Annotated in this window: 208 protein-coding genes, 1 tRNA gene, 2 pseudogenes and 1 riboswitch (2 of these 212 only partly in view); of the genes and pseudogenes, 88 read left to right on the top strand and 123 right to left on the bottom strand. The window is 71.6% G+C overall.

What is annotated here, in order from left to right; genetic code table 11:
• A protein-coding gene (locus ACFT32_RS29740) for a helix-turn-helix domain-containing protein (RefSeq protein ID WP_382495412.1) crosses the window boundary here: on the bottom strand, positions 1-1,942 show its 5' portion. 821 nt of this gene lie to the left of the window's left edge; 1,942 of the gene's 2,763 nt are visible here — the first part of the coding sequence; it begins with the start codon at positions 1,940-1,942; its stop codon lies off the left edge, out of view.
• A gap of 132 nt (positions 1,943-2,074) precedes the next feature.
• Between ACFT32_RS29740 and ACFT32_RS29735 the strand changes: the two genes are divergently transcribed.
• Positions 2,075-2,284 (top strand): hypothetical protein, encoded by a 210-nt coding sequence (locus ACFT32_RS29735; RefSeq protein ID WP_382495410.1) that lies wholly within the window; start codon positions 2,075-2,077, stop codon positions 2,282-2,284.
• Positions 2,285-2,320: 36 nt separating this feature from the next.
• On the opposite strand, the gene ACFT32_RS29730 is transcribed toward ACFT32_RS29735, so the two are convergent.
• The 6 genes from ACFT32_RS29730 to ACFT32_RS29705 form a co-directional block, all read right to left on the bottom strand.
• The gene (locus tag ACFT32_RS29730; RefSeq protein ID WP_382495408.1) at positions 2,321-3,772 is read right to left on the bottom strand and encodes an aldehyde dehydrogenase family protein; all 1,452 of its coding nucleotides are present in this window, start codon (positions 3,770-3,772) and stop codon (positions 2,321-2,323) included.
• Positions 3,769-5,499: an amidohydrolase family protein gene (locus ACFT32_RS29725; RefSeq protein WP_382495406.1), complete on the bottom strand. Its 1,731-nt coding sequence runs from the start codon at positions 5,497-5,499 to the stop codon at positions 3,769-3,771. Before ACFT32_RS29725 ends, ACFT32_RS29730 begins: the two co-directional genes overlap by 4 nt.
• Before the next feature lie 96 nt (positions 5,500-5,595).
• Positions 5,596-6,714 carry an LLM class flavin-dependent oxidoreductase gene (locus ACFT32_RS29720; RefSeq protein ID WP_382495404.1) on the bottom strand — a complete coding sequence of 373 codons (1,119 nt, stop codon included), beginning with the start codon at positions 6,712-6,714 and terminating at the stop codon, positions 5,596-5,598.
• 97 nt (positions 6,715-6,811) lie between these two features.
• Positions 6,812-7,582: an SDR family NAD(P)-dependent oxidoreductase gene (locus ACFT32_RS29715; protein ID WP_382495402.1), complete on the bottom strand. Its 771-nt coding sequence runs from the start codon at positions 7,580-7,582 to the stop codon at positions 6,812-6,814.
• Positions 7,583-7,590: 8 nt separating this feature from the next.
• Positions 7,591-8,493, bottom strand: a complete 903-nt coding sequence (locus tag ACFT32_RS29710) for an LLM class F420-dependent oxidoreductase (RefSeq protein WP_382495400.1) — start codon at positions 8,491-8,493, stop codon at positions 7,591-7,593.
• Between the two features lie 14 nt (positions 8,494-8,507).
• A complete protein-coding gene (locus ACFT32_RS29705) occupies positions 8,508-9,758 on the bottom strand; it encodes an amidohydrolase family protein (RefSeq protein ID WP_382495398.1) in 1,251 nt (416 codons plus the stop codon).
• A gap of 226 nt (positions 9,759-9,984) precedes the next feature.
• Between ACFT32_RS29705 and ACFT32_RS29700 the strand changes: the two genes are divergently transcribed.
• Together ACFT32_RS29700 and ACFT32_RS29695 are read left to right on the top strand one after the other, a co-directional pair.
• Positions 9,985-12,987 carry a BTAD domain-containing putative transcriptional regulator gene (locus ACFT32_RS29700; RefSeq protein WP_382495396.1) on the top strand — a complete coding sequence of 1,001 codons (3,003 nt, stop codon included), beginning with the start codon at positions 9,985-9,987 and terminating at the stop codon, positions 12,985-12,987.
• A 230-nt stretch (positions 12,988-13,217) separates the two neighbouring features.
• A complete protein-coding gene (locus ACFT32_RS29695; protein ID WP_189726957.1) occupies positions 13,218-13,403 on the top strand; it encodes a hypothetical protein in 186 nt (61 codons plus the stop codon).
• Positions 13,404-13,502: 99 nt separating this feature from the next.
• Here the strand turns inward: ACFT32_RS29695 and ACFT32_RS29690 are convergent, their stop codons facing one another.
• Positions 13,503-13,898, bottom strand: a complete 396-nt coding sequence (locus ACFT32_RS29690; RefSeq protein WP_382495394.1) for a hypothetical protein — start codon at positions 13,896-13,898, stop codon at positions 13,503-13,505.
• A complete protein-coding gene (locus ACFT32_RS29685; RefSeq protein WP_382495393.1) occupies positions 13,898-14,176 on the bottom strand; it encodes a hypothetical protein in 279 nt (92 codons plus the stop codon). The genes ACFT32_RS29690 and ACFT32_RS29685 overlap by 1 nt, the downstream gene beginning before the upstream one ends.
• Before the next feature lie 152 nt (positions 14,177-14,328).
• Here ACFT32_RS29685 and ACFT32_RS29680 point away from each other — a divergent pair, with 152 nt between their 5' ends.
• A complete protein-coding gene (locus tag ACFT32_RS29680; protein ID WP_382495391.1) occupies positions 14,329-15,255 on the top strand; it encodes an SMP-30/gluconolactonase/LRE family protein in 927 nt (308 codons plus the stop codon).
• On the opposite strand, the gene ACFT32_RS29675 is transcribed toward ACFT32_RS29680, so the two are convergent.
• Positions 15,198-16,847, bottom strand: coding sequence for a FadD3 family acyl-CoA ligase (locus ACFT32_RS29675; RefSeq protein WP_382495390.1), 1,650 nt, complete (start codon positions 16,845-16,847; stop codon positions 15,198-15,200). The genes ACFT32_RS29680 and ACFT32_RS29675 overlap by 58 nt on opposite strands.
• Before the next feature lie 135 nt (positions 16,848-16,982).
• Between ACFT32_RS29675 and ACFT32_RS29670 the strand changes: the two genes are divergently transcribed.
• Genes ACFT32_RS29670 through ACFT32_RS29655 form a run of 4 tightly spaced genes read left to right on the top strand, consistent with a single transcriptional unit; the run spans position 16,983 to position 20,334 of the window.
• The gene (locus ACFT32_RS29670; protein WP_382495389.1) at positions 16,983-18,143 is read left to right on the top strand and encodes a lipid-transfer protein; all 1,161 of its coding nucleotides are present in this window, start codon (positions 16,983-16,985) and stop codon (positions 18,141-18,143) included.
• A gap of 1 nt (position 18,144) precedes the next feature.
• Positions 18,145-18,558: a Zn-ribbon domain-containing OB-fold protein gene (locus tag ACFT32_RS29665; protein WP_382495387.1), complete on the top strand. Its 414-nt coding sequence runs from the start codon at positions 18,145-18,147 to the stop codon at positions 18,556-18,558.
• Entirely contained in the window at positions 18,555-19,331 is a 777-nt protein-coding gene (locus ACFT32_RS29660) for an enoyl-CoA hydratase/isomerase family protein (protein WP_382495385.1), read from the top strand. The genes ACFT32_RS29665 and ACFT32_RS29660 overlap by 4 nt, the downstream gene beginning before the upstream one ends.
• Before the next feature lie 49 nt (positions 19,332-19,380).
• On the top strand, positions 19,381-20,334 hold the full coding sequence (locus ACFT32_RS29655; RefSeq protein ID WP_382495926.1) for an alpha/beta fold hydrolase: 954 nt from the start codon (positions 19,381-19,383) through the stop codon (positions 20,332-20,334).
• Positions 20,335-20,541: 207 nt separating this feature from the next.
• Here ACFT32_RS29655 and ACFT32_RS29650 read toward each other — a convergent pair whose 3' ends face one another.
• Positions 20,542-22,947, bottom strand: a complete 2,406-nt coding sequence (locus ACFT32_RS29650; protein WP_382495383.1) for a PQQ-binding-like beta-propeller repeat protein — start codon at positions 22,945-22,947, stop codon at positions 20,542-20,544.
• Between the two features lie 192 nt (positions 22,948-23,139).
• Positions 23,140-23,865 carry a VOC family protein gene (locus ACFT32_RS29645; RefSeq protein ID WP_382495381.1) on the bottom strand — a complete coding sequence of 242 codons (726 nt, stop codon included), beginning with the start codon at positions 23,863-23,865 and terminating at the stop codon, positions 23,140-23,142.
• 122 nt (positions 23,866-23,987) lie between these two features.
• Between ACFT32_RS29645 and ACFT32_RS29640 the strand changes: the two genes are divergently transcribed.
• Positions 23,988-24,635 carry a TetR family transcriptional regulator gene (locus ACFT32_RS29640; RefSeq protein ID WP_229873153.1) on the top strand — a complete coding sequence of 216 codons (648 nt, stop codon included), beginning with the start codon at positions 23,988-23,990 and terminating at the stop codon, positions 24,633-24,635.
• A gap of 129 nt (positions 24,636-24,764) precedes the next feature.
• Here the strand turns inward: ACFT32_RS29640 and ACFT32_RS29635 are convergent, their stop codons facing one another.
• Positions 24,765-25,238: a nitroreductase family deazaflavin-dependent oxidoreductase gene (locus ACFT32_RS29635; RefSeq protein ID WP_382495379.1), complete on the bottom strand. Its 474-nt coding sequence runs from the start codon at positions 25,236-25,238 to the stop codon at positions 24,765-24,767.
• Complete coding sequence (locus ACFT32_RS29630; RefSeq protein WP_382495377.1) at positions 25,235-26,422, bottom strand: acyl-CoA dehydrogenase family protein; 1,188 nt, start codon at positions 26,420-26,422, stop codon at positions 25,235-25,237. The genes ACFT32_RS29635 and ACFT32_RS29630 overlap by 4 nt, the downstream gene beginning before the upstream one ends.
• A 107-nt stretch (positions 26,423-26,529) precedes the next feature.
• On the opposite strand from ACFT32_RS29630, the gene ACFT32_RS29625 reads away from it, so the two are divergent.
• From ACFT32_RS29625 to ACFT32_RS29615, 3 genes are all read left to right on the top strand, one after another.
• Positions 26,530-27,699: an acetyl-CoA acetyltransferase gene (locus ACFT32_RS29625; protein WP_382495375.1), complete on the top strand. Its 1,170-nt coding sequence runs from the start codon at positions 26,530-26,532 to the stop codon at positions 27,697-27,699.
• 71 nt (positions 27,700-27,770) lie between these two features.
• The gene (locus ACFT32_RS29620; protein WP_382495374.1) at positions 27,771-28,196 is read left to right on the top strand and encodes a pyridoxamine 5'-phosphate oxidase family protein; all 426 of its coding nucleotides are present in this window, start codon (positions 27,771-27,773) and stop codon (positions 28,194-28,196) included.
• A gap of 27 nt (positions 28,197-28,223) precedes the next feature.
• A complete protein-coding gene (locus ACFT32_RS29615; RefSeq protein WP_382495372.1) occupies positions 28,224-28,892 on the top strand; it encodes a pyridoxal 5'-phosphate synthase in 669 nt (222 codons plus the stop codon).
• Between the two features lie 29 nt (positions 28,893-28,921).
• On the opposite strand, the gene ACFT32_RS29610 is transcribed toward ACFT32_RS29615, so the two are convergent.
• From ACFT32_RS29610 to ACFT32_RS29585, 6 genes are all read right to left on the bottom strand, one after another.
• The gene (locus ACFT32_RS29610; protein ID WP_382495370.1) at positions 28,922-29,602 is read right to left on the bottom strand and encodes an NAD(P)H-dependent oxidoreductase; all 681 of its coding nucleotides are present in this window, start codon (positions 29,600-29,602) and stop codon (positions 28,922-28,924) included.
• Positions 29,603-29,636: 34 nt separating this feature from the next.
• On the bottom strand, positions 29,637-29,969 hold the full coding sequence (locus ACFT32_RS29605; protein ID WP_382495368.1) for an ArsR/SmtB family transcription factor: 333 nt from the start codon (positions 29,967-29,969) through the stop codon (positions 29,637-29,639).
• A gap of 75 nt (positions 29,970-30,044) precedes the next feature.
• On the bottom strand, positions 30,045-30,902 hold the full coding sequence (locus ACFT32_RS29600; protein ID WP_382495367.1) for a GNAT family N-acetyltransferase: 858 nt from the start codon (positions 30,900-30,902) through the stop codon (positions 30,045-30,047).
• A 39-nt stretch (positions 30,903-30,941) separates the two neighbouring features.
• Complete coding sequence (locus ACFT32_RS29595) at positions 30,942-31,556, bottom strand: GNAT family N-acetyltransferase (protein WP_382495365.1); 615 nt, start codon at positions 31,554-31,556, stop codon at positions 30,942-30,944.
• 36 nt (positions 31,557-31,592) lie between these two features.
• On the bottom strand, positions 31,593-32,057 hold the full coding sequence (locus ACFT32_RS29590; protein WP_382495363.1) for a Zn-ribbon domain-containing OB-fold protein: 465 nt from the start codon (positions 32,055-32,057) through the stop codon (positions 31,593-31,595).
• Positions 32,057-32,506 (bottom strand): DoxX family protein, encoded by a 450-nt coding sequence (locus ACFT32_RS29585; RefSeq protein WP_382495361.1) that lies wholly within the window; start codon positions 32,504-32,506, stop codon positions 32,057-32,059. The genes ACFT32_RS29590 and ACFT32_RS29585 overlap by 1 nt, the downstream gene beginning before the upstream one ends.
• A gap of 332 nt (positions 32,507-32,838) precedes the next feature.
• Between ACFT32_RS29585 and ACFT32_RS29580 the strand changes: the two genes are divergently transcribed.
• The 4 genes from ACFT32_RS29580 to ACFT32_RS29565 all read left to right on the top strand — a co-directional run bounded on the left by ACFT32_RS29580 (position 32,839) and on the right by ACFT32_RS29565 (position 37,913).
• On the top strand, positions 32,839-34,035 hold the full coding sequence (locus ACFT32_RS29580; protein WP_382495359.1) for a flavin-containing monooxygenase: 1,197 nt from the start codon (positions 32,839-32,841) through the stop codon (positions 34,033-34,035).
• A gap of 187 nt (positions 34,036-34,222) precedes the next feature.
• Positions 34,223-36,448 (top strand): acetate--CoA ligase family protein, encoded by a 2,226-nt coding sequence (locus ACFT32_RS29575; RefSeq protein WP_382495357.1) that lies wholly within the window; start codon positions 34,223-34,225, stop codon positions 36,446-36,448.
• Positions 36,448-37,233: an enoyl-CoA hydratase/isomerase family protein gene (locus ACFT32_RS29570; protein WP_382495924.1), complete on the top strand. Its 786-nt coding sequence runs from the start codon at positions 36,448-36,450 to the stop codon at positions 37,231-37,233. The genes ACFT32_RS29575 and ACFT32_RS29570 overlap by 1 nt, the downstream gene beginning before the upstream one ends.
• Before the next feature lie 44 nt (positions 37,234-37,277).
• A complete protein-coding gene (locus ACFT32_RS29565) occupies positions 37,278-37,913 on the top strand; it encodes a flavin reductase family protein (protein ID WP_382495355.1) in 636 nt (211 codons plus the stop codon).
• On the opposite strand, the gene ACFT32_RS29560 is transcribed toward ACFT32_RS29565, so the two are convergent.
• The 14 genes from ACFT32_RS29560 to ACFT32_RS29495 form a co-directional block, all read right to left on the bottom strand.
• A complete protein-coding gene (locus ACFT32_RS29560) occupies positions 37,910-39,025 on the bottom strand; it encodes a methyltransferase (protein WP_382495353.1) in 1,116 nt (371 codons plus the stop codon). The two genes, ACFT32_RS29565 and ACFT32_RS29560, sit on opposite strands and share 4 nt — an antisense overlap.
• 125 nt (positions 39,026-39,150) lie before the next feature.
• Complete coding sequence (locus tag ACFT32_RS29555) at positions 39,151-39,294, bottom strand: hypothetical protein (protein WP_382495351.1); 144 nt, start codon at positions 39,292-39,294, stop codon at positions 39,151-39,153.
• Complete coding sequence (locus tag ACFT32_RS29550) at positions 39,279-39,929, bottom strand: alpha/beta fold hydrolase (RefSeq protein ID WP_382495349.1); 651 nt, start codon at positions 39,927-39,929, stop codon at positions 39,279-39,281. Before ACFT32_RS29550 ends, ACFT32_RS29555 begins: the two co-directional genes overlap by 16 nt.
• A gap of 71 nt (positions 39,930-40,000) precedes the next feature.
• Entirely contained in the window at positions 40,001-41,047 is a 1,047-nt protein-coding gene (gene galE / locus ACFT32_RS29545; protein ID WP_382495347.1) for a UDP-glucose 4-epimerase GalE, read from the bottom strand.
• An 18-nt stretch (positions 41,048-41,065) separates the two neighbouring features.
• Positions 41,066-42,391, bottom strand: coding sequence for an MFS transporter (locus ACFT32_RS29540; protein WP_382495346.1), 1,326 nt, complete (start codon positions 42,389-42,391; stop codon positions 41,066-41,068).
• A complete protein-coding gene (locus ACFT32_RS29535) occupies positions 42,384-43,568 on the bottom strand; it encodes an acetyl-CoA carboxylase biotin carboxylase subunit family protein (protein ID WP_382495344.1) in 1,185 nt (394 codons plus the stop codon). Before ACFT32_RS29535 ends, ACFT32_RS29540 begins: the two co-directional genes overlap by 8 nt.
• Positions 43,568-44,788: an ATP-grasp domain-containing protein gene (locus ACFT32_RS29530; protein ID WP_382495342.1), complete on the bottom strand. Its 1,221-nt coding sequence runs from the start codon at positions 44,786-44,788 to the stop codon at positions 43,568-43,570. Before ACFT32_RS29530 ends, ACFT32_RS29535 begins: the two co-directional genes overlap by 1 nt.
• 79 nt (positions 44,789-44,867) lie before the next feature.
• On the bottom strand, positions 44,868-46,094 hold the full coding sequence (locus tag ACFT32_RS29525; RefSeq protein WP_382495340.1) for an ATP-grasp domain-containing protein: 1,227 nt from the start codon (positions 46,092-46,094) through the stop codon (positions 44,868-44,870).
• A gap of 47 nt (positions 46,095-46,141) precedes the next feature.
• Positions 46,142-46,933: an SDR family NAD(P)-dependent oxidoreductase gene (locus ACFT32_RS29520; protein ID WP_382495338.1), complete on the bottom strand. Its 792-nt coding sequence runs from the start codon at positions 46,931-46,933 to the stop codon at positions 46,142-46,144.
• Positions 46,934-46,998: 65 nt separating this feature from the next.
• Positions 46,999-47,991, bottom strand: a complete 993-nt coding sequence (locus tag ACFT32_RS29515) for an aldo/keto reductase (protein ID WP_382495336.1) — start codon at positions 47,989-47,991, stop codon at positions 46,999-47,001.
• Positions 47,891-49,264, bottom strand: a complete 1,374-nt coding sequence (locus tag ACFT32_RS29510; protein WP_382495335.1) for an FAD-binding protein — start codon at positions 49,262-49,264, stop codon at positions 47,891-47,893. Before ACFT32_RS29510 ends, ACFT32_RS29515 begins: the two co-directional genes overlap by 101 nt.
• A complete protein-coding gene (locus ACFT32_RS29505) occupies positions 49,261-50,310 on the bottom strand; it encodes a polysaccharide deacetylase family protein (RefSeq protein WP_382495333.1) in 1,050 nt (349 codons plus the stop codon). Before ACFT32_RS29505 ends, ACFT32_RS29510 begins: the two co-directional genes overlap by 4 nt.
• A gap of 11 nt (positions 50,311-50,321) precedes the next feature.
• A complete protein-coding gene (locus ACFT32_RS29500; RefSeq protein ID WP_382495331.1) occupies positions 50,322-51,125 on the bottom strand; it encodes a phytanoyl-CoA dioxygenase family protein in 804 nt (267 codons plus the stop codon).
• A gap of 185 nt (positions 51,126-51,310) precedes the next feature.
• Positions 51,311-51,466 carry a hypothetical protein gene (locus ACFT32_RS29495; protein ID WP_382495329.1) on the bottom strand — a complete coding sequence of 52 codons (156 nt, stop codon included), beginning with the start codon at positions 51,464-51,466 and terminating at the stop codon, positions 51,311-51,313.
• A 314-nt stretch (positions 51,467-51,780) separates the two neighbouring features.
• Here ACFT32_RS29495 and ACFT32_RS29490 point away from each other — a divergent pair, with 314 nt between their 5' ends.
• The gene (locus ACFT32_RS29490; RefSeq protein ID WP_382495327.1) at positions 51,781-53,013 is read left to right on the top strand and encodes a helix-turn-helix domain-containing protein; all 1,233 of its coding nucleotides are present in this window, start codon (positions 51,781-51,783) and stop codon (positions 53,011-53,013) included.
• A gap of 182 nt (positions 53,014-53,195) precedes the next feature.
• Here the strand turns inward: ACFT32_RS29490 and ACFT32_RS29485 are convergent, their stop codons facing one another.
• Together ACFT32_RS29485 and ACFT32_RS29480 are read right to left on the bottom strand one after the other, a co-directional pair.
• Positions 53,196-54,389: a cytochrome P450 gene (locus ACFT32_RS29485; protein ID WP_382495326.1), complete on the bottom strand. Its 1,194-nt coding sequence runs from the start codon at positions 54,387-54,389 to the stop codon at positions 53,196-53,198.
• Positions 54,364-57,570 carry an AMP-binding protein gene (locus ACFT32_RS29480; RefSeq protein WP_382495922.1) on the bottom strand — a complete coding sequence of 1,069 codons (3,207 nt, stop codon included), beginning with the start codon at positions 57,568-57,570 and terminating at the stop codon, positions 54,364-54,366. Before ACFT32_RS29480 ends, ACFT32_RS29485 begins: the two co-directional genes overlap by 26 nt.
• A 199-nt stretch (positions 57,571-57,769) precedes the next feature.
• Between ACFT32_RS29480 and ACFT32_RS29475 the strand changes: the two genes are divergently transcribed.
• Positions 57,770-58,963 carry an MFS transporter gene (locus ACFT32_RS29475; RefSeq protein WP_382495920.1) on the top strand — a complete coding sequence of 398 codons (1,194 nt, stop codon included), beginning with the start codon at positions 57,770-57,772 and terminating at the stop codon, positions 58,961-58,963.
• Positions 58,964-59,050: 87 nt separating this feature from the next.
• On the opposite strand, the gene ACFT32_RS29470 is transcribed toward ACFT32_RS29475, so the two are convergent.
• Positions 59,051-60,289 (bottom strand): helix-turn-helix domain-containing protein, encoded by a 1,239-nt coding sequence (locus ACFT32_RS29470; protein WP_382495325.1) that lies wholly within the window; start codon positions 60,287-60,289, stop codon positions 59,051-59,053.
• Between the two features lie 333 nt (positions 60,290-60,622).
• Between ACFT32_RS29470 and ACFT32_RS29465 the strand changes: the two genes are divergently transcribed.
• The 4 genes from ACFT32_RS29465 to ACFT32_RS29450 are packed head-to-tail and all read left to right on the top strand — an operon-like array spanning position 60,623 to position 67,729.
• Entirely contained in the window at positions 60,623-63,268 is a 2,646-nt protein-coding gene (locus ACFT32_RS29465; protein WP_382495324.1) for an amino acid adenylation domain-containing protein, read from the top strand.
• Positions 63,265-66,237, top strand: a complete 2,973-nt coding sequence (locus ACFT32_RS29460; protein ID WP_382495323.1) for a type I polyketide synthase — start codon at positions 63,265-63,267, stop codon at positions 66,235-66,237. The genes ACFT32_RS29465 and ACFT32_RS29460 overlap by 4 nt, the downstream gene beginning before the upstream one ends.
• A complete protein-coding gene (locus ACFT32_RS29455; protein WP_382495321.1) occupies positions 66,234-66,971 on the top strand; it encodes a thioesterase II family protein in 738 nt (245 codons plus the stop codon). Before ACFT32_RS29460 ends, ACFT32_RS29455 begins: the two co-directional genes overlap by 4 nt.
• Positions 66,968-67,729, top strand: coding sequence for a class I SAM-dependent methyltransferase (locus tag ACFT32_RS29450; RefSeq protein ID WP_382495319.1), 762 nt, complete (start codon positions 66,968-66,970; stop codon positions 67,727-67,729). Before ACFT32_RS29455 ends, ACFT32_RS29450 begins: the two co-directional genes overlap by 4 nt.
• Positions 67,730-67,800: 71 nt before the next feature.
• On the opposite strand, the gene ACFT32_RS29445 is transcribed toward ACFT32_RS29450, so the two are convergent.
• The 3 genes from ACFT32_RS29445 to ACFT32_RS29435 all read right to left on the bottom strand — a co-directional run bounded on the left by ACFT32_RS29445 (position 67,801) and on the right by ACFT32_RS29435 (position 70,786).
• Positions 67,801-68,946 carry an RNA polymerase sigma factor gene (locus ACFT32_RS29445; RefSeq protein WP_382495919.1) on the bottom strand — a complete coding sequence of 382 codons (1,146 nt, stop codon included), beginning with the start codon at positions 68,944-68,946 and terminating at the stop codon, positions 67,801-67,803.
• Positions 68,947-68,954: 8 nt separating this feature from the next.
• Positions 68,955-69,362: a YciI family protein gene (locus tag ACFT32_RS29440; RefSeq protein WP_382495317.1), complete on the bottom strand. Its 408-nt coding sequence runs from the start codon at positions 69,360-69,362 to the stop codon at positions 68,955-68,957.
• A 119-nt stretch (positions 69,363-69,481) separates the two neighbouring features.
• Complete coding sequence (locus tag ACFT32_RS29435) at positions 69,482-70,786, bottom strand: MFS transporter (RefSeq protein WP_382495315.1); 1,305 nt, start codon at positions 70,784-70,786, stop codon at positions 69,482-69,484.
• Between the two features lie 72 nt (positions 70,787-70,858).
• Between ACFT32_RS29435 and ACFT32_RS29430 the strand changes: the two genes are divergently transcribed.
• Complete coding sequence (locus tag ACFT32_RS29430) at positions 70,859-71,986, top strand: GlxA family transcriptional regulator (protein WP_382495313.1); 1,128 nt, start codon at positions 70,859-70,861, stop codon at positions 71,984-71,986.
• On the opposite strand, the gene ACFT32_RS29425 is transcribed toward ACFT32_RS29430, so the two are convergent.
• The 3 genes from ACFT32_RS29425 to ACFT32_RS29415 form a co-directional block, all read right to left on the bottom strand.
• Positions 71,908-72,957, bottom strand: coding sequence for an alcohol dehydrogenase catalytic domain-containing protein (locus ACFT32_RS29425; protein ID WP_382495311.1), 1,050 nt, complete (start codon positions 72,955-72,957; stop codon positions 71,908-71,910). The genes ACFT32_RS29430 and ACFT32_RS29425 overlap by 79 nt on opposite strands.
• Complete coding sequence (locus tag ACFT32_RS29420) at positions 72,957-74,105, bottom strand: acyl-CoA dehydrogenase family protein (protein WP_382495309.1); 1,149 nt, start codon at positions 74,103-74,105, stop codon at positions 72,957-72,959. Before ACFT32_RS29420 ends, ACFT32_RS29425 begins: the two co-directional genes overlap by 1 nt.
• 111 nt (positions 74,106-74,216) lie before the next feature.
• Entirely contained in the window at positions 74,217-75,131 is a 915-nt protein-coding gene (locus ACFT32_RS29415) for an SDR family oxidoreductase (RefSeq protein ID WP_382495307.1), read from the bottom strand.
• A 104-nt stretch (positions 75,132-75,235) separates the two neighbouring features.
• Here ACFT32_RS29415 and ACFT32_RS29410 point away from each other — a divergent pair, with 104 nt between their 5' ends.
• The gene (locus ACFT32_RS29410) at positions 75,236-76,162 is read left to right on the top strand and encodes a cyclase family protein (RefSeq protein ID WP_382495305.1); all 927 of its coding nucleotides are present in this window, start codon (positions 75,236-75,238) and stop codon (positions 76,160-76,162) included.
• Positions 76,163-76,648: 486 nt separating this feature from the next.
• Here ACFT32_RS29410 and ACFT32_RS29405 read toward each other — a convergent pair whose 3' ends face one another.
• From ACFT32_RS29405 to ACFT32_RS29390, 4 genes are all read right to left on the bottom strand, one after another.
• Complete coding sequence (locus ACFT32_RS29405) at positions 76,649-77,128, bottom strand: ATP-binding protein (protein WP_382495917.1); 480 nt, start codon at positions 77,126-77,128, stop codon at positions 76,649-76,651.
• Positions 77,129-77,637: 509 nt separating this feature from the next.
• A complete protein-coding gene (locus tag ACFT32_RS29400; protein WP_382495303.1) occupies positions 77,638-78,519 on the bottom strand; it encodes an acyl-CoA dehydrogenase family protein in 882 nt (293 codons plus the stop codon).
• 2 nt (positions 78,520-78,521) lie between these two features.
• On the bottom strand, positions 78,522-79,655 hold the full coding sequence (locus ACFT32_RS29395) for an acyl-CoA dehydrogenase (RefSeq protein WP_382495302.1): 1,134 nt from the start codon (positions 79,653-79,655) through the stop codon (positions 78,522-78,524).
• Positions 79,655-80,851 carry an amidohydrolase family protein gene (locus ACFT32_RS29390; RefSeq protein WP_382495300.1) on the bottom strand — a complete coding sequence of 399 codons (1,197 nt, stop codon included), beginning with the start codon at positions 80,849-80,851 and terminating at the stop codon, positions 79,655-79,657. Before ACFT32_RS29390 ends, ACFT32_RS29395 begins: the two co-directional genes overlap by 1 nt.
• Positions 80,852-80,943: 92 nt before the next feature.
• Between ACFT32_RS29390 and ACFT32_RS29385 the strand changes: the two genes are divergently transcribed.
• Positions 80,944-82,446 carry a class I adenylate-forming enzyme family protein gene (locus ACFT32_RS29385; RefSeq protein WP_382495298.1) on the top strand — a complete coding sequence of 501 codons (1,503 nt, stop codon included), beginning with the start codon at positions 80,944-80,946 and terminating at the stop codon, positions 82,444-82,446.
• Positions 82,447-82,448: 2 nt separating this feature from the next.
• Here ACFT32_RS29385 and ACFT32_RS29380 read toward each other — a convergent pair whose 3' ends face one another.
• Positions 82,449-82,961: an EF-hand domain-containing protein gene (locus ACFT32_RS29380; protein ID WP_382495296.1), complete on the bottom strand. Its 513-nt coding sequence runs from the start codon at positions 82,959-82,961 to the stop codon at positions 82,449-82,451.
• Positions 82,962-83,129: 168 nt separating this feature from the next.
• The gene (locus ACFT32_RS29375) at positions 83,130-83,504 is read right to left on the bottom strand and encodes an STAS domain-containing protein (RefSeq protein ID WP_030236368.1); all 375 of its coding nucleotides are present in this window, start codon (positions 83,502-83,504) and stop codon (positions 83,130-83,132) included.
• A 332-nt stretch (positions 83,505-83,836) separates the two neighbouring features.
• Here ACFT32_RS29375 and ACFT32_RS29370 point away from each other — a divergent pair, with 332 nt between their 5' ends.
• Positions 83,837-84,418: a sigma-70 family RNA polymerase sigma factor gene (locus tag ACFT32_RS29370; protein ID WP_382495294.1), complete on the top strand. Its 582-nt coding sequence runs from the start codon at positions 83,837-83,839 to the stop codon at positions 84,416-84,418.
• Between the two features lie 11 nt (positions 84,419-84,429).
• Positions 84,430-85,704 (top strand): maleylpyruvate isomerase N-terminal domain-containing protein, encoded by a 1,275-nt coding sequence (locus tag ACFT32_RS29365; RefSeq protein ID WP_382495915.1) that lies wholly within the window; start codon positions 84,430-84,432, stop codon positions 85,702-85,704.
• Positions 85,705-85,799: 95 nt separating this feature from the next.
• Here ACFT32_RS29365 and purU read toward each other — a convergent pair whose 3' ends face one another.
• Positions 85,800-86,681 (bottom strand): formyltetrahydrofolate deformylase, encoded by an 882-nt coding sequence (gene purU, locus ACFT32_RS29360; RefSeq protein WP_382495293.1) that lies wholly within the window; start codon positions 86,679-86,681, stop codon positions 85,800-85,802.
• A gap of 46 nt (positions 86,682-86,727) precedes the next feature.
• The gene (locus tag ACFT32_RS29355) at positions 86,728-87,228 is read right to left on the bottom strand and encodes a hypothetical protein (protein WP_382495291.1); all 501 of its coding nucleotides are present in this window, start codon (positions 87,226-87,228) and stop codon (positions 86,728-86,730) included.
• Between the two features lie 117 nt (positions 87,229-87,345).
• Here ACFT32_RS29355 and ACFT32_RS29350 point away from each other — a divergent pair, with 117 nt between their 5' ends.
• Positions 87,346-88,656, top strand: a complete 1,311-nt coding sequence (locus ACFT32_RS29350) for an ABC transporter substrate-binding protein (protein WP_382495289.1) — start codon at positions 87,346-87,348, stop codon at positions 88,654-88,656.
• 45 nt (positions 88,657-88,701) lie between these two features.
• On the opposite strand, the gene ACFT32_RS29345 is transcribed toward ACFT32_RS29350, so the two are convergent.
• Both ACFT32_RS29345 and ACFT32_RS29340 read right to left on the bottom strand, forming a co-directional pair.
• Complete coding sequence (locus ACFT32_RS29345) at positions 88,702-90,714, bottom strand: hypothetical protein (protein ID WP_382495287.1); 2,013 nt, start codon at positions 90,712-90,714, stop codon at positions 88,702-88,704.
• 201 nt (positions 90,715-90,915) lie between these two features.
• Positions 90,916-92,301, bottom strand: coding sequence for a transcriptional regulator (locus tag ACFT32_RS29340; RefSeq protein ID WP_382495285.1), 1,386 nt, complete (start codon positions 92,299-92,301; stop codon positions 90,916-90,918).
• Positions 92,302-92,607: 306 nt separating this feature from the next.
• Here ACFT32_RS29340 and ACFT32_RS29335 point away from each other — a divergent pair, with 306 nt between their 5' ends.
• The 3 genes from ACFT32_RS29335 to ACFT32_RS29325 all read left to right on the top strand — a co-directional run bounded on the left by ACFT32_RS29335 (position 92,608) and on the right by ACFT32_RS29325 (position 95,780).
• On the top strand, positions 92,608-93,270 hold the full coding sequence (locus ACFT32_RS29335) for a bifunctional DNA primase/polymerase (protein WP_382495283.1): 663 nt from the start codon (positions 92,608-92,610) through the stop codon (positions 93,268-93,270).
• A gap of 129 nt (positions 93,271-93,399) precedes the next feature.
• Positions 93,400-94,191, top strand: a complete 792-nt coding sequence (locus tag ACFT32_RS29330; RefSeq protein WP_382495281.1) for an ABC transporter ATP-binding protein — start codon at positions 93,400-93,402, stop codon at positions 94,189-94,191.
• Positions 94,188-95,780 carry a transporter gene (locus tag ACFT32_RS29325; RefSeq protein ID WP_382495279.1) on the top strand — a complete coding sequence of 531 codons (1,593 nt, stop codon included), beginning with the start codon at positions 94,188-94,190 and terminating at the stop codon, positions 95,778-95,780. The genes ACFT32_RS29330 and ACFT32_RS29325 overlap by 4 nt, the downstream gene beginning before the upstream one ends.
• A gap of 33 nt (positions 95,781-95,813) precedes the next feature.
• Here ACFT32_RS29325 and ACFT32_RS29320 read toward each other — a convergent pair whose 3' ends face one another.
• Together ACFT32_RS29320 and ACFT32_RS29315 are read right to left on the bottom strand one after the other, a co-directional pair.
• Positions 95,814-96,776 (bottom strand): alpha/beta fold hydrolase, encoded by a 963-nt coding sequence (locus tag ACFT32_RS29320; protein ID WP_382495277.1) that lies wholly within the window; start codon positions 96,774-96,776, stop codon positions 95,814-95,816.
• Positions 96,777-97,312: 536 nt separating this feature from the next.
• A complete protein-coding gene (locus tag ACFT32_RS29315; protein ID WP_215120741.1) occupies positions 97,313-98,005 on the bottom strand; it encodes a metal-dependent transcriptional regulator in 693 nt (230 codons plus the stop codon).
• A gap of 281 nt (positions 98,006-98,286) precedes the next feature.
• Here ACFT32_RS29315 and ACFT32_RS29310 point away from each other — a divergent pair, with 281 nt between their 5' ends.
• A complete protein-coding gene (locus tag ACFT32_RS29310; RefSeq protein ID WP_382495275.1) occupies positions 98,287-99,042 on the top strand; it encodes an SIS domain-containing protein in 756 nt (251 codons plus the stop codon).
• 24 nt (positions 99,043-99,066) lie between these two features.
• On the opposite strand, the gene ACFT32_RS29305 is transcribed toward ACFT32_RS29310, so the two are convergent.
• Positions 99,067-100,518, bottom strand: coding sequence for a PAS domain-containing protein (locus ACFT32_RS29305; protein ID WP_382495273.1), 1,452 nt, complete (start codon positions 100,516-100,518; stop codon positions 99,067-99,069).
• 406 nt (positions 100,519-100,924) lie between these two features.
• Between ACFT32_RS29305 and ACFT32_RS29300 the strand changes: the two genes are divergently transcribed.
• Positions 100,925-101,398, top strand: coding sequence for a diadenosine tetraphosphate hydrolase (locus ACFT32_RS29300; RefSeq protein ID WP_382495271.1), 474 nt, complete (start codon positions 100,925-100,927; stop codon positions 101,396-101,398).
• Between the two features lie 69 nt (positions 101,399-101,467).
• Here ACFT32_RS29300 and ACFT32_RS29295 read toward each other — a convergent pair whose 3' ends face one another.
• Positions 101,468-102,568: a citrate synthase 2 gene (locus ACFT32_RS29295; RefSeq protein WP_382495269.1), complete on the bottom strand. Its 1,101-nt coding sequence runs from the start codon at positions 102,566-102,568 to the stop codon at positions 101,468-101,470.
• Positions 102,569-102,852: 284 nt separating this feature from the next.
• Here ACFT32_RS29295 and pdxH point away from each other — a divergent pair, with 284 nt between their 5' ends.
• Positions 102,853-103,521 carry a pyridoxamine 5'-phosphate oxidase gene (gene pdxH, locus ACFT32_RS29290; RefSeq protein ID WP_382495268.1) on the top strand — a complete coding sequence of 223 codons (669 nt, stop codon included), beginning with the start codon at positions 102,853-102,855 and terminating at the stop codon, positions 103,519-103,521.
• A gap of 4 nt (positions 103,522-103,525) precedes the next feature.
• On the opposite strand, the gene ACFT32_RS29285 is transcribed toward pdxH, so the two are convergent.
• Genes ACFT32_RS29285 through ACFT32_RS29250 form a run of 8 tightly spaced genes read right to left on the bottom strand, consistent with a single transcriptional unit; the run spans position 103,526 to position 113,605 of the window.
• On the bottom strand, positions 103,526-104,137 hold the full coding sequence (locus ACFT32_RS29285; RefSeq protein ID WP_382495266.1) for a TetR/AcrR family transcriptional regulator: 612 nt from the start codon (positions 104,135-104,137) through the stop codon (positions 103,526-103,528).
• Entirely contained in the window at positions 104,125-104,859 is a 735-nt protein-coding gene (locus ACFT32_RS29280) for an enoyl-CoA hydratase family protein (RefSeq protein ID WP_382495264.1), read from the bottom strand. The genes ACFT32_RS29285 and ACFT32_RS29280 overlap by 13 nt, the downstream gene beginning before the upstream one ends.
• Positions 104,856-106,424, bottom strand: coding sequence for a 4-coumarate--CoA ligase family protein (locus ACFT32_RS29275; protein ID WP_382495262.1), 1,569 nt, complete (start codon positions 106,422-106,424; stop codon positions 104,856-104,858). Before ACFT32_RS29275 ends, ACFT32_RS29280 begins: the two co-directional genes overlap by 4 nt.
• Positions 106,425-106,457: 33 nt before the next feature.
• Positions 106,458-107,585 (bottom strand): acyl-CoA dehydrogenase family protein, encoded by a 1,128-nt coding sequence (locus tag ACFT32_RS29270; RefSeq protein WP_382495260.1) that lies wholly within the window; start codon positions 107,583-107,585, stop codon positions 106,458-106,460.
• A 56-nt stretch (positions 107,586-107,641) separates the two neighbouring features.
• On the bottom strand, positions 107,642-109,492 hold the full coding sequence (locus ACFT32_RS29265) for an acetyl/propionyl/methylcrotonyl-CoA carboxylase subunit alpha (protein WP_382495258.1): 1,851 nt from the start codon (positions 109,490-109,492) through the stop codon (positions 107,642-107,644).
• 35 nt (positions 109,493-109,527) lie between these two features.
• Positions 109,528-111,126: an acyl-CoA carboxylase subunit beta gene (locus ACFT32_RS29260; RefSeq protein WP_382495256.1), complete on the bottom strand. Its 1,599-nt coding sequence runs from the start codon at positions 111,124-111,126 to the stop codon at positions 109,528-109,530.
• Positions 111,123-112,790, bottom strand: a complete 1,668-nt coding sequence (locus ACFT32_RS29255) for an acyclic terpene utilization AtuA family protein (RefSeq protein WP_382495253.1) — start codon at positions 112,788-112,790, stop codon at positions 111,123-111,125. Before ACFT32_RS29255 ends, ACFT32_RS29260 begins: the two co-directional genes overlap by 4 nt.
• Entirely contained in the window at positions 112,787-113,605 is an 819-nt protein-coding gene (locus tag ACFT32_RS29250; protein WP_382495250.1) for a TIGR03084 family metal-binding protein, read from the bottom strand. Before ACFT32_RS29250 ends, ACFT32_RS29255 begins: the two co-directional genes overlap by 4 nt.
• Positions 113,606-113,814: 209 nt before the next feature.
• Here ACFT32_RS29250 and ACFT32_RS29245 point away from each other — a divergent pair, with 209 nt between their 5' ends.
• A complete protein-coding gene (locus ACFT32_RS29245) occupies positions 113,815-114,696 on the top strand; it encodes a hypothetical protein (protein ID WP_382495247.1) in 882 nt (293 codons plus the stop codon).
• Between the two features lie 23 nt (positions 114,697-114,719).
• Here ACFT32_RS29245 and ACFT32_RS29240 read toward each other — a convergent pair whose 3' ends face one another.
• Genes ACFT32_RS29240 through ACFT32_RS29225 form a run of 4 tightly spaced genes read right to left on the bottom strand, consistent with a single transcriptional unit; the run spans position 114,720 to position 117,351 of the window.
• The gene (locus tag ACFT32_RS29240) at positions 114,720-115,178 is read right to left on the bottom strand and encodes a pyridoxamine 5'-phosphate oxidase family protein (protein WP_382495244.1); all 459 of its coding nucleotides are present in this window, start codon (positions 115,176-115,178) and stop codon (positions 114,720-114,722) included.
• A 33-nt stretch (positions 115,179-115,211) separates the two neighbouring features.
• A complete protein-coding gene (locus tag ACFT32_RS29235) occupies positions 115,212-116,024 on the bottom strand; it encodes a class I SAM-dependent methyltransferase (RefSeq protein ID WP_382495241.1) in 813 nt (270 codons plus the stop codon).
• 26 nt (positions 116,025-116,050) lie between these two features.
• The gene (locus ACFT32_RS29230) at positions 116,051-117,070 is read right to left on the bottom strand and encodes an RNA-guided endonuclease InsQ/TnpB family protein (protein WP_382495238.1); all 1,020 of its coding nucleotides are present in this window, start codon (positions 117,068-117,070) and stop codon (positions 116,051-116,053) included.
• Entirely contained in the window at positions 117,001-117,351 is a 351-nt protein-coding gene (locus ACFT32_RS29225; RefSeq protein ID WP_382495913.1) for a hypothetical protein, read from the bottom strand. The genes ACFT32_RS29230 and ACFT32_RS29225 overlap by 70 nt, the downstream gene beginning before the upstream one ends.
• A 536-nt stretch (positions 117,352-117,887) precedes the next feature.
• On the opposite strand from ACFT32_RS29225, the gene ACFT32_RS29220 reads away from it, so the two are divergent.
• From ACFT32_RS29220 to ACFT32_RS29210, 3 genes and pseudogenes are all read left to right on the top strand, one after another.
• Positions 117,888-118,559, top strand: coding sequence for a formylglycine-generating enzyme family protein (locus ACFT32_RS29220; protein WP_382495911.1), 672 nt, complete (start codon positions 117,888-117,890; stop codon positions 118,557-118,559).
• Positions 118,560-118,564: 5 nt separating this feature from the next.
• Positions 118,565-119,113, top strand: a pseudogene (locus ACFT32_RS29215) (GNAT family N-acetyltransferase); the annotation flags it as partial.
• 16 nt (positions 119,114-119,129) lie between these two features.
• On the top strand, positions 119,130-119,987 hold the full coding sequence (locus tag ACFT32_RS29210; RefSeq protein WP_382495235.1) for a phosphotransferase enzyme family protein: 858 nt from the start codon (positions 119,130-119,132) through the stop codon (positions 119,985-119,987).
• Here ACFT32_RS29210 and ACFT32_RS29205 read toward each other — a convergent pair.
• From ACFT32_RS29205 to ACFT32_RS29195, 3 genes are all read right to left on the bottom strand, one after another.
• Entirely contained in the window at positions 119,984-120,952 is a 969-nt protein-coding gene (locus ACFT32_RS29205; protein ID WP_382495233.1) for a DMT family transporter, read from the bottom strand. The genes ACFT32_RS29210 and ACFT32_RS29205 overlap by 4 nt on opposite strands.
• Positions 120,953-121,101: 149 nt before the next feature.
• On the bottom strand, positions 121,102-122,238 hold the full coding sequence (locus ACFT32_RS29200; protein WP_382495230.1) for a lipid II:glycine glycyltransferase FemX: 1,137 nt from the start codon (positions 122,236-122,238) through the stop codon (positions 121,102-121,104).
• Positions 122,239-122,339: 101 nt separating this feature from the next.
• Complete coding sequence (locus ACFT32_RS29195) at positions 122,340-125,231, bottom strand: FAD-binding and (Fe-S)-binding domain-containing protein (RefSeq protein WP_382495227.1); 2,892 nt, start codon at positions 125,229-125,231, stop codon at positions 122,340-122,342.
• 86 nt (positions 125,232-125,317) lie between these two features.
• On the opposite strand from ACFT32_RS29195, the gene serC reads away from it, so the two are divergent.
• A complete protein-coding gene (gene serC / locus ACFT32_RS29190) occupies positions 125,318-126,436 on the top strand; it encodes a phosphoserine transaminase (protein WP_382495224.1) in 1,119 nt (372 codons plus the stop codon).
• 57 nt (positions 126,437-126,493) lie between these two features.
• Here the strand turns inward: serC and ACFT32_RS29185 are convergent, their stop codons facing one another.
• The gene (locus ACFT32_RS29185) at positions 126,494-127,384 is read right to left on the bottom strand and encodes an NAD(P)-dependent oxidoreductase (protein WP_382495909.1); all 891 of its coding nucleotides are present in this window, start codon (positions 127,382-127,384) and stop codon (positions 126,494-126,496) included.
• Between the two features lie 91 nt (positions 127,385-127,475).
• Here ACFT32_RS29185 and ACFT32_RS29180 point away from each other — a divergent pair, with 91 nt between their 5' ends.
• A complete protein-coding gene (locus ACFT32_RS29180) occupies positions 127,476-128,072 on the top strand; it encodes a TetR/AcrR family transcriptional regulator (RefSeq protein WP_382495221.1) in 597 nt (198 codons plus the stop codon).
• Positions 128,073-128,187: 115 nt separating this feature from the next.
• Here ACFT32_RS29180 and ACFT32_RS29175 read toward each other — a convergent pair whose 3' ends face one another.
• The 7 genes from ACFT32_RS29175 to ACFT32_RS29145 all read right to left on the bottom strand — a co-directional run bounded on the left by ACFT32_RS29175 (position 128,188) and on the right by ACFT32_RS29145 (position 136,789).
• The gene (locus ACFT32_RS29175) at positions 128,188-129,786 is read right to left on the bottom strand and encodes an alpha/beta hydrolase (RefSeq protein ID WP_382495218.1); all 1,599 of its coding nucleotides are present in this window, start codon (positions 129,784-129,786) and stop codon (positions 128,188-128,190) included.
• A gap of 217 nt (positions 129,787-130,003) precedes the next feature.
• Positions 130,004-130,324, bottom strand: coding sequence for a hypothetical protein (locus ACFT32_RS29170; protein WP_382495215.1), 321 nt, complete (start codon positions 130,322-130,324; stop codon positions 130,004-130,006).
• A gap of 107 nt (positions 130,325-130,431) precedes the next feature.
• A complete protein-coding gene (locus ACFT32_RS29165) occupies positions 130,432-132,618 on the bottom strand; it encodes a bifunctional polysaccharide deacetylase/glycosyltransferase family 2 protein (RefSeq protein WP_382495213.1) in 2,187 nt (728 codons plus the stop codon).
• A complete protein-coding gene (locus tag ACFT32_RS29160; protein WP_382495211.1) occupies positions 132,618-133,283 on the bottom strand; it encodes a hypothetical protein in 666 nt (221 codons plus the stop codon). Before ACFT32_RS29160 ends, ACFT32_RS29165 begins: the two co-directional genes overlap by 1 nt.
• Positions 133,284-133,363: 80 nt before the next feature.
• A complete protein-coding gene (locus tag ACFT32_RS29155; protein ID WP_382495208.1) occupies positions 133,364-134,884 on the bottom strand; it encodes a cellulase family glycosylhydrolase in 1,521 nt (506 codons plus the stop codon).
• A gap of 130 nt (positions 134,885-135,014) precedes the next feature.
• Positions 135,015-135,833, bottom strand: coding sequence for an ABC transporter permease (locus ACFT32_RS29150; protein ID WP_382495205.1), 819 nt, complete (start codon positions 135,831-135,833; stop codon positions 135,015-135,017).
• On the bottom strand, positions 135,830-136,789 hold the full coding sequence (locus ACFT32_RS29145) for an ATP-binding cassette domain-containing protein (RefSeq protein WP_382495202.1): 960 nt from the start codon (positions 136,787-136,789) through the stop codon (positions 135,830-135,832). Before ACFT32_RS29145 ends, ACFT32_RS29150 begins: the two co-directional genes overlap by 4 nt.
• Positions 136,790-136,894: 105 nt before the next feature.
• Between ACFT32_RS29145 and ACFT32_RS29140 the strand changes: the two genes are divergently transcribed.
• Complete coding sequence (locus ACFT32_RS29140; protein WP_382495199.1) at positions 136,895-137,677, top strand: TetR/AcrR family transcriptional regulator; 783 nt, start codon at positions 136,895-136,897, stop codon at positions 137,675-137,677.
• A 16-nt stretch (positions 137,678-137,693) separates the two neighbouring features.
• Here the strand turns inward: ACFT32_RS29140 and ACFT32_RS29135 are convergent, their stop codons facing one another.
• Positions 137,694-138,674, bottom strand: coding sequence for a WD40 repeat domain-containing protein (locus ACFT32_RS29135; RefSeq protein ID WP_382495196.1), 981 nt, complete (start codon positions 138,672-138,674; stop codon positions 137,694-137,696).
• Positions 138,675-138,802: 128 nt separating this feature from the next.
• On the opposite strand from ACFT32_RS29135, the gene ACFT32_RS29130 reads away from it, so the two are divergent.
• Positions 138,803-139,477: a GDSL-type esterase/lipase family protein gene (locus ACFT32_RS29130; protein WP_382495195.1), complete on the top strand. Its 675-nt coding sequence runs from the start codon at positions 138,803-138,805 to the stop codon at positions 139,475-139,477.
• On the opposite strand, the gene ACFT32_RS29125 is transcribed toward ACFT32_RS29130, so the two are convergent.
• Positions 139,465-140,214 carry an aminoglycoside adenylyltransferase family protein gene (locus ACFT32_RS29125; protein ID WP_382495907.1) on the bottom strand — a complete coding sequence of 250 codons (750 nt, stop codon included), beginning with the start codon at positions 140,212-140,214 and terminating at the stop codon, positions 139,465-139,467. The genes ACFT32_RS29130 and ACFT32_RS29125 overlap by 13 nt on opposite strands.
• A 90-nt stretch (positions 140,215-140,304) precedes the next feature.
• Here ACFT32_RS29125 and ACFT32_RS29120 point away from each other — a divergent pair, with 90 nt between their 5' ends.
• The gene (locus tag ACFT32_RS29120; protein WP_382495192.1) at positions 140,305-140,889 is read left to right on the top strand and encodes a Uma2 family endonuclease; all 585 of its coding nucleotides are present in this window, start codon (positions 140,305-140,307) and stop codon (positions 140,887-140,889) included.
• Between the two features lie 12 nt (positions 140,890-140,901).
• Here ACFT32_RS29120 and ACFT32_RS29115 read toward each other — a convergent pair whose 3' ends face one another.
• A complete protein-coding gene (locus ACFT32_RS29115; RefSeq protein WP_382495189.1) occupies positions 140,902-142,500 on the bottom strand; it encodes an amidase in 1,599 nt (532 codons plus the stop codon).
• Positions 142,501-142,675: 175 nt separating this feature from the next.
• On the opposite strand from ACFT32_RS29115, the gene ACFT32_RS29110 reads away from it, so the two are divergent.
• Positions 142,676-143,668 (top strand): aldo/keto reductase, encoded by a 993-nt coding sequence (locus ACFT32_RS29110; protein WP_382495187.1) that lies wholly within the window; start codon positions 142,676-142,678, stop codon positions 143,666-143,668.
• Between the two features lie 183 nt (positions 143,669-143,851).
• On the opposite strand, the gene thpR is transcribed toward ACFT32_RS29110, so the two are convergent.
• Positions 143,852-144,424: an RNA 2',3'-cyclic phosphodiesterase gene (gene thpR / locus ACFT32_RS29105; protein WP_382495184.1), complete on the bottom strand. Its 573-nt coding sequence runs from the start codon at positions 144,422-144,424 to the stop codon at positions 143,852-143,854.
• 26 nt (positions 144,425-144,450) lie between these two features.
• Between thpR and ACFT32_RS29100 the strand changes: the two genes are divergently transcribed.
• The gene (locus ACFT32_RS29100) at positions 144,451-144,972 is read left to right on the top strand and encodes a GNAT family N-acetyltransferase (RefSeq protein WP_382495181.1); all 522 of its coding nucleotides are present in this window, start codon (positions 144,451-144,453) and stop codon (positions 144,970-144,972) included.
• A 19-nt stretch (positions 144,973-144,991) separates the two neighbouring features.
• Here the strand turns inward: ACFT32_RS29100 and ACFT32_RS29095 are convergent, their stop codons facing one another.
• Both ACFT32_RS29095 and ACFT32_RS29090 read right to left on the bottom strand, forming a co-directional pair.
• The gene (locus ACFT32_RS29095) at positions 144,992-146,368 is read right to left on the bottom strand and encodes an MFS transporter (protein ID WP_382495178.1); all 1,377 of its coding nucleotides are present in this window, start codon (positions 146,366-146,368) and stop codon (positions 144,992-144,994) included.
• 26 nt (positions 146,369-146,394) lie between these two features.
• Positions 146,395-146,832 (bottom strand): MarR family winged helix-turn-helix transcriptional regulator, encoded by a 438-nt coding sequence (locus ACFT32_RS29090; protein WP_215120700.1) that lies wholly within the window; start codon positions 146,830-146,832, stop codon positions 146,395-146,397.
• 155 nt (positions 146,833-146,987) lie between these two features.
• Here ACFT32_RS29090 and ACFT32_RS29085 point away from each other — a divergent pair, with 155 nt between their 5' ends.
• Complete coding sequence (locus ACFT32_RS29085; RefSeq protein ID WP_382495174.1) at positions 146,988-147,170, top strand: ribbon-helix-helix protein, CopG family; 183 nt, start codon at positions 146,988-146,990, stop codon at positions 147,168-147,170.
• Positions 147,171-147,183: 13 nt separating this feature from the next.
• Here the strand turns inward: ACFT32_RS29085 and ACFT32_RS29080 are convergent, their stop codons facing one another.
• Positions 147,184-148,635: an NCS2 family permease gene (locus tag ACFT32_RS29080; protein ID WP_382495171.1), complete on the bottom strand. Its 1,452-nt coding sequence runs from the start codon at positions 148,633-148,635 to the stop codon at positions 147,184-147,186.
• 117 nt (positions 148,636-148,752) lie between these two features.
• Between ACFT32_RS29080 and ACFT32_RS29075 the strand changes: the two genes are divergently transcribed.
• From ACFT32_RS29075 to ACFT32_RS29065, 3 genes are all read left to right on the top strand, one after another.
• On the top strand, positions 148,753-149,046 hold the full coding sequence (locus tag ACFT32_RS29075) for a DUF2530 domain-containing protein (protein ID WP_382495168.1): 294 nt from the start codon (positions 148,753-148,755) through the stop codon (positions 149,044-149,046).
• A gap of 281 nt (positions 149,047-149,327) precedes the next feature.
• Positions 149,328-150,173, top strand: a complete 846-nt coding sequence (locus ACFT32_RS29070) for a class I SAM-dependent methyltransferase (protein ID WP_382495165.1) — start codon at positions 149,328-149,330, stop codon at positions 150,171-150,173.
• A gap of 110 nt (positions 150,174-150,283) precedes the next feature.
• On the top strand, positions 150,284-152,677 hold the full coding sequence (locus ACFT32_RS29065; RefSeq protein WP_382495162.1) for an HAD-IC family P-type ATPase: 2,394 nt from the start codon (positions 150,284-150,286) through the stop codon (positions 152,675-152,677).
• Positions 152,678-152,686: 9 nt separating this feature from the next.
• Here ACFT32_RS29065 and ACFT32_RS29060 read toward each other — a convergent pair whose 3' ends face one another.
• The 3 genes from ACFT32_RS29060 to ACFT32_RS29050 all read right to left on the bottom strand — a co-directional run bounded on the left by ACFT32_RS29060 (position 152,687) and on the right by ACFT32_RS29050 (position 157,926).
• Positions 152,687-153,595 (bottom strand): hypothetical protein, encoded by a 909-nt coding sequence (locus ACFT32_RS29060; protein WP_382495160.1) that lies wholly within the window; start codon positions 153,593-153,595, stop codon positions 152,687-152,689.
• Between the two features lie 170 nt (positions 153,596-153,765).
• Entirely contained in the window at positions 153,766-156,897 is a 3,132-nt protein-coding gene (locus ACFT32_RS29055) for a sacsin N-terminal ATP-binding-like domain-containing protein (protein ID WP_382495157.1), read from the bottom strand.
• A 99-nt stretch (positions 156,898-156,996) separates the two neighbouring features.
• Complete coding sequence (locus tag ACFT32_RS29050) at positions 156,997-157,926, bottom strand: DUF3027 domain-containing protein (RefSeq protein WP_382495154.1); 930 nt, start codon at positions 157,924-157,926, stop codon at positions 156,997-156,999.
• A 262-nt stretch (positions 157,927-158,188) separates the two neighbouring features.
• Between ACFT32_RS29050 and ACFT32_RS29045 the strand changes: the two genes are divergently transcribed.
• The 4 genes from ACFT32_RS29045 (at position 158,189) to ACFT32_RS29030 (ending at position 161,667) form a co-directional block, all read left to right on the top strand.
• Positions 158,189-159,589, top strand: a complete 1,401-nt coding sequence (locus ACFT32_RS29045) for an MFS transporter (RefSeq protein WP_382495905.1) — start codon at positions 158,189-158,191, stop codon at positions 159,587-159,589.
• A gap of 62 nt (positions 159,590-159,651) precedes the next feature.
• Entirely contained in the window at positions 159,652-160,125 is a 474-nt protein-coding gene (locus ACFT32_RS29040; RefSeq protein ID WP_382495151.1) for a DUF2771 domain-containing protein, read from the top strand.
• Positions 160,126-160,148: 23 nt separating this feature from the next.
• A complete protein-coding gene (locus ACFT32_RS29035) occupies positions 160,149-160,829 on the top strand; it encodes a futalosine hydrolase (protein ID WP_382495148.1) in 681 nt (226 codons plus the stop codon).
• The gene (locus ACFT32_RS29030) at positions 160,819-161,667 is read left to right on the top strand and encodes a 1,4-dihydroxy-6-naphthoate synthase (protein WP_382495145.1); all 849 of its coding nucleotides are present in this window, start codon (positions 160,819-160,821) and stop codon (positions 161,665-161,667) included. The genes ACFT32_RS29035 and ACFT32_RS29030 overlap by 11 nt, the downstream gene beginning before the upstream one ends.
• Before the next feature lie 6 nt (positions 161,668-161,673).
• Here the strand turns inward: ACFT32_RS29030 and ACFT32_RS29025 are convergent, their stop codons facing one another.
• The gene (locus tag ACFT32_RS29025; RefSeq protein WP_189729237.1) at positions 161,674-162,057 is read right to left on the bottom strand and encodes a cold-shock protein; all 384 of its coding nucleotides are present in this window, start codon (positions 162,055-162,057) and stop codon (positions 161,674-161,676) included.
• A gap of 164 nt (positions 162,058-162,221) precedes the next feature.
• On the opposite strand from ACFT32_RS29025, the gene ACFT32_RS29020 reads away from it, so the two are divergent.
• Positions 162,222-162,470, top strand: a complete 249-nt coding sequence (locus ACFT32_RS29020; protein WP_184599437.1) for a hypothetical protein — start codon at positions 162,222-162,224, stop codon at positions 162,468-162,470.
• Here ACFT32_RS29020 and ACFT32_RS29015 read toward each other — a convergent pair.
• The gene (locus tag ACFT32_RS29015; RefSeq protein ID WP_382495141.1) at positions 162,449-163,072 is read right to left on the bottom strand and encodes an HAD family hydrolase; all 624 of its coding nucleotides are present in this window, start codon (positions 163,070-163,072) and stop codon (positions 162,449-162,451) included. The two genes, ACFT32_RS29020 and ACFT32_RS29015, sit on opposite strands and share 22 nt — an antisense overlap.
• 52 nt (positions 163,073-163,124) lie before the next feature.
• Entirely contained in the window at positions 163,125-164,123 is a 999-nt protein-coding gene (locus ACFT32_RS29010) for a hypothetical protein (RefSeq protein ID WP_382495138.1), read from the bottom strand.
• Positions 164,124-164,275: 152 nt separating this feature from the next.
• Here ACFT32_RS29010 and ACFT32_RS29005 point away from each other — a divergent pair, with 152 nt between their 5' ends.
• From ACFT32_RS29005 to ACFT32_RS28995, 3 genes are all read left to right on the top strand, one after another.
• Complete coding sequence (locus ACFT32_RS29005) at positions 164,276-166,825, top strand: helicase-associated domain-containing protein (protein WP_382495135.1); 2,550 nt, start codon at positions 164,276-164,278, stop codon at positions 166,823-166,825.
• Between the two features lie 173 nt (positions 166,826-166,998).
• A complete protein-coding gene (locus tag ACFT32_RS29000) occupies positions 166,999-167,130 on the top strand; it encodes a hypothetical protein (protein WP_255961296.1) in 132 nt (43 codons plus the stop codon).
• 95 nt (positions 167,131-167,225) lie between these two features.
• Positions 167,226-167,417 (top strand): hypothetical protein, encoded by a 192-nt coding sequence (locus ACFT32_RS28995; RefSeq protein ID WP_382495132.1) that lies wholly within the window; start codon positions 167,226-167,228, stop codon positions 167,415-167,417.
• On the opposite strand, the gene istB is transcribed toward ACFT32_RS28995, so the two are convergent.
• A complete protein-coding gene (gene istB / locus ACFT32_RS28990; RefSeq protein WP_382495129.1) occupies positions 167,395-168,624 on the bottom strand; it encodes an IS21-like element helper ATPase IstB in 1,230 nt (409 codons plus the stop codon). The two genes, ACFT32_RS28995 and istB, sit on opposite strands and share 23 nt — an antisense overlap.
• Positions 168,625-168,788: 164 nt before the next feature.
• Between istB and ACFT32_RS28985 the strand changes: the two genes are divergently transcribed.
• Positions 168,789-170,432 (top strand): DNA repair helicase XPB, encoded by a 1,644-nt coding sequence (locus tag ACFT32_RS28985; protein WP_382495126.1) that lies wholly within the window; start codon positions 168,789-168,791, stop codon positions 170,430-170,432.
• Positions 170,433-170,451: 19 nt separating this feature from the next.
• On the opposite strand, the gene ACFT32_RS28980 is transcribed toward ACFT32_RS28985, so the two are convergent.
• Positions 170,452-170,640, bottom strand: coding sequence for a hypothetical protein (locus ACFT32_RS28980; RefSeq protein WP_382495123.1), 189 nt, complete (start codon positions 170,638-170,640; stop codon positions 170,452-170,454).
• Positions 170,641-170,887: 247 nt separating this feature from the next.
• On the opposite strand from ACFT32_RS28980, the gene ACFT32_RS28975 reads away from it, so the two are divergent.
• A complete protein-coding gene (locus ACFT32_RS28975) occupies positions 170,888-172,927 on the top strand; it encodes a HelD family protein (RefSeq protein WP_382495120.1) in 2,040 nt (679 codons plus the stop codon).
• Between the two features lie 4 nt (positions 172,928-172,931).
• Here ACFT32_RS28975 and ACFT32_RS28970 read toward each other — a convergent pair whose 3' ends face one another.
• The 4 genes from ACFT32_RS28970 to ACFT32_RS28955 form a co-directional block, all read right to left on the bottom strand.
• Positions 172,932-173,672, bottom strand: a complete 741-nt coding sequence (locus tag ACFT32_RS28970) for an SDR family NAD(P)-dependent oxidoreductase (RefSeq protein WP_382495117.1) — start codon at positions 173,670-173,672, stop codon at positions 172,932-172,934.
• Positions 173,673-173,699: 27 nt separating this feature from the next.
• Complete coding sequence (locus ACFT32_RS28965) at positions 173,700-175,310, bottom strand: BTAD domain-containing putative transcriptional regulator (RefSeq protein WP_382495114.1); 1,611 nt, start codon at positions 175,308-175,310, stop codon at positions 173,700-173,702.
• A 94-nt stretch (positions 175,311-175,404) separates the two neighbouring features.
• The gene (locus ACFT32_RS28960) at positions 175,405-176,103 is read right to left on the bottom strand and encodes a copper homeostasis protein CutC (protein ID WP_382495111.1); all 699 of its coding nucleotides are present in this window, start codon (positions 176,101-176,103) and stop codon (positions 175,405-175,407) included.
• Positions 176,104-176,205: 102 nt separating this feature from the next.
• The gene (locus ACFT32_RS28955) at positions 176,206-176,883 is read right to left on the bottom strand and encodes a maleylpyruvate isomerase family mycothiol-dependent enzyme (protein ID WP_382495108.1); all 678 of its coding nucleotides are present in this window, start codon (positions 176,881-176,883) and stop codon (positions 176,206-176,208) included.
• Between the two features lie 47 nt (positions 176,884-176,930).
• Here ACFT32_RS28955 and ACFT32_RS28950 point away from each other — a divergent pair, with 47 nt between their 5' ends.
• Both ACFT32_RS28950 and ACFT32_RS28945 read left to right on the top strand, forming a co-directional pair.
• Positions 176,931-177,599 carry a hypothetical protein gene (locus ACFT32_RS28950; RefSeq protein WP_382495106.1) on the top strand — a complete coding sequence of 223 codons (669 nt, stop codon included), beginning with the start codon at positions 176,931-176,933 and terminating at the stop codon, positions 177,597-177,599.
• 34 nt (positions 177,600-177,633) lie between these two features.
• Positions 177,634-178,692: a GNAT family N-acetyltransferase gene (locus ACFT32_RS28945; protein WP_382495904.1), complete on the top strand. Its 1,059-nt coding sequence runs from the start codon at positions 177,634-177,636 to the stop codon at positions 178,690-178,692.
• Here the strand turns inward: ACFT32_RS28945 and ACFT32_RS28940 are convergent.
• Both ACFT32_RS28940 and ACFT32_RS28935 read right to left on the bottom strand, forming a co-directional pair.
• Complete coding sequence (locus tag ACFT32_RS28940; protein ID WP_382495103.1) at positions 178,662-178,949, bottom strand: DUF4031 domain-containing protein; 288 nt, start codon at positions 178,947-178,949, stop codon at positions 178,662-178,664. The genes ACFT32_RS28945 and ACFT32_RS28940 overlap by 31 nt on opposite strands.
• 7 nt (positions 178,950-178,956) lie before the next feature.
• Entirely contained in the window at positions 178,957-179,337 is a 381-nt protein-coding gene (locus tag ACFT32_RS28935) for a hypothetical protein (RefSeq protein WP_382495101.1), read from the bottom strand.
• 55 nt (positions 179,338-179,392) lie between these two features.
• On the opposite strand from ACFT32_RS28935, the gene ACFT32_RS28930 reads away from it, so the two are divergent.
• Genes ACFT32_RS28930 through ACFT32_RS28920 form a run of 3 tightly spaced genes read left to right on the top strand, consistent with a single transcriptional unit; the run spans position 179,393 to position 181,839 of the window.
• Positions 179,393-180,364: a MurR/RpiR family transcriptional regulator gene (locus ACFT32_RS28930; RefSeq protein ID WP_382495099.1), complete on the top strand. Its 972-nt coding sequence runs from the start codon at positions 179,393-179,395 to the stop codon at positions 180,362-180,364.
• A 41-nt stretch (positions 180,365-180,405) separates the two neighbouring features.
• Complete coding sequence (murQ, locus tag ACFT32_RS28925; protein ID WP_382495096.1) at positions 180,406-181,338, top strand: N-acetylmuramic acid 6-phosphate etherase; 933 nt, start codon at positions 180,406-180,408, stop codon at positions 181,336-181,338.
• 36 nt (positions 181,339-181,374) lie between these two features.
• On the top strand, positions 181,375-181,839 hold the full coding sequence (locus ACFT32_RS28920; protein WP_382495093.1) for an SRPBCC family protein: 465 nt from the start codon (positions 181,375-181,377) through the stop codon (positions 181,837-181,839).
• A 57-nt stretch (positions 181,840-181,896) separates the two neighbouring features.
• Here ACFT32_RS28920 and ACFT32_RS28915 read toward each other — a convergent pair.
• Positions 181,897-182,088: pseudogene (locus ACFT32_RS28915) on the bottom strand (hypothetical protein); the annotation flags it as partial.
• A gap of 114 nt (positions 182,089-182,202) precedes the next feature.
• Here ACFT32_RS28915 and ACFT32_RS28910 point away from each other — a divergent pair.
• From ACFT32_RS28910 to ACFT32_RS28890, 5 genes are all read left to right on the top strand, one after another.
• Positions 182,203-183,042 carry a helix-turn-helix domain-containing protein gene (locus ACFT32_RS28910; RefSeq protein WP_382495090.1) on the top strand — a complete coding sequence of 280 codons (840 nt, stop codon included), beginning with the start codon at positions 182,203-182,205 and terminating at the stop codon, positions 183,040-183,042.
• Complete coding sequence (locus ACFT32_RS28905; protein ID WP_382495087.1) at positions 183,026-183,238, top strand: DUF397 domain-containing protein; 213 nt, start codon at positions 183,026-183,028, stop codon at positions 183,236-183,238. Before ACFT32_RS28910 ends, ACFT32_RS28905 begins: the two co-directional genes overlap by 17 nt.
• Before the next feature lie 251 nt (positions 183,239-183,489).
• The gene (locus ACFT32_RS28900; RefSeq protein ID WP_382495902.1) at positions 183,490-184,293 is read left to right on the top strand and encodes a hypothetical protein; all 804 of its coding nucleotides are present in this window, start codon (positions 183,490-183,492) and stop codon (positions 184,291-184,293) included.
• A 59-nt stretch (positions 184,294-184,352) separates the two neighbouring features.
• Entirely contained in the window at positions 184,353-185,033 is a 681-nt protein-coding gene (locus ACFT32_RS28895; protein WP_382495085.1) for a Uma2 family endonuclease, read from the top strand.
• Positions 185,034-185,046: 13 nt separating this feature from the next.
• Positions 185,047-185,616 (top strand): hypothetical protein, encoded by a 570-nt coding sequence (locus tag ACFT32_RS28890; protein ID WP_382495082.1) that lies wholly within the window; start codon positions 185,047-185,049, stop codon positions 185,614-185,616.
• Here ACFT32_RS28890 and ACFT32_RS28885 read toward each other — a convergent pair whose 3' ends face one another.
• From ACFT32_RS28885 to thrC, 6 genes are all read right to left on the bottom strand, one after another.
• Positions 185,617-187,173, bottom strand: a complete 1,557-nt coding sequence (locus tag ACFT32_RS28885) for a carboxylesterase/lipase family protein (protein ID WP_382495080.1) — start codon at positions 187,171-187,173, stop codon at positions 185,617-185,619.
• Between the two features lie 100 nt (positions 187,174-187,273).
• A complete protein-coding gene (locus ACFT32_RS28880) occupies positions 187,274-188,395 on the bottom strand; it encodes an NADH:flavin oxidoreductase (protein ID WP_382495077.1) in 1,122 nt (373 codons plus the stop codon).
• A 201-nt stretch (positions 188,396-188,596) separates the two neighbouring features.
• Complete coding sequence (gene groL, locus ACFT32_RS28875; RefSeq protein ID WP_382495074.1) at positions 188,597-190,219, bottom strand: chaperonin GroEL; 1,623 nt, start codon at positions 190,217-190,219, stop codon at positions 188,597-188,599.
• A 333-nt stretch (positions 190,220-190,552) separates the two neighbouring features.
• Entirely contained in the window at positions 190,553-190,756 is a 204-nt protein-coding gene (locus tag ACFT32_RS28870; protein ID WP_003949956.1) for a cold-shock protein, read from the bottom strand.
• Positions 190,757-191,204: 448 nt separating this feature from the next.
• Positions 191,205-191,480 (bottom strand): MoaD/ThiS family protein, encoded by a 276-nt coding sequence (locus tag ACFT32_RS28865; RefSeq protein ID WP_003991133.1) that lies wholly within the window; start codon positions 191,478-191,480, stop codon positions 191,205-191,207.
• 116 nt (positions 191,481-191,596) lie between these two features.
• Positions 191,597-192,883, bottom strand: a complete 1,287-nt coding sequence (thrC, locus tag ACFT32_RS28860) for a threonine synthase (protein WP_382495071.1) — start codon at positions 192,881-192,883, stop codon at positions 191,597-191,599.
• 18 nt (positions 192,884-192,901) lie between these two features.
• A riboswitch (SAM riboswitch) is annotated at positions 192,902-193,058 on the bottom strand.
• 155 nt (positions 193,059-193,213) lie between these two features.
• On the opposite strand from thrC, the gene ACFT32_RS28855 reads away from it, so the two are divergent.
• The 3 genes from ACFT32_RS28855 to otsB all read left to right on the top strand — a co-directional run bounded on the left by ACFT32_RS28855 (position 193,214) and on the right by otsB (position 196,479).
• A complete protein-coding gene (locus ACFT32_RS28855) occupies positions 193,214-194,158 on the top strand; it encodes a glucosyl-3-phosphoglycerate synthase (RefSeq protein ID WP_382495068.1) in 945 nt (314 codons plus the stop codon).
• A 74-nt stretch (positions 194,159-194,232) separates the two neighbouring features.
• A complete protein-coding gene (locus ACFT32_RS28850) occupies positions 194,233-195,621 on the top strand; it encodes a trehalose-6-phosphate synthase (RefSeq protein WP_382495065.1) in 1,389 nt (462 codons plus the stop codon).
• Between the two features lie 6 nt (positions 195,622-195,627).
• The gene (otsB, locus tag ACFT32_RS28845) at positions 195,628-196,479 is read left to right on the top strand and encodes a trehalose-phosphatase (protein WP_382495063.1); all 852 of its coding nucleotides are present in this window, start codon (positions 195,628-195,630) and stop codon (positions 196,477-196,479) included.
• 7 nt (positions 196,480-196,486) lie between these two features.
• Here the strand turns inward: otsB and ACFT32_RS28840 are convergent, their stop codons facing one another.
• Both ACFT32_RS28840 and ACFT32_RS28835 read right to left on the bottom strand, forming a co-directional pair.
• On the bottom strand, positions 196,487-196,732 hold the full coding sequence (locus tag ACFT32_RS28840; RefSeq protein WP_382495060.1) for a DUF3263 domain-containing protein: 246 nt from the start codon (positions 196,730-196,732) through the stop codon (positions 196,487-196,489).
• A 33-nt stretch (positions 196,733-196,765) separates the two neighbouring features.
• A complete protein-coding gene (locus ACFT32_RS28835) occupies positions 196,766-198,019 on the bottom strand; it encodes an ABC transporter substrate-binding protein (RefSeq protein ID WP_382495057.1) in 1,254 nt (417 codons plus the stop codon).
• Positions 198,020-198,152: 133 nt separating this feature from the next.
• Between ACFT32_RS28835 and ACFT32_RS28830 the strand changes: the two genes are divergently transcribed.
• The 4 genes from ACFT32_RS28830 to ACFT32_RS28815 all read left to right on the top strand — a co-directional run bounded on the left by ACFT32_RS28830 (position 198,153) and on the right by ACFT32_RS28815 (position 201,926).
• Positions 198,153-199,094 carry an ROK family protein gene (locus ACFT32_RS28830; RefSeq protein ID WP_382495055.1) on the top strand — a complete coding sequence of 314 codons (942 nt, stop codon included), beginning with the start codon at positions 198,153-198,155 and terminating at the stop codon, positions 199,092-199,094.
• Positions 199,094-200,305 carry an N-acetylglucosamine-6-phosphate deacetylase gene (gene nagA / locus ACFT32_RS28825; protein WP_382495053.1) on the top strand — a complete coding sequence of 404 codons (1,212 nt, stop codon included), beginning with the start codon at positions 199,094-199,096 and terminating at the stop codon, positions 200,303-200,305. The genes ACFT32_RS28830 and nagA overlap by 1 nt, the downstream gene beginning before the upstream one ends.
• A gap of 128 nt (positions 200,306-200,433) precedes the next feature.
• Positions 200,434-201,363, top strand: coding sequence for a 1-phosphofructokinase family hexose kinase (locus ACFT32_RS28820; RefSeq protein WP_382495051.1), 930 nt, complete (start codon positions 200,434-200,436; stop codon positions 201,361-201,363).
• A gap of 119 nt (positions 201,364-201,482) precedes the next feature.
• Entirely contained in the window at positions 201,483-201,926 is a 444-nt protein-coding gene (locus tag ACFT32_RS28815; protein WP_382495048.1) for a hypothetical protein, read from the top strand.
• A gap of 62 nt (positions 201,927-201,988) precedes the next feature.
• Here the strand turns inward: ACFT32_RS28815 and ACFT32_RS28810 are convergent, their stop codons facing one another.
• Both ACFT32_RS28810 and cdgB read right to left on the bottom strand, forming a co-directional pair.
• Entirely contained in the window at positions 201,989-202,957 is a 969-nt protein-coding gene (locus tag ACFT32_RS28810; protein WP_382495045.1) for a carbohydrate-binding protein, read from the bottom strand.
• Between the two features lie 119 nt (positions 202,958-203,076).
• The gene (cdgB, locus tag ACFT32_RS28805; RefSeq protein WP_382495043.1) at positions 203,077-204,738 is read right to left on the bottom strand and encodes a diguanylate cyclase CdgB; all 1,662 of its coding nucleotides are present in this window, start codon (positions 204,736-204,738) and stop codon (positions 203,077-203,079) included.
• A gap of 322 nt (positions 204,739-205,060) precedes the next feature.
• Between cdgB and ACFT32_RS28800 the strand changes: the two genes are divergently transcribed.
• Entirely contained in the window at positions 205,061-205,645 is a 585-nt protein-coding gene (locus ACFT32_RS28800; RefSeq protein ID WP_382495041.1) for a flavin reductase family protein, read from the top strand.
• A 50-nt stretch (positions 205,646-205,695) separates the two neighbouring features.
• Positions 205,696-206,163 carry a GNAT family N-acetyltransferase gene (locus ACFT32_RS28795; RefSeq protein WP_382495038.1) on the top strand — a complete coding sequence of 156 codons (468 nt, stop codon included), beginning with the start codon at positions 205,696-205,698 and terminating at the stop codon, positions 206,161-206,163.
• Here the strand turns inward: ACFT32_RS28795 and arfB are convergent.
• Positions 206,160-206,597, bottom strand: a complete 438-nt coding sequence (arfB, locus tag ACFT32_RS28790) for an alternative ribosome rescue aminoacyl-tRNA hydrolase ArfB (protein ID WP_382495035.1) — start codon at positions 206,595-206,597, stop codon at positions 206,160-206,162. The two genes, ACFT32_RS28795 and arfB, sit on opposite strands and share 4 nt — an antisense overlap.
• Before the next feature lie 154 nt (positions 206,598-206,751).
• Here arfB and ACFT32_RS28785 point away from each other — a divergent pair, with 154 nt between their 5' ends.
• A complete protein-coding gene (locus ACFT32_RS28785; protein WP_382495033.1) occupies positions 206,752-207,327 on the top strand; it encodes a TerD family protein in 576 nt (191 codons plus the stop codon).
• A 76-nt stretch (positions 207,328-207,403) separates the two neighbouring features.
• Here ACFT32_RS28785 and ACFT32_RS28780 read toward each other — a convergent pair whose 3' ends face one another.
• Positions 207,404-208,810, bottom strand: coding sequence for a M1 family metallopeptidase (locus ACFT32_RS28780; protein WP_382495030.1), 1,407 nt, complete (start codon positions 208,808-208,810; stop codon positions 207,404-207,406).
• Between the two features lie 38 nt (positions 208,811-208,848).
• Between ACFT32_RS28780 and ACFT32_RS28775 the strand changes: the two genes are divergently transcribed.
• Both ACFT32_RS28775 and ACFT32_RS28770 read left to right on the top strand, forming a co-directional pair.
• Positions 208,849-209,349, top strand: a complete 501-nt coding sequence (locus ACFT32_RS28775; protein ID WP_382495027.1) for a hypothetical protein — start codon at positions 208,849-208,851, stop codon at positions 209,347-209,349.
• A 103-nt stretch (positions 209,350-209,452) separates the two neighbouring features.
• Complete coding sequence (locus ACFT32_RS28770) at positions 209,453-210,109, top strand: hypothetical protein (protein WP_382495024.1); 657 nt, start codon at positions 209,453-209,455, stop codon at positions 210,107-210,109.
• Positions 210,110-210,120: 11 nt separating this feature from the next.
• Here ACFT32_RS28770 and ACFT32_RS28765 read toward each other — a convergent pair whose 3' ends face one another.
• Complete coding sequence (locus tag ACFT32_RS28765; RefSeq protein ID WP_382495021.1) at positions 210,121-210,798, bottom strand: pentapeptide repeat-containing protein; 678 nt, start codon at positions 210,796-210,798, stop codon at positions 210,121-210,123.
• 135 nt (positions 210,799-210,933) lie between these two features.
• Between ACFT32_RS28765 and ACFT32_RS28760 the strand changes: the two genes are divergently transcribed.
• Genes ACFT32_RS28760 through ACFT32_RS28750 form a run of 3 tightly spaced genes read left to right on the top strand, consistent with a single transcriptional unit; the run spans position 210,934 to position 214,065 of the window.
• On the top strand, positions 210,934-212,094 hold the full coding sequence (locus tag ACFT32_RS28760; RefSeq protein WP_382495018.1) for an FAD-dependent oxidoreductase: 1,161 nt from the start codon (positions 210,934-210,936) through the stop codon (positions 212,092-212,094).
• Positions 212,095-212,149: 55 nt separating this feature from the next.
• A complete protein-coding gene (locus ACFT32_RS28755) occupies positions 212,150-213,142 on the top strand; it encodes a zinc-binding dehydrogenase (protein WP_382495016.1) in 993 nt (330 codons plus the stop codon).
• A 5-nt stretch (positions 213,143-213,147) separates the two neighbouring features.
• A complete protein-coding gene (locus tag ACFT32_RS28750; RefSeq protein ID WP_382495013.1) occupies positions 213,148-214,065 on the top strand; it encodes an aminoglycoside phosphotransferase family protein in 918 nt (305 codons plus the stop codon).
• A gap of 55 nt (positions 214,066-214,120) precedes the next feature.
• Here the strand turns inward: ACFT32_RS28750 and ACFT32_RS28745 are convergent.
• Positions 214,121-214,194: transfer RNA gene (locus ACFT32_RS28745), tRNA-Thr, on the bottom strand.
• 238 nt (positions 214,195-214,432) lie between these two features.
• Here ACFT32_RS28745 and ACFT32_RS28740 point away from each other — a divergent pair.
• The 3 genes from ACFT32_RS28740 (at position 214,433) to ACFT32_RS28730 (ending at position 217,024) form a co-directional block, all read left to right on the top strand.
• Complete coding sequence (locus ACFT32_RS28740) at positions 214,433-215,515, top strand: ABC transporter ATP-binding protein (RefSeq protein WP_382495011.1); 1,083 nt, start codon at positions 214,433-214,435, stop codon at positions 215,513-215,515.
• Between the two features lie 219 nt (positions 215,516-215,734).
• Positions 215,735-216,190, top strand: a complete 456-nt coding sequence (locus ACFT32_RS28735; RefSeq protein WP_382495008.1) for a hypothetical protein — start codon at positions 215,735-215,737, stop codon at positions 216,188-216,190.
• 102 nt (positions 216,191-216,292) lie between these two features.
• A complete protein-coding gene (locus tag ACFT32_RS28730; protein ID WP_382495005.1) occupies positions 216,293-217,024 on the top strand; it encodes an NDP-sugar synthase in 732 nt (243 codons plus the stop codon).
• A gap of 69 nt (positions 217,025-217,093) precedes the next feature.
• Here the strand turns inward: ACFT32_RS28730 and ACFT32_RS28725 are convergent, their stop codons facing one another.
• From ACFT32_RS28725 to ACFT32_RS28700, 6 genes are all read right to left on the bottom strand, one after another.
• Positions 217,094-218,779 carry a DoxX family membrane protein gene (locus tag ACFT32_RS28725; RefSeq protein WP_382495002.1) on the bottom strand — a complete coding sequence of 562 codons (1,686 nt, stop codon included), beginning with the start codon at positions 218,777-218,779 and terminating at the stop codon, positions 217,094-217,096.
• 128 nt (positions 218,780-218,907) lie between these two features.
• Positions 218,908-219,843, bottom strand: coding sequence for a 23S rRNA (guanosine(2251)-2'-O)-methyltransferase RlmB (rlmB, locus tag ACFT32_RS28720; protein WP_382495000.1), 936 nt, complete (start codon positions 219,841-219,843; stop codon positions 218,908-218,910).
• Positions 219,844-219,973: 130 nt separating this feature from the next.
• On the bottom strand, positions 219,974-221,371 hold the full coding sequence (gene cysS, locus ACFT32_RS28715; protein WP_382494997.1) for a cysteine--tRNA ligase: 1,398 nt from the start codon (positions 221,369-221,371) through the stop codon (positions 219,974-219,976).
• A 130-nt stretch (positions 221,372-221,501) separates the two neighbouring features.
• Positions 221,502-221,996, bottom strand: coding sequence for a 2-C-methyl-D-erythritol 2,4-cyclodiphosphate synthase (ispF, locus tag ACFT32_RS28710; RefSeq protein WP_382494994.1), 495 nt, complete (start codon positions 221,994-221,996; stop codon positions 221,502-221,504).
• A complete protein-coding gene (ispD, locus tag ACFT32_RS28705; protein ID WP_382494991.1) occupies positions 221,986-222,750 on the bottom strand; it encodes a 2-C-methyl-D-erythritol 4-phosphate cytidylyltransferase in 765 nt (254 codons plus the stop codon). Before ispD ends, ispF begins: the two co-directional genes overlap by 11 nt.
• Positions 222,751-223,044: 294 nt before the next feature.
• The gene (locus tag ACFT32_RS28700) at positions 223,045-223,527 is read right to left on the bottom strand and encodes a CarD family transcriptional regulator (RefSeq protein WP_003953493.1); all 483 of its coding nucleotides are present in this window, start codon (positions 223,525-223,527) and stop codon (positions 223,045-223,047) included.
• Between the two features lie 600 nt (positions 223,528-224,127).
• On the opposite strand from ACFT32_RS28700, the gene ACFT32_RS28695 reads away from it, so the two are divergent.
• Positions 224,128-224,835 (top strand): DUF461 domain-containing protein, encoded by a 708-nt coding sequence (locus ACFT32_RS28695; protein ID WP_382494989.1) that lies wholly within the window; start codon positions 224,128-224,130, stop codon positions 224,833-224,835.
• 115 nt (positions 224,836-224,950) lie between these two features.
• Here the strand turns inward: ACFT32_RS28695 and ACFT32_RS28690 are convergent, their stop codons facing one another.
• Positions 224,951-225,467 carry the 3' portion of a response regulator transcription factor gene (locus ACFT32_RS28690; RefSeq protein ID WP_030243122.1) on the bottom strand. The gene runs 164 nt beyond the window's last position, so 517 of the gene's 681 nt are visible here — the last part of the coding sequence; its start codon lies beyond the right edge, outside the window — the gene reads right to left on this strand; its stop codon occupies positions 224,951-224,953.

Raw genomic sequence — 225,467 nt, 5'->3', positions numbered from 1 at the left:
ACGGAAGGAAGGCCACGTCCGTCGCATCGACTTCACGAGCGGCGCGGGCGGCGAATACTCGGTAGGCGTCGTCGAGCCCCAGGGTGCGCAGGGACACCAACAGGTCGCTGCCAGGACCGGCATCGGTGGCGTCCGACGCTTCCACCGCGCGTGCGGCCAGCATGACGGCGGCATCCTGAAGTCCTGCTGTGCGCAGCCTCTCCAGCAGGTAGGCGACCGCCTCGGCGTCATCGCAGTCGACGTGGATCTCGGGCTCTCGCCGCATCAGCGCGTCGACCGCCGCGGGCTGTCCTTCCCCATGGAGCACATCGAGGAGGAGCCGTACACCGTCCGGGTCGTACAAAGGGGCGTGACCGGCGGCCCACAGGCGGCCCTTCCCCTGCGGGTCGGTGTCGTCGTCCAGCAGGTCGGCCAGGGCATGGGCGCACGCGGGATGACCGACGACAACGGCCTTGTGCCACAGGCGTGCTGTGTGCCTCAGGTATCCGTGATGGAGGGCGGACCAGCCGAGGCTCATGAGGTCGTCCGCGTCCGTGGTGTGGTCGAGCAGGGCGCGCCAGAGGGCGGGCGTCGCGGGCCGTGCCGGGGACTCGCCGCGGACGTGCTGGACGAGGTAGTCGGCCGGTTCGTACACCGCGTCGCTGCCGGACCGGGTGAGTGGGGTGTGCATCGCGGTCAGGGTGTGCCGAATGTCGGTGCGCCGGCCGTCATCACGTTCGCCCGTGCTCAGGGCCTTCAGTACCGCGTCGGCCCAGGCCGCACCGTCGGGTCGGCGCCGCGGGTGCAACGCGCCGTCGGCGGCGTCCGCGAGGAGTCCGGCGGGAAGGGGACGTCGGTGACCGAGGTGCCGTGCGTCGAGGGCCGCTGTCAGCACGGCGTGTTCCACGTGGCTGAAGTGGCTCCCGGGTCCGCACCGGTAAGCGGCGAGCAGGGCAGGGCCTCCGCTGAGGTGTTGCACGACGCGGCCGTCCGCCACCCCTGCCCGCAGCGCGTCGGCGGGCCGCCGGTCCCCACCGGCTTCGGCGGTCCGTGCCACAGTGCCCCATGTCCGCAGTTCGGCAGCCGAGAAGTGGTCGGGCACCATGACCCGGCGACACGCGGCGCAGTCGAGCAGTCCACGGACCTGCCCGTGCGGATCCCCGGCACGGCCGGGGCGCGTCAGTTCCTCCCAGTACGGGTCGGTCCACAGGGTGCCTACGGCTGTGAGTCCGGGAGTCGAGACCAGTAACCGGCGCAGCTCGGCCGCCGCCTGCTCGGCACCGCGACCGTAGAAAAAGCGCTGCGCCTCGTTGAGCCAGAGAACCGTCCGGGGCTCGAAGTGCCCCTCCAGTACCAAGCGCAGCAGCTCACCTGTGCTTGACGGGCGGAGGAGTCGGTGCTGGGGAGCAAGGTCGCCCAACGCCTCGTACAACGCACGGGTCTTACCGGTGGCCGAGTCCCCCGTCAGCATCAACAGCACCGACTCCCCGCCTGCCAGAGCCGGCGTGAGGTACGCGCGCAGTTCGTCATCGTGCGCTCGGAGCATGTAGGGGGTGAGGAAGGGGTAACCGCCGGCGTCGGGAGCCGCCAGTACGGCACGGTGCACTTCGAGAGCCTGCGGGCCCACATCGGCGATGCACGGCTCGTCGGTACACACGTCGGTTCTCCCGCCCACCTGATCCGTGCGCCGTCCGACGGAGGGTGCCGGAGGCTGGGCCGACTTCCAGAGTTTGTAAAGCTCGTCCATACCGGTGGGAACGACTCCCAGGGCTTGGGCCAGCTTGGCGACGGTGATCCATGTGGGGCATGTCGGACCGTCGTTGAAGGCCTGGCTGATCGTGGTGTGTCCGAGCCCGGTACGTGCTCGGAGCTGGTCCCTCGTCAGCCCGGCCCGCCCGCGCAGGTCCCTCAGCCGCTCCCGCACCTTCGCCAAGCCGTCGGAGTACGCCGCCTCGTCTTCCACTCCTGGTCCCCCACCTCGGACAGCCCTCCCACCGTGCAGCGATGTTCATTCTTGTCCAGGTGAACCACGGCGAACACAGGAATCGCCAGAGTCTGCGGCACAGGCACAAGCACGCCGACCAAGGAGACCCTGATGCCTCTCGCGTTCCTGACCACGCTGACGATCCTGGCCGTGATCACGGCCGTGATCACCGCCGCCCTGATCGGCGCGGTGACCGCCTTTCTCGCTCGTGCGGACGGCGCGACGGCGGCCGGCGCCCTCATCCGCGCGGGCGTTGCCTTCGGAGCCACCCTCACCTTGATCGCGGTCCTGGTCACCACGGTCGCAGGGCTGCTGAGCTGACACAGGGTGATGTCGATCCGCAGCGCGAGCCGCCCGTCAGCCCGGCCAGACGATCGCCTGCACCTCGCTGTACGCGTGCAGGGCGTAGGAACCCACGTCCCTGCCGACCCCGCTCTTCTTGAAGCCGCCGAAGGGTGCCTCCATGTTGCGGCCGACGGTGTTGACCCCGACCCCGCCGGCCCGCAGCCGCCGCGCCACCCGGAAGGCGCGGGCCACGTCCCCCGACCAGACGTAGTCGATGAGGCCGAAGTCGGTGTCGTTGGCCAGTTCCACACCCTCCTCCTCGTCGTCGAAGGGGATGACGACCACCACCGGCCCGAAGATCTCCTCGCGGGCCACGCGCATGTCGTTGGTGCAGTCGGCGAGGAGGGTCGGGGAGACGTAGAAGCCCTGTGAAAGGGCCGGTCGTTCGCCGCCCGCCCTCACCACCGCGCCCTCCTTGCGGCCCAGTTCGACGTACGACTCCACACGGTCCCGGTGCGCCGCCGAGATGACCGGCCCGACCACCGTGTCCCGCTCCCTCGGGTCCCCGACCTTCAACCGGCCCGCGTACACGGCCAGTTGCTCGACGAGACGCTCGTACACCCCGCGCTGCGCCAGTACCCGCGTCGGTGCCGTGCAGATCTGGCCGCTGTAGAAGGAGAAGGTGGTCCCGATCCCGGCCACGGCCGAGCCGAGGTCCGCGTCATCGAAGACGACCGCCGCCCCCTTCCCGCCCAGCTCCATCAACTGCCGCTTCATACCGCGCCCGCACACCTCGGCGATGCGCTGCCCGACCGCCGTGGAGCCGGTGAAGCTGACCATGTCGACGTCCGGCGACTCCACGGCCGCCTCGCCGACCTCGGTCCGCGATCCGCTGACCACGTTCACCACGCCCGGCGGCACGCCCGCCGCCTCCAGGGCCTCCGCCATCCGGTAGACCGACAGCGGGTCCTGCGGGGCGGGCTTCACCACCACCGTGTTACCCATGGCCAGGGCCGGGGCGACCTTGCCGGCCGCGTTGGCCCAGGGGTTGTTGTACGAGGTGACGCAGGTGACGACCCCGACGGGCTGGCGGACCGCCAGCGCGCCCATCACACCCGCCCGGCCCATGGGTCCGGCCTCGTTGATCTGGGGCGGGACGGCCCACTCTGCGGGCTCCACACGTGTGTAGCGCCGGAAGCGGGCGGCGGCGACCCCGACCTGCATGGCGCGTGCGGTGGCCGTGGTCGCACCGGTCTCCGCCCGGGCCAGCTCCGCGTACGGCACGAGACGTTCCCGGATGATGTCCGCCGCCCGGCCTAGGACCGCCGCCCGTTCCTCCGGCGAGGTCCGTGACCACGGCCCGAAGGCCTCGCGGGCCGCGGCACAGGCCGCGAGCACCTGATCCCGCGAGGCCTCCGGCGCCCACCCGACGGTCTCCTCGGTCGCCGGGTCGATCACCTCGTAGTGCCCACCGTCCGGCTCCGCCCAGGAGCCGCCGACGAACAACGCCTGTCGCCCCTTCACCTGGTGCTCACCGTCTCCGTGTCCCGGCCCGAGCGCAGCACACGCCCCGGCACGGCACCCGTCACCACGTCGTCCCGGATCGCCTCGACGCCGTTGACCCACACGGCCCGTACGCCGAGCGCCCGGGAGTCCAGCCTGGGGCTGTCACCCGGCAGGTCGTGCACCAGGGTGGCCGGACCCGCGTCGATCCGGTCCGGGTCGAACAGGACGAGGTCAGCGTGCCAGCCCTCCCGCACCTGCCCCCGCCCCCGCAGGCCGAAGAGCCGGGCCGGGTCGTCGGTCAGCATCCTCACCGCCTGCTCCAGACCGACCAGCCGCCTGCCCCGCAGACAGTCCCCGAGGAACCGGGTCGTGTACGGCGCCCCGCACATCCGGTCCAGATGGGCGCCCGCGTCGGACCCGCCGAGCAGCACGTCCTCGTGCTGCCAGGTCTCCGCGCGCAGCGCCCAGGACGCCGGGTCGTTGTCGGTCGGCATCGGCCACAGCACCGTACGCAGTCCGTCGGCGGCGCAGATCTCCACCAGGCACTCGAAGGGCTCCTGGCCGCGCTCCTCGGCGATGTCCTTCACCACGCGCCCGGTCAGCCCGGCGTTCGCGTCGCTGTAGGTGTCTCCGATGACGTACCGCCCGAAGTTCGAGAGCCGCCGGAAGACACCCGCCTCCTTGGAGGTGGCGCGGCGCAGCAGCTCCGCCCGTACGGCCGGATCGCGCAGCTTCTCGATCCGCTCGGGCACCGGCAGTGCGAGCACCGGACCCCATCCGGGGATCAGGTTCAGCGCGCAGAAGGTACCGAGCGACATGTTCATCGGCGTGAGGATCGGCATGGTCAGCGCCACGACCCTGCCGCCCGCCTTACGGGCCTGCTCACTCGCGAGGAGCTGCCGGGGCACGCGCTCGGGAACGGCCGCGTCGACCGTCAGCACGTTCCAGTTCAGCGGCCGCCCCGCCACCGCGCTCATCTCCACGAACAGATCGATCTCGGCGTCGCTGAACTGATCCAGGCAGCCCGCGACGATCGCCTCGATCTGCGTGCCCTCGTGCTCACCGACGGCCCGCGACAGCGCGAGCAGTTCGGCCGGCCCGGCATGCCGGGAGGCCACCGGCTGCCCGTCCCCGTCGGAGTGGCTGGTCGACTGGGTGGTGGAGAACCCCCACGCCCCGGCGTCCATGGCCTCACGCAGCAACCGCACCATGTCGGCGAGCTGCTCCGCACTCGGCTGCCCGCCCACCGCCTCCGGCCCCATCACATACCGCCGCAGCGCACAGTGCCCCACCATGAACCCGGCGTTGACCGCGATCCGCCCCTCCAGGGCATCGAGATACTCCCCGAAGGAATGCCAGCTCCACGGCGCCCCCTCCTCCAACGCCACCAGCGCCATGCCCTCGACCTTCGACATCATGCGGCGTGTGTAGTCGGCGTCCTGGGGGCGGGCAGGGTTCAGCGGCGCGAGCGTGAATCCGCAGTTCCCGCCCGCGACGGTGGTGACACCGTGGTTGAGAGAGGGCGTGGCATACGGGTCCCAGAAGAGCTGGGCGTCGTAGTGGGTGTGCGGATCGACGAAGCCGGGCGCGAGGACGAGACCGGCGGCGTCCTCGGTGGTGCGGGCTTCTTCGGTGACCCGACCGAGGACGGCGATACGACCGTCACGCATGCCGACGTCGGCGGTGTACGCCGGGGCGCCCGTCCCGTCCACGACGGTCACACCCTGGATGACGTGATCGAGCATTGGGCTCACCTCTCGATGTGGGGTGGTGCGGGTCACCTAGGGGCGCGGGGAACTGCGCGACAAGCCACAACGAACGCCGCACCCGCCAACGAACGCTCAAACCCCCTGCCGGAACCGCGAAGTCCGATGCACAGGATCCGTATCGATCTTCGGAATCACGTACTCCCCGACCAACCGGATCGTCTGCAACGTCTCCTCCTTCGGCACCCCCACCGGCAACCCGAAACTCAACTGATCCGCCCCGGCCCGCTCCCACCGCTCACACTGCCGCACCACCTCGTCCGGATCCCCGCAGATCAGCAACTCCTCCTCGATGAGCACCTCCACGAACTCCTCGGTGTACTCCGGCAGCGTCTCGGGCCACACCGGAAACCCCTCGGGCCGCGGAAACGTGTCGTGGTACCGGAACACCAGCGAGGGCAGATAGTGCAGCCCCCCGCTCGCCGCGATCCGCACAGCCTCCGCATGGGTCGGCGCACAGATCGCCGTCGTCGTGACCATCACGTTGTCGTTGACGAAGTCACCCACCGGCTCCGCGTCCACGATCGCCGTCTTGTACTGCTCCAGCACCCACTCCATGTCGGAGACCTTCTGCACGCTGAAGCCGAGCACGCCGAGCCCCTTCTTCGCGGCCATGGCGTACGACGGCGGCGACCCGGCCGCGTACCACATCGCCGGGTGGGACTTCCCGTACGGCTTCGGCAGGATCTTCCTCGGCGGCAGCGACCAGTGCTTGCCCTGGAAGCCGGCGTACTCGTCCTGGAGCCACATCTTCGGGAACTCGGCGATGGTCTCTTCCCAGAGTTCCTTGGTGTGGTTCATGTCGGTGATCCCCGGCAGGAACCCGAGGATCTCGTGCGATCCGGCACCCCGCCCGCTGCCGAACTCGAACCGCCCCTCGCTGAGATGGTCGAGCATGGCGACCTTCTCGGCGACCTTCACCGGATGGTTGACGGGGGCGAGCGGGTTGAAGATCCCCGAGCCGAGATGGATCCGCTCGGTCGCGTGCGCCAGGTACCCGAGGAAGACGTCGTTGGCGGAGAGGTGCGAGTACTCCTCCAGGAAGTGGTGCTCGGAGGCCCAGGCGTACTTGAAGCCCGACTTGTCCGCCTGGATGACGTACTCGGTCTCCTCCATCAGCGCCTTGTGCTCGGCCAGCGGGTCGGTCTCGGCCCGTTTGCCGACGTATCCCTGTACGAAGATGCCGAATTCCAAGGAGGTTCACCGCCCCAGGACTAATTCTGACGGACCGTCAGATGTGTGACTCCGACTGTTCCACCGGCCCCCGGGAGCGTCAATAGCTGACGGGGCGTCAGATAACGGTCACCCCGGCCAGCCACCCACCGTCGATCACGAACGGCTGTCCCGTGATGTACGACGAGTCCTCCGAGGTGAGGAACAGGGCGAGCCTGGCCACCTCCTCCGGCTGCCCGACCCGCCCCAGCGGCACGAGCTTGCGGTAGAGCCGGTCGACGCCCTTCGCCGTCTCCTTCAGATCGGCGTCCGGATCCAGCCGGGCCGGGTTGGACATCGCCGTGTCGATGGCGCCCGGACAGACCGCGTTGACGCGTATCCCCCGCCCGGCCAGCTCCAGCGCGGCAACCCGGGTCAGCCCGACCACGGCGTGCTTGCTCGCCGCGTACGCGCCCACCCCTGCCATGCCGGTCAGGCCGGTGTAGGAGGAGGTGTTGACGATCGTGCCCCCGTCGGCCATCTCGGGGGCGACCGCCCTGATGCCGAGGAAGCAGCCCACCTGGTTCACCTGGACGACCTGCATGAACTCCTCGAGGGGCGTATCGAGGAGGGAGTTGAAGCGCAGGATGCCGGCGTTGTTGACGAGCCCGTCGACCCGGCCGTAGGCGTCCTTGGCGGCGGTGACGGCGGCCTGCCAGTCGTCCTCCCGGCCCACGTCGAGATGGACGTACCGGGCGCCGATCTCCTTCGCGAGTGCCTCGCCCTGGTCGTCCAGTACGTCGGCGACGACCACGCGCGCCCCCTCGGCCGTGAACAGCCGGGCCTCCTGCTCGCCCTGGCCGCGCGCGGCGCCGGTGACGATGACGACCCGTCCGTCGAGCTTGCCCATGGCTCTCCTCACAGGTGGGGGGCGACCTCGGCGCCGAACGCCGCGATCTGGTCGGTGAGTTCGGTACGGCTACGGCTGCGGAACCGCACCTGGATCTGGTGGACGCCCATCGCCCGGTAGGCCCGCAGCGACTCGGCGAGCTCCTGCGGACCGCCGGAGAGGGTCCTGCGGCCCACGTCCCAGCCGGGCGTGCCGACGTACAGCGGCTCGGTGATGGCGCCGACGGTGAACGCGCCCTGGACGCCTGCCTGTTCGCGCAGCTCACGGATCCTTGCGATCTGCGCGGGCAGCCGGTCCCTCGGATCCCCCTGCGGCAGCCAGCCGTCGCCCTTGAGCGCGGCCCGTCGTAGGGCGGCGGGCGAGGAGCCGCCGACCCACAGGGGGACGTGGTCCTGCGCCGGGCGGGGCCGCTGGCCGAGTCCCTCGAAGGCGTACAGCTTGCCGTGGTGCTCGGGGAACTCCTCGGGTCCGAGGGCGGCGCGCAGGGCGTCGAGGCACTCGTCGAGCACGGCCCCGCGCTGCCGGAAGTCCACGCCCAGAGCCTCGAACTCCTCCTGGACGTGCCCGGCTCCGACCCCGAGGACCAGCCGGCCTCCGCTGAGGTGGTCGAGAGTGGCGTACTGCTTGGCGGTGAGCAGGGGGTGCCGCAGCCCGACGATCGCGACATGGCTGAGCAGCCGGACGCGTTCGGTGGCGGCGGCCAGGAAGGAGAGCGTGGCGACGGGGTCGTACCAGATGGTGCTCATCGCGGCGGCCAGCCCGCGCGGGATGCCGACGTGGTCGCAGCTCGCGAGGTAGTCGAACCCGGACCGGTCGGCGGCGCGGGCGATCTCCAGCAGGTCCTCCGGTCCGGCCTCCGCCTCCCAGCCCTCCGCGTAGAGGGTGCTCTGCGACTGGACGGGAAGCTGCATCCCGTACCGCAGGCTCACCGCGCACCACCGCCGCCCGGGCCCGGCCACAGGCCCTCGTCCGTGAGCCCGAGCAGCTCGATGGCGTTCCCCCGCACGATCCGCTCCACGACCTCCGGCGCCAGATGCCCCATCTGCGCCTCGCCGACCTCGCGGGACTTGGGCCAGGTGCTGTCGGAGTGCGGGTAGTCGGTCTCGTAGAGCACGTTCCCGACGCCGATGGAGTCGAGGTTGCGCAGCCCGAAGGCGTCGTCGAAGAAGCAGCCGTAGACGTGCTCGGCGAACAGCTCGGACGGCGGCCGGTGCACCTTGTCGGCGACGCCGCCCCAGCCCCGGTTCTCCTCCCACACCACATCCGCCCGCTCCAGGATGTAGGGGATCCAGCCGATCTGACCCTCGGCGTACATGACCTTGAGGCCCGGGAACTGTTCGAACTTGCCGCTCATCAGCCAGTCGACCATCGAGAAGCAGCAGTTGGCGTAGGTGATGGTGGAGCCCACGGCGGGCGGGGCGTCGGCGGAGGTGGAGGGCATACGGCTGGAGGAGCCGATGTGCATCGCGACGACGGTGCCGGTCTCGGCGCACGCGGCGAGGAAGGGGTCCCAGCCGTCGGTGTGGATGGAGGGGAGCCCGAGGTAGGGCGGTATCTCGGAGAAGGCGACGGCACGGGCGCCGCGCGCGGCGTTGCGCCGGACCTCGGCCGCCGCGAGCTCGGCGTCCCACAGCGGTATGAGGGGCAGGGGGATGAGCCGCCCCTGCGCGTCCGGGCCGCACCATTCCTCCAGCATCCAGTCGTTGTAGGCGCGGACGCAGAGCAGGCCCAGTTCGTGGTCCTTGGCCTCGGTGAAGGTCTGGCCGCAGAAACGCGGGAAGGTCGGGAAGCACAGGGCGGACTGGACGTGGTTGACGTCCATGTCGGCGAGCCGGGCCGGGACGTCGTAGGAACCGGGCCGCATCTGCTCGTACGTGATGACCTCGAGGCGTATCTCGTCCCTGTCGTACCCCACGGCGGTGTCGAGGCGGGTCAGGGGGCGGCGGAGGTCCTCGTAGACCCACCAGTCACCGACCGGGCCGTCGTCGCCGGGCTGTCCCATCACGGGCCTGAAGCGCCCGCCGAGGAAGGTCATCTCCTTCACGGGCGCACGGACGATCCGGGGCCCGACGCCCCGGTACTTCTCCGGAAGCCGGTCCTGCCAGACGGTCGCGGGCTCCACGGTGTGGTCGTCCACGGAGATGATCAGCGGAAACGAGCTGTCGTGGGTGTCCATGGCGCTCACGGTAGCGCTGATCTGACGGATCGTCAGCTACACGAGCAGGGGTTGGTTCCGGCCCCGATGGCGGGATCCGCGCGCTGAGAACCGATACGTGCGGAGAGAGTGTGCGGACCTTGTGGACTCCCGTGCGTCGCCCTGTGATCGGTGTCTCCCACGGCTGACGTATCCGCCGCGCACAAGGCAAACTGGCGTGGTTGCTCAGGATGTCTAGGGGGACTGCATGGACGGTGTACCGGACGGTGTGCCGCGCGTACCGGAGCAGCGGCGTCCCGACTCCTCGCCGAAATCACCGAAGTCACCGGAGTCGGCGGAACCGGTGGCCTCGACGACGCTGCGCTTCAGCGTGCTCGGACCGGTGCGCGCCTCGCGCGGCGACGAGCCGATCACCACCGGCTCCCCCCAGCAACGCGCCCTGCTCGCCGCCCTGCTGCTGCGCGAGGGCCGTACGGCCACGGCCGCGGAGCTGATCGACGCCCTGTGGGGCGAGGAACCGCCCTCGCAGGCCCTGGCGGCGCTGCGGACGTACGCCTCCCGCCTGCGCAAGGTGCTGGAGCCGGGCGTCCTGGTCAGCGAGTCCGGCGGCTACGCGGTACGCGGCCTCGCCGAGGGCGCCCTCGACCTGGCCGTCGCCCAGGACCTCGCGACCGAGGCGGAGAAGGCCAGGTCGGCGGGCGACCTCTGCCACGCCCGCGACACCCTGCGGCGCGCCCTCGCCCTGTGGGACGGGGAGACCCTGGCCGGCGTACCGGGCCCGTACGCCGAGGCACAGCGCGTCCGCCTGGAGGAATGGCGGCTCCAGCTCCTCGAATCGCGCCTGGACATGGACCTGGAGCAGGGCTGCCACGCGGAGGCCGTCTCGGAGCTCACGGCCCTCACCGCCGACCATCCCCTGCGCGAGCGGCTCCGCGAGCTGCTGATGCTGGCGCTGTACCGCAGCGGCCGTCAGGCGGAGGCCCTCGCGGTGTACGCCGACACGCGCCGCCTGCTCGCCGACGAACTGGGCGTGGACCCGCGCCCCGGCCTGAGCGAGCTGCAGCAGCGGATCCTCCAGGCGGACCCGGGCCTCGCTGAGCCCTCCTCCCCGGCCGTCGAGCCCGCCTCGGTCCCGGTGCGCCCGGCGCAGCTTCCGGCGACAGTGCCGGACTTCACCGGCCGCTCCGGCTTCGTCCGCGAACTGGGCGACATCCTGACCGCCGCCGAGGGCCGTGTCATGGCGGTCTCGGCCCTGGCCGGGATCGGCGGCGTGGGCAAGACGACCCTCGCCGTGCACGTGGCCCACCAGGCGCGCACGGCGTTCCCGGACGGGCAGCTGTACGTCGACCTCCAGGGCGCGGGTGCCCGGTCCGCGGAGCCGGAGACGGTCCTCGGCTCGTTCCTGCGCGCGCTCGGCACGGCCGACTCGGCGATCCCCGACTCCCTGGAGGAGCGGGCGGCGCTGTACCGCTCGGTGCTGGCCGGCCGCCGTGTCCTGGTGCTGCTGGACAACGCCCGCGACGCCGCCCAGATACGCCCCCTGCTGCCCGGCACGGACGGCTGCGCCGCACTGGTCACCTCCCGGGTGCGGATGGTGGACCTGGCGGGCGCCCACCTGATCGACCTGGACGTGATGTCCCCGGACGAGGCGCTGGCGCTGTTCACGAAGATCGTCGGCGAGGAGCGGGTGGCGTCCGAGCGGAAGGCCGCCCTGGACGTGGTCGCGGCCTGCGGTTTCCTGCCGCTGGCGATCCGTATCGCGGCGTCCCGGCTGGCGGCCCGCCGTACCTGGACGGTGTCGGTCCTCGCGGCGAAGCTCGCCGACGAACGCCGCCGGCTGGACGAACTCCAGGCCGGCGACCTGGCCGTGAAGGCCACCTTCGAGCTGGGCTACGGCCAGCTGGAGCCCGCCCAGGCCCGCGCCTTCCGCCTGCTGGGCCTGGCCGACGGCCCGGACATGTCCCTCCCGGCGGCGGCCGCGGTCCTGGACCTGCCCGTCGAGGACACCGAGGACCTCCTGGAGTCCCTCGTCGACACGTCCCTGCTGGAGTCGGCGGCCCCCGGCCGCTACCGCTTCCACGATCTTGTACGGCTCTACGCGCGTGCCTGCGCCGAACGCGACGAGTGGCCGCCCAGCGAGCGGACGGCGGCGGTGTCGCGGCTGCTGGACTTCTATCTCTCGTCGGCGGCCGGGGTCTACGCGATCGAGCGGCCCGGTGACCGGCTGGTGGACCATCTGGAGCCGACCGCCTATCCGGGGCTGCGCTTCGACAACCGGCACGCGGCGCAGGACTGGCTGTACGCGGAGGCCATCTGCGTCCTCGCCTGCGTACGGCAGTCCGCGGGGCAGCCGGAGACACTCCCCCGGGCGATCGATCTGCTGTGGGCGGCCCACGACCTCTCCGAGTCGGGCGCCAACTCCAGGGAGTACGAGGCGACGGCCACGGCGCTCCTGGACGCGGCCCGGCTGCACGGGCTGGGGCGGGCCGAGGCCAGGGCTCTGACGACCCTCGTCAACGTCCACCACGTGAGCGGCCGTTTCGAGCGGGCCGACCAGGAGGCGGAGCGGGCCATCCTCCTCGCCCAGGAGGCCGACGACCTGCTGCCCGTCTGCTGGGCGCGCAACGCGCGCGGCATCATCGCGCTGTACCAGAACCGGCACGAGGACGGCGAGGAGCACCTCTCCCGGGCCATCGAGCACTTCCGGGCCCTGGGCGACCGGCCCGGCGAGGCCGCCGCGCTGTGCAACCTGTCCCGGATCCATCTCGCGACCGGGCGGACCCAGAGCGCGGTCGCGCTGGCCCAGGAGGGCATCGCCATCTACGACGCCATGGGCAACTCCATGCGCGGGGCCAACGCCCGCTACGCCCTCGGCCTGGCCCTCACCCAGAGCGGCGAGCTGGGCGACGCGGCCGACCGGCTCCAGGAAGCGCTGGAGGTGTTCCGCGACAGCAGGCAGCGCCTCTGGGAGGGCATGAGCCTGTTCCGGCTGGCCGAGCTGGACCTCGCCGCCCGGCGTCCCGCCCAGGCCGCCGCGAACGCCGAGATGGCGCTCACCGTGCTCCGCGGCATCGGCGGGGAGTGGCGGCGCGGCAACGTCCTCACCGTCCTCGGCCGTGCGCTCAGCGGTATCGGGCAGACGGGCAGGGCCCAGGTCTGCTGGCAGGAAGCGGCCGTGATCTACGAGGAGCTGGGCTCGCCCGAGGCCGCCGAGGTGCGCGCGCTGCTGTCCCCGGTGCAGGCGGCCTGACGACGGCTCCCGGGGCCGGCCGGCCGCGTTCATCGTTCGTTTATCGCCCCACGCCATGCTTGACGTAGTCGATCCGTCGCGTCGGGGGGCAGACGGGTCACCGCACCGGGCCGCGCACCTCAGCACTAGGGTGAACGGCCCGGGCGGGCCCGCCCGGTCACCCTCGGGGGAGTGACCGGGCGGGCCCGCGGACCTCAGTACTCGACCCACGCCAAGGAGAGTTGACGATCATGGGCGACGAGCTCAAGCCGCAGGACCTGCACGCGACGGACGCGAAGGCCGGCGAGGTGTCGACGGAGGACCTGCACGCCACGGACGAGGGTGCCGTGAAGAAGCAGGACCTGCACGCCACCGACGAGCCGCTCGAGACGAAGGACCTGCACGCCACGTCGGAGCCCTTCAAGCCGACGAAGTAAGCCACTCCCACACGGGGTTCGGCCGCGGCGGCGCGGAGGGGGAGCCGTCGCGGCCGATGCATGTCCGGTGGACGCGCGGGTGGCGCGAACGAGGTCCCGTCACAAGGCGACGACCCGCACGCTCGCCCCGCACAGCTTGCCCATGTCGTCCTCATCGGACGTGAAGAGCACCACGCCCCCGGGCTGCCGCACCGCGATCACCGCCAGGGCGGCGTCGATCGCGTACTTGTGGCCGTGCAGCCCCGTGTCCTGGAGCAGCGTGACGGCGGCGTCGGCGACCTCTCGCGTCACGGGTTCCACCACGACACGCGACATGGCCCACGCCCAGGCAGCACGCTGCACGCGGCCGTGGTAGGCCTCGATCAGCGTCATGGAACTGGTGACGACGCGGATGCCGGAACGGTGGGCGTTCTTGAGTCGCGCGAGCATCGCCTGATCACCCAGTACGGCTCGTGACAACGCCTCGCAGTCCAGCACGTAGCAGGACGGCACCATCAGCTCGCCTTCCGACGCGGCTGCCCGGCCGGAGCACCCTGCTCCGTGAAGTAGCGCTCGAACTCTCTGCGCTCAGCCTCTGCCGCCGCCAGGTCGTCGTCGGTGACGGGGCCGTATTCCTCCTCCAGCCAGGCCACCAGCTCACCGAGCCGGTCCTGCTCACGCTGACGCTCTATGGCCCGTGTGACATAGGCACTGAAGCCACCGGACCCGACGTCCTGCCGGATCTCCTCGGCGAGCTCCTCCGGCAGCGTGACGGTGTACTTCTTCGTTGCCATACCACGTACCATACCGCTCCTGGGCACCCCCGTCCTGGCGGCGGCCCGTACGGCTTCGGCCGTCGGGTGTCAGTGCGGACATGGACCGCCGCCGCGCGCGATAGTGGGTCCCGCAGATCAGCACCCGTCCGCTCAGACGTGAAGGTGGCCGCATGCCCGGCGAGCAGCCCCAGTTGTACGAGACCCTCGACGAGCGGTTCCGGAGCGGTCGGTGTCAGGCCGGGGACTCGCGGCTGGAGGTGTTGTACGAGGGGTGCCGGTGGGCCGAGGGGCCGGTGTACGTGCCCGCCGGGCGGTATCTGCTCTGGAGCGACATTCCCAACGACCGGCTGCTGCGGTGGGACGAGACCACCGGGGCCGTCGGCGTCTTCCGCTCCCCGGCCGGGTATCCGAACGGCAACACCCTGGACGGGCAGGGCCGGCTCATCACCTGTGAGCAGGGCAATCGGCGGGTGACCCGGACCGAGCACGACGGGTCGGTCACCGTGATCGCCGAGCGGTTCCGGGGGAAGCGGCTCAACAGCCCGAACGACGCCGTCGTGAGGTCCGACGGGTCGGTGTGGTTCTCCGACCCCGAGTTCGGGATCTCCAGCGACTACGAGGGCCATCGGGGCGAGAGCGAGATCGGCGCCCGGAACGTCTACCGCGTCGACCCCGGCAGCGGTGAGGTGCGGCTGGTGGCCGACGGGTTCCAGGGCCCCAACGGGCTCGTGTTCGACCCCGGCGAGCACCGGCTGTACGTGTCGGACAGCCTCGCCAACCACATCCGCGTCTTCGACGTCCAGGGCGACGGCACCCTGACCGGCGGCGAGGTCTTCGCCGAGTGCGCGAACGGCAGCTTCGACAACATCCGGTTCGACGACGCGGGGCGGCTCTGGGCCGGGGCCATGCACGGGGGCGTGCACTGCTACGACCCCGACGGCACCCTCCTCGGCCGCGTCCTGGTCCCCGGCACCGTCGCCAACATCCGGTTCGGCGGCGCCCGGCGGAACCGGATGTTCATCGCCGCCGACACCACCCTCTACTCCCTCGTCATGTCCGTCACCGGGACCCCTCCCCTGCCGCCGGCCCGCCCCTGAGCCCGCAGCGCCCCCTTCAGGACCTTCCCGCTCGCGTTCCTCGGCAGTTCCGCCACGAACTCCACCGCCCGCGGGACCTTGTAGTTCGCCATCTCCCGGCGTGACCAGGCGATCAGGTCGTCCCCGGTGACCAACGCCCCCGGCCGCCGTACGACGTACGCCCTGCCGACCTCCCCGAGCCGGGCGTCCGGTACGCCGATCACGGCCACGTCGGCCACGTCCGGGTGGAGGCCCAGGAGCTGCTCTATCTCGGCGGGGTAGGCGTTGAAGCCGCCGACGATGAACATGTCCTTGAGGCGGTCGGTGATGCGCAGGTTGCCCTCGATGTCCAGGACGCCGATGTCGCCCGTGCGCAGCCAGCCGTCCTCCGAGAGCACCTCGGCGGTGGCCGGGGCGTCCTCGTAGTAGCCGGTCATGACGTTGAAGCCGCGGACCAGGACCTCGCCCGGCGCCCCGGGGCCCGGCAACCCGCCCTCGGGGTCCACGACCCGTACCTCCGTGCCGGGGATCGCCCGGCCCGACGTCGACGCGATCACCGTCGGGTCGTCGCCGCGCCGGCACATCGTGACGACGCCGCCCGCTTCGGAGAGGCCGTACGCGGTCAGGACCGTGCCGACGCCGAGTTCGGCGCGCAGGCGCTCGACGAGTCGCAGCGGCACCACGGCCGCTCCCGTCACCACCAGGCGCAGGGCCGACAGGTCGTGCGCGTCGCGTGCCGGGTGGTCCAGGAGGGACTGGAGGAGGGTCGGAGGGCCGGGCAGCACCGACACCCGTTCGGCGGCGATGTTGGCCAGGACCGTGTTCACGCCGAACACCGGCTGGGGGATCATCGTCGCGCCCCGCATCAGACAGGCGATCACCCCTGCCTTGTAGCCGAAGGTGTGGAAGAAGGGGTTGACGATGAGGTACCGGTCGCCTTCCGTCAGGCCCGCCAGCTCGCTCCAGATGTCGTACGCCCGCAGCGTCTGGGCGTGGGTGATGACCGCTCCCTTGGGGCGGCCCGTCGTGCCCGAGGTGAAGATGATGTCCGAGGGCCAGGAGGCCTGTATCGCCCTTGCCCGGTCCCGGACATCCCCCTGGCCCACGCCCTCTCCGCTCGCCAGGAAGTCCTTCCAGGTGAGGAAGCCGGCCGGAGCGTCCTCGGAGAGCACGACCGCGCGCTCCAGGGCCGGCAGGCCGGGCAGCGGTCCGGCGCCCGGGCCCTCCCCCGCCGCTCGCCGCAGCGACGCCACGTACGACGTGCCGAGGAACGTGCCCGTCACGAACAGCAGCCGCGCCCCGCTGCGCCGCAGGACGTCCGCCGCCTCGGCGCCCTTGAAGCGGGTGTTGAGGGGGACCAGTACGCCTCCAGCCGACACCGCGCCCAGTGCCGCGACGATCCAGTCGAGGGTGTTGGGCGCCCAGATGCCGACCCGGTCGCCCGGACCGACCCCGTTCGCCAGGCAGGCCGCCGCGGCGCGCTCCACGCGTGCGCCCAGTTCCGCGTAGGTGATCCGGGTGCGGCCCTCGACGACCGCCTCGACGTCCGCGTACCGCTCGGCCGCCGCCCGGACCAGGTCCGGGACGCTCTCCCATGCCGTATCCGCTCGCACCGCACGCCTCCAGCAGTAGCCGGCACTTACAGCTGACTTCGCAGCTGACCCCATAGCTGACTGGTCGTCAGATTAGCTGTAATCTGACGGCCTGTCAGCGACCGTCCGTCGTTCGGGCCCGGAGGTGCGCGCACCATGCCAGCTGGATCGGGGAGCCTCAAGGACGCCACCGCCATCGTCGGGATAGGCCAGACCCCCTTCGCCAAGCGACTCCCCGAAGACGAACGCACCCTGGCCTGCCGGGCCGTGCTGGCCGCACTCGACGACGCCGGGATCGCGCCCGGCGAGGTCGACGCCCTCGCCTCCTACACCATGGAGGAGACGGACGAGGTCGAGCTGGCCAAGGCCTGCGGCTTCGGGGACCTCACGTTCTTCAGCAAGGTCGGGTTCGGGGGCGGCGGTTCGTGCGCCACGGTCGCCCATCTCGCCACCGCGATCGCGGCCGGGCAGGCGAGCGTCGGGGTCGCCTGGAGGTCGCGCAAGCGGGGCAGCGGGCCCCGGCCGTGGACCGACACCACCGTCCAGCTCCCGACTCCGGCCCAGTGGACCCGGCCGTACGGGCTGCTCAGGCCCGTCGACGAGATCGCCATGCTCGCCCGGCGCTATATGCACGAGTACGGGGCCACCCGCGACCACCTGTTCAACGTCGCCCTGGCCTGCCGCAACCGCGCCAACCAGAACCCCGCCGCGATCATGTACGACCGCCCCCTCACCCGCGAGATGTACATGACGTCCCGCTGGGTCAGCGAGCCGCTCTGCCTCTTCGACAACTGCCTGGAGACGGACGGGGCGCTGGCCTGTGTGGTCGTCTCCGCCGAGCGGGCCCGGGACTGCCGCCGGAGACCCGTCTACGTCCACTCCGCCGCCCAGTCGCTCCCCGCCCAGCACCACGGCATGGTCAACTACTGGAACGACGACCCCCTCACCGGCCCCGCCTGGAGTGCCGCCCGGCATCTGTGGAAGCACTCCGACCTGGCCCCCGAGGACGTGGACGTCGCCCAGATCTACGACGCCTTCACTCCCCTGGTGCTGCTCTCCCTGGAGGGCTACGGCTTCTGCGGGCGCGGCGAGGGCGGGGCGTTCACCGAGGGCGGCGCGCTGGAGACCGGAGGGCTGCTGCCCGTGAACACCGGCGGGGGCGGCCTGTCCGAGGCCTATGTGCACGGCTTCAACCTCATCAACGAAGGGGTGAAGCAGCTGCGCGGGACCAGTACCGCTCAGGTGCCGGACGCCTCCGTCTGTCTGGTCACGGCGGGTGAAGGGGTGCCGACCTCCGCCCTTCTGCTGAGGAGTTGAGATGCTGCGTCCGGTCACCGACCCCGACGGCGCCCCCTTCTGGGAGTACGCCGCCCGGGGCGAGCTCCGTGTCCAGGCCTGCGCGGGCTGCGGCGAACTCCGCTTCCCGCCCCGGCCGTGCTGTCCCCACTGCCAGTCCTTCGAGGCCGAGTGGCGCCCGGTCTCCGGCGGCGGCCGGGTCTGGTCGTACGTCGTGCCGCATCCGCCGCTGCTGCCGGGCTATGCGGAGCTGGCGCCCTACAACGTGGTCGTCGTCGAGCTGGACGAGGCGCCGCGCATCCGGCTCGTCGGCAATCTGGTCGTCGGGCCCGGTGAGCCGATCGGCTCGTTGCCGGTGAAAAGCATTCGCATCGGGGCCCGTGTGCGGGTCGTCTTCGACGAGGGCCTGCCGCGGTGGGTCCTGGAGCGGTCATGAGCAGCGTGCTCGTCAGCGCCGACAAGGACAGCGGGGTCGCCGTCGTCACCCTGAACCGGCCCGGCCGGCTCAACGCGATCGACCTGGAGATGGCCGGGCGACTCGCCGATGTCTGGCGGGAGTTGCGGTTCGACGACACCGTACGGGCTGTCGTGCTCACGGGCGCCGGGGAGCGTGCCTTCTGCACCGGCATCGACCGGGACGCCGTGGTGCCGCAGCCGAACTCGCCCTACGCGCAGGACGATCCGCTGCTCGGGGTCGGGCCGAAGGCGAACGACCTGTGGAAGCCGGTCGTCGCCGCCGTGCGCGGGATGGCCTGCGGGGGCGCCTTCTATCTGCTGGGCGAGGCGGAGTTCATCGTCGCCGACACCACCGCCACCTTCTTCGACCCGCACACCACGTACGGCATGGTCAGCGCCTACGAGTCCGTCCTCATGGCGCAGCGCATGCCGTACGGGGAGGTCGCGCGGATGGCGTTGACGGGGACGGCGGAGCGGATCTCCGCGCGGCGGGCGTACGAGGTCGGGCTGGTTTCCGAACTCGCGCCGGAGGGCGGAGCGCCGGCGGCGGCGATCGCCTGTGCCGCCGTCATCGCCGGGCATCCGACGGAGGCCGTGCAGGGGACCGTACGGGCGTTGTGGGCCGCGACCGAGGCGGGGCGGGCTCAAGGGGTCGCGCAGGCGCCGCATCTCATCGCACTCGGGAACGCGGCGGGTGAGCGGCAGGCCCGGCTGTTCGCTGGGCGGGGGCGGGCGTACCGGTTGCGTGAGTAAAAATCGTTTACTCCTACACGCGTATGCTCGACCCGTGGTTGAGCATCGGATGATCGACGTGAACGGCATACAACTGCACATCGCGGAGCAGGGCGAGGGCCCGCTCGTGGTGCTGCTGCACGGTTTTCCGGAGTCCTGGCACTCCTGGCGGCACCAGTTCGGGCCGCTGGCCGAGGCCGGTTTCCGGGTGGTCGCGCCCGACCAGCGCGGGTACGGCGGCAGTGACCGGCCCGAGGACGTGTCCGCGTACAGCATCTTCCATCTGGTGGGCGATGTGGTCGGGCTGATCCACGCGCTGGGCGAGGAGCAGGCGTTCGTGGTCGGGCACGACTGGGGGGCGCCGGTGGCCTGGCACACCGCGCTGCTGCGGCCCGACGTGGTGCGCGGGGTGGCCGGGCTGAGTGTGCCGCCGCCCTTCCGTGGCGGGCAGCCGCCGCTGAAGACCATGCGGGAGCGGTTCGGCGGGCACTTCTACTGGAACTACTTCGAGGAGCCGGGCGTCGCGGACGCCGAGTTCGGCGCCGACACCCGCACCGCCCTGCGCAAGCTGCTGTACTCCGCCTCCGGTGACGCGCCGAACGCCGGGCGCCCGGAGCAGGCCCTGGTCGAGGACCTGGGGCGCGGCTGGCTCGCGGACGCCCCGAACCCCGAGGTGCTGCCCGACTGGCTCACCGAGGCGGACCTCGACACCCTCACCGAGAGCTTCGAGCCGGGCTTCACCGGCGCGCTCAACTGGTACCGCAACCTGGACCGCAACTGGGAGCTGACCGCCCCCTGGCAGGGCGCGGTGGTGTCCTCGCCGGCGCTGTACGTGTACGGCGACCGCGACTTGGTCCCGGCCTTCCCCGGGACGCCCGAACTGATCGAGGCGCTGCCGGAGTTGATGCCGAATCTGCGGCGCAAGCCGGTCGTGCTGCCGGGGTGCGGCCACTGGACGCAGCAGGAGCGGCCCGCCGAGGTGAACGAGGTGCTGATCGACTTCCTGACGGAACTGCGGGGCTGAGAACCCCTGAGACGCGGGGTCGCGCGGCCGGCCTCACCGCCGCCGGCCGCCGGGCCCGGACCGTCCGTCACGGCCGGCCACCGCGTGGCGACCGGCGCGTACCCGGCGTAGCGTCTTGGGTGAGAGCGGTGATCGGACCGCTCCCCGAAGCGACGGCCGCCGTCTGGAACCCTTCCGTGCGCCGGTACGACGGCCGTCCCGGACTCGTCACGCGGTGCGCGCCGTGCCCGTGCCCTTCTCCGCGTCCAGCGCGTACACACAGCGGTCCTTGCTGCACGCGTACACCACCCCGTCCCGGACGACCGGGGAGCCGGTGATCTCGCCGCCGGTGGCGAGCTTCCAGCGCAGCCGGCCGTCATCGGCCTTGAGGGTGTAGAGGAGATGGTCGGTGGAGCCGAAGTGGATGCGGCCCTCGGCCACCGAGGGGGCGCCGACGATGTCGCCGCCCGCCTGGAAGCGCCACTTGGGCGTGCCGGTGACCGCGTCGAGGGTGTAGAGGCCCTTGCCGCTGCCCACATGGACATGGCCGGCGGCGACCAGGACCGGTTCGACGGAGGCGCGGGACTCGGTGGCGATGCGCCAGCGGTCGCGGCCGTCGGTGGCGTCGAGGGCGTAGACCGTGCCGAGGTAGTCGGCGAGGTAGACGCCGCCGCCGGTGACGGCCGGGCCGGGGACGAAGGTGGGCGGGGAGAGGAAGACCGCCGGGGCCTCGAAGTGCCACTTCACATGCCCGGCGGCCACGTCGAGGGCCATGACGCGGGTGCCGGCGCAGACGTACACGTATCCGTCGGTCGCCGGGGTGATGCGGACCGGTACGCCGCCGCAGGAGGCCGCGTCGCCGATCGGGTACGACCAGCGCTCGTCGCCGGTGCGGGCGTCCAGGGCGCGCAGCCGGGCGTCCTGCCACACGTAGACCGTGCCGTCGTGCAGGGCGGGTCCGGCCTCGGGGGACTCGAAGTCGGTCTGGCAGCCGGTGATCTCCCAGAGCTTCTGTCCGGCCGAGGCCTCCCAGCCCTGGACGCCGCCGCCCCGGGTGCCGGTGACGACGGTGCCGCGGCCGGCCTGGAGCGCGTAGACCCAGGCGTCCGTCTGCAGGCGCCACAGGTCGGCGCCCTCCCTGGCGTCCAGGGCGAACAGCGTGGGCCCGTCGGAGGCGTGGATACGGCCGTCCGCGACCGCCATGGACCAGGCGACGTCCCGGGTCTTGAAGCGGCGGCGGCCGGTGCCCACGTCCAGGGCGTGCACCTCGAAGGAGGTGACGTAGACGAGGTCGTCGGCGACGGAGGGGGTGCCCCAGACGTCGTTGGACATACGGAAGCGCCAGGGCCGCCAGCCGCTCGCCTCGGGCGGCGCGACCGGGGCCGGGGGCGCGACGGCAGGGCCCACGGCGGGGTCCGTGCCGTTGACGCCGGGGCGGGGCTTGGACCAGGAGGCGGCGAGGGCGGCCTCCGGAGGGGGTGCCTTGACGGCGGCGGCACGGACGTCGGCGACGCGCGGGCCCGGGCCGATGGGCACTTGGGCGCCGGCCAGCCGGACGGGGCCGGTGTCGGGGCCGCCGCCCGCGGGAGCGGCCACGGAAGCGGCGACGGAAGCGGGCGCCGGGACGACGGGGTCGTGCGAGGGCGGGGGCGGGATGGGCGCCGGGCCGGGGGCCGGGGCCGGGGCGGGGCGTCCGCCGCCGCTGCGGCCGGCGCCGGGGGCGGGCTTGCCGGCCGGGCGGCCGTTGCGGCGGGACTCGATCAGGCCCACGGCACGCTCGGGCAGCCACGCGGAGGCGGTGCCGCTGTCGTCGGAGCCGGAGCCGAAGAGGTGGGGAGCGAGCTGGGCCTGGAGGTCGGCCGGGTTGGGGCGGCCTGTCGCCTCCATCTGCATACAGGACTCGATGAGCGGACGCAGCTCCTCCGGGAGGCCCTCCAGGTCCGGGCCCTCGCGCAGCAGCATGAAGACCGTCTCGACCGGGTTGGCGCCGTGGAAGGGCGGGTGTCCGGTGGCGGCGAAGACCAGCATGGAGCCGAGGGAGAAGACGTCGGAGGCACCCGTGACGCTGCGGGAGTCCTTGGCCTGCTCGGGGGACATGTAGGCGGGCGTGCCGACGGCGACGTTCGTCATCGTCAGACGTGTGTTCGATACGCCGGAGGCGATACCGAAGTCGATCACCCGGGGGCCGTCCTCGACGACGAGGACGTTGGAGGGCTTGAGGTCGCGGTGGACGAGCCCCGCACCGTGGATGGACTGGAGCGCCTCGGCCACACCCGCCGCGAGCCAGCGCACCGCCTGGGCCGGGAGCGGCCCGCAGTCGTTCACTATCTCCTCGAGGGAGGGCGCGGGGACGTAGGCGGTGGCCAGCCAGGGCACGGCGGCGCGCGGGTCGGCGTCCACGACCGCGGCCGTGTAGAAGCCGGAGACCGCGCGGGCCGCCTCCACCTCACGCGTGAAGCGGACCCGGAACAGCTGGTCCTCGGCCAGCTCCGTGCGGACGGTCTTGATCGCCACGCGCCGGCCCGACGCCGAGCGCGCGAGATAGACCAGCCCCATGCCGCCGGCACCCAGCCGTCCCAGCACCTCGAACGGCCCGATCCGCCGCGGATCGTGCTGCGTCAGCTGATCCACCACTCTGCCTGCCACCTCCCCGTACGAGCCGCGCCAAGCCACATGTTCCACGCGACCCCGTGCAGCGTCTCACCACCGCACCGCCATGGCGGCACGCACCCCGATTCTTCCTGGCCGGAGCCGTGGTGGCGAACCCGGCGACGAATAGGGTGTCTCAGTACACACAGGGGCAAAAGATGACCATAGGGTTCCTGGTCAGCGGCGCAGCAGCGCGAAGGACGCCCCCTGATCGTCCGTGACGACGGCCACCGTGCCGTACGAGGTCTCGAACGGCGGGATCTGGACGCGGCCGCCGAGCCGGGTGACGTCCTCCAGCGCGGCCGGTACGTCCTCGACGGCGAAGTGGACGAGGAAGTGGGGCGGCATCTCGGCCGGGAAACGGTCGGTGACGGGGGCGCGGCCGAAGTCGGGCTCGGCGTCCGGCCCGAACAGGGCCTCTTGGAAGAGATCGCCGTAGAAGTCGTTGGCCGCCTCGGTGTCCCGCGTGTACAGCTCGGCCCAGGCGAAGGTGCCCGGCTCGCGCCGTGTGCCGAAGCCGGGGTGCTCGTCCGGCTGCCACAGGGCGAAGACGGCCCCCTCCGAGTCGGTGACCAGGGCGGTGACGCCCAGGTCGCCGGCCTGCACCGGCGCCGAGACGACCTGCCCGCCGGCCGACCGGACGCGCCTCACCAGGGCCACGGCGTCCGGGGTCGCGAAGTACACGGTCCATACGGTGGGCAGCCGGCCGTCCACCTTGCGGACCAGGGCGGCCACGGGTTCGCCGTCCTTCAGCGCCTCGGTGAAGGAGCCGAACCACTCGTCCTCGAAGGTCCACCCGAAAAGTTCACCGTAGAACCGCTTGCCCGCCTCGACGTCGCGAAGCTGCGCGTCCACCCAGCAGGGGACGCCCTCTGCGTACACCGATGCCCTGTTTTCGGCCATGCGGCCAACGTAACCGCGACGACCGCAGCCCGCAGACCAGGCACACCGGCCTCCGCGCTCCCTCACACCCCATTTGCAGTCGGCCGAATCGCGCCTCGATCCCGCCTCGGTAAGCTGACGTCATGACAGGACAAGTGCGTACCGTCGACGGCCGTGTGGCCGGCCGGCGTGGGCAGGCGACCCGGCAGAAGCTGCTCGACTGCCTCAGCGAGATGCTCAGCTCCTCCCCGTACCGGGATGTCAAAGTCATCGATGTCGCCCGGAAGGCGGGCACTTCGCCCGCGACCTTCTATCAGTACTTCCCGGACGTCGAGGGCGCCGTCCTGGAGATCGCCGAGCAAATGGCGACCGAGGGCGCCGCGTTGACCGAGCTCCTGGAGGGCCGCTCCTGGGCCGGCAAGGCCGGCTGGCAGACGGCGCAGGAACTCGTCGACGGGTTCCTGGAGTTCTGGCGCAAGAACGACGCGATCCTCCGGGTCGTCGATCTCGGCGCCGCCGAGGGCGACAAGCGCTTCTACAAACTCCGTATGAAGATCCTCAACTCGGTGAACAACTCCCTCGCGGACGCCGTCGCCGAGCTCCAGGCCAAGGGCAGGGTCGACAAGGACGTCAACCCGGCGGCCGTCGCGGGCTCGCTGGTCGCGATGCTCGCGGCCGTGGCCTCGCACCAGAAGGGTTTCACCTCCTGGGGCGTGAAGCAGGCCGAACTGAAGCCGAACCTGGCGCTGTTGGTGCACCTGGGCGTCACCGGCAGAAAGCCGACGAAGTAGCCGTCGGCGCCCATGCGCCTTCGGCCCTTTTCCCTTCCCAAGTCCTGTCTGGCAGGCGGCGGTCCACCCGGGTGGACCGCCGCCTGTCGCGCTTTCCGCCGTCGTGTGCTTCTGCCTTCTCTATGGCTTCTACCTTCGTGCGATCCTGAAGAGCCGTATCTCGCGCGCCACCCGCGCCTGGTACGCGGCGTACGGCGGCCAGAACTCCAGCACCGCCTTCCACGCCGCCGCCCGCTCCTCCCCCTCCAGCAGCCGGGCCGTGACCGGGATGTCCTGGCCCTTCCAGCTGATCTCGGCTCTCGGGTGGGCCAGCAGATTGTGGCTCCAGGCGGGGTGCCCCGGGCGCCCGAAGTTGGACCCGACCAGGATCCAGCCGCGCTCACCGTCGCCCTCCGGCATACAGGCCAGCGGCGTCCGGCGGGCCAGCCCGCTGCGCGCCCCGGTGGAGGTCAGCACCACACCGGGCAGCATCTGCGCACTGAGCAGCACCTTTCCACGGGTGAGCCGGTGCACTGCCCGGTCCAGGGCCGGGAACACATGGGGTGCCACCCGCGCGAACCCCGGGGTGGAGGACACCTTCTGCACGAACCGCACGCCCCTCATCGGCCGGCCTCCTCGAAGACATGCGCCGCGTCGGCGGCCCGCGCCCGCAGCCGGTGCACCGGCCCGAACAGCAGCTCGTCCCCCGCGGCACGCTTGAAGTACAGCTGTGTGTCGTGCTCCCAGGTGAACCCGATTCCGCCGTGCAGCTGGATCCCCTCGGCGGCGGCCCAGCGCAGGGCCCCCAGCGCCTGGGCGAGGGCGAGGCCGCCGGCCTTCTCGCCTTCGCCGGCGACACCGGCCCAGGCCGCGTAGTACGCCGCCGAGCGGGCCGCCCGCACCTGGACGTACGCGTCGGCAAGCCGGTGCTTGACCGCCTGGAAGGAGCCGACCGGCCGCCCGAACTGCTCACGCCGCCCCACGTACTCCACGGTCCGCTCCAGCACCCGGTCGGCGGCCCCCACGGCCTCGGCGGCGAGACAGACGGCGGCGGTGTCGCCGAGCCGGGCGAGGGCGGCGAGGACGTCGTCGCCCTCGCGTCCCAGCAACTCGGCTTCCACGTCACGGAGTTGAACGCGCGCTTGCGGGCGGGTCGCGTCCAGCGCGGTCTGCCGGGTTCGGGTGAGCCCGGCGGCGTCCGCCCGTACGAGGAAGAGCAGGACGCGGGAACAGGCGAACCCCCCGGTGTGCGCGGCGACCAGGAGCAGCCCGGCGCTGTGCCCGTCGAGGACCTGCCCGGCCTCCCCGTACAGCCGCCAGCCGCCGTCCGTCCGCCGGGCCTGCACTCCCCCGGCCCGGCCGCCACCGGCCCACGCCCCTTGCGGGTCGTGCCCGGTGAGCGCGAGGGCGGTGGTGAGGGCGGTCCCCGGTACGGCGAGGGCGGCGGTTAGGGCGCCGGAGGCGATGCGCGGGAGGAGGTCGGCCCGCTGGGCGTCGGTGCCGAGGGCGAGGAGCAGCGGGGCCGTGAGGACGGCCGTGGCGAGCAGGGGCGAGGGGGCGAGGGCCCGGCCCGTCTCCTCGCAGGCCAGGGCCAGCTCGGTGACGGAGCAGCCGACACCGCCGTAGGTCTCGGGGAGGGCCAGCCCGGGGAGGCCGAGCTGCTCGGCGAGGGCGGTCCACAGGGCCGGGTCGTGTCCGGCCGGGGTGTCGAGGGCGGCCCGCAGTTCCACGGGTCCGCACCGCTTGTGGAGGAGCTCGCGCAGCGTGCGGCGGATCTCTTCCTGTTCGGCGGTGAGGCGGGCGTCCATGGGGGTACCTCCGCATCTGACGGTGCGTCATATTAGGGCGCCGGGGCGGGGATGCCCAGAGTCCCGGCGCTCCCTCCCAGGGCCTTATCTGATGTACCGTCAGATTCATGGTTGCCCGGAGGAAAGTGGCCGTCGTCGGCGTGGCCCTCTCGGACTGCGGCCGCGTGGACGACGCGACCCCGTACGCCCTGCACGCCCAGGCGGCCCGTCGCGCCCTGGCCGACGCGGGCCTGGACCGCTCGCTGGTCGACGGCTTCGCCTCGGCGGGCCTGGGCACACTGGCCCCCGTCGAGGTCGCCGAGTACCTGGGGCTGCGCCCCACCTGGGTCGACTCCACCTCCGTCGGCGGCTCCGCCTGGGAGGTCATGGCGGCCCACGCGGCGGACGCGATCGCGGCCGGGCACGCGCGCGTGGTGCTGCTCGCCTACGGCTCGACGGCCCGCGCGGACGTGAAGGCGGGCCGCCGCACCGGGACGCTGTCCTTCGGCACCCGCGGCCCCCTGCAGTTCGAGGCCCCCTACGGCCACACCCTGATCGCCAAGTACGCCATGGCGGCCCGCCGCCACATGATCGAGTACGGCACGACGATCGAGCAGCTCGCGGAGGTGGCGGTCCAGGCCCGGGCCAACGCAGCCCTGAACCCGGAGGCGATGTTCCGCGCCCCGGTCACTCTGGACGAGGTCGCCTCCGGCCCGATGATCGCGGACCCCTTCACCAAGCTGCACTGCTGTGTCCGTTCCGACGGCGGGGCGGCGGTGCTGCTGGCGGCGGAGGAGTACGTACCGGACTGCCGTACGGCACCGGTGTGGGTGCTGGGCAGCGGGGAGCACATCAGCCACTCCGCGATGTCCGAGTGGCCGGACTTCACGGTGTCGCCGGCGGCGGTGAGCGGACGACTGGCCTTCGATCGGGCGGGCGTACGGCCCTCGGAGATCGACTTCGCCGAGATCTATGACGCGTTCACCTATATGACCCTGGTGACGCTGGAGGACCTCGGGTTCTGCGCGAAGGGCGAGGGCGGGGCGTTCGTGGAGAAGGGCCGGCTGCGGGTCGAGGGCGGCGAGCTGCCGGTGAACACCGACGGGGGCGGCCTGTCGGCCCAGCACCCCGGGATGCGAGGTCTGTTCCTGCTGGTGGAGGCGGTACGGCAGTTGCGGGGCGAATGCGGCGACCGACAGGTTCGGCGCGCCGACGGCTCCCTGCCGCAGCTGACGGTGGCGTCGGGGACGGGGGGCTGGTTCTGCTCGTCGGGGACCGTGGTGCTGGGGGCGGGGTGAGGGAACACAGGCGCCGGGGCCGGTGTTGGGTTCGTCAAAGGATCTGAGCGAGCCGCTGGAGGAGACCCGGAATGGCCCTGACCCGCGAAGAACGCGAACAGTTCCTGTCCGAGCCGCACATCGCCGCACTCGCGGTCGACGCGGGGGCGGGCCGTGCCCCGCTCACGGTGCCGATCTGGTACCAGTACGAGCCCGGCGGCGACATCTGGATCATGACCGGCCTCGACTCCCGCAAGAACGAGCTGATCAGCAAGGCGGGACGGTTCTCGCTGATGGTGGACCGGCTGGAACCCACGATCCGCTACGTGTCCGTCGAGGGCCCGGTCGTCGACACGGCCCCCGCGACCCTCGAGCGGCTCCGGGAGCTCTCGGCCCGCTATCTGCCGTCCGACAAGGTCGACGGCTATGTCGACTTCGCCTGGAAGAACCACGGAGAACAGCTGGTGCTGCGGATGCGGCCGGAGCGGTGGGTGTCGTCGGACCTGGGACAGGTGTGACGCACACCCCCGGGTGACAATCGGCCCATGGCACCCGATCTTCACGAGCTGCTGAGGTCACTGCGCGTCTGGGACCCGCAGTCCACGCACCTGCCCCCCTTCGACCCGACGGCCGCCCCCGCGACCCCGCTGCCGCTCTTCACCGAGTGGTTCGCGGCGGCGGTGGCGGCCGGGCAGACCGAGCCGCACACCATGTCCCTGGCAACCTCGGACGAGTCCGGCCTGCCCGACGTACGGATCGTCATGCTGCACGGCGCGGACGAGACCGGCTGGTCCTTCGCCTCCCACGCCGGCAGCCGCAAGGGCCGGCACCTCGCCGCCCGCCCGTACGCCGCTCTCGCCTTCTACTGGCCGGCGCTGGGCCGCCAGGTCCGGGTCCGCGGCCCGGTGACGGCGGCCCCCTCCGCCGACGCCCAGGGCGACCTCCACGCCCGCTCGACGGGCGCCCTGGCAGCCGCGCTGACCGGCCGCCAGAGCGAGCTCCTGGACTCGGTGGAGGACCTGACCCGGGCATCCGAGGCGGCCTGGGAACGGGCCCGCAGCGAGCCGGAGTCACCCGTACCGTCCTGGACCCTGTACCGGCTGCGGCCGGAGGAGGTCGAGTTCTTCCAGGGCGACAGGCAGCGACGACACGTACGGCTGCGCTACCGGCGCGGGGACGGGGAGGGGTGGGTGCGGGAGCTGCTGTGGCCTTGAGGGACCCGTGTCCGGCTCCTCGGTCGGCGTCAGCGGACGGCCGTACGGACCTCCGTCGCGTGGCGCACGACGGACTCGCCGGCCCTGGTCAGCGCGGCCGTTCGTTCCTGGTCGGTCATGCGGGCCGGGCCGTAGGTGATCACGGGGGCGAGGACCTGGAAGCCGACGAACTCCAGCATTCCGCGGTGGATGTGGAACAGGAAGTCGTCCATCGGGCCGAAGGCGCCGCCGGGCCTGAACGACTCGCCGGGGCCGCCGGTCGTGAACAGCAGCATCGCGCGCCTGCCCGCGAGCGCCGCGTCGCCGAAGAGTCCGTGGTCCCCGCCGAAGACCCCGCCCATCACGAAGACCCGGTCCACCCATCCCTTGAGGACGGCGGGCAGCGAGAACCACCACAGCGGGAACGACAGGACGAGCAGATCGGCGGCGAGCAGCCGATCGAGGTGGGCCCTGACGGTCGCGTCGAGTGTCCCGTCCCGGACCGCGCGCATCTGCTCGGCCTGCGGCTTGAAGGCGCCCTCCACCGGCGCGAACTCCTCGCGGGCGAGGACCGGGGCCCATGGGTCGGCGTAGAGGTCGAGGACGTCGACCCGGTACCCGGCGTCGCGCAGGGCCTGGGCCGCGGTGGCCATCTGGGCGGTGCTGAACGACCGGGGCTCGGGGTGAGCGTGAACGATCAGGGCGGTGGGCGCGACAGCGAAGCTCGACATGACGAGATCATATCGACGTATTGCGATACGTCAATCAGATGGTGGTGCCGATCGCCCGCTCCAGGTGCGCCAGCCGCTCCTCACTGCGCCGGTAGTGGGTCCACTTGCCCACCCGGGTGGACACCACGAGTCCCGCGCGCTCGAGCGTGCTCATATAGCTGGAGACCGTCGACTGAGCCAGTCCCGCCTTCGCCTGGATGTGCGTGACGCACACACCGACGGAACGACGGTCCGCGATCGGCTCGTACTCGCCGAAGTGCGCATCGGGGTCCTTCAGCCACTGCATGATCTGCAGACGGGCAGGATTGCCGAGGGCCTTGAACACCTCGATCAGATCACCCGAATCCAGTCCCGCCGGCGCGGCCATGGGGCCACCTCTCTCGTCAGACAGTCCGACACACCACGATATCTCGATCCGTGCCCCCTCGACGGGCCCGTCGCGCTACGCGAAGTCGTACACCTCGAAATCCGCCACCGGCCGGTACCCGATCCGCTGGTACAGCCCGTTGCTGGTCGAGTTCGCCAGGTCCGTGAAGAGCAGCACTTCCTGTGCGCCGGAGGCGAGGGCGGTGCGGCTGATCTCGGCCGTGGCCGCGCCCGCGTAGCCGCGGCCGCGGAGGTGGGATGGGGTGTAGACCGGGGCGACGCGGATCTGGCCGGCGATCAGAGGGGTCCTGCCGGCCATGGCGACGGGCGTGCCGTCCGGGTCCTCCCAGAAGGTGATGGCGCCCTGTTCGATGCGGGAATCCACCCACTCCTCGGCGTCGCGGAGGGTGCCCATGCCGATCGCGGCGCTGAACTCCGCGTGCCAGCGGACGAGCAGGGCGCGGTCCGCCTCGACGGCGGTCCGGGGAACGCCGGGCGGTGCGGGGTCGGGCACGGTCAGGGTGCCGAGCCGGTAGAGCCGCTGGCGCTGACGGAGCGTGGCCGTGGCTCCCGTGTGCCTCCGCCAGGCCTCGGTGAAGGCGGCGGCGGTGTCGCGGTCGGCGTTCACACCGGGCAGTCGCTGCCCGAGAGCGGCCAGCCGCGCCGCGAGGGTGCCGGCCTCCTCGGGGGTGAGGGCGGTGAGGTTCAGCCAGTGGGGCGGAGTGCGGAAGAACGAGGCCCGGACGGCCCCGTCCCGCTCCAGTACGCCGAACTCCGGCGCCCCGTCGCCGTAGACGTGCCGTCCACGGGTGCGCAGGGCCTCGGTGACGGCCAACGGGACGGTGTGCAGAGCCGGTTGGGAGCGGAGGAAGGATCCCGCGCGGGCGAGGAAGTCGTCGAGGTCCTGGGTGAGGTGCCAGTCGTCGGTGCGCATGCTCCATGGTGCCGCCCGTCCCCCGCCGGTACCTCCGAATTACGTCCGGGTGTCTACGCCCGCCTCCGGTTCCGGATCCGTCGCCAGCCGCGCGTGCAGATGGGCGTCCCGGAACGCGTCGTGCCGGCCCTCCTGGAAAATCGCCCCGCGCAGGGTCCCCTCGTACGCGAAACCGCAGCGCTCGGCTATCCGGCACGACACGTCGTGACCGACCGCGTGATCCAGCTCCACCCGGTGCAGGCCGAGTTCACCGAAGGCCCAGCGGGTGGCGAGCAGCAGGGCCCGGGTGGCGACACCCTGGCCGCGGGCCTCGGGGAGCACCCAGTAGCCGACGCGGGCGACCTTCATGTGGTACTTGATCTCGTTGACGCCGATGTGCCCCAGGGGCGTATCGCTGCGCGCGTCCGCGACCCGGAACGACACCGACGTGCCCTCCACGGCACTCTGCGCCCGTGCGAGCAGCGACTCCCGGGCGCTCGCCCGGTCCGTGACCAGCCTCAGCGGGGTGTTCCAGCGCCGGAACTCCGGGTCCCGCATGCCGCACAGCCACGTCTCGACATCGGCGCCGGACGTGGCGTCCCAGGGGCGAAGACGGAGGCCGTGGCCGTGGAGTTCGGGGTGAGCAGTCGGGGACTGGTCGCGTATGGGGGCCATGGGGACATTCAAGCCGGTGGGGAGGGAGGGGTCACCTCACTTGTCTGGTCCAGCGCCGGGCGCGATCCGGAACACCGGGATCCCCTCCCGGAACGCCACCTCCAGGTCCGCGCCGGCGGACAGTCCCCTCTCGGACAGTCCCCTCTCGGGCAGTCCCCTCGCGGGCAGCCCCCTCTCGGGTAGTCCGCTCTCCCCCACCACCTCCGTCATCATCCGCGGCCCCTCGGCCAGATCGACCACGGCGGCGACGTACGGCGTGCGTTCGGCGAAGGGCGGCAGGTCGTTGCGGTGGACGACGGACCAGGTGTAGAGGGTGGCCCGGCCGCTCGCGGCCTCCCAGACGACGTCCTCGCTCCAGCAGCGGGGACAGAACTCGCGCGGGTAGTGGTGGGCCCGTCCGCACTCCAGGCAGCGACGGATCAGCAACCGGCCCTCGGCTGCCGCGTCCCAGTACGTCCGGGTGAAGGCGTCGGGCTCGGGCAGGTCGAAGCGCCCGGCCATCAGAACAGTCCCAGCGCACTGTCCAGCGACCACGTCTGCCAGGACATCCCGAACAGCCCGACCACGGACATCAGCGCCATCATCGAGTTCTGCCCCTGCTCGGCCACGTCGTGGATCATGAGCGTGAGGTAGAGGGCGTTGAGGAGGAACCCGCCGATCAGGGCGACCGGGGTGAGGAAGCCGGTGATCAGGCCCAGCCCCAGGGCGAGTTCCGCGTAGACGACGACGTACGCCATCACGCGCGGGTGGGGTGCGACGATCGTGGCGAAGCCCGAACGGACGGCGTTCCAGCGGTGCTCGGCGGCTATCCCGGCCGCCCACTTGATGCCGGTGCCCCGTTCGAACCAGGCCTTGCGGTCCTTGTGCCGCCAGCTCTCCAGCCACCACAGCCCGAGCCCGATCCGCAGTACGGCCAGCCACTCCGCTCCGCCGAGCCAGATCGTGTCCATGCGACCTGACGGTACGTCAGATCGCTGGATCCGCAAGACCTCGGGGTGAAGGGACGCCGAATCGCCCTGACGGCGATTCGGCTCCCCCGGCCCTGAAGAACCGGGCACCCTGCACGAAAGCAAGGCAGATCGCGAAGGTGACCGGCCACCGGGCCAGGCAGCCCCTCAGGACCGCGGCCTCCCGCACCCGTCACGAACGATCACGATCCCGCCACAACCAGGCCCTCTACGCCACGAGCCCCACCCCCTCCTCCTACAGCCGTGATCAATCCGCAACCAATTCCGGTCTTGACCGAGACCCATCAAGCGGGCTCGTGGTTACGCTCCCGCTCATGGCCGACTCCACGCCCTCCCCACATTCCTCCGGGCACCCCACACCGGATCGCCCCGTCTACGTCATCGGCGGCGGCCCCGGCGGACTCGCCGCCGCGTACGCGCTGCGTGCCCGGGGCATACGGGCCGTCGTCCTGGAGAAGTCCGACCGCGTCGGGGCGTCCTGGCGCCGCCACTACGACCGGCTGCGTCTGCACACCACCCGCCGTCTGTCGGCCCTGCCCGGACTGCCGATGCCGCGCCGGTTCGGGCGGTGGGTGTCCCGGGACAACGTGGTGCGGTACCTGGAGAAGTACGCCGAGCACCACCGCCTGGAGATCGTCACCGGCGTCGAGGTCTCCCGGATCGAGCGCGCGCCCGACGGCACGGGCTGGCTGCTGCACGCCACCGGGGGCAGGGAACTGACCGGCTCGGCGGTCGTGATCGCGACCGGCTACAACCACACCCCGCGCCTGCCGGACTGGCCCGGCCGCGACGACTTCACCGGCGAGTTCCTGCACGCCGCGGAGTACCGCAACGGCGAGCCCTACGCCGGCCGGGACGTCCTCGTCGTCGGCATCGGGAACACCGGCGCCGAGATCGCCGTGGACCTGGTGGAGAGCGGCGCCTCCCGGGTCCGGCTGGCCGTGCGCACCGTCCCGCACATCGTGCGCCGATCGACGGCCGGCTGGGCCGCCCAGTACAGCGGTGTCCTGGTACGCCGGCTGCCGGTCGGCCTCGTCGACCGGATCAGCCGCGCGCAGGCCAAGGTGGCGGTTCCCGACCTGTCGGCGCACGGGCTGCCGCGCCCCGACAGCGGGCTGTACACCCGGGTGAAGCAGGGCGCGATCCCGGTGCAGGACGTGGGCCTGATCGACGCCGTGCGCAAGGGCAAGGTCGAGATCGTGGCCGCTGTGGAGACCTTCGAGGGCGACGGCAAGATCGTGCTGGCCGACGGCACGCGGCTCTCCCCGGACGCGGTGATAGCGGCCACGGGGTATGTCCGCGCCCTGGAGGGCCTGGTCGGCCACCTCGATGTCCTCGACGCCCATGGCAAGCCGGTCGTCCACGGCGCCCACAGCCCGAAGACGGCCCCCGGCCTGTACTTCACCGGCTTCACCAACCCGATCAGCGGCAACCTGCGCGAGCTGGCGCTCGACGCGGTGAGCATCGCGAAGGCCATCGCGAAGGCCATCGCGCGGGACAGTTCGGTGTAGGCGACACTCGACCTCGGCGCCTCACCCGGCCCGCCCGCGGACCGGCACGCCGAGGAACCACCCGCCCTCACCTCCAGGCACCCCCGCTCGACGGCTTTGCCTGCACGGCCATTCCTGACGTCGCATCAGTTCAGTAATCTGACAGAGCGTCAGTTAGCGGCTGTCTCACAGGGAGCGGGCGGAAACGATGCTTGGATCGACCCACGGCACCCTCACCACCGACTCCCGCCGGGCCCGGGCCATCGCCTGTGGCGAGCGGCCGGGGCCCGCCGTGCACGGCAGGCCGGCCCAGGAGGGCGACTTCGACGTCAGCGGACGCCCGCTGCATGCCGACGTACCCGATCTCGACCACTTCTTCCGGCCCCGGTCCGTCGCCGTGATCGGCGCCTCGGACGCGGAGGGGCGCCCCAACACCGGCGTGACCCGCCAACTGGCCGACTGGGCCGATCGCGTCGGGGCCCGGCTGTACCCGGTACATCCGAGCAGGCCGTCCGTCTTCGGCCTCCGCTGCTCCCCTTCCGTCGCCGACCTGCCCGAGCAGGTCGACCTGGCGGTGGTCCTCGTCGGCGACCCCCTTCCCGTGCTGGAGCAACTGGCCGAGTCCAAGGCGCGGTTCGCGGTCGTCTTCGCCTCCGGGTTCGCGGAGACCGGCCCCGAGGGCGAGACCGCCCAGCGGCGACTCGCCGCCGCCGTCGAGGGTTCCGGGCTACGGCTGCTGGGCCCCAACACCAACCTCAACGCCTTCGAGCACTTCCGCGACGACCTCGAAGGGCCCGCGATCGCCCTGATCACCCAGTCCGGCCACCAGGGCCGCCCCGTCTTCGCCCTCCAGGAACTCGGCATCCGCCTCTCCCACTGGGCGCCCACCGGCAACGAGGCCGACCTGGAGACCGCGGACTTCCTCTCCTACTTCGCCGAGCAGCCCGGGATCGGCGCCATCGCCTGCTACCTGGAAGGGCTGAAGGACGGCCGCTCCTTCCTCCTCGCCGCCGACCGGGCCGCCCGGAGCGGAGTCCCGGTCGTCGCCGTCAAGGTGGGCCGCACCGAGACCGGCGCCCGCACGGCCGCCTCCCACACCGGCAAACTGACCGGCGCGGACGCGGTGGTGGACGCGGCACTGCGCCAGTACGGCGTGATCCGCGTCGACGGCCTCGACGAACTCCAGGACACGGCAGCCCTGCTGGCCCGGGCCCGGCCGCCCCACGCGGACGGCGTCGTCGTCTACTCGATCTCGGGCGGCACGGGCGCGCACGTCGCCGACCTGGCCACCGAGGCGGGCCTGCGACTGCCGGTCCTGTCCGGGGCCAGGCAGGCCGAGCTGCACCAGTGGATACCCGAGTACCTGAGCGTCGCCAACCCCGTCGACAACGGCGGGCATCCGGTCGGAGACGCACGCGGCCGGAAGATCATCGACGCGATCCTCGCCGACCCCGAGGTCGGCGTGCTGATCTGCCCGGTCACCGGCCCCTTCCCACCGCTCAGCGACCGGCTGGTACGGGACTTGGTCGACGCGGCCGAGCAGACGGACAAGCTGGTGTGCGTCGTATGGGGATCGCCGGTCGGCACCGAACCGGCCTACCGCGAGGTCCTGCTCGGTTCCTCCCGCGTGGCCACCTTCCGCACGGTCGGCAACTGCCTCACCGCCGTCCGCGCCTACCTCGCCCACCACCGCTTCACGACCGCCTACCGCTCCCCCTTCGACGAGGCACCGCGCACCCCCTCGCCGTCCTACCGCAAGGCCCAGGCCCTGATGCGCCCCGGCGAACAGCTCAGCGAACACGCCGCGAAGCAACTGCTGCGGGCGTACGGCATCCGCGTACCGCGCGAGCAACTGGTGACCAGCGCCGCGGCAGCCGTCCGGGCCGCCGGGCTGGTGGGCTACCCGGTGGTGATGAAGGCCTCGGGCGCCCGGATCGCCCACAAGACGGAACTGGGCCTGGTGAAGATCGGCCTGACCTCGGCGAGCCAGGTCCGCGACGCCTACCGGGAGCTGACCGACATCGCCCGCTACGAGGATGTCTCCCTGGACGGCGTACTGGTCTGCCAGATGGTCGAGCAGGGCGTCGAGATGGTCGTCGGTGTCACCCACGACGACCTGTTCGGCCCGACGGTGACCGTCGGACTCGGCGGGGTGCTCGTCGAGGTGCTGCGCGACACCGCCGTAGGGGTACCGCCCTTCGGGGAGGAGCAGGCGCGGGACATGCTCGCCGGGCTGCGCGGCCGGGCCCTGCTCGACGGGGTCCGGGGCCGCCCGCCGGCCGACCTGGACGCCCTGGTCGAGGTCGTCCTGCGCGTACAGCGCATGGCTCTGGAACTCGGCCACGAGCTGGCGGAGTTGGACATCAACCCGCTGATGGTGCTGCCGCAGGGGCAGGGCGCGGTGGCGCTGGACGCGCTGGCGGTGTGCCGCTGATGCCGGCCGTGCTGCACGCGACGGCCGGCCAGGTCCTCTCCATCACCCTGAACCGGCCCGAGACGCTCAACGCCCTCACACCGGACCAGCGGGACGAGATCGTCGGTCTCCTGTCCAAGGCGTCCGAGACGGCCGGCATCAGAGCGGTGGTGATCACGGGAACGGGCCGAGGCTTCTGCGCGGGCGCGGACCTCCGAGGCACCCCGCCGACGCTCGAACGCGGCGTCGGCGATGTCGCCCGCACCCTCCGCACCGGCGCCCAGCGCCTGATCGCCGCCGTCCTCGACTGCGAGAAGCCGGTGATCGCGGCGGTCAACGGCACGGCGGCCGGCCTCGGAGCCCATCTGGCGCTCGCCTGCGATCTCGTCCTGGCCGCCGAGTCGGCCAGGTTCATCGAGGTGTTCGTACGGCGAGGGCTGGTCCCCGACGGCGGCGGCGCGTACCTGCTCCCCCGCCTCATCGGCCCGCAGCGCGCGAAGGAGCTGATGTTCTTCGGCGACGCGCTCACGGCGACGGAAGCGGAGCACTTGGGCCTGGTCAACCGGGTCGTTCCGGACGGCGACTTGGCCCATACGACCCGATCCTGGGCCGAACGCCTCGCCTCCGGCCCGACCCGTGCCCTCGCCCTGACCAAGCAGCTCGTGAACGCCTCCCTGGACACCGACCGGGCGACCGCCTTCGCCGCCGAGGCCGCGGCCCAGGAGATCAACATGACGACGGCGGACGCGCGGGAGGGGGTACGGAGCTTCGTGGAGCGGCGGAACGCGGTGTACGGGGGCTGTTGAAAGACTTCCAATCTGACACTCCGTCAGCTTCAATCGTAGGCGTGATGGGACAAGCAGGAATGGCGGAAGCCGCCGTCCGCTACCTCAGGTCGACCCGCGCCCCGGCCCCACGGCCCGTGGAAGCGCTGCCGCGCCCGGAGTTGCGCTGCGTGGGCGAGGACGAGCGCGCTCCCCTGGACCAGGCCGTGTTCCGCAGCGTTCTGGGTCTCTTCGCGACGGGCGTGACGATCGTGACGGCACCCCCGGTCACCACCCCCGACACCACCGACACCCCCGCCCCCGCGGGCTTCGCCTGCCAGTCCTTCACCTCACTCTCCCTCGACCCGCCTCTTGTCGCCTTCATGGTCGGCCGCACATCCACGACGTGGCCCCGGATCGCCCGCGCCGGCGTGTTCTGCGTGAACGTCCTGGGCGCCGGCCAGGGCGAGTTGTGCCGTTCCTTCGCGGTGAGCGGCGCGGACAAGTTCACGGGGGTGGCGTACGACGCGGCTCCCGTCTCCGGCTCACCGCGCCTCTCCGGCGCGGTCGCCTGGATCGACTGCGCGATCCACGCCGTCCACACCGGCGGCGACCACCTGATCGTGGTCGGCCGGGTGAACGCCCTCGGCACGGGCGCGGGCGATCCGGGCGGACCGCTGCTGTTCCACCGAGGGCGCTTCGCGCGGTTGACGGAGGGCTAGCCGGCCGTCAGCCGCCACAGCGAGGTGACCTCGGCGGCCCGTACGGCGTGCAGCGGATCGTCCGTGTCCCGCACGCGCGCGTGACGCGGACGCGTGTCCAGCCGGCCGGCCACCCGCAGCCCGGCACTCTCCACGGCGGTCATCAGCTGCTCCCGGCTGCGCAGCCCGAGCCGCTCGGCCAGGTCGGACAGCACGAGCCAGCCCTCACCGCCGGGTTCGAGCCGCCCGGCGAGCCCGCTCAGGAAGCCCTGAAGCATGCCGCCGCCCGCGTCGTACACACCGAGGTCGAGGTCGGAGGCGGGACGGCCGGGAATCCAGGGCGGGTTGCACACGACCAGGTCGGCGCGCCCCTCGGGATACAGCTCGGGCCCGGTCACCCGGACCACCCCCGTGAGCCCCAGCCGCCCCACGTTGTCCCGCGCACACGCCCGGGCCCGCGCACTGACGTCGGTCGCCACGACCTGTCCGACGCCCCGCCGGGCCAGCACGGCGGCGAGCACGCCGGTTCCGGTGCCCAGGTCGAACGCGGTCCGTGTGCCCGCCGCCGGCAAGGGCGCCCGCGCGACGAGATCGACGTACTCGCTCCTGGTCGGCGCGAACACCCCGTAATGCGGGTGCACCCGTGCCCCCAGCGCCGGGACGTGGACGCCCCTCTCCCGCCACTGCCGGGCGCTGATCACCCCCAAAAGCTCCGTGAGGGCGACGGCGACGGGTCCTTCGGACGGCCCGTAGGCCTCGTCGCACGCCCGGCGCACATCAGGCGCCCGGCGCAGCGCCAGGACGTGATCCTGCTCCAGCACGACGAGCACCTTGCCGAGCACACGGGCGCGGTGGGCGCGGAACCGGCGCTGAAGGTGAAACACCTCGGCCGGGGTGCCGTCCCCGCCGGGCGCGGCACGCCCGACACGACGGTCCAAGGCGCGCAGCAACTGCCGCGCCTGGTGAAAATCCCCGCGCCACAACAACGCGGTTCCCTCGCAGGCCAGCCGATAGGCAACGGCGGCCCGCATACGGTCGTCGGCGACGACCACCCTGCTGGGCAGGGGCAGCCCGGACTCAGAATGCCAGCGGGCGGAACGGGGGTCAGTCTCGATCCAGTGGATCGTGGACACGGCAAACTCCTCGGAAGATCGAGCGTGAACGAGCGTGCGGGGTCACGACGTCCGCGTCTCCGAGGACCATGCCGAGTGTCATCAACGAACCTTTCGAAGCAGCTGTGCCGAGTGTGCCGGATTCCTCAGCCGGGCAGGGCGCGAACGAACCCGGCGACCAGCCCGGCCACCGCCTCCGGAGCCTCAAGGATCATGGGATGGGTGGCGTCGATGCGCTGAACGCTGATCGACGGCCGGGCGCGGGAGACCACTGTCAGCTCGTCGGACACCTCCCGCGCGACCGGGTGCTGAACTCGTCGAACCACTCCATGCCGGGCGCGGGCGGCAGCCGCCGCCCGGCCTGCACGATGAGCAGCGGCCGCTCCACCTGGTCCAGCCACGCGGCGACACCCTGCGCGCCGATCCGGTGAAGTTCGTCGACGATCTCCAGCGCAGCCGCGCGCTCCGGCAGCGTCTGCCACGTTCCGTCGGGCAACGGACGCGCCGCCGCACGAGCAGCGGCCTCCGCACGCCCGGCGGGAACCCCGAACCGGGCGGAGTTGATGACCTGCTGCTCGATGTACTCGGCCGGCGCGACGGCCCCGACCGACGCCAGCAGCCCCTCGGTCACCTGCTCGGCACCGGGGTACTCCCGCCGCCACCAGAACCCGTCGAGATTCACGGCGGCACGAGCACGGTCCGGATACGCCCGGGCGTACTCGACGGCAACCATTCCCCCGAGAGAATGCCCCACCACGACGGCCTCGGGCACACCGTGCGCGTCCAGCGTCTCAGCGATGTCCCGCACCACGGCGGGGATGCTCCAGGGGGAGATATCGGGAGAGCGACCGTGCCCGGGCAGATCGATGCCGAGCACCCGATACCCGTCGCTGAGCTGAGCAGCCGAGGCAGTCCAGTCGGTCAAAGACCGCCCGAACCCGTGCAGAAGAACCAGTTGCGGGCCATCGCCCCCGTAGTCATGCGCATGTAGGAGAGTCATATGGGCCTCACCGTAGGCGCCCCGCACCCCCTCGAAAACCGAATTACACGCTGCCGTGGAGCCGACGGCGTGGAGCCCTCGCCGTACTGGCGCTGCCAACCCGTCCAGGCCGACGAGATCATCTCCCGCACCCCGAATCGCGCGCTCCAGCCCAATTCGCGTAGGACGGAGTCGACCGAGGCCACCACCCGCGCCGGGTCGCCGGCACGGCGCTCCATGACCGTGGGCTCGACCGGGCGCCCGGTCACCTCACCGATCAGTGTGATGATCTCCCGCACCGACACCCCGCGGCCGCGCCCTACGTTGAGGGTCAGCCGCGCGCCGGCGTCCGCGGTCAGCCGCCTCGCCGCCGCCACGTGCGCCGCGGCGAGGTCGGACACGTGGATGAAGTCCCGTACGCAGGTCCCGTCCGGAGTCGGGTAGTCCGCCCCGAACACGACCGGCCGCCTGCCGAGCGCGAGCTGTTCGAACACCATCGGGATGAGGTTGGCCGCCTGCCGGTCGGCGAGCTCGGGGGTGCCCGCCCCGGCCACGTTGAAGTAGCGCAGGCTGACGTAGCCCGGCCCCCTCGCGTGCGCTACCGCCCGCACCAGCCACTCCCCCGCCAGCTTCGTCTCGCCGTACGGGTTCACCGGGTGGCAGGGCGTCTCCTCGGTGATGTACTCGGTGGGCGGGCTGCCGTACACCGCGGCGCTGGACGAGAAGACGAACCGCTTCACGTCCGCCCTGCTCGCGGCCTCGAGGAGTACGCGCAGGCCCTCCACGTTCTCCCGGTAGTAGAACAGCGGATCACCGACCGACTCGGGGACCCGCTTCTTCGCGGCGAGGTGGATGACTCCGTCGACCCGGTGGTCGCGCAGCACCCCCTCCACGAGGCGGCCGTCGAGCACCGACCCGACCACGCACGGCACGCCCGCCGGAAGCCGGTCCGCGAAGCCCGACGACAGGTCGTCGAGCACCACCGCGCCCATACCGGCTTCCCGCAGCGCCGCGACCACGTGCGCCCCTATGTAACCCGCACCGCCTGTGACCAGCCAGGTCATTTTCCGTACCTTCCCGAACTATGCCGTCGGTGTCTTCTCGGCCGCCGGAGCGGGCAGCCTCCAGCAAGCCGAAGCGAACAGCGACCAGCCCGCGACCGAGGCGATCGCGAAGACGAGGATCGAGTTCCACAGGCCGAACCGCTCGCCCATCAGGCCCCCGAGGAACGCGCCCAGCGGGAACGGCCCGTAGGTGAGCATCCGGTACGCCGCCGTCGCCCGGCCCAGGACCTCGGACGGGATCACCGACTGCCGGAACGCGACGACGTGGACGTTGTAGATGGTCAGACCGAACCCGTAGACCGCGAAGGTCAGTGTCGCCAGCACGAAGTTCCAGGGCGTGCTCCCACCGGTCGGCAGCAGCAGAGCCGGCGCCACCGACGCGAAGCCCATGGCCAGGATCAGGACCCTGGGGAACCCGAAGCGGTTTCCGGCCCGCTTGGCCACCACCGCCCCGGCGAGCGAGGCGACGCTGCCGAGGGCCAGGACAAAGCCGACCCCGCCCGCGTCCATCCCCAGTTCCTTGACCGAGTAGACCAGGAACAACGTCAGGATCGCCTGCTCGCACAGGTTGAACCAGCCCGCCTGGAAGGTCAGCACCCGCAGGATCCGATGGCGCCACAGCAGTCCGAAGCTGGTGAGGATGTCGGCCAGACGGGGTCTGGCGGTCTCGTCCGCCGGGGTGCGCGGCGGCTCCCGGTGGCGGATCAGGAACATGGTCACGAACGCCGCCAGATAGGCCACGACGTTCGCCAGGATCGCGAACCACGCGCCGAGCGCCCTGATCAGCAGGCCGCCGACACCGGGGCCGCCGATCTGGGCCACGGAGTAGGAGCCCTGGAGCTTGCTGTTGGCGTCCACGAGGTGCCGCTGCGGCACCAGCGCCGGGAGATAGGCCAGGTAGGCGACGTCGAACACCGCGGTGCCCGAACCGACCAAGAACGCGATCACGCACAGCGCCGGGACGGACAGGGCGTCGACGAGGTGGAGCACCGGCACCATGGCCAGCGCCGCGGCGCGCACGAGGTTCGCCACCAGCAGGATGAGCCGGCGGTCGATCATGTCGATCAGCAGGCCGGCGAACGGCGTCACGCACAGCGCGGGCAGATACTGCATCGCCGAGACGACACCGACCTGCGTCGCGCTCGCGCCCAGGCCCAGCACCAGCAGCGGGAGCGCCAGCTGGGTCACCTGGGCGCCGAACGCGGCGACCGTCTCCCCCGACCACAGCTTCAGGAAGTCGCGGTTGTGCCACAGGCTCCGGCCCGGTGCGGGGGGCCCGCTCGACGGCTGCGTCCGGCCTTCGGGGCCGCTCGTACCGCGCGGCTCGACGTGGGTGCTAGTCACCTCGGTAGACCTCCGCGCCCTGGTCGAGCTCGGCCAGGGCCGCGAGGACCTCGGCCCGGGTGCCCGCGAACAGCGCGTAGCCCACCCGGTCCTCCGGGCCGCGCGGCACCCGCGGCACCGTGCCCTCAGCCGCGAAGAAGCGCAGTTCGCGCAGGGTTCCCAGCAGCGGCGGCCTGCTCGCGCCGTCCAGCGTCACCCGGTGGCGGAACGGTGTCTCGCCGTCGCCGACGAAGAACCGGATGGCCGAGCACTCCGCGGCCGGCGTCCCCGGAGCCGTGCGCTCCCCCACCACCGCCGCGAGTTCCGCGGTGTTCAGGTTCCACCCGGTGGCCAGCTCCACCAACCGGGGGATCTGGTCGCCGGCGGGGCGTCCGGCGACCTCCATGAGGATCGGGCCCGTGTCGCTCATGCGGAACTCGGCATGGCACACGCCCGCCTCCATGCCGAGGGCCTCCAGCGCACGGACCGTCGCGGCCGACAGCAGCTCACGGTCCGCGTCCGGCACCGTCGCCGGCGACACATGGCCGACCTCGACGCAGAACGGCGGCCTGGTCAGGTGCTTCTCGGTGATCGCGATGATCTGCGTGTCCCCGGGCGCCCAGGTCACGGCCTCGACGCTGTACTCCGTGCCGACGACGTAGCGGTCCACCGCCACCCGCCCGCTCGCCGACAGCGCGGCGGCGGCCCGGAAGGCGTCGGCGAAGTCCCGCGGATCGTCGACCACCTTGACGCCGCCGCTGCCGCCGTAGTCCGTCGGCTTGACCACGACCGGGAACCGGCCCTCGGCCAGTCGCTCGCCCTCCTCGACGGCGCGGGCCACACCGAGCTGGGGCGAGGGAACGCCCTGCTCACGCAGGCGGCCGTGCATGAGGCCCTTGTCGCGGAAGACACCCGCCGGCATCCGGGGCGCCGCGACGCCGAGTTTGCGGGCGACCTCCCGGGCGATGTCGGTGGACAGCTCCTCCCAGCACAGGATCGCGTCCCACTCGAAGTCGGCCGAGCTCGCCGCCTCGAGCATCGAGTCGACCGAGAACCGGTCGCCCGCGCGCCACCAGTCGCACTGGTTGATCGGGACGCGGTGCGGCAGGTCGATGACACCGACGAAGTGCCCGGCGTCCCGCAGCGACTTGAGACCGAACTCCTTGTTCTCGCCCAGACCGGCGATCAGCACCCTCATCACGACCCCGCCTTTCCGCCGAAGATCTCGAAACCCTGCTCCAGCTGCCGGTAGGCCGATTCCGGCGAGCAGCGCAACAGGCCCACGGCGTCCAGCTCCTTGACCCAGCGCCGGCCCGCCTCCAAGTCGCCGATCGTGGTGACCAGCTGCATGCGGTCGGTGTTGATGAAGCACCGGTTGGTCGGCTTGCGCGCGGTCACCCGCATGACGTCGGCGCCCTCGGGGTGCGCGGGCACCTCGACGCCGGGGATCTCGGTCGACGGCAGTTCTATCGCCACCGCGCGCGTGCGGACCTCGGGCAGCGGCTCGCCGAGCGCGGCCCCGGTGAACACCGCGTGCGGGTCGGTGCCGGTGCCGGTGAGCCCCAGGTCGGACAGGCCGCCCAGACGCGGGTTGATCTCCAGGACGACGATGTCGTCCCCGACCACGGCGAAGTCGATCTGCCACGGTCCGTAAGGGGCGAAGTTCTCCTGGATGTCGGTGAGGAACGCCTCCAGCCGCGCGGCGGCGCCCTCCGGGAGGGTGTACGGAGCGACGCGCGCCCGCAGCGACGGGTCGAGGCCCGCGTCCAGGGGGCCCATGGACACCACCGGCCAGCGCATGAGCTCACCGCCCGCGCTGATCAGCTCGATGCCGGTCTCGACGCCCTCGTTGAAGGTCTGCACGATCGCGGGGAACGCCAGGCCCGCCGCGAGTACCGCCTCGAGTTCCTCGGCCGACGCCGCGTAGAACCGGCCGTCGCCCGCCTGTGCCTGGGCCTCCTTGATGACGAGGGGGAAGCCCAGCTCCCAGGCGGCGGCGGCGACCGCGTCGGCGTCCGCGCAGACCGCGCCCGCCGGGACGGGCCAGCCGCGCTCCACGCCGGTTTCGTGCAGCTTGACCTTGTCGCAGGCCACCTCGGCGAACGCGGCGGAATGCGCGACGAACCGGCCGTCCCAGCGGGCGGCGGCCTGTCCGTAGACGATGGGGAGCTGCTCCTGGCCGTGGGCGTACGGGTTGGCGATGGCGACCTCGGGCCGCTCGGCCTCCAGCACGCGGACCACGTCGTCCGCGGTCCAGTCGAGGCTCAGCAGCTTGACCTGCACGCCCTCGTCGTCGAACTCGACGGCCGAGTCGAACTCGATGGCCGAGTAGACGACGAAGTCCGTGTAGCCGCGGTCGCGCAGGACGGGCAGGAAGCGGGCGATCTTGTACTCGCCGAAGATCAGGGCTTTCTTCATTTTTCTCTCCGTTCGTGGTGCGAAAAGGGTGGTGGAGACGGAAGTCGCGGGAGGACTCGGCGGGTGCCGGGACGAGGGCTCAGACGCCCAGGGGTTCGCCGACCACGGTGGTGCTGTCGGCCAGCGCCAGCAGCCGCGCGTCGATCTCGGCGATGTCGGCGCCGGTGGCGATGACATAGCCCGCCCGGCCGAGGAACTGCCTTGGCGGCAGCCGGAGTTCGGTCCCCGGTTCGCTGACCCGCCGCACTTCGTGCACCCAGGGCTCGTCCGCGAGCGCGGCCGGCACCTCGATGCCGTCGAACGTCAGGTCCGCGCCCGGGTACAGGAAGCGGATGCCGACCAGGCGGTCCGGCTCCGGGATCGGGTCGGGTTCGCGGCCGGTGGCGACCGCGCCGAGGACGCCGCCGATGGACAGCCCGGGAATCGCGATCTCGGCCAGGCGCGGGATGAGGTCGCCGCCGAGCCTGCCGTTGACCTCGACCACCTTGGGGCCGTCGGCGGTGAGCATCAGTTCGGTGTGGGTGACCGTGCGGTCGACGCCGAGGGCCTGGTTCGCGGCGATCACCACGTCGCGGACCGCGGCCTCGGTCCCGCTGTCGAGGACCTTGCCGACGACGTGCGCCACCTCTTCGAAGAACGGCGGGTAGTCGGTGCGTTTCGCCGAGATCGAGAAGGGCTCGACCCGGCCGTCGAGCACCCAGCTGTCCACCGCGATCTCCGGGCCGGACAGGAACTCCTCGACGAGGACGAGCCCGTCGCCGATGGACGGGCTCTCCGCGCCGCGGACGACCTCGAAGGCCTCGCGCAGCTCGGCCTCACCGTGGACGATCGTGACCGCGATGCTCGCGGCCTGGCCACGGGGTTTCACCACCACGGGATAGCCGAGCTCGTCGGCGGCGGCGACCGCTTCGGCCACGGAGGCCGCGAGGTGGAACCGCGCCGACGGGACGCCCTCCTCCTGGAACCGCGCGCGCTGCGTCGCCTTGTCGCGGCACGACCGCGCCGCCCCGGTCGGCATGGACCGCACGCCCAGCAGCGCGCCGATCTCGGCGGCCTGCTCCACGAGCCACTCGTCCCAGGTGACGACGCCCACGATCCGGTTACGAGCCGCCAGCTCCTCGGCGGCGGCGAGGATCGCCGCCTCCTCCTGGAGGTCGGCCTCGCGGTACTCGGCCACGTACGGCAGCTCCCACTCCAGCGGGGACTGCCCGACGAGGACGACGCGGTACCGCTGTGCCAGCCCTCGCAGCGCGTACTCCCTGAAGTGCTGGAACCCCGTGCCGATGACGAGAACGCTGTCCTTCATGTGCCTGCTCCTTGTGAGGGTGGGGTTCGGCCGTCGGCCACCGGCGCTCACCGGTGGGCCCGTTGCGCGTCGACGATCCGCCGGGCGGTGTCGTCCGGGGCGCCCAGCCGCTGGATCCAGGCCGCGGCGGCGGGGAACTGCACCGCGAGGGCGCAGAGCAGCCGGAGCTTGACCGGCGCGATGTTGATCTCGCCTCGGTCGCGTTCGACGGCCCGGATCACCGCCGCCGCGACCTGGTCCGGGGTGACGGTGCGCGCGCCGCGCGGCAGGGGCGCCCCGGTCCTGGCGAACATGCCGGCCTCACCGACGAAGCCCGGCTGGATCAGTGAGACCCCGACGCCCGCCTCGCGCAGGTCCAGCCGCAGGGCGTGGGCGAAGCCGCGCAGCCCGAACTTCGACGCGGTGTACAGCGAGGAGTACGGGGTGGCGGCCTTCCCCGACATCGATCCGACGAAGGCGAGGTGCCCCCGGCCCGCGCCGACCATCGCCGGGGCGAGGAGCCGGGCGAGTACGGCCACCGAGCCCAAGTTCACCGTCAGGGCCCGGTCGACCTGCTCGGGCGTGTACTCGAGCAGGTCCCCGCTGGCGGGCAGCGCCGCGTTCGCCACCAGAATGCCGGTGCCGGCGCAGCGTTCGGCGAGTTCGGTGACGTCGCGCGGGTCGGCGAGGTCGGCGGGGACCCACCGGGCACCGACCTCGGTGGCGAGCTCGCGCAGCGCGTCGGCGTCACGGCCGGTCACGATCAGGTCGGCGCCCGCCTCGGTCAGGCGCTCGGCGAGCACCCGGCCGATGCCGCCGGTCGCTCCGGTGAGGAGAACGGTCTCTCCGGCGATCTTCATCCTGTGGCTCCTGGGTAGGGAAGGTCGGCCTGCGGTCAGGGTGTGGCCCCGGCCGCGGCCGTCGGTCACCAGAGGTGGTGCACCTGGGCCCGGATCCGGCGGTCGTACAGCTCGCGCAGCCGGTCGAGGGTCTGCTCGGGCAGCGGCGCCATGGATCCGACCGCCGCGTTGGCCCGTGCCTGGGCGATCGAAGTGGCGCCCGGGATCACCGTGGTGACGCCGTCCTGCTGAGTGACCCAGCGCAGGGCGAGCTGCGCGGGCGTGACGCCGTCGGGCACCAGTCCGGCGAACTCGGCCGCGGCTTCCAGGCCGGTCTCGTAGTCGACGCCGGAGAAGGTCTCGCCCACGTCGAACTGCTCGCCGTGCCGGTTGTAGGCACGGTGGTCGGTCGCGGCGAAGACGGTGTCCCGCCGAAACTTCGCGGACAGCAGACCGGACGCCAGCGGTACCCGGGCGATGATGCCCACGCCGGCGGCGCGGGCGGCGGGCAGGACGCGCTCCAGCGGCTTGCGCCGGAACACGTTCAGGATGATCTGCACCGACGCGACGTTGGGCCGGGCGAGGGCGGCCATGGCCTGGTCGCAGGTCTCCGCGCTGACGCCGTACGCCGCGATCCGGCCTTCGTCGACCAGCACGTCGAGCGCGTCGTAGACCGCGTCGGACGCGAACACGGCGTCCGGCGGGGTGTGCAGCTGCACCAGGTCGAGGGTGTCGACACCGAGGTTGGCCCGCGAACGGTCGGTCCACTCGCGGAAGTTGTCGAGGGTGAACGCCCCGAGTTCCTGCGGGCCGCGGCGCCCGATCTTGGTCGCCACGGTGGGCTGCTCGCCCGGCGACGTACGGAACTCCCGAAGGAACCGTCCGATCAGCCGCTCACTGCGGCCGTCGCCGTAGACGTCGGCGGTGTCGATGAAGTCGACACCGCCCGCGACGGCCGTGTCGAGGATGGCGCGCACGTCACGCTCCGCCACCTCGTTCCATCCGTCGCCGAACTGCCATGTGCCGAGACCGACGACGGAGACCTTCCGCTCGGTCCTGCTCAGAGGTCGCTTTTCCACGCGTGGGTCTCCAGATCAGCTGGGGCAAGGGGTTTGGATCGGGGGCGGGGAACAACTCGTCCGTGAAGTCGTTGCCGAACTTGCCGTCCGGGTCGGACTTCCGCATCAGCTCCTGGAAGTCGGGCGCGCGGCGGTAGCCGGACCGGATCTCGGACCCGGTCATAGCCGTGAGCTTCGCCCAGTGCGTACGCGCTCCGAGCGGCACCAGCCGCTTCTCCACGGCGGCGATCACCGGTGGCACACGGGCGATGTCCTTGATCCAGGTGAAGTGGAACGTCACCGAGTCCCGTTCGAACGCCGGGCTCAGCCACAGGTGGTCGCCGCGAACGGTCCGTACCTCGGCGACATGCAGGACCGGGCCCAGGAGCCCGCCCAGTTCGCGCAGAGCGGCGAACGCGGCCGGAGCGGCCGAGCGTGGCAGGAAGTACTCGGACTGCAATTCGTCGCCGATCCGCGGGGCGGCTCCGGTGCGGATGTGCGGCAGCCGCTCGTGCCACGGGCCGGGCACGGCCAGCTGAGCCGTGCACGGTGCCGGGTCGGCCCCGGGCACCGGGTTCAGCGGGTGCTGCGCCGGCGTGCCGAGGTCCAGGCCGGTCACGGGTCGGTCGGTACGTCGCTTGAGCCACACGGTTGCGTCGTCGTCCCACTTGGTGAACACGCTGACGCTGTAAGCGGAGCCGAACACCTCGTCGAAGCGGCCCTGGACCTCATCGACCGGCACCGCCACGCGTACCGACTGGGTGACCTCGAAGGACGGCTCGATTTCCAGGGTCACCCGGGTGACGACGCCCAAGGCGCCGAGGGCGACCACGGACCCGGCGAAGGTGTCGTGGTCGACGTCGCGGCGAAGCTCGACCAGATCGCCTTCCGGGCCGACCATCTCCAGCCCGGTCACCGCGGCCGCGAGGCCGCGCTGGGTGTCGCCGGACCCGTGGGTGCCGGTGGCGCACGCCCCGGCGACCGTGATGTCCGGGAGCGACGCCAGATTCGTCAGCGCGTAGCCCGCCCGGTGCAGTTCGGTGGCCACGTCGGCGTACCGCATGCCCGCGGTCACCGTGGCCGTACCGGCCTCCGCGTCGATGTCGACGGCCGGCGGCAACCCGTCGAGCCGTACGAAGCTGCCCGCCGTGGCGAGGATCCCGCTGAAGGAGTGCCCGGCGCCGAGCGCCCGGACCCGTTCGCTGCCCGCGACGATCCGGCGCAGTTCGTCGACCGACTCGGGCCGCGACACCCGCGCCGTCCCGAAGGTGATGTTGCCCGCCCAGTTCCTCATGCGGCACCCGCAAGGCCGGATCCGGTGTGCGCGAGCATGTCGTCGACGCGGACGAACTCGTACCCGCGCTCGAGCAGTCCCTCGATGATCAGCGGGAGTGACTCCACGGTGGGCGTGCGGTCGCCGCCGCCGTCGTGCAGCAGGACGACGGAGCCGGGCCTGACGTCGGCCAGCACGTCGTGCGCGATGGCCTCTGCCCGCCGCAGGGCCCAGTCGTCCGGCGCCACGTCCCACAGCACCGTGGTGGCGTCGAACTCCGTGAGCCAGCCCATCACCTCTGGCGTCCGCGACCCGTACGGCGGCCGGAACAGCCGGGGTGCCCCGCCCCCGCTCGCCTCGGCGATCGCCTCGGCGGTGCGGTTGATCTGCTCGGCCAGCTGCGGCCGCGACAACTCGGGGAGAAACGGGTGCGACCAGGTGTGGTTGCCGATGCCATGCCCCTGCTCGCGCATCCGCGTCAGGTCCTCGGCGAAGCCGCCGGCGTTGATCCCGACGCAGAAGAAGGTCGCCGGGATCCCGTAGCGCTCCAGGATGTCGAGGATCCGGCCGGTGTACGGCGGCAGCGGGCCGTCGTCGAAGGTGAGCGCGACCTGGCGGTGGTCGCGGCTTCCATGGCTGAAGAAGCGTCCCGCGGCCGTGAGTGCGTGCTCGGCTTCGGCCGACGACTCGATCCAGGCGGCCAGTTCGCCCTCGCGACCGGTCTGGGTGCCCCGGTGGGCCTCCAGTGGCATCAGGCCGTTCGCCCGGCGCAGGCTCGCGCGGGCCAGTTCCTCCGCCGGGACGGAGCCGATCAGCGGCCGGTCGGGCAGCATCCAGGGGTCGGCGCGGTGGACGCGCAGACCCGCCGCCATCATGCGCCCGTCCAAGGTGCCGTTGGTGCTCTCCACCACGACGGTGAGCGCGTCGCCCAGCTTCCCCAGTTCCGCTATCAGTTCATCCGCGCGGTGTGACGGGTAGGCGTCGGGCACGGGGAGGCGCCGGCCGTCTTGGCCGATCACCGCGAGCTGGTAGCCGCCCGTGTGCCATGAGACTCCGGCGTACAGCATGTGGCCGCCCACTACTCGGGCTTCGAGTAGTCGCCGAAGTGTCGCTCGGCGAACAGGTCCGGCCAGTCGGTGCCCGCGAGCCTGAGCTCGCGCGCCCGGCTCAGCATCTCCCGCCAGTACGGCTTCACCGGCGGCCACAGTGTCCCGGCCTGGCAGTAGGAGGCGTCGACGAAGTAGCGCGGGCGGCCCGGGTATTCCGGCTTCGCCCGGCGGGCGTGGAACAGGGCGGAGTGCAACAGCACGGTCGATCCGGGCAGCAGGTCCTCGATGAACAGCTCGCCGGGCAGCACCTCGGTGCCCAGGTGGACGCGGGCGGTCTTCTCGGCCACCTCGCGGTGCGAGCCGGGGAGTACGGCGAGGCCGGCCATCTGCGGGTCTATGCCGTCGAGGTAGTGCAGCGCGTGCACCATGGTGTGGGTGCGGTGTGACTGGACGCGCTGCTCGTAGTCGTGGTGCCAGGCCTTCCCGGGGAGGTCGGGGGCGTGGCGGTCGCTGTGCATGTGGTGGAACACGAACCGCGGCCCCAGCAACTGTCCGATCACCCGCAGAAGTGGCTCGTGGGTGAGGAGTTCGCCGTGTGCGGGCATGTCGAGTTCCATGACCGCCGGGGTGCCGTTGTTCTCGGGGTCCACCACGGCCGCGATCGCCTGGGCGCGCAGGCCCTGGTCGACCCAGCGGTCGACTTCCGGCTTGACCCGGGCCACCAGGTCGTCGGGGAGGAAGCCCGGAAGCACGAGGAAACCGGACCGCTCGAACTGCGCGATCTGTTCCTCGGTCAGTTCGGGCGCTTGCGTGGGGGCGTAGATCGTCTGCACGGACACTGGTTAAAGCTCCGTTCTTCGTCGATGAGGTGGGCGGAGGCCCTGATGGGGTGGGCGGAGGCCCGGACGGGTTGGGCTCGATCGAGCGGCTCGACCTGAAGCGATCATGACATGTCCTGACAACTGACTTGCCTCGGTTTGACAATGTCCCTTGTCGATCCTGGTAACCCCGCGCCGCGTCACGGCCAGTCGATGTCGCCGACCTCGGCCCGGGCCTGGACGACGGCGGTCTCGCCATCCGCCGGCCAGTCGATACCGGACCCACCACCGACCAGGAGGGTCGCGGCAAGGGAGAACAGGAGCGCCGCAGAGGTGGTGAGGACGCGTGTGCGCATGAACGTCTCCAGACAGAAGATCCCTGGCAAGGGATACAGAGAGGGATGAGGGCTGGCTGTACAGGCACTTGGTGCGGCTGGACATGCATCAACCTAGGGCGTCTCACGATCGCTTGGCAAGACTTTCTTGCCAAGCATTGCCAATCTCCTTCGCAGATTCAGGCAACTTCGGAGTGAACCGTGCCCCACTGGCTGTCATCGCCTCGGCAACTGGTGTGTCAGCTTGTGCCGGACACGGGTAGGATGCGGACAGTGCATTTGGGGGGTCGGGGGATCGACCATGGCCGTACGCGAGAGTTGATTGCGGGACCCACATGACAGAAGAGTCGTCCTTCGGGGCACGTCTCAAGGCCTTGCGGCTGCAGCGCGGACTTTCCCAGGCCGCACTGGTCGGCGAGGAAATCTCGACGGGGTACTTGTCACGCCTGGAGTCGGGTGCCCGGCAACCCACTGACCGAGTGATCACCTACCTTGCCAAGAGACTGGAAGTGGATCGCTCGGCCTTCGACGCCCTGCCCGGCGGCAGCTCGCTCGCGCAAGGACTGAGCATCGCCACCTCCTCGGACACCGACGAGGCCGTCGAGGACCTGATCGACGTGCTCGCCACGGCCCAGGACGAGGATCCCCTGCTGCGCTGGCAAGCCCTGTGGCTGATCGCCCGGTACTGGCAGCGGCGCGGTGAGCGCACCGAGGAACAGGCATGCCTCGAGGAGCTGGCCAAGGTGGCGGACAAGCTCGAGCTCCCGGCACTGCAGTGCAGGTCCAGGACTCAGCTCGCCCGGTGCCTGCGGTCGACGGGCCAGGTCGCCCGGGCGCTCGAACTCGCCGTGCAGGCCTACCACGAGGCACGGAAGGCCGAGCTGTCCACGTCCGACACCGGGACCGCCCTGCTGGCACTCGTCTCGGTCGAGGCGGAGGCCGGCCGGCTGCCGGACGCCCGGGCGCACGCGCAGGAGCTCGTCGAACTCGTGGCGGACAGGACCGACACGCTGCGTGTGGAGGCCCTGTGGTCGGCGGCCACGGTCAGCTCGCGCTACGGAGACGACGAGTCGGCCCACGCGTACCTGACGCAGGCGATGCAGGCGCTGGACAGCCGCGTCGATCCCGTCCTGTGGGCGCGGCTGCGCCTCGCCGCGGCATCCCTGTATCTGCAGCACAGGCCCGCCCTCACCGAGCCGGCCCGGAGGTGCCTGACGGAGGCTGAGACAGCGCTGGCCCTCGTCGGTACGCCCGTCCAGCAGCAGGAGTTGCTGGTGCTCCAGGCGCACCTCGCGTTCGAGGAGGGCCGGTACGAGGACGCCAGGGCGGCCCACGACCGGCTGGACCTCGACAAACTCGTCCTGACCTACCGGGACCGGATCCGGCTGCAGACCCTCGACAGCCTGCTCATGATCGTCGAGGGGCATCAGGCCCAGGGTCTCGCCCAGCTCAAGCGGTTGGGCGACGAGGCCCGTCGCACGTCGTACCTGGATCTGGCCGCCGAGATCTGGCGGGTGCTGGCGGAGACCCTGGAGAACACCGGCCGGTCGCAGTTCCCCACCGGCTGACCGCCCGGCCGGCTCCGGGGGCCGGTGGGGAGCGTCGGCTCATGACGGCCGCCGGTCCACCGCCGTCCTCCCGGTCCGCCACGGCGGTGCTCAGGCACGACGACCGGCCCGGCGCCCCGCTGGGCGGTACGCCGGGCTCCGCGCACGGGTCGTACGAGAGCCGAAGGTCCCGTCCCCGGCACTCAGCGCGGCACGATCCGCACCGGCAGGCTCTCCAGCCCGTTGACCACGATCGAGCGCACGGGCACCGCGGGCCCCGTCTGTTCCACCCGTACGGCCATGTCGAGCAGTTCGCGGAACAGCACCCGCATCTCCGTCCGGGCCAGCAGCGAGCCGATGCAGAAGTGCTCGCCCGCGCCGAGCGCGAGGTGGCGGTTGGGCCGGCGGGCGGGGTCGAAGCGGTCGGGGTCCGTGAAGACCCTCTCGTCGCGGTTGGCCGAGGGGATCCACAGCATGAGCCGGTCTCCCGCCTCGATCCGCTGCCCCTCGATCATCGTGGGCGCGGTGGCCACCCGCATGACGACGTTCGCGCTGGACGTCCAGCGCAGGATCTCCTCGACCGCCGTCGGCAGGAGTCCCGGGTCGGCCGCCAGGCGCTGCCACTGCTCGGGCCGCTCCAGCAGCGCGAGCATGCCGCCCGAGGTCGCGAGCCGGACGTTCTCGGTGCCGCCGACCAGCAGGTTGTCGCAGTTGAGGAGGATGTCGTCCTCGGGCAGGAGTTCACCGTCGACCGGACTGTTCACCAGAGCGCTCACCAGATCGTCGGCGGGCTCCTCCATCCGTTGGTACATGAGCTCGACGAAGTACTGCATGATCTCCTGGTGCGCAGCGCTCTGCGCGACGGGGTCGGCGGTCCCGAACGCCACGCTCGCCAGCTGGAACAGCTTCTCGCGGTCCTCCTCGGGGACCCCCATGAGGTGGCAGATCACGTAGAGGGGCAGCCGAGCGGCGATGTCGGTGACGAAGTCGCAGCCGCCCGCCTCGACGGCTCTCGCGATCACCGAACGGACCACCGCTCGCATCGAGTCCTCCAAGGAGCGGACCGACCGGGTGGTGAACCAGTCAGCGACCACGGCGCGCAGTTGCCGGTGGCGCGGCGGGTCCGTCAGCGCGAGCGTCCGGCCGCCGCCGGGGTCCTTTCCATGACTCTCGGGCCGCAGCACGATGCCCTGTTCAGAACTGAACGTCCGGGGGTCCCGGCAGACGGCCCGTACGTCCTCGTAACGGGTGAGCGACCAGAAGCCGGGCAGGGCGCCGGGGTCGTGCCAGTACACCGGCTGATGGGCCCGCATCCAGCGCCAGAGGGCGTGCGGGTCTCCGGTGGCGTGCAGTTCGGGGTCGATCAGCACTTCAGGAGCGGGGACTGCCAAGGTCATCGTGGTCTCCTCGGTTCGCGGTGCGCAGACGGTCGGCGAAGCGCTTGAGCAGTTCGTGCGCGGTCCGGTCGGCGAGCGCGTCCGGCCGGGACGAGAGCACGAGACGGGCTCCGCCGTCGGGAAGGGGCCAGACCTCCGTGTGCGCCTCCAGCGGCAGGTCCAGGTAGGGAGGGCGCACGAAACGGGTGCGCAGGCCGGCGAGCCGGAGGTCGGCCGAGGCGTTGTCCTGGAGGACGAAGAGCGTCTGGAAGAGGGGCGGCCGGGCGCTCCTGCGCGGCCGGACGATCTCCAGAACCTCAGGCAGCGACAGGTCCTGGGCGGAGAAGGCCCGCTCGACGGACCGGCGGACAGCCGGAAGGGAGTCGTCGCCGGTGAAAACGGAGCCACGCAGTCTCACGCACACGGTCTCCACGTGGCAGCCGATGGCCCGGCCGAGACCGTCGTCCGCGCGCTGGGCCACCGGGACGCCCACCGCGAAGTCCCGCTGCCCGGTGATGGCGGCGAGCGTCTGCGCGTAGGCGGCGAGCAGCACCACGAAACGGGTGACGCCGGCGTCGGCGGCCCGGGCATCGATCGCGGCCAACTCGGCGGGGCTGAGCAGGACTTCGGCGATCCGCGGCGTACGGGGCCCGCCGGCTTCCCCGGGGACGGGCCAGCGCAGCTCGGGGGTGTGCGCCAACTCCTCCGCCGCGATGGCGCGTTGGGCCGGCAGATCGGCCCGCTCGCGCCGCGCGGTCCGGCGGTGCCAGGCTTCGGCGAGGGACGGGGGAGGCGGGGCGGTGTGCTCACCGCTTCCCGGCACCGCGTTGTAGGCAGCCGCCAGTTCCCGCGCGAGGACCGACTCCGACCAGCCGTCGAATGCGATGTGGTGCACCACGCACCCGAAGACCGCCGTGTCCGCCGTGTCCGCCGCGTCGACGGGCACGACAGCGGCACGCCAGATCTCCCCCTCGGTGATCTCCAGCAGGTCGGACAGCTCGGTCCGCAGCGTCTCGACCGCCTCCTCGACCGAGGGCCGCGCGGGCAGCGCCTCCAGCTCCGGCGCCTCGATGTCCGTGATCAGGGCAGTGGGCGTGGGGTCGATGACGTAGGCGCTGCGCAGCGGCTCATGACGGCGGTGCACCCGCGCGACGGCCGCGGCCAGCGCGGCACGGTCCAGCGGTCCGGTGACCGTCCAGAACACCATGCAGTACGCGGTCCGGTCGGTGGGATCGAGCAGGTGACGGGTGAGATGAACCGTCTGCATGGGCGTCAGGGGCACCTCCGGGAAGCCGTCCACGGACGCGGCCCGCGGGAGCGTTCCGGAGATCGCCGAATCGGAGAGCGTCTCGCCGGGCAGCGACGTGCCGGGCCGGGTAGGAGCGGCGTCCGTCGCCCGGCGTTCCCCGGCGAGCCATTCGGCCACTCCGGTCACGGTCGGGTCCCGGAAGAAGCGCGACAGCGGCAGCGGGAATCCCAGACGGGCCGTGAGCCGGGCGCACACCCGTCCGGCGGCGAGGGAGGTGCCGCCGAGTTCGGCGAACGGCACGTCCCCTGGTACGTCGTCGGTGTCCAGGACCGCGGCGAACGCCTCGCGGACCAGCCGGACCGTCTCGCCCCCGCCGTCTTCCCCCGGCCCGCTTCGGGACGGGGCCGCAGGCCGGGCGTCACCGGGACGGGGAACACCGGCCAGCAGGCGGCGCTCGTCGAGCTTGCCCATCGGCGTGAGCGGAAACGCGTCGACGCCGATCACCAGCTCCGGCCATTGGTACGGCACGAGGGCCGAGCGCAGCGCGGCCGACGCCCCCGCCAGGGGATCACCCGGGGTGGCCGGCACACAGAAGGCCAGCAGTCCCTGAGCCGCACCCGTGGCGTCACGGCGTGCCACCACCCGGCAGGCCCGGACGGAGGGCAGCAACTCCTCTATCTGCCGCTCGAGTTCGGCGGGCTCGACGCGGTGCCCCCTGACCTTCAGCTGACGGTCGGCCCGGCCTCGGTAGTGCAGCACGCCCCGCTCGTCCCAGTACCCCAGGTCGCCGGTGCGGTAGACCCGTTCGATCGTTCCGCCGAGGGTCAGGGACGGGAAGGCGGTCCCGCTCGGCTCGCCGTGCTCCAGGTACCCCAGGGCCAGTCCCTCGCCGGTGACGCAGATCTCGCCGGTCTCGCCCACGGCACAGGGCCGCTCCCCCTGGAGGACGTGGATGCCGGTCCCGGGCACCGGCCGGCCGACCGGAACGCCGTCGGGCAATTCGCAGTCGGCCGGTGAGAGGTCATGGGTGGCGACGAAGACGGTGCTCTCCACGGGGCCGTACCCGTTGACCAGGCGTACGCCCGGGTGCCGGTGCAGGAAGGCGCGCACATGGGAGACGGACAGCCGTTCCCCACCGGTGATCACGGTCCGCAGACCGCCGAAGGCCCCCGGGTCCTCGTCGACGATCATGTTGAGGAGACTGCTGGTGAGCCACACGGTCTGCACCCCGTGCCGGGAGATGCCGTCCCGCAAGGTCTGGGCCGACAGGTACGGCTCGTCGACGATCACGGAGGTGCCGCCGTTGAGCAGCGCCGCCCACAGCTCCAGGGAGAAGGCGTCCCAGGGCAGCGCGGCGGCCAGCGGCATCACCGTGTCGGGGCCGAACGGGAGAGAGCCTTCCGGGTGGAAGAGCCGCGTGGTGGCGCGGTGCGGCGACAGCACCCCCTTGGGCCGGCCGGTGGTGCCGGAGGTGAAGAACACGCAGGCCGGGTCGGTGCCGGTGACGGTCGCGGCCCGGAAGCCGTCCGGAGCGCTCTCCTCCCCTTGCGGGGGGAGCCAGGTGGCGAGAGCGGTCCGCCCGGCCCCGTCCGGGTCCGTCACCAGCACGCGCGCGCCGAGCTGGCCGGCCACCTCCTCCAGCCGCCGGTCCGGCCAGGCGGGGTCGCAGAGCGCGTACGCCGCGCCGAGCTTGAGCACGGCCAGGATCGAGGTGACGAGTTCGATGCCGCGCGGCATCAGGATCGGCACCAGGTGCCCCCGCGCGACCCCGGCCCCGGCCAGCCGGGCGGCCCACGCGTCGGCCGCCGCGTCCAGCTGCCGGTAGGTCCTGGTGCGGTCGCCCTGGACGAGGGCGACCGCCGTGGGGCGCAGCCGTGCGATGCCGGCCACCACCTCATGGATGCCCGAGGCCGGCCGGCGCGACGGACGCGCCGGGGCCTCGACTGGTTCCATCTGCACGGACAGTCCCTTCTGCGGAGGGGTGTTCCTGGTTTGACAAATACCTTGCCTCAAAGATGCCATCGGTGGCAACATTGTTTGACCGCATGGATCACATGAACCGCGTGGACGGTGCGGAACCTCAGCCACCGGCTGCGGGACCCCGGGCCGACGGCCGGGGACGACGCGCGAAGGAGAAGAGACTTTGACCAGCGTGGCCATACCCGCCGCCCCCGGCCTCGGCGTCCGGCGCGGCGTCGTGGTGGTCCTGGCGGTCGCCGGGAGCATCACCGTCTCCAACATCTACTTCCCGCAGCCCCTGCTGGAAGCCGTGGCACGCGGGATGAGCGTCTCCGAGCCGACCGCCGGTCTCATCGCCACGGCGGGGCAGGTCGGTTACGCCCTGGGCATCTCCCTGCTGGTGCCGCTGGCCGACGGCCGCAACCTGCGCCGGCTCACCACGGTGCTCCTGGCGCTGACCTCCGGCGCGCTGCTGGCCGGGGCCCTGGCCCCCAGCCTCGTGGTGCTGACCATCGCCACCGCGGCGGCCTCCACGACCACCGTGCTGCCCCAGATCATCCTGCCCGCCGCCGCCTCCATGGCGGGCCCGGCCGGGCGAGGCCGCGTGGTCGCCTCCGTCGGCATCGGCCTGACCCTCGGCTCAACCTTGTCCCGGACCCTGTCCGGTGCCGTCGCGGACCTCAGCGGCAGCTGGCGCGGCGCCTACGCCCTCGCCGCGGCGCTGACCGCGGCGCTGATCCTCGTACTGCCACGGCACATGCCCACGGCGGACGGCCGGGCCACGATCGGCTACCGCAAGCTGATCGCGTCGATGCCCGGGCTGCTGCGGACCCACCGCGAGCTACGGCTGTCGGCCTTCCTCGGCGCCGCGACCTACGCGGTCTTCGCGGCCTTCTGGGCCACCCTCCCCTTCCACCTCGCGCACCCGCCGTTCGACAAGGGGGCCGGCTGGGCCGGCCTGTTCGGCCTGCTGAGCCTGCCCGCGGCGATCCTGTCCTACTCGGCCGGGAAGCTCAGCGACGCCTTCGGCACGACTCGCGTCAACGCCCTGGCCGTGGCCTGTCTGGGCCTCGCCCTCGTCATGTTCGCGACCCTGGGCACGACCTCCCTGGTCGCGCTCGCACTGGGCACCAATCTCCTTGTCTACGGCACCAGCTGTGCCCAGATCGCCAACCAGGCGAGGATCTTCCGGCTCGACGAGACGGTGCGGGCCCGGCTCAACACGCTCTACATGCTCTTCGCCTTCAGCGGCGGAGCAGCCGGCTCACTGGCCGGCGTCCGGCTGTACAACGCGGGCGGCTGGACCTGGACCGTCCTGGGCTGCGCCGCCTTTCTCGCGGTGGCCGGCGGCCGCCTCGCGGTCCACTCCGCGGCCGCCAGGCACTGAGACGGGACAGGGGCGGCCGTGCCGCCCGGTGGTTCACCGGGCGGCACGGCCGCCCTTCACCTGTGCCGCGGCAGCTGCCACTTGACCTCAGGGGTGAGTCTCGGCGTCGTCTCCGTGCGCCGCCGCGAGGGTCTCCGCCAGGACCCTCCAGATCTCGGCGGCCAGATCGACGTTCGACGTCCGCCGCACCTGCTCGCCGAGTCGCCACAACTGCCGGATGCCGAGCTGATGCTGGTTCTCCAGGATCAGCAGCCGGTTGTGCAGGATGTCGAGCCGGATGCGATCGCGGTAGGTGAGCCCCAGCTCGTCGACCACGAGTTCGTCGTGTGCCGCCCGGGCTTCCGCGTACCGGCCCTCTGCGAAGGCAAGGTGCACCCGCAACGTCAGCACCTCCTGACGCAGCACCGGAGTGCCGACCAGACCGAGTGCGGGCTCGGCCTCGTCCAGGCGCCTGCGGCACTCCGCCAGCCACGGGGGTGAGAGCTGGAGGTGGAGCGAGGCGGCGGCCATGCGCAGCCTCATCCACAGCACCAGGTCGACATGACTGTCGAACTCCTTCAGGGCCTGTTCGAGCAGCAGGCGAGCGGCCTCCGGGTCGCCTTGACGGAAGCTCACCGTCGCGGCCGCCCACAGGGCTTCGGCCCGCAGCGTGTCGGTACGGCCCTCCGCGAGAGCCACGAGCTCGTCGGCGTGCGCCCTGGCGGAGGCGAGCCGGCCGGCCTCCGCTTCCACCGACACCAGCGCCAGCAGCGCCAGGCCCGTGTCCCGGACCGACAACCGGTGGTCGCGGGCCAGCCGATAGCCCTCCTGTGCGGCCTCCAGGGCCCTGGGCATCTCACCGAGCGAGCGCAGGCCACGAGCGAGCCGTGTGCGGGCCCGGCTCCGGAGCTCGGGGAGCATCATCTCCTCGGCGATCGACTCCAGTTGCTCCAGGAGCGTGACCTCCTCCGCTCGCGCGCCACGGCGGGCGGCGGCACCGGAGAGAAGCCACAACGCCTGCCAACGGAGCGCCGGATCGACCGAGGGCGACCGTTCGAGCGCGGCGGCCACCTCCTGCAGGGCCTCGTCGTCCTCGGCCGAGATGGCCAGCGTCAGCGCCCGGACCACGGGTCCGTCGCTCGGTTCGTCGAACTCGGACGGGTTTACCCGCAGGCGTTCGGCGAGGTAGGCGACGGCTCGTGCCGTCGGTTGGCGCGCTCCCGACTCCAGCCGGGACAGATAGCCGGTCGACATGCCGTCACCGGCGACGGAGACCTGTGACAGGCCCCGTTCCTTGCGCAGCTTTTTCAGGCGGCGCCCGAAAGCAGGCTGTTCCACCATGCTCATTCCACCAGTTGTATAGGGATGGCCGCCCCCCACAGGGACACACTTCGCCCCTGATCGGATGAGTGGTGTGTGTCCCCCCGTTGCTGTCCGGCGGATGTACCCGGACAGGCGGCAAGGCTCAGCGACACGGTGGTCACTGGCGACAACGCTAGTCACCGGCGATCACCCTGGCAAGTCGCTTGCCAACTTCTGGAAACTTTATTGCCAGAGACGGATCTGACGGCTAGCGTTCCGCAGGGCGGACCACCTCGGCCCTGCCGCCCGACCGGCCGCAGCCCCACGCCAGGAGCCTTCTCTCCGCTGCCCGCCACCGACCGCATCCAAGGAGTTCCCATGGCATGGCCTTCTCTCGCGTCCCAAGGGCGCACGTCCCCCACCGGCCCGAGCGGGTCACCGACCACGGCACCCCAGGAGCAGACGCACGACCGGTGGGCGGACCAGGTGCGCGCCGCCTGTGCCCGGCATCCGCTCGGTCTCCCCGACGCCGGTCCTTCGGCTCCTGGAGACGCGGGTACGGTGCGCTCGACGACGCTGCCGCTCGAGGAGAGCCTGACCGACGCCGTGCGCGACACCGCCCGTCGGCACGCCACCACGCCGCACACGGTGGGACTCGCCGCGCTCGCCGTGGTCCTGGCCCGCCGCGACGGCACCGCCCCGGCCGTGATCGACACCTGCACCGAGGACTCCGCCGAGGCCGTCCCGGTGCTGGCGCGGATACCGGCCGGAGCCACCCGCTCCGCCCTGCTCACCGAGATCCGGCGCTCCTGCGAGGAGAGCGCGGCGCGGCGCTCCGGGCGACCGGACCTGCCTGCCCGGCGCGTGCTGTTCCGCCACACGGCCGCCGGCTCGCCCCCGGCGGCGGTCCCTTCCGGCATCGGACACGAGCTGACGACCGGCCTCAGGGAGCACGACGGCGCCGCCGAGCTCACGGCCGAGTACGACGGCTCCCGGTACGCCGAGGCGGACATCCGGCGCTTCCTCACAGAGGTGCGTACGGTGCTGAGCGCGCTGACCGCCGCCGAGGACCGTCTGCTGGACGACATCCCCCTGGTCGTCGGCGCCGAGCGGGAAGAGCTGCTCGCCCTGGGCCGCGGCGCCCTCCTCACCGAAGCGGAGCCGGAGCCGGTGGACGTGTCGGTGCGGCGGCTCGCCGCCGAGATCCCGGGAGACGTGGCGGTCGTGTCCGGCACGGGCCGGATCGACTACGCCGGGCTCGACGCGTGGGCGGGGGCCGTGAGCGGGCGGCTCCAGGACCTCGGAGTCGTCCCGGGCGACCGGGTCGGCGTACTCGCGGAACCCTCCGTCGCGATGGTCGCGGGCGTGCTGGGCATCCTGCGCACGGGCGCCGCCTACGTGCCGGTGGATCCCTCCCATCCCGACGAGCGGGTGGCGGCGGTGTTCTCCGACGCCTCGGTGGCCGCCGTGGTCACCACCGGCGGACTTCAGCCGCGCGCCGCGACCCTCGGCCTGCGGACCGTGGACGCCGAAGACGCCGAGGACGCCGCAGACGCCGAGGCGAACACGGCACACCCGGCACGATCCCAGCCCGGACCCATGGCCCGCGCGGCACACGACGCGGCCTACCTGATCTACACCTCCGGCACCACGGGCGAGCCGAAGGGCGTGGTCGTCGAACACGGTCAGCTGGCTGCCTCGACCCTGGCCAGGCGCACCGTCTACCCGGGCAGGCCGGTGTTCCTGCTGGTGTCCCCGCTCGCCTTCGACTCCTCCGTGGCGGGGCTGTGGGGCACGCTCACAGCGGGCGGCCGGCTGGTGGTCGCGCGGCCCGACGAGGTACGCGACCCGGAACGGCTGGTGGCCCTCGTGGAGGAGCACGGCGTGACCCACCTGCTGTGTGTGCCCTCCTTGCACGGTGTGCTGCTGGACGCGGCCCAACGTCTGGGCGCCCATCGGCTGCGCTCGCTGACCACCGTGACGGTGGCGGGTGAGCCGATGCCGGAGAGCCTGCCCGGACGGCACTTCGGCGTGCTCGGCGACGAGGTCTCGCTCGTCAACGAGTACGGGCCGACCGAGACGACGGTCTGGGCCAGCTACCGGCGCGTCAGCCGCATCGCGCGCCCGGACATCGGAGGACCGGTGCCGGGAGCCGCGCTCTACGTCCTGGACGACCGGCAGCGCCTGCTGCCCCGGGGAGTGACCGGCGAACTCGTCATCGGCGGCGCCGGAGTCGCCCGCGGCTACTTCGGCAGGCACGACGCCACGGAACGCGCCTTCGTCCCCGACACCTTCGCCGGCACCGGGGCGCGCATGTACCGCACGGGCGACTTCGTCCGCTGGAGCGCCGAGGGGACGCTGGAGTTCCTGGGCCGTCGGGACCACCAGGTCAAGATCCGCGGGCACCGGGTCGAACTCGGCTCGGTGGAGGCGGCGTTGGGCCGTGTCGCCGAGGTCCGCGACGCCGTCGTCGTCCCGGACGGCACCCGCACCTCACTCGTCGCCTTCGTCCTCGCGCCGCCCGGCACCGAGCCGGAGCGCCTCCGCGCGGCGCTGGCGGGGACGCTGCCGCCCGCCCTGCTCCCCTCGCGGTTCCGGATCCTCGACTCCTTCCCGCGCACCGTCAACGGCAAGGCCGACCGGGCGGCACTCGCCGCCACGGCCGCGCAGCCGCCCCCCGCCACGGTCACCCCCGCCGCCGCGGACCTGACGGCGCGCGTCGCCGCCGCCTGGGCCGAGGTGCTGGGTATTTCGGACGTGCCCCCGGCAGTCAACTTCTTCGACCTCGGCGGGCATTCGCTGCTGATGTTCAGGCTCCAGGACGCCCTGGAGGCGCATACGGGCGTACGCCCCTCCCCCGTCGACCTGTTCCGGCACACCACGGTCACCGCCCAGGCCGGCCTGGTCCGTGACAGCGGCGGCACCGACGGCTCCGTCGTCCCGCAGCCGCGTGGCCGGGACCGGCGCAGCCTGGCCCTCGAGGCCCGCAGGAAGCGCGCGTCCCGTCTGGAGGAGGCCAGGTGACCGCGGCGCAGCGGACCATGACACGCGACCGCTCGCTGGACATCGCCGTCACCGGGATGACGGGGCGGTTCCCCGGGGCGACCGACATCGCGTCCCTGTGGGCTTCCGTACTGGGCGGCGAGGTGCTGACCACCCGGTTCGGCACCGAGGAGCTGGCGGCGGCCGGCGTGCCGCACCAGCTCTCCGCCGCCCCCGACTACGTGCCCGTCCACGGGGCGCTCGCCGACCCCTACCGTTTCGAGCACGAGCTGTTCGGCATCAGCCCGCGGGAAGCCGAGCTGATGGACCCACAACACAGGCTGATGCTGGAGGCCGCCTGGGCCGCGCTGGAGGACGCCGGCTGCGCGCCGAACGCCCCCGGCCCGACCACGGGCGTGTACGCCTCCGCGAGCAGCAGCGGCTATCTGCGCGCCATGCTCACCTCCGGCACGCTGGACCACGCCGGTGTCGAGCAGGCGCTGCGCGCCAACGAGCCCGACTACATGGCCACCCGCATCGCCTACCGGCTCGGTCTGACCGGCCCCGCGCTCAGCGTGCTGACGGCCTGTTCGTCGTCCCTGGTGGCGGTGCACCTGGCGGTGCAGTCGCTGCTCCAGGGCGAGTGCGACCAGGCCGTCGTGGTCGCCGCCGCGGTCGGCCACCCACAGGCCGGCTACCTCCACGTGCCCGGTGGCATCCTCTCGGCCCACGGCAGCTGCCGGCCGTTCGACGCCGAAGCCGACGGCACGCTGGGCGGCTCGGGCGTCGCCGCCGTCGTACTGCGCCGCTACGAGGACGCGCTCAAGGACGGCGCACCGGTGCACGGCGTGATTCTCGGCTCCGCGGTGAACAACGACGGTGCGGCCAAGGCGGGTTACCAGGCCCCGTCCGCCGAGGGCCAGGAAGCGGTGATCCGGGCGGCGATGTCCGCCGCGGACGTGCCGGGCGACTCGGTGGGCTACCTGGAGGCGCACGCCACCGGGACCCGAATCGGCGACCCCATCGAGTGGTCGGCCGCGACCGCCGCATACCGCGGGATCGGTGCCTGCCCGGGGCAGATCGCGGTGGGCGCGGTCAAGGCCAACATCGGGCACCTGGACGCCGCTTCCGGACTGGTCTCCCTGGTGAAAGCGCTGCTCGTCCTCAGAGAGGGCAAGGTGCCACCGGTGGCCGGCTTCCACAGCCGTAACCCCCTGCTGGACGACGGGTCACCGCTGACCGTGCCGACGGCCGCCCGCGACTGGGACGGCCCCGAGCCGCGCCGCGCCGGGGTCAGCTCCTTCGGCATCGGCGGCACGAACGCCCATGTGGTCCTCGAACAGCCCCCGGCGCGTCCGGCGCCCCAGGGGCCGACACCTCCGGCCGACCGTCTCCTGGTGCTGTCCGCCGCGAGCCCCCGCGCCCTGCGCGACTCGGCCCGCCGTCTGGCCGCCGCGCTCACCCGGGTCGAGGACGGCGCGTCGGTCGTCGACACCGCCCATACCCTCGCGGCCGGGCGGGCGACGCTCCCGCACCGGCTCGCGGTCACCGGTCGCGAGCCGGCGGAGGTGGCCAGGCGGCTGACGGAAGCGGCCGATCGCGTCCTCGACAAGGCGGCGCCGTCCGGCCGACGGGCTTCGGGGCCGGTTCCGGTCGTCTTCCTGCTGCCGGGCCAGGGCAGCCAGTACCCGGGCATGGCCCGTCCGTTCGCCCAGGTGCTTCCGGGCTTCGCCGCCGTACTGGAGGAATGCCTGCGGGCGTTCGGCCCGGACCTGGAGCGACGGCTGAGGCCGGCGCTCCACGACCCGGATCACCCGGTGACCGCGACGACCCGGACCGAACTCGCCCAGCCCATGCTGTTCGCGGTCGAGTACGCGGCGGCACAGGCCCTGCGGGAACTGGGTGTTGAACCCGTGGCCCTGGCGGGTCACAGCCTCGGCGAGATCACCGCCGCATGCCTGGCCGGTGCCCTGGACCTGCCCTCCGCAGCGGCCTTCGTCGCGGCCCGCGGGCGCGCGATGCAGAGCTGCCCGCCGGGTGCCATGCTCGCCGTGGCAGTGAGCGAACGGCAGGCCGAGGCCCTGCTGGCGCAGGCCGCACCGCACATCGGGGGCGAGCTGGAGATCGCGGCGGTCAACACACCCGACAGCTGCGTCGTCGCGGGCCAGACGGCCCGGGTCGAGGCGTTCCGCACCTGGCTCGCCGACCGCGTCCCGACGCGCCGCCTGCACACCAGCCACGCCTTCCACACCTCCCTGCTCGCCCCCGCAGTGGACGAGGTCAGCAGGGCGGCCGGGAACCTGCGCACGGGCCCCGCCAGGATTCCGTATGTCTCCAACGTCACGGGACAACTCATCATGCCCGGAAGCCGCATCGATCCCGCGTCGCTGGTGGCGCAGATGCGTGCCAGGGTGCTGTTCGGCCCCGGCCTGGACGAGCTGGCCGAACGGTTCCCGCAGGCGATCGCTCTCGAGGTCGGTCCCGGACGGGCCCTGTCGCCTGCCGCCGAGACGGCCGGACTGACGGCCGTACCCTTGTCGCCGGGACGCGGACGGCACCCGGTCGAGGAGATGCTGGGAGCTCTCGGTGACCTGTGGTCGGCCGGCGCGGCGGTCGACGTGACACCGCTGTGCGCGTCCGGCCGGCTGACGCGACTGCCGTCCTACCCGTTCCATGGCCCGGCCCTGATCGCACCGGAGGCGTCGGCCACCGCCGGGACGGCCAAGGCGACCCCCGTGCGGCAGTCCGTCCCGCCGGCCCCCCACCTCCTCGTGGCCGCCCTCTGGCAGGAGTACCTGGGCCACCCGGACCTCCCCCTGGACGCCGACTTCTTCGACTGGGGCGGTGACTCGCTGCTGATCACGCGGCTGGCCCGCCGCATCGCGCAGGATCTCGGCGTCCAGGCCTCCCCTCGCGACCTGATGGCGGCCCGCACCCTGGCAGGGCAGACCCAGCTGGTGGCGGCCCTCGTGCGGGCCGCGGGCCCTGCCGGCCAGGAGGAGCCCCGATGACCTGGCTGCACTGCCCGCGCCCCCGCCCGTACGCCCGGCAGCGCCTGGTCTGCTTCCCGCACGCCGGCGGCTCCGCCTCCTTCTTCCGCGGCTGGGGGCCCGCGCTGCCCTCGGTGGAGGTCCATACGGTCTGCTACCCGGGTCGTGCCGCGCGCATCGGCGATCCGCCACCGACCGACCTGACGGCGATGGCCGAGGAGATCGCCGCGGCCGTCGAGCCGCTGACGGGCGACGATCTGCCGGTGGCGCTCTTCGGCCACAGCATGGGGTCGGTCGTCGCGTTGGAGACCGCGCGGCTGCTCCAGGCACGGGGAGCCGGACCGTCGCACCTGTACGCCTCCGGCTCCCGCGGCCCGCGCCTGAGCCGCGTGGGGCCGGAAGGCTCAGCCGACGTGTACGACGATCCGGACGCGGTCACCGCGGAGCTGCTGGCCCTCGGCGGCACGGATGCCGAACTCCTGGCCGACCCGGACTTCCGGGACCTCGTCCTGCCGTACGTCCTGGGCGACTTCCGCATGTTCGACGCCTACCAGTACTGCCCGGAGCCACGGCTGACCTGCCCCGTCACCGCGATCGTGGGAGACGCGGACCCGCAGGTGAGCACCGTCCAGTCCGAGGCCTGGCACGAGGTGACGGACGGTCCGTTCCGGCACCTGACCGTGCCGGGCGACCACTTCTACCTCGCGCACGAACCGCCCTTCGCCCTGCTCACCGGAACGGGAGTCCCGACATGACCCAGGCCACCGACACCCTCGCCGCAGAGGCCCGCTACCGGCCCGTCCTGGAGAACCAGTCCAAGAGTCCCACGCTGAGGGACATCTACCAGCAGGCCTACGGCGCCGACCACCCGCAGGACATCGACCCCTTCGGCTTCGTGACTCGCACCGAACTCCGATACATATCAGCCCAGTTGGAGCTGGCACCCGGGGGCAGGCTCGTCGACCTGGGGTGCGGACGCGGCGGTCCGGGCATGTGGCTGGCCCGGGAAGCGGGATCCGAACTGGTCGGCATCGACATCGCTCCCGAGGGTGTGGCCGAGGCCCGCTCCCGGGTGGCCGAGTTCGGCCTGCGGGACCGGGCCCGCTTCACGGCGGCGAGCCTCACCGGGACCGGCGAGGCCGACGACACGTTCGACGCCGCCGTCAGCATCGACGTCCTGTGGATGATCACGGACAAGGTGGCCGCGTTCCACGAGATCGCCCGCGTTCTGCGCCCCGGCGGCCGGCTCGTCTTCAGCACCTGGCAGCCGGAGTACCTGGACTACGGCTGGTTCCTGGAAGCCGCCGGCCTTACCGAGGTGAACCGGCTGCACGTGGAGGGCTGGCGGGAGCGGCAGATCGCCGTCTACGAGGAGATCCTGCGGAGACGCGACACTCTGGCCGAGGAACTCGGCGATGCGGCCGCGGCGGTTCTGTTCGACGAGGCCACGGAGACGCCTGCCCTGCTGCCGACCACACAACGCATCATCGTGACCGCGACACGCACCGGGTGACGGGGAAGGAAAAACACCGAAGGGGCCGCCGGACTGTCGAAGCTCCTGCCGCGGATGCGGGACGGCACACGTCAGCGCCCCCGACCGGCGTTGAGCCGCGCCGCCTGCCGCGTCAGATGGTCGCGTTCGGCGAGGTTGGGCGCCAGCCGGGCCGCCTCGGCGTACAGCCGTGCCGCCGTGGCCAGGTCGCCGTCACGCTCGTGGAGGTACGCCGCCACCGCGGCATGGCGCGGAAGCGAAGAGTCGACCGCCGCGAGGGCGGCCAGCCCGGCGCGCGGTCCGTCGGCCTCCCCTACGGCGACCGCACGGTTGAGCCGGACGACCGGGCTGTCGGTGAGGCGGGCGAGCTCGTCGTACCACTCGACGATCTGCACCCAGTCGGTCTCCTCGGCGGTGGGCGCGTCGGCGTGCAGGGCCGCGATGGCGGCCTGGGCCTGGAACTCGCCCAGCCGGTCGCGGGCGAGGGCCGCCTGGAGGATCCCGACGCCCTCGGCGATCGCCGCGGTGTCCCACCGGCCCCGGTCCTGCTCGGCGAGCGGCACCAGGCTGCCGTCGGACGCGGTCCGGGCGGCACGCCGGGCGTGGTGGAGCAGCATGAGGGCGAGCAGCCCGGCCACCTCGGGGTGGTCGATCACGGCCGCGAGCTGCCGGGTGAGCCGGATGGCCTCCGCGGCGAGGTCGACGTCGCCGGAGTAGCCCTCGTTGAAGACGAGGTAGAGGACGCGCAGGACGGTGGCCACGTCCCCGGGCTGGTCGAACCGCACACCGGAGACCGTGCGCTTGCCCCGGCTGATGCGCTGCGCCATGGTCGCCTCGGGTACGAGGTAGGCCTCGGCGATCTGCCGGGTGGTGAGGCCGCCGACGGCGCGCAGTGTGAGCGCGACCGCCGATGCCGGGGTCAGTGACGGGTGGGCGCACAGGAAGTACAGCTGGAGGGTGTCGTCCGCCGCGGGCGCCGGCCCGGGCGCCGGTTCCTCCTCGACGCGGTCCTCACGCCGGCGGCGTGCGCTGTCGGCGCGTGTCGCGTCGAGGAACTTGCGCCAGGCCACGGTGACCAGCCAGCCCTTGGCATCTCGCGGCGGGTCGGCCGGCCAGACGCGGAGCGCCTCGACCAGGGCGTCCTGCACGGCGTCCTCGGCCGCCGCGAAGTCGGCTCCGCGGCGGACGAGGACGGTGAGCACCCTCGGCGTGAGGCTCCTGAGCAGGGCCTCGTCCATCGGTGGCGTCATTCCGTGATGGTGGGCTGCACGCCGTAGAACGGGCGCACCTCAAGCCACTCGTGGATGGGCTTGCCGCCCGCACCGGGGGCGGCGGACAACTCCCCGGCCAGCTCGACCGCGCGCTCGTAGCTGTCGACGTCGATGATCATCCAGCCGGCGATGAGGTCCTTGGTCTCGGCGAACGGTCCGTCGGTGACCGGCGGGCGCCCCTCACCGTCGTAGCGGACCCACGCTCCCTCGGGGGCGAGCGCCTGGCCGTCGACGAACTCGCCGGTCTTCTCCAGGCGGGCCGCGAAGTCGTTCATGTACTGCATGTGTGCCGAGATCTCCTCGGGGCTCCACTGGTCCATCGGCACGTTGTTGACCGGAGCCGGGGCGCCTCGGTAGTGCTTCAGCAGCAGGTACTTGGCCATGATGGTTCTCCTCGGTGCTCGTGCGACCCATTGTGGTCGCGTTCACACCGGGGACGGAGCCGGACGCGGGTTCTCGACATCCCCGTCCGACTTTTTTTCGGGCCCTCTGGAATGAGGCCTCACACCGTCGCCGCCAGGCCCTCCGACCGCCGCCGGATCACCAGCGCCATCAGCGCCGCCACCGCGCACAGCGCCCCCGACGCGTACCAGACCACGTCGTACGAGCCGAACGTGTCGCGGGCGACTCCGCCGAGGAAGGCGACCAGGGCGGCGCCCACCTGGTGGGAGGCGAGGACCCAGCCGAAGACGATCGCGCTGTCCTCGCCGTACTGCTCGCGGCACAGGGCGAGGGTGGGCGGGACGGTGGCGACCCAGTCGAGGCCGTAGAAGACGATGAAGAAGATCATCGGCGGGTGGACCGAGGGCGCCAGCAGCAGGGGGAGGAACAGGAGCGAGACGCCCCGCAGGGCGTAATAGACCGCGAGCAGGCGGCGCGCGTCGAAGCGGTCCGTGAACCAGCCGGAGGCGATCGTGCCGACGACGTCGAAGATCCCGATGACGGCGAGCAGCGAGGCCGCGGCCGTGATGGGCATGCCGTGGTCGTGGGACGCGGGCACGAAGTGGGTCTGGATCAGGCCGTTGGTGGAGGCGCCGCAGATCGCGAAGGTGCCGGCGAGCAGCCAGAACGGGCCGGTGCGGGCGGCCGAGAACAGGATGGACACGGCGCGGCGCGCGGCCCCGGTCACCGGGGCCGGCTTCGGCACGAACTCGGTCGCGCCGTACGGCTTCTGGCCGACGTCGGCCGGGTGGTCGTGCAACAGGAGCCACACGAACGGCACGACCGCGAGCGCCGCGAGCGCGACCGTCACGGCCGCCGGACGCCAGTCGTACCGGTCGATGATCCAGGACAGCAACGGCAGGAAGATCAGCTGGCCCGAGGCCGACGCGGCGGTGAGGATGCCGCTGACCAGGCCGCGCCGCTCGGTGAACCAGCGGTTGGTGACGGTCGCCGCGAAGGCCAGCGCCATGGAGCCGGAGCCGAGGCCGACCAGCAGGCCCCAGCACAGCATCAGCTGCCAGGCCGCCGTCATCCACACCGTCAGGCCCGAACCGAGCGCGATCACCGTCAGGGCGACCGCGACCACCCGGCGGATGCCGAAGCGGTCCATCAGGGCCGCGGCGAACGGGGCCGTCAGACCGTACAGCGCGAGATTGACGGAGACCGCGGCGCCGATCGTGCCGCGCGACCAGTCGAACTCGCTGTGCAGGGGGTCGATGAGCAGACCCGGTACGGAACGGAAGGCCGCGGCGCCGATGATCGTCACGAAGGTGACAGCGGCGACGAACCAGGCGCGGTGCACACGCCCGCGGTTCGGTTTCGACGGCTGCTCCACGACTGCGGGGGCTTGGCTTGTCTGTGTCACGTCATAGAGCTTCCGATCCGCGCCCGGGACGCAGCGAGTGGCCCGAAAGACAGTATTCGCTAGGATCGGGCCATGGCAGCGAGCGCAGCACACCCCGGCTTCCGCCCCCACCGCGTCGTCGTCCTCGCCCTGGACGGACTGCTCCCCTTCGAACTGGGCATCCCGCACCGCATCTTCGGCCGCCCCAAGGACTCGAAGGGCCGGCACCTGTACGAGGTCGTGACCTGCTCGGTCCGGCCGCCCGGCCCGGTCGTGACGGACGCCGACTTCGACATCCACGTCGCCCATGGCCCCGAGGCCCTGGCCACCGCGGACACGGTGATCGTCCCGGCGTCGTACGAACTCGGCCCGGTCTACGAGGAGGGCGTGCTGACCGCCGAACTCGCCGCCGCCCTCGCCCACCTCCGGCCCGGCACCCGGCTGGCCTCCATCTGCACCGGCGTCTACGTCCTCGCCGCCGCCGGCCTGCTCGACGGCCGCCCCGCCACCACCCACTGGGCCGACTCCGAACGCCTCCAGCGGCTCTTCCCACAGGTCGACGTCGACCCGGACGTGCTGTTCATCGACGACGGCGACGTGCTGACCTCCGCGGGCGTCGCGGCCGGAATCGACCTGTGCCTGCACATGGTGCGCCGCGACCACGGCGCCGCCGTCGCCAACGAAGTGGCCCGCCGTACGGTCGTACCGCCCCACCGCGACGGCGGGCAGGCGCAGTACATCGAGCGGCCGGTGCCCGATCCGCAGCAGGCCTCCACCACCGCCGCCCGCGCCTGGGCCCTGGGCCGCCTCCACGAGCCGATCCAGCTGCGCGACATGGCCGCCCAGGAGTCCATGTCGGTCCGCACCTTCACCCGCCGCTTCCGCGAGGAGACCGGCGTCAGCCCGGGCCAGTGGCTCACCCAGCAGCGCGTGGAACGGGCCCGGCATCTGCTGGAGTCCACCGACCGCTCCGTCGACCAGGTGGCCCACGACGCCGGGTTCGGCACGGCACAGTCGATGCGCCAGCACCTCCAGACGGCACTCGGCGTCACACCCACCGCCTACCGGCGGACCTTCCGGGCCGGGGAAGGCAAGACGCCTGAAGTCCCTCAGGGCACCTCAGAACGTGAGCCCGAGGGCGATCAGAACGTGAGCACCCCCCGCGCCACCCGCCCCGCCTCCGCATCCGCCGCCGCCCTCTCGAACTCCTCGACCGGATAGGTCCGGGTGACGAGTTCGTCGAGCAGCAGCCGGCCCTCGCGATACAGGCCGGCGTACAGGGCGATGTCGCGCTGCGGGCGGGAGGAGCCGTAGCGGCAGCCCAGGACGGACTTGTCGAGGTACATCGACGAGACGCGGAAGGACGCCTCGGCGGTGGCCGGGGGCACGCCGAGGAGGATCGCCTGGCCGTGCCGGTCCAGCGCGTCGATCGCCTGGCGGATCAGCTCCACCCGGCCGACGCACTCGAAGGCGTGGTCCGCGCCGGTGGGCAGGACACTCCGCACGCCCTCGGTCGAGGTGAGGAAGTCGGTCGCTCCGAAACGCCGCGCCACCTCCTCCTTCGCCGGGTTGGCGTCGACGGCCACGATCCGCAGGGCGCCCGCGAGCCGCGCCCCCTGCAACACGTTCAGCCCGATGCCGCCCGTCCCGATCACCAGCACGCTGTCGCCCCGGTCCACCCGCGCCCGGTTCAGCACGGCGCCCACCCCCGTCAGCACCCCGCAGCCGATCAGCGCCGCCGACGCCATGGGAATGTCCTCGGGGATGCGGACGGCCTGCACGGCCTTCACCACCGTGCGCTCCGCGAAGGCCGAGTTCGACGCGAACTGGTACACCGGCAGGCCGTCGTGGCGGAACGGCCGGCCAGGGCGCCCGATCGCCCCCCGGCACATCGTGGGCCGCCCCCGGTCGCACTCCGCGCACGTCCCGCAGCTGGCCAGGGTGGACAGCGCGACATGGTCACCGGGCGCCACATGGGTGACGCCCACACCCACCGCCTCCACGACCCCGGCCCCCTCATGGCCCAGCACCACAGGAACCGGGAAGGGTATGGTCCCGTCCACCACCGACAGATCGCTGTGGCACAGCCCGGCCGCCCGGATCGCGACCCGCACCTCCCCCGGCCCCGGCTCCCGCACCTCCAGATCCGTCACGACCCGGACCTGCTTCCCGTCGAAGATCACGCCTCGCATCACACGGCTCCCTTGGGCTCCCTGGGCAGGCCGAGCACACGCTCGGCGATGATCGTGCGCTGGATCTGGTCCGAGCCGCCGTAGATGGTGTCGGCCCGGGAGAACAGGAACAGGTGCTGTGCCGCGTCCAGTTCGTACGGCGCCGAGGCAGACCAGTCGGCGGGACCCACCCCCGCCGCCGCACCCCGCACCAGCACCGCCAGCTCCCCCAGCCGCTGATGCCAGCCGGCCCACAGCAGCTTCGCCACGCTCGGCACCCCCGCGTCGCCCGAACCGCCCAGTGTGCGCAGGGCGTTCCAGCGCATGGTGCGCAGTTCGGCCCACTGCCGCACGAGCCGCTCCCGTACGACGGGATCCCGCACCGCCCCCGACTCCTCGGCCGCCCGCACGACACCCTCCAACTCCTGGGCGAACCCGATCTGCTGGGCCAGCGTGGACACCCCCCGCTCGAAGCCGAGCAGGCTCATGGCGACGCGCCAGCCGTCGCCCTCGCCCCCGACGACCTGCTCCGCGTGCGCGCCGTCGAAGAACACCTCGTTGAAGTCGCTGGTGCCGGTCAGCTGCCGGATGGGACGGACCTCGATACGGCCCGGCTGGTCCATGGGGACGAGAAGGAAGGTCAGCCCGTGGTGCCTCCGGGACCCGGCCTCGGTACGGGCGAGCACGAAACACCAGTCGGCCTCGTGCGCGAGCGACGTCCAGATCTTCTGCCCCGTGACGCGATACCCACGGCCGCCCTCCTCGCGTACGGCCGCGGTACGGACCCCGGCCAGGTCCGAACCGGCACCGGGTTCGCTGTAGCCCTGGCACCAGAGTTCGTCACCGGCGGCGATCGGAGGCAGGAAGCGGGCCTTCTGCTCCTCGGTGCCGTGCGCTATGAGCGTGGGCGCGAGCAGGTTCTCCCCGATGTGCCCGGAACGCGGAGGCGCCCCCGACCGCGCGTACTCCTCGGCCCAGACGACCTGCTGAGTGAGACCGGCCCGCCGATTCCCGTACCCCTCCACCCCCCACCCGAGCCCGATCCACCCGGCTGCTCCCAGGGTGCGTTCCCATACACGTCGGTCGCTCGCACCCGTGGCATGCGCCGCGAGCCATTCACGAACCTCGGCACGAAAGCCCTCGTCTTCACGCGCGAACCCAAAGTCCACAATCGCCGCCTCGCTGTCAATGTGCGGTGGAGTGACGCCCTCAAGGGGCGCGGGGAACTGCGCGACCAGCCACAACCCACCCGCAGCCGCCACACAACACACGCCCCCGAGCTACTGGGCGTTGGGCCGCTCCCCTTCCCGAGCCGCCCTCTCCATCTCCCGCACCCGCTCCAACAACGGCATCGGATCCACCCCCACCGACCCCGGCAAAACCTCCGCGATCCCCTCCACGGTCCAACCGCCGGAGGCAAACACCGCCCGCAACTCCCTCGGCTGCGCCCACACCGCGATCTTCGCCCCGGCGACGGTGTAGACCTGCCCCGTGATCCCCTCCCGGGCCGCCGCGTCGGACAGCAGATACACCACCAGCGCGGCGACATCCTCCGGCTCCCCGATCTCCGCCAGCTCCATCGGCACACCCGCCGACATCCGCGTCCGCGCGACCGGCGCCACCGCGTTCGCGGTCACCCCGTACTTGTGCAGCCCCAGCGCCGCACTCCGCACCAGCGAGATGATCCCGCCCTTCGCGGCGCTGTAGTTCGCCTGCGAGACCGACCCCTGGTGATTCCCGCTGGTGAACCCGATCAACGTCCCGGCCCGCTGCTTGCGCATCACCGCCGAGGCCGCCCGGAACACCGTGAACGTGCCCTTCAGATGGGTCGCGACGACCGGGTCCCACTCCTCCTCGGTCATGTTGAACAGCATCCGCTCGCGCAGGATCCCGGCCACACAGACCACCCCGTCGAGCCGCCCGTACGACGCCAGCGCCACGTCGACGACCCGCTGTCCGCCGGCCATGGTGGAGATGTCGTCGGCGACCGCCACCGCGGCCCCGCCCGCCGCCTCGATCTCCTTGACCACGGCCTCGGCGATCTCGCTGGTGGGCGAGGCACCGTCGACCGAGACGCCGTAGTCGTTGACGACGACCTTCGCCCCCTCGGCCGCCGCCGCGAGCGCGACCGCCCGGCCGATGCCCCGACCGGCGCCGGTGACGGCGACGACCTTCCCTGCCAAGAAGTTCCCCACGCCCGGCCCCTTCCCGTCCCACGGCTTCTGACGGACCGTTAGATTTCAGGTTCCCGAATTCTACGACCCGTCAGATATGGGAAGACAAGCCCCGGGGAGGACTCATGTCGCTGCCGGACGCGTTCCACGACATCGCCAAGCGCGTGAACAACTGGGGCCGTTGGGGGAACGACGACGAGCTCGGCACACTGAACCTGATCACCGACGAGGTCGTACGGGAGGCCGCGGCCACCGTCCGCAGCGGCCGCCGCGTCCCTCTCGCGCTGCCCCTCGAACAGAACGGCGTACAGACGGGGATGATCCCGGGCCGTATCGACCCGCTGCACGTCATGGTGCAGATCAACCAGGAGCTGTTCGGCCCGGGCACGGTCGCGTGCAGCGACGACGCCGTGACCATGGGGCTGCAGGCGGCCACCCACTGGGACGCGCTGCCCCATGTCTCGCACTCGGGCCGGATCTACAACGGCCGCCCGGCCGACTCCATCACGGCACACGGCGGCGCCGGGTTCAGCGGCATCGACAAGGTCCGGCACCTCGTCTCGCGCGGGGTCCTGCTCGACGTCGCCCGGGCCCGGGGCACGGACCGGCTCGACGGCGGGTACGCCGTCACGCCCGAGGACCTGGACGCCGCCGAGGAGCTGGCGGGTACGCGAGTACGGGCCGGCGACATCGTGCTCATACGGACCGGGCAGGTCCAGGTCTGCCTGGCCGGGGACCGGCACGCGTACGCCTTCCCGTCACCGGGGCTGTCGATCCGGACACCGGAGTGGTTCCACGCGCGCGATGTCGCGGCCGTCGCCAACGACACCCTGACCTTCGAGGTGTTCCCACCCGAGGTGGACGGCCTATGGCTGCCGGTGCACGCCCTCGACCTCGTGGAGATGGGGATGCCGCAGGGCCAGAACTGGAATCTCGAAAAGTTGTCCACAGCCTGTGGAGAAGCGGGGCGCTACGCCTTCCTGCTGACGGCGACGCCCGAGCCGTTCGCCGGGGCGACCGGGTCTCCGGTGGCGCCGGTCGCCGTCCTCTAGGGCACCGCCCCCCAGGGGCCGGCCGAGCAGGATGGCGGCGCCGCGCTGCTCGCCCCGAGCACGGCAGCGCGCGCCGCCACCCGACTCCGGCGCTCCCGCCCCGGCTCCCCTGGCCCTGAAGGGAGCCGACGCCGAATCACGACTCACACTCGCCGAGGGCTGTCGTCACCGATGCCCTCGCCGTCCCCTCACGGCGAATCGCTGCCCACCAGCGTGAGCAAACGGTCACGACGCGTCAACACCCGATTCGGTGATTTGTCGCTTATGCGGGATGTGCCACAGGCGCGCACGGAAGCACATCCCGGCGCATCACCGCATGCCCCGACGGAAGCGGCCGGCCGCCGTGCATCCACGCCCCGGCCTTCGCCGCAAGACCCCGCGGCATGTGCCGTCATCCACCACGCCTCGCGTTCCACGTGCCCGACGGGCACGGACAGGCAAGAACGGGCACGCCGAAGGGCCGGGCCGCGGCCCGTCTCGTCAGCCCTACACCGCCTCGTACGCCAGCCCCTCGAAGGACGTCCCGCCGCCGTACGCCGCCACGCCACCTCCGCACGACGCCGTGACCTCACCGGACTTCGCGCACCGGTCCAGCTCGCACCAGATGCGCTTGCCGGTGCTCTCGACGCTCCAGCCCCAGCGGTCGGCGAGGCCGTCGACGAGGGCGAGACCCCGGCCGCCGGTCGCGTCGTCGTCAGCGCACCGGGGCACGGGGGCCCGGCCGCTGCGGTCGGCGACCTCGAGACGGACCGTGGCCTCGTCCGTCACCGCGTGCGGCAGTGACAGCAGCAGTACCGCGGGGCGGCCGGTGTGCACCACGGCGTTGGTGACGAGCTCGGAGACCAGCAGGATCAGCGTCTCGGCGAGCGGTTCATCGGCCTGTATGCCGGACCCGGCCAGGCGGGAGCGGGCCCACCGCCTGGCACGCCCCACCTCTGCGGGGTCGGGCCGGATCTCCAGCTGCACTTGAAGCACCTGCACCGCTCACACCATCCGAACCGGCGGACACTTAGGCTCGCGCCTCACGAGGGCCACGATCGTAGCCATTTTCTGCATGGCCAGAACAACGGCCGGGACAAGGATCACGGAACGTGAATCCCTTGTGGGACAGCATGGTTGACGTACAGTCACCCCAACAAGCGCTTCGGGCATATTCCAGCGCGAAGGAGTACCCCTGCGGGATACTGTGCGACGCTCGCCGCGGGGAGTCGAACAGGCGGCGAAGCGGGGCCGCACTGCGGGGCAAGCAGCGGCGCGCATCGTCGGATCCGCAGTCGTCCCGGGGGCGACTGCGGCGCGGCGCGTGTTCAGGACCACTCGCATCTCACACAAGGTACCGGAGCGGACCGCCGACTCCGGGCTGTTACGAGTCACGCATCGGATACGACCCGGTATCAACTCTCCGTAATTCCGGCATGCCACAATCCGCGACATCTCTGCGGGCATCGTCGGCAATGTCGCAGCCAGACGGCCTGTCAGGCCGTTCCGGACGCCAGATCGGCCGCGAGGAGTTCCTCACTCTCCGTGACTCCTCCCGCACGTTGGGTTCGAACCCATGCACGTTTCAGATGCAGATGGACCTCGGACTCCCAGGTGAAGCCCATGCCGCCGTGCACCTGGAGACAGTCGCGGGCGCCGCGTACGGCGGCCTCGTCGGCGAGCAGACGGGCGGCGGCGATGTCGGCCGGGTCGGCGGTGACGGCGGCCGCGTAGACCGCGGCGCGGGCCGTCTCCGCCCGGACCAGCATCCCCGCGCACAGGTGCGCCACCGCCTGGAAGGCCCCTATGGGCCGTCCGAACTGTTCGCGGGCCCGGGCGTGTTGCGCCGCCAGCTCGCAGACGCGGTTCGCCGTGCCGAGCTGCTCGGCGGCGGTGAGGAGGACGGCGACGGGGTCCGGGGCGGTCGCCGCGCCCCCGGGCACTCGGTGCAGCGGCGTCAGCGGGTCCAGGGAGCGCAGCGGCACGGCTCCGGCCGTGTCGCCGCGTACGACGTCGGCCTCCGCCAGCCACTCCGCGAGGCCGCCGCCGACGGTCGTCACGACGGTCTCGCCCGTGGCCGCGCCCGGTACGGCACCGGCCGCGAGGTGGGTGGCGGCCAGCGGCCCGGGCAGCAGCGCCCGTCCCGCCTCCTCGAACACCAACACCGCCTCGGGGAGCCCCAGTCCGACCCCGCCGTCCGCCTCCGGCAGCCGCAACGCGAAGAACCCGGCGTCGCCCAGGGCCCGCCACAGCGCCCGGTCCAGGCGCGCCGGGCCCCGGGCGGCGGCCCGTAGCGCCTCCGTGTCGAAGCGCCGGGCCAGCAGCTGCCGCACCCCGTCGCGCAACGCCCGCTGGTCGTCCGTCAACCGGAAACGCACGGTCACCGTCCCTTCGGCAGGCCGAGGATCCGCTCGGCGACGATGTTGTGCTGGATCTGCGAGGTACCGGCCGCGATGGTGTACGAGAGGGACGAGAGGCGGTCGAGGGTCCAGGGCCGGTCCAGGTCGAGGCAGTCGGGCCCCAGTACATCGGCCGCGGCGTCGTAGAGCTCCTGGCGGGCGTGCGAGTACCGGAGCTTGAAGACCGAGCCTCCGGTCCCGGGCACCCCGCCCGAGATCTCCGCCGCGCTCACGTTCCACTGCGTGAGCCGCCACAGGGCCCGGAACTCGGCGTTGAGCCTGCCCAGCCGGCGCCGGAGCACCGGGTCGTCCCAGCGGCCGTTCTTGCGGGCCTCGACGGCCAGTTCGGCCAGGACGCGGCGGCAGGCGACGACCTCGCCGGCGAAGGCCGTGCCGCGTTCGAAGGACAGCGTCACCATGGTCACGCGCCAGCCGTCGTTCTCGTCCCCGACCCGGTTCGCGAGCGGCACCCGCACCTCGTCGAGGAAGACCTCGGCGAACTCGGCCGACCCGGCCGGCGTGCGCAGCGGCCGTACGGTGATGCCGGGGGCGTCCATGGGCATGGCGAGCCAGGTGATGCCCCGGTGCCTGGGCGCCGCGGGGTCCGTGCGGACCAACAGTTCGCACCAGTCGGCGACTTCCGCGTGGGAGGTCCAGATCTTGGAGCCGGTCACCACGTAGTGGTCGCCGTCGCGCCACGCGCGGGTGCGCAGGGCCGCGAGGTCGGAGCCGGCCTCCGGTTCGCTGAAGCCCTGGCACCAGACGTCCTCGCCGCGCAGGATCGGCGGCAGCCAGCGCGCCCGCTGCTCGTCCGTGCCCTCGGCGGCGATGGTCGGCCCGGCGTGCAGCAGCCCCACGAAGTTGGCCCCCACATAGGGCGCGCCGGCCCTCTCGGTCTCCTCCAGGAAGATCAGCCGGGTGGTCGGGGAGGCGTCCCAGTGGACGTCGGCGTATCCGGCGTCGTGGAGCCTGCGCTGCCAGCCGAGGTCGTAGGCCCGCCGCCCCGGCCAGTCGTCGGGCGACGGCTTGGGCGGGAGGCCGGGGAGCGTCCGCGCGAGCCACTCCCGCAACCGGGCCCGGAAGTCCTCCTCCTCGGGCGTGTACGACAGGTCCATCAGCGGTCGAGGTCCAGGTCGAGCATGCGGATGGCGTTGCCGCGCATCAGCTTGTAGACGGTCTCGTCGTCGAGGCCCTTGACGTGGTCGAGGGCGACTTCCTTGGTGTGCGGGAAGGTCGAGTCGACGTGCGGGTAGTCGGTCTCGAAGGTGGCGTTGTCGCGGCCGACGACGTCGAGCGAGGCCACGCCGTGCTTGTCGCGGAAGAAGCAGCAGAAGATCTGCCGGTAGTAGTAGGTGGACGGCGGCTCCGGGATCGTGTCCCTCACCCCGCCCCAGGCGCGGTGCTCCTCCCAGACGTCGTCGGCGCGCTCCAGGGCGTAGGGGACCCAGCCCATCTGGCCCTCGGAGTAGGCGAGTTTGAGGCGCGGGAACCTCACCAGCACCCCGCTGAAGAGGAAGTCCATCATCGAGGCCATCGCGTTGTTGAAGCTGAGCGAGGCCTGGACGGCGGGCGGCGCGTCCGGGGAGGCGGCGGGCATCTGGGACGAGGACCCGATGTGCATGTTGACGACCGTCCCGGTCTCCTGGCAGACCGCGAAGAACGGGTCCCAGTAGCCGGAGTGGATGGACGGCAGCCCGAGGTGCGTGGGGATCTCGGAGAAGGTCACCGCCCGTACCCCGCGCTCGGCGTTGCGCCGGATCTCCGCGACCGCCAGCCCGACGTCCCACAGCGGGATCAGGCAGAGCGGGATGAGCCGCCCGCCGCTGTCCCCGCACCACTCCTGGACCATCCAGTCGTTGTAGGCGCGCACACAGGCCAGGGCGACCTCCTTGTCGTGCGCCTCGGCGAAGGTCTGGCCGCAGAAGCGGGGGAAGGACGGGAAGCAGAGGGACGCCTCGACATGGTTGAGGTCCATGTCCTCCAGGCGGGCCTTCGGGTCCCAGCAGCCGCGCCGCATCTCCTCCCGGGTGATGCCCTCCAGGGTCATCTCGTCCCGGTCGAAGCCGACGGCGGCGATGTTGCGCTTGTACGGGAACTTCAGGTCCTCGTAGATCCACCAGTCGGTGGGCGGGCCGTCCGGGTCCATCGTGATCCGGTACTTGCCGCCGACGTAGGCGAGTTCACCGATGCCGGCGGTCAGGGGCCTGGGCCCGCGGTCGCGGTACTTGGCCGGCAGCCACGTCTCGAAGAGGTGGGCGGGCTCGATCACGTGGTCGTCGACGCTGATGATGCGGGGCAGTTCGGTCGCCATGGGGTCCCCTCCGCCGGACGGTACTTATCTGATACACCGTCAGATAGCATCCCACCTGACGACCCGTCAGCCAAGGAGTCAAGGGGGCAGCCGTGAACGACACCCCGCACGCCCTGAGTTCGTCCCGCACGCTGTGGGAGCTGGTCGCCCGCCGTGCCGCCCTCACCCCGGACCGGCCGCTCTTCCTGGAAGGCGACCGCAGGCTCACGTTCGGCGCTCTGCGCACCCGGGCCGAGCGGGTCGCGGCCGGGCTGTACGGCATGGGCGTCCGCCCCGGCACGGTGGTCGCCTGGCAGCTGCCCACCCGGATCGAGACGGCCCTGCTGTCCTTCGCGCTGGCCCGCCTCGGCGCCGTGCAGACCCCGGTCATCCCCTTCTACCGGGACCGCGAGGTGGGCTTCGCGCTGCGCGAGTCGAGGGCGGAGTTCTTCGCGGTGCCGGGCGAGTGGCGCGGCTTCGACCACGCGGAGATGGCGCGGCGGCTGGGCGCGAAGGGCGTCTTCGAGGCGTACGGCGACCTGCCCGACGGGGACCCCTCCGTACTGCCTCCCCCGCCCGCCGACGGCACCGCGGTCCGCTGGATCTACTGGACGTCCGGCACGACCTCCGACCCCAAGGGCGTGCTGCACACGGACCGTTCCCTGATCGCGGGCGGCTCCTGCCTCGCGCACGCCCTGCGGCCCACCGGGGACGACGTGGGGTCGATCGCCTTCCCGTACGCCCATATCGGCGGGCCCGACTACACGGTCATGCTGCTGCTGTACGGCTTCCCCGCCGTCCTCTTCGAGCAGTTCGCGCTGCCGGACGCGCTGGAGTCCTACCGCCGGCACGGGGTGACCATGGCGGGCGGGTCCACGGCGTTCTACTCGATGTTCCTGGCGGAGCAGCGGAAGCGGCCGGGGGCTCCGGTGGTCCCGACGCTACGGCTCCTCGCGGGCGGCGGTGCGCCGAAGCCGCCCGAGCTGTACCACGCCGTGGTGCGCGAGATGGGCGTGCAGCTCACCCACGGCTACGGCATGACCGAGGTGCCGATGATCACCATGGGCGCGCCGGACGACACCCCGGAGCTGCTGGCGACGACCGAGGGACGGCCGCCGGAGGGCATGGAGATCCGGATCGTGGACGGGGAGGTGCGGTTGCGCGGAGAGGCGGTGTGCCAGGGGTATCTGGACCCCGGGCAGACGGCGGAGGCCTTCGACCCGGACGGCTTCCTGCGCACCGGCGACCTCGGGCATGTGACGGAGACCGGGCACCTGGTCCTCACCGGCCGGCTCAAGGACGTGATCATCCGCAAGGGCGAGAACATCTCGGCCCAGGAGATCGAGGACCTTCTGCACCGGCATCCGGCGGTCGGGGACGTGGCGGTGATCGGCCTGCCGGACGCGGCGCGCGGCGAGCTGGTGTGCGCGGTGGTGGAACAGCCGCCGGGCGCCGAGCCCTTGACCCTGGCGACGGCGACCGCCCACCTGCGCGCCGAGGGACTCTCCGTCCACAAGCTGCCGGAACGGCTCGAGGTCGTGGACGCCCTTCCGCGGGGCGAGACCCTGCGGAAGGTGCTCAAGTACAAGCTGCGCGAGCGCTACTCGGGCGAATAGACCTATTCGGGCACCGTGAAGTAGCGGGCGAAGGCCGGTACGACCTCGGCCTCGCCGACCTTGCCGTCCTCGTCCGCGTCGAGCGCGCCGGCGGCCGTGCGGGCGACGTCCTCGGGGGCGCCCAGGCACCTGAGGACGCGGGACACCTCCTCGATCGTCGCCGCGCCGTCACCGTCCGTGTCGGCGATGTCCAGTGCCGCGTGCAGGAAGGGGCGGGCGATCTCGGCGAACCGGTCGGGGTTGTCGCGCAGGCGCTTGAGCGCGCCGTTGACGAACTCCTCGCGCGTGATGCGCTGGTCGCCGTCGCGGTCCGCGATGCCCGCCATGCCCTGCCAGAACGCCTCCGCGCCGCCGTACAGCGCCTGTCCCTTGTCGGACCGGGCCGCTACGGCGAACTCCGCGAGCAGCGCCTTGGCCGCCCCGTAGAAGTCCTCGCGGTCGATGTAGCCGTTGCCGTCCTGGTCGAAGGTGGCGAACCGGGCGGCGATCCTGCGCTCGTACTCGCTGCTGACCATGTCTCTTTCAGGCCGCCTTACGTCAGGTGGGGTGCGTCTCGCTCGGAGCGTACGACGGAGGGGGCCGTTCGGGCGCGGGAAAACGTCACTTGCGCCAAGACCGGGGGAATTCCGGGACAACAGCGTGTCAGAACGGCAACACTCGCCCTACCGTGCGTCATCGGCCCGTCACGCGGACAGGGGTTCGCCCTCGTCACCCAGGGCGGCGTCCACATCGCCGTACACGTCGAACAGCCTGCGAACACCCAGCGCGCCGAGGACCCGGTTGACATGGGACCCGTCGGCCGCGCCCCGGGCGGGCAGCACCAGCCGCAGCCGGCCCTGGCAGGAGCGGATCAGACGGCGCGCGGCGATCAGCACGCCGACGCCGCTGGAATCGCAGAAGAACACATCGGACAGGTCGAGGACAAGACAGTGATGCCCCTCGGCCACTACGTCGTGCACACGCTGACGCAGCACCGGCGAGGTCACCAGATCCAGTTCGCCCGACACCTGGAGCACGGCCCATTCGCCCTGCTCGCCGCCGGTCACTTTGAAGGTCACCACACGCCCTTCGATCGCCAAAACGGAAGCAGTGCCTACGCTTCCTTGCAGCGCGGCTGCCCAGCGGCCGTTCCCTGAAACACAACCCGAAAAACGGATCCCCCGCGAATCAGGCTTGTTTTAGTCGGCTTCGATCCTGTTCGATCCTGTTCAGTCAGGTCTGATCGGACGGCGGAGGGGTAGACGCCTCTACCACCTGGGGCCGGTCAGGGGGCGCACATTGCCACAAAGGGGCGTGCGCTACCGGACGTGCCGACTACATTCGAGGAGAGATCAGGCACACGCTGGACAGGGCACGGGCGCGGGAGACGAGCAGGGGGTGAGGGGGCCGCATGGCGAAAAAGGACGTACCGCCCCGCTGGGACCGCAAGATGCAGCAGCGGCTCGCCCGCGGGGAGGCCGCCGCCCTCGGTGAGCTCTACGACCGGTTCGCCTCCCTCGTGCACGGCCTCGCCCACCGCGTCCTCGGCGACGAACGCGCCGCCGACGGCATCACCCGCGAGGTCTTCGCCCACGTCTGGGAACACCCGGACGCCTACGACCCCAGACAGGGCCCGCTGCGCACCTGGGTCGCCACGCTGACCCACCGCCTGGCCGTGCAGCGCCTGCGCGCCACCGAGACCGCCGCCCTCGCCCGCGACGGCTCCGGCACCGCGGAGGAACTGGAGCACCGGGTGCGCCGCGCCTCGGTCGCCGCCCGCGCCGACTACATCGTCCAGTCCATGCCGGTCCCGCTGCGCTCGGCCCTGGAGCGGGCCTACTTCCAGCGCCGCGACTACCGCCAGACCGCCACCGACCTCGACATCACCGAGGACGAGGCCCGCCGCCGGCTGCGCCTGGGCCTCCAGCTCCTGTCCACCGCCCACGAGACCGAGCCACCCGGCGCACCGCCCGGAGACGGGGGTGCGGTGTGAGCGGCTCGGAGATCCCCTCGGGCCCGGGCGAGCCGGACGGGCCCGAGTACGACGAAGGACAGGAGCCGGGGAAACCGCCGCGCATCCCCATGCCCCGGGCCTCCGTCGAGGACAGCGGGCAGCCGCTGCCCGCACTGGAGGACCTCGGTGACACCGCACCCCCTCCCGTACGGCCCGTGCTGGAGCACCCCGTGCTGAAGGCCCTGCTCGGCGCCTGGGCGCTGGCCGCCTGCTCGGCCGAGGAGGCCGTGGCCGTCGAGGAGCACCTCGGCGAGTGCGGGCAGTGCGCCGACGAGGCGCGGCGGCTGCGCGAGGCGGTCGGGCTGCTGCAACGGCCCGAGAGCCTCGACCTGGACCCGTCGCTGCGCACCCGGGTCCTGGAGACCTGCCTGGAGCGGCGCCCGCCACGCATCCCGGTGCCGGACTGGGCCGCCGCGTACGACGCCGAGACCGCGCGCCTGGACGCCCTGCTCCAGGACTTCGGCGACGCAGAGTGGCACGCGCCGGTACGGCTGCGCTGGTTCCGGGCCGACGAGTCGACGAGCCGCCGTACGACCGTCGCCGGGGTCATCGCGCATCTGCTCAGCGTCGACGGTCTGGTCGCCCTCGCGCTGGGCCTGGACGACCCGCTGGGCGACGTCACGTCCCGGCACCCGACTCCGGCGGCCCGCACCGAGGCGTACTGGCGTGCCTCCCACTTCCCGCCCACCCGGGCCGTGCGGGCGCCCTGGCGGGAACAGAGCCACAACCTCGTCCGCACGGTGTCCTTCACGGGCGGCGGCGCCGGGAAGATGCCGGTGCCGTACGGCGACTTCACCCTGCCCCTGCACGACGCGATGCTCGACCGGGCCTTCGAGTGCTGGGTGCACGCCGAGGACATCGCGGACGCGGTCGACTACCCCTACGACCCGCCCTCGCCGCGCCATCTGCACCGCATGATCGACCTGGCGGCCCGCATGCTGCCGACGGCCCTGGCGCACCGCCGCCGCGCCGGCCTCGCGGCACCCGCACACCACCGCCACCTCGTGGCGGCCGGCGAACCGGGCCGCAGCCTCCGCCTGGAGATCGAGGGCCACGGCGGCGGCGAGTGGCTGATCCCCCTCGACTCCCCCGCGGCCAAGGGCTCCGCGGAACACGAGGTGGCCCACGTAGCCCTGGACGGCGTCGAATTCTGTCGCCTGGCAGCAGGCCACGTCCCCCCACAGGAAGCGGCAGCGGGCCAGGTAGGAGACAGAGAAGCAATCAGAGACGTTCTGTTCGCAGCAGCATCGCTGAGCAGGATGTAGAACTCACAGCAGGAACACGCCCCCAGGGGCGCGGGGAACTGCGCGAACAACCACAAACCACCCGCACCCGCCCCCAAACGGGACACCCCGAGCTCTCAGGCGAAAATCACAGTCCGCCGCCCATTGAGCAGAATCCGCCGCTCCGCATGCCACTTCACAGCCCGCGCCAACGCCTGGCACTCCACATCACGCCCGATGGCAACAAGCCCCTCCGGCGTCACGTCATGCCCCACCCGCTCAACTTCCTGCTCAATGATCGGCCCTTCATCAAGATCAGCCGTCACATAATGAGCAGTCGCCCCGATCAGCTTCACACCCCGGGCGTGAGCCTGGTGATACGGCTTCGCCCCCTTGAAGCTCGGCAGGAACGAGTGGTGGATATTGATGATCCGCCCGGACAGCGCCTTGCACAGATCGTCCGACAACACCTGCATGTACCGGGCGAGAACGACCAGCTCGACACCCTCCTCACGCACGATGTCGAGCAGCCGCCCCTCCGCCTCGGCCTTCGTGTCCTTCGTCACCGGAATGTGGTGGAAGGGAATGTCGTACGAGCCCACCAGCTCGGCGAAGTCCGTGTGGTTGGACACCACCCCGGCGATCTCCACCGGCAGCGCCCCGGTCCGGGCACGGAACAGCAGGTCGTTCAGGCAGTGCCCGAACTTGCTGACCATCAGCAGGATGCGCATCTTCTGGTCGCCCCGGTTGATCTGCCACTCCATCTGGAAGGAGTCGCCGATCGCCGCGAAGCTGGCCCGCAGCTTCTCCACGGACACCGGCGCGTCCGCCGAGAAGTGGACGCGCATGAAGAACAGTCCCGTGTCGTGGTCGCCGAACTGCTGGCTGTCCTCGATGTTGCAGCCGGTCATGAACAGATAGCTCGACACGGCGTGCACGATGCCCTTCCTGTCCGGGCAGGAAAGGGTGAGGACGTACTGGTCCGGCGGAGTCGGGGCGGTGGTGGACTGCTCGTTCATGCAGGACAGGTTCCCACAGGCGGCCGCACCGCCCGCAATCGTCCCGCTAGGCGGACCTGGTCATCATCCGCAGCACCTCCAGGCTGCGCGGCGGCGTGTCCGGCTCCTCGCCGTCGCTCGCGGCGAGCCGCACATGCGCGTCCCGGGCCGCCTGGATCGCCTCGGGCCACGCCTGGTTCTCGAGGTACGCGGCGACCGGGGCGTCCGGCCCGACCTGGTGCATGATCCGCAGCACCCGCAGCACGGCGGAGTCCACGAGGGCCGCCTCCTGCGAGTCACGGAAGATCGTGCCGACGTACTTCTCGGCGGACCAGTGATCCAGCCAGGTGTCCTCGACCAACCGGTACACCGCGTCGGTCACGTCGCCGTAGCCGTCCACGCCGGCCAGCCAGACGTCCCGCTGGAACCCGGGATCGGAGAGCATGTGCAGCGCCGAGCGCACGTTGCTGCGCCAGCGCCACCACGGCATGTCGTTGACAGGCATGCCGCCCATGGTGGAGGAGCGACGGCCACGACGGGAAGAGTTCTCCGAAGCTTGCACGGTCATCGATCGTACGTTCCCCTCCACATCGGTCACACAGACCCCCGTAATTCACCTGCGCGTCACCCATTGTTGAGCCGAGATCACTCCCGGGTTGGTCATGTGGCGGAATCGTGCGGAACCATGACCGGCAGGCGACGCACCCGCAGCACATTCCTCCCCGGCCACCTCACCCGTCACGCCAGAAAAGGCGTCCTCTCCGCGGGCGCGGCGGTCGCGAGCGCGTCGTTCCTCGCCGGCTGCGGGGTCGTGCCCGGCACCACGGGGGATGCCGGGGACGATCCGATCACCGTCATGACCTGGGCGCCGCAGGACACCAAGGCCACCAACAAGCCCGGAATGCCCGCCTTCGCCCACGCCTACGCCCGCTGGATCAACGCCAAGGGCGGGATCAACGGCCGCAAGCTCAACGTGCTGACCTGCAACGACCACAACGACAGCGTGGCCGCCGCCAAGTGCGCCCGGCGGGCCGCCAAGGAGAACGTGGTCGCGGTCGTAGGATCCTACAGCCAGTACGCCGACTCCTTCTTCCCGTCCCTGGAGGGCGCGGGCATCCCGTACATAGGCGGCTACGGCATCACCAACGCCGAGTTCACCAGCCCCCTGTCCTACCCCGTCAACGGCGGCCAGCCCGCGCTGCTCGCCGGTCTCGGCAGATCCCTCGCCGGCTGCGGGCCGGTCGCCCTGGTGCGGCCCGACACCATCGCGGGCGACCAGCTGCCGCCGCTGCTCGACTCCGGCCTGAAGGCGGGCGGGCACCGGGCCGCGCGGGACCAGCGGGCGGCCGAGGACGCCACCGAGTACGACGGCCAGGCCGAGCGGGCGCTGGAGACGACGACCTCCGTCCCCGGGACCGAGGGGTGTGTGGTGCCCGCGCTCGGGGACCGCAACGGCACCTTCATGGACTCCTTCCGGCGGTCCCGCGAGGACTATCCCGACGTACGGACGGCCACCGTGCTCGGCAGCGTCGACCAGACCGTGATCGACGCGACCGGCGGGGCCTCGGGGCCGTACGAGGGCTCGTACATCACCGGCTGGTACCCCGTGGAGAGCGATGCCCGCTGGAACGGGATGAAGCAGGTGATCAAGGAGGAGGCCTTCGGCGACAACCGCATCGACGCCGCGGACGCCGGAGTGCAGACCACCTGGATCGCCTACACCGTCTTCAAGAAGATCGTCGAGTCGCTCGGCGACGGCGAGGTGAGCGCCGACACGGTGACGGAGGCCCTCGACAACGGCCTCAGGATCGACACCGGCGGGCTCACGCCAACGCTGCGGTGGCAGTTCCAGGACAAGCTCGCCGCCGTCGGCTTCCCGCGCCTGGTCAATGCGAACGTGACCCTTCAGGTGGTGCGGGAGGGGCGGCTGGTGTCGGCGCGGAAGGGCTTCGTCGACACGACGAAGACGCTGCAGGACGCCGACGTGAACTACTGAGCCCCGCTCAGCGGTTCACGCCCGGATCGCTCACGTCCCCTCACCTCACAGCTGTGTCGGCTGGCGCTCGGTCAGGCCGTACGTCTTGGCTATCGCGTTCCACAGCCCGGCCGCCTTGGTCTTCTCGGCGCTCGCGACGCCGCTGGCGCGGTTGCCGGCCTGGGTCTGGCCGGTGGCACGGGCCTGGCCCTTCCTGCAGCCCTTCTTGCCCGCGGTCTGGTCGGCCCAGGCCGCGTAGTGGTTGTCGGCCGACGCCGAGGCCTGCCACGCCTTGGTGAGGGCGGTGGTCAGCGCGGCGTGGTCGGGCAGTTGGTCGACCGTGATGCCGGAGAGCCGGGTGACCAGCTCGGTGCGCTGCTTGGCCGCGTCGCGCAGGTTCTTGGCCGCCTGGGGCAGGTTGTCGCAGCGCTTGACGTCGGCGACGGAGGTGATCACGGTGGTGCGGCTGTCGCCGCTGTCGGCGAGCAGCTTGTCCAGCTCGACCGCCTGGGCCCGGGCCGGGTCGGCGGAGGGCGAGGCGGAGTCGTCCGTCGCGGGCGCCGAGGCGGCCACGGTCTTGTTGTTGTCGCCGCCGTCGTCCTCACCGCCTCCGGCGGCGAGCAGCGCGCCGGCGCCGACGCCGAGGACGGCGATCCCGATGCCGACGGCCGCGATCACCGGCACGCGCGAGCCGGTGCGGCCGCCACGGCCGCCCCGTCCGCCGCCGGAGTGGCCGGGCGAGGCGTAGGAGGGCTGGGGGGCGCTGTGCGGGGAGTGCGGCTGGGGCTGCGGCTGCTCGATGCGGGGCATCTGCTGCGTGGCCCCGGCCGGGCTCTCGGCGCCCCGGTCGCTGCGGAAGAGGTTGTCGAACTCGGCGGGCGGCTGCTTGTCCCCGCCGGGCACCGGCGCGATGTACTGCGTCGCCTCGGCGTCCGGATTCGAGGCGGGCGGCAACGGCCCGGCTCCGGCCCGGGGAGCGGTCCCCAGGAACGTGGTCGCCTCGGGGTCGTGACCGGTCGGCGTCTCGGGCGGCAGCGCACCCGGGCCCACCGGGGGTATGTACTGCGTCGCTCCCTCGTCGGCGGCCGCGGCGACGGGCGGCAGGTACTGGGTCGCGCCCTCGTCGACGGGCGCGGGCAGGGGTCCGCCTCCGGCGCCCTGGGACGAGGAGGGAGACCCGTACCCGTCCGTCGCGGGCGGCAGCGGGGCGCCTCCGGCGGGAGCGCCGTAGGCACCGGCGGCCGACTGCGGCGAACCGCCCGCGGCAGCGAACCCGTACACATCGGAGCCCGCGGGCAGCCCGCCCCCGGCCGAAGACCCGTACCCGTCCGTCGCCTGCGCCGGCAGCCCGCCCCCGGCAAGAGACCCGTACCCGTCCGTCGCCTGCGGCAGCGGGCCTCCGCCGGCGGGGGCGCCGTAGCCGTCCGTCGCCTGGGGCAGCGGGGCACCGGCAGGCCCGGCCCCGTGTCCGCCGGCACCCGTTTGCGGCAGCGGGCCGCCACCGGCCGGGGAGCCGTACCCGCCGGCGGTCTGCGAAGGCGAACCGCCCGCGGCGGCGGATCCGTACGGGTCGGAGCCCGACGGCTGCCCGCCCCCGGCGGGGGAGCCGTATCCGTCCGTGGCCGGCGGCAGCGGCGTGCCGTAGGGGCCGGGGGCCGGGGGCAGTTGGGAGGCGTCGGGCTGAGTGCCGTAGCCGGCGTACGGGTTGGGGGGCTGGGTGCCCTCCTGGGGGAGCGCGCCCGGCGCGGGGTGCTGCGCGTCCCACGCCGGAGGCTCCGGGGTGGTCCACTGCTGAGACTGCTGAGACTGCTGGGACGGCGGGGACTGCCAGCTGTTGTCCTGCGGCGGGGGCGGGGTCTGCTGGTCGGGGCCCCACGGCTGGCCCCAGGTCTGGCCCCCGGCGGGGGCCGAGGCCGAGGTCTGGCCGCTCGGGGCGGGGCCGGGCCGGTGGCCCGCCGGGATGTCACCGGGTCCGCCCGTCATCCCCGGCAGCAGGGGTTCGCCACCGTCGGAGGGCAGCACGATGCCTTCGCGCGCTTGGCGCGCCGAGGGCTCCTCGCCCTGTCCACTCTGCGTCACCGGGACTCCTACTTATGGGGGACCTTGTGAATCGTCGGGTCACGCTACCGGGTCCCCAGAGCCCCGTGCCACGCAGCACAGGGCCCGGCCTCGAGCCCTGTGAGCGCGGTAACACAACCGGATCACGGCACGCTGTTCATGTCACCTCCTGCGCGCGCGGCGGCCGTTTCCCACACGTTCACGCATCCGCAGACCCTGTGTTCACGCCGCCGCCTGCAGGTCCAGCCTCGCCCCGAACTCCCTGACCACCGCCTCGTCCCGGTACGGCTCCAGCCGCTGCTGGAAGTCCTCCAGATACTCGGCGCCCCGGTTGGACCGCAGCCCCTCCAGCAGTTCCACGGCCTTCATGCCCGTGCTGCACGCCTCTTCGACCTCGCGCTGCTGCACCTGTGCCGTGGCCAACAGCACATAACCGATGGCCCTGCGGCGCGCCCGCGTCTCGGGATGCCCGGCCAGCGACTCCTGCGCGCACCGCGCCGCCGCGTCGGCCTGCCCAAGGTCCCGGTGGCAGTGGGCCAACTCGTCGGCGAGATAGGCCTCGTCGAAGTGCGCGATCCACACCGGGTCGTCCCCGGCGGCCGGGTCGGCCGCCTCCAGGGCGTTCACCGCGCGCCCGGCCGCCGACTGAGTGGCGCGCACATCGCCCATCAGGGCGTGCCCGCGCGCCTCCGCCGCGTAGAACATCGACTCCGCGCGCGGTGACACGCGCCCCCGCGCCCCCTCCTGCGCCGCCCTCGCCAACTGCGCGATCTCCCGCGGGTTCCCGAGCTGCGCGGCGAGATGGCTCATGGAGGCGGCCAGCACATAGCCGCCGTAGCCGCGGTCCCCGGCCGCCTGGGCCAGCCGCAGCGCCTGGATGTAGTAGCGCTGCGCCAGACCGGGCTGCCCGGTGTCCACGGCCATGTATCCGGCGAGCTCCGTCAGCCGGGCCACCGCGGCGAACAGGTCCCGCCCCACCGCCTCCCGGTACGACCCCGCCAGCAGCCCCGAGACCACGCTGTTGAGGTAGTGCACGACGACCGGGCGCACATGCCCGCTGCCGTACTGGTGGTCGAGATCCACCAGCGCCTGCGTCATGGCGAGGACCGCCTGTACGTCGGACTGCCCCACACGCGGTCCGGCCGAGCGCGACACCTGGCCGTCCGGTGCGGAGATCAGCCAGTCACGGCTTGGCTCGACCAGCGCGGACGCGGCGACGGAGGAGCCGGACAGGAAGTCCCGCCGCCCCACGTCGCTGCGCCACAGCTCGCAGACCTGCTCGATGGCCCCCAGTACCGTCGGCGAGAACTGGAGACCCACGCCCGAGGCGAGGTTCTTGCCGTTGGCCATGCCGATCTCGTCGATCGTGACCGTACGGCCGAGTTTGCGGCCCAGTGCCTCGGCGATGATCGCCGGGGCCCGGCCCCGCGGCTGCTGCCCGCGCAGCCAGCGCGCCACCGACGTCTTGTCGTAGCGCAGGTCGAGACCGTGCTCGGCACCGCACATGTTGACCCGGCGGGCGAGGCCGGCGTTGGAGCATCCGGCTTCCTGGATGAGCGCCTGGAGCCGTTCGTTCGGCTGCCGAGCGACGAGCGGCCTTGCGGCCATGGCGTACCCCCTGTGGCTGCGGTGCCTGCCCACGCACCGAGTTGACGTGTCTTCCGCGGCCGAACCCCTCACGTCCCAGCGAAAAGATCCGGCCGTGAAGATCAATGCCCCGCCGACCAGGCGAAAATGCGAGGCATGTGAGGAATGCCGGGGTAACGGCTGCTGCCGGCCCCACTCGTGGCTACCCAGCTCCGGCCACGGATCCTCCTGCGCGCCCCCGCACATGCACCCATGCGCCCCGAGGACGGGGGCGGTGCGCTTCCCCGCGCACACGGGCGGGCGTAACCCCTGGTGACGACCAGAGTTGTGTTCATCGTGGAAGAGACGATCGCCGGCACCGAAGCCGCTCAGATCCCGAAGCAGCGCGGGGAATCGCTGCTGGAGACCGCTGTCCGCTACGCCGAGGAGCGCCACTGGGACGTGTTCCCCGGGACCTGGCTGGAAGCGGTCGAAGGAAATCAGCAGTGCTCCTGCGGTGACGCCGCGTGTCCGGCACCCGGATCGCACCCGGCGCGCCCGGACTGGGCGACTCAGGCGACGGGCAGTGCGACCGTGGCGCGACGGATGTGGCAGAAGCAGCCGACGGCGTCGATCCTGCTGCCGACGGGGCGGACGTTCGACGCGATCTCCGTGCCGGAGACGGCCGGGTTCCTCGCGCTCGCGCGGATGGAGCGGATGGAGCTGACGCTGGGTCCGGTGACGCTCACGCCGGATCGGCGGATGGAGTTCTTCGTGCTGCCGGGGGCCGGTGTGAAGGTGCCCGATCTGGTGCGCAAGCTGGGGTGGTCGGTGTCGTCGCTGGATCTGACCGTGCTGGGCGAGGGTGCGTATGTGGCTGCGCCGCCTACGCGGTTCGGGTCCCGGGGGGCCGTGCAGTGGGCCTGCCGGCCGACTCCGGCGAATCGGTGGTTGCCGGATGCGGAGGAGTTGATCTCGCCGTTGGCCTATGCGTGCGGTCGGGATCGGTAGCGCCTGATCGTCTGCGTGGTTGCCGTTGATCGGCGGCTGCGGGCCGGTTGTGGTTGATCGCGCCCACGCGGCGGAGCCGCAAATCAGCAGGGCCCCGCGCCCCTGAAAGACGCCACCGTAGGGTTCTCCGTGACGGAGGGAGACGCGGTGGGATCCAGCGCTGTACGGGTGCAGGGGCTCTGGAAGCGGTTCGGGCAGCAGGTCGCTGTTGCCGGGGTCGATCTTGAGTTGCCCGCGGGCAAGTTCATCGGGCTCGTCGGGCCGAACGGGGCCGGGAAGACCACCACCTTGTCGATGGTGACCGGGCTGCTCAGGCCCGATCACGGGACCGTCGAGGTGGTCGGGCACGACGTGTGGCGCGACCCCGTCGAGGTGAAGGCCCGGATCGGGGTGCTGCCCGAAGGGCTGCGGCTGTTCGAGCGGCTGTCGGGGCGGGAACTGCTGGCGTACAGCGGGCGGTTGCGCGGGCTGCCCGGTGCCGAGGTCGACAAGCGGGTCACACAGCTCCTCGACGTTCTTGATCTGGCCGGGTCCCAGCACAAGCTCGTCGTCGACTACTCGACCGGCATGCGCAAGAAGATCGGGCTCGCCGCCGCCCTCCTCCACAATCCCGAAGTGCTGTTCCTGGACGAGCCGTTCGAGGGCGTCGACCCCGTCTCCGCCCAGACGATCAGGGGCGTGCTGGAGCGGTACACCGCCTCGGGCGCCACGGTCGTGTTCTCTTCCCACGTCATGGAGCTCGTCGAGTCGCTGTGCGACTGGGTGGCCGTCATGGCCGCCGGGCGGATCCGGGCCACCGGGACCCTCGCCGAGGTGCGCGGTGACGCGCCCTCGCTGCAGCAGGCGTTCCTCCAACTCGTCGGGGCGCAGAGCCGGGACGCCGGGTCCGACCTCGACTGGCTGGGCGGCGGGGCCCGGTGAGTGCGCCCGCCCTCACCCCCGTCGTCGTACGGCTGAAGCTGTCGCTGCTGCGCAACGGGCTGCGGCAGTCCGGCGGGCGCAAGGCCGCCTACATCGCGTCGGCCGTCCTCGCCCTGCTCTTCGCCGCGCTGCAACTGCTCGGCCTGATCGCCCTGCGCGGGCATGCGCACGTCGAGTCCCTGGTCGTGCTGGCCGTGGCCGTACTGGGCCTCGGCTGGGCGGTGATGCCGCTGTTCTTCCCCAGCGGTGACGAGACACTGGACCCGACCCGGCTGGTGATGCTGCCGCTGCGGCCCCGGCCGCTGGTGCGGGCGCTGCTCACGGCGTCGCTGGTCGGCATCGGGCCGCTGTTCACGCTGTGCCTGCTGGTCGGTTCCGTGATCGCGGTCGCGCGGGGCGGGGCGGCGTTCGCGGTGGGCGTCGTCGCGGTCGCCCTGGCGCTGCTGGTGTGCGTGGCGTTCGCGCGGGCCGTCGCCGCCGCCAACGTACGACTGCTGACCAGCCGCAAGGGCCGTGACCTCGCGGTGCTGAGCGGGCTCGTCATCGCCGTCGGGGCGCAGGTCGTCAACTTCGGCGCGCAACGGCTCGGTTCGGCAGGGCTCGGCGAGCTGGACCCGGTCGCGGAGGTGCTCCAGTGGGTGCCGCCGGCGTCGGCGCTCGGCGCCGTGCACGCGGTGAGCGAGGGGTCGTACGGTCTCGCCGCCGTCCAACTGGCGCTGACCGCCGGTGCGCTGGTGGTGCTGCTCGCGGTGTGGTCCCGGCATCTGACGCGGCTGATGACCTCGCCCGACGGATCCACGCTGCCCACCGCCGAGTCGGCCGCCCGCGAGCGGTCCTCGACCGGGCTCGGGCGGCTGCTGCCCTCCGGCCGCACCGGCACGGTCATGGAGCGCAGCCTGCGCTATGTGTGGCGCGACCCCAAGACCAAGGCCGCCTGGGTGACCTCGCTGGCCATCGGGCTGATCGTGCCGGTGTTCAACGCCTGGCAGGGCACCGGGTCGGTGTACTTCGCGTGCTTCGCCGCCGGGATGCTCGGCATCCAGATGTACAACCAGTTCGGGCAGGACACCTCCGCGTTCTGGATGGTGGCCATGACGATCTCCTCGCGCCGGGACGCCTACGTCGAGCTGCGCGCCCGGGCGCTGGCCCTGCTGCTGATCACCCTGCCGTACGCCACGCTCGTCACCGTGGTGACGACCGCGATGCTCGGCGACTGGCGGCGGCTGCCCGAGGCGCTGGGGCTGTCCTTCGCGCTGCTCGGCGCGATGCTCGCGACCGGGGCGTGGACGTCCGCCCGCTTCCCCTACTCCATCCCGCAGGAGGGCTACAAGAACGTCGCCCCCGGGCAGACCGGGCTCGCCTGGATCTCCATCTTCGGCGGGATGATCGCCGCCGCCGTGCTGTGCGCGCCCGTCATCGCGCTCACGATCTGGCTGAACGTGAGCGCCGGGGGCGACGACTGGACGTGGCTGCTGCTGCCGGCGGGCACGGTCTACGGGGCCGCGATCACGGCGGTGGGGCTGCGGCTGGCGGCTCCGCAGACGGCCCGGCGGCTGCCGGAGATCCTGGTGGCGGTCAGCAAGGGGTGAGCTGTCCGGCCCGTTCGGGATGACCTGTCCGTCTCAGTTCGCGCTGAGGGCGTCCAGGAACGGCTCGATCGCCGCGCGCCAGGCCTCCGGCTGGTCGTAGTGCACCAGGTGGCCGGCGTCGGCGACCTCCGCGTACTGGCCGCGGGGCAGCACGCGGACCATCTCCTGGGCCTCGGCGCGGCCCAGCTCGCCGTCGAGGCCTCGCACGACCAGGGCTGGGCACCGGACCTGGGTCAGCTCCTCCCAGTGCGCGTCGTACACCCAGGTCTCGCGGGAACGGAGCATCTGTTCCGGTTCGAAGACGGGGCGCCAGCCGTCCGGGGACTCGGCCATCACCTCGGCGTAGAACGCGCCGCGGGCCGGGTTGGGCCGCTCCACCCAGGGGTCGTCCTCGCCGAACCACTTGCGGACGTCGGCGAGCGTGGCGAAGGGCAGCGGCCAGGACCGGAACCACTGGTCCCACTCGCGCTGCGAGGCCGCGCCGAGCGCGGAGGCCCGCATATCGCAGATGATCAGCCCACGGACCAGGTCCGGGCGCTTGGCGGCGAGCTGCCAGGCGGTCAGGGCGCCCATGGCGTGGCCGATGAGGACGACCGGGTCGAGCCCGAGCTGTTCCAGAGCGGCCTCGACGTCGTCGACGTAGGCGTCACGGGAGAAGGCTCCCTGCGGGGGCTTCTCGCTGCGGCCGTGGCCGCGCTGGTCGAGAGCGACGGCGCGGTACCGGCCGGAGAGCCAGCGGGCGGTGGACGCCCAGTGCGAGGCGCGGCCCATGAGGCCGTGCAGTAACAGCACACCCGGGGAGCCGTTCGGCGCGGTCCCCGCGCCGGGCGTGCGCTGCGGGTCGAGCGAGCGCCGCGGGTCATGCGGGTGCTGCGGGTCATGCGGGTTCTGGGAGTCGTGCGGGTCGTGCGCCGGGTCGGTCTTGGGCGGGTCTCCGAACTCCCAGGCCGCGAGGCGTACGCCGCCCGTCCCGGTCACGTCGATGCGTCGCGCCATGTCCTGGCACCCCCCAAGCTTCGCGCGGACCGTGGTCGTCTCCGGCCGTTCGGTCCTGTGAACCGTGTTCTGCCTGCTGCGCCTTGTTGCTGTGCCGTGCTGTGCCGTGCGTCACCCGCACACTATCGAATGCCCATTCGAGAATGCCGTTCTCGCGGGCAACACCCCTCGTTCGAGTGACCATCCTCAGGGATTGATAGCCGCTGCCGAGGGGAGATCTTCAGCGGGAGGCGGACCGCTCGGGGAAACCGGTCCGAGGGGAATGACCCTGAGAGCTCGGGGCTCCGGGTCAGCACAGGGGAGGACAGGCCCCGGCGCCACAAGGCGCCGGGGCCCTCCACATCTCCACGGCACATCCTCCCGCCCCCTCCCCGGCCGGGCGACATCGCTGTCGAGCCACGGCCAAGAGCCCTCAGGTCATATGCCTCACGCGACAGCGTCGCACGGGAAGCGGACGAGCGCTGCCATTCCACGGACTGAATCCCGGATACGGCGGGATCACGCCAACACCACCGGCGCGGCCGCCCCGGCCGGGCTCAGGGCTTGGCGACGAACACGTGGGAGGCGACCTCCGACTCCAGTTCGGCAGCCTCGCCCCCGCTGCCCACCAGCACACCGCCCGCCGACTCGGTCACACTGACCACCGAGCCGGGCTGCACGCCCGCCCGCCGCAGCGTGTACATCAGCTGCGCGTCCGTCTGGATCGGCTCGCCGATCCGGCGCACCACGACCGTCTTGCCCTCGGCGCCCGGGTCCAGAGTGGCCAGCGACACCATCCCCTCGTCCAGGAACGGGTCGGCGCCGTCCTTCTCGCCGAGCTCCTCCAGACCCGGGATCGGATTGCCGTACGGCGACTCCGTCGGGTGCCGCAGCAGCTCCAGCACACGGCGCTCCACGGCCTCGCTCATCACGTGCTCCCAGCGGCACGCCTCGGCGTGGACCTGCTCCCACTCCAGCCCGATCACGTCGACGAGCAGACACTCGGCGAGCCGGTGCTTGCGCATCACACGCGTGGCGAGACGGCGGCCCTCGTCGGTGAGCTCCAGGTGCCGGTCGCTGGCGACGGACACCAGACCGTCGCGCTCCATCCGCGCCACGGTCTGGCTGACGGTCGGCCCGCTCTGGTCCAGCCGCTCGGCGATACGGGCGCGCATGGGGACCACACCCTCTTCCTCCAGCTCGAGGATGGTGCGGAGATACATCTCCGTGGTGTCGATCAGTCCGGACATACGTGCCCCTCGATGAGATCTGCCGGAGGCTGGACGGCTCACCGGCGCGTGCGCTGGCCCTGCACCCAATTCTGCCGGATACCACCGACAACCGTGCCGCCGGAGGGAAACCAGGGGATTGCGGGGCCCGGCGGAAGGGTACGGAGTTCCCCTTCACGGGCCCCGGAGCCCCGCCGAGCACCCTTGCCCCGGCCGCCACGACCGTATTGACACCACACTGGTCCAGACCGCACCGTGATGCGCGACACACGCCCACCGAGGCCATCCTGAAGGGACCCCGTATGAGCGACCGCGCGCCGGCCGGCCAGTTCCTCGACGCCGCGATCGACCTGCTGCGGCGGGTCCGCGACGAGGAGGCCGACAGCGTCACGGCCGCCGGCACGCTCCTCGCCGACACCGTCGAGAGCGGAGGCCGCCTCTTCGCCTTCGGCGCCGGGCACTCCTCCCTCGCCGCCCAGGACCTCGTCTACCGCGCCGGCGGCCTCGCCCTCATGAACCTGCTCGCCGTGCCGGGCGTCGTCGGCGTCGACGTCAGGCCCGCACCGCTCGGCTCCGCCCTGGAACGCGTCGACGGCCTCGCGAGCGCCGTCCTGGACAGCTCCCCGCTGCGCGCGGGCGACGCCCTGCTGATCATCTCCCTGTCGGGACGCAACGCCCTCCCCGTGGAAATGGCCATGCACGCCCAAGCCCGGGGCGTACGGGTCATCGGCGTCACCTCCGTCGCCTACGCCACCGAGACCAGGTCCAGGCACAGCTCCGGGACGTACCTGAAGGACCACTGCGACCTCGTCCTCGACTCGAAGATCGCGGTCGGCGACGCCGAACTCACCCTCGACAACGTCCCGGCCCCCTTCGCCCCCGCCTCCACCGTCGTCACCTCGGCCCTCCTCCAGGCCGTCATGGCCACCACGGCCGCCACCCTCGCCGACCGCGGCCTGGAACCCCCGCTCCTGCGCTCCGGGAACGTCGACGGCGGGCACGACTGGAACGGCCGCGTCATGGAGCAGTACCGGGACCGGATCTTCTACCGGCACTGAGACGACGGCGGGACACGCACCGGCTCACAGCCGCTCGTCGGACAACCCCGCGAGATCCAGCGACGCCGCGATCCGCACCGCCACATCCTCCGCGTACATCGCGTCGGACCGCTCGAACGCGCTGCGCCCCGCCCCCCGCAGAAACGTCACCACACCCAGCGTCCGCCCCCGGCTGCGCAACACCGCGCACAAGGCGTGCACCGCGTCCGACGGCCACTGCCGGGCCTCTGCCCACAGCCGCGCCTCCTCCGGCGCCGCGGCCCCCGCACTCGCCCGCAGCGCGCCGACCCGCTCCACACACTGCAGAGCCGGATGCCCCTCCGCGTACCGCGCGGGCAGGCCCGCCTGGCCGGAGAGCTTGCTCGGCCCCGGGGCGCCGGACGGCGTCGCGGCGACCCGCACCAGCCGTACCGGCCCCTCGGTCTGCGCATCGACGAGCGCACCGCCCGCCACCCGGTCGATCAACGCGTGGTCGGCGAACCCGGCCAGGGCGAAGTCCAGGTGGACCGTCGCCGCCTCCGCGGGGTCCTCACACTCGGCCGCGGCCCGCGAGGCCCGGTACAGCTGCTGCGTACGGAACCTCAGCAGCGACGCCTCCTGCTCGCTCTGCTTGGCCTCCGTCACATCCTGGAACAGCCACCCCACACCCAGCGGAACCGGCTCCTCCGCGAGCGGCGAGGCCAGCCGCACGAAGCCGCTGCGCCAGCACCGCCGCCGCTCCCCCTCCGGCATGCGCACACCCACCCACACCTCGGCGGGCGCGGGCGGCGCACCCTCCGCCAGCACATGCTGCAGCGCGCTCTCCAGCTCCTCCACGCCCTGCGACAGCAGATCCCCGAGCGGGCGGCCGAGCACCGACGTACGACCCGTGCCCAGCGCCTTGGCCGCGTGTGCGTTCACCACGGCCGGCCGCAGGTCGACATCCACGAGTACGACGCCCCAGCTGGCGTCCTCGAACAGCGCCTCGCTCAACGCGATCGACCGCTCCAGATCGATCTGCGCGTGCACCTCGCTGAAGGCGCAGTACACACCCGCCGGCTTTCCGTCGGGCCCGCGCACGGCCGCCGACTGGGTCCGTACGAGCACCCGCCCGCCGTCCTTCGTCAGCAACGCGAACTCGTTCACCTGCCGGCCCGGGGCGTGCATCGCGGACAGCAGCCGGCTCTCGACCTCCTCGGCGTCCGCGCTGCGCACGGCCCACCCGGCCAGGCCCCGCCGCCCCACCGCCTCGTCCGCGCTCCATCCGAGAATCCGCTCGGCCTCACGGTTCCAGTGCGTCAGGACACCGTCGGCGTCGAAGGCACACAGTGCCGCGTCCATCCCGTCCAGCAACGCGGCAAGCAGATCCGAACCGTCCCGCTCGGGCTCGTCTGGCCCCAGCTCGTCGGTGGTCCCACTACGCCGGGAAGCACTCACCTGGACCCCCTGCAGGCTGCGTCCGCACGTACCGCACGTCGGTTCGCTACTTGCAATCATTCAACTGGAACGTGACCCAGCGCACACCGGGTTCCCACAACATTGAAAGAATCGTTGTACGAGGGCATTCCCCACGTCATCCGCGAACGAACACCCAGCCTCCTCCGGCGCGGCCCCGCGTCAAGGTCTCAGAAAAACGGTTGATCCGAGGCCGATCGGTTTCTTAGGGTTCCAGGTACACGAGAGAGGAGGTGGTTCGGCAGATGTATGAGAACCGGACGCGTGAGGTGGCTGCGGGCTAGCGGCCCGACACCACACACAGTGCGGTGCCGGACCAGCGCGTGAGCGAAACGCGCAGCCGGCCCAATCTCCAGCAGTCACCCGACCCGCGAGCCGCCGGTACGTCCGGCCGGCCCTCCTTGAGGAGGACCAGGCTCGCGGGTCGTCTGCGTTTTCGGGGGTGGTCGTGGAAGGCGAATGGCGCGAGGACCGGGTCGGCAGTGCGCTGCGGGGTACGAATCCGGCCGTGCTGCGGAGGCTGGACGCCGGGTTCGCGGCGATCGGGGACGTGCAGTTTCTGCCCGGCTACTCGGTGCTGCTGACCGATGATCCCGGGGTGCAGAGGCTGTCCGAGCTGCCGCGGGGCAGGCGGCTGGCGTTTCTGGCCGACATGGACCGGCTGGGGGAGGCCGTCGAGCGGGCCTGTCGGCGGGTGGAGTCGGGGTTTCGGCGGGTCAATCTGGAGATCCTCGGGAATGCCGACGGGTTTCTGCACGCGCATGTGTGGCCGCGGTACGACTGGGAGCCCGAGGATCTCGTACGGCTGCCCGTGTGGCTCTATCCGCGGGAGAGGTGGAGCGAGGAGCGGTATGTGCTCGGGGCGAGGCATGCCCCGCTGCGGGAGGCGATCGGAGAAGAGCTGGACCGGCTCGGAGAGTAGACGCCGGAACGGCGAACGGCCATCACGCGGAGCGCTCGGCTCCGGGCGATGGCCGTCGATGTGACGGGCTCAGTGGGCGATATCCCCGTAGCCCTCGATCTCGCGGGGGTCGCGGGTGCCCGGGCCGACGTAGCGGGCCGAGGGGCGGACCAGGCGGCCCGTGCGCTTCTGCTCGAGGATGTGGGCGGACCAGCCGGCCGTGCGGGCGCAGGTGAACATGGACGTGAACATGTGCGCCGGGACCTCGGCGAAGTCCAGGACGATGGCCGCCCAGAACTCGACGTTCGTCGCGAGGACGCGGTCGGGGCGGCGGGCGTGGAGTTCCGCGAGGGCCGCCTTCTCCAGGGCCTCGGCGACCTCGAAGCGGGGGGCGCCCAGTTCGCGAGCGGTGCGGCGCAGGACTCGGGCACGGGGGTCCTCGGCTCGGTAGACGCGGTGCCCGAAGCCCATGAGGCGCTCGCCGTTGTCGAGGGCCTGTTTCACATAGGCCTCGGCGTCGCCCGTGCGCTCGATCTCCTCGATCATGCCGAGGACGCGGGAGGGGGCGCCGCCGTGCAGCGGGCCGGACATCGCGCCCACCGCGCCGGAGAGCGCGGCCGCGACGTCCGCGCCCGTCGAGGCGATCACACGGGCCGTGAACGTGGACGCGTTCATGCCGTGCTCGGCCGCGCTCGTCCAGTACGCGTCCACCGCCGCCACGTGCTTGGGGTCCGGCTCACCGCGCCAGCGGATCATGAAGCGTTCTACGACGGACTGCGCCTTGTCGATCTCACGCTGCGGGACCATGGGCAGGCCCTGGCCGCGGGCCGACTGGGCGACGTAGGAGAGGGCCATGACGGCGGCGCGGGCCAGGTCGGCGCGGGCCTGCTGCTCGTCGATGTCGAGGAGCGGCTTGAGGCCCCAGACCGGGGCCAGCATGGCCAGGGCCGACTGGACGTCGACGCGGATGTCACCGGAGTGGACGGGGATGGGGAACGGCTCGGCGGGCGGCAGGCCGGGATTGAAGGCGCCGTCGACGAGCAGGCCCCAGACGTTGCCGAAGGAGACATGGCCGACGAGGTCCTCGATGTCGACGCCCCGGTACCGGAGTGCGCCGCCCTCCTTATCCGGTTCGGCGATCTCCGTCTCGAACGCGACTACTCCCTCGAGCCCGGGTACGAAGTCGGACATCAGGCGGCTCCTCGTGATGTAAGTGACAGATGGTGTCTGGTGGGGTGAGACGTGTGAACCATGTGTCAGTCAGCTTGCGAAGCGGGCGGCCGTCCGGTGGATCCACGGTCGTCGCGGCGACTCGCGGTCCTGGCCGGTCTCCCCTGTGATGCCCCGTGCGGCTGGCGGTCACCCAACCCGAACGGCATCAGAACGATATCCCCGAGTGCCACCGTTGGGGAGGGTTCACGGCACTCAGTGCCACTCAGTGACGAAGGACACCGTCCATACGGCAAGATGACCGGGTGACCGACCGCGACGCCGTCCCCTTCGATCTGGCCTCGATGCGCAAGCAGTACCGGGCCGAGGGGCTCTCCGAGACCGAGCTGGCCGCCACCCCCGTCGAGCAGTTCGCGCGCTGGTTCAAGCAGGCCGCGACCGACGGCGGGCTGTTCGAGCCGAACGCCATGGTCGTCTCGACGGCCGACGCCGAGGGGCGGGTCAGCGCCCGTACCGTTCTGCTGAAGCACTTCGACGAGCAGGGCTTCGTCTTCTACACGAACTACGACTCCCGCAAGGCCCGCGACCTGGCGGAGAACCCGTACGTCTCGCTGCTCTTCCCCTGGCATCCGATGGCCCGGCAGGTCCTCGTCACCGGTGTCGCGCGGCGCACCGGCCGGGACGAGACGGCGGCGTACTTCCGGACCCGGCCGCACGGCTCACAGCTGGGCGCGTGGGCCAGCGCCCAGTCCTCCGTGATCTCCACCCGTGCCGACCTCGACCGCTCGTACGCCGAGCTGGCCGCCCGCTATCCGGAGGGCGAGCAGGTTCCCGTACCGCCGAACTGGGGCGGTTTCCGGGTGGCCCCGCAGGCGGTGGAGTTCTGGCAGGGCCGGGAGAACCGGCTGCACGACCGGTTGCGGTACGTGGAGCAGGCGGACGGGAGCTGGCGGGTGGAGCGGCTCAGTCCCTGACCCCTCAGCCCAGCGTCTCCTCCAGCAGTCCCGCCCACTGCTCCACCACCCGTTCCCGGCGGGCGGTGTCGTCGGTGAGGAGGTTGGCGAGGCCGAGGCCTCGGGCCATGTCGAGGAGGCCCTGGACCGTTTCGCGGACGCCGGGGAGGGATTCGTCGGCGGCGAGGAGGTCGACCGCTATGCGGTGGGTCTCGCGGCCTACGCGGGATTCGAGTTCGGTGACGCGGGGGCGGAGCTGGTCCTCGTTGGAGGCGGCGACCCAGAGGTGGAGGGCGGCTCGGAAGAGGGGGCCGGTGTAGAGGTCGACGAGGGCGGCGACGACCGCGTGGCGGTCTCCGGACGCGCCCTCGGGAAAGAGGGCGCGCAGGGCCGTCGAGCGTTCCTCGGCGACGTACTCGACGGCCGCGGTGAAGAGGTCCTCGCGGGTCGGGAAGTGGTGCTGCGCGGCGCCGCGGGAGACGCCGGCGCGTTCGGCGACGACGGAGACGGTGGAGCCGGCCCAGCCGTGTTCCGCGAGGCAGGCCACGGCGGCTTCCAGGAGCCGCTGCCGGGTGGCCCGGCTGCGGTCCTGCTTGGGGACTCTCTCCGCACGGTCGGCCGTGCTCACACCACCCATGCCGCATCCCGTCGTTCGAGGAAGGCCGTCATCCCCTCGCGGGCCTGCGGGGAGGAGAACAGCCGGGCCGAGAGTGCGGTCAGGTCGGCCGCGTCCCGGTCGAAGGCTTCCAGCACCCTAGCCGTGAGCAGCCGTTTCGTCTCGGCCAGGGCGTCGGGGGCGGATTTGCGCAGGCCGTCCAGGATGGGGGCGAGGGCCCCGTCGACGTCGTCGGCGTGTGTGGTGAGCAGGCCTGTGCGCTGTGCCTCCGCCGTGTCGAAGCGTTCGCCGGTGAGGTAGTAGCGGGCCAGGGCGCGCGGGTCGGTGCGCGGGAGCAGCGGCAGGGAGATGACCGCGGGGGCGACGCCGATGCGGACCTCCGTGAAGGCGAAGGTGGCCTCGGTGGAGGCGGCGGCGATGTCGCAGGCGGCCAGCAGGCCGAGGCCGCCCGCGCGGACGTGGCCGGTGACGCGGGCGACGACCGGCTTGGGCAGTTCGATGATCTGTCGCAGCAGGGCGACGAGTGCGTCCGGGGGCGGGGGGTCCTTGAGGTCGGCTCCGGCGCTGAAGGTGTTGCCGGTGTGGGTGAGGACGATCGCGCGGACGCCGGTGTCCTTGCCGGCGTCGGTGAGGGCGTCGGCCATTTCGGCGACCAGGGCCGCCGACAGGGCGTTGCGGTTGTGCGGTGAGTCGAGGGACAGGGTTTCCACGGCTCGCGCGCGTGTACGAATGACCAGGCTCATGTGCGCTCCCTGAGCTGTCGGCGGAGGATCTTGCCGGAGGCCGCGCGGGGGACGCCGACGATGAAGGTGACGTGCCGGATCCGCTTGTAGGGGGCGACGCGTTCGGCGACGAACATCATGACCTCCGCCTCCGAGAGGCCGGCGGCGTCCGGCTGGCGGACCACGTACGCGTGCGGGACCTCGTTGCCGTCGTCGTTGTATCTGCCGATGACGGCGGCGTCGGCGATGCCCGGGTGGGTGAGGAGGAGGGCCTCCAGTTCGGCGGGGGCCACCTGGAAGCCCTTGTACTTGATGAGTTCCTTGACGCGGTCGACGACGAAGAGCCAGCCGTCGTCGTCCACGTGGCCGACGTCTCCGGTGTGCAGCCAGCCGTCGGGGTCGATCATCGCGGCGGTGGCGTCGGGGCGGTCGAGGTAGCCCTTCATGACCTGGGGGCCGCGGATGAGGATCTCGCCGGACTCGCCGGCGGGCAGGTCCGAGTCCGGGTCGTCCAGGGAGACGATGCGCATCTCGGTGCCGGCGATGAGCTTGCCGACGGTTCCGGGCGGTGCGTCGCGCATCGCGTCCAGGGGGACGACGTGGGTGCCGGGCGACAGTTCCGTCATGCCGTAGGCCTGGCCGACGGGCGGCAGGCCGAGCCGCTGGGAGCAGGCGGCGGCGAGGCGGGCGTCCAGGGGTGCGGCGGCGCTGAGGATGTACTTCAGGGACGACAGGTCGTACTGGGCGACGGCCGGGTGCTTGGCGAGGGCCAGGACGATGGGCGGGGCCACGTAGAGGCCGGTGATGCGGTGGTTCTGGACGGCCGCGAGGAACTGTTCCAGGTCGAAGCGGGGCAGGACGACGACGGTGGCGCCCTTTCTGAGGGGCGCGTTCATCAGGGCCGTGAGGCCGTAGATGTGGAAGAACGGCAGGACGGCGAGGATGCGGTCGCCGGGGCCCGCGGGTATCGCCCCGTCGAGCTGGGCGAGGTTGGTGGCGATCTGCCGGTGGGTGAGCAGCACGCCCTTGGGTGTGCCGGTGGTCCCGGAGGAGTACGGGAGGGCCGCCACGTCCTCGGCGGGGTCGATGTCGATCACCGGCTCGGGGGCGGCGGAGGCCAGCATGTCGATCAGGGACCGGTGGCCGGTGGCGCTGTCGCACACGAAGATCTCTCGTACGCCGCCGGCGAGTTCGGCGGCCCGGCGGGCGACGCCGAGCAGCGGTGAGACGGTGACGATCCAGCGGGCCGCCGAGTCCGTCAGCTGCTTGGCGAACTCCTGGGCGGTGGCGAGCGGGTGCACGGTGGTGACGGTGGCGCCCGCGCGGGTGGCGGCGTAGAAGGCGGTGGGGAAGGCGATGGTGTTGGGGCTGTGCAGGGCGAGGACGTCGCCCTTGCGCACCCCGGCCTCGGCGAGCCCGGCGGCGACGCGCCGGTGGAAGCGGTCGACCTGCTCGTAGGAGAGGGTGGTGCCGTCGGTGCCGTCGATCAGTGCCGGGGTGCCGCCGAACTCCGTGGCCCGGGCGAGGACCGCCTCGTGGATGGGCAGGTCGACGGGCGGGACGTCTGCGTACTCGCTGCGGAACATGGTTCCTCCTCGCGCGGGCCGTCTCCGGCCGTCTCAGTACGACTTGGGCAGGCCCAGGGTCTGGTGGGAGACGTAGTTGAGAATCATCTCCCGGCTCACCGGTGCGATACGAGCCACGCGCGCGGCCGTTATCAGCTGCGCCAGGCCGTACTCGCGGGTGAGGCCGTTGCCGCCGAGGGTGTGCACGGCCTGGTCCACGGCCTTCACACAGGCCTCCCCGGCCGCGTACTTGGCCATGTTGGCGGCCTCTCCGGCGCCCGTGTCGTCGCCCGCGTCGTACAGCTGGGCGGCCTTCTGCATCATCAGGCGGGCGAGTTCGAGGTCGATGTGCGCCTGGGCCAGGGGGTGGGCGATGGCCTGGTGGGCGCCGATGGGGGTCTTCCAGACCTGTCGGTCGCGGGCGTACTCGATGGCTCGGGCGAGCGCGTAGCGGCCCATGCCGATCGCGAAGGCGGCCGTCATGATGCGCTCGGGGTTGAGACCGGCGAAGAGTTGCAGCAGGCCCGCGTCCTCGTCGCCGACGAGGGCGTCGGCGGGCAGCCGTACGTCGTCGAGGGTCAGCTCGAACTGCTTCTCGGCGGCGTTGAGTTCCATGTCGATGGGGCGGCGGCCGAACCCGGGGGTGTCGCGCGGGACGATGAACAGGCAGGGCTTGAGACTGCCGGTGCGGGCGTCTTCGGTGCGGCCGACGATGAGGGTCGCGTCCGCGATGTCCACGCCGGAGATGAACACCTTGCGGCCGGTGAGGATCCAGTCTCCGGTGTCCTGGTCGCGGCGGGCGGTGGTGGTGATGCGGTGGCTGTTGGAGCCGGCGTCGGGTTCGGTGATGCCGAAGGCCATGAGGCGGGAGCCGTCTGCGAGGGCGGGGAGCCACGTTTGTTTCTGGGCGGCTGTGCCGAAGCGGGCGATGACTGTGCCGCAGATGGCTGGTGAGACGACCATCATGAGGAGGGGGCAGCCTGCGGCGCCGAGTTCTTCGAGGACCAGGGAGAGTTCGGTGATGCCGCCGCCGCCTCCTCCGTAGGCCTCGGGGAGGTTGACGCCCAGGTAGCCGAGTTTGCCTGCTTCTGACCAGAGTTGTGTGGGGTCGGATCCTCGGCCGTGGCGTTTGCCCAGGGCGGAGACTGCTTCTCGTAGGGACTTGTGGTCTTCGGTGTCCATGAGGAGTCCTTTCGGGTGCGGGCCGTACGTGGCTTGTCGCGCAGTTCCCCGCGCCCCTAAGAGGCTTCTGTCACCACCGCCAGTAGTGCGCCCGGCTCTACCTGTTGTCCGGGTACGGCGTGCAGGGCGCTCAGGGTTCCCGTGGCCGGGGCCGTGATCTTGTGCTGCATCTTCATCGCCTCCAGCCACAGGAGGGGATCTCCGGCCTTTACGGCTGTTCCCACTGTCAGTCCGTCGGCGACTCGGACGACCGTGCCCGGCATGGGAGCGAGGAGGGAGCCCGGGGCGTGCTGGGCGGTCGGGTCGGGGAAGCGGGGCAGGGCCGTCAGGGCCGTGTTGTTGACGTAGAAGTGGTCGTCGTAGCGCGTCACGGTGAACCGGCGCTGCACTCCGGCCACTTCGAGTACGACCAGACCCGAGTCGGCGTGCACCACCCGCACCCCCTCCGCCTCCAGGCCCTGCCTCGTGTACCGGTAGTGGACCTCGTGCTCCTCCCCCGCCATCGCATAACGCTTGACCTGCGGCTGTGAAGGCACGTTGCGCCAGCCGCCGAAGCGGGAGCGGGAGCCGGTGTGGGCGTCGGCGAGGGCTGCGGCGAGCGGGGCGTGGGGGTCGGTGGCGGGGGTGGTCAGTTCCGGCAGGTGGCGGTCGTAGAAGCCGGTGTCCATGCGGGCCGCGGTGAACTCGGGGTGGCGCAGGGAGCGGACCAGGAGGTCGCGGTTGGTGACGGGGCCGTGGATCACCACCCGTTCCAGGGCGGAGGCGAGCTTGCGGAGGGCCTCCGCGCGCGTGGGGGCGTGTGCCACGACCTTGGCGAGCATGGGGTCGTAGTGGACGCCGATGTCGTCGCCGTCGGTGTAGCCGGTGTCCAGGCGGACGCCCTCCGGTACGGACAGACGGTGCAGCCGGCCGGTCTGCGGGGCCCAGTCGCGGGACGGGTCCTCGGCGTACAGGCGGGCCTCGACGGCGTGGCCACGCGCGCGCGGAGGGTCGTTGTCCAGGGGGTGGCCTTCGGCGACGCGGAGCTGTTCGGCGACCAGGTCGAGGCCGAACACGGCCTCCGTCACGGGGTGTTCGACCTGGAGGCGGGTGTTCATCTCCAGGAAGTGGGCTCGGCCGTCGGCCACGAGGAACTCGACCGTGCCGGCGCCCACGTAGTCGACGGCCCGGGCGGCCCGTACGGCGAGGGTGCTCAGCTCCTCCTGGAGTTCCTCGGGGAGTCCGGGCGCCGGGGCCTCCTCGACGACCTTCTGGTGGCGGCGCTGGAGGGAGCAGTCGCGGGTGCCGAGCGGCAGGACCGTGCCGTGGGTGTCGGCGAGGATCTGGACCTCGACATGGCGGCCGTTCTCCACGTACGGCTCGACGAAGACCTCGCCGTCTCCGAACGCGCTCGCGGCTTCGGCGCGTGCGGAGGCCAGTTCGGCGTCCAGGTCCGCCAGGTGCCGTACGACGCGCATGCCGCGTCCGCCGCCGCCCGCCGCCGCCTTCACCAGCACGGGCAGGTCGGCTTCGGTGACGTGGGAGAGGGGCTGGATGCCCATGAGCTGCTTGGCGCGGGTCTTGGACGCCATGGCCTCGATGGCCTCGGGGGGCGGGCCGATCCAGATCAGGCCCGCGTCCTGGACGGCCCGGGCGAAGTCGGCGTTCTCGGAGAGGAAGCCGTATCCGGGGTGCACGGCGTCCGCTCCGGCCGCGACGGCGGCCTTCACGATGAGGTCGCCGCGCAGGTAGGTGTCGGCGGGCGCCTCCCCCGGAAGTCGTACGCTCGCGTCGGCCACGCGCGCGTGGAGGGCGCCCTCGTCCGCGTCCGAGTGGACGGCGATGGTGCGGATGCCCAGCTCGCGGCAGGTGCGGAAGACACGGCAGGCGATCTCGCCCCGGTTGGCGACCAGCAGAGAAGTGATCACGGAAGGGTCCCTCACGGTATCGGTCACTGGTCCCCTCACATCCGGAAGACGCCGAAGCCGCCGCGCGCGCCCTCGTAGGGGGCGGTGTGCAGGGCGGACAGGCACAGGCCGAGGACGGTGCGGGTGTCGCGCGGGTCGATGACACCGTCGTCGTACAGCCGCCCGGACAGGAACATCGGCAGCGACTCGGACTCGATCTGCTGCTCCACCATGGTGCGCAATGCCGCGTCGGCCTCCTCGTCGTAGGGCTGCCCCTTCGCCGCCGCCGACTGCCGGGCGACGATGGAGAGGACGCCCGCGAGCTGCTGGGGGCCCATGACGGCCGACTTGGCGCTGGGCCAGGCGAAGAGGAAGCGGGGGTCGTAGGCCCGTCCGCACATGCCGTAGTGGCCGGCGCCGTAGGAGGCGCCCAGCAGGACGGACAGATGGGGGACGCGGCTGTTGCTGACGGCGTTGATCATCATCGCGCCGTGCTTGATGATGCCGCCCTGCTCGTACTCCTTGCCGACCATGTAGCCGGTGGTGTTGTGCAGGAAGAGCAGCGGGATGTCGCGCTGGTTGGCGAGCTGGATGAACTGGGCGGCCTTCTGGGACTCCTCGCTGAAGAGGACCCCTTGGGCGTTGGCGAGAATGCCGACCGGGTAGCCGTGGAGCGTGGCCCAGCCGGTGGTCAGGCTCGTGCCGTAGAGCGGCTTGAACTCGTCGAAGTCGGAGGCGTCGACGATACGGGCGATGACCTCGCGCGGGTCGAAGGGGCTCTTCAGGTCGCCGGGGACGATGCCGAGGAGTTCGTCGGCGGAGTACTTGGGGGGCTCGGCCGGGCCCGGATCCTCGTACGCCTTCCGGTGGTTGAGGCGGGCGACCACGCGCCGGGCCTGGCGGAGCGCGTCGGGCTCGTCGACGGCGAAGTAATCGGCGAGGCCGGACACGCGCGCGTGCATCTCGGCGCCGCCCAGGGACTCGTCGTCGCTCTCCTCGCCCGTGGCCATCTTCACCAGCGGCGGGCCGCCGAGGAACACCTTCGCCCGCTCCTTGACCATGATCACGTGGTCGGACATGCCGGGGATGTAGGCGCCGCCGGCGGTGGAGTTGCCGAAGACGACGGCGACGGTCGGGATGCCGGCCGCCGAAAGCCGTGTCAGGTCCCGGAAGATCGCGCCGCCCGGGATGAAGATCTCTTTCTGGGACGGCAGATCGGCGCCCCCGGACTCCACCAGGCTGATGCAGGGCAGCCGGTTGGCGAGGGCGATGTCGTTCGCGCGCAGGGCCTTCTTCAGCGACCAGGGGTTGCTCGCTCCGCCGCGCACGGTCGGGTCGTTGGCGGTGATCAGGCACTCCACTCCCTCGACGACACCGATGCCGGTGACGAGGGAGGCGCCGACGGTGTAGTCGCTGCCCCAGGCGGCCAGCGGGGACAGCTCCAGGAAGGGCGTGTCCGGGTCGAGGAGCAGCTCGATGCGCTCGCGGGCGAGGAGTTTGCCGCGTTTGCGGTGCCGCGCCACGTACTTCTCGCCGCCGCCCGCGAGGGCCTTGGCGTGCTCGGCGGTCAGCTCGTCCAGCTTGGCGAGCATCGCCTCGCGGTTGTCCCGGTAGTCGGGGCTCTTGGGATCGAGCGCGGAGGTCAGGACGGTCACAGCAGGGCCTCCGGTATGTCCAGGTGGCGGGAGCGCAGCCATTCGCCGAGGGCCTTGGCCTGCGGGTCGAAGCGGTGCTGGGCGGCGACCCCCGCGCCGAGGATGCCCTCGACGACGAAGTTGAGGGCGCGGAGCCGGGGCAGCAGGTGCCGGGTGACTGTCAGCCCGCGACTCTCGGGAATCAACTGCTGGAATCTGTCGGCCGTCAGCTCGTGTGCGAGCCACCGCCAGGCGTCGTCCGTGCGGGCCCACACACCGACGTTGGCGTTGCCGCCCTTGTCACCGCTGCGGGCGCCCGCGACGAGGCCTAGGGGGGCGTGCCGGGTGGGGCCGGGGGGCGGCGGCTCGGGCAGGGGCGGCTCCGGTACGGCGTCGAGTACGGCGGTGTCGTGGGCCGGTGGCACGGGGACTCGACGCCCGTCATGGAGGACCGCCACATGGTCCACTCCACCATGGGGGACGTACACATCCTCGAAGACCCCATAAGGCGAGCCCTTCCCCGGTGGTGCCAGCACATGGAAGCCGGGGTAACTGGCCAGGGCCAGCTCCACGGCCGCCCCGCTCAACGCCCGCCCGACGACGCCCTGGTCCGGGTCCCGTACGACGAGCCGCAGCAACGCGCTCGCCGTCTCCTCTGTGCTCGCGTCGGGCCGGTCGGTGCGGGCCAGCTCCCAGCGCACGTCGGCGGCCTTGCCGAGGGCGGGTTCCAGTTGCTCCCGCACCAGGGCGGCCTTGGCCTCGATGTCGAGGCCGGTGAGCACGAAGACGACCTCGTTGCGGAAGCCGCCGAGCTTGTTGAGCCCGACCTTGAGGGTGGGCGGGGGCGCCTCTCCGCGCACGCCGTCGATCCGCACCCGGTCGGGCCCGTCCTGGCCTAGCCGTACGGTGTCCAGGCGGGTGGTGACATCGGGCCCCGCGTACCGGGCGCCGGCCGTCTCGTACAGCAACTGGGCGGTGACCGTGCCGACGTCGACGAAGCCGCCGGTGCCGGGGTGCTTGGTGATGACGCAGCTGCCGTCCTCGTGCAGCTCGGCGAGCGGGAAGCCGGGGCGTCGGACGTCGCCGTCCCGGAAGAAGGCGTAGTTGCCGCCGGTGGCCTGCGCCCCGCACTCCAGGACGTGCCCGGCGACGACGGCCCCCGCGAGCCGGTCGTAGTCCGTTTCCCTCCACCCGAAGTGGGCTGCGGCGGGCCCGGTGACGAGGGCCGCGTCCGTCACCCGCCCGGTGACGACGATGTCCGCGCCCTCCCGCAGACACGCCGCGATACCGAACCCGCCGAGGTAGGCGTGGGCGGCGAGGCTGCCGGGGTGGGCGGCGGTCAGGTCGTCGCCCTCGACGTGTGCGACGCGTACGGGGATGCCGAGCCGGTCGGCCAAGTGCCGTACGTCGTCGGCGAGTCCGGCCGGGTTGAGCCCGCCGGCGTTGGTGACGATCCGGACGCCCCGCTCGTGGGCGATGCCCAGGCAGTCCTCCAACTGCCGCAGGAACGTCCGGGCGTATCCGGCGCCCGGGTCCTTCAGCCGGTCGCGGCCGAGGATCAGCATCGTCAGTTCGGCGAGGTAGTCACCGGTGAGGACGTCCAGTTCGCCGCCGGTGAGCATCTCGCGCAGGGCGTCGAAGCGGTCGCCGTAGAAGCCGGAGGCGTTGCCGATGCGCAGGGTCATGGGGTGGTCTCCTGCGAAGGCCTCTGGGCGGCCCCCTTCGGCGGGCGTCCGCTGCCCGGCGGCCCGGCGAAGGCCTGCGCGAGGTCCAGCCAGCGGCCGGCGTCGGGGCCTTCGGCGCGCAGCGCGAGGTCGGCGCGGTGGGCGCGCTGGGTGACCAGGAGGCAGAAGTCGAGGGCGGGGCCGGTGACGCGTTGCGCGGCGTCCTCGGGGCCGTACGCCCACAAGCCGCCGGAGGGTGCGCGCAGTTCGATGCGGAAGGGGTCGGCCGGCGGAGTCAGCCCGTGCACGCTGTAGGCGAAGTCCCGGGTGCGCACCCCGAGCCAGGCCACATGCCTCAGTCGGTCGGTGGGTGGGCGCACCACGCCCAGGGCCTCGGCCACGTCCTGGCCATGGGCCCAGGTCTCCATAAGACGGGCCGTCGCCATGGATGCGGCCGACATGGGTGGGCCGTACCAGGGGAAGCGCGCCTTGGGCGGGGCGGCCCGCAGCGCCTCCTCCAGTGCCGTACGGCCCTCACGCCAGCGTGCGAGCAGTTCGGCGGGCGGGAGCGCGGCGCCCTCCTCTGCGCCCTCGTCGACGAAGGAGTCCGGTGCGGTGAGGGCCTTCTCGACCAGGGCACGGAAGCCGTCGGCGTCGGTGACGGCGAGCAGGGCCGAGCGGTCGGTCCAGGCGAGGTGGGCGATCTGGTGGGCGACGGTCCAGCCGGGGGCGGGGGTGGCGAGCGCCCAGTGCGGCGCGCTCGATCCGGCCACGAGGCGGTCGAGTTCCTCGCTCTCCTCGCGCAGGTCGTCGATCACGGACGTCGGATCGGACACGGGCGCTCCCTGGGCCACGGCGGTGTGCGGGTGGTGCGGGGTGGTGCGGCGTGGTGCGGCGTGCTGAGGAGCATGGCAGTGGGGTCAGAAACAATCAAGCATGCTTGCATGAAAATGTGCGATGGCTGAAAGCGTGCTCTTCGGCGGCGCGATCAATACACTCCCAGTCGCGCTCGTTCCATTGGTCGGACTTCGGGGGAGAAACCAGAATGAGCAACTGGAATCCGGGCGGGCAGCCGCCGGGCGCCGGATACCCGCCCCAGGGTGGCCATCCGCCCCACATCCCCCACCCCTACACACCACCCCACACCCCCCACCCGATGCCACCGCAGGCACCACCGCCCGGCCCCCTCACCCGGCTGCGGCGGCGGATCGGGCCCATCAACACCGCACGCCGGGTCTTCAAGCCGTCCCGGCCGGATCTCGTCGAGGACGCGTTCATCGCGCGGATGCAGAAGATCCGCACGCTCGTGGGACTCGGCGCGGTGGTGTGGGTGTCGGTGACCTACAAAATCACCAAGTCCGCAGAGGACGTCGCGAGCGACCGTTTCAACCAGTCGTGGATCAGCGTCCTGGTGCTGTCGGTGACGCTCCCGGTCGCCGTCGGCATCCTGCTGGCCCTGACCGCCCCGTCGGCCCGCCGGGATCTGCTGCGCCGGGCGGCGCGGTCCTTCGGCGCGATCGTGGCCCTCGTGGCGGCGGTCTTCGTCTTCCCGGCGTCCATGCTCACCGGCTTCATCGAGGGGAAGTTCGCCACCAACCCGGTGATGACCGTGATCACTTGGTCGACCGTGGTGTTCATCATGGTGTGGGTGCTGCCGTTCATCGTCTGGGGCATCGGCCTCGCCCTGATCCACGTGTTCCGCACCGCCGACATCCACCAGACCATGCCGGCGCTGCTCGCGATGACGCTGGTGTGGGAGATGACCCTGATCGACGTGTTCACGGGGGCGTACGCGGGCGTGCCGGGGCCGGTGCGGGTGATGTTCCTGCTCGGGGCCCCGGTGTCCGTGACGGCGGTCGGGTTGTGGGAGCTGCGTCGGCTGCGGGTGCGGTACGGGATCGCCGTGGGCGGGATCCTGGTGCGCTGAAGCGGCTCGGGGGCCGGGCCGGTCTAGCCGTCGATGTCCAGCGCGGTCCCGTACAGCCGGTCCACCCTCAGCCGGACGACCACCCGGCGCTCGGCGACCAACTCCTCCAGAAACGCGTCTTCGTCCTCCGGCCTCGCGCCCTGCGGGATCATCCCGAGCAGTTCCCGCCCGACCGCGTCACCGGGAACCGTCGTGGCCTCGGAGACCTCGGCCTCGCCCTCAGCGACGGCGAACGACCACACGTCACCGCCCTGCACATGCAGTGCCGCCCGCGGGTCGCGTCTCAGATGCTTGACCTTGACGCGCTCGGCCGTCGTCGAGAACCGCACGATCCGAGCCTCGGGGTCCCAGCTGTAGACCATGGTCGTCAGATGGGGACGGCCATCACGCTTGACACTGGCGAGCGTGCCGAACTGCTGCTTGCCGAGGAGGTCGGAGAGGGCTTCGTCGGACAGGGGGCGGGGGCCGGGGCGTTGAGTCATGGACGGGTCAACTGTGGTGCCGGCGCGGATATTTCAGGGACGGCGCCCGATCGCGAGCAGGTGGGAACTCGCTGCCAGCAGCTCCGGATAGGGCTCGGCCATGCGTGCCGCCGTCAACGCCGACTCGAACAGAGCCGTATCGCCGAACGACTGGCCGGTGTTGCGCTCGGCCGCCGCGAGCATGGACCAGGCCGGGCCTTCGATGCCGTACACCTCGGCGCCGTCGAAACCGGCTGCGGCCACCTCGTCACGCAACTGCTCGCCACTGTGGAAGTAGGCAGCGGTGAAGGCCTTCTTCCCGTCATGGATCTGCGTGGCCAGGATGCCTGCGATGCTCTGCCGCAGGGGCTGCTTGTGGAGGTGCGCGAAGGCGGCGTGCTCGAACAACGACGAGTAGCGGTTGATACCGGCCGCCGCGAGCAGGCCGCCGGGCTTGAGAACGCGGTGAGCCTCGGCCAGCGCCTGGTCGCGGTCTGCGCGTTCGAGCAGGTGGTAGAGGGGGCCGAGCAGGAGCACGACGTCGTACGAGGCATCCTCGGCCGTGAGCCGGCGGGCGTCTCCGAGTTCGACGGTGGCGCCGGTCAGCTCCGCCTGTTCGACGTGCCTGGGGATCGGGTCGATCAGATGGATTCCGTAGCCGTCCTTGACGAGCCACCGGGCATGGGCACCCGGGCCGCCTCCGATGTCGAGGATCCGTGCCGGCGGGGAGGGGAGGTGCCGGCGCAGCAGTTCCTGCGTGCGTACCATCTCCAGGCGGCCGTCGGCTGTCGAAGTGAGCCGGTCAGCCTCGTCGATGGTCTCCGTGTAGAACCTCACGATCTCCGGGGCTGTCTCAGGGCTCGTCATGCGGGCATTTTGACATCCTCCCCCTCTTAAAAGAGGGGGATTGCAACCCATATGGGCTGAGGTTCACGGGCACTCGAACGGCCGGTGGCCATTGTCACCCCTCCGGCACCGACTGACCGCCGGGGGCGGGGGATCCCGCCCTGTCCTGCCGCGACGTTGATACTGGCGTTGGTGTCCGCGTTGCAGGTGAAGCCGCAGGAGGAGCAGACAAACTCAGCTTGGCTCTTGCGCGAGTTCTTGTCGATCCATCCGCAGGCACTGCACCGCAGAGACGTGTAGGGGGCGGGGACGTCTTCGACCCGGCCGGGAGCTTTGTGCTCGGTGCGCTGGCGGAGCAGGCCCCACCCTTGGGCGAGGACGGCCCGGTTGAGGCCGGCTTTGGCCGCGCGGCCGTTCCTGAGGTACTGGCCGGGCTGGCCGGGATCGGGCTTCGCCTTGGCCCTGGCGGTCATGTTCTTGATGTCGAGCTTCTCGAACCGCACCAGGTCATAGGAGCGGGCAAGCATGGTCGAGGTCTTCTCGCACCAGTCCTTACGCCGGTTCGCCTCCCTGGCCATGAGCTTGGCCACCTTCGCGTACGCGGCCGTCTTGCGCTCGCTGCCCTTCGGGGCGCGGGCGGCGCGGCGCTGGTGCTTGCGGATCTGGGCGCGCTCGCGGGTGGTGAGCTGGGGGCAGTTGAGGGTGCGGCCGTCGGAGAGTGCGGCGGTGATGGTCACGCCACGGTCGATGCCGATGGCCTCGCCGATGCCCGGTTTGTCGATCGGGTCGGGGATGACGGCGAAGGCGATGTGCCACTGACCGTTCTTGAGGGTGACGCGGAACGTCTTCGCCGCGGGAAGCCGGGCGCCCTTGCCTTTGACACTGAGGCGGAAGCGAACCCAGCGGCAGCCGGGCACCTTCACCTGCGCCCACCGCCGGTTGAGTTTCTGCACGGTGACGGCGCGGCCCATGACCTGCTTGCCGGTCCTGGAGTTGATCAGCGGTCGGCCGTCCGGCTCGAACTCGGGGACACGATCGTCGCCGATGACACGGAAGCCCTCGTGCACGAACTTCTTGCGCCAGGTCGGTTCACCGAACCCGGACGTGAAACGCGCGGCCTTGGCCCGGCGAAGTCCTTCAGCGCCTGAGCCTGGACGGTCTGGTTCCCGGCACGCAGCCACTCACTGGCAGCACGGGCCTCGGTGAGCTGACGGCACTGCTCCGCGAACGAGGGCGCTCCGGTGCGCTTGCCGTCGGGACAGTGATGCGCCTTGTCCCGCCGCCAGTGCGCGTGCTGCTCCACCGCGAGATTCCACACGTACCTGGCGTGCGCGCAGTGCAGCAGCATCTGCTGCTCCTGCTCGCTCGTCGGGTAGATCCGAAACCGTGCCACGCCGCGAACCTAGACCGCACGTTCTCCCACCGCGCACACCATCGATCACACTCACCCGCACGAGTGACCACACCAGGCCAGCCACCGGCCTCAGGGCCCTCGATTCTCCGTCACCACCACCTGCCCGGGGGTCGGCCTCAGCGCCATGGACCACGACGCCGAATCGCCCTGACGGCCAATCTGCTCCCCCTGCCCCGCTCCGCAGGGGCGGGCGTTCACCCGGCCCTGAAGGACCGGGCACCCTGCCCGAAAGCAAGGTGGAGGCCCACCGGTGGACGAGTCCACGGGTCGAAAGTGGGCTTTCATGTCGTCGCTGGAGCGTGAGCAGATCGCCGGTGATCTGCTGCCTTTGGCCGCGACCTCGCCGTCTCAGCGCGACTGTACGAGGAGTGGCGCCGAGCGCGCCGGAGCACGAGCGCCGTCGGCACCGCGGCACCGGGCCACGGATAGGCTCACCCCGCATGGGAGTTGGCGCAGGCGTGCAAAGCAGAATGATCGCCGTCCCGGGCGGGGCGGTGACGCTGTCCGACCGGCGGACGCAGCGGAGTTGGACGGCCGAGGTCGCTGCCTTTCGGATGTCGGCGTTCCCTGTTACTCAGGAGTGGTATGCCCAGGTCACGGGTGAGTGGCCGAGTGCCGCTCGTGGTGAGCGGCTGCCTGTCGAGGGTGTGTCGTGGTGGGACGCGGTCGTCTTCTGCAACGCCCTCTCGGTGGCGGAGGGTCTGACACCCGCGTATCGGACGGGCGTCGAGGCCGAGAACGTCGAGTGGGATGCCTCCGCCGACGGGTACCGGCTGCCGACCGAGGCCGAGTGGGAGTACGCCTGCCGTGCCGGCAGTGCCGGGCCGCGTTATGGCCTGCTCGACGAGGTCGCCTGGTACCGGGGGAACTCGGACGAGCGGGTCCACGCCGTGGGCGGCAAGCGGGCCAACGCGTGGGGTCTGTACGACATGCTGGGCAACGTCTGGGACTGGTGCTGGGACCTCTACGACGCCGAGGTCTACGGCACGTACCGGGTGTTGCGGGGCGGCGGCTGGTCCGACGAGCACTGGAGCTGCCGGGCATCGGTGCGGCGCCGTAGCCATCCGACGTTCCGGATCGACGATGTGGGGTTCCGTGTCGCGCGGTCGGGGGTGTCGGGTGAGGGGCGGGCGGTTGGGTGACCGCAGTGAGTGAGTGGGGACCGGGCCGCGCCTGGCCGCCTGAACCGATCAGGACCGAGCGGCTTGTGCTGCGGGAGTCCGAAGGACGGGATCGTGCGGTGTTCGTCGAGTTGTTCGCTTCGCCGGAGGTGGGCATCCATGTCGGTGGATCTCGGCCGCGTGAAGAACTCGAGCGCGCGGTGCCCGAGGTGCCCGGGCGGCGGCCTGGTCTTTTCGTGGTCGAGCTCGACGGAGTGATGGTCGGCATGATCACACTCGACCGGCGCGACGCGGAGCGTCCGGGGCATGTGCGTCCGGAGGGCGGGGAGGCCGAGCTCGGCTTTCTGTTCCTGCCGGAGGCGTGGGGATGCGGGTACGCCGTCGAGGCGTGCGGGGCGGTGCTCGGCTGGTTCGGCGACGTGCTTCCCGGTGAGCCGGTGGTGCTCTGCACCCGGACCGCAAACGACCGCGCGATTCGTCTCGCGGCGAAGCTAGGGTTCACCGAGGTGGAGCGGTTCGAGGAGTACGGCGCCGAGCAGTGGTTCGGTGTGTGGTCCTCGGTCACGCCCGGAGGAGAGGGATCAGGCGACTATGCAGGTGTCAGAGGTACGGCGTGCGAGGGCCGCGGCCATGTCGATCGCCTCGTCACTCGGCCTGAGAGCCGACGACGCGATCGTTCTTCATGACTCGAACAAGCTCACCCTGCGCCTGCTGCCCTGTGACGTCCTGGCCCGGGTGGCGCCGGTAGCGGATCAGATCGCCGAGTTCGAGGTCGAGCTGGCTCAGCGGCTCGCCGAAGCTGGGTGCCCCGTGGCCGCTCTCGAGCCGCGAGTGGAGCCACGTGTCCATGAGCAGGACGGCTTCGTCATCACGTTGTGGACCTACTACGCACCCGTGACGCCGAGCGAGGTCTCACCGGCCGACTACGCTCACGCGCTCGCGCGGCTGCATGCCGGGATGCGCGAGATAGACGTCCCGACGCCGCACTTCACGGACCGGGTCGAGCAGGCCCGACGGCTCGTGGCGGACCGCGACCGCACTCCGGAGCTCGCCGACGCCGATCGGGAGCTGCTCGGCGACACGTTGCGGGAGCTGAGGCGAGTGATCGAGGAGCGGGGCGGCACCGAACAGCTGCTGCACGGCGAGCCACACCCGGGCAACCTGCTCACCACGGAGAACGGGCTGCTGTTCATCGACCTCGAGACCTGCTGCCGCGGGCCCGTCGAATGGGACCTCGCCCACGCGCCCGACGAAGTCGGCGAGCACTATCCGGGTGTCGATCAGGACCTGCTGCGCCAGTGCCGGATCCTCGTGCTGGCGGTGATCACCACGTGGCGCTGGGATTGGGGCGACCAGCTTCCGGACGGGCGCCGGCTGGGTGTCGAGTGGCTCGGGCAGCTCCGGGCGGCACTCGAGGACGAGCCCTGGCGCCAGGGCTCGTCGCCCTAACCCTCCAGCCCCGTGCTCTCCAGCGCCGCCGTCTTCTTGCGCCCCCGGCCCACCTGTGTGCGCACCGCGCCCATGCTCGCCGCGACGACGAGGGCGATCGCGGCGGCCTCCATGGCGGAGAGGGCCTGGTCGAGGATGAGGAAGCCGGCCGTCGCGGCGATGGCCGGCTCCAGGCTCATCAGGATCGCGAAGGTGGAGGCGGGCAGACGGCGCAGGGCAAGGAGTTCGAGGGTGTAGGGCAGGACCGAGGAGAGCAGGGCCACTGCCGCGCCCAGACCCAGCGTCACCGGGTCGATCAGCTTCGTCCCCGACTCGGCGATGCCCAGGGGCAGGAACAGCACCGCACCGACCGCCATCGCCAGGGCCAGTCCGTCCGCCTGCGGGAAGCGGCGGCCCGTACGGGCGCTGAAGACGATGTACGCCGCCCACATGGCGCCGGCGCCCAGGGCGAAGGCCGCTCCCGTGGGGTCGAGGCCGCTGAAGCCTCCGCCGCCGAGGAGGAACACACCGGCGAGGGCCAGTGCCGCCCACACCAGGTTGATCGCGCGGCGGGAGGCGAGGACCGAGAGGGCGAGCGGGCCGAGGACCTCCAGCGTGACCGCGGGTCCCAGCGGGATGCGGGCGACGGCCTGGTAGAAGAGGCCGTTCATCGCGGCCATGGTGATGCCGAAGACGACGACCGTGCCCCAGTCGGTGCGCGAGTGGCCGCGCAGTCGCGGACGGCAGACCAGCAGCAGGACGACCGCCGCCACGAGCAGGCGCAGCGCCACCACGCCGAGGGCGCCCGCCCTCGGCATCAGGGTCACCGCCAGCGCGCCGCCGAACTGTACGGAGATGCCGCCCGCGAGCACCAGGCCCACGGGCCCGAGGGATCCGAGGCGGCCGGGGCCGCCGGACGGGGAGGGCGTGGCGGCCGTCGCGGACTGGGGCGTGGTGGCGCTGGCAGGAGTGGCTGGCGTGGTCACGGGCGGTCCTGTGCTGGTCGGTCTCCGGGTGCGGGCTGTGCGTACACCGGTCTGCACTCCACGTACATCCCGATGTACTTCTCAGTCCACAGTAATGGACTCAGTCAGGTGCGTGAATCCCTTTTGCCTCTGTCTCGGGCTCTGAGACGTCAGCGCCGCGACAGGTAGAGGTTGAACGCCTTGTACAGCAGCCGGTTGAGGGGGTACTCCCATTCGCCGAGATACTCGACGGCCTCGCCGCCGGTGCCCACCTTGAAGCGGAGCAGGCCCAGCAGATCGCTGGACTCCTCCAGGGTGTCGGTGATGCCGCGCAGGTCGTAGACGGCGGCGCCGAGTCCGTGGGCGTCGGTCATCATGCGCCACTGCACGGCGTTGCTCGGCTGGACCTCGCGCCGGCGGCTGGTGGAGGCGCCGTAGGAGTACCAGACGTGGTCGCCGACGGTCAGCATGGTCGCGGCGGCGAGCACCTCGCCGTCGTGGTACGCGAGATAGAGCCGCATACGGTCGGGGTGTTCGGCGGTGAGAGCCCTCCACATGCCCTGGAAGTAGGACAGCGGGCGCGGGACGAACCTGTCCCGCTCGGCGGTCTCGCTGTACAGCTCGTGGAAGGCCGGCAGATCCTCGAGGTCGCCGCGTACCACCTTCACGCCGGCCTTCTCCGCCTTCTTGATGTTGCGCCGCCACTGCTGGTTCAGGCCGCTCTCGATGTCGTCGAGCGACCGGCCCGCGAACGGCACCTGGAAGACGTACCGGGGCTGCCCCGCGGCGAAGCCGCCCTCGCCGCCGGCCTCGGTCCGCTGCCAGCCCATGCGGCGCAGATCCTCCGCGATCCGGCCGGCCCGCGGGTCGTACGACGTCGCCCGCACGTCCCTCAGCCGCCCGGCGGCCGGGTCCGCGATCCCCGCCTTGACCGCCTCGGCGCTCCAGCGGCGCACCGCGACCGGCGGTCCCATCCGCACGGCGAAGGCGCCCCGCCGTCTCAGGTGCGCGAGCATCGGCTCCAGCAGCAGCTCCAGGCCGGGCTCGTGCCATTCGAGGAGCGGGCCCTCGGGCAGATAGGCGAGGTATCTCCGCAGCCCGGGCAGGTGCGGCCCCGGCAGCGGGCGCAGCAGTACGAGCCCCGCGCCGACGAGCCGCCCGACCGCGTCGAACCAACCCAGGCTCTCCGCCCGCCAGTCGGGCTTCACCTCGCCCCAGGACGGGACCTGGGTGTGGCTTGCGGAGGGGCGGGCCGCGACGAACGCGAGGTGCTCGTCACGGGTGATCGGTTTGACGCGGACGCTCATACGCGGGCTCCTTCGAGTGGCTGGTCCCGCGAGCCTAGGAGCGGCCCCGCCCCTCCTCCGGCTCAGACACTCGGGTCCGCCCGTCGCGTGGTCCGAACGCCTCAAGCGCGTTCCGGTTCGTCATCCCCCGCTCCCTCCAGCCCCGCCGCCAGCACCTCCGCCAGATGGCTCCCCCGCACCCCCGCCAGTTGTTCCAGCTGCGTGCGGCAGGAGAAGCCGTCCGCCAGGACCACCGTGCCGTCCGGGGCGTCGCGTACCGAGGGCAGGAGCTGGTCCTCCGCACAGGCCGTGGACACGTCGTAGTGGCCCTTCTCGAAGCCGAAGTTTCCCGCGAGGCCGCAGCAGCCGCCGCTCAGTTCGCCGGCGAGCCCGGCGGCCTCGCGCAGCCGGCGGTCGGCGGTGTCGCCCAGTACCGCGTGCTGGTGGCAGTGGGTCTGCCCGGCCACCGGGCGGTCCAGGTGCGGCGGAGTCCAGTCGGGGGCGTGGCGTTCCAGCGTCTCCGCGAAGGTGAGGACCTTCGCGGCGAGCCGGGCCGCACGCGGGTCGTCGTGCAGCAGCTCGGGGACGTCGGTGCGCAGGGCCGCGGCGCAGCTTGGCTCCAGGACCACGACCGGGGCGTCGGTCTCCAGCACCGGTTCCATCAGGTCGAGCGTGCGGCGCATGACGGTTCGGGCGCGGTCCAGTTGGCCCGTCGACACATACGTCAGCCCGCAGCAGACGCGGCCCCGGCCCCGCAGCACCGACAGCGGATCCATCGCCACCGTCCGTCCGTCGCCCACCGGCGGCTTCACCAGCCGCATGGTCGGCGGCAGCCCCACCCGCAGCCCGGCCGCCTCCAGCACCCGCACGGCGGCCTGTCCGACGGAGGGCGAGAGGTGCTCGGTGAAGGTGTCGGGCCACAGGATGACCAGGTCGCCCGAACCGGGGGCCGCCTCGCCCCGGCGCCGCTCCCACCACCGGCTGAACGGCTGCCTCGCCACCCTCGGGATGTCCCGCTCGGCTGCGATCCCGCCCAGCCGTTTCGCCGCCCACGCGAAGGGCCGTACTCCCGAGAGCGCGTTGACCAGCCATGCCGTGCGCGTGCGGGACACCGCACGGAGCCACACCGGGAGCCGTCCCATCGAGTGGTGCGCGGCCGGCCGGCGCCTACCGGCGTAGTGGTGGTGGAGGAACTCCGCCTTGTACGTGGCCATGTCGACCTCGACCGGGCAGTCCGACCGGCAGCCCTTGCAGGACAGGCACAGGTCCAGCGCGTCACGTACCTCGGCCGAGCGCCAGCCGTCGGTCACCACCTCGCCCGCGAGCATCTCGTGCAGCAGCCGGGCCCGCCCGCGCGTGGAGTGCTCCTCCTCGCCGGTCGCCCGGAAGGACGGGCACATCACGGAAGAGCCGGACACCGATGTCGTACGGCACTTGGCGACGCCCACACAGCGCCGTACCGCCGCCGAGAAGTCACCGCCGTCGGAGGGGTAGCCGAAGGCGACGTCGACCGGTTCGCGGGGCAGGACGGAGAAGCGCAGGTCGGCGTCGAGGGGCGCGGGGCGTACGAGCATGCCGGGGTTGAGCAGGTCGTCGGGGTCCCAGACGCCCTTCGCCCGCTCGAAGAGGCCCACCATCTCCTGGCCGTACATCCGGGGCAGCAGCTCCGCCCGTGCCTGCCCGTCGCCGTGCTCCCCGGACAGCGAGCCGCCGTGCGCCACCACCAGCTCCGCGAGCTCCTCCGAGAAGCGGCGGAAACGGGCGACACCCGCCTCCGTCAGCAGGTCGAAGTCGATACGGACGTGGATGCAGCCGTCCCCGAAGTGCCCGTACGGCGTGCCGCGCAGCCCGTGCGCGGTGAGCAGCGCCCGGAAGTCCCGCAGATACGCCCCGAGCCGGGCGGGCGGCACCGCGCAGTCCTCCCACCCCGGCCAGGCCTCACTGCCGTCCGGCATCCGGGTCGCCGTACCGCTCGCGTCCTCCCGGATCCGCCACAGCACCCGCTGCCCCGCCGGGTCGGTGACCACCAGGGCGTCCACGACATCGGCCGCCCGTACGATCGCCTCCGCACGCGCGCGTGCCTCCCCCGCCGACTCCCCGCCGGTCTCCACGAAGAGCCAGGCCGCGCCCTTGGGCAGGGCAGCAGTGGACGGCACCAGGTCCGCCGACATCCCCTCCACCGTCAGCGGCCCGAGCGGCAGCAGCCCGGCAGCGGCCTCGGCCGCCGCGCTCTCGTCGGTGTAGCCCAGCACGGCCAGCGCACGCGCGCGTGGCGCCTCGACCAGTCCTACGACCGCCTCCGTCAGCACCCCCAGCGTGCCCTCGGAACCGCAGAAGGAGCGGGCCACGTCGGCGCCCCGCTCGGGCAGCAGGGCGTCCAGCGCGTACCCGGAGATACGGCGGGGCAGCTCCGGGAAGCCCGTGCGCAACCGGGACAGCTCACCGTCCACCAGGGCCCGCAGCCCGTCCGGCGCCCCGGCCCAGTCCTGCCCGAGCCGCAGCCGCCGCCCCCGCGCGGTGACCACGTCCAGCTCGCGCACGCTGTCCGCGGTGGTCCCCCACGCCACCGAGTGGGAGCCGCACGAGTTGTTGCCGATCATGCCGCCGAGCGTGCACCGGCTGTGCGTGGACGGATCAGGGCCGAACCGCAGCCCGTGCGGAGCGGCGGCCTCCTGGAGCCGGTCGAGCACCAGCCCCGGCTGCACCACGGCGGTACGGGTCACCGGGTCGAGTGACAGGAGCCGGTTCATGTGCCGGGTGAAGTCCAGGACGACACCGGTGCCGGTGGCCTGCCCGGCGATGGACGTGCCCCCGCCGCGGGCGACCACGGGCACGCCGTGCTCCCGGCACACGGCCAGGGCGGCGGCCACGTCGTCGGCGTCCACGGGGGCGACGACACCGCGGGGGACCCGCCGGTAGTTGGACGCGTCCATCGTGACCAGCGCGCGGTCCGTCACCCCGAACCCCACGTCACCGCGGACCGCGCCGCGAAGCTCCGTCTCAAGTTCCGACATGGGTCCATCCCATACCCAGCGCCACCCCGTCTCACCCGACGGACGACGTTTCGCCCTGGTTTCTGGAAACGGCTACGCTCCCCTCCGTGGCTGAGATCCAGATTCCCGCTGACATCAAGCCCGCCGACGGACGTTTCGGCGCGGGCCCCTCCAAGGTGCGGACGGAAGCGCTGGACGCGCTGGCCGCGACCGGCACCTCCCTCATGGGCACCTCCCACCGGCAGGCCCCGGTCAAGAACCTGGTCGGCAAGGTGCGCGAGGGCGTCCGCGAGCTGTTCCAGCTCCCCGACGGCTACGAGGTGGTCCTCGGCAACGGCGGCTCCACCGCGTTCTGGGACGTCGCGACGCACGGCCTGATCGAGAACAAGTCGCAGCACCTCACCTTCGGCGAGTTCTCCTCCAAGTTCGCCAAGGCCGCGAAGCTCGCGCCGTGGCTCGCGGAGCCGGACGTCATCTCCAGCGACCCCGGCACGCATCCGGAGCCGCTGGCCGAGGCGGGCGTCGACGTGTACGCGTTCACGCACAACGAGACCTCCACGGGTGTCGCCGCCCCCATCAAGCGGGTGCCGGGCGCCGACGAGGGTTCCCTCGTCCTGGTCGACGCCACCTCCGGCGCCGGCGGTCTGCCCGTCGACATCGCCGAGACGGACGTCTACTACTTCGCCCCGCAGAAGTCCTTCGCCTCCGACGGCGGCCTGTGGATCGGCGTCTTCTCCCCGGCGGCGATCGAGCGCGCGGAGCGCATCCACGCCTCCGGCCGCCATGTCCCGGAGTTCTTCTCGCTGCCCACGGCGATCGACAACTCCCGCAAGAACCAGACGTACAACACCCCGGCCCTCGCCACGCTGTTCCTCCTCAACGACCAGCTGGAGTGGATCAACGGCCAGGGCGGCCTGGACTGGTCGGTCCGCCGCACGGCCACGTCCGCGCGGACGCTGTACGGCTGGGCCGAGGACATCAAGTACGCGAACCCGTTCGTCACCGACCCGGCCAAGCGCTCGCAGGTCATCGGCACGATCGACTTCAGCGACGAAGTCGACGCCGCCGCCGTCGCCAAGGTCCTGCGCGCCAACGGCATCGTCGACACCGAGCCGTACCGCAAGCTCGGCCGCAACCAGCTGCGCGTCGCGATGTTCCCGGCGATCGACCCGGCGGACGTCGAGGCGCTCACGAAGTGCGTCGACTACGTCATCGAGAAGCTCTGACCTTCTCCCGTACGTGACGGAGGGCGCCCCGCACACGCGGGGCGCCCTCTGCCGTGCTCAGGCAGCCGCTCCCCTCCCGAACACCTCGAACAGCCGGGTCAGGCTGTCCTCTTCGTAGCCTTCCGCCGCCCCGCGCCGGAACGTCTCCAGCACCGCGGCCGGCAGCGCCGGATCCACGCCCGAGTCGCGCGTCGTGTGCACGACGTGGTCCAGGCTCGCGACGGCCATCGAGATCCGCTCGACGTCACCGGAGTGCCGCCCCGCCTCGATCCGCGGCGTGTAGAAGTCGAGGAACTGGCTCATCCCGCCCAGCGTCCCGGCCGCGTACGGCGTGATCTCCGAGGCCCTGATGCCGTTCGCGTCCGCCAGCGCCAGCATGTGCAGCCAGGCGGTCAGGGTCGTCCAGAACAGGTCCATCTGGAGCTGGTAGTAGAGCGCGGCGAGGCCCGGGTCCGCACCGCGGTAGTCGGTGCCCGTGATGACCTTCAGGACGTCCTCGTACCGCTCGAAGAGGTCCCGGGGACCGCTGTAGAAGGTGTCGAACTCCTGCGAGCCGATGCCGGACGGCGGTGTCTGCACGCCGCCGGTGAGATGGCGTGCCCCGTGCTTCGCCGCCCAGGCGGCCCCCTCGCGGGCCCTTTCCGGGGTGTCCGAGCTGAGGTTGACCAGGACGCGGCCCTCCAGTGCCGCGGTGGCGGGCTCCAGGACGGTGTACATCGCCGCGTAGTCGGTGAGGCTCAGCACGACGACCTCGTTGGCCGCCAGTGCCTCCTCGACCGTGGCGGCGCGCACAGCTCCCCTGGCCACCAGTTCGTCGGCGCGGCCCGCGGTGCGGTTCCAGACGGTGACCCGGTAGCCGGCGTCCAGGTAGGCACCGGCCATCGCGCGGCCCATGGGCCCGAGACCGATGACAGTGACGGAAGTGCTCACAGATGTCTCCCCGAAGATCACTGAAGCGAGGACTAGAACGAACGCTCTATCCAACGAGGAACCTAGCACAGTGACTAGAGCGATCGCTCTAGCTCGGTACAGTGGCGGCGTGAAGACCAAGGCCCCGCACGACCTCGAGACCGCCGGCACCCGTGAGCGGATCGTCCGTACGGCCTCACGCCTGATGCAGCGCCAGGGCTACGAGGGCACGGGCATCAAGCAGATCTCCCGCGAGGCCGGGGCGACGCTCGGCTCCGTCTACCACTTCTTCCCGGGCGGCAAGCAGGAGCTCGGCACGGCCGCCGTACGGCTCGGCGACGAGGAGTTCACCGAGCTGCTGCGCGAGTCGCTCGGCGCGGAGCAGGAGCCGGAGAAGGCCCTTCTGGGCCTCACCGCGTCCCTGGCCCAGGGCCTGCGTGACTCCGACTGGCTCGACGGCTGCCCGGTCACCTCCACCGTCGTGGGCACGGCGACCAGCGCCCCCGGCATCCAGCAGGCGGCCGCCGAGGCGTTCGCACGCTGGCGGACGGTGGTCGCCGAGAACCTGGTCGCGGCGGGCTTCGCCGAGACGGACGCCGGGGATCTGGCCCACACGGTGATCGCCACCCTGGAGGGCGCCGAACTGGCGTCCCAGGTCGCCCGCAGCGAGGCGCCTCTGGAGGCGGCGGGACGTCATCTGGCACGTTTGATCACCTCGTACAGATGACCCTTCGGACGGCCGGGGCCCCCTGCATCCGGCCTCACCCGGACGGCGAAGGGCGCCCGGCGACGAGCACCGGGCGCCCTTCTTCTCACACAATCCGAGGCTCAGGCGGGCATGTTCAGCCGCCGTAGCCCAGGATCCCGCTCAGGGTCTTGCCGACGTTCGCGACGGCCGACTCGGCCGTGCTCGGCGTCTTCTCCGCCGTGGCCTGCGGCTTGGGGTCGGCCAGTTTCTTGCAGACGGCGTCGGCGGTGCCGCTGCCGTGCGGGACCTTGCCGTTGGTGAGGTACGTCGCCAGGTGCTTGTCGAGGCAGGCGTTGCCGCCCAGCGTGATGCCGTGGTTGCCGCCACCCTGCTCCACCACCAGGCTGGAGCCCTTCAGCAGACGGTGCATGGTGACGCCGCCCTGGTAGGGGGTGGCCGCGTCGTCCGTCGCCTGGAACAGCAGGACCGGCGGGAGCTTGGAGTTGGCGACGTTCACGGGCTTCAGCGACTTCGTCGGCCAGAACGCGCACGGGGCGTTGTACCAGGCGTTGTTCCAGGCCATGAACGGGGCCTTCTCGTACACGGCCCAGTTGTCCTTGCGCCATTGCTTCCAGTCGCGCGGCCAGGAGGCGTCACGGCACTGCACGGAGGTGTAGACGCTGTAGCCGTTGTCGCCGGAGGCGTCGATGGCGGCGATGTCGTCGTACGCCTTGACCAGCGCGGCGGTGTCGTGCTTGTTGACGTAGGCCGCGAACGTCTGGGCGAGGGTGGGCCAGTAGGCGTTGTTGTAGCCGCCGGGTATGAAGATGTCCTCCAGTTCGGAGGCGCCCACCTTGCCTCCCGCCGGCTTCTTGGCGAGGGCCGCCCGCATGGCGTACCACTTGGCCTCGATCTTCTTCGGATCGGTGCCGAGCTTGTACGTGGAGTCGTACTTGGCCATCCACGCCATCAGCGCCTTGTGGCGCTTGTCGAAGGCGTAGTCCTGCTGGATGTTGTCGTCGTACCAGACCCCGGTCGGGTCGACGATCGAGTCCAGCACCAGGCGCCGCACCCGCTCGGGGTACGACTTGGCGTAGACCGCGCCGAGATAGGTGCCGTACGAGTAGCCGAAGTAGTTGATCTTCTTCGCGCCGAGGGCCTTGCGGATCGAGTCCATGTCCTTCACGGCGCTGACCGTGTCGATGTACGGCAGGACGTCCTTGTACTTCGTGCCGCAGGCCTTGGCGAAGGACTTGGCGCGGTCGAGGTTGGCCTTCTCGAGCGCGGGCGTGCTGGGCACGGAGTCGGGGCGCACCGGGTCGAAGTGGCCCGGCTTGCAGTCCAGGGCGGGCTGGCTCTTGCCCACGCCGCGCGGGTCGAAGCCGATGACGTCGTACTGGGCCGCGACCTCCTTGGGCAGGGAGGAGGCGACGAAACCGGCCAGCGACAGGCCGCTGCCGCCGGGGCCGCCGGGGTTGACCAGCAGCGGGCCCTGGTAGGTGGATGCGGTGTGCGGCACGCGGGAGAGCGCCAGCGTGATCTGCTTCCCCTGCGGCTTCGCGTAGTCGAGCGGCACCTTCACCGACGCGCACTGCATCGTCGGGGAGTCGTCCGTGGCGCACTTCTTCCAAGTGACCTTCGCGGCCTGGGCGGTGGTCGTGGAGTGCGGCGCGTCGGCGCTGGCGGGAGCGGCGGTGAGGGTCCCGGCCAGGACGACGGTCGCGCCGCACAGTACGGCTGCGCTTCTTCTCATGGAGTTCTCTCAGAACGGTGAGGGGGGTCAGGCCCGCGTGTCACACGGGCCGTGCCGCATCGTTTCGGAAGAGCACGCCATGCAAATACGTATTCGACCAAGACTTGACCGAATCGAGTCATCCCATGCGAGCAAACCCCTTTAAAGGAGGGGCATTTGGACCTTCGGTAACCAAACGCCCCACTCATCGCATGGGTCAGGACTTACAAGAGGCAGGTCAGGAGCCCGGGAAGGGCTGAAGGAAGCCACGGGCTCCTTCCTGGTCCTCCTTCGCGTCGTCGCCGTCGTCGTCGCACCGGGTCTCCGTCGTGTTGGCCTGGGGCCCGAACAGGACGGACCAGACGATGCTCTCGAGCCCCTGCCGCTGGGTGTTGGACGTGTAGCACGAGGAACTCTGGCCTTTGCCGCCGTCGGACGGCGCGGCGCTCTGGGCCGCGACGGGCGCGGCGGAGGTCAGGGCCGCTCCGAGGATGATGACCGCCGCACCGGCCGAGTGGGCGAGGGATCGGGGCATATAGTGCAATCGCGGAGTTTTCATGATCACACCTTGAGCGGAAAAGCGCGTGGGAGGAAGACTCACGGCCCCTCGGCCGGGCAACTCAACCCGAACGGCCTCCCGGGCCGTACGACTCCGCCGGGGCCCGCTCAGGTCCGGCGCGTGGAGGGCTGCGGAGGCAGCATCACGTCTCCGCTGCGCTTGAGCCGCTGCCAGGGCAGCCGGTAGCCGTTGATCGCGGTCAGGCAGGCCTGGGTGAGGACCAGATACATCACCTGGCGGTAGACGACCTGCTGAAGGGGGAGCGCCCACAGGGGCCGGAGCCGCTCGCCGTCGAGGTGGAAGGCGTACGCGGCACAGACGGCCTGCACCGCCAGCACACCGCACCACGCGAGCACGGTGGTGAGCGGGTTCCCGAACACCAGGCCGTAGAGGGCCAGGATGTCGATCAGCGGGGCGAGCAGCGGGGTGAAGATCTGGAAGACGGCCAGCAAGGGCAGGCCGAGGCGGCCGAAGCGGCCCGCGGGGCCGCGCTCGAGCAGCGCGTGCCGGTGCTTCCACGCGGCCTGCATCGTGCCGTAGCTCCACCGGTAGCGCTGGCGCCACAGTTCCCGCAGCGAGGACGGTGCCTCGGTCCAGGCGAGCGCGTCCGGCACGTAGCGGATCTCCCACCCGGCCCGGTGCAGGGCCATGGTGAGGTCGGTGTCCTCGGCGAGGGTGTCCGCGCTGACCATCCCGGCGTCCCGCAGGGCCTCGGCGCGGAACGCCCCGACGGCACCGGGGATGGTGGGCATGCAGTGCAGCAGGTCGTACATGCGGCGGTCGAGGTTGAAGCCCATGACGTACTCGATGTGCTGCCACCGGCCGAGCAGCCGCCGCCGGTTGCCGACCTTGGCGTTGCCTGCGACCGCGCCGACGTGGGGGTCGGCGAACGGCTGGACGAGGCGGCCGATGGTCGAGGGGGCGAACACGGTGTCGGCGTCCAGCATGACGACGAGGTCGTGGGAGGCCCGCAGGACACCGGCGTTGAGGGCGGCGGGCTTGCCGCTGTTGGGCTGCCTGACGACGGTGACGTTCTCGAGGGCGAGTGATTCCGCGAGGTCGGCGGTGCCGTCGCGGGAGCCGTCGTCCACGACGATGATCTCGACGGGATGGTCGCTCGCGGCGAGGGAGCGGAGCGTCTTGGGGATGCACAGTCTTTCGTTGTAGGCGGGGATGACGACGCTGACGGGCCGGGTGACGGGCGGCCCGGGCCCGCCGGTGCCGGGGCGCCGGTGGCGGCGGGCGTGGTGACGGGCCAGGAAGATCAGCAGCACACAGCGGGCCAGGACGAGCGAACCGACCACCAGCAGCAGCGCGCTGACGGCCGTGACCGCTGTCGCCGACACGGTGACGGCGGCCACGAAGACGCGGCCGCTCCACCGGTCCGCCGTGTCGACGGGGCTGGTGAGGGTGTCGGCGCCGACGAGCTCGGCGAGCGTGGTGAAGCGGTAGCCCTGGGCCTGCAGCCGGGGGATCAGCGTCTTGAGGGCCTCGACCGTCTGCGATCTGTCCCCGCCCGCGTCGTGCAGGAGGACGACCGCGCCCCTGCCCGCGGTCGGGGTGGCCGCGTCGGCGATCGCCCGGGCGCCCGGCCGCCGCCAGTCGTTGGTGTCCTGGTCGATGAACGCCAGGACGTAGCCCTTCTCGCCCAGGCGCCGGGCCAGGGACCACTCCGGGGCGTCGAGGGCGGCGGGGGTCGAGGAGTAGGGCATCCGCATCAGCGAGGTGTGGATGCCCGCGGCACCGGCGAGGGCGAGTTGGGTCAGCGACAGCTCACGGTCGATGTCGCTCGCGGACCGGGTGGTCAGGTCCGGGTGGGAGAAGGTGTGCACGCCGATCTCGTGGCCGGAGCGGACCACCCGGCGCAGCACGTCCGGGTACCGGGCGGTCTGCTGCCCGGTGACGAAGAAGGTGCCGGGCGTGCCGTAGCGGTCGAGCACGGCCTGGATGCGGGGCGTCCAGGTGGGGTCGGGGCCGTCGTCGAAGGTCAGGACGACGGTCTTGTCCGGCGTGCGATAGGTGCGCATGTGGTCGTCGGTGGTGTCGACGACCGGGCCGCCGCCCGAGATCGAGCGGGGGACGCCGGTGGCCCCTCGTCCGCCGCGCCCTTCCTGGTCACCGGCGAAGCCCCTGGTGGTGTAGCCCTCGACCAGGAGGACCGAGGCGACGAAGGCCAGCAGGATCAGGGGGACGACGACGCGGAAGCGATGCCGCGGCGCCAGGGGCGCTCGGGTCCGGCGCGGACCGGGCGACCTCGATGAGCGGTCGGGTGACCGGTCGGGGCGCCGCCGCATCAGGGGGCCTCGGCCACCGTGGGGTCGGCGGGCGGGGGTGTCTCCGCGGCACCGGACGGTGCCGACGGGCTGGGCGCCGGTCCTGTGGGCTCAGGTGCCGGTGGGGCGGGTGGGGCGGTGGTGGGCGGAGCGGGCGAGGGCGGGGGCGAGGGCGAGGGCGCGGTGGTGTCCGGGTCCGGTTCAGCGGTCGGAGCGGCGGGATCGTCGGGGTCCGCGGGCTCTTCCGGTGCGGGTGGCTCCTGTGACTCCGGGGCCTGCGGTTCCGGTGTGCCGGTGTCGGAAGGTGCCGGCGGGCTCCCGGCCACCAGGGGCGGGTCCAGGGAGGGGCCGGGCCCGGTGAGCCCCGGGACGAGCAGGGCGCTGGGGCCGGCCGCGTCCGAGGCGTCGACGGGCGGTGCCAGGGGCGTCCCGCCCGGGGTCCGGTCCGTCGGCGCGGCGGGCGCCGCCACGTCGCCGGGGAGCAGCGCCCCCGGTGCGAAGGGCGTCGCTCCCATCAGGCTCAGCCCCAGCACCGCCATATAGGCCGCCGCGCAGCCGGCCAGTCCGTAGCCGGCGCGCCGGAGATTGCGCGCACGCCTGCCGGAGGAGTCGACGAACACCGGGAGGCTCGGATCGCTCGACGGTTCCTGCCCTGTTTGCCCTCCATTGGCACGGTCAGGCGCCATAGATGTCAGCGTACGCCGCCGCGCGGCCGCCGGTCGGGTGAGGCGCCCGGCGAGCACCGGGCGCCCCACTCGCACCGACGTCAGGTCGCCGTGCAGCTCACACTCGGCACTGCTCCGCCCCCGGGCGCGCCGCCGAGGCCGAGGCTCACCGAAGCCCCCACGGGCACGCTCCCGTTGTGCGCGGCGTTCACCGCCGTCACACTCGCCCCGCTCTGCGTGTACGAGGCGTTCCACATGCTGGTGACCTTCTGTGCGCCGCTCCACGTCCAGGCGACCTTCCACGAGGTCAGCGGCGTGCTGCCCGTGTTGGTCACCTTCACCTCGGCGTTGAAGCCGCCGCCCCAGTCGCTGCTCACCGTGTAGGCGGCGGTGCAGGCGGCCGGGCCGCCGGGGTCACCCGGCCCGCCGGGGTCCGGCCCGGAACCGCCTCCCGCGAAGCCCGGCGCCTTGATCGCCTTGAGGTATCCGTCCTTCGCGGTGTCCACGGTCTGCCAGTCGTCCTTCAGGATGCCTCCCGTGTCGCCGGAGTTGGGGTTCCAGGACCAGAACGTCCAGTGGAAGCTGTCGGCGCCGTTCGCCGACGTCGACCGCAGGTACGTCACCAGCGCGGACAGCCACCGCTGGTCCACCGTCGACTGGAGCGTCGTACCGAACTCGCCGAGCCACACCGGGGCGATGTTCTGCTTGAAGATGTAGCCCCAGTACTTGTCCCAGATCCCCGGCATGTTCGCGGGGAACGAGGGGTCACTGAACCACGGCTGCTGGGCCACCGACGTGGCGTAGTCGTGGGCCGAGTACACCAGCCGGTTCGGCACGTCGAGCTGGACCGGGTACTGGGCCACTCCCATGAGGTTGCCGCCCCACCAGCCGTTCGTGCCGTTGTACGACTGCACGCCCTCGACCATGATCAGCAGCTCGGGGTTGGCCGACAGCACGGCGTTGCCCGCGCGCTGGGCGGCCAGGCGCCAGTCGCGGGTGGTGTCGCCGCAGCCCCAGCAGGCCGGGTCGTGGGGCTCGTTGTGCAGGTCGATGCCGACGACGGTGGAGTTGCCCTTGTAGCGGGTCGCCAGGGCCTTGAGGTTGGTGATCCAGGTCGACTCGGGGACCGACGCCGTGTACCAGAGGGCCGACTGGCCGGCCGCGTCCGGGCGGTGCCGGTCGAGGACGATCTTGAGCCCGGCCTGTCCTGCGTACGCCACGATCTTGTCCAGGACCTGGAGCGAGGTCAGCCCGCGCAGGTCCGTGTTCTTGCCGTCGTGGTTGACGCTGTCGGGCATGGTGCCCGGCTTGAGGATGTCGTCGCTGTAGGGCATCCGGATGGTGTTGTAGCCCAGCGACCTCATCTGGTCGATCATGCTCTTGTAGTCGCGGGCCCACAGGCCGTGGACGACGTGGTTGGCGGTCTCGAAGCCGAACCAGTTGACGCCGGCGATCCGGACGGGCGCTCCGGCCGCGTCCAGGATCTGGCGCCCGCTGGTGTGCCAGTAGCCGGCGCCGGCCTTCACGTCGACGTCGGCGTCGGCGCGGGCCGACGCCGTGCCGGCCAGCGGTAACAGGAGCGCCGCGGCAACACACAGCGCTCTACGCAGAGTGCGGAACATGTGGCTGCTTCCTCTCGGGGAGGCGCGGCCCCGGAATCGAATGGGAGCGCTCCCATAACGCCGCGCACCTCCCAGGAAACTGACGCACCATGAGCACGTCAAGACTCCGGGAGGTGTGCGGCGCTCGTGTCTACCGGCTCAGCTTCTTGAACCGCCGTACCGCCAGCGGCAGGAAGATCGCCGTCAGGATCACCGGCCACACCCCGGCCATCAGCAGCGCGTGCTGCTCGACCCAGGTGTCACCGCCCACCGGCGTGCCGAACAGCTCGCGGGTCGCCGCCGCCGTGGAGGAGATCGGGTTCCAGACCGCCACCCAGCCCAGCCAGTCGGGCATCAGCTGCGGCGCGACGAAGATGCTGGAGATCATCGTCAGCGGGAAGGCCACCGCGAAGAGGCCGCCCGCCGCCTCCGGGTTGGGCACGATCAGGCCGAGCCACACGCCGATCCAGATCAGCGAGAAGCGCAGCCACAGCAGCAGCCCGAACGCGCCGAGAAAGCCCAGTCCGCCGTCCGGCCGCCAGCCCATGGCGAGCGCGGTGAGCATCATGATCGCCAACTCGGCGCAGGCGACGATCAGATCGGTGACACCGCGCCCGGCCACCACCGCCGAGGACGACATCGGCATGGAGCGGAAGCGGTCGATGACGCCCTTGGTGGAGTCGTAGACCATGACGGTCGCCGTGTTGATGAAGCCGAACGCCATGGTCATCGCGAACATGCCCGGCATCAGGAAGTCCTGGTAGTTCCCGCCGCCCGGTACCTTCATCGCGCTGCCGAAGACATAGCCGTAGAGCAGCACGGACAGGATCGGGAAGCCCAGCTGCCAGGCGATGTTGACGGGCTGGCGCTGGTAGTGGGTCAGGCCCCGGCGGACGATGTTCCAGCAGTCGGCGAGCAGCCAGTAGGTGCCGCCGCGCGCGCTCGGCGTGCTCAGGTCGATGGCGCTCACGCCGTGGCCTCCTTCTCGGTCCGGTGTCCGGTCAGGCGCAGGAACACATCGTCGAGGCTCGGCCTGCGCAGCCCGATGTCCTCGACGCGGACGCCCTCGTCCTGAAGGGTCCGCGCCACCTCGGTGAGCGCCGTGACCCGGTCGGCCACCGGGGCGTGCACCCGCAACTCGGTCTCGTCCGCCTCGGGTTCGCCGTCGGTGACCCGGGCGACCACCTTCACCACCCGCGGGATCTCGGCCCGCTCGGCGACCACGACCTCGATCCGGTCGCCGCCGACCAGGTTCTTCAGCCCGTCCGGGGTGTCGTCGGCGATGGCCCGCCCTTGGTCGATCACGGTGATGTGCGAGGCCAGCTTGTCGGCCTCCTCCAGGTACTGCGTGGTGAGCAGCACCGTCGTACCGCCCGCCACCAGCGCCCGTACGGACTCCCAGACCTCGCCCCGGCTGCGGGGGTCCAGGCCCGTCGTCGGCTCGTCGAGGAAGAGCACGGCCGGTGCGAGGATCATCGACGCGGCGAGATCGAGGCGGCGCCGCATGCCGCCGCTGTACTTGCCCACGCCCTTGTCGGCGGCATCGGCCAGGTCGAACTGCTCCAGCAGTTCACCGGCCCGGACCCTGGCCCGCTTGCCGCCCAGATGGAACAGCCGGCCGAACATCTCCAGGTTCTGCCGGCCCGTGAGCACCTCGTCGACCGCCGCGTACTGCCCGGTGAGCCCGATCCGGGCCCGGACCTCGCGCGGCTGCCGGGCCACGTCGAGACCGGCGACCGCGGCGCTGCCGCCGTCCAGCCGGATCAGCGTGGACAGGATGCGCACGGCGGTGGTCTTGCCCGCCCCGTTCGGCCCGAGCAGACCGTGCACCGTGCCCTCGCGCACGGCCAGGTCGAAGCCGTCGAGGGCGCGTTTCTCGCCGTACCGCTTCTCCAGCGCCTCGGCCCGTACCGCGTATCCGTCCATGCCGCCCCTCCCGTGCCTGTTCTTCGCCGACCCTGAACTGAGTACAGCGTACCCGATTACGCGTACGACGTACCCAGTTTTTGCGCGGACCTCTAAGCTGGGCCCATGACGAGCGGTACGAGTGGTGCGAGCAGTACGGAGACCAGCGGCAGCGGCGATATCGCCCGCACCCTCGAACTGCTGTGGGACACCGGCCGCCGCCCCAGCCGGGGCCCCAAGCCGACCCTGACCCTGGACCGGATCGTGGAAGCCGCCATCCAGGTGGCGGACGCCGAGGGACTGGACGGGCTGTCCATGCGCCGCGTCGCCGCCGAACTCGGCACCGGCACCATGTCGCTGTACCGGTACGTCCCGGGCAAGGGCGAGCTGCTCGACCTCATGCTGGACCGGGTGCAGCGCCGCTCCGACAACCCGTCCGACCTCGGCGACGGCGGCTGGCGCGCCGCCCTGGAGGCACTGGGCCGCACGACCCTCGCCCTCTACCGCCGCCACCCCTGGCTGATCCACGTCAACAACGCCCGCCCGGTTCTCGGCCCGAGCGCCGTCGACGGCATGGAGAAGATCCTCACCCGGATCCGCCCGATGGGGCTGACCGACCCCGAGCTGGTCTCCGCGGTCATCATGATCGACGGGTACGTCGTCGGAGCCGCGCGCACGCAGCTGTACGAGCGCGAGGCGGAGCACCGGACGGGCCTGACGGACGCCGAGTTCTGGCAGGCGCAGGTGCCGGTCCTGGAGAAGGCCATGGCTTCCGGCCGCTACCCGGTGATGGCCTCGCTCTCCGAGGACACCTTCGGGTCCGACTTCGACCACTTCGAGTTCGGGCTGCAGCGGATCCTGGACGGGCTCGAGGTCCTGGTGGAACGGCGCGGCCGGTCGGCCGGCTAGAGCCTGCCGGGCTCCCCTACCGGCGCCGTCGCCTCAGCCCCCGCAGCACGAACAGCACGGCACCGGCCACGGCGACGGCGATGGCGCCGTTCTTGAGGTTCCCGCTCAGCCCGTCCCCGTCGCCACCGTCCGAGGCGGCCGAACTGCCGCTGCCGGAGGGCGATCCGGACCCGCCGGCCCCGGGTGCGTCCTGCGGCTCCACGGGACTGTCGGCCCCCTCGGCGCCGTACATGAGCTTCTTCCCGTCGGCGGTGTAGGTGACGGACTCCCCCTGCCCGAGGAACGGCACCCCGAGCCGCTCCCTCTTCTTGATCTTCCCGCCGTTCCAGTCGTACGCGATCGCTCCGAAGTAGCTGCGTACGACGAGGCGTTCGGCGTCCGGGGAGAGCGTGGCGTCGGTGGCCTCCAGGTCGGGGACGGCCGCGACGGGCCGGAAGACGTTGCTCCCGGTGGGAGAGAGCTCTGCCGGGCCCTCGTACAGATGCCCGCCCTTCTCGTTCTTGTCGACGATGTAGACACGGCCGGTCTTCGGGTGCACGACCAGCGACTCGGCGTCTCGCGCGCCGTCGGAGTACTTCACGACGTACTGCGTGGCCCGGACGGTCTGGTCGCGCAGGTTCTTCGGCTCGGGCAGCCGGTAGATCCACACATACGGCCAGCTGCCGCCGAGGTTGTCGCCGATGTCGCCGACGTAGATCTGGTTGTCGGGCCCGATGGAGATGGCCTCGACATCGCGCGGGCTGCCCACACCGGCCATGGTGATCGTGGCGACGGTCTCGCCCGTCGCGCTGTCCACGGCGTAGAGATACGCCCCGTCGTCGCTGTCGTTGTGCGTCCAGTAGATGCCGGGGTGCTGACGGGAGGCCGCCAGGCCGCTGGACTCGGTGATGCGCGGATCCTTGATCGTGAACTCCTCGTCACCGTCGGCGGCGGAGGCGGGCACGGCGAAGGCGCCCACGAGGAGAGCCGCGGCGAGGAAGGCGAACGGTCTGCGCATGCCCCAAGACTGCCATCCCGCTCCGCGGTTCACCGGCCACCGCCCACCACTCACCCCCTGGGGCCGCGTGGCCCGACTCACACCCCGTCCGGCGGCCCGAGCCTCCCGTGATCCTCCATGATGAGCGGATGCTCAGGTTCATGCCCGTAGGTGACTCCATGACGATCGGAAGCACGGGCGAACACACGTGGCGCTACCGGATCTGGCAGCACCTGTGCCGTTCCTACGGCGGACCCTTCACCCTCGTCGGCCCCCGCGAGACGCTCTACGACAAGCTCGACGAGGCCCCGACGTCGTACGCCTACGCCGAACCGGACTTCCCGCGCGCCCATCTGGCCGGCTGGGGCGAGGGCTGGCTGCACATGGCCCCGCTGATCGGCGAGGCGGTGCGCAAGCACCGCGCCGACGTTCTCCTGGTCTCCCTGGGCCTCATCGACCTGGGCTTCTACACGAACGCGGAGCAGACCGCCGAGAACGTCCGGGCCTTCGCGGCCGAGGCACGGGCGGCGAACCGGCGGGTGCGGATGGTGTGGCTGCCGGTGACCCCGAACGTACGGGCCCAGACGGACACGGCGTTCGCCACCGAGGTCGCCCGCTTCAACGAACTGCTGGCGAAGACGGCCGCGGACCTCGACGAGCCCGGCTCCCCCATCCTCCTGGCCTCGACCCCGCCGTCGTACGACATCCCCACCGACACCTACGACGGCACGCACCCGGGCACGAGCGGCGAGCACAAGATCGCGGGGGCGTTCGCGGAGGCGATGTACCAGGCGTGGGACCTGGGCGAGCCCTACGAGGAGTAACTCTCGGTGATCGCCTCGGTCAGGAACTCCGCGCAGGCCCGGGGCGCAAGGTCGTCCCAGCGCTCTGTCTCCTCCCCGACGTAGACCGCCCGTGCGTGGGCGACAACGGGCCGGTGCTCGGCGGGCAGCCGCCCGAGCGCCCACTCGGCCGCCGCGTCCTTCGAACGAATGTCCCCGGTGGTGAGGGTGGTCCAGATCCGGGCGAGGGTGAGCAGCACGTTGCGGGTGTCGGAGTCCAGCTCGCCCATCAACTCCGGCACGCCGGCGACGACGGCCCGCCTGAGGTCGGCGTGCGGCACGGGATCGAGGAGCTCGGCGGGCGGCGGCCCGTGGAGCGGGGCGTCGGCGAGCATGACCATGGTGAGGAGGGGCGCGAGGTCGGGGCTTGGCTCGCGCCCCGGGATCACCCCGCGCTCGTACTCCTCCCGCAGCCAGTCGCCATAGAGAAAGTCGCAGGTGGGCGGGTAACGCCAGGGCCGCACATCGTCCCGCACGACGACGATCAGCTCGACGTACCGCCGCCCGCCCACGCCCGACACCTTGAGCAACTCCTCGACCAGTTCCCGGCGTTGGGCGTGGGTCATGGACTCCCGCACGACGGCCAGGACGTCGATGTCACTGTGCGGGCGCAGTCCGCCGAGAGTGGCGGAGCCGTGGAGGTAGCTGCCGAGGAGGGTGTCGGGGAGGGTGCGGTGGAGGAGCCGTTCGAGGTGCCGGGTGTCGGGCAGTTCTGGCATATGCGCGCATTCCCGTGTCGTGGTCACCGTGCGTATCGTTGTACTGCGCGGCTGCCCACGTCCATGGAGCGGTCGGGGAGGAGCGCCACGATGACCGTCCTTGAAGACAGGATCGAGATGGCCGAGGCAGACCACGAGCTGACTCTGGACAAGCTGTTCGAGTCGCTCGAGCGGACCACCCCCGAGGGTTACAAGGTCGAGATCGTCGAGGGGGCCATCTTCATGTCGCAGCAGCGGGACACGCACTGGGAGATCATCGCCGACCTCTATGAGCAGTTGCGCACCAAGTACCCGCGCAAGCGCGTGAAATCGGACGTCCGTGTTGACTACCCGGGCCACCTCAACGGCTTCGCCTCCGACGTGACCCTCGTGGCCGAGGGGGCCGAGAAGAACGAGAGGGGCCTCTGGCTCTGCAAGGACATCGAGTTCGTGGCCGAAGTCATCTCCAAGGGCACGGCCCAGAACGACTACGGCCCCAAGAGAGCCGCCTACGCCCTCGCCGAAGTCCCCGTCTACCTCATCGCCGACCCCTACCAGGGCAAGTGCCACCTGTTCACCCAGCCCAAGAACGGCGACTACGCCATGGAGACGACGGTCACCTTCGGCTGGGAAGTCGACCTCACCGTCACGGACATCGGCCTCACCCTCAAGACCGACGAGTTCCCCCGCGACTGACGTCCCACCCCATCAGAACCCCACATCAGCCGGCCGATAAGCCGGCGGCCGGCGTACCCCACTGGCCCGCTCATACGCGTAAGCCAACCGCAACAACACCGGCTCACTCCAAGCCGTCCCCATGAACGTCAGCCCCACCGGCAGGCCGAAGGCGAAGCCCGCCGGGACGCTGATCGCGGGGTAGCCCGCGAGGGCCGCGGGCGTGGACGCGCCGCCGCCGTGGGCGTCCCCGCGGATCAGGTCGATCTTGGCGGGCGGCCCGGTGGTCGGCATCACCAGGGCGTCCAGGTCGTGTTCGCGCAGCACGGCGTCGATGCCCTCGGCACGCGACAGCCGGTGGTTGGCGGCCAGCGCCTCCCGGTACTCCCGCTCGGTGAACTCCAGCCGCTCCACCGCCTCCAGCCCGTCCTGGCGTACATAGCGCAGCTCCCGGTCGGCATGCGCGCGATTGAACTCGATCAGCTCCCCGAGGCTGCGAGGATGGTCGCCCGGCGCCGCGGCGAGGTACGCGTTCAGCGCCCGTTTGATCTCGTAGACCTGGACGATCATCGAGCCGGGCAGGTCCTCCAACTGCTCGGCCGTGGGGATGTCGGCCGGGTCGACGATCGTGGCTCCGGCCTTGCCGAGCACCGCGATCGCGCGTTCGGCGATCTCGTCGGCGTGGTGGCTGTAGCCGAAGTAGACCGAGCGCGGCACGCCGATCCGCGCGCCGCGCAGGCCGTCCGCGTCCAGGAACCGGGTGTAGTCGCGGTGGAAGTGGCCGCGGCTCGTCTTCGTCGCCGGGTCGCGGTCGTCGACGCCGACCAGCGTGCCGAGCAGGATCGCCGCGTCGCGGACCGTGCGCGCCATCGGGCCCACGCTGTCCTGGCTGGGCACGCCGGGGATCACCCCACCGCGTCCGACCAGCCCGACCGTCGGCTTCACACCGACCACGCAGTTCGCCGAGGCCGGGTCGATGATCGAGCCGTTGGTCTCGGTGCCGATACCGGCGACGCACAGGTTGGCCGCGACGGCGACGCCCGTACCGGAGCTGGACTCGCTCGGGGAGCGGTCCAGCTTGTAGGGGTTGCGGGTCTGGCCGCCGCGGGCGCTCCAGCCGGCGTGGTGGGTGAGCGACATGCCGCCGGCCCACTCGCTCAGGTTGGTCTTGCCGAGGATGACGGCACCGGCCTCGCGCAGCCGGGCAGCGACCGTGGCGTCCGCCGCCGGCCGCAGGCCCTCCAGGGCGAGCGAACCGGCCGTGGTGTGCATCCGGTCGGCGGTCTCCACCAGGTCCTTCAGCAGGACGGGCATACCGTGCAGCGGCCCCCGGGCCCGCCGCTCGGCATCCCGCCGGCGGGCCTCGCGCAGGGCGTCGGGGTTGACCTCGATCACCGCGTGCAGCAGCGGGTCGAGGCGCTCGACGCGCTCCAGGTAGTAGCGGGTGAGGCGTTCGGCGTCGAGTCGCCCGTCGGCGATGCGGCGGCGCAGCTCGGTGATGTCCAGCTCGTCCAGTTCGCCGGGTCGGGTGTCGGCCCGGGCCGAGGCCGTGCCGAGCCAGGGCGTGGCCGCCGCGGCGGTGCCGAGGGCGAGGGCGCTTCGGCGGGTGGTGGATGACGCGGGAGTCCTCATGAACAGCACGGTAGAAGCGTGAGCGGCTCGATTCGCTGAGGCCGTCACCCGAATCTGGCCGGGAGTCCGCCCCCGGTCCGGCCGGGGGGAGAGCCCGGGGTCACCCGACGGGAACGCACGCCGACGCGGGTACGTGCTTGCCTCGAGCGCACTTCAAGACGTTGGCTTGGGCAGCATGAAGTACACGCAGCTCGGACGCACGGGACTCAAGGTCAGCAGGCTCGTCCTCGGCACCATGAACTTCGGTCCGCAGACCGACGAGGCCGACAGCCACGCCATCATGGACGCGGCGCTGGACGCGGGCATCAACTTCTTCGACACCGCCAACGTGTACGGCTGGGCCGAGAACAAGGGCCGTACCGAGAGCATCATCGGCAACTGGTTCGCCAAGGGCGAGGGACGGCGCGACAAGGTCGTCCTCGCCACGAAGGTGTACGGCAACATGGGCGCCGACGGACCGGCCTGGCCCAACCACGACAAGCTCTCCGCCGTCAACATCCGGCGGGCCGTGGACACCAGCCTCAAGCGGCTCCAGACCGACCACATCGACGTCTACCAGTTCCACCACATCGACCGGGACACCCCCTTCGAGGAGATCTGGCAGGCCATCGACGTCCTGGTCCAGCAGGGCAAGATCCTCTACGTCGGGTCGTCGAACTTCCCCGGCTACAAGATCGCCCAGGCCAACGAGATCGCCGCCCGGCGCGGCGGGACCATCGGACTGGTCAGCGAGCAGTGCCTGTACAACCTCGCCGAGCGGCGTGCCGAGATGGAGGTCATCCCGGCCGCTCAGGACTACGGGCTCGGCGTCATCCCGTGGTCGCCGCTGCACGGCGGTCTGCTGGGCGGCGTGATCAAGAAGGAGGTCGAGGGCGGACGGCGTGCCTCCGGCCGCGCTGCCGACGCCCTCGCCGACCCGGCGAGCCGCGCGCGGATCCAGTCCTACGAGGACCTGCTCGACAAGCACGGCATCGAGCCCGGCGAGGCCGCCCTGGCCTGGCTGCTCACCCGCCCGGGCGTGACCGGCCCGATCGTCGGCCCGCGCACGGCCGAGCAGCTCGCCTCGGCCCTGCGAGCGGCCGACCTCGAGCTGTCCGAGGAGCTGCTGACCGGCCTCGACGAGATCTTCCCGGGCCCGGGCCCGAGCCCGGAGGCCTTCGCCTGGTAGCGCCCCCACAGGGGCGCGGGGAACTGCGCGACAAGCCCCCACCGGCCCGCAGCCGGAAGGCGACCGCAGTTCCCCCGGCGCGCCTACCTCCCCAGCGCGGAAGCCAGGGCGACGACGAGAAACATCAGCACGAGCACACCGGCCATGATCCGGTTACGGGTTTTCGGGTCCACGGCACCGAGCCTAACCGGCACCCCCGAGCGCCCACCGACCGACCGCCTCATACCGGGGCTGCTCACCCGGCACCCCCGAGGTCGGCAGATTGCTCCGCACCAGCGCCAGCTCGCCCACCGTCCAGGTCCGGCTCGTGAACCCGGCCAGGGCGTCCAGACACGCCCGCACGTCCCGCGCCTCCCGGCTCCTGGCGATCGTCAGATGGGCCTTGTACCGCCGGTGCTCCCCCATGGGCACCCCCGCCTTCCGCGCCGCCGCCTCGGCCCGGTCGGCCAGCAGCCGCAGGGTCGCCAGGTCGCCCTCGGCCCCGGCCCACAGCGCCCGGCCGTGCCCGAACTGACCGCCGCCCCGCACGGCCAGCGGAAAGGCGCCGGTGCGGCGAGCGACCCGCTCCAGCCGGGCCGACAGCTCCGGCACCAGGCCGTCGTCGACCTCCCCGTAGAAGGCGAGCGTGAAGTGCCAGCCGGCCCGGCCGGTCCAGCGCATCCCGTCCGCCCCGGGCAGCTTCCGCAACGCGTCGACGGCGGCGCCGAGTTCACGGGTCACCTCGTCGGGGGGCAGTACAGCGGCGAAGACTCTCATGGGGCCCAGCCTGGCACCATGAGGCCATGGAGATCAGCATCAGAGAAGGCGGTCCCGACGACATCCCCGCGATACTCGGCATGCTCGACAGCTGTGTGGAGTGGCTGGTCTCACAGGGGCGCACGGGGCAGTGGGGGACGAAGCCCCTGTCTCAGAGCCCGAAGACGGTGGAGTCGGTCGGCCGGTACATGGACGAGGGCAGCGTGTATCTGGCCGAGGCCGACGGCGTCCCGGCCGCCACCCTCACCCTCACCGACTCGCCCGGCGCCTATCTGGCCCATCTCTCGCCGCCCGGCGAACCCGAGCGGTACATCCACTGGCTGGCCTCCGACCGCCGCTTCAAGGGCCACGGCCTGGGCAGCGCGCTCCTCACACACGCCGCCGAGGAGACCCGCCGGGCCGGGGTGGGCCTCCTCCGGGTGGACTGCTACGCCGGAGACGACGGCAAGCTCGTCCGCTACTACGAGGCCAACGGCTTCACCCGCGCCGAGGCCTTCACGGTCGGCGAGAACAGGTGGCCGGGCCGGCTGCTGGCCCGGAGGGTATAGACCCCGTACCGACGCCCTGTTACGCCGCCGGAGCCAGCGCCTCCTGCTCCCGGGGGACGAACCGCACCCGTGGGTGACCGTGGTGCCAGCCCACCGACAGGCGCAGATTGCCGACGCGGACCAGGATCAGGCCGATCACGGCCGCGGCGGCGGCCGCCACCGCACCGCCGGCCGCCAGGCCGACCCGGGCGCCGTAGGTGTCGGTGATCCAGCCGACTATCGGGGCGCCGACCGGGGAGCCGCCGAGGAAGACCATCATGTAGAGGGCCATGACACGGCCGCGCATGGCCGGGTCCGTGGACATCTGGATGCTGGTGTTCGTCGTGACGTTGACCGTCATGCCGAACAGCCCCAGCGGGACCATCAGCAGGGCGAACAGCCACAGCGTCGGCGTCGTCGCCGCCACGATCTCCAGCGCGCCGAAGACCATGGCGGCGGCGATCAGCAGCCGCAGCCGGGCCGTACCGCGCCGCGCCGCGAGCAGGGCGCCCGCGACGGAGCCGACCGCCATCAGCGTGTTGAACATGCTGTAGGCGCCCGCGCCCGCGTGGAACACATCGTCCGCGAAGGCCGAGAGGTAGACGGGGAAGTTGAAGGCGAAGGTGCCGACGAAACCGACCAGGACGATCGGCCAGATCAGCTCGGGCCTGCCGGTGACATAGCGCACGCCCTCCCGCAGCTGTCCCTTGCCGCGCGGGGCGCGCTCCACGGCATGCAGCTCACGGGCGCGCATCAGCAGCAGACCGGTGAGCGGGGCGACGAAGGACAGTCCGTTGAAGAGGAAGGCGAAGCCGGTGCCGACGCCGGTGATGAGTATGCCCGCGACAGCGGGGCCGACCAGGCGGGCGGACTGGAAGTTGGCGGAGTTCAGGCTGACCGCGTTCTGCAGCTGCCCGGGGCCGACCAGCTCGGAGACGAAGGACTGCCGGGCCGGGTTGTCGACGACCGTGGCCAGACCCATCGCGAAGGCGGCGACGTACACGTGCCACACCTGGACATGGCCGGTGAGGGTGAGGACCGCGAGGGCGAGGGCGGTGAGGCCCATCGACGACTGGGTGACGAGCAGGGTGGGCCGCCTGCGCAGCCGGTCGACGAGGACACCGCCGTAGAGGCCGAAGAGCAGCATCGGCAGGAACTGCAGCGCGGTCGTTATGCCGACGGCGGCCGAGGAGCCGGTGAGGCTGAGGACCAGCCAGTCCTGGGCGATGCGCTGCATCCAGGTGCCGATGTTGGAGACGACCTGCCCCAGGAAGAACAGGCGGTAGTTCCTGACCTTCAGGGAGGAGAACATCGAGGACTTGCGCGGGAGCGGGGCGGAGGGAGGCGGGTCGGAGGCGGGCGGGGAATCGTGGGGATCAGGTGCGGGGACGGAAGCTGCTCCGGGTCCCGAACTCAAAGGGTTCGCCTCCTTGCGACAACGGCTTACAGATGCGCGAGCTTCTCCAGCACGGGGGCGGCGGCGCGGAGTTTCGCCCACTCGTCCTCGTCGAGGTCCTCGACCAGGGTGGCCAGGAACGCGTTCCGCTTGCGGCGGCTCTCCTCGAGCATCGTTTCCGCCTGCTCGGTGCGCGTCACGACCTTCTGGCGCCGGTCCTCGGGGTGCGGCTCCAGACGGACCAGCCCCTTCGCCTCCAGCAGCGCCACGATGCGGGTCATCGACGGCGGCTGGACGTGTTCCTTGCGGGCGAGCTCGCCCGGCGTGGCCCTGCCGCAGAGGGACAGGGTGCCGAGCACCGACATCTCGGTGGGGCTGAGCGACTCGTCGACACGCTGGTGCTTGAGCCGACGGGACAGCCGCATCACGGCGGATCGGAGGGAGTTCACGGCGGCTACATCGTCGCCATGGCTGAGGTCCGGCATGTTCTTTAGCGTAACTCATTACTCTCGCTAAAGACTACCGGGGGCACGCGAAAACACCCGTGACCCTGGCCACTTACCCGTGACATCACTCATATGGGTGATCCGACAGCGGAACGCGACCCACCGCACCGAAAGATGCCGCGACCCTCATGCCCATGGGGACCAGCGTGCTCAGCCTGCGAATAGACCACGACCTGCTCGACCGGCTCCGGCACCATGCCGCGAAAAGGGGAATGAGCGTCCAGGACTACGTCGTCCGGACGCTCATTCGAGATGACTTCGACGAACGGTTCGAGGCCGCCGTCGAGGAGACGGAGAAGTTCTACGGAGTCACCTGAGGACCCCGTCCGGTCACGTCAGTCCCAGCGCGGGCATCAGGTAGTAGAACCCGAACACCGCCGCCACCACGTACATCGCCGTCGGAACCTCCCGGCCCCGGCCGGCCGCCAGGCGCAGCACCGCGAAGGTGATGAAGCCCATGCCGATGCCGTTGGTGATCGAGTACGTGAACGGCATCATCAGCATCGTCACGAACGCCGGGACGGCGATCGTGTAGTCCGCCCAGTCGATCTCCTTGACGGAGCCGGAAAGGATCAGGAAACCGACCGCGACCAGGGCCGGGGTGGCCGCCTGGGACGGCACCATGGTGGCGACCGGCGTCAGGAAGAGGGCGAGGGCGAAGAGCCCGCCGGTGACGACGTTGGCGAGGCCGGTGCGGGCGCCCTCGCCGACCCCGGCGGTGGACTCGACGAAGGCGGTCGTGGCCGAGGAGGAACTGGCACCACCGGCGGCGACCGCGAAGCCGTCCACCAGCAGCACCTTGTTGATGCCGGGCATCTGACCCTGCGCGTCCGTCAGCTTCGCCTCGTCGGAGACGCCCATGATCGTGCCCATCGCGTCGAAGAAGCACGACAGCAGCACGGTGAAGACGAAGAGCACGCCGGTCAGCATGCCGACCTTCTCGAACCCACCGAACAGACTGACCTGCCCCACCAGCCCGAAGTCAGGACTGGCAACGGGATTCCCGGGCCACTTCGGAGTGGTCAGCCCCCAACTCGGCACATCGACCACGGCCTCGATCACAACCGCCACCACCGTCATGGCGACGATGGAGATCAGGATCGCCCCGGACACCTTGCGCACGATCAGCGCGAGCGTCAGCAGCACACCCAGGACGAAGACCAGCACCGGCCAGCCGTTGAGATGACCGTCGCCGCCCAGCTGCAGCGGAACGGTCGTCTGCGCGACATCCGGGATACGCGAAACGAAACCGGCGTCGACCAGCCCGATCAGCATGATGAACAGGCCGATACCGATGGAGATGGCCTTGCGCAGCCCGAAGGGCACGGCGTTCATGACCCGCTCGCGCAGCCCCGTGGCGACCAGCAGCATCACGACGAACCCGGCGAGAACCACCATGCCCATCGCGTCCGGCCAGGACATACGCGGAGCCAGCTGAAGCGCGACAACCGAATTCACACCCAACCCGGCGGCGAGCGCGATCGGCACATTGCCGATGACACCCATGAGCAGGGTGGTGAAGGCCGCCGTGAGAGCCGTGGCGGTGACCAGCTGACCGTTGTCCAGCTGGTGGCCGTACATGTCCTTCGCGCTGCCGAGGATGATCGGGTTCAGCACGATGATGTAGGCCATCGCGAAGAAGGTGGCGAGACCGCCCCGGACCTCGCGGGACGGGGTGCTGCCCCGCTCCGAGATCCGGAAGAAGCGGTCGAGTGCGCCGTACGTGGGCCCGGCTCCCGGCTGTTCAGGGGCGGGGACCTGGGCGGGAGCCGAGGACGACATGTATTTGGTGGTTCCTACGAAGAGAAGTGGTCAGACACAAACCGTTTCAGTATGAACATATAAACCCCCGAACGACCATCTCCGCGCGTAGACCTGATCGCCTCGTAAGCTGTCCTCATGGCGAAGTGGACCCCCAGGCACGAGGCGCCGGAGCCCCTGGAGGGCCCCGTGGTAGCCACCATCATCGGCGGCACGATCATCTGGTTCGCCCTCTTCCTGATCCAGCTCCCCTTCTATGGCTGGTTCGACGACCACGGCCACACCTGGTGGCTGTGGACCTGCCTGGCCGGAGGCGGACTCGGCCTGCTGGGCGTCTGGTACGTCCGTAAGCGCGACGCCGCGATCAAGCGGGCCGCGGCGCAGGACACGACGACCACTCCCCCGACCCGCTCGACACCCTCGGCCCAGTAGGGCCGCATCAGCGAGCCACGACGCGCCCGCACCCGCCGGCTCACGGAAGGGGCCGTGTCGGGGGGTGTCCGCCCGCAGCGGTTGTCGCGTCAACGAACAGTCAGTCGGTGTCTCACCCCATCGCGACGTTCCGAGGACGGACACCCCCCCCGGCGCGGCCCCGACCCACCACCCGGCGTAACGCGCACGCGCACCCCAACGCTCCGGCGAGACACAGCCCCGCCCCCTCCCTACTCTCAAAAGGAGACGGCGAACGCCCGGAACCGGTGAGGAGCGCAGCCATGACGATGGAGAACAGCGCGGTCGAGGCGGACCGGACTCTGAAGGCCAAGCACCGGGCGATGTGGGCCCAGGGCGACTACCCGTCCGTGGCCGCCGAGGTCATCCCCGGGCTGGGAGCGGTCCTGGTCGAGGCATGCGGCGTGCGCCCCGGCCAACGCGTACTGGACGTCGGCGCCGGCAGCGGCAACGCCGCGATCCCCGCGGCCCTGGCCGGTGCGGACGTCATCGCCTCCGACCTGACCCCGGAGCTGTTCGCGGCCGGCCGGCTCGCCGCCGAGAAGCAGGGCGCGGACCTCACCTGGCAGGAGGCCGACGCCGAGGCGCTGCCCTTCGGCGACGCGGGATTCGACACCGTGCTGTCCTGCGTCGGCGTCATGTTCGCCCCGCACCACCAGCAGTCCGCCGACGAACTCGTCCGGGTCTGCCGGCCGGGCGGCACCATCGGCCTGCTGAGCTGGACACCCCAGGGCTTCATCGGCCGGATGTTCGCCACGATGAAGCCGTACGCGCCCCCGCCCCCGCCCGGTGCACAGCCGCCCCCGCTGTGGGGAGACGAGGGCCATGTGCGCGCGCTCCTCGGCGACCGGGTCACGGACGTCCGCACCGAGCGCGGAACCGCAAGGGTCGACCGCTTCGCGACGCCGGAGGCGTTCCGGGACTACTTCAAGGAGCGCTACGGCCCGACGATCGCCGTCTACAAGAACATCGCCGACGACCCCGACCGCGTCGCCGCCCTGGACCGCGACCTGGTGGACCTCGCCCGCGACGGCGCCCTGGGAACGGGCCCGGGCGGGACGGCCCTGGAGTGGGAGTACCTGCTGTTCACCGCCCGCCGGACAGGCTGACGGACGCATACAACTGCCGTACGACCAGGGCACGACGCCCATCCTCCCCAGGTCGGATCTTCCCCGCATTCAGCAGGTGAAGCGGCAAATCCGCACGTACCGTCGAATGCATGACGCATCTCGACGCGGGTGCCCGGCTCGACTCCGTCCGGCCGGCGACGGTCACCTCGCCCGTGACCGGCCTGACCGGTGCTCAGGTCGCCGAGCGCGTGGAGCGCGGGCAGATCAACGACGTGCCGGTGCGCAGCAGCCGCTCCACCGTCGACATCGTCCGCGCGAACGTCTTCACCCGCTTCAACGCGATCATCGGCGTGCTGTGGCTGATCATGCTGGTCGTCGCGCCGATCCAGGACAGCCTGTTCGGCTTCGTGATCCTCGCCAACACCGGCATCGGGATCGTCCAGGAGTGGCGGGCGAAGAAGACCCTGGACTCGCTCGCGCTGATCGGCGAGGTGCGTCCCACGGTGCGCCGGGACGGGATCTCCGGTCAGGTCAGCACCTCCGAGATCGTGCTCGACGACCTGATCGAGATCGGGCCTGGTGACAAGGTCGTCGTCGACGGTGTCTGCGCGGAGGCCGACAACCTGGAGATCGACGAGTCACTGCTCACCGGCGAGGCCGACCCCGTGGTCAAGAGCCCCGGCGACCAGGTGATGTCGGGCAGTTTCGTGGTCGCGGGCGGCGGGGCGTTCCAGGCGACGAAGGTCGGCCGTGAGGCGTACGCCGCGCAGCTGGCCGAGGAGGCCTCGCGTTTCACCCTCGTCCAGTCCGAGCTGCGCTCCGGCATCTCCACGATCCTCAAGTACGTCACGTGGATGATGGTCCCGACCGCGATCGGCCTGATCATCAGCCAGCTGTTCGTGAAGGAGAACGCCTTCGACGACTCCGTGGCGCGCACGGTCGGCGGCATCGTCCCGATGGTTCCCGAGGGGCTGGTCCTGCTCACCTCCGTCGCCTTCGCCATCGGCGTCATCCGGCTGGGCCGCAAGCAGTGCCTGGTCCAGGAGCTGCCCGCGATCGAGGGGCTGGCCCGGGTCGACACCGTCTGCCTCGACAAGACCGGCACCCTCACCGAGGGCGGCATGGACGTCACCGAGCTGCGGCCGCTCCAGGACGCCGACGAGACGTACGTACGACAGGTCCTCGGCGCCCTCGGCGAGTCGGACCCGCGCCCGAACGCCTCCCTGAAGGCGATCATCGACGCCTACCCGGACGGCGAGCAGTGGCGCTGCACCCAGGCGCTGCCCTTCTCCTCGGCGCGCAAGTACAGCGGCGCCGCGTTCGCCGAGGCCGGCGGGGAGACGAGCACCTGGCTGCTCGGCGCACCGGACGTCCTGCTGCCCGACGACGACCCGGCCCTCGCCGAGACCGGGCGGCTGAACGAGCAGGGCCTGCGGGTGCTGCTGCTCGCCCGGGTCGAACGTGACCTCGACGACGCCGAGGTGACCGAGGGGGCCAAGCCCACCGCCCTGGTCGTCCTGGAGCAGCGGCTGCGGCCCGACGCGGCCGACACCCTGAGCTATTTCGCCGACCAGAACGTCCGGGCCAAGGTCATCTCAGGCGACAACGCGGTGTCGGTCGGCGCGGTCGCCTCGAAACTCGGGCTGTCCGGCACCACCGTCGACGCCCGCCGGCTGCCCGCCGACGAGGACGGCATGGCCCGGGCCCTCGACGACAACACGGTGTTCGGGCGGGTCACCCCGCAGCAGAAGCGGACCATGGTCGGGGCTCTGCAGTCCCGCGGGCACACGGTCGCGATGACGGGCGACGGGGTGAACGACGTCCTCGCCCTGAAGGACGCCGACATCGGTGTGGCGATGGGCTCGGGCTCGGAGGCGACCCGGGCGGTCGCGCAGATCGTGCTGCTGAACAACAGCTTCGCCACGCTGCCGTCGGTGGTGGCGGAGGGCCGCCGTGTGATCGGCAACATCACGCGCGTGGCGACCCTGTTCCTGGTCAAGACGGTCTACTCGGTGCTGCTGGCCGTCCTGGTGGTCTGCTCACAGGTCGAGTACCCGTTCCTGCCGCGCCACTTGACCCTGCTGTCGACCCTCACCATCGGCGTCCCGGCGTTCTTCCTCGCGCTCGCGCCCAACAAGGAGCGGGCCAGGCCCAATTTCGTACGGCGGGTCATGCGGTACGCGATCCCGGGCGGGGTGGTGGCGGCGGTGGCGACCTTCGCGACGTATCTGATCGCCCGGCAGCACTACTCGGGCGCGGGCGCGCTGGACGCGGAGACCAGCGCGGCGACGCTCACGCTGTTCCTGATCTCGATGTGGGTCCTGGCGATCGTCGCCCGCCCCTACACCTGGTGGCGCATCGCCCTGGTCGCCTCGATGGGCGGGGCGTTCCTGGTCGTGCTGGTGGTGCCGTGGCTCCAGCACTTCTTCGCGCTGAAGCTGGTCGGTATGACGATGCCGTGGATCGCGGTCGGCATCGCGGTGGTGGCGGCGGCCACCCTGGAACTCACGTGGAGATGGGTGGACCGCCGCTTCCCGGCGTAGCCGCCTTGTCTACTTGACGTCGACGAAGTCGCCCGTGGCGTTGACCGCCGGCGTGGTCGTCGTGCCCGCGAAGGAGTAGCGGAAGTAGCCGTCCACGGAGGCCTTGACCGTGGTCTTCAGCTCGCCCGTGGAGTTCGACTTGATGGTCTTCACCGTGGTGTAGGTGTTGGAGTTCTTCTTACGGAACTGCAGCTTCACCGACTGGTTGGTGTAGCCGTGGTACTTGTTGTCGTCCCAGTTGGCGCGGGAAAGCTTGCCGGTGACGGTGATGGTCTTGCCCTTCTTCACCGGCTCCGGCGAGGCGTTGACCGTCAGCTTGGAGAAGCGCTGGAGCTTGAAGGAGTTGGTCGGGTCCGTCACCGCGACACCGACCTCGTCCAGGTTCGGGCTGTCCGGGTTCTCGCCGTTGAACGCGACCGCGAAGCCCGCGGCCTTCCAGGAGCCGGCGTCCTCGTTCAGCAGCGCGAACGGGTCGATCTCGACGGTGGTCTTGCAGTTGGCGACGGTCGCGGAGGAGTCCGTGCAGCTCGCGTCGTTGCTGTCGAAGTAGAAGATCGAGTCCTCGAACGAGGCGCCGCGGTACAGCTCGACGCCCGCGAAGAAGTCGTCCGCGTGGATGTCGACGTCCGCGCCGTGCGTCAGCTTGAAGGAGACGGGCACCTTCACCACGTTGGTGGTGCCGGCGGAGATGTTCTTGCCGTTGTTGACCTTGACCGAGGAGAAGGTCGCGTTCAGGGCGTACGGCTCGCCGTCCACGGCGGCGGCGAGGGCCGACCGGCCGGAGTCGGCGTGGACGACCTTGCTGGCGGCGGCGATGTCCGCGGGGACCTTCGGCTCGGCGGCCTGCGCGGCCGGCACGGCGAAGGCGGAGAGGGCCAGGGCGCCGGTGACGGCGGCCACGGTGGCTCGGATGCGCATGCGTTCTCCAGGTGGAGAGGGGCCCCGGCGCTCGTCGTCGGCTCCTGGGGCCCAAGTGATCGTGGAGTCTGTTGACTCACGTGATCAGATACCCGAGCGGTTCGCTTGGTTGTACGACAGGTGAAAAATATGTGCGGAAGTTTTCACCGACATCAAATGTCACGCCGTACTCAGTCGAACCACCGGTCCCGCGCCAGCTCCTCCGTCCGGGACGGGTCCTCCAGCAGTGCCGCCACCTCGAACCGCCGCGGCCACTGGCCGGCCGCCCAGGCCAGGCCCGCGGCGACGCCCTCCAGGGTGGCCGCGTGCAGGACACCGTCGTCGGTCAGCCGCCAGTCGATCTCCACGCCGTCGACGACGAGTTCCTCGTGCTCGACGTAGGAGGCCGGGGTCAGCCGGCCGAGCAGCACCCGCACCGGCTCCGGCACCTCGTGCTCGACGCCCTCGGAGGTGACCTCCCCGGTGACGGACTCGCTCAGCCGCCGCACCTGGAACAGCTCGGCCAGGTCGGCGGCCCGGGAGGGGCGGACCGGCAGCAGCGGGACGCCCGAGGTGAAGGGCAGCAGGTCCGGCGAGTCGACGACCACGGCGTCGGCCGCGTCCACGACCTCCACCCGGCCGTCGACGACCGCGCGCAGGTCGTCCGGCAGGGTCACCTGTTCCGGGTCCAGCTCGGCCAGCGCGCCGTAGAGGGCGTGCAGCTGGGCGTCCGCCACCTCGCGCTCGGGCTCGGCGAGCCGGTCGAGCAGTTCGGCGGCCCCGCCGGGCTCGTCCAGCAGCGCGGCGACGGACGTCCGTACGCCCAGCGCGCGCAGCACCTGTTCGTCCTCGAATCCGGTGGCGTCGGCCTCGTCGTACAGACCGCGCAGCAGCGGGTCGCCGCCGGCGGCCCGCAGACCGGCCGGGCGGCGTCCGTCGAGCACCGGGTTCCCGCGCAGCCACCATGCCGCGTACGGCCGTACGGCCTCGTGCGTTCCGTCGTGCAGCAGGATCCGCACGGGCTGGACGATCGCGTCCCGGAAGGGCGGCTGTGAGAGCAGGGCCAGGGCCTGGGCCCACTTGTCCTCGTCGACCAGGTCCAGGTCCCGGACGGCGATGATCTCCGTCGCGACCGGCGGCACCGGGCTGTCCGGGAAACGGTCGAGGATGTCCTCGCACCACACGTCGACGGCGTCCAGCAGGCCCGCGTCGTCGGGCTCGGCGAAGTCGCCCTCGCGGGGCTCCAGTTCGTCCGGGTCGAGGACGACGTCGGTGGCGCGGACGAGCGCGAAGTTCACCAGGACCCCGCAGGCGGCGAGCGGCTGCTCACCCCACCTGCCGGCCAGTTCGGCGTCCACGGCGGCGAGTTCGCCCTCGCGCATCACCTGGGCGAAGGGGCCGCCGGGGAAGACGAGTTCGCAGGCGGGGGCCGGTTCGCCGTCCTCGTCGGGCAGGGCGAGGGCGCCGAGCCAGGGCTCGTCGCCGGGCTCAAGGCCGGCGTCCCGCACCAGCGCGAGCACGGTGTCGGCCAGCTCGTCGGCGTCGAGGGTGTCCTCTTCCCAGTTCACCCCGCCCTCGTCGTCCAGGGACGCGGCGACGGCGGCCCGTACCTGCGGGGTGGTGAGCACGGCACGCGGGCTGGCGGGCAGGGCGCCGAGCTTCTCCAGGAGCGGGTGGGCGGCGTCCGGGTGGGCGACCTTCAGGCCGAGCCGGGCCAGCACCTCGGGGTCGATACGGGCGGCCTCCGCGCTGGGCAGGAGGACCTGCCGGGGGCCGATCGTCGTACGGCCGTCCGCGAGCGGCACCGGGAGGCCCGACAGCCGGTCGGGGTCCACGCCGGCGAGGCTGTCGTAGAGCCGTCGCCACCAGCCGGGGTCCTTCTCGAGCCCGGCCAGCCGGTCGATCGCGTCGGTCAGCGGGACGCGGGCGACGCCCAGGGTCCGCAGCTCCGCGCGCCGCTCCAGTCCGCCGGGCAGCAGGGTGGGCAGCACCTCGGCGAGGACCCGCACGGTGTCCGCGCCCGCGCCCTCGACGATCTCGGCGTCGCGGGGCCGCAGGGAGTCGGGCAGGTCGTCGTCCTCGTGCTCCTGGGGCTCGGCGGCGGGCGGCAGGAAGGAGGTCCTCGGCAGTCGCTCCAGGATCGCCTGGCGCAGGGCGCCGTCCAGCTCGCCCTTGCCGAGCGGGCCGGGCACGAGGCCGATGATCCCGGTGGTCACCGGCCGCCAGTCGCCGAGGAGCTCGGCGTACGCGTCGGCCGCGCGCTGGACGAGGAAGTCGGTCAGCGGCCCCGGGGCGGCGTGCCGGCGGGTGGAGTCCAGCGGGAACGAGGCGATGAGCAGGGCCGGGACGCCGAGCGGCTCGTCGCTGGGCGTGGGCGCGTGCACGACCGGGCTGGTGCGGGGCCGGGCCGGGCTGCCGTCGCTGTCGACGGGCACGGCCCAGGTGACGGACCACCGCGGCCGCAGCCGCTCCTCGACGGGCCGGTCGGCGAGCAGGTCGGGGGTGAGCGGGCCGTGCGCGACGGCGGTGCGCCAGTGGGTGACGCCGCCCTCGGAGTCGTCGACGACGGTGAAGGGCCCGTCGGTACGGCGGGTGATGGTCCTGGGGCTCTCCCCGTTGACCTCCACGACGACCTCTTCGAGGCCGGGGAGGGCGAGCAGCAGCGCGTCGTCGACGGCGTGCAGCAGCCGCTCGGCGAGGTCGGCGGCGGGATCGTCGCGCAGGGGCAGGATGACGGCGGTGTCGTACGGGTCGGGGGCGGTGCCCTCGGCGGCGAACGGCAGCCGCAGCAGCGGTACGTGCCCGTCGCGCCGCCGGACCTCGTCCCCGAGTCCGGGGCTGTGCCGGGCGGTCTCGGCGGCCAGGTCCCTGGCCTCGGCGAGGGACCAGCGGACGCCGCCGTGCCGGCCGACGACGGCGGGCTCGTCGGTGACGGACAGGACGGCGGCGAAGCCGACACCGAAGCGTCCGACGGCCTGCTCCTGGCTCTCCCGCTTCGCCGACGCCCGCAGCGTGGACAGCGACTCGACACCGGCCGCGTCCAGGGGTGCCCCGGTGTTGGCGGCGACGAGAACGCCGTCCCGCAGGGTGAGCCGCAGCCGTCCCGGCACCCCGGCCCGGGCCGCGGCGTCGGCGGCGTTCTGGGCGAGCTCGACGACGAGCCGGTCCCGGTAGCCGCCGAGGACCAGGTCCTCCTCGGCGTTGGCGTCCTCACGGAACCGGGCGGGGCTGGTGGCCCAGGCGTCGAGGACACCGCGGCGCAGACGCGCGGTACCGAACGGATCGGCCCCCTCGGCGGCGGGCCGCACGAACTTGCTGCTCACGTTGCCGTTCCTTCTCCTCGTCGACGTGAGGACGAAGGTACCGCCTGCGGAGCGGGGGGTGTGCGCCTGCCCGGCCCGGTCACTGCCGGGCGCGGGCCGCTACGAGTGCCCCAGTTCCTCCGTGTCCTCGTCCGCCGTCGCCGCGACCGAACCCGAGTCCGCCGCCGGGCGCAGCGGGAAGGGGTCCACCCGGGTCTCGTCGATGACCGGGGAGGGCGGCTGCGGGGGGCGGGGCATGACCGCGGCCTCGGAGTGGCCGCCGCAGCCGTAGGTGAGGGAGACGAGGCGGCCGTCGGCCGGGGAGAACTCGTTGGCGCAGACGCCGAAGGCCTGGCCGAGGGAGCCGCCGATGGGGGCGAGGAAGCCGCAGGTGACGCAGGCCGCCGGGGCCGACTGGGCCATGGGGGTCTTGGGGCCGAACGCCTCCTCCCAGCGGTCGGCAGCGGTGTACAGGCCGTAGCGGGACAGGACGCGGGCCCGGCGCATGCCGAGCTCCTCCGCCACTCCGGTGATGGAGCCGCGGGTCGGGGTGACCGGGAGGAAGCCGGAGGGGGGTCCCGCGGTGACGTCCGCGTCCTCCGCCTCCACGAGGTCGGCCATCTCGTGCGAGACGGGGGAATTCGGTGCGGGCTCGTCCTCGCCCGAGTAGCCGGGCTCCAGACGCAGATCCTCGGCGTCCGTGGGCAGCAGATCGCCCGGCCCCATGTCGCCGGGGCGCAGCCGCTCGCTCCACGGCACCCACTCGGGCGCGAGCACCGCGTCCGGGCCGGGCAGCAGCGCCGCCTCGTCCACCGTGACGATCTTCGCCCGGGACGCCCGGGCCACCGTCACGGCCCAGCGCCAGCCCCGGTACCCCAGCTCCCGGCACTCGAAGAAATGCGTGACAACGCGGTCCCCCTCGGAGACCGTCCCCACATGCTCGCCGACGATCCCTGGCGCCGCGGCCTCCTCGGCTGCGGCACGCGCGAGGTCGACGGCCTCGGCGCACAGACGGTCAGGGGTGCGGCTTCGCGTTGTCGCTGCGCTCACAGGTATCGCTTCTCTCCATACGCCGTCTCACGAGTGCGCCACTCCCAGCGCGGGGGCGGACGGAGCGGACCGGGGGACCGCGTCGACGTCCTTCATCCATTTTGCGGGATGGCTGAGATACGCACGCTACCCTTCCGCCCCACTTCGCGTACACCGACGGTCCCATGACCCGACGACCGGGCAGTCATCCGACAGTCACCCCACAGGCCCTATACAAGCGGTAATGGCACTACCCACAGCCTTCTCGGGGCACTATGACGTCGTGGCAGCCGCGAAGACGCCCGTCAAGGGAAGCAGCCGACTGAGCGGACCGGGCCGTATGCGCGGCTCCCTCCGCGCGGTCGGCCGTGCCCTGCACTTCCCGGTCACCGGAACCGCCCGCGGCATCCGCAAGGCCACCCACGCGCACGGCGCCGGCGAGTCCGGCCTCGGCAAGCTGATCGAGCTGCACGGCGTGAACGGCGCCGGCGATGTCATGGTCACCGTCGCCCTCGCCTCGACCGTCTTCTTCTCCGTCCCCACCGACGAGGCCCGCGGCCGCGTCGCGCTGTACCTCGCCATCACCATGGCGCCCTTCACGCTGCTCGCACCGGTGATCGGCCCCCTCCTCGACCGCATCCCGCACGGCCGCCGGGCTGCCATGGCCGGCGCGATGCTGGCCCGGGCGCTGCTCGCGATCGTCCTGTCCGGGGCCGTCGTCACCGGCGGTATCGAGCTGTACCCGGCGGCGCTCGGCGTCCTCGTCTCGTCGAAGGCGTACGGGGTGGTCAGAAGCGCCGTCGTGCCCCGGCTGCTGCCGCCTCGCTTCTCCCTGGTGAAGGCCAACTCGCGCGTCACCCTCGGCGGGCTCCTCGCCACCGGCATCGCCGCCCCGATCGGCGCCGGCCTCCAGCAGATCGGGCCGCGCTGGCCGCTCTACGGCGCCTTCGTGCTCTTCGTGGCGGGGACGATCCTGTCGTTCACGCTGCCGCCCAAGGTCGACTCCGCCAAGGGCGAGGACACCGCGCTGCTGGCCGCGGACGAACAGCATCTGCACGGCCCGCACCGCCGGCCGGTCAAGCGTCCCGGGCTGCGCACGGTCGGCCCGGCCGTCACCCACGCGCTGGCCGCCAACGCCTCGATCCGCTGCCTCACCGGCTTCCTGATCTTCTTCCTGGCCTTCCTGCTCCGCGAGCACCCGGTCTCGGGCCAGAGCGCCGCCGTGTCCCTGGGGATCGTGGGCGTCTCGGCGGGCGCGGGCAACGCGCTCGGCACGGCGGTCGGGGCGTGGCTCCGCTCCCGGGCACCGGAGATCATCATCGTGACGGTGGTGGCGTGTGTGGTGGGCGTGGCGGTGCTGGCCTCGGCGTTCTTCAGCGCGGTCCTGGTGGCCTGCCTGGCGGCGATGGCCGGCTTCGCACAGGCCCTGGCCAAGCTCTCCCTGGACGCGCTGATCCAGCGGGACGTGCCCGAACTGGTCCGCACCTCGGCCTTCGCCCGCTCCGAGACACTGCTGCAGATGGCCTGGGTGCTGGGCGGGGCGATCGGCCTCGCGCTGCCGCTCAACGGCACGGTCGGGCTGGCGGTGGGCGCGGCGATCGTCGGCGCCGGGTGGCTGACGACCGTACGGGGGCTGATCGCCTCGGCCCGGCGCGGCGGTGCGACGCGGCCGCGCGTGGCATAGCCGTACGGGCACGCCGTACCCCGCGTGGGCACTCCCGGTCGTGTGCCCGATAACCTTCGCCCATGAACACGTTGCAATCCGTAGTGCGACGCCGCCGCGCCGTCGCTGTCGCCGGTGTCGTATCCGCCGGACTGCTCGTCCTGTCGGCCTGTGACAAGCCGACGCCGATGGCCACGGTCACCGTGGGCAGCGACTCGGTGAACTCCGAGGCCACCTGTGGCGGCGAGGGCGACGCCCTGAAGCCCGCCGACCTCACGCAGTGCCTGAAGGACAAGGGCATCAAGTCCATCTCGGTCGACCCGGACGAGACCGTGCGCTTCGGTGTCGACCCGGAGATCGCCGACAAGGGCTGGACGATCCTGATGAACGGTCAGCCGCTGACCGACAACAGCACGAAGACGTACCGCACCATCCCGGGCAGCGTGTTCTTCAACGCCCAGTACGGCGCGCAGGGCGACTCGACGCTGGTGTCCATCAAGGAGGGCGAGAAGGACACGTCCGGGCTCTGGAACTTCAAGCTCGAGAAGGACGCCTGATCGCTGCCGCTGGGCTCGGCCGGATGCTGGTGGCCACCGCTGTTCCTGTGGAGAGGGACGCGGTGGCCGAGGCCTTGGGGGCCCACGGCGGCAGCGGCGCGATCGCGCGCGGCCGTATTGACGTGATCGACGCCGGTGTCGGGCCCGCCCTAGCCGCCGCCTCCGTCGCCTCCGCTCTCACCACCGCGTCCCTCCAGGGCACCCCCTACGACCTCGTCGTCTCCGCCGGGATCGGTGGCGGCTTCCAGCCCGGGGCACCCGTGGGGTCGCTCGTCGTCGCCGACGAGATCGTCGCGGCCGATCTGGGGGCCGAGACGCCCGACGGGTTCCTGCCGGTCACCGAGCTCGGGTTCGGGACCGTACGTCACCAGCCGCCCGGGGAGCTCGCACGGCGGGTCGCCGAGGCCGCCGGGGCCCGTACCGGGGCCGTGCTCACCGTGTCCACCGTGACCGGGACGGCCGCCAGGGCCACCGCGCTGCGCGAGCGGCACCCCACCGCTCTGGCCGAGGCCATGGAGGGCTTCGGTGTCGCCGAGGCCGCCGGCGCGCACGGGGTGGCCGTGCTGGAGATCCGGGCGATCTCCAATCCCGTCGGGCCGCGTGACCGAGCCGCATGGCGCATCGGGGACGCCCTGGCGGCCTTGACCGAGGGTTTCGGGAAGCTCGTGCCCGTACTGGAGAGTTGGAACCGGCATGACCAGTGACCAGTTGCAGATCGCGTACTCCCCCTGCCCCAACGACACCTTCGTCTTCGACGCCCTGGCCCACGGCCGCGTCCCCGGCGCCCCCGCCCTCGACGTGACCTTCGCCGACATCGACGTCACCAACGGCATGGCCGAGCGCGGCGAGTTCGACGTACTGAAGGTGTCGTACGCGGTGCTGCCGTACGTCCTCGACGAGTACGCGCTGCTGCCCTGCGGAGGTGCCCTGGGGCGGGGCTGCGGGCCTCTGGTGCTGACGCGTGAGGCGGATGTCGATCTCGCCGGGCGCACCGTCGCCGTGCCCAGCGAGAGGTCCACCGCCTATCTGCTGTTCCGGCTGTGGGCCGCCGACACCCTGGACGACGGGGTCGGCGAGATCGTCGTCATGCCGTTCCACGAGATCATGCCGGCCGTACGGGACGGAAAGGTCGACGCGGGGCTCGTGATCCACGAGGCGCGCTTCACGTACGGCGGCTACGGCCTGCACAAGCTCGCCGACATGGGCGAGCACTGGGAGCACACCACCGGGCTGCCGATCCCGCTGGGCGCGATCATCGCCAAGCGGTCGCTGGGCGAGCAGAAGCTGCGGCTGCTCGCCGACTCCATCCGGACGTCTGTGCGCGCCGCCTGGGACGACCCCGAGGTGTCCCGCCCCTACGTCATGGAGCACGCCCAGGAGATGGACCCGGCCGTCGCCGACCAGCACATCGGGCTGTACGTCAACGAGTTCACGGCCGCCCTCGGCGAGGACGGCTACGCGGCCGTACGCGGACTGCTGACACGCGCGGCGGCCGAGGGACTCGTACCGCCCCTCGGCCCGAACGCGCTGCGATTTCCCTGAGAAGCCTCAGACGTCCAGCTGGTCGGCGACCGCCCGCAGCAGGCCGGCGATCTTCTTGCCGGAGGTCCGCTCGGGATAGCGGCCCCGCTCCAGCATCGGGGTGATGTTCTCCAGCAGGGTCGTGAGGTCCTGGACGATCGAGGCGAGTTCGTCCGGCTTCTTGCGCGTCGCGGCGGCGACCGAGGGGGTCGGGTCCAGAATCGTCAGGGACAGTGCCTGGTCGCCGCGCTGTCCGGCGACCACGCCGAACTCCACTCGCTGACCGGGCTTGAGCGTCTCGACTCCGGCGGGGAGGACCGAGGAATGGACGAAGACGTCACCGCCGTCGTCGCGGGAGAGAAAGCCGAAGCCCTTCTCGCTGTTGAACCACTTGACCTTGCCGGTAGGCACGTCTGTCCTCGTCCTCGTACTCGTCGGAAAACTGCTTCTGGAAACGGCTCTTGATAGCACTCGGGCGGGCCGCACGGACCCGCCGGTACCAAGGCTAATGCTCTTCAGGCCGGTGACAAGACGTCACCGGCTTGTTCCTTCGGGCTGGGAACTACCCTGGTCCGGTGCCTGACAAAACCCAAACGAATTCCGCCGCACCCGGTGACCGTCTGGTCCGTGCCGGTGCCATCGTCTTCTTCATCGGTGCCGTGGCCACACTGGTCACGGTCGCCCCGCTGTTCCTCGGGACGACGCCCTTTCCGACGTACATGTTCGGATTGAGCATGCTCATGGCGGTCGGTTTCCTGATGGCCGGCGCGGGAGTACTGCGTTCCGTGGCGGCCGGCCGGCGTCAGGCGCGCGCGGGGCGGTAGTCCGAAAGCCACCCGGGGAATTCGGTCAGGTCCCCGAGGACGACGTCCGCGCCCGCCGTGCGCAGTTCCTCCGGGGAGCAGGGGCCGGTGGCCACCGCGACGGACAGCGCGCCGGCCGTCCGGGCGCCGCGTACGTCTCCGACGTGGTCGCCGACATAGACGGCCGCGTCGTGCTCGCGCAGCGCCTCCGCCTTCTGTTCGGCCCACAGATCGCCGATCACCGCGTCGGGCTCGATGCCGAGGTGGGCGAGGTGCAGCTTGGCGTTGGGCTCGTACTTGGCGGTGACGACTATCGCGCGCCCGCCGGCCTCCCGTACGGCCGCGATGGCCTCGGCGGCGCCGGTCATCGCCGGGGTCGCCGCGATGGCGATCGACGGGTACATCTCGCGGTACACATCGGCCACGTCCCCGACCTCCTCGGCCGGGAACCAGTTGATCAACTCCTCGGCCAGCGGCGGCCCGAGCCGCGTGACCGCCAGATCGGCGTCGATGTACGTGCCCGTCCGCTCGGACAGCGCCTGGTAGCAGGCGCGGATGCCGGGGCGGGAGTCGATGAGGGTCATGTCCAGGTCGAAACCGACGGTGAGTGCCATATCGGCCATTGTGCCCAGGGCGTATGGCCGGCAGGCGTCCCGGGGGTGCCCGGGACGCCGGCTACTTCTGCCGCTGGGAGCGCCACACCAGGAACAGCGCCGACGCCACCGCCGCGCCCCGGACCACCCAGGGCCAGGTCTCGGAGACCGCGTCGTTCATATGGCCCTCGGCGATCGGAGTGCCCCAGCGGCCGTTCATCCTGCCCCAGAGCCACACCAGGCCCGACGTGATGGCGAGGCCCGGCAGGACCATGACCGCCCACTTCGTCTCCGCCTGGGTCAGACGGCGCGAGGCATAGGCGATGAGCCAGCCGAGGAGGAGCACGAACCAGTTGCCGAGCACGGCGCCCGCGACGAGCAGACCCGCGGCGGCGAGGAGCAGCGGGTTGCTCCAGCTCCCGGAGGGCAGACGGGGGAGGCGGCGACGGGTGCCGGTCTCCGCTGCTTCCTCCACGGCCTCGACGGCCGGCTCGGCCTCCTCCGCCGCCGGCTTCTCCTTCTCCGGCTTCCTCGGCTGCGGCGGCTTCAGCAGGTCCGGAAGTTCCACGCCGCCCACGAAGCCGGGCACCTCCTCGCCCACGCCGAACGGGCTGCTGTCCACCCGCCACCAGTCGGGCTGGACGACGCTGTCCCCGAGCTCGTGCCCGGCGGCCAGGTGCGGCGGGGCCGGGCCCTCGGAGGGCGCCGGGTGCGGCTCCTCGGCGGACCGGGAAGGGCGGGGCCGGGGGACGACGCGCCGCAGCACCCCCTTCGCCCGCTCCTCCGGCTCGGCATCGCGCTGCACGGGGACGGAAGGGGGAGCGGAGGCGGCGCTCCGCGCCGCACCGCCGGTGCCTTCCGCTGCCGCCGCCACGACCTCGTCGGGGCTGCCCATGCGGGTCAGGATGCGGCGGACGGCGGCGGGCGAGTCGACGGTGGCCTTCGCGCGGCGCCGGTCGATCTCGTCGCGCAGGCCGGCGACCAGGCGCATCCGGGTGGCCGACGACAACTGCCGCTGCTGGGCCACGTCGCCGACCCGGCTCAGATACTCGTAAACGACCTGGTCGCTCTCAATCCCCACGAAGTCCCCTCCGGGGCGGGTGCGTTGGCTGACGCCGTCGGACGACGGTATCGCGAGTACCGGCAGGTCGGCCAAAAGCCCGTCCGGCGATCGGGCCCGAGGTGGCCCGCGGTCGGCCCGGCCGCCCGAGGCGACCCGCTACCGTGGACCGGATGAGCACCGAGGACAGGCCCCCGGCCCCCCGCTCCCTCGCGGAAGCGCTCCGCGCGCGGGGCGATGCCGCGCTGGGCGCGCTTCTGCGCAGCCGTCCGGATCTCATCACTCCCGTGCCGACCGACCTGACGCAGCTCGCGACCCGGGCCGGCACCCGTGCCTCGGTCGTGCGCGCCCTGGAGCGGCTGGACCGGTTCGCGCTCCAGACGGCGGAGGCGCTGGCCGTGGCGGCGGACCCGGCGGCGTACGACGAACTGCTCGGGCTCACGGCCGGGGACGACGCCGACCCGGCCGTCGTCGCCGCGCTGCCGCACGCCCTGGACGTCCTGCGCGAGCAGGCCCTGGTCTGGGGCGGCGACGACCGGCTGCGGCTGGTCCGTACGGCACGTGAACTGCTGGCACCCGCGCCGCAGCACCCCTCTCCGACCGGTCTCGGCCCCACGGTCCAGGAGGCCACCGCCGGGATGTCCCCGGGGCGGATCCAGGAGATCGTCACGGCCGCCGGGCTGGCCTCGACCCATGACTCGGTCTCCGCGGTGACCGCCCTCACCGGCCTGTTCACGGACCGGGCCCGGATGACCGCGCTGCTCGACGGCGCCCCGGCCGACTCCCTGGACGTGCTGGAACGCCTGGTGTGGGGGCCGCCGTACGGGCAGGTCACCGCGGACCCGGCGGCGCGGCTGCGCTGGCTGCTGGACCGTGGGCTGCTGCTGCCGACGGCGCCGGGGACGGTCGTCCTGCCGCGCGAGGTCGCCCTGCACCTGCGGCGGGGGCTGGCGCACCGGACTCCGGAGCCTCTGCCGCCGGTGGTCGAGGCCGCCGCCGTACACCGTCCACAGGTTGTGGACAGCACGGCAGCCGGGCAGGCGTACACCGCGCTGGCGACCGTCGAGGAGCTGCTGAAGGACTGGGACGAGGGCGGGCCCGCGGTGCTGCGGGCCGGCGGGCTGAGCGTGCGGGACCTGAAGCGGACCGCCGTCGCCCTCGACGCGCCCGAGCCGGTCGCCGCGTTCTGGGTGGAACTGGCGTACGCGGCGGGCCTGATCGCCTCGGACGGAGAGGCCGACGAGCGGTACGCGGCGACCCCGGCCTACGACGAGTGGCTGGAGGCGCCCGCCGCCGAGCGCTGGTCGCGGCTGGCCACGGCGTGGCTCGCGGCGACCCGGACGGCCGGTCTTGTGGGCGGGCGGGACGCGAAGGACCGTACGTTGTCGGCGCTCGGGCCGGGCCTGGACCGTTCGGCGGCGCCCGAGGTACGGCACCGGGTGCTGGCGCTGCTGGCCGGGCTCCCGGAGGGCGCCGCTCCGGACGGCGGGTCGGTGCTCGCGCGGCTGCGCTGGGAGCGCCCTCTCCGGGGCGCGCAGCGCGAGGACGATCCGCGCACCCGCCTCGCCCAATGGGCGCTGTCCGAGGCGGAGCTGCTGGGCGTCACCGGCCGGGGCGCGTTGTCGGCGCACGGCCGGGCCCTGCTGGGACCGGCGGCGGCCGCGAAACACCCCGAAGCGGAGCCCTCCGGAGCGGCAGGTCCGGGAGACAAGCTCCCCGTCCATCACCACCACCATCGCCCCGCCCCGGTCGCTCCCCTCTCCCCCGCCGAACAGGCCGTCGCCTCCGCCGCCGCGGCCCGGCTCCTCACGCCCCAGCTGCCCGAGCCGCTGGACCACGTGCTGCTCCAGGCCGACCTGACGGCGGTGGCCCCCGGGCCCCTGCGGCGCCCGCTCGCCGACATGCTCGGGGTGCTGGCGGACGTCGAGTCCAAGGGCGGGGCCACCGTCTACCGGTTCACGCCCGGCTCGGTGCGGCGCGCGCTCGACGCCGGGCAGGCCGCCTCCGACCTGCACGCCTTTCTGGCCGCACACTCCCGTACGCCGGTGCCGCAGCCGCTCGCCTACCTGATCGACGACGTGGCCCGCCGGCACGGCCAGCTGCGCGTCGGCGCGGCCTCGGCGTATGTGCGCTGCGACGACGACGCGGTGCTCAACGAGATCCTCGCCGACAAGCGGGCCTCGGGACTGGGCCTGCGCCGGCTCGCCCCGACCGTGCTGGCCGCGCAGGCCGACCCCGCGGGGCTCCTCGAAGGGCTGCGGTCGATGGGGTTCGCGCCGGCCGCCGAGTCCGCCGAGGGCGATGTGCTGATCACCCGCGCCCTCGCCCACCGCACCCCGCCCCGTACGGCGCCCGAGCCGGTGCCGGACGGCCCGCCGGTCCCCGACGACATCCTCCTCGCGGCGGCGCTGCGCGCCATCCGGGCCGGCGACCTCGCCTCCACCACCCCGCGCAAGCCCGGCGCCGCTCCGGCGGTCAACGGCGAGCTGCCCCGCACCGGTTCCGCCGAGACCCTCGCCACCGTGCAGGCCGCCGTCCTGACCGGCGAGGCCCTGTGGATCGGCTACGTCAACGCCGAGGGCACCGCCAGCCAGCGGGTCATCGCGCCCATCCGCGTCGAGGGCGGCTTCGTCACGGCGTACGACCACACGGCGGACGAGGTCCGTACGTATCCGCTGCACCGGATCACCGGGGTCGCGGAGCTGGCGGACGACTCCGGCTGACCCCTCCTGGGCAGAGGCGCTTCTCACCCGTTCGGGTGCACGCCGCCGTTCATGCACGCCACGCCGGGGATGTCCCACCCTCGGGCGACCTTGCCGGGCGTGCCGCATCACGCGCTGTGCCCGGGGGCAGCCACCGGGTGTTCCTGTGAGCACCGTCGAAAGGAAGTCCCAGCATGCGCGCTGTCCGTCGAGTCACCGCCGTCCTGGCCACCGCCGTCCTGATGATGTTCGGTGGTCTCGCCACCCCGGCCGCGGCGGTCGGCATCGATGTCGCCGGCCTCGTCATCGAGACGCCGCAGATCTGATCCGTCTCCGAGCACCCGTCGGGGCCGGCCCGCGTTCCGGGCCGGCCCGGGGTGCGGTGTCCCTCACCGCTCAGCCCGTGAAAGGCCGTGCCGCCATGCGTGAAAAACTTCCCGCCGTCGTACTCTCCGCCGCCGCCCTGGTGGGCATGCTCGCGCCCTCGGCCGCGGCGGCCCCGCCCGCGCTGCCGCTGCCCATCCCGGCTGCCCACGCCGAATCCCTGGTGGGCGAAGGCGTCTCCGTCGAGGGCCCGCTGGTCAACACCATCAGTCTGTCCACGCTGCGGTAGCGCGGCGCGTCCGGTAACTGTCGCCCTCCAGCCGGACCACCTCGGCGTGATGGGCGAGGCGGTCCGCCATCGCGGGTGCGGAGGTACCGAAGACCTCGTCCCAGCGGCCGAGCGGGCGGTCGCTGGTCACGATCAGCGAGCCACGCTCGTAGCGGTGCGCGACCAGCCGGAAGAACAGGGCGGCGGTGGCCCCGTCGAAGGGCGTGTAGCCGATCTCGTCGACGATCAGGAGGGGGTGTTCGTCGAGGGCGGCCAGCTCCGCTTCGAGCCGGCCGGCGGCCCGGGCGTCGGACAGCCGGGCCGCCCACTCGGCGGCGGTCGCGAACAGCACCCGGTGCCCGGCCTGGCAGGCCCGCACGCCCAGGGCGACGGCCAGGTGCGTCTTGCCGGTGCCGGTCGGGCCGACGAAGACCACGTTGCGCCGGGCGGCGACGAAGTCCGCCTTGCCGAGCCGGGCCACCGTCTCCCGGTCGAAGCCCCGGGGGTGCTGCTGGTCGAAGTCCTCCAGCTGCTTGCGGGCCGGGAAGCCGGCCGCGCGGATCCGGGCCTCGGCGTCGGCGTCCTGTTCCGGCACGGGCACCGGCTCGGGCTCCGGCTGCCGGGGCGAGGGCAGCCTGACCGCCGGGATGTCCTGGCCCGGCTGCGGGAGCACGGCCTGCGGGTGCCCGGACGGCGCACGGTCGGCGTGTCCGCGGTCGCTCTGCGCGGCCATCGGGCCCGACATGTACGCGAGGATCGCCGCCGAGGCGATGAACGCCATGTGGATCACCGTCCCCCACAGCAGGGCGTGGTGGGAGGTGTGGTGGACGTCCACGAACATCTGGAGCAGATGCACGGAGGAGATGCCCACGATCGCGGTGGCGAGCTTGACCTTCAGTACGTTGGAGTTGACGTGCGAGAGCCATTCCGGCTGGTCGCGGTGGCCCTGGAGGCCGATGCGCGAGACGAAGGTCTCGTAGCCGCCGACGATCACCATGATCAGCAGATTGGCGATCATGACGACGTCGACCAGCTTGAGCACGGCGAGCATCACGTACGTCTCGGTGGCGTGCCCGCTCACGCACATGAGGATTAAGGTCCAGAGTTCCTTGAAGAACTTGTAGACGTAGACGCCCTGTGCGGCCACCAGCCCGAAGTACAGCGGGGCCTGGAGCCAGCGGGTGGCGAACAGGGCGTATCCGAGCGTGGTCGTCGGCGTATTCTGCACGGTTCGCCATTCTTCGGGGACACCGTGGAAAAACTGAATTCACACCACACGTTGGGATGAAAAGGCATTCTGTAGGACCGGCGTCGTTCCAGCAGCGCAGATCACACCCTCGGGGGGCGTCGATCAGGCACACTGGACGTTTGGCCGCAGAAAGGGTGCCGCGTGTGAATGGTCCGCTGATCGTCCAGTCCGACAAGACCCTGCTCCTGGAAGTCGACCACGAGCGGGCCGACGACTGCCGTCGCGTCATCGCCCCCTTCGCGGAGCTGGAGCGGGCGCCGGAGCACATCCACACCTACCGGGTGACCCCGCTGGGCCTGTGGAACGCGCGCGCGGCGGGCCATGACGCCGAGCAGGTCGTGGACGCGCTGGTGGAGTACAGCCGCTATCCGGTGCCGCACGCGCTGCTCGTCGACATCGCCGAGACGATGGACCGCTACGGCCGGCTCACCCTGTCCAAGCACCCGGCGCACGGCCTGGTCCTGACGACCACCGACCGGCCGGTGCTGGAGGAGATCCTGCGGTCGAAGCGGATCACGCCGCTGGTCGGCGCCCGGATCGACCCGGACACCGTCGCCGTGCACCCCTCCGAGCGCGGGCAGATCAAGCAGACCCTGCTGAAGCTGGGCTGGCCTGCCGAGGACCTCGCCGGGTACGTCGACGGCGAGGCGCACGAGATCGAGCTGGCCGAGGACGGCTGGGCGCTGCGGCCGTACCAGAAGCAGGCGGTCGAGAACTTCTGGCACGGCGGCTCCGGCGTCGTCGTCCTGCCCTGTGGCGCCGGGAAGACGCTGGTCGGGGCCGGGGCGATGGCACAGGCGAAGTCCACGACGCTGATCCTCGTCACGAACACCGTCTCCGCCCGGCAGTGGAAGCACGAGCTGGTGCGGCGGACCTCGCTCACCGAGGACGAGATCGGCGAGTACAGCGGGACGCGCAAGGAGATCCGGCCCGTCACGATCGCCACGTACCAGGTGCTGACGACCAAGCGGAAGGGCGTCTATCCGCACCTGGAGCTGTTCGACTCGCGGGACTGGGGCCTGGTCCTCTACGACGAGGTGCATCTGCTGCCGGCGCCGGTCTTCAAGTTCACGGCGGATCTCCAGGCGCGGCGGCGGCTCGGCCTGACGGCCACCCTGGTCCGCGAGGACGGCCGTGAGTCGGACGTGTTCTCCCTGATCGGGCCCAAGCGGTTCGACGCGCCGTGGAAGGAGATCGAGGCGCAGGGCTATATCGCGCCCGCCGACTGCGTCGAGGTCCGGGTCAATCTGACGGACTCCGAGCGGCTCGCGTACGCCACGGCCGAGACGGAGGAGAAGTACCGCTTCTGCGCCACGACGGCGACCAAACGGAAGGTCACGGAGGCGATCGTCCGCCGCTTCGCCGGGCAGCAGATCCTGGTGATCGGCCAGTACATCGACCAGCTCGACGAGCTGGGTGAGCACCTCGGGGCGCCCGTGATCAAGGGCGAGACGTCGAACGCGCAGCGCGAGAAGCTCTTCGACGCCTTCCGCGAGGGCGAGATCAGCGTGCTGGTGGTCTCCAAGGTCGCGAACTTCTCGATCGACCTGCCGGAGGCGACGGTCGCGATCCAGGTGTCGGGCACCTTCGGCTCCCGCCAGGAGGAGGCCCAGCGTCTCGGCCGTGTGCTCCGCCCCAAGTCGGACGGCCACCAGGCCCACTTCTACTCGGTGGTCGCCCGGGACACCATCGACCAGGACTTCGCGGCCCACCGGCAGCGCTTCCTGGCGGAGCAGGGGTACGCGTACCGGATCGTCGACGCGGACGAGCTGCTGGCGGACAGCTGAGAACGGCGGGCCCGCCGGCTCACTTGTGGCGGACCACGCCGACCTCCTCGCCGTACTGTCCGAGGACGATCACGTCGAAGGCGGCGCCCGCGAAGACCTTGACGGCGCGCAGGGCGTCGCCGATGCGGTGGCGGTGGCTGCCGGTCACGGCGGTGGCACCCGGCGGCCGGCCCGGTGCGGGGGCAGGGGAGAGGGTTGCTGCGCTCATGTCTCCATGGTGCGGTTTCACCCGTAAAGCCCGCGTCGGTCCAGGGACCGATCCTGCGTCGTCCGCTCGTATGACCTCGTATGACAACAACCCTTGAGGGTCACCGAAAAACCGTTGGCGGTCGTCTCCCCCGCTCCTCTAAGATCTCCGCTTCTTGCCCGCCTCCCTCACGGAGCGCCGCCGACCGGACGGAAACCGGTCTGCATCTCACCGCCATCCCTTCAGCAGGTCCTCCGGAGGCACCCCCTTGTCCACGCCCGTCGACGACCCGCTCTCCCGTGAGCGCTCCCACCTCTCCGCGTCCCGTTCCGCCCTGCGTGCCATGCGCGAGGACGTCGAGGCCCTCGACATCACCGACGTCACCGCGAACTGGGTCAACGCCGAGGTGCTGGCCCACCAGATCGAGGAGCGCATCAAGGCCCTGGCCGACCTCAGCGGCACCCCGCTGTTCTTCGGCCGGCTCGACTATCTGCACACCCCGGGCGCCGAACAGGCCGAAGGGGCGGATGGGGAGCGCTTCTATATCGGGCGGCGGCATGTGCACGACGCCGACGGCGACCCGATGGTGATCGACTGGCGCGCGCCGGTCTCGCAGCCGTTCTACCGGGCCACCAAGAAGGACCCGCAGGACATCGCGCTGCGCCGCCGCTTCGGCTACACGGGCGGCGACCTCACGGCGTACGAGGACGAGCATCTCTCGGACCCGGCGGAGGCGGCGAAGACCAGCAGACTGCTCCAGCAGGAGATCGAGCGTCCGCGTGTCGGCCCGATGCGGGACATCGTCGCGACGATCCAGCCCGAGCAGGACGAGATCGTGCGCTCCGGGCTCTCCGGCTCGGTGTGCGTGCAGGGCGGCCCGGGCACCGGGAAGACCGCCGTCGGCCTGCACCGGGTCGCCTATCTCCTCTACGCCCACCGCGAGCGCCTGGCCCGCACCGGCACCCTGGTGATCGGACCCAACCGGTCCTTCCTGCACTACATCGAGCAAGTGCTGCCCGCTCTCGGCGAGTTGAGTGTCCAGCAGGCCACCGTCGAGGACCTGGTGGCCCACGTCGAGATCAAGGGCACGGACGACGCGACGGCCGCGGTCGTCAAGGGCGACGCCCGCATGGCCCAGGTACTGCGCAGGGCCCTCTACGCGCACGTCACCCTGCCCACCGAGCCGGTCATGGTCGTGCGCGGCTCCCGCCGCTGGCGTGTCGCGCAGTACGAACTGGAGGACATCGTCCGCGAGTTGCTCGACCGCGACATCCGCTACGGCGCCGCCCGCGAGGCCCTGCCGCAGCGCATCGCGCACGCGGTGCTGGTGCAGATGGAGCGTTCGGGCGAGGCGCCGGACGACCGGGTGCAGGACGCGGTGGCCCGCAACAGCGCGGTCAAGGCGGCCGTGAAGACGGTGTGGCCCGCCGTCGATCCGGCGAAACTGGTGCTGCGCCTGCTGTCGGACCCGGACTTCCTCGCCGAGCACGCGGCGGGGATCCTCGACGAGGAGGAGCAGAAGGCGATCCTGTGGGCGCGACCGGCGCGCAGCGTCAAGTCCGCCCAGTGGGCGGCGGCCGACGCCGTCCTCGTCGACGAGGCCACCGACCTGATCCAGCGCACGCACTCCCTCGGACATGTCGTCCTCGACGAGGCGCAGGACCTCTCCCCCATGCAGTACCGGGCGGTCGGCCGCCGCTGCACCACCGGCAGCGCGACCGTCCTCGGCGACCTGGCACAGGGCACCACGCCCTGGGCGACCCGCGGCTGGCAGGAGGCGCTGACCCACCTGGGCAAGCAGGACGCGGTGGTGGAGGAGCTGACGGCGGGCTTCCGTGTCCCGACGGACGTCATCACGTACGCCTCCCGGCTGCTGCCGCACATCGCCCCGGGCCTCACCCCGGTCGGGTCGATCCGCGAGAACCCCGGCCACTTCGAGGTCCGGTCGGCCCCCGCGACCACGGACGTGGTCGAGGCCTGCCGCGAGCTGCTGCGCAACGAGGGCTCGACCGGCCTGATCGCGGCTGACGCCCGGATCCCGGAGCTGGCACGCGCCCTGGCGGAGGCCGGGATCCCCTACCTCGGCCCGGGCGAGGAGACCACGCAGGAGACCCGCCTGACCCTGGTCCCGGCCTCGCTCGCCAAGGGTCTGGAGTACGACTACGTGGTCCTGGACGAGCCGCGGGCCGTGGTCGACGGCGAGCCGGACGAACGGACGGGGCTGCGGCGCCTGTACGTGGCGCTGACGCGAGCGGTGTCGGGGCTGATCGTCACGCACGCGGCGCCGCTGCCGCCACAACTGGCGTGACCGCTCAGGTCGCGACGTAGCCCCCGTCGGCGGCGAGCACCGCGCCCGTGATGTAGCCGGCCTTGTCGGAGGCCAGGAACGCCACCGCCTCGGCGATCTCCTCGGGCTCGCCGGCGCGGGCGAGCGGTGTGTTCCGGCTGAACTCGTCGAACATCTCGCCCACCGTGTCGACGGCCATGTCGGTGCGGATCGGGCCGGGTGCCACGGAGTTGACGCGAACGCCCGCCGCGCCGAACTCGACGGCCCACGACCGGGTCAGCGCGTCCATCGCGGCCTTGGAGGCGTTGTAGACGGAGCCGACCGGGGTGCCGACCTGCCCGGCGACCGACGAGACGTTGACGATCGCGCCCTTCTTCCTGGCGACCATGGCCGGCACGAGCGCGGCCGTCAGGAAGTAGGCCGCACGGACATTGATGTCGAACACCCGCTCGTAGCTGTCGAGCGGCTGCTCGGGGGTCGTCGAGAACGGGAAGATGCCCGCGTTGTTCACGAGCACGTCCACCTCGCCGACCTCCTCGGCGAGCTTGCGGACGTCGTCGATGTCCGCGACGTCCGCGACGACGAAGTGGCCCGTCCCGCCCGCCTGCTCGATCAGCTCGACGGTCTCCTTGCCGAGTTCGGCCCTGCGCCCGGTCACGTAGACGGTGGCTCCCGCCTCCGCGAGCTTGACCGCGATCGCGCGGCCGATGCCCGACGTGGCGCCGGTGACGAGTGCCTTCTTGTCCTGAAGTTCCTTGGTTGTCATGTCTGCCAACCTGGCCGCGCCGGATCGTCAGCGCATAATTTCCGCATATACGGCCTGGTCGGGGACGGCTTGGTCGGGGACGGCTTGATCGGGGACGGCTTGGTCGGGGCCGGTCTGGTCGGGTCGCGAGGAGGCCGCCGTGCGCAGCCTGAAGCAGAGGCGCACGAACCGCGGCAGCCGGTAGCGGCCGAGTACGAGCGGCTCGATCAGATGCACGCCCGCGAGCGCCTCCAGCACCAGCTCGATCTCGCCGGCGTCGGCCCCGGACATCTCCGCCGCCTTCTGACTGTCGATCACCTCGGCGTCCTGGCGCGCGAAGCACATGAGCATGTGCCGTTCCGGATCGCTCAGCTGTTTCTCGGCCGCGATCAACGGGGCCATCATCGCGGCGCAGTCGGGCGGGATCACATCGGCGAGCCGGCTCTCCCGCTCCATCTGCCGCAAGGCCATCTCGATCGTCCAGTGCGGACGCGCGCTGAGCTTGCCGCCGATCACCCTGATCGGGTGCGGCAGTCGCGAAAGGCGTTCCAGCAGCACCTCGGCCTGCTCGGGTTCCGCGTCCGCGCGTGCCGGGCCGAGGGCCTTGCGCAGGAACTCCCGCGCCTCCCGCTCGGTCAGCCCGGCGATCTTCAGCCAGGTCACCCCCGGCAGCTCGTGCAACCGGCGGACACTCGTGAGAATCATCGCCGAGCCGGGCGTTTCGAGATCGCGCACGGCCGCCGCGTCCTGCACGTCGTCGACCACGACCAGGAACCGCTTGCCGCGCGCCTTCTCCCGCCACAGCGCGGCCTTGTCGCCGACGGGGTTCTCCACGCCGACCGCGCGCAACAGCTCGCTTGCGACGTCCCTGCCCCTGACGAAGATCTGCCCGTCCGGGAAGCGTCCCTTGACGAGGTGGCCGATCCGGGTGGCCAGCGCGGTCTTGCCGCTGCCCCGCATACCGGTGATGCCCACGGTGCCCGGCAGCGTCCCGAGAGCCTGCGCGATCTCCTCGGCTCGGCCTGTGAAGTCGATCAGATCCGGCACCAGCTGCTCCGGCCTGCGCGGCAGGGTGAGGTCGCCGTTGAGGATCTGCGCGTGGACCTCGCGCAGCTCCGGCCCTGGTTCGAGGCCGAGCTCCTCGATGAGGAGTGCGCGCACCTGGTGGAAGTGGTCGAGTGCTTCGCCCTGTCTGCCCTCCAGGTAGAGCGCGCGCATCAGGAGGGCGCGCGGTCGTTCCCTGAGCGGGAAGGCGGCGACGTGTTTCTGCAGCTCCAGCACGTCCGGTTCGCGTTCGAGGCAGTCCTCCCGCGTCTTGACCCGGTAGTCGCCGAGCCGCAGCCGTTGCGCGTCGAAGTAGGCACTCCGCAGGCCTTCCAGGGGCTCGCCGCGGCAGTCGTCGACGACCTCCGCGCGGACCGTGTACCCGCCGTCCCTGGACTTCAGGTTCAGCTCCGGAAGCGTCTTGCGGATCTTGTACACGTACGTCCGCAGTGCCATCACCGCGCTCGGCGTCGGGTCGTCCCAGACCATGCCGACCAACTGGTCGTTGCTCAGCCGGATGCCGTTGTTCAGCAGCAACGCCGCCAGTACCGCCCGCTGCTGGCGGGGCCCCAGTTCGACCTCCTCTTCGTCGCGCCAGGCTCGTACCGGACCCATCAGTGAGAAGCGCAGGCTCATGCAACAGCACAACGCGCGGGCACATCCCGCGCTTCCCTCTATGACGCGGGTGAGTTCGAACGACGTTTCGGGGTCACGCGGGGGCGGCGTCCAGGGCGGTCCGCCACCGCGCGACGGCCTCCGCCGACACGGGCGCGTCCCAGCCGTCCGGCCGGGCGGCCCCGCCGATGTGGAAGGCGTCGATGCCGGCGGCCCGCAGGTCCGGTACGTGATCCAGCCGCAGCCCGCCGCCCACCAGCAGCCGCTGCTCGTACCCGGGCTCCCCCTGCCGCTCCGCCTCCGCGAGCAGCACGGGAAGTCCGTCGTCGACCCCGTCGGCCGACCCGGCGGTGAGATACGTGTCGAGCCCGGGCATCCCGTCCAGCTGCTTGCGCAGGGCGTCCCGGTCGACGGCCCGGTCGATCGCCCGGTGGAAGGTCCAGGGGCAGCCGTCCAGCACCGCGACGACCCGCTCCACCGCCGCCAGGTCCACGCCGCCGTCCGCGTCGAGGAACCCGAGCACGAACTCCTCGGCCCCGGCCTCCCGCAGCTCGCCCGCCACCCGGACCAGCCGGTCGGCGTCCCCCGCGGCGAAACCGTCCGCGAGCCGGAGCATCACCCGCAGCGAGAGGTCGACGGCCCGGCGGATCCCGGCGACGGTCCCGGCCGACGGGGTGAGCCCGTCGGCCGCCATGTCGGTGACCAGCTCGAGACGGTCCGCGCCTCCCGCCTGGGCGGCGACCGCGTCCTCGACACCGAGGGCGATCACCTCCAGGACTGCACGCTTGCTCATGGGGCCCCTTCGTCGGCATGAATCAGCCTTCGGCGACAGGTCTAGTCCAATCAAAGACTACGCTGCCCAGTCCCGCCGCCTCCCACGCCCCTGTGAGGCGCCTCAGCCGAAGATGTTCAGCTCCTTCGCCTCCACCCCGGCCAGCTCGTACGCCGCCTCCCCGACCGGACGCCCCGCGTACAGCCGTACGAGGGTCGGCCCGTCCCCGATGAAACGCCCCGGGGGCCGCTCCCCGTCGCTCCCGCCGAGCCGCAGCGGCTCGTCCAGGTCGTCGAGGTCGGCGTGCAGCGGCACATGCCCCCGCTCATGGGTGAGCCGGGCGAGCAGCGCGAGCGCGTCCGGCAGCCCGGCCCCGCCGTAGGCTCCCGGCTCCCCGAGGGCCTCGCGCACGTCCCCGGCGTGCACCCACTCCCCGAGCGCGAGACCGTCCAGCTTCCCGCCCGCCCCGGCGATGCGGGGCCCGGCCTCGCTCATCCCGCGCTCCAGCTCGTCGACGACCCGGCCGTTGCTCCAGCCCTCCCGTTCGGCGATGTCCCGGTCGTTCGACTCGGGCGAGAACACGCCCTCCTCGAACCGGCCCTCCGCCACCCTCGTCAGGGCGGACGAGCAGTGCGCCAGCACGTCCCGCACCGTCCAGCCCGGACACGCGGCCACGGGTCGCGCGAAGTCCTCCTCGGCCCTGCCCCGCAGCAGCGGGATCAGCGCGTCACGTTCGATCGTGAGCAGCCGCCCGGGCTGCTCGGGGTCCCGTACGTCGTGCACATCAGCAGGAGTCGTCATGGAACCCACGCTAGATCCCACCCCTGGCCCAGCGGGAGAATGACTCCATGGCCGATCTCGATCCCGACGCCCTGCGCACCCGCTTCGCCCGCGCCCTGGAAGGAGCCCGGGGCCCGGCCGGCGGCCCCGACCCGGCGCCGTACGCGGACAACCTGCTCAGCCGCTGGCAGGAGCCCCAGCGCCGCTACCACACGGTCGCGCACCTCACGGCGGTCCTCGATCACATCGACGTACTGGAGCGGTACGCCCACGACCCGGACGTGGTGCGGCTGGCCGCCTGGTTCCACGACGCGGTCTATCTGCCCGACCGCTCCGAGAACGAGGAACGCTCCGCCCGCCTCGCCGAACGCGCCCTCGCGGAGGCCGGTGTCCCCGCCGCCAGGACCGCCGAGGTGGCCCGTCTGGTCCGCCTCACCGTCACCCACGACCCCGCCGACGACGACCCCGACGGCCAGGTCCTGTGCGACGCCGACCTGGCGATCCTCGCATCGCCCCCGTCGGCGTACGCGGCCTACACCACCGCCGTCCGCGAGGAGTACCACTTCGTCCCCAACGACGCCTTCCGCACGGGCCGCGCCACGATCCTCCGCCAACTCCTCGCCCTGCCGAGGCTCTTCAGAACCCCGCACGGAACGAAGGAGTGGGAGGCGACGGCCCGCTACAACCTCACCGCCGAGCTGGAAATGCTGTCGCTCTCCCCCCATGCCCCCTCGTAACCTCCCCACCATGTGGACAACGGGCGCGGAACAGGTGGAGCAGGCCGTCGGCGAGTGCGTGGGCCTGTTGGGGGGAGTCACCGACCGGGACTGGGAGGGGGCGGCGGCCGGGCGGCTCGCGTGGAGCTGCCGGGAGACGGCCGTGCACATCGCGGAGGATCTCATCGCGTACGCGGGGCAGTTGGCGGGGCGGGAGCCCGATGGGTACACGCCCTTCGAGCTGTCGCTGGAGGAGGGCGCCGGCAACGCGGGTGCGGTGCAGGTGATCAGGACGACGGGGGCTCTGCTCGCGGCGGCGATCCGGACGACGCCGCGGCAGGTGCGGGCCTTCCATCCGTATCCGTTCCGCAGCGCGAACCGGGAGGGGTTCGCGGCGATGGGCACGGCCGAGGTGCTGCTGCACACGCACGACATCGCCGAGGGACTGGGCCTGGCGTACGAGGCGGACTCCGGGCTGTGCGACTTCGTCCTCAGGCGGATCTTTCCGCATGTCCAGCCCGGACCGACCCCCTGGCAGACCCTGCTGTGGGCCACCGGACGGGGTGAGCTGCCGGGGCGGGCGCCCGTCACCGCGTGGCGGTGGAACAACAACCTGGTGATCGGCACCGAACGGCTCACCCTCGAGGGCGTCACCCCGGCGGTGGCCGACGACCTTGCCACGGTCGGTGACGGCGGCTGCTTCGAGTGGCTCGGAGGAAGCCCGGCCGAGGGCACCCGGGTGGGCGCCGGGCTGGTGTTCAAGCAGTACGAGGACGGGGTCCACCGGCCCGAGTGGGGCATGTACGTGCTGGTCCGCCGCGAGGACGACCAGGCGCTCGGCGCCATGGGGTTCCACGCCGTTCCCGACGAGGCGGGGCGGGTCGAGATCGGCTACGACCTGGTCGAGGCGGCCCGTGGGCACGGCTACGCCACCGAGGCCCTGCGCGCGCTGTCGGCCTGGGCCCTGGCCCGGGACGAGGTACGGACCGTCGTCGCGAACGTCGAGCGGGACAACGCGCCCTCACGGGGCGTCCTCACCCGCGCCGGCTTCACGGCCGTCGCGGAGGACACCGAGCAGGTGACCTACGAGCTGGGCGAACCCGGCGAGCGATAAAGGCCCTTGGGCCGCCGCAGCCCCGCCCCGTGCAGCAGCCGCACCACCTCGCGGCTGCTGACCTCCACGGCACCGGCGCCCACCGCGTCGGCGTACCGCTGGGCGGGGATGTCGTAGTGGTCGCGTTCGAAGGCCCGCCGGGGCACGCCGAGGCGTTCGGCGAAGCCGTGCAGTTCGTCGTACGAGACGTCGCTGATCAGGTGGGACCACATACGGCCGTGTCCGGGCCAGGCCGGCGGGTCGATGTAGATCGTCACCAGGGCCTCACGAGGACGCCCCGCCGAGGGCCTCGCTCAGCGAACCCACCGCCGCGACCTTCACGCCCGCCTCGGCGCACACCCAGTGCGGGTCGGGCCCCAGCACCGGTTCCACGTCCAGCGCGTGCGGCTCGCCGGCGCCGCACACCGGGCACAGCGGCCAGCGGCCGTACCGCTCCAGCAGGGCGTCCTGGACGTCCTGCGCGACCAGACCGGCCACGTACGGCGCGCCCTCCGGCCACTGCTCGACCCACCACCGCCGCTGTGTGACGGACTCCTCGACCAGGGACACGACATCCGCCTCGGCGACACGTCCCGCGACGAGGTCGGCCAGTACCAGGGCACGCGCGGCGTGCAGCGTCTGCTCCAGGGGGGTGATGGGCTCCATGCCCCCATTGTGCGCACTCTTGACCCCGGCACCGAGCCGAAAATATCTTTCAGTGGTGACCCGTAGAGTGAAGGAAATTTTCGCCGGTGAGAACGGCGGCACGGCCGGCACCGGTGGCACGGGCGGCCCGAGTGCCATGGTCGGCACCCTCGGCACCCCGCCCGCCCCGGCCGCCCTCGCGGCCAAAGTCCGCACGCTGGCCCCGTCGATGACGCGTTCCATGCAGCGCGTCGCCGAGGCCGTCGCGGGCGATCCGGCCGGCTGCGCGGCCCTCACGGTCACCGGCCTCGCCGAACTCACCGGCACCAGCGAGGCGACCGTCGTACGCACCGCCCGGCTGCTCGGCTATCCGGGTTACCGGGACCTGCGCCTCGCCCTCGCCGGCCTCGCCGCCCAGCAGCAGTCCGGCCGGGCCCCCGCCATCACCACGGACATCGCGGTCGACGACCCGATCGCCGACGTGGTCGCGAAGCTCGCCTACGACGAACAGCAGACCCTCGCCGACACCGCCGCCGGCCTCGACACCGTCCAGCTGGGCGCCGCCGTCACCGCGCTGGTCGCGGCCCGCCGCACCGATGTGTACGGCGTCGGGGCGTCCGGCCTGGTCGCCCAGGACCTCACGCAGAAGCTGCTGCGCATAGGGCTGATGGCCCACGCCCACAGCGACCCGCATCTGGCCGTGACGAACGCGGTGCAACTGCGGGCCGGTGACGTGGCGATCGCCATCACCCACTCGGGGTCGACCGGTGACGTCATAGAACCGCTGCGGGTCGCCTTCGAGCGCGGCGCGACGACGGTGGCGATCACGGGCCGCCCGGACGGGCCGGTGACGCAGTACGCCGATCATGTGCTCACCACGTCCACCGCGCGGGAGAGCGAACTGCGTCCGGCGGCGATGTCGTCACGGACCGGCCAGCTCCTCGTGGTGGACTGCCTGTTCGTAGGGGTGGCGCAGCAAACGTACGAGACGGCGGCGCCGGCGCTCTCGGCTTCGTACGAGGCGCTGGCCCACCGGCACCGCCCCTGAACCGCACCGACACAGACACGGGAAGCACGGAAAGAGCCGTCATGACCTCCACCTCCGACCCCCGGGACCTCAGAACCGAGCTGGAGTCCCTGACCACCGAGGCCTTCCGGCCGGAGCTCGCGGACATCGACCGGCTGCCCACCCTGGACATCGCGCGGCTGATGAACGGCGAGGACGCCACCGTGGCCGGGGCGGTCGCGGCACGGCTCCCGCAGATCGCCGCCGCGATCGACGCCGTGGCGGAGCGGATGGCCCGGGGCGGCCGCCTCGTCTACGCGGGCGCCGGCACGGCGGGCCGGCTGGGCGTCCTGGACGCCTCCGAGTGCCCGCCGACGTTCAACACCGACCCGTCCCGGGTCGTCGGCCTGATCGCGGGCGGCCCCGAGGCCATGGTCACCTCGGTCGAGGGCGCGGAGGACTCCCGGGAGCTGGCCCGGGCCGACCTGGAGAGCCTCGGCCTGACCCCGGACGACACGGTGGTCGGCGTCTCGGCGTCCGGCCGCACGCCCTACGCCATCGGCGCGGTCGAACACGCCCGCACCCGGGGCTCCCTCACCGTCGGCCTCGCCTGCAACCCCGGCAGCCCGCTCGGGGCCGCCGCCGACCACGGCATCGAGATCGTCGTGGGTCCCGAACTGCTCACCGGCTCCACCCGCCTGAAGGCCGGCACGGCACAGAAGCTCGTCCTCAACATGCTCTCGACGATCACGATGATCCGGCTGGGCAAGACCTACGGGAACCTGATGGTCGACGTCCGCGCGTCGAACGACAAGCTGCGCGCCCGCTCCCACCGCATCGTGGCGCTGGCGACCGGTGCGGGCGACGAGGAGATCGAGCAGGCCCTGAAGGCCACCGACGGCGAGGTCAAGAACGCGATCCTCACCATCCTGGCCGACGTGGACGGCCCGACGGCGGCGCGGCTGCTGGAGGAGTCCGGCGGGCATCTGCGGGAGGCGCTCGACTCGCGCGCCTGAGGGGCGGCTGTCAGACCCCGGTGCTTTCATGGGGGAATGAGCAGCCGAGGTGTCGTCGTGGAGCGGCGGATCGCCGCCGGGCAGGGTGCCGTGTGGGAGGCCCTGACGGACCTCGGGTCCATGGAGCGCGTGCTCAGCGGGGTCACGAGGGTCGAAATCCTCACCGAGGGCGGTTTCGAGGTCGGCACGCGGTGGCGGGAGACGCGGCGGATGTTCGGCAAGGAGGCCAGCGAGGAGATGTGGGTGACCGCATGCGAGGCGCCCGAGCGCTACGTGGTGGAGGCCGAGGCGCAGGGCACGCGTTACGTCTCGGAGTGGCTGCTGCGGACGGACGGCCCGGCGGCGACCACCGTCAGGATGACGTTCGGCGCGCAGGTGCCGGGCGGTGCCCGGGGGCTTCTCGCCAAGCTTCTGGGCGGTCTCGGGGCGCGGGCCGTGCGGAGGGCCATCGCCAAAGATCTCGACGACGTCGCCTCCACGCTGGAGGGGCGCAACGGCTGAGCCTCACCTCGGCCTTACCTCCCGGTTGACCTGCCGCACGCGAGCCCGCAGCGTCTCCCCGACGGGCAGCGAGCGCAGCACGTCGGTCAGATGCTCCGCCGTCCGTACGTTGCACCGCCCCAAGTCGACCAGGGCGAACGGCTCGTCGCTCGCGGCCGTGACCGGATCCACGCACAGGGACGGCAGCACGACACCGACTCCCTTGAGCGCGTCCCGCAGGGATTCCACGATCTCCTCGGTCGAGCGCACCTTTTCCTACCTCCACGCAGAGTTTGTGATTCAACACACAGCGTGGCGGACGCGCCTCTAACCTGGCCAGATACGGCGGCCCAACAACCCGATGTGTACGACAGGGAGTTGCCCATGCCCGGATCCAGGGACCTCGACCCGTCCTCCTCCCCTCGGGCCCTCCTGGGCGCCGAGCTCCGCCACGCCCGCGAGAAGGCCGGCCTGAGCCAGGAGGAACTGGGACAGCGGTTGTTCGTGAGTGGGTCGTTCATCGGGCAGTTGGAGGCGGGGACGCGGCGGATGCAGGCGGAGTACGCACGGTTGCTGGACGACGTGCTGCGGACGGGGGACTTCTTCTCGCGGAATTGCGGGGCGGCGGCGAAGTCGAAGTATCCGGAGCACTTTGCGGAGGCGGCGGAGGCGGAGGCCCGGGCTACGGCCATCAGGGAGTTCACTTCGATGCTGATTCCCGGCCTGCTCCAGACCCCCGCCTACGCCCGTGCGGTGTGCCGCGCCTATCAGCCGACGGCACCTGATGAGGAGATCGAGAAGAGGGTGGCTGCTCGCATGGAGCGGACCCGCATCCTCGACGATCCAACAAAGCCGTTGTTGTGGGCTGTGATTGACGAGTCTGCGCTGCAACGGGTGACGGGTGGGGCGGAGGTCATGGCGGAGGCCCTGCGACACATCACCGGCCTGGCTCGCCGAAGCCGGGCCATCGTGCAGGTGCTGCCGTTCGACGCGGGCGCGCACCCGGCCATGCAGGGGTGCGTCAAGCTGATGGACTTCGACGACGCCCCACCGTTGGTTTACCTGGAAGGCGTTGGCACCGGGCGACTGGATGACGACCCCACCACCGTCGCGGAGTACCGGTTCTACTACGAGTTCCTCGCGGCCTGCGCACTCTCGCCGGAGAAGTCTCTAGCCCTGCTCGAGGCAATGGCCCAGGATTACACGCATGAGGAACATTCCTGACTCCGACCTGCGCTCGGCCACCTGGTACAAGTCCAGCTACAGCGGCGGGAGCGGCGACAACTGCCTGGAAGTCACCCAGGGACTCCCTGATGTCATCCCCGTCCGCGACTCCAAGGACCCTCATGGCCCGAGGCTCGCGTTCCGGGCCACGGCCTGGTCGGCATTCGTCGCGAACCTCAAGGACGAGACGGCCTGAGCTTCGGGACCCGGGCTTCGAGCTCTCTTTTCAAGGAACGGGTGGAGGGCCTCAACCCACCCTCCCACCCGGCGAGTTGACGCGATGCGTCCGGCTTGCCACGGACAGTCACGTACCCTTAACGTTCCCTGCACAAAGCAACAGCCCCCGCCAGGTGCGCCAACACCTGCGGGGGCTTACCAACGAGATCGAAAGCAGTCGATCCCATGGATGAAGCTAACTCTAGTGCTGCCTCCCCGTCCGCGCACCCCATGGCGAACCCGGGCTACGGCAAACGCACCGCCCCCGACCAACTCCCCCGCGCGAACCATGACTTCGCACACCTCCCACCCCGCGAAGCAGCCATCGCCGCCTACCTCGACCGGCTCCCCGACGGCGCGGACATCTCCGTAAAGACGCTGGCCAAACAGCTGCCATACGGCCAGTGCGCCCTCGGCACCGCCCTCAACCGCATCCAGCAGGCGGGCCACCTGCGGCGAGGCCGGGAGTGCGTGACGGCAGACGACGGCAGCTCCCGCTGGATCACCCGTTCGTGGTTCTCCCGCACCGCCCGGGGCGACAACTGGTGGGCGGCCTTCACACGCGGCGACGTACCGAAGCAGCAGCGCCCCACCCGCTCAAGGGCCCACATCCTCCTGGCCGCCCTCGGCCGCACAGCACCGGCCCTCTCCCTCTCCCAGACCGACTGCGCGACACTCGCCCCGCTGGTGACGCAGTGGTTCGAGCGGGACGCCTCGGAGGACGACGTACTGCGTGCGCTCACAGCCGGCCTGCCGACGCCCGTCCACCACCCCGCCGCCCTGGTCCGCAACCGCCTGACCAGCAAACTCCCACCCCCACCCGCCCCACGCCCACCCCTACGGGTCCTGGAGTGCGCGAACTGCGGCGCCCCGGGGCGTCCAGAGTCCCTGCCAGGAGGGCGTTGCAACGCCTGCTGGGGCGAACGCGCCCCCGCACAACCCTCTGCACCTCTGTCCGCCCCCACGGTCCACGACCGAGCGGCCCAGATCCGCGCCGCAATGTCCCAACGACGACAAGAGAAGGCACACACATGACGGCACCTACGGTCCGACGTCACCACCCGGGGGCACGATGGAGGGAAGGAGGCAACGCCATGACCCCAGAGACCGCTGACCGCCCGCAGATGGACGTCGAGGACTTCGACGAACTCGTTCGCAGGGCTCCGAGGGAGATCCGGAACAGGCTGGAGTTCCTGGGCGGGCGACTGTGCGTCCGGCACGGCCCGCTCGACGTGGACGAGTTCGAGGAACTTGCCGCAGTAGCCCCCGAAACGGTGCGGCTGGAGTACATCAATGGAAAGGTCGAGGTCAAGGCCATGCCGGACGGCAACCACCGCTCCATCTTCATGTGGCTGTTGCGCCAGTGCATGCAGCACCGTCCTGACCTGGATCTCGTACCCGAGTCGGGCGTCAAGGCCGAGGCCTACCGCAAGGGCCGCGCTCGCACGGATGGAACTCTCGTGCCGGTGGATCACTTCCGTGGCGACGGCGAGTGGTCCGACCCCGAAGGTTCCCTCATGGCCGTGGAGATCACTTCCAGGGACCGCGACACCAACCAGCGCGACCGCATCGACAAGCCCGTCGGCTACGCGGAGGCCGACATCCCCGTCTACCTCCTCATCGACCGCGACAACCACACCCTCACCGTCTTCAGTGAACCCGAAAACGGCCGCTACCAGCGGATCTCCCCGCACCCCTGGGGCGCCACCGTCGAGCTCCCCGCCCCCCTAAACATCACCCTGGACACCGAGAAACTCAAGGACTACGCCGACTAGCGACAATGGACCCATGAACCACGCCCAGCTCACCGCCCTGGGCCGCGCCCTACGCCTCCTCGGCGAGCACGGCGAGGCCCTCACCTCCGACACCCCGGACGGCAAACTGCACGAGGTCAAGGCCGACCTCAAGCGCGCCCTGGACCTGCTGGACGAGAGCGTCGCGACCGCCAAGCCCACGACACGCTGCCCCGAGCATCCGAACGGCCCGGTCGACGAGAACGCCCCCGACCTGTGCCTGCTGTGCGAGACCCGGCGCAGGACCGCCCGCCGGAACGAGTTCAACGGGCCCGCCCCGCAGCAGCCGCAGACCGACCCCGTCCAGTCCCGCTACGGCGTGAGCGGCGACCGCCCCCAGCCCCAGCAGCGCTGGCTGCCGGAGCTGTGGAACGGCCAGACCTGGCAGCTGTGCGGCACCCCGCGCCGGGACCGCCGCGAGGCCGAGCTGTTCATCGCCGCCCAGCGCAAGGCTCCCCGGGCGGCCATGGCGTACCGGCTCGTGCACGAGTTCACCGACTACGAGGTGCTGCGCGTGTGGGGCACGCCCCTGCGGGTCGACATCGAGCCGATGGGCAACCTCTAGCTACAGGAGGGGCAGGGCAGAGAAGTCGTAGCCCTCCCACAGTCGCCGCGAGGTCTCCTCCGGGTACGCCCTCACCACCGGCTCCGCGTCCAGGACCTGCATCAGCCGCTCCGCGTCGTCGTACGCCGGCCAGCCCGGGTCGCCCGACCTCGCGAAGGACGTCCAGGACGCGCGGAAGCGGGACGACAGCGCCTCGGCCTCGGCGGACGGCTCGGTGCCCGCGAACAGCAGAAGCCCCAGGTCCGCCCCGAACGTGCCGAAGAGCAGCGGGATGTCCAGTCCGTGGCAGGCGCCCAGCGCGCCGCCGTTTCCGGGGGCCGCCCAGGTCAGTTCGTAGAGGTGCGCGCTGCCGCCGCCCGCGCGCTGCGCCTCGGCCAGGTGCAGGGAGGGCATGTTGAACAGCCAGTCCGTCTGGACGCGTTCGTAAAGCTCGCTCGGGGAGGCGTCGGGGAAGGCGGCCCGGTAGGCCTGTTCGCCGTCGGGGCCGGGGGCGAACAGCCGCAGGGCCGAGGCAGCCCGCTCCTCGCTGATCTGGCCCAGTTGGCCCGCCATGGCGATAAAGAGGCGGTACTCGTCGCGGTTGTGGCCGACGAGCAGGTCGACGTCCTTCGCCGAACCCGCCGCCAGCGCCTGCCACGGCGTGGTCGGCAGCACCTCGCCGTCGACCACCGGCGAGAAGGGGGTGACCGTGGGCGCCGCCTGGCCCCAGCGGTCGGTGTACTGGAGCATCTTGGCGCTCAGCGTCTCGCCCGCCGACGTCAGCCGGTGCGGGGCGATCGTCGAGAGATCGGCGACCGTGGGGCGCAGCCCCACCTCGGCGGCCAGCGCGAGACCGATGTCCCGGGCGAGCGCGTCGGAGAAGAACGTCCCCGGCACGCTCTGTGCGATCGCCCGGCGGAACAGTCCGGCCGCCCGTGGCATGGCGAGCAGCGAGGCGACCGAACCCGCGCCGGCCGATTCACCGAAGACCGTGACCTGGTCCGGATCGCCGCCGAACGCCTCGATGTTGTCCCGGACCCATTCCAGTGCCGCCACCTGGTCGAGCAGGCCCCGGTTTGCGGGCGCGCCCTCGATGAACGCGAAACCCTCCATGCCCAGGCGGTAGTTGAGGGACACGACCACCACGTCGCCGTCGGCCGCGATGCGCCGGGCGTCGTAGCCGGGGCTGCCGGAGTGACCGAGCTTGTAGGCACCGCCGTAGATCCACACCATCACCGGGCGGCGGGCCGCCGGGTCGGCCTCGGGCGTCCAGACGTTGACGGTGAGCCACTCGTCACCCTCGGGTACGTCGAGCAGGCCCGGGCCACCCAGGCTGCCGACGTCCTGCGGGGGCGGCGGGCCGAAGGCGTCGGCGTCGCGTATGCCGTCCCATGGTTCGGCCGGGCGCGGTGCCTGGAAGCGGGCCTCGCCCACCGGAGGCGCGGCGAAAGGGATGCCGCGATAGACGGCGAGTCCCTCCTCCCTTCGGCCACGTACCGCACCGGCGGTCGTAGGGACCACCGGTGCGGGCTCCTCCGAGGGGCCACCCGCCGACGGGCGGGACTCGGTCGTCGTCATCTGGATCTCCTCACGGAATGCCGGTGAACAGGCGCTCAGTCAGTGTCCTTGACTGACGCAAGCAGATCCAGAGCCTCAGGTGCCGGGACAGCTACCGGGGTCAGCTGAGGGTCTTCAGCGCCGCCGGGTCGTAGGGGGCCGTGTCCTCGAAGCGGCCGCCCAGCACCTTGGCCGCCCACTGCGGGTCCTGGAGCAGCGCCCGGCCGACGGCGACCATGTCGAACTCGTCGCGCTCGAAGCGGTCCAGGAGGTTGTCGAGGTCGTTGACGTCGGCGCCCTCGCCCTGGAAGGACTTGAGGAAGTCGACGCCGTTCAGGCCGACCGAACCGACGGTGATGGCCGGCTTGCCGGTCAGCTTCTTGGTCCAGCCGGCCAGGTTGAGGTCGGAGTCCTCGAACTCGGGCACCCAGTAGCGGCGGGTGGAGGCGTGGAAGGCGTCGACACCGGCGGCGGCCAGCGGGGCCAGGATGGCCTCCAGCTCCTCGGGCGTCTCGGCGAGGCGGGCGTCGTAGGCCTCCTGCTTCCACTGCGAGTAGCGGAAGATGACGGGGAAGTCGGCGGAGACGGTCTCGCGGACTGCGGCGACGATCTCCTCCGAGAGCTTGGCGCGGGCGACCGAGTCGCCGCCGTAGGCGTCGGTGCGGCGGTTGGTGCCCTCCCAGAGGAACTGGTCGAGCAGGTAGCCGTGGGCGCCGTGGAGCTCCACGCCGTCGAAGCCGATGCGCTCGGCGGCTGCCGCGGCCTCGGCGAACGCGCCGATGACGGCGTCGATGTCGGCCTGGGTCATGGCCTTGCCGGTGGGCTCCGAGGCGCCGATGCGCAGACCGGAGGGGCCGACGGCCGGGGCGTCCGCGAACGGCGGCTCACCCTGGTTGCGGACCATGCCGATGTGCCACAGCTGCGGGACGATCGTGCCGCCCGCGGCGTGCACCGCCTCGGCGACCTTCGCCCAGCCCGCGAGCTGCTCCTCGCCGTGGAACCGCGGCACGCGGTCGCTCTGCCCGGCCGACTCGTGCCCGACGTAGGTGCCCTCGGTGACGATCAGGCCGACTCCGGCGGCGGCACGGCGGGAGTAGTACGAGATGACGTCCTCGCCGGGGACTCCGCCCGGGGAGAACATGCGGGTCATCGGCGCCATGGCGATGCGGTTCGGGACGGTCAGGCCGTTGAGCGTGACGGGCCGGGACAGAATTTCGGCGGCGCGGGAGGCGGCGACGGTCACTCAGGGGCTCCTTCGGATACCGGACAGTATGTGCATACGCATAGGACATGCGTTTCAACCATCCGGCCCGCCCGCGCCATCCCGTCCGCGCTGTGACCCCGGACACGCCCGAGGGCGGCACCCCCTGCCCGGATATCCGGAACAGGAAGTGCCGCCCTCGGCAAGACCGTTGATCAACCCGGGGAAATCCCAGGGGGTCGATCAGAAGTCCATGTCACCGCCCGGCATACCGCCACCGGCGGGCGCGGCGGCCTTCTCCGGCTTGTCGGCGATGACGGCCTCGGTGGTGAGGAACAGCGCGGCGATGGAGGCGGCGTTCTGCAGAGCGGAACGGGTCACCTTCGCCGGGTCGATGATGCCCTCGGCGATCATGTCGACGTACTCACCGGTCGCGGCGTTCAGGCCGTGGCCGACCTGGAGGTTGCGGACCTTCTCCACGACGACGCCGCCCTCGAGACCACCGTTGACGGCGATCTGCTTCAGCGGGGCCTCGAGCGCGAGCTTGACGGCGTTGGCGCCGGTCGCCTCGTCACCCTCGAGGTCCAGCTTCTCGAAGACGGAAGCCGCCTGGATGAGCGCCACGCCACCACCGGCGACGATGCCCTCCTCGACGGCCGCCTTGGCGTTGCGCACGGCGTCCTCGATGCGGTGCTTGCGCTCCTTGAGCTCCACCTCGGTGGCGGCACCGGCCTTGATGACCGCGACACCGCCGGCGAGCTTCGCCAGGCGCTCCTGCAGCTTCTCGCGGTCGTAGTCCGAGTCGCTGTTCTCGATCTCGGCGCGGATCTGGTTGACGCGGCCGTTGACCTGGTCGGTCGAACCGGCACCGTCGACGATGGTCGTCTCGTCCTTGGTGATGACCACCTTGCGGGCCTTGCCCAGCAGGTCGAGCGTGGCGTTCTCCAGCTTGAGGCCGACCTCCTCGGAGATCACCTCGCCGCCGGTGAGGATGCCGATGTCCTGCAGCATCGCCTTGCGGCGGTCACCGAAGCCCGGGGCCTTGACGGCGACGGACTTGAAGGTGCCGCGGATCTTGTTGACGACCAGGGTCGACAGGGCCTCGCCCTCGACGTCCTCGGCGATGATCAGCAGCGGCTTGCCCGACTGCATGACCTTCTCCAGGAGCGGGAGCAGGTCCTTGACGTTCGAGATCTTGGAGTTCGCGATCAGGATGTACGGGTCGTCGAGGACGGCCTCCATACGCTCCATGTCGGTCGCGAAGTACGCCGAGATGTAGCCCTTGTCGAAGCGCATACCCTCGGTGAGCTCAAGCTCCAGACCGAAGGTCTGGGACTCCTCGACGGTGATGACGCCTTCCTTGCCGACCTTGTCCATCGCCTCGGCGATGAGCTCGCCGATCTGGGTGTCGGCGGCGGAGATGGAGGCCGTGGAAGCGATCTGCTCCTTGGTCTCGACGTCCTTCGCCTGCTCCAGCAGGGCGGCGGAGACGGCCTCGACGGCACGCTCGATGCCGCGCTTGAGGGCCATCGGGTTGGCGCCGGCGGCTACGTTGCGCAGGCCCTCCTTGACCAGGGCCTGGGCGAGAACGGTCGCGGTGGTCGTACCGTCACCGGCGACGTCGTCCGTCTTCTTGGCGACTTCCTTGACCAGCTCGGCGCCGATCTTCTCGTACGGGTCCTCGAGCTCGATCTCCTTGGCGATGGAGACACCATCGTTGGTGATCGTGGGGGCGCCCCACTTCTTCTCGAGGACGACGTTGCGGCCCTTGGGGCCGAGCGTCACCTTCACGGCGTCCGCGAGCTGGTTCATGCCGCGCTCGAGGCCGCGCCGCGCCTCCTCGTCGAACGCGATGATCTTGGCCATGTGAAGTGGTCCCTCCAGGACTGGGGGTGATTACTTCGGACCGCGCCCGCGCCCGCGACGGACGGCTCGCCAGCCTCGTGGTTCCTTCCCCACCCGGCCTGCGGGCCTCACCGACCCGGTCCTTACGTTGTCACTCTCACCTTCAGAGTGCTAACGCAATGATTAGCACTCGGGCATGGCGAGTGCAAGCGCCTCCCAGGGATCGGGCGGGCCGCTCAGCCACCCGCGAACGGCGCCCGGCAGGGCTTTCGAACAGGCCGAAGGGCCCGCACCCCGGGGGGTACGGGCCCTTCAGAGAAGACCTGCCGCTTGCGGTTTGTCGTGGTCGCGCGTTCAGGCAGCCACGCGAACCATGTCGGCCTGTGGGCCCTTCTGGCCCTGCGAGATCTCGAACTCGACCCGCTGGCCCTCTTCAAGGGTGCGGTACCCGTCCATCTGGATCGCGCTGTAGTGGACGAAAACATCCGCACCACCGTCGACCGCGATGAAGCCGTACCCCTTCTCCGCGTTGAACCACTTGACGGTGCCCTGAGCCATGCCTAACTCCCCTATTACTGGCCCTTGCACAGATCCGCACTTCGCGGATCCGGGTCAGACCTCACCCCCCACGGATTGGGGGCGTGCGCCGGAACGCGTCGACCGCGGCCGAATGTATCTGTCCAACTGCCCTCTGCAACAGGTCAATCGGACGAGAATTCCGGACGCGCAGGATCCGGAATGTGGGGAGAATTCGCCTGACTTCAGGGCAAGTCGGGCCACACAAAGGGAACAAAAGCCACGAAAGGCCCACACACTTTGGCTACATCTTGTCGGGCTCGCGGCAGGAATTCAGGGTGCCCGATCAGGGGACCGGGATCGCGTTCCCCAACTGTACCGCGCTCAACCACACAGAATTGCCCCCTCCGCTTCTCTCACGGAGGGGGCAATTCGATGAACGCTCAGTGACGGCCGTTACCGATGGTAATAATCAAGCCGGTCGACCGGTTCAGCCACCGGCGACGGCCGGAATGATCGACACACCGGCACCGTCCGGCGTCGCCGTCTCGAGACCCTGCTCGAACCGCACGTCGTCGTCATTGACATACACGTTGACGAACCGGCGCAGCTTGCCCTGGTCGTCCAGCACCCGGGCGGCGATCCCGGTGTGGTTCTTCTCCAGATCGGCGATGACCTCACCGAGGTTCGCGCCCTCGGCAGCGACCTCGGCCTGGCCGCCGGTGTAGGTACGCAGGATGGTGGGGATTCGAACGGTGACGCTCATGACTTCAAAACCTCCGGTTGGGAAGCGGACCTGCTTTCAGGGGCGCGGGGCTGTATCGATTTGCGGCTCCGCCGCGTGGGCGCGACCAGCCCCCACCGGCCCGCAGCGAACAACGATCAGACGAGACCCGCATCCCGGAACGAGTCCAGGTTGGGCCGGATGGTCGCGGTCAGCCCGGTCCCGGCCACCGCATCCAACGTCTTCAGACCATCGCCCGTGTTCAGCACCACGGTCGTCAGCGACGGGTCGAGGGCGCCGCTCTCGAGCAGCTTCTTCGTCACACCCACCGTCACCCCACCGGCGGTCTCCGCGAACACACCCTCGGTCCGGGCGAGCAGCTTGATCGCCTCGACGACCTGCTCGTCGTTCACGTCCTCCACCGCACCGCCCGTACGACGCGCGATGTCCAGCACGTACGGCCCGTCCGCCGGGTTGCCGATCGCCAGCGACTTGGCGATGGTGTCCGGCTTCTGCGGCCGTACGACGTCGTGCCCGGCCTTGAACGCCGTGGACACCGGCGAGCAGCCGAGCGCCTGAGCACCGAAGATCTTGTACGGCTTGTCCTCGACCAGACCGAGCTTGATCAGCTCCTGCAGACCCTTGTCGATCTTCGTGAGCTGCGAGCCGGAGGCGATCGGCACCACGAGCTGGTCCGGCAGCTGCCAGCCGAGCTGCTCGCAGATCTCGTACGCCAGCGTCTTGGAGCCCTCCGCGTAGTACGGCCGCAGGTTGACGTTGACGAAGCCCCAGCCCTCGCCGGCCGGGTCGCCGATCAGCTCGGAGCAGAAGCGGTTCACGTCGTCGTAGTTGCCCTCGATGCCGACGAGCTCGCCGCCGTAGATCGCGGCCATGACGACCTTGCCCTGTTCCAGGTCGTGCGGGATGAACACGCAGGAGCGGAAGCCGGCGCGGGCAGCGGCGGCACCCACCGCACCGGCGAGGTTGCCGGTGGAGGAGCAGGAGAGGGTGGTGAAGTCGAAGGCGCGCGCGGCCTCGATGGCCTGGGCGACGACGCGGTCCTTGAAGGAGTGCGTCGGGTTGCCGGAGTCGTCCTTGACGAAGAGCTTGCCGGCGTCGACGCCGAGCTCACGGGCCAGGTTGTCGGCCTTGACGAGCTTGGTCCAGCCGGGGTTGATGTTCGGCTTGTCCGCGACGTCGGCCGGGACCGGCAGCAGCGGGGCGTAGCGCCAGATGTTCGCGGGGCCCGCTTCGATGCGCTTGCGGAGCTCTTCGGTTTCGTAGGCCGAGAAGTCGTAGGCGATCTCCAGCGGGCCGAAACACTCCTCGCACGCGAAGACCGGGCCGAGGGGGACGCGGTGACCGCACTCGCGGCAGCTCAGCGCGGCGGCGGGGCCGAGGTCTACGGTGGATTCAGTGGTGCTTGCAACAGTCTGCGCAGCCATATGAGGCGAGGCCCTTTCTCCTCATCTTCCTCACGACGCATCTCGCCGTGAGACGGATTTGGCACCTTCCCGAGCCGGGAGCCTCGCGCATGGGGTCGACAGTGACCTACGAGTACCGACTGGAGGGTTGCCGGGGCTTCAACGGGCCGTATCCCTCTGCCCCTCTGGATGAGCTGTATTCGGTTGTCGACGTGGGTTGACCCCGGACATGCGATGGTCACCCGCGTTGTTCAAGACTGTAACCGACGACCAGGACAGTTGAGATAGTCGTCCGAACCGCGAGATGGCTCACAGTCCGTCCCGCCGAGAGTACGCAGAGGAGCCGCCACGGTGCTGGAAGAAGTCGAGCGCTGGCTGAGCACCCGTTCCTGGTCCGCGACCGATCGCCCCCTCCACCAGATACTGGCCGCCAAGCAGCGCACGGGCCAGACGGTCAGTGTCGTGCTGCCCGCGCTCAACGAGGAGGAGACGGTCGGCGACATCGCCGCCGTGATCCGCCACGACCTGATGCGGCAGGTGCCGCTCGTCGACGAGCTCGTCGTGGTCGACTCCGGCTCGACCGACCGGACGTCGGAGGTGGCCGCGGCCGCGGGCGCGACCGTGGTGCACCGGGACGGGATACTCCCGCGGCTGCCCGCGGTGCCCGGCAAGGGCGAGGTGCTGTGGCGCTCGCTGCTCGTCACCCGCGGGGACATCGTCTGCTTCGTCGACGCGGACCTGCGGGACTTCTCGTCCGACTTCGTCTCCGGGATCGTGGGCCCGCTGCTCACCGAGCCGGGCGTGGACCTGGTGAAGGCCATGTACGACCGTCCGCTGGGCGCGGCCGCCGGGCAGGGCGGCCGGGTCACCGAGCTGATGGCCAGGCCACTGCTCAACATGCACTGGCCGCAGCTGGCCGGCTTCGTGCAGCCGCTCGGCGGCGAGTACGCGGCCCGCCGCTCGCTGCTGGAGCAGCTGCCGTTCCCCGTCGGGTACGGCGTCGAGCTGGGCATGCTGGTCGACGCCCTGCACCTGGCGGGGCTCGACGCCCTCGCCCAGGTCGACGTCGGGGTGCGCAAGCACCGGCACCAGGACGGGCAGGCGCTGGGCCGGATGGCCGCCGCGATCTACCGCACGGCCCAGCTGAGGCTGGCCCGCGGGCATCTGATCCGGCCGTCCCTGACGCAGTTCGAGCGGGGCGGCGACGGCTTCGAGCCGCGGACGTACTCCGTGGACACCGAGGAGCGTCCGCCGATGGTGGAGATCGCCGAGTACCAGGCGCGGAAGGCCGCCTGACCGGGGCTGTTTTTCGGCCGGGCGGGTCAGGTCCGTACGTTTGAGCGTTTCCGGGCCGGGCTAGGTTGAGGGCTATGGCTTCTACGTACGGTGCTGCGCAGGTGCTGGTGGCCTCCAACCGCGGCCCGGTCTCCTACACGGTGGGCGAGGACGGTTCGCTGAACGCCAAACGCGGCGGCGGCGGGCTGGTCTCTGGGCTCTCCGCGATCGGCTCGGACGCGGACGCGCTCTGGGTCTGCTCGGCGCTGTCCGACGGCGACCGCGAGGCGGTCCGGCGCGGGGTCGGCGAGGACGGCGTGCGGATGCTGGACATCACGGCCGAGGTGCACGCCGACGCGTACAACGGCATCGCCAACTCGGTGCTGTGGTTCGTCCACCACATGCTGTACCAGACGCCGCTGGAGCCGGTCTTCGACGCGGAGTTCCGGCGGCAGTGGACGTCCTACGAGAGGTACAACCGGGCGTTCGCCGAGGCGCTGGCCGAGGAGGCGGCGCAGGGCGCGGCCGTCGTGGTGCAGGACTACCACCTGACGCTGGTGCCGGGCATGCTGCGCGAGCTGCGGCCGGACCTGAGGATCGGGCACTTCTCGCACACGCCGTGGGCGCCGCCCGAGTACTTCCGGATGCTGCCCGACGATGTGGCCGGGCAGGTGCTGCGCGGCATGCTGGGCGCGGACCGGCTGGGCTTTCTCACGCGGCGCTGGGCCGACGCGTTCGTCGAATGCGCCGAGCGGTTCGCCGGCGGACTCGGGGGCACGCGGGTCGGTGTGCACGGGCTGGGGGCCGACGCGGACTTCCTGCGGAAGCGGTCGCACGAGAAGGACGTCGAGGAGCGGATGGCCGCGCTGCGGGAGCAGATCGGCGAGGGCCGCCGCACCATCGTCCGCGTCGACCGCACCGAGCTGTCGAAGAACATCGTGCGCGGCCTGCTGGCCTACCGCACGCTCCTCGACTCCCACGCGGAGTGGCGCGAGCGCGTGGTGCACGTGGCCTTCGCGTACCCCTCACGGCAGGACCTCGCCGTGTACCGCGACTACACGGCCGAGGTGCAGCGGCTGGCGGACGAGATCAACGAGCGGTACGGGACGCCGGGCTGGACTCCGGTCGTACTGCACGTCAAGGACGACTTCGCGCGCTCCCTGGCCGCGTACCGGCTGGCCGACGTCGCGCTCGTCAACCCCATCCGCGACGGCATGAACCTCGTCGCCAAGGAGATCCCGGTCGTCTCCGACGCGGGCTGCGCGCTGGTGCTGTCGCGGGAGGCCGGGGCGTACGAGGAGCTGGGCGAGGACGCGATCACGGTGAACCCGTACGACGTGACCGGCACGGCGGCGGCCCTGCACGAGGCGCTCTCGATGCGCCCGGAGGAACGCGCCGAGCGCGCCAAGCGGCTGTCGGCGGCGGCGACCGCGCTGCCGCCGGCGCAGTGGTTCGTGGACCAGCTCGACGCGTTGAGGGGCTGAACGGTGATGACCGGCCGTCATACGGACCACGAGCTTCCGGCGCCCGCCACGAAGGCCGGGCAGGAAGGTCTGGACGCTCTCCTCACCCATCCCGGCCAGGCTCTGATCGGTCTCGACCTCGACGGGACGCTCGCGCCGATCGTCGCCGATCCCGAGAAGGCCCGGGCCCACCCGGAGGCGGTGCCCGCGCTGGCCGCGCTCGCGCCGAAGGTCGCCGCCGTCGCGGTGATCACCGGCCGGCCCGCCGAGGTCGCGGTGCGCAACGGCGGCTTCGCCGACGTCCCCGGCCTCGAGCACCTCGTCGTGCTGGGGCACTACGGCGCCGAGCGGTGGGACGCCCGTACCGGCGAGATCAGCGCCCCGCCCCCGCATCCCGGAGTCGCGGCCGTCCGCACGGAGCTGCCCGAACTGCTCGAACGGCTCGGGGCGTCGCAGGGGACCTGGATCGAGGAGAAGGGCCGGGCCCTCGCCGTGCACACGCGCCGGGCCACCGACCCGCAGGCCACCCTGGACCAGCTGCGCGAGCCGCTCACCGGTCTGGCCGGCCGCCACGGCCTGATCGTCGAGCCCGGCCGCATGGTCCTCGAACTGCGCCCGCCCGGCATGGACAAGGGCGTCGCCCTCACCGAGTTCGCCCGGGAGATCGGCGCCGGTTCCGTCCTCTACGGCGGCGACGACCTGGGCGACCTGCCCGCCTACTCCGCCGTCGACCGCCTCCGCACGGACGGCACCCCGGGCCTGCTGCTCTGCAGCGGCAGCGACGAGGTGACCGAGCTCAGGGAGCGGGCGGACCTGGTGGTGGACGGCCCGGAGGGTGTCGTACGGCTGCTGAGCGCGCTGGCCGCCCGGCTGCCGTAACGCCCTCTCAGCGTTCAGCCCGCCGCCGATCCCGGACCCGCCGCAGCCGATTCACCGTCACCGGGTCGTGGGCGAGAGCCCGGGGGTCGTCCAGCAGGGCATTGAGGAGCTGGAAGTAGCGCACGGGGGCAAGCCCCAGCTCCTCCCGCACGGCCCGTTCCTTCGCGCCCGGGCCGGGAAAGCTCCGGCGTTCGAGCGCGAGGATGTCCCGCTCCCGGCGCCCGAGCCCCTGCTCCCCTGAGTCCTCGTCCATGCCCGGCACCGTAGCGCCCGCCACCGACAGCGCCTACTCCGCGTTCTCCGCCCGGGACGCCTCAGCCTGGAGCCGGCCCAGGACGGCCGAGGGGCTGCCGCCGGGGGCGACGGCCTTGCCGATCCCCTGCTTGATCTCGGCGCTGACGTCGGCCCAGGAGGTCTTGCCGACCGGGTAGAGCTCTGACGTCAGCAGTTCCTCCAGGAACGGCTTGAGGTGCTTGTCCTGGTCGGAGACGGACATGGTCCCGGACGCGGAGGTGGTGACCGGCAGCAGGTCGTACTCGCGGGAGAAGGCCAGCACGTTCTTCTCGCTGTAGACGAAGTCGAGGAAGTCGCCGACCTGGTCGCCGTGGCCGTTCTTGCGGAAGGCCGTCATCCAGTCGGCGACACCGAGCGTGGACTTGCTCGTGCCTTCCTTGCCCGGCGTCGGCACCATGCCGTACTTGACGCCCTTCTTCGCGGCGATGTTCATCAGCGACGGGTGCCCGTTGACCATGCCGACCTCGCCCTTGGCGAAGGCGGCGTACGCGTCGGCCCGGTTGAGCTCCCCGGGCGCGACCGGCCCGTTCAATTTCTTGCCGACCAGTTCGTCCTTCAGCCAGGTGAAGGTGTCGACGTTCTCCGGGGAGTCGATGCCGTAGCTGTCGACGGTGTCGGTGTAGCCGCCCCCGCCGCTGAGCATCCACTGCATCGTCTCGGCCGGCGCCTCCTCCGGACCGAGGGGCAGCGCGTACGGGTAGGTCACGCCCTCCGCCTTGAGCGCCTCGGCGTCGTCGGCCAGGTCGTCCCAGGTCTTGGGCGGGGTGATGCCGGCCTCGGAGAAGAGGGTCTTGTTGTAGAAGAGCACGCGCGTGGAGGAGGCGAACGGCATGCCGTACTGCACGCCCTTCACCTGCCCCGCGGAGGCCAGCTGCCCGACGAAGTCGGCCTGCACGGGTATGGAGAGCAGTTCGTCGGCCTTGTAGAGCTGGTTCTGGGCCGCGTATCCGGCGTACGAGCCGATCTGCGCCATGTCCGGCGGATCACCGGCGGCGACCATCTCCCGGACCTTGCGGTCGACGTCGTTCCAGGAGTAGACGCTGACGTCGATCCGCACACCGGGGTGCTCGGCCTCGTACTCCTCGACGAGCTCGTCCCAGTACTTCTGGGAGCTGTTGGCCTTGCTGTCGCCGTAGTCGGCGGCGACCAGCTTCAGGGTCACGTCGCCCGAGCCGCCCGTCACGCCACAGCCGCCGAGGACCGCCGTCATGCCCAGTGCGGACACCACCGCGATCGTTCCTGCCATCCGCCGCCGCTGCACCGCTGTTCTTCCCCAACCCTGGCGTCACCGCCACCGAAAACTTTCGATATTCGGAATAAGGTCTACACCACGTGAGTGGACTAGACCTCTCGCGGGTCCCCGGGTCACACTGTGTTCCGTGAGACATGTCATCGCCCTCGATGTGGGCGGCACCGGAATGAAGGCCGCTCTGGCCGGGCCCGGGGGCGAGGTGCTGCACCGGGCCCGCCGGGCCACCGGACGCGACCAGGGTCCGGACGCCGTCGTCGCGGGCATCCTCGACTTCGCCGCCGAGCTGCGCGCCCACGGCGCCCGGCACTTCGGCACGCCCGCGGCCGCCGCAGGCGTGGTCGTGCCCGGCATCGTCGACGAGGCGCAAGGCGTCGCCGTCTACTCGGCGAACCTCGGCTGGCGCGACGTCCCCCTGCGCGACGCGCTCGCGGAACGGCTGGGCGTCCCGGTCGCCCTCGGCCACGACGTGCGCACCGGCGCTCTCGCCGAGGGCCGGGTCGGGGCCGGCCGCGGCGCCGACCGGTTCCTGTTCGTGGCGCTGGGCACCGGCATCGCGGGCGGCATCGGCGTCGAGGGCCGGGTCGAGTCGGGCGCCCACGGCTTCGCGGGCGAGATCGGCCACATCGTCGTACGGCCCGGCGGGGCCCCCTGCCCGTGCGGGCAGCGCGGCTGCCTGGAGCGCTTCGCGTCGGCGGCGGCCGTCAGCGAGGCCTGGGCCGCGGCCTCGGGCGACCCCGACGCGGACGCGGCCGACTGCGCGAAGGCCGTCGAATCCGGCGACCCGCGCGCCCAGGAGGTCTGGCAGGACGCCATCGACGCCCTCGCCGACGGCCTGGTCACGGCCCTCACCCTGCTGGACCCCCGCACCCTGATCATCGGCGGCGGCCTGGCCGAGGCGGGAGAGACCTTGTTCGCACCCCTGCGGGAGGCCGTCCGCGACCGCGTCACCTTCCAGAAACAGCCGTCGATCGTCCCCGCGGCCCTGGGCGACGCGGCCGGATGTCTGGGGGCGGGCCTGCTCGCCTGGGATCTCCTCAACCACACGGACCGTACGGAGGCAACGCCCTGATGGCATCACACCCAGGGGCGCGGGGAACTGCGCGACCAGCCCCCACCCACCCGCAGCCCGCGACGTCAGGAACCCCCACGGTCCTGACCGGCGCGACCGTGGTCCTCCCCACCGGGGCTGTCCAGGACAGCCGGCTGATCATCGACGGCACCCGCATCAGCCGCACAGTCCCGGAGAACGCACACTTCATCGACGTAACCGGCCACTACGTCGTCCCCGGCTTCGTCGACCTCCACAACCACGGCGGTGGCGGAGGCTCCTTCACCTCCGGCTCGGCCGAGGACATTCTCAAGGGCATCCGCACCCACCGCCTGCACGGCACGACCACCCTGGTCGCCTCCACCGTCACCGGCGACATGGACTTCCTCTCCCAACGCGCCGGCCTGCTGAGCGAGCTGGCCGAGCAGGGCGAGATCGCCGGCGTCCACTTCGAGGGCCCCTTCATCTCCCCCTGCCGCAAGGGCGCCCACGCCGAGGACCTGCTGCGCGACCCGCACCCCGCGGACGTCCGCAAGCTGATCGAGGCGGCCCGGGGCCAGGCGAAGATGGTCACGCTGGCCACCGAACTCCCCGGCGGTCTGGACTCCGTACGCCTCCTGGCCGAACAGGGCGTCATCGCGGCGATCGGCCACACGGACGCGACCTACGAACAGACGGTCCAGGCCATCGACGCGGGCGCGACGGTCGCCACCCACCTCTTCAACGCGATGCCGCCCCTCGGCCACCGCTCCCCCGGCCCGATCGCCGCGCTCCTGGAGGACGACCGGATCACGGTCGAACTGATCAACGACGGCACGCACCTCCACCCCGCCGCGCTCCAACTGGCGTTCCACCACGCGGGCGCGTCACGGGTCGCGTTCATCACGGACGCGATGGACGCGGCCGGTTTCGGCGACGGCCGCTACTGGCTCGGCCCGCTGGAGGTGGAGGTCGCCGACGGCGTGGCCCGCCTGGTCGAGGACGGCACCATCGCGGGCTCCACCCTCACCCTGGACCGCGCCTTCAAACGGGCGGTCACGGTCGACGGCCTGCCGGTCGAGGACGCGGTGCGGGCACTCTCTGCGACCCCCGCCCGCCTCCTCGGCATGGCCGACCGCATCGGCTCCCTGGAGCCGGGCAAGGACGCGGACCTCGTCCTCCTGGACGCCGACTTCGAACTCAAGGGCGTGATGCGCCGGGGCGAATGGGTGGTCGGTCCCCAACTGCGCTGATCCGTCCCGCAGTCGGGAGACGGTGGCCGAGTCCTGGACTGGGCCGACCGCCGTCTCTTTGGCATGATCGAGCCTCCGGAAGTTCACGGCAGCGAGCGCATGTCTCTGTATCGGGGGAGGTCGACCAGGTGATCCTCACGGTCACGCTGAACACCGCTCTCGACATCACCTACCGCGTACGGTCCCTCCGGCCGCACACCTCCCACCGCGTCTCCGAGGTGACGGAGCGCCCCGGCGGCAAGGGCGTCAACGTCGCCCGGGTCCTCGCGGCCCTCGGGCACGAGGTGACGGTCACGGGATTCACGGGCGGGGCGACGGGCCGGGTCGTCCAGGAACTTCTGGCCTCGGTGCCGGGTGTGGTGGACGCGCTGGTCCCGGTCGCGGGCACGACCCGCCGCACGATCGCCGTGGTCGACGACCGGTCCGGCGACACGACCCAACTCAACGAGCCCGGCCCCACGGTCAGCCCCACCGAATGGTCGGCCTTCCAGGAGGCCTACGAGACCCTGCTCCCCACCGCCTCCGCTGTGGCCCTGTGCGGCAGCCTCCCACCGGGCGTCCCGGTCGGCGCGTACGCCGGGCTGATCCGCACGGCCAGGTCCGCCGGCATCCCGGTCCTCCTCGACACCAGCGGCGAGCCCCTGCGCCGCGGCGTCGCCGCCCGCCCCGACATCATCAAGCCCAACGCGGAAGAACTGGCAGAACTGACGGGCTCCCACGACCCCTTGCGAGCCACCCAGGACGCCCGCCGCCGGGGTGCGCGCGCAGTGGTCGCGTCCCTTGGCGCGGAAGGCCTCCTGGCCGCATCTCCCGAGGGCCGCTGGCGCGCCACCCCACCAACCCTCCTACGAGGCAACCCGACAGGCGCGGGCGACTCGGCGGTCGCGGGCCTGCTCTCGGGCCTGGTGGAACACCTTCCCTGGCCGGACCGCCTGGCCCGGGCGACGGCCTTGTCGGCGGCGACGGTGCAGGCGCCGCTGGCCGGGGAGTTCGACGGGGGGCTCTACGAGGAACTGCTGGCGAGGGTGACCGTTTCGGGAGAGGCAAGCGCAGCTTAGCCCGAGTCAGATATGCCCGCCCGTCTCAAGCTCGGCCATTTCATTCGGCCACTGCAGTTACGTTTCAGTCAATCTACCGCTCCTTCGTCGACAACCGCGAACACCGATATGAGTTGACGATGCATCGACAAGTCGATCTACAAGGAGGCAGGTATGAAAAGAGGACGCTAGTAGCATGCACTGGCGCAGCGACTCTTCTGCTGGCCGCATTCGCCACCAGTCCTGCACAAGCCGCTGATACAGCTTATGCAGGCTGTACAACTACCGGGGCGTCGGGGGCCGTCAAGATCACCAATTGGTACGATCCCACGGCGAGAGTCGGCCTGGAATTCAACCTGAGTGACATCAGCCCAGACAACCACCACGTGCGGATACGGCTGGTCAGCGAGCAGTACAACGGCAAGAGAGTGAACTGGCCGTGGAGGAAGAACTTCGACGGGTCGGGAACGACCAAGGAGTGGACCAGCAGCGCTTCGGACGATGCAGGGCTCCACGAAATCGGCGTGCAGGTGGCCAGATTCGAAGGTGACAGCCTACTCAATTCCTGCACCGACTGGGCCTGAGAAAAGCATCTCATAGACCGGAACACCGTCGGATCACCCTGAGCCGACGGTGTTATCAATGCCTACTTCTCTACCTGTCCCGCCTTCAGCCACAGCTGATCCAACAGGACGTTGCACTTGTCGCCGTCTCCGCAGGAGACCGTGATCGTGTTGGTGCCCTTGTTGAGGGTCGGCCAGGCGTAGGTCTTCGTCCAGCCCTTGGCGAAGTCGCCGCCCTTGGCGCCGGTGAAGTTGCCCATGTTCAGCTTGCTGCCGAACGGCTTGCCGTTGACGGTGAGCGTCATCTCCTGGTCCTCGTCGACCGTGCTGTAACGGGCGAAGAGGGTGTAGAGACCGTCCTTGGGGACGCCGTTGACCGTCCAGGTGACCGAGGAGCCGGGCGCGTTGAGGTTCCCCACGTAGATGCCGCCGTCGGACTGGGCGCCCTTGACGTCCTGGGTGAGGGTCGCACCACCGCCGAGGCGCAGCGCCTTGGCGTCGATCGTCGGCAGGTCGACCTTGCTCTCACCGCCGCCCTTGCTGTTCGACGGGCTCGGCTCGGACTCCTGGGACTGCGACGGAGTCGTACCCGCCTGGTCTTCCGAGTCGCTCTTGTCCTTGTCGCCGCTCACCATCGCGATCCCGATGCCGATCACGACCGCCGCGACCACCGCGACCGCACCGATCAGCAGGCCCTTGGTGTTCGGGCCGCGGCCGCCGCGGCCGCCTCCGCCGCCGGGTACCTGGTGCTGGGGGGCCGTGGTGGCTCCGCCGCCGCCCGGCAGCGTCTCCGGGGCCGCGTAGTGCGCGTTCGGCCGGCTGTAGCCGCCCTGCTGCTGGGGGACCTGGCCGTACGCCGCCGTCTGGCCCGCGCCCGCCTGCGGCTGCTGGCCGTAGGAACGCGTGCCCACCGCTCGCACCCTGTTGACCGAGTTCGGGTAGCCGTAGCCCCCGGACGGCGGCTGGGCTCCGTTGGCCTGCCCGTCGGCGTAGAGATAGCCGAACGGGTCGTCGTCCTCGGGCGTGCTCGCGCCGTTGTTGCCGGGCGTCATCCCTTGGTCTCCTCAGTCAGGTGCGGTGCAATGCGGTACGGGTCGTGAGAGAGCGAGCCTACCCGCTCCCAGTGACCCAAACGGGTGACTCAGACCGCATCAACTCGCTGACCTCGGGTTCACCCGGCGCGTCTGTGTTGTTTGGGACGAGATCGTTTCTCGACGTACATCCGCTCGTCAGCGGACTTCAACACTTCGTCCGCCGTCATTCCACAGTGTGCCCATCCGATGCCGAAACTGGCGCCGACCCGGACGGCACGCCCCTCGGCGCGGATGGGCTGGATGATCTCGTTGCGGAGGCGGACCGCGAGGTCCTGCGCGTCGGCCCGGCCGAGTCCGTCCGCGAGGATGACGAATTCGTCACCCCCGAGCCGGGCGACGGTGTCGCCGTCACGGACCTGGTTGCTCAGCCGCCGGGCGACCTCGATGAGAACCGCGTCACCCGCGTTGTGCCCGAACCGGTCGTTGATCGACTTGAAGCCGTCGAGGTCGCAGAAGAGGACGGCGAGGCCCTTCGTACCGTCGTCGTGGTCGCCGTCCGGGGCGACGGTGTGCACATGGTGGTCGTAGGCGTCGTACGGCTCGGCGCCCTGCCGGAAGTCGAAGCCGGGGCCGACGACGTCGAAGGCGGGGTGGCCGTAGGCCGCGTCATGGGACTCGGCGACGGCGGAGTGCGGGGGCGCGGCGCGCTGGCAGAGCCGCGACGACAGGCGGGAGCGCAGCTCGGCGGAGTTCGGCAGGCCGGTGAGCGAGTCGTGCGAGGCGCGGTGGGCGAGCTGCAGCTCGCGGCGCTTGCGCTCCTCGATGTCCTCGACGTGGGTGAGGAGGAAGCGCGGGCCGTCGGCGGCGTCGGCGACCACGCTGTTGCGCAGGCTGACCCAGACATAGGTGCCGTCCCGGCGGCCGAGGCGGAGTTCCGCGCGGCCGCCCTCCGCCGAGGTCCGCAGCAGGGTGCCTATGTCCTCGGGGTGGACCAGGTCGGAGAAGGAGTAGCGGCGCATCGCGGAGGCGGGGCGGCCCAGCAGCCGGCACAGGGCGTCGTTGGTGCGCAGGATCCGGCCGTGCTGGTCGCCGCCCATCTCGGCGATGGCCATGCCGGAGGGGGCGTACTCGAAGGCCTGCCTGAAGCTTTCCTCGCTCGCCCGCAGCGCCTGCTGCTCGCGCTCGAGCCGGACGAGCGCGCGCTGCATATTGGCCCGCAGCCGGGCGTTGCTGATCGCGATGGCGGCCTGGAAGGCGTACATCTGGAGGGCCTCGCGGCCCCAGGCGCCGGGACGGCGGCCGTTGCGCGGCCGGTCCACGGAGAGCACGCCGATCAGCTCGCCGCACGCCGCGCTGCCCTGCGGTCCGGGCGCGTACATGGGCGCGAAGAGCCGGTCGGCCGGATGCCACTCGTCCTCGAAGCGGGGCGCGGGGCCGTCGGTGTACCACTGGGGGACGTCGTCGTCGTCGAGGACCCAGCCCTCGGTGTGCGGTATGAACACCAGGTCGCCCCAGTGCTCGCCCATGCCGAGGCGGCGTTCCCAGGATTCGCGCGAGCCGACGCGGCCGGTGATGAGGGCCTCGGCGGCGGGGTTCCCGGCGAAGGCGGCGACGACGAGATCACCGTCGGGGCGTACGAGGTTCACGCAAGCCATCTCGTACCCGAGAGCGGCGACGACGCCCTCCGCGACGGTCTGCAGTGTGTCCGCCAGGCTGCGGGCCGTGTTCATGTCGGCCATGACCTGGTGCAGTTGTCGCAGGGACGCAAGGCGGACGTAAGGCTCCGACTCGGTCTCCATGCTCGCCCTCCCCCCGAGTACCTCGCAGCGAATCAAGAATCAAGGGTTCTCATCGGCGTACGTCCTGGCAGCTTCCCCGCCACTGAATCACAGCGCGCTGCTCACTCGGTACACAGGGTCAACAATTCCTGCCCCTTGTGACTCAAGTCACAGGCAAAGCTGAACAATTGCCTGGAGTTTCTGCGTTCTTCACGTGCGTCTACCGAACGCAATTTTGTCAGGTTGGGCACATATTCTTCCCGGGGTCCATCCCGAGTCCTAAGACCCTGATCGGGCGGGAGCCCGATGCGTGGCGCGCGGGGCGGAGATTAGCGTTTCGGGTGTGCCGAACACTCCCCCTGCCACGTCCCCGATCATTCCGTCACCCGCCTCCGGGCATGCTGAGGGGGTGAGCAACGACGAGTTCCGCGCCGCCATGTCCCGGCTGGCCTCCGGCGTGGTCCTGGTGACCGCGCAGGAGCCGCCGCTCGACCCGGACGACCCCTCGGCGCCGGGCAGCGAGGACGTCGGCATGACGGCCACGGCCTTCATGTCGGTGTCCCTGGACCCGCCCATGGTGCTGGTGAGCCTGCGCGAGGGCTCCCGCATGGACGAGCTGCTCGACGAACAGCCGCAGTGGGCGGTCTCCGTGCTGTCCGAGAGCCAGCGGCACATCGCGGGCCGGTTCGCCATGAAGGGCCGGGTCAGCGACCGGCTGCTGTTCGCCGACATCCCGTACACGCGCGGCGAGTACACCGGGGCGCCCCTGGTGGGCGGCGCCCTGGCCGTCCTGGAGTGCCGCACCGAGCAGCGCGTGGCGGCCGGCGACCACACGCTGGTCATCGGCCGTGTGCTGACCGCCCGCGTACCGAGCGCGGAGGGCGGGCCGCTGACGTACTTCCGTGGGCGGTACCGGCAGTTGGGGTGACCTGAGAAATCCCGTGGCCGCGTCGGCACGGGCGCTCCTAGGGTGCCCGGATGACGATTCCCGCGCCCCGGCTCGAAGAGATCACTCCCGGGAACCTCGACGCCGCCCTCGGCATCCGCGTCCGCCCCGACCAGGAACACGCGGTCTCCCCGGTCGTGAAGTCACTGGCGGAGGCGTACGTCCATCCCGGCATCGCCTGGCCCCGCCTCATCGTCGACGGCGGCCGCCCGGTCGGCTTCCTCATGGCCTGCCTCGGCATCGACTGGTACGAGGACGGCAGCGTGCTGCGCTCGGGCCTGTGGCGGCTGAACATCGCGGCCGGTGAGCAGGGCAAGGGGTACGGCCGGTTCGCCGTCGAGTCGGTCGCCGCCGAGCTGCGGAGGCGCGACACCAAGCAGCTCTACGTCACCTGGCATCCCGGCCCCGACGGCCCTGAGGGCTTCTACCTGGGGCTCGGCTTCCGCCCGAACGGGGAGACGAGCGGGGGCGAGACCGTAGGGGTACTGGAGCTGGACTAGCTCCAGCCCTGCCCCGATCGGCCCCGCTTGGTCTCCGAGCGCTGCTTCTTCTCGCGCAGCCGGCGCTCGTTGATCCCCCGGGGGATCCGGCTCTGCTTGCGGGGCTTGGGCGGGGGCGCGGTGGCCTCGGCCAGGAGGGCGGCGAGGCGTACGGCGGCGGACTCGCGGTTGCGCCACTGGGAACGGTGCTCGGAGGACCGTACGGTGACGACTCCGTCGACCAGGCGCCCGGCCAGCCGCTCCAGCGCCCGCTGCTTCCACACCTCGGGCAGCGCCTCGGTCTTCGCCAGGTCGAAGCTGAGCTCGACCTTCGAGTCACTGGTGTTGACGTGCTGCCCGCCGGGCCCCGAGGAGCGCGAGAAACGCCACAGGAGCTCGGCCTCGGGCAGGGAGACGGAGCCGCGGATGACGTGGGGACCAGACATGCCGTACATGTTCCCTCTCCTGTCCGGTCCACGTCATCCCAATAATCGCGAGTAAAGAAAGTAAAGGAGCTGGAACCTCGCGTACCCCTCTCCACGTTCAGGGGGTAGCTGTAGCTTCTTTAGCCGTACTGCCGTACGCAAACGAGGGAAGGGACTCCCAACAATGGCTGTAAGCCTGTCCAAGGGTGGCAACGTCTCGCTCACCAAGGAGGCTCCGGGCCTGACCGACGTCACCGTGGGCCTCGGCTGGGACGTCCGCACCACCACCGGCACGGACTTCGACCTCGACGCGTCCGCGATCGCGGTGAACACGCAGGGCAAGGTCTTCTCGGACGCCCACTTCGTGTTCTTCAACAACAAGCAGACCCCGGACAACACGATCGTCCACACCGGTGACAACCGCACGGGTGAGGGTGCCGGCGACGACGAGGCGATCAACGTCAACCTCGCCGGCCTCCCGGCCGACATCGAGAAGATCGTCTTCCCGGTGTCCATCTACGACGCGGAGAACCGCTCGCAGAACTTCGGCCAGGTCCGCAACGCCTACATCCGCATCGTCAACCAGGCCGGCGGCGCCGAGATCGCCCGCTACGACCTGTCGGAGGACGCGGCCACGGAGACGGCCATGGTCTTCGGCGAGCTGTACCGCAACGGCGCGGAGTGGAAGTTCCGTGCCGTCGGCCAGGGCTACGCCTCGGGCCTGGTCGGCATCGCCCAGGACTTCGGCGTGAACGTCTGACGGACGCCGATCTTGTTCTGACTGCGGAGCCCCCGGACCCTGAAAAGGGGCCGGGGGCTCCGGTCTTTTCCTGCCCTCAAGACGGCTCCGGCTTCCCCTCCCCGTACAGCCACTCCTCCCAGATCCCCTCGAAGTCCTCCCCCGGCACCCGCTCCTCGACATACGCCGTGAACTCGGCCGTGTCCGCGTTCCCATGCCGATGCTCCGCCGCCCACCCCCGCAGGATGTCGAAGAACCTGTCGTCACCCACGGCCTGGCGGATCTTGTGAAGGACCATCGCGCCGCGCTGGTAGACGGGGTCCCCGGAGATGTTCGCGGCGTCCGCCGGCTTCGCGGGCGAGAACGCCCAGAGGTCCTTGTACGTCTTCTCCCCGCTCTCGTACAGCGCGTCGAAGGACTCCTGCGCGCTCTCCCCGCCGTGGTCCTCCCGCCACAGCCACTCCGCGTACGTCGCGAAGCCCTCGTTGAGCCACATGTCGCGCCAGCTCTCCGGTGTGACGGAGTCGCCGTACCACTGGTGGGCGAGTTCGTGGACGAGGAGGGTGAGGCCGGGGGCGCCGGGGAAGACGGGCCGGGTCTGGGTCTCCAGGGCGTAACCGACCCCGGCCGCGCGGTCGACGATCGCGCCGGTGGAAGAGAAGGGGTAGGGCCCGAATCGCCGCTCCGCCCACCGCAGGATCTCGGGGATGCGCGCGAGCACCGCCCGGCTCGCCTCCCGTTCCGCCGGGTCGACGGCCGTGTACACGAGCAGCCCGTCCCGGGCCGTGGAGCGAGTGATGGAGCGGGTGATGTCGTAGCGGCCGATCGCGAGCGTGGCGAGGTAGCTCGCCATCGGCTCGGCGGAGTGCCAACTGAACGTCGTACGGCCGCCCTTCGCGGTCGTGACGTCGCGCAACTCCCCGTTGGAGACCGCCCGGAGCCCGCGCGGCACGGTCACCGTGAGGTCGTACGACGCCTTGTCGGACGGGTGGTGGTTGCCGGGGAACCACGCCATGGACCCCGTCGGCTCCCCCAGCGCGAGCGCCCCGTCCGTGGTGCGCAGCCAGCCCTCCTGGGAGCCGTCCGGGTCGGTGACGGTCTCGGGCGCCCCGGAGTAACGGACGGTCACACGGAACGTCTCGTCCCGGCCGAGGTCCTTGCGCGGCCGGACGGTGAGCTCCTGCCCGGCTCGGTTCCAACGGGCCGTCTCGCCGCCGACGGTGACCTTGCCGACGTCCAGGCCGATCAGGTCGAGGTTGAAGGCGGTGAGGTCCTTGGTCGCCCGCGCGGTGAGCGTGGCCGTGCCGGTGAGGTGGTGGGCGTCGGGGTCGTAGGAGAGGCGCAGGCCGTAGTGGGCGACGTCGTAGCCGCCGTTGCCGGCCTTCGGGAAGTACGGGTCGTGTACGCCGGAGCCGCCCGGGGTGCCGTGGACCCCGCCGCCGCAGGCCGTGAGGGCGAGGGCGGAGACGAGCAGGGCGGGGACAAGACGTACGGACCGGGCCACGATCTCGATCCTATGGGGGGCGTGACAGCATCACTCCCGTGCTCGACATCGGCTACGCCCTCTCCAACCGCTTCCCGGACCCTCCGCAGACCGACTACCGCCGCGCGGACGTCCGCGCCCTGCGGCACGACCTGTTCTGCGGTGACGTCTACCTGGCGGACACCAAGACGGACCACGAGGTGTCCACAGCCTGGGGATGGGTGCCGGTGCTCGACTTCGCGTGGGCGCTGTGCGACATCGTGGAGCGGATCGACCGGGACCCGGCGGGCTCGCGGGCGTCCCGGCCGCAGCGGGCGGAGCTGGACTTCACCGAGTCGACCGACCGGATGCTCTTCGAGCGCCGCTTCGGGTGGGTGGACATCGAGGCCGACTGGATGCGCGCGGAGGAGCCCCCGCTCAACGTCTCCCACACCGAACTGCGCCGCGAGTGCCGGGACTTCCTGCACGACCTGATCGCCGACCTCACCGATCTGCACGACGACCTCGCCGAGAACCCGGCGATCTGGACCCTCCAGGCCCGCTTTCCCAGGGTCTCCTGAGGGCGGTCCGCCACCGGGCTGGCACGATCAACGTTCGACCGGCAATCGCCCTTCGGACGGCCATCGCCCTTCGGACGGCAGCGGACACGGGGAGAACGGCGACGTGAGCCAGGGGCGCGTGACCTACGACCTGAACTACAAGATGACGCCACCGGTCATCGTCAGCGGAGAAGGGCTTGAGCAGGGCACCATCGTCCGGCTTCACCGCGACCCCGACAGCCCCGCGCCGGACCGGCTCCGCTCACTGCGGGCCTTCCATCTGCGCGCGGAGGACTGGGCGCCGGTCGCCCGGGTGGTGACGGAGCAGCCGCTGGGGTCACGGCTGAGCGGACGCCCGGCGGTGTACCACGTCCTGGATCCGTACGGCGCCCCGCTCGGGCGGATCACCCTGCGGCGGCGCCGCGCCTTCCGGTGGGGTCGCAAACGCTGGACCGTGGAACCGGCCGCGGGGCCCGTCCTGCACGGGTACGAAGGCCGACTGGTGTGGTGGGCGCTGTGGTGGCCCTTCGGGCTGCCGGTCTATCTCCTCTTCCTGCTCCTGGCCCTGATGGCGGAGATCGACGACGGCTTCCGTCCACCCCGACGCATCACCTGGCGGGACGGCTCCCACCGCGCCCATCTCGTCTTCCGCGCGGTGGCCGAGGACTACCAGTCGCTGCGGCACGAACTGGACCCCCGCCTCGTCCACGCCCTCATTGGCCTGCACCAGTCCTACGACTGTCCGGAGCAGGCGGGGTCGGGCGGCTGGTACGGCATATGAGCGTGCAGCGGTCAGCCCTCCACCCTGATCCCCCACTCCATCGCCAGCACCGGTGCCAGATCGAGCAGTTGCGCCGTACTGATCACCGCCCCCGACAGCCGGTCGAGACCCCGGCTGATCTCCAGCGACGCGGCCCCGCGCAGGTCGACGTCCACGAGGGTCGCCGCATGCAGGTCGGCCCCCTTCAGGGCGCAGTCCACGAACTCCACCCGCTCCAGGCGGGCGCCCCCGAAGTCCGGCTCGACGAGGACACAGCCCTCGAAGACGACGTCTCTGAGCCGGGCCGTGCGCAGATTCAGATAGTCGATCTTGCCGCCGCGGATCAGCACCCGCTCCAGCACCGCCCCGTGCAACTGCGGTCCGCCTAGGCGGGCGTCGGTCAGCTCCACGTCCCGCAGGGTCGCCTCGGCGAGGTCGGTGCCGACGCCCCGGACGCCGGTGAGGGCCGAGTCCAGGAACCGGGCATGCCGCAGCCGGGTCTCGTCCAGCGCGCAGCCCGTCAGCGCACAGTCCATGAAACGGGCCCCCGCCCCGTCCTGCCCGGTGAGATCCGCGTCCTTGAACTCCAGCCCGTCGTAGTCCCCGTCCGGCTCCAGCCCACCGCCCCCGTACGGCTCCAGCCCGGGCAGCCGCACCTCCGGTCGCCGCGCGCCCTTCACACCCGTACCGCCCGCCGCTCTCCTCGCCATGCCCCCATGCTGCACCCCACCACTGACAATGCCACCTGACCTGCGCGAACACCGGCCATGTCACATTCCGGGCCCCGCGGGCTGTCGTAATCCCGAAGGCGATCGTCGACCTCAGGCCCCAGGGAGATCCCAGCCATGCACCGCATCACCGTCATCGGCGGAGGCTTCGCCGGACTGACCGCCGCCATCACCGCCGCCGAGGCGGGCGTCAAGGTCACCCTCCACGAAGCCCACCACACCCTCGGCGGGCGGGCCCGCACCGCCGAGGGCCCGTACCGCACGAACGAGGGCCCGCACGCCCTCTACAGCGGCGGCCCGCACTGGGCCTGGCTCAAGCAGCGCGACCTCCTCGGCCCGCTCGCCCCGATCCCGCCCCTGGAAGGTGCCCGGCTACGGCTGCGCCACCACGGCGTGCTGCGCCGCACCCCGCCCTTCCCGATGCTGAAGCTGCTGCGCCGGACCGCCCGGCAGGCGCCCGTAAACGTCGACTTCCTGACCTGGGCGACCGGCATCGCGGGCGAGGAGGGCGCCCGGGCCGCCGCCCACTACTCCGCCGTCGCCCTCTTCCACCACGACCCCGGCTCCCTGTCGGCCGCGTTCGTGCAGGAGCGCCTGCGCCGGGCCACCAAGCTGCCGCCCGAGGCCCACTACCCGCGCGGCGGCTGGGCGAGCCTCATCGACCGGATGGCCGCCCGGGCCTGGAACCTGGGCGTGAGGATGGAGACCCTGTCCCGCGTCGACACGCTCCCCACCGACACGCCCGTCGTCGTCGCCACCTCCCTCGACGCCGCCCGGCGTCTGCTCGGTGACCCCTCCCTGACCTGGCCGAGCGGCCGTACCGCCCTCGTCGACCTGGCCGTGCGCACGCGGCGCGGGGACGCCTTCGCGGTCTCCGACCTGGACGCGCCCGGCTGGCTCGAACGGTTCACCGCCCAGGACCGCGGTCTCGCCCCGGCCGGAGAGCAGCTCATCCAGGGGCAGATCCCCCTCGCCCCGCACGAGTCCAAGGCCGACGGCACGGCCCGCGCCGAGCAGCTGCTCGACCTGGGGTTCCCGGGCTGGCGCGAGCGCGTCACCTGGCGGCGCGAGTCCGTCGCGGCGGGCCGTACGGGCGCGGTCGACCTGCCCGGCACCAGCTGGCGCGACCGGCCCGCCGTGGACCGGGGCGACGGTGTCTACCTGGCCGGCGACCAGGTCGCGGCCCCCGGAGTGCTGTCGGAGGTCTCCTTCAACAGCGCCCTGACAGCGGTGTCCCTGGCCCTCGGCCGGCGGGAGCTTGACCTCAAGCAAGCTTGAGGTTGAAGGCTGGGAACCGCCGGGCGCCCGCCCGGCGAGACCACGAGGAGCTCCCATGCACGCCATCCGCCTGCACGCCTTCGGCCCGGCCGAGAACCTCGCCTACGAGCAGGTCGAGGACCCCCGGCCGGGCCCCGGACAGGTCCGTATCGCCGTACGGGCGGCCGGTGTCCACCTCCTGGACGCCGCCCTGCGCGAGGGCATGCGGGGCGGGCCGGCGGCCGAGCGGGCGACCCTGCCCACCGTCCCCGGCCGCGAGGTCGCCGGCGTCGTCGAGTCCCTGGGCGAGGGCGTCGCGGACCTCTGGCTCGGCAAGCGGGTCGTCGCCCACCTCGGCTTCGTCCCCGGCGGATACGCCGAACTGGCCGTCACCGCAGTCGAACGGCTGCACGAGACCCCGGAGAACCTGGACTTCGCCGAGGCCGTCGCCATGATCGGCACGGGCCGTACGGCGATGGGGATACTCCAGTTCGCCGACCTCGGGCCCGGCTCGGTGGCCGTCGTCCCGGCCGCCGCCGGGGGCATCGGCACGCTGCTCGTGCAGTACGCCAAGAACGCCGGCGCGACCGTCATCGGCCTCGCGGGCGGGCCGGAGAAGACCGCCCGCGTGCAGGCGAACGGTGCCGATCTCGCCGTCGACTACCGGGACCCGGCCTGGCCCGCGAAGGTCCGAGCCCACCTCGGCGGCCGGACCGCGACCGTCGTCTTCGACGGCGTCGGCGGCGACGTGGCCCGCGAGGCCGTCGCACTCCTCGGCCCCGGCGGCAAGCACATCGTCTTCGGCTGGTCCGGCCAGGGCATCCTCGACGGCGAGCCCTACCTCGTCGACGGCGTCTCCGAGCAGGTCCTCGGCCCCGCGATGCTGGGGAAGGCCGGCGGCCCCGACCCCCTGCGCACCCTCGAACTGCGCGCCCTCACCGAGGCAGCCACCGGCCGGCTCACCCCGGCCGTACAGCGCTTCCCGCTCCGCGAGGCCGCGGCCGCGCACCGGGCACTGGAGAGCCGGGGCACGACGGGAAAGGTGGTCCTGGAACCCACCCCCGGCTAATTCACATGCCCCACCCATCCCACCCCACTACCGTGCGGAAAGTGATCGACATTCCAAGCGAACTGGCGGCATCACAGGAGAAGTTCAACGGCGAGGCGGGCCGCGCCTTCATCGCCGAGCTGCCGGAGCAGACGGCCCGCTTCCTCGACCGCTGGGAACTGAAACCCGACGGAACGCCCATGCACGGCGTGTCCGCCCTGGTCCTCCCGGTCCTCCGCCCTGACGGCACCCCCGCGGTCCTCAAGCTCCAGATCCTCGACGAGGAGAGCGCAGGCGAACCGGTGGCGCTGCGCGCCTGGGCCGGCGACGGAGCGGTCCGCCTCCTCGACCACGACGAGCCCACCGGCACCATGCTGCTGGAACGCCTCGACGAGACCCGCATGCTGTCCCACCTGCCTGACACCCACCAGGCCGTCGTCACGATCGCGGAGCTCCTCGCCCACCTCACCTCCTTCCCCGCCCCACCCGGCCTGCGCCGCCTCGGCGACATCGCCCGGGCCATGCTCGACCAGACCCCGTGGGCCCTCGACCGCATCCCCGACCCCGAGTCCCGCCGCCTGGTAGCCGACTGCGCGGCCGCTGTACGCGAGGTCGTCGACGAACCCGGCGACCGCCTCCTGCACTGGGACCTGCACTTCGACAACGTCCTCGCGTCCGACCGCGCCCCCTGGCTGGCGATCGACCCCAAGCCCCTGGCCGGCGACCCCGGCTTCGAACTGTGGCCGGCCCTGGACAACCGCTACGACCCCGACGACATCCTCTGGCGCTTCGACGCCATGACCGACACCCTCGCCCTGGACCGCCCCCGAGCCCGGGCCTGGACCCTCGGCCGCCTCCTCCAGAACGCCCTGTGGGACATCGAGGACGACCGCCCCATCGACAAGGCCCAGCTTGAGATCGCCCGCCGCCTGCGCACCCCATGAATCCGCAGCCCACGAAAAAGCCCAGGCCCGGATAGATCCGGCCTGGGCGGTGAAGAGCCCCCTGTCGGATTCGAACCGACGACCTACGCATTACAAGTGCGTTGCTCTGGCCATCTGAGCTAAGGAGGCCCGTACGGGTGTGCACCCGCACGTGCCCGAGCAGTGTACCCAGGTCCCCGAGGGGCCCCGTCGAAAATTTCCGCGAAGTTCACAGGCCCGGAGGTACTGACAGACCAGGTGAACGCCAGGTACGGTCCTGAGCCAGTTCACACGCGTGGACTACACCACAACGGACTTCCCGTCGTGGCACCGCCTTCCTACTCGGATCGTCCGGCACGTTCCTGCCGGTAGAAGGGGTTCGTTCATCATGGCCACTGTCTCGTTCGACAAGGCGACCCGGATCTACCCGGGCACCGAAAAGCCCGCTGTTGACGCGCTGGAGATCGACATCGAGGACGGCGAGTTCCTCGTCCTCGTCGGCCCGTCCGGCTGCGGCAAGTCCACCTCGCTCCGCATGCTCGCGGGGCTCGAGGACGTCAACGCCGGCACCATCCGCATCGGCGACCGCGACGTCACCCACCTGCCGCCGAAGGACCGGGACATCGCCATGGTGTTCCAGAACTACGCGCTCTACCCGCACATGACCGTCGCCGACAACATGGGCTTCGCGCTCAAGATCGCCGGCGTCAACAAGGCGGAGATCCGGCAGAAGGTCGAGGAGGCCGCGAAGATCCTCGACCTCACCGACTACCTGGACCGCAAGCCGAAGGCGCTCTCCGGCGGTCAGCGCCAGCGTGTCGCCATGGGCCGCGCCATCGTGCGTGAGCCGCAGGTGTTCCTCATGGACGAGCCGCTTTCCAACCTGGACGCCAAGCTCCGCGTCAGCACCCGTACGCAGATCGCGAGCCTGCAGCGCCGCCTCGGCATCACCACCGTCTACGTCACCCACGACCAGGTCGAGGCCATGACGATGGGCGACCGCGTGGCGGTCCTCAAGGACGGTCTGCTCCAGCAGATCGACACCCCGCGCAACATGTACGACAAGCCCAACAACCTCTTCGTGGCCGGCTTCATCGGCTCCCCCGCGATGAACCTGGTCGAGGTGCCGATCACCGACGGCGGCGTGAAGTTCGGCAAGTCGGTCGTACCGGTGCAGCGCGACGCGATCGCCGCCGCCACCGACAAGACCGTCACGGTCGGCGTCCGCCCCGAGCACTTCGAGGTGTCGGACGCCGAGCAGGGCCTCGCGGTCACCGTCAACGTCGTCGAGGAGCTCGGCGCCGACGCCTACGTCTACGGCACCGCGAAGGTCGGCGACGAATCCAAGGACCTCGTCGTCCGCGTCAGCGGCCGTGACGTCCCGGAGAAGGGCAGCCAGCTGCACATCGTGCCCCGCTCCGGCGAGACCCACGTGTTCTCGACGTCGACCGGCGCCCGCCTGTCCGACTGACGGCAACCGCAAACACACAACCCCGGGTAATTCACCCAGGTTGACGAAGAAGGCCCCGCAGAGCGCTGCGGGGCCTTTCTCGTTGTCGACAAATACCCCGGCAGACCGGACGTTTCGAGCAGTGTGCGTCAACGCCCTACCCAAAAAAGGGCCCTCTCTCATCCCCCGAACCGGTGACTAAATGTCTACAAACCATTACCCCGCGCTACCCTCACACGCGTGAAGCACTCCACTACCCAACAGACGCGACGCGGCCGGGGCCCCGCCCGCCGGATCGGCCGCACCCTCGCTTTCGTCCTGCCCGTCGTCCTGGTGCTCTCCGGGACCCTCGCGGTGAGCCGAGTCAACTGGTCGGGGGGCTCCTCCGACCCGGTGCTCACCGCGGCGGACACCTCCACGTCCGCCGGCACCTCGCGTGCCGCCAAGCGCGCCCCGCAGGACGTCCTGCGGGACAAGCTGCTGACCGAGCTGCAGCAGGAGAACCCGGGCGTCGCCCTCACCCACCTCCAGCAAGCCGTGCACGACCGTCCGACGCTGGCCCGGCACTGCGCGTCCATCGCCCGCGCCCTCGGCCAGGCCGCCGTCCGGGTCTACGGCCCGACGCGCGCCCAGTCCTACGCACGCCCGGTCTGCGACACCGCCTTCGCCACCGGCGTCGCCGCGGCACACAGCTGAGCGCACCGCCCTGCCACCGGGTGGGGAGCCGACAGCGGCAGACGCGGGGAACCCCTCGTCCGCCGCGGTCCCAGGGCGGGACGCCCCGTACAGTTCGGTCTCATGAGCGATCCGAGCGCCGCGTCCCGCCCCGTTCAAGCCGTCGTTCTGGCCGGCGGCCAGGGCTCCCGGCTGCGTCCGTACACCGACGACCGGCCCAAGCCGATGGTCGAGATCCCCGGGACGGGGACGCCGATCATCGGCCATCAGCTGTCCTGGCTCGCCGAGGAGGGCGTGACGGACGTGGTGGTCTCCTGCGGCCACCTCGCCGATGTGCTGCAGAAGTGGCTGGACACGGCCGATCTGCCCGTCTCCGTCATAACGGTCGTGGAGTCGGAGCCCCTCGGCCGCGGCGGCGGCCTCAAGTACGCCGCGGCTCATCTGCCCCACCCGGACCAGCCCTGGTACGCCACGAACGGCGATATCTGGACCAGGTTCTCGCTGCGTGACATGGCCGACTTCCACACCGAGCGGGACGCGGTCGCGACACTCGCCCTGGCCCGGCCCCGCCTGCCGTGGGGCGCGGTGAAGACCGACGGCTTCGGCCACATCACCGACTTCATCGAGGCCCCGCCGTCGACCTTCGAGATCAACGCGGGTGTCTACGTCTTCTCCCCCGAGTTCGCGGAGCTGCTGCCGCAGCGGGGCGACCATGAGCGTACGACGTTCCCCCGCCTGGCCCGGGAGCAGCGGCTTGCCGGGTTCACGATCCCGCAGGGGTCCTACTGGCGTGCCATCGACACCGCGAAGGACCTGACGGAAGCGGCGAAGGAACTGGCCGCGCAGGGGCGCTGAGAGCGAGACAAACGAGGGAGGGCCCGCACCTGATGGTGTGCGGGCCCTCCCTCGCTTCGGGTCGGCCTGCTAGCCCAGCAGGCCGCCCACCAGGCCCGGCTGGCCCGAGGAGGAGCCGTCGCCGGTGCCGCCGGTCGAGCCGGAGCCGCCCGTCGCGGAGCCGCCGGACGTGGGGCCGGAGGTCGTGCTCGGGGCCTCGTCGGCCGGGGAGGACTGCCGGGGCGGGGCCTGGCCCGCGCTGCCCTGGGTCTGGCTGGGCGAACCGCCGGTGACGGTGCCGCTGCCCCGGGTGGCGCCCGGCCGGGTCGTGGTGCCCGCGCTGGGGCTGGCCGAGCCGGCCGTGGCGCCCTGGGTGGGCGACGAGGAGGCCGACGGGGTCTTCTTCTCCTGCCGCTCGGGTTCGCCCGGGAGTGGGGAGCCCGGCAGCTCGTTGCGCGGGGCCTCGCCGGGGCCGGGGACGACGACCCGGTCGGCGTCGCGGACGGCGCCGCCGAGCAGCGAGCCGACGAGCAGGGTGAATCCGGTGGCGATGGCGGTGACGAGGGCGCCGCGGCGCAGCACGTAGCTGCGCAGGTCCCAGATGTCGGCGCGGGGCCCGAGGCGGCGCCAGGCGCTGCCGGCCAGCCGGCCGTCGACGGAGTAGACGGGGGCGCCGGCGATGATCAGCGGGGACCAGGCGGCGAGGTAGATGATGTCGGGCGTCTCGTAGGCGGGGACGCTCTTCCAGCTGACGGTGACGAGCAGCGCGGCCGAGAGCAGGGCACCGAAGGCGGCGGCGACGCGCTGCCAGCAGCCCAGGACCGTCAGGACACCGACGATGACCTGAGCGAAGGCGATGACCAGCCCGGCGCCGACCGGGTGCTGCAGGGCGAACTGGCGCAGGGGCTCGGCGACTTCCCAGGGGTGCAGGGTGTTGAGCCACTTGACCATGGAGCCGCGCTTGCCGCCGTCGAAGTAGACAGGGTCGCACAGCTTGCCCATGCCGGCGTAGACGGAGATGAAGCCGAGGAACACGCGCAGCGGGAGCAGGACGACGCCGAGGTTCATCCGGCGGCCCGGGTAGTAGGCGTGCCGGGCCGGGTCGTCGGCGTGGCGCCTGGGGGTCCGCCCGGTCCCGTCCGCGCCGGGGGTGAGGTCCTCGAAGTCCTCTTCCGCGTAGGCGGGTTCGTCGTAGGCGCTGCCGACGGTGCGCATGGGGGGCAGCAGCCGGGTGCCGTCGGAGTGGGTGCGCTGGGGGCCTACGACGGGGGTCTCGACCGTCTGGTCGAGGTCGTCCTCGTATCCGGCGCCGTAGCCGTCGCCCGGGTATCCCGTGCCGCCGTAGCCCGTGCTCCCCTGGCCGGTGCCCGGGCGGGCCATGACCTGGGTGGCACCGGCGTCGGCGGCGGACTCCTCCACGTGGCGGACGCTCTCGTGCCGTACGGCCTGAAGGAGCCGGTGCGCGCCGGTGTCGTCGGGCGCGGATCTGCCGCTCCAGACGACGGGCCGGCGGCGGGCGGTGGCCCCGTCCGCCTGGCCCCCGGCGGTGGTGACGGGGATGCGGGCGGTGTCCTCGCTGGCGGTCAGGTGCCGTGCGACCCGTGGGGACTGGACGCGACGCGTCGAGACGCCCAACTGCACGCGGAAAGACGCGTGATTGACGATGACCTGCGCCGGGTCGCTCGGCACCTTCACCATGCTCAGCGCGGGAGCGTCGTCGAGTCCCGACGAGCGGTCCCCCGTGGGAGTGCGGGGTGTTCTGGTGTCCACACTCATCTAACCGAGTGACGTCGCGATAGGACACTGCTTTGACTGGCCGGATCTGTCCGGACCCCGTCAAGCTTGTCCTTGCCGCCCCGGCACCCCCCGAATTACCCCATACGGGTGAAGCGCCGGATGCCTGTTCAGCGACGTCGGCGAGCCGCCTCGTACAGCACGATCCCCGCCGCCACACCGGCGTTGAGCGACTCGGTGCCGCCCGGCATGGGGATCCGCACCCGGTAGTCGCACGTCTCGCCGACCAGTCGGCCCAGTCCCTTGCCCTCGCTCCCGACGACGATGACGACGGGCCCGCCCAGGGCCTCGAGATCGCCGAGCTCGGCCTCACCGTCGGCGGCGAGGCCGACGACCACGACGCCGGCCTTCTTGTACTGCTCCAGCGTGCGCGTCAGGTTGGTGGCGCGGGCGACGGGTGTACGGGCGGCGGCACCGGCGGACGTCTTCCAGGCACCGGCGGTCATCCCGGCGGCGCGCCGCTCGGGCACGACGACGCCGTGCCCGCCGAAGGCCGAGACGGACCGGACGACCGCGCCGAGGTTGCGCGGGTCGGTCACCCCGTCGAGCGCGACGATCAGCGGGTCCACGCCCTCGTCGGCGGCGGCAGCGGCCAGGTCCTCGGGGTGTGCGTACTCGTACGGCGGGACCTGGAGCACGAGGCCCTGGTGGTTCAGCCCGTTCGTCATCCGGTCGAGCTCGGGGCGCGGCGCCTCCATGAGGTTGATGCCCCCGCGCTCGGCGGCGAGTTGCAGGGCCTCGCGCACCCGCTCGTCGCTGTCGATGAACTGCTGCACGTACAGCGTGGAGGCCGGCACGCCCTCGCGCAGCGCCTCGACGACGGAGTTGCGCCCGACGACGAGTTCGGAGGTGCCCTTGGCGCGCGGGCCCTTGGTACGGCTCTGCGCGCGGCGCGACTTGGCCTGGGCGGCGCGCTGCTTGGCGTGTCCCTTGCGCGCTTCGGCGGGCGGCGTCGGCCCCTTGCCTTCCAGGCCCCGGCGCCGCTTGCCGCCACTGCCGACCTGCGCGCCCTTCTTGCCGGACATGCGGCGGTTGTTCGCGGCCATGAGCTACCCGTCTCCGTGAAGTGGTTCGTACGTACGTCTGCGTACGTCTGTTACGTCTGTGCCTGTTACGTCTATGCAGTGTGCCGCCCGGAGGCCCGAGCGGCACAGTCGATCAGCCGTGGGCCTTGTCTCAGCGCGGGCCGAGGCTCCAGCGCGGGCCCTGCGGGCTGTCCTCGATGACCAGTCCGGACTGGCCGAGCTGGTCGCGGATGGCGTCCGCGGTGGGCCAGTCCTTGCGGGCCCGGGCGGCCTCGCGCTGGTCGAGAACCATGCGCACGAGCGTGTCGACCACGCCGTGCAGGTCCTCCCCACGGTCGCCCTCCCCGGCCCAGTGCTCGTCGAGCGGGTCGAGGCCGAGGACGCCGAGCATCGCGCGCACCTCGGCGAGCCGGGCCACGGCGGCTTCCTTGTCGTCGGCGGCCAGCGCGCTGTTGCCCTGCCGGACGGTGGTGTGCACCACGGCGAGCGCCTGGGGCACGCCCAGGTCGTCGTCCATGGCCTCGGCGAAGGCGAGCGGCACCTCGGCGGAGGGCTCGACGACGCCGGCCTTCTCCACCACGCGCTGCACGAAGCCCTCGATCCGCGCGAACGCCGACTCGGCCTCGCGCAGCGCCTCCTCGCTGTACTCGATCATCGAGCGGTAGTGCGGGGTGCCGAGGTAGTAGCGCAGCACGATGGGCCGCCAGCGCTTGACCATCTCGCTGACCAGAACCGAGTTGCCGAGCGACTTGGACATCTTCTCGCCGCTCATGGTGACCCAGGCGTTGTGCACCCAGTACCGCGCGAATGTGTCGCCGTAGGCCTTGGCCTGGGCGATCTCGTTCTCGTGGTGCGGGAAGACCAGGTCGAGGCCGCCGCCGTGGATGTCGAAGGCGGTGCCGAGGTACTTGTGCGCCATCGCCGAGCACTCCAGGTGCCAGCCCGGGCGGCCGCGGCCCCACGGCGTCTCCCAGCTGGGCTCCCCCGGCTTCGCCGCCTTCCACATGGCGAAGTCCCGCGGGTCGCGCTTGCCGGTCTCGCCGGCGCCGGACGGCTGCTGGAGGTTGTCCAGCTCCTGGTTGGACAGCTCCAGGTAGCCCGGGAAGGAGCGCACGTCGAAGTAGACGTTGCCGTCGGCCTCGTAGGCGTGCCCGCGCTCGATGAGGCCGCGCATCATCTCGACCATCTCGGTGATGTGGCCGGTGGCACGCGGCTCGTAGGTCGGCGGGAGGCAGCCGAGGGCGTGGTAGCCGTCGTTGAACGCGCGCTCGTTCTCGTAGCCGATGGCCCACCAGGGGCGGTTCTGGTCGGCCGACTTGGCGATGATCTTGTCGTCGATGTCGGTGACGTTCCGCACGAACGTGACGTCGTAGCCGCGGTAGGCGAACCAGCGGCGCAGGATGTCGAAGTTCAGGCCGGAGCGGATGTGGCCGATGTGCGGGGCGGCCTGCACGGTGGCACCACACAGGTAGATCGAGACGCAACCCGGCTGGAGCGGGGTGAAGTCACGGATCTGCCGGGCGCTGGTGTCGTACAGGCGAATAGTCACGACACCAGGGTAGTAGGCCGTGGCGTATGTACGGCACCGTTCTGGGGTGCGTGTGCGTGGGGGGGTGTCGCGCCCTCGCGGCGGGAGCCGCAAATCAGACACAGCCCCGCGCCCCCAACAGTCGGACCGGTCATCCCCGCTTCACGACCAGCGCCGTTGCCACCGCCATGAGGCCCTCGTCGCGTCCGGGGAAGCCGAGGCCGTCCGTTGTCGCCCCCGACACCGACACCGGCGCGCCTGCCGCCTCCGACAACAGCTTCTGCGCTTCGTCCCGCCGCTTTCCGATCTTCGGTCGCGGGCCCACCACCTGTACGGCGATGTTGCCGATGCGGAAGCCGGCCTCGGTGACGATGCGGGCCGCCTCCGTCAGGAGGGCGACTCCCGACGCGCCGGACCACTCGGGGCGGCCCGTGCCGAAGTGCCGGCCGAGGTCGCCGAGGCCCGCCGCGGAGAAGAGGGCGTTGCAGGCGGCGTGGGCGACGACGTCCGCGTCGGAGTGGCCCGCGAGGCCCGGTCCCTCGCCCTCCCACTTCAGGCCGGCGCACCACAGCTCGCGGCCCTCCTCGAAGGCGTGGATGTCTGTGCCGATGCCGACCTGGGGAAGCGGAGTCTCGTCAGAAGCCATCGTTGAGCCTCCTGCGGGCCAGGACCGCCTCCGCGAGGACCAGGTCCAGGGGCCGGGTGACCTTGAAGGCCTCCTCGTGCCCGGGCACGGCCACGACCGTGAGGCCGAGCTGCTCGACCATGCCGGCGTCGTCGGTCACCTCGCCGGTCACCGTCTCGTGCGCCCGGACCAGCGTGGCCCGGTCGAAGCCCTGAGGGGTCTGCACCGCACGCAGCAGCGCGCGCTCCGGGGTGGCGACGACCGGCTCCGGTTCGCCGGGGACCCGCGCGGGCTCGACCTGCTTGACGGTGTCGGCGAGCGGCAGCACCGGGACCACGGCCGGGGCACCGTCCCGTACGGCCTCGATCACGGCGTCGACGGTGTCCACCGGCACCAGCGGGCGGGCCGCGTCGTGCACCAGGACGATGTCGTGGCCGGACGGCAGCGCGTCCAGGCCGAGCTTCACGGACTCCTGGCGGGTCTGCCCGCCCGGGACGACGAGGAAGTCCGTCCGCTCGGGCAGCGCGTGCGCGTCGAGCAGCGACTTGACCTCGGCGGCACCGTCGGGCGGGGCCACGACGACGACCAGCGAGACGGCGCGGGAAGCGGCCAGCGCGCGGACCGCGTGGATGAGCATGGGGGTGCCGCTCAGTGCGCGGAGCGCCTTGGGGGCGCCCGGGCCGAGCCGTACACCGCGGCCGGCGGCCGGGATCACGGCCGCCGTACGGGCTGCCGCGGGGGCGGCCGGCGGCGAAGGGCGTGATTCGTCAGACATCGGTTCCTGTCAGGTTTGTGTGCTGGCCTGGCGTGGGTATGGCCTGGAGGAGTGCCGGGCGCGACGCGCTCGACCGGACCCTTCCGTGACGCTGGTCGAGCCGGCTGCCCGGGCCCGGCACGCCAAACAACCGGGGCGTGAGTGATAACACATCCCGGAGTGACGGTGCACCGGCATCCGAGTACGAACATGCCGCAGCGCCCGGCGACAGGGAATTCGTCATCGGGCACCGCGGCATTTCGATGTGCAGCGTTGATCAAGCGTCAAGCAGAGTGCTGATCGACGGGCTTCGCCTCAGGAGGCGAGTACCTCGTCGAGCAGGGCCTCGGCCTTGTCCTCGTTGGTGTTCTCCGCGAGGGCGAGTTCGCTCACCAGAATCTGGCGGGCCTTGGCGAGCATGCGCTTCTCGCCTGCGGAGAGTCCACGCTCGCGCTCACGACGCCACAGGTCACGCACGACTTCCGCGACCTTGATGACATCGCCGGAGGCGAGCTTCTCCAGGTTTGCCTTGTATCGACGGGACCAGTTCGTGGGCTCCTCGGCGTACGGTGCGCGCAGCACCTCGAAGACCCGGTCCAGCCCGTCCTGACCGACCACATCACGCACGCCGACGAACTCCGCATTGTCCGCTGGCACACGCACCGTCAGGTCGCCCTGGGCGACCTTCAGCACCAAGTAGGTCTTGTCCACGCCTTTGATCTGGCGAGTTTCGATGGCCTCGATCAGCGCGGCCCCGTGATGGGGATAGACCACGGTGTCGCCAACCTTGAACGTCATGTGACAGGTACCCCTTCCGTGGCTATCCAGGGTAACACGGAAACTGCGGGTTCTGAATGGCGTTTTCGCAGGTCAGGGCATATCTCGGGGCTTGACAAGTCCGACAGGAACGTGCTTCGCCCAGGGGATGGAAGAAGGTATTCGCAGGTGGGAGCGGCTGTCCGGGCCGAGCGAAACGCGTACGTTACACACATCCGAAGCACCCTCCAGATGGCCGAACATCCCGATATGTCCCGTTCCGTATGATCGACTTCCGCTACTCCGTTCGGTGGCCCGAGCGGGGTTCCGGTCGAATCCGGAATTGATCACGAGGCTTCCCGGCGAGCCGTCGGTGATCAATTCCGAGGTGGTCCGCGCATTCCTTCACGGAAGTTTTGCGGTACTGCCCGGGGCTCTTATGTGAATGCCGGACGAGCACTCCGCCAATGTGACCCGGGAGTCACACGTGACGCAGGAGTCAGTTCTGAGGCAGGCCGGATCAGAGGTGCCGGGGGGTCGGGTGCGGCGGTGCGGGAACGGCTCGGTAACCTGAGGCCTGCTGACACACACTTAGGGCGGCTTTATCGGCCGCTCTGCTCGAGTCAAGGAGTTGCCGCCGCCGTGAGCAGCAGCCTTCGACGCGGCGCCCTCGCCGCTGTCGCCGTCGCGTTCTCGATCGCCTCGCTCGCCGCGTGCGGCGCCGGCAACAACGCACAGACACTGGAGATCAAGCCGGACAACGCGGCGACCAGCGTCGGCGACATCAAGATCCAGAACGCCGTCGTGATCACCCAGCCCGACCTCGAGTCGACCGGCCCGGCCGCGATCTCCGCGACCTTCTTCAACTCCGGCAAGACCGCCGAGACGCTGGAGTCCATCACCCTCCCGGGCACCGGCAAGAGCGCCGAGCTCAAGCCCGCCAAGGGCGGCAGCCTCAGCATCCCGGCCGGCGGCTCGCTGATCCTGGGCGGCAAGGGCAACGCCATCGCCACCCTGCCGAGCAGCCGCGAGGCCGTCCAGGACGGCAACGCCCAGAAGGTCACCTTCACCTTCAGCAAGACCGGTGACGTGAGCCTGCGCGCCTTCGTCGTCCCCGCCGAGCACTACTTCACCGAGTGGGGCCCGAGCGAGGTCCCGGCCGCGCCGGGCGCGTCGGGCGCCCCGTCCGGTTCGCCGTCGGGTTCGCCGGCCGAGGGCGAGTCCGGCTCGCCGGCCGGGACGGAGAGCCCCGCCGCCGGTGAGACCCCGGGCGGCCACGAGGAGTCGCCGGCCACGCCGACCGACGCGGCTTCGGCCAGCGCGACGGGCGGCGCGGGCGCCGGGCACTGAGCGGCCGTAGACGTCGCAAGAGTCGTAGAAGGGGCGGGACCTCCTGGAGGTCCCGCCCCTTCTGTTTCCGTCTGTTCCGTCGCCGGCGTGCGGCTCACGGCTCCGGCTTCGCGGCCTACGGCTCGAACTTGTAGCCCAGGCCGCGGACCGTCACCAGGTAGCGCGGGGCGCCCGGGTCCGGCTCGATCTTGGCGCGCAGGCGCTTGACGTGGACGTCGAGGGTCTTGGTGTCACCGACGTAGTCGGCGCCCCAGACCCGGTCGATGAGCTGCATCCGGGTCAGCACGCGCCCGGCGTTGCGCAGCAGCATCTCCAGCAGGTCGAACTCCTTCAGCGGCAGGTCGATCTTGGTGCCGCCGACGGTGACCACATGCCGGTCGACGTCCATGCGGACCGGCCCGGCCTCCAGCGCGGCCGGGGTCACCTCCTCGGGCTCGCCGCGGCGGCGCAGGACGGCCCGGATGCGGGCGACCAGCTCGCGCGAGGAGAACGGCTTGGTGACGTAGTCGTCGGCTCCTATCTCCAGGCCTACGACCTTGTCGATCTCGCTGTCCTTGGCGGTCACCATGATGACGGGGACATTGGAGCGGCCGCGCAGCTGGCGGCACACTTCGGTGCCCGGCAGGCCGGGC

The sequence above is a fragment of the Streptomyces sp. NPDC057002 genome, from assembly GCF_042673825.1.
In the GTDB taxonomy this organism is placed as follows: domain Bacteria; phylum Actinomycetota; class Actinomycetes; order Streptomycetales; family Streptomycetaceae; genus Streptomyces.
The sequence above is the reverse complement of the archived record's forward strand: the minus strand, read 5'-3'. Positions and strand labels throughout refer to the sequence as shown.

Excerpts from the sequence above, each read along its gene's own strand:
- ACFT32_RS29735 (WP_382495410.1), top strand. The coding sequence starts at position 2,075 with ATGCCTCTCGCGTTCCTGACCACGCTGACGATCCTGGCCGTGATCACG.
- ACFT32_RS29725 (WP_382495406.1), bottom strand. The coding sequence starts at position 5,499 with ATGCTCGATCACGTCATCCAGGGTGTGACCGTCGTGGACGGGACGGGC.
- ACFT32_RS29715 (WP_382495402.1), bottom strand. The coding sequence starts at position 7,582 with ATGGGCAAGCTCGACGGACGGGTCGTCATCGTCACCGGCGCCGCGCGC.
- ACFT32_RS29710 (WP_382495400.1), bottom strand. The coding sequence starts at position 8,493 with ATGCAGCTTCCCGTCCAGTCGCAGAGCACCCTCTACGCGGAGGGCTGG.
- ACFT32_RS29705 (WP_382495398.1), bottom strand. The coding sequence starts at position 9,758 with ATGGACACCCACGACAGCTCGTTTCCGCTGATCATCTCCGTGGACGAC.
- ACFT32_RS29700 (WP_382495396.1), top strand. The coding sequence starts at position 9,985 with ATGGACGGTGTACCGGACGGTGTGCCGCGCGTACCGGAGCAGCGGCGT.
- ACFT32_RS29695 (WP_189726957.1), top strand. The coding sequence starts at position 13,218 with ATGGGCGACGAGCTCAAGCCGCAGGACCTGCACGCGACGGACGCGAAG.
- ACFT32_RS29690 (WP_382495394.1), bottom strand. The coding sequence starts at position 13,898 with ATGGTGCCGTCCTGCTACGTGCTGGACTGCGAGGCGTTGTCACGAGCC.
- ACFT32_RS29685 (WP_382495393.1), bottom strand. The coding sequence starts at position 14,176 with ATGGCAACGAAGAAGTACACCGTCACGCTGCCGGAGGAGCTCGCCGAG.
- ACFT32_RS29680 (WP_382495391.1), top strand. The coding sequence starts at position 14,329 with ATGCCCGGCGAGCAGCCCCAGTTGTACGAGACCCTCGACGAGCGGTTC.
- ACFT32_RS29670 (WP_382495389.1), top strand. The coding sequence starts at position 16,983 with ATGCCAGCTGGATCGGGGAGCCTCAAGGACGCCACCGCCATCGTCGGG.
- ACFT32_RS29665 (WP_382495387.1), top strand. The coding sequence starts at position 18,145 with ATGCTGCGTCCGGTCACCGACCCCGACGGCGCCCCCTTCTGGGAGTAC.
- ACFT32_RS29660 (WP_382495385.1), top strand. The coding sequence starts at position 18,555 with ATGAGCAGCGTGCTCGTCAGCGCCGACAAGGACAGCGGGGTCGCCGTC.
- ACFT32_RS29655 (WP_382495926.1), top strand. The coding sequence starts at position 19,381 with ATGATCGACGTGAACGGCATACAACTGCACATCGCGGAGCAGGGCGAG.
- ACFT32_RS29645 (WP_382495381.1), bottom strand. The coding sequence starts at position 23,865 with ATGGCCGAAAACAGGGCATCGGTGTACGCAGAGGGCGTCCCCTGCTGG.
- ACFT32_RS29640 (WP_229873153.1), top strand. The coding sequence starts at position 23,988 with ATGACAGGACAAGTGCGTACCGTCGACGGCCGTGTGGCCGGCCGGCGT.
- ACFT32_RS29635 (WP_382495379.1), bottom strand. The coding sequence starts at position 25,238 with ATGAGGGGCGTGCGGTTCGTGCAGAAGGTGTCCTCCACCCCGGGGTTC.
- ACFT32_RS29630 (WP_382495377.1), bottom strand. The coding sequence starts at position 26,422 with ATGGACGCCCGCCTCACCGCCGAACAGGAAGAGATCCGCCGCACGCTG.
- ACFT32_RS29625 (WP_382495375.1), top strand. The coding sequence starts at position 26,530 with ATGGTTGCCCGGAGGAAAGTGGCCGTCGTCGGCGTGGCCCTCTCGGAC.
- ACFT32_RS29620 (WP_382495374.1), top strand. The coding sequence starts at position 27,771 with ATGGCCCTGACCCGCGAAGAACGCGAACAGTTCCTGTCCGAGCCGCAC.
- ACFT32_RS29615 (WP_382495372.1), top strand. The coding sequence starts at position 28,224 with ATGGCACCCGATCTTCACGAGCTGCTGAGGTCACTGCGCGTCTGGGAC.
- ACFT32_RS29610 (WP_382495370.1), bottom strand. The coding sequence starts at position 29,602 with ATGTCGAGCTTCGCTGTCGCGCCCACCGCCCTGATCGTTCACGCTCAC.
- ACFT32_RS29605 (WP_382495368.1), bottom strand. The coding sequence starts at position 29,969 with ATGGCCGCGCCGGCGGGACTGGATTCGGGTGATCTGATCGAGGTGTTC.
- ACFT32_RS29600 (WP_382495367.1), bottom strand. The coding sequence starts at position 30,902 with ATGCGCACCGACGACTGGCACCTCACCCAGGACCTCGACGACTTCCTC.
- ACFT32_RS29595 (WP_382495365.1), bottom strand. The coding sequence starts at position 31,556 with ATGGCCCCCATACGCGACCAGTCCCCGACTGCTCACCCCGAACTCCAC.
- ACFT32_RS29590 (WP_382495363.1), bottom strand. The coding sequence starts at position 32,057 with ATGGCCGGGCGCTTCGACCTGCCCGAGCCCGACGCCTTCACCCGGACG.
- ACFT32_RS29585 (WP_382495361.1), bottom strand. The coding sequence starts at position 32,506 with ATGGACACGATCTGGCTCGGCGGAGCGGAGTGGCTGGCCGTACTGCGG.
- ACFT32_RS29580 (WP_382495359.1), top strand. The coding sequence starts at position 32,839 with ATGGCCGACTCCACGCCCTCCCCACATTCCTCCGGGCACCCCACACCG.
- ACFT32_RS29575 (WP_382495357.1), top strand. The coding sequence starts at position 34,223 with ATGCTTGGATCGACCCACGGCACCCTCACCACCGACTCCCGCCGGGCC.
- ACFT32_RS29570 (WP_382495924.1), top strand. The coding sequence starts at position 36,448 with ATGCCGGCCGTGCTGCACGCGACGGCCGGCCAGGTCCTCTCCATCACC.
- ACFT32_RS29565 (WP_382495355.1), top strand. The coding sequence starts at position 37,278 with ATGGGACAAGCAGGAATGGCGGAAGCCGCCGTCCGCTACCTCAGGTCG.
- galE (WP_382495347.1), bottom strand. The coding sequence starts at position 41,047 with ATGACCTGGCTGGTCACAGGCGGTGCGGGTTACATAGGGGCGCACGTG.
- ACFT32_RS29535 (WP_382495344.1), bottom strand. The coding sequence starts at position 43,568 with ATGAGGGTGCTGATCGCCGGTCTGGGCGAGAACAAGGAGTTCGGTCTC.
- ACFT32_RS29530 (WP_382495342.1), bottom strand. The coding sequence starts at position 44,788 with ATGAAGAAAGCCCTGATCTTCGGCGAGTACAAGATCGCCCGCTTCCTG.
- ACFT32_RS29525 (WP_382495340.1), bottom strand. The coding sequence starts at position 46,094 with ATGAAGGACAGCGTTCTCGTCATCGGCACGGGGTTCCAGCACTTCAGG.
- ACFT32_RS29520 (WP_382495338.1), bottom strand. The coding sequence starts at position 46,933 with ATGAAGATCGCCGGAGAGACCGTTCTCCTCACCGGAGCGACCGGCGGC.
- ACFT32_RS29510 (WP_382495335.1), bottom strand. The coding sequence starts at position 49,264 with ATGAGGAACTGGGCGGGCAACATCACCTTCGGGACGGCGCGGGTGTCG.
- ACFT32_RS29505 (WP_382495333.1), bottom strand. The coding sequence starts at position 50,310 with ATGCTGTACGCCGGAGTCTCATGGCACACGGGCGGCTACCAGCTCGCG.
- ACFT32_RS29495 (WP_382495329.1), bottom strand. The coding sequence starts at position 51,466 with ATGCGCACACGCGTCCTCACCACCTCTGCGGCGCTCCTGTTCTCCCTT.
- ACFT32_RS29490 (WP_382495327.1), top strand. The coding sequence starts at position 51,781 with ATGACAGAAGAGTCGTCCTTCGGGGCACGTCTCAAGGCCTTGCGGCTG.
- ACFT32_RS29485 (WP_382495326.1), bottom strand. The coding sequence starts at position 54,389 with ATGACCTTGGCAGTCCCCGCTCCTGAAGTGCTGATCGACCCCGAACTG.
- ACFT32_RS29480 (WP_382495922.1), bottom strand. The coding sequence starts at position 57,570 with ATGGAACCAGTCGAGGCCCCGGCGCGTCCGTCGCGCCGGCCGGCCTCG.
- ACFT32_RS29470 (WP_382495325.1), bottom strand. The coding sequence starts at position 60,289 with ATGAGCATGGTGGAACAGCCTGCTTTCGGGCGCCGCCTGAAAAAGCTG.
- ACFT32_RS29465 (WP_382495324.1), top strand. The coding sequence starts at position 60,623 with ATGGCATGGCCTTCTCTCGCGTCCCAAGGGCGCACGTCCCCCACCGGC.
- ACFT32_RS29455 (WP_382495321.1), top strand. The coding sequence starts at position 66,234 with ATGACCTGGCTGCACTGCCCGCGCCCCCGCCCGTACGCCCGGCAGCGC.
- ACFT32_RS29450 (WP_382495319.1), top strand. The coding sequence starts at position 66,968 with ATGACCCAGGCCACCGACACCCTCGCCGCAGAGGCCCGCTACCGGCCC.
- ACFT32_RS29445 (WP_382495919.1), bottom strand. The coding sequence starts at position 68,946 with ATGGACGAGGCCCTGCTCAGGAGCCTCACGCCGAGGGTGCTCACCGTC.
- ACFT32_RS29440 (WP_382495317.1), bottom strand. The coding sequence starts at position 69,362 with ATGGCCAAGTACCTGCTGCTGAAGCACTACCGAGGCGCCCCGGCTCCG.
- ACFT32_RS29430 (WP_382495313.1), top strand. The coding sequence starts at position 70,859 with ATGGCAGCGAGCGCAGCACACCCCGGCTTCCGCCCCCACCGCGTCGTC.
- ACFT32_RS29425 (WP_382495311.1), bottom strand. The coding sequence starts at position 72,957 with ATGCGAGGCGTGATCTTCGACGGGAAGCAGGTCCGGGTCGTGACGGAT.
- ACFT32_RS29410 (WP_382495305.1), top strand. The coding sequence starts at position 75,236 with ATGTCGCTGCCGGACGCGTTCCACGACATCGCCAAGCGCGTGAACAAC.
- ACFT32_RS29395 (WP_382495302.1), bottom strand. The coding sequence starts at position 79,655 with ATGGACCTGTCGTACACGCCCGAGGAGGAGGACTTCCGGGCCCGGTTG.
- ACFT32_RS29390 (WP_382495300.1), bottom strand. The coding sequence starts at position 80,851 with ATGGCGACCGAACTGCCCCGCATCATCAGCGTCGACGACCACGTGATC.
- ACFT32_RS29380 (WP_382495296.1), bottom strand. The coding sequence starts at position 82,961 with ATGGTCAGCAGCGAGTACGAGCGCAGGATCGCCGCCCGGTTCGCCACC.
- ACFT32_RS29370 (WP_382495294.1), top strand. The coding sequence starts at position 83,837 with ATGGCGAAAAAGGACGTACCGCCCCGCTGGGACCGCAAGATGCAGCAG.
- purU (WP_382495293.1), bottom strand. The coding sequence starts at position 86,681 with ATGAACGAGCAGTCCACCACCGCCCCGACTCCGCCGGACCAGTACGTC.
- ACFT32_RS29355 (WP_382495291.1), bottom strand. The coding sequence starts at position 87,228 with ATGACCGTGCAAGCTTCGGAGAACTCTTCCCGTCGTGGCCGTCGCTCC.
- ACFT32_RS29350 (WP_382495289.1), top strand. The coding sequence starts at position 87,346 with ATGACCGGCAGGCGACGCACCCGCAGCACATTCCTCCCCGGCCACCTC.
- ACFT32_RS29340 (WP_382495285.1), bottom strand. The coding sequence starts at position 92,301 with ATGGCCGCAAGGCCGCTCGTCGCTCGGCAGCCGAACGAACGGCTCCAG.
- ACFT32_RS29320 (WP_382495277.1), bottom strand. The coding sequence starts at position 96,776 with ATGGCGCGACGCATCGACGTGACCGGGACGGGCGGCGTACGCCTCGCG.
- ACFT32_RS29315 (WP_215120741.1), bottom strand. The coding sequence starts at position 98,005 with ATGTCCGGACTGATCGACACCACGGAGATGTATCTCCGCACCATCCTC.
- ACFT32_RS29310 (WP_382495275.1), top strand. The coding sequence starts at position 98,287 with ATGAGCGACCGCGCGCCGGCCGGCCAGTTCCTCGACGCCGCGATCGAC.
- ACFT32_RS29305 (WP_382495273.1), bottom strand. The coding sequence starts at position 100,518 with ATGATTGCAAGTAGCGAACCGACGTGCGGTACGTGCGGACGCAGCCTG.
- ACFT32_RS29295 (WP_382495269.1), bottom strand. The coding sequence starts at position 102,568 with ATGTCCGACTTCGTACCCGGGCTCGAGGGAGTAGTCGCGTTCGAGACG.
- ACFT32_RS29285 (WP_382495266.1), bottom strand. The coding sequence starts at position 104,137 with ATGGGTGGTGTGAGCACGGCCGACCGTGCGGAGAGAGTCCCCAAGCAG.
- ACFT32_RS29280 (WP_382495264.1), bottom strand. The coding sequence starts at position 104,859 with ATGAGCCTGGTCATTCGTACACGCGCGCGAGCCGTGGAAACCCTGTCC.
- ACFT32_RS29275 (WP_382495262.1), bottom strand. The coding sequence starts at position 106,424 with ATGTTCCGCAGCGAGTACGCAGACGTCCCGCCCGTCGACCTGCCCATC.
- ACFT32_RS29270 (WP_382495260.1), bottom strand. The coding sequence starts at position 107,585 with ATGGACACCGAAGACCACAAGTCCCTACGAGAAGCAGTCTCCGCCCTG.
- ACFT32_RS29255 (WP_382495253.1), bottom strand. The coding sequence starts at position 112,790 with ATGACCCTGCGCATCGGCAACGCCTCCGGCTTCTACGGCGACCGCTTC.
- ACFT32_RS29245 (WP_382495247.1), top strand. The coding sequence starts at position 113,815 with ATGAGCAACTGGAATCCGGGCGGGCAGCCGCCGGGCGCCGGATACCCG.
- ACFT32_RS29240 (WP_382495244.1), bottom strand. The coding sequence starts at position 115,178 with ATGACTCAACGCCCCGGCCCCCGCCCCCTGTCCGACGAAGCCCTCTCC.
- ACFT32_RS29235 (WP_382495241.1), bottom strand. The coding sequence starts at position 116,024 with ATGACGAGCCCTGAGACAGCCCCGGAGATCGTGAGGTTCTACACGGAG.
- ACFT32_RS29225 (WP_382495913.1), bottom strand. The coding sequence starts at position 117,351 with ATGCTGCTGCACTGCGCGCACGCCAGGTACGTGTGGAATCTCGCGGTG.
- ACFT32_RS29220 (WP_382495911.1), top strand. The coding sequence starts at position 117,888 with ATGATCGCCGTCCCGGGCGGGGCGGTGACGCTGTCCGACCGGCGGACG.
- ACFT32_RS29210 (WP_382495235.1), top strand. The coding sequence starts at position 119,130 with ATGCAGGTGTCAGAGGTACGGCGTGCGAGGGCCGCGGCCATGTCGATC.
- ACFT32_RS29200 (WP_382495230.1), bottom strand. The coding sequence starts at position 122,238 with ATGAGCGTCCGCGTCAAACCGATCACCCGTGACGAGCACCTCGCGTTC.
- ACFT32_RS29195 (WP_382495227.1), bottom strand. The coding sequence starts at position 125,231 with ATGTCGGAACTTGAGACGGAGCTTCGCGGCGCGGTCCGCGGTGACGTG.
- ACFT32_RS29175 (WP_382495218.1), bottom strand. The coding sequence starts at position 129,786 with ATGAGAAGAAGCGCAGCCGTACTGTGCGGCGCGACCGTCGTCCTGGCC.
- ACFT32_RS29170 (WP_382495215.1), bottom strand. The coding sequence starts at position 130,324 with ATGAAAACTCCGCGATTGCACTATATGCCCCGATCCCTCGCCCACTCG.
- ACFT32_RS29165 (WP_382495213.1), bottom strand. The coding sequence starts at position 132,618 with ATGCGGCGGCGCCCCGACCGGTCACCCGACCGCTCATCGAGGTCGCCC.
- ACFT32_RS29160 (WP_382495211.1), bottom strand. The coding sequence starts at position 133,283 with ATGGCGCCTGACCGTGCCAATGGAGGGCAAACAGGGCAGGAACCGTCG.
- ACFT32_RS29155 (WP_382495208.1), bottom strand. The coding sequence starts at position 134,884 with ATGTTCCGCACTCTGCGTAGAGCGCTGTGTGTTGCCGCGGCGCTCCTG.
- ACFT32_RS29145 (WP_382495202.1), bottom strand. The coding sequence starts at position 136,789 with ATGGACGGATACGCGGTACGGGCCGAGGCGCTGGAGAAGCGGTACGGC.
- ACFT32_RS29140 (WP_382495199.1), top strand. The coding sequence starts at position 136,895 with ATGACGAGCGGTACGAGTGGTGCGAGCAGTACGGAGACCAGCGGCAGC.
- ACFT32_RS29135 (WP_382495196.1), bottom strand. The coding sequence starts at position 138,674 with ATGCGCAGACCGTTCGCCTTCCTCGCCGCGGCTCTCCTCGTGGGCGCC.
- ACFT32_RS29130 (WP_382495195.1), top strand. The coding sequence starts at position 138,803 with ATGCTCAGGTTCATGCCCGTAGGTGACTCCATGACGATCGGAAGCACG.
- ACFT32_RS29125 (WP_382495907.1), bottom strand. The coding sequence starts at position 140,214 with ATGCCAGAACTGCCCGACACCCGGCACCTCGAACGGCTCCTCCACCGC.
- ACFT32_RS29120 (WP_382495192.1), top strand. The coding sequence starts at position 140,305 with ATGACCGTCCTTGAAGACAGGATCGAGATGGCCGAGGCAGACCACGAG.
- ACFT32_RS29115 (WP_382495189.1), bottom strand. The coding sequence starts at position 142,500 with ATGAGGACTCCCGCGTCATCCACCACCCGCCGAAGCGCCCTCGCCCTC.
- ACFT32_RS29110 (WP_382495187.1), top strand. The coding sequence starts at position 142,676 with ATGAAGTACACGCAGCTCGGACGCACGGGACTCAAGGTCAGCAGGCTC.
- thpR (WP_382495184.1), bottom strand. The coding sequence starts at position 144,424 with ATGAGAGTCTTCGCCGCTGTACTGCCCCCCGACGAGGTGACCCGTGAA.
- ACFT32_RS29100 (WP_382495181.1), top strand. The coding sequence starts at position 144,451 with ATGGAGATCAGCATCAGAGAAGGCGGTCCCGACGACATCCCCGCGATA.
- ACFT32_RS29090 (WP_215120700.1), bottom strand. The coding sequence starts at position 146,832 with ATGCCGGACCTCAGCCATGGCGACGATGTAGCCGCCGTGAACTCCCTC.
- ACFT32_RS29085 (WP_382495174.1), top strand. The coding sequence starts at position 146,988 with ATGGGGACCAGCGTGCTCAGCCTGCGAATAGACCACGACCTGCTCGAC.
- ACFT32_RS29080 (WP_382495171.1), bottom strand. The coding sequence starts at position 148,635 with ATGTCGTCCTCGGCTCCCGCCCAGGTCCCCGCCCCTGAACAGCCGGGA.
- ACFT32_RS29075 (WP_382495168.1), top strand. The coding sequence starts at position 148,753 with ATGGCGAAGTGGACCCCCAGGCACGAGGCGCCGGAGCCCCTGGAGGGC.
- ACFT32_RS29070 (WP_382495165.1), top strand. The coding sequence starts at position 149,328 with ATGACGATGGAGAACAGCGCGGTCGAGGCGGACCGGACTCTGAAGGCC.
- ACFT32_RS29065 (WP_382495162.1), top strand. The coding sequence starts at position 150,284 with ATGACGCATCTCGACGCGGGTGCCCGGCTCGACTCCGTCCGGCCGGCG.
- ACFT32_RS29060 (WP_382495160.1), bottom strand. The coding sequence starts at position 153,595 with ATGCGCATCCGAGCCACCGTGGCCGCCGTCACCGGCGCCCTGGCCCTC.
- ACFT32_RS29040 (WP_382495151.1), top strand. The coding sequence starts at position 159,652 with ATGAACACGTTGCAATCCGTAGTGCGACGCCGCCGCGCCGTCGCTGTC.
- ACFT32_RS29035 (WP_382495148.1), top strand. The coding sequence starts at position 160,149 with ATGCTGGTGGCCACCGCTGTTCCTGTGGAGAGGGACGCGGTGGCCGAG.
- ACFT32_RS29030 (WP_382495145.1), top strand. The coding sequence starts at position 160,819 with ATGACCAGTGACCAGTTGCAGATCGCGTACTCCCCCTGCCCCAACGAC.
- ACFT32_RS29015 (WP_382495141.1), bottom strand. The coding sequence starts at position 163,072 with ATGGCCGATATGGCACTCACCGTCGGTTTCGACCTGGACATGACCCTC.
- ACFT32_RS29005 (WP_382495135.1), top strand. The coding sequence starts at position 164,276 with ATGAGCACCGAGGACAGGCCCCCGGCCCCCCGCTCCCTCGCGGAAGCG.
- ACFT32_RS29000 (WP_255961296.1), top strand. The coding sequence starts at position 166,999 with ATGCGCGCTGTCCGTCGAGTCACCGCCGTCCTGGCCACCGCCGTCCTG.
- ACFT32_RS28995 (WP_382495132.1), top strand. The coding sequence starts at position 167,226 with ATGCGTGAAAAACTTCCCGCCGTCGTACTCTCCGCCGCCGCCCTGGTG.
- ACFT32_RS28980 (WP_382495123.1), bottom strand. The coding sequence starts at position 170,640 with ATGAGCGCAGCAACCCTCTCCCCTGCCCCCGCACCGGGCCGGCCGCCG.
- ACFT32_RS28970 (WP_382495117.1), bottom strand. The coding sequence starts at position 173,672 with ATGACAACCAAGGAACTTCAGGACAAGAAGGCACTCGTCACCGGCGCC.
- ACFT32_RS28965 (WP_382495114.1), bottom strand. The coding sequence starts at position 175,310 with ATGGGTCCGGTACGAGCCTGGCGCGACGAAGAGGAGGTCGAACTGGGG.
- ACFT32_RS28960 (WP_382495111.1), bottom strand. The coding sequence starts at position 176,103 with ATGAGCAAGCGTGCAGTCCTGGAGGTGATCGCCCTCGGTGTCGAGGAC.
- ACFT32_RS28955 (WP_382495108.1), bottom strand. The coding sequence starts at position 176,883 with ATGACGACTCCTGCTGATGTGCACGACGTACGGGACCCCGAGCAGCCC.
- ACFT32_RS28950 (WP_382495106.1), top strand. The coding sequence starts at position 176,931 with ATGGCCGATCTCGATCCCGACGCCCTGCGCACCCGCTTCGCCCGCGCC.
- ACFT32_RS28935 (WP_382495101.1), bottom strand. The coding sequence starts at position 179,337 with ATGGAGCCCATCACCCCCCTGGAGCAGACGCTGCACGCCGCGCGTGCC.
- murQ (WP_382495096.1), top strand. The coding sequence starts at position 180,406 with ATGACCTCCACCTCCGACCCCCGGGACCTCAGAACCGAGCTGGAGTCC.
- ACFT32_RS28920 (WP_382495093.1), top strand. The coding sequence starts at position 181,375 with ATGAGCAGCCGAGGTGTCGTCGTGGAGCGGCGGATCGCCGCCGGGCAG.
- ACFT32_RS28910 (WP_382495090.1), top strand. The coding sequence starts at position 182,203 with ATGCCCGGATCCAGGGACCTCGACCCGTCCTCCTCCCCTCGGGCCCTC.
- ACFT32_RS28905 (WP_382495087.1), top strand. The coding sequence starts at position 183,026 with ATGAGGAACATTCCTGACTCCGACCTGCGCTCGGCCACCTGGTACAAG.
- ACFT32_RS28900 (WP_382495902.1), top strand. The coding sequence starts at position 183,490 with ATGGCGAACCCGGGCTACGGCAAACGCACCGCCCCCGACCAACTCCCC.
- ACFT32_RS28895 (WP_382495085.1), top strand. The coding sequence starts at position 184,353 with ATGACCCCAGAGACCGCTGACCGCCCGCAGATGGACGTCGAGGACTTC.
- ACFT32_RS28890 (WP_382495082.1), top strand. The coding sequence starts at position 185,047 with ATGAACCACGCCCAGCTCACCGCCCTGGGCCGCGCCCTACGCCTCCTC.
- ACFT32_RS28885 (WP_382495080.1), bottom strand. The coding sequence starts at position 187,173 with ATGACGACGACCGAGTCCCGCCCGTCGGCGGGTGGCCCCTCGGAGGAG.
- groL (WP_382495074.1), bottom strand. The coding sequence starts at position 190,219 with ATGGCCAAGATCATCGCGTTCGACGAGGAGGCGCGGCGCGGCCTCGAG.
- ACFT32_RS28870 (WP_003949956.1), bottom strand. The coding sequence starts at position 190,756 with ATGGCTCAGGGCACCGTCAAGTGGTTCAACGCGGAGAAGGGGTACGGC.
- ACFT32_RS28865 (WP_003991133.1), bottom strand. The coding sequence starts at position 191,480 with ATGAGCGTCACCGTTCGAATCCCCACCATCCTGCGTACCTACACCGGC.
- thrC (WP_382495071.1), bottom strand. The coding sequence starts at position 192,883 with ATGGCTGCGCAGACTGTTGCAAGCACCACTGAATCCACCGTAGACCTC.
- ACFT32_RS28850 (WP_382495065.1), top strand. The coding sequence starts at position 194,233 with ATGGCTTCTACGTACGGTGCTGCGCAGGTGCTGGTGGCCTCCAACCGC.
- otsB (WP_382495063.1), top strand. The coding sequence starts at position 195,628 with ATGACCGGCCGTCATACGGACCACGAGCTTCCGGCGCCCGCCACGAAG.
- ACFT32_RS28840 (WP_382495060.1), bottom strand. The coding sequence starts at position 196,732 with ATGGACGAGGACTCAGGGGAGCAGGGGCTCGGGCGCCGGGAGCGGGAC.
- ACFT32_RS28835 (WP_382495057.1), bottom strand. The coding sequence starts at position 198,019 with ATGGCAGGAACGATCGCGGTGGTGTCCGCACTGGGCATGACGGCGGTC.
- nagA (WP_382495053.1), top strand. The coding sequence starts at position 199,094 with ATGGCATCACACCCAGGGGCGCGGGGAACTGCGCGACCAGCCCCCACC.
- ACFT32_RS28815 (WP_382495048.1), top strand. The coding sequence starts at position 201,483 with ATGCATCGACAAGTCGATCTACAAGGAGGCAGGTATGAAAAGAGGACG.
- ACFT32_RS28810 (WP_382495045.1), bottom strand. The coding sequence starts at position 202,957 with ATGACGCCCGGCAACAACGGCGCGAGCACGCCCGAGGACGACGACCCG.
- cdgB (WP_382495043.1), bottom strand. The coding sequence starts at position 204,738 with ATGGAGACCGAGTCGGAGCCTTACGTCCGCCTTGCGTCCCTGCGACAA.
- ACFT32_RS28795 (WP_382495038.1), top strand. The coding sequence starts at position 205,696 with ATGACGATTCCCGCGCCCCGGCTCGAAGAGATCACTCCCGGGAACCTC.
- arfB (WP_382495035.1), bottom strand. The coding sequence starts at position 206,597 with ATGTACGGCATGTCTGGTCCCCACGTCATCCGCGGCTCCGTCTCCCTG.
- ACFT32_RS28785 (WP_382495033.1), top strand. The coding sequence starts at position 206,752 with ATGGCTGTAAGCCTGTCCAAGGGTGGCAACGTCTCGCTCACCAAGGAG.
- ACFT32_RS28765 (WP_382495021.1), bottom strand. The coding sequence starts at position 210,798 with ATGGCGAGGAGAGCGGCGGGCGGTACGGGTGTGAAGGGCGCGCGGCGA.
- ACFT32_RS28760 (WP_382495018.1), top strand. The coding sequence starts at position 210,934 with ATGCACCGCATCACCGTCATCGGCGGAGGCTTCGCCGGACTGACCGCC.
- ACFT32_RS28755 (WP_382495016.1), top strand. The coding sequence starts at position 212,150 with ATGCACGCCATCCGCCTGCACGCCTTCGGCCCGGCCGAGAACCTCGCC.
- ACFT32_RS28750 (WP_382495013.1), top strand. The coding sequence starts at position 213,148 with ATGCCCCACCCATCCCACCCCACTACCGTGCGGAAAGTGATCGACATT.
- ACFT32_RS28740 (WP_382495011.1), top strand. The coding sequence starts at position 214,433 with ATGGCCACTGTCTCGTTCGACAAGGCGACCCGGATCTACCCGGGCACC.
- ACFT32_RS28730 (WP_382495005.1), top strand. The coding sequence starts at position 216,293 with ATGAGCGATCCGAGCGCCGCGTCCCGCCCCGTTCAAGCCGTCGTTCTG.
- ACFT32_RS28725 (WP_382495002.1), bottom strand. The coding sequence starts at position 218,779 with ATGAGTGTGGACACCAGAACACCCCGCACTCCCACGGGGGACCGCTCG.
- rlmB (WP_382495000.1), bottom strand. The coding sequence starts at position 219,843 with ATGGCCGCGAACAACCGCCGCATGTCCGGCAAGAAGGGCGCGCAGGTC.
- ispF (WP_382494994.1), bottom strand. The coding sequence starts at position 221,996 with ATGGCTTCTGACGAGACTCCGCTTCCCCAGGTCGGCATCGGCACAGAC.
- ispD (WP_382494991.1), bottom strand. The coding sequence starts at position 222,750 with ATGTCTGACGAATCACGCCCTTCGCCGCCGGCCGCCCCCGCGGCAGCC.
- ACFT32_RS28700 (WP_003953493.1), bottom strand. The coding sequence starts at position 223,527 with ATGACGTTCAAGGTTGGCGACACCGTGGTCTATCCCCATCACGGGGCC.